Source organism: Acidiphilium acidophilum, assembly GCF_033842475.1.
In the GTDB taxonomy this organism is placed as follows: domain Bacteria; phylum Pseudomonadota; class Alphaproteobacteria; order Acetobacterales; family Acetobacteraceae; genus Acidiphilium; species Acidiphilium acidophilum.
The window spans coordinates 727,501-954,443 of record NZ_JAWXYB010000018.1 but is presented as its reverse complement, the minus strand read 5'-3'; the positions used below and the strand labels follow the sequence as shown (position 1 = coordinate 954,443).

Sequence of the window (226,943 nt, the reverse complement as noted above, 5' to 3'; positions counted from 1 at the left end):
AATTTCATGAATTGCAGTTCACGCAACTCGACCAACGCCGTCTCGCATGTCTCAGGCGGCGTTTCTCCCTTCGTCCCCGCGAGGTTGGCCCCCAAAGCGATATATATCATCGGCCCTGTCTATACGTTTTGTTCAAAATACCCTAAGCATCGTCATATTACGTCTATATTCAAACTTGAATATTTCGAGACGCTGCCGATTCGAAAGGTCATTAAATGCGTTTACGTCCTCATGAAAAGACCGCGCTGTTCATCGACGGCGCAAATCTCTACGCCGCCTCCCGCGCCGTGGGGTTCGACGTCGATTACCGTCGGCTTCTCGAATTTTTCGGCGGTGTCAACCTGATCCGCGCCTATTATTACTCGGCGTTGCTCGATACCGAGGAATATTCACCGCTCAAACCGCTGACAGACTGGCTGGCCTATAACGGTTACACGCTGGTGACCAAGCCCGCCAAAGAATTCACCGACGGTGCCGGCCGCCGCCGCGTGAAGGGCAACATGGACATCGAACTCGCGATCGACATGCTGGAAATGGCCCCGCATATCGACCATGCGATCCTGTTCTCCGGCGATTCCGATTTCCGCCGCCTGGTCGAGGCGGTCCAGCGGCGCGGCGTCCGCGTCACCGTCGTCTCCACCATAAAAACCTCCCCGCCGATGATCGCCGATGAACTCCGCCGCCAGGCCGATCATTTCGCCGAACTGTCCGACATCGCGGCCGAATTCACCCGCCGACAGACCGAACCCCGCCAACGTGCCCCCCGCAGCGACGTCGAAGTCGACTGATCCCGCAAGCCACATAATGCCGTCGCCACCACCCGACTGCCCGCGCTGCCCGCGTCTGGCTGGCTTTCGCGCCGAAAACCGGCGCAAATTCCCCGATTTCCGCAACCAGCCGGTCCCGGCTTTCGGCGCACCCGACTCCCGCCTGCTGATCGTCGGCCTCGCCCCCGGCCTGCGCGGCGCCAACCGCACCGGTCGGCCCTTCACCGGCGATTTCGCCGGCACCCTGCTCTACGAAACCCTGATCAAATTCGGCTTCGCCTCCGGCACCTACCGCGCCGACCCGAATGACGGCCTCACCCTGCACGATTGCCGCATCATCAACGCGGTCCGCTGCGTGCCGCCGGAAAACAAGCCGCTCCCCGCCGAAATCGCCACCTGCAATACCTATCTCGCGACCGACATCGCGGCCATGCCCAACCTCCGCGCCATCCTCGCCCTCGGCGGCATCGCGCATCAGGGCACGCTGCGCGCCTTCGGCCTCAAACAGAGCCACGCCAAATTCGCCCACGGCGCCACCACCACCCTGCCCGGTGGCGTCACCCTGACCGACAGTTTCCACGTCTCCCGGCTCAACACCAACACCGGCCGCCTGACCACCCCGATGTTCGAACGCATCGTCGAACACCTCCGCGCCGCGCTCGCGTAACCCGCGCCCCGCTTGGTGTTCGCCCCCGCCGCCGCTACAACCACCGCATGACCCCGCCGCCGCGATCGCAGCCGCCCGATACGCCCGCCCCTGCTCTGGTCACGGCCCACGGCACCGCCGCTTTGCTCACGCCCGAAGGCGAATTGCGCACCCTCACGACCGAAGCCGCCCGCGCCGCCCTGCGCGATCTGCCGCCGCCGCTGGTCATTCACGCCCCCGCCACGCTCAAGCGGCTCGGTGCCACTCTGCGCACCCTCGACCTGCTCGAACTCTTCGCCTTCGTCATGCCCGCGCACCCGATCGCGCCCACCCCCGCCGCTCTCGCCCGCGCCCTCGATTTCGAACCGCCCGACACCATCGAAGCCGCCGCCGCCGCCCTGCCCGACTACGCCGCCGCCCTGCTCGCCCGGCTCACGCAGGGCCGCATGCTGAGCCACAACCGCCACGCCGCCGGCCTCGCCACCCTCATGGGCCAGACCGGCTGGCCCTGGGCCCGCGCGGTCGCCGCGGCACTCGGCGATCCTGCCGCCCGCCCCGATCGCGCCGCCCTCCGCCTCTGGTCGATCCTCCCGGAATGGGAGGACGAAGCCCCGCGCCCGCCACCCTCCTCCTTCGCGGTCCCGCCGGATGCCGCGCGCACCCGGCTTGCCGAGCTGCTCGGCGCCCACGCCGAACCGCGCCCGGCGCAGTCCGACTACGCCTCCGCCGCCACCGCCGCCTTCGCCCCCGCCGTGCAGGAAGGCGAACCGCATTGCGTCCTCGCCGAAGCCGGCACCGGCACGGGTAAAACCCTCGGCTATCTCGCCCCCGCCTCGCTCTGGGCCGAGCGCAACCAGGGCGCGGTCTGGATTTCCACCTACACCCGTCACCTCCAGCGCCAGATCGAACAGGAACTCACCCGCCTCGAACCCGACCCCGCCCGCCGCCGCAACCGCGTCGTGCTGCGCAAGGGCCGCGAAAACTACCTCTGCCTCCTCAACTACGAGGAAGCGGTCAACAGCACCGCCGCCAGCCCGGTCGCCAGCAACCTCACCGCCCTCGGCCTGATCGCCCGCTGGGCCGTGGTCTCGAACGACCACGACATCGCGGGCGGCGACCTGCCCGGCTGGTTCCCCGAACTCTTCGGCAACACCCTGCTGCCCCAAATCGCGGACCGCCGGGGCGAATGCATCCACGGTGCCTGCCCGCACTGGAAGCGCTGCACCATCGAGCACGTCATCCGCCGCGCGCGCGGGGCCGACCTCGTGATCGCCAATCACGCTCTGGTCATGGCCCAGGCGGTCTGGGGCGGGCTCGACGACAACAGCGTCCCCACCCGCTACGTGTTCGACGAAGGCCATCACCTGTTCGACGCCGCCGATTCGGCCTTTTCCGCCGAACTCTCCGGCATCGAAATGGCCGAACTCCGCCGCTGGCTGCTCGGTGCCGAAGGCGGCCGCTCCCGCGCGCGCGGCATCGCACACCTGCGGAACCGCCGTCGAAGGATACCGCCCCCGGCCGCTCCCGCGCGCGCGGCATCGCACCGCGTATCGCCGACCTGATCGACGCCGATGAAACCCTCGTCGCCCCGCTCGACGCCGCCCTGATCGCCGCGCGCATCCTGCCCGGCTCGGCCTTCTTCGCCCGCCTCGCCGCCGCCGGTCCCGAACTCGACAGTATCGGCACCGGCCCCGCCGAAGCCTTCCTCGCCGCCCTCGCCACCCAGGCCCGCGCGCGCGCCAAACCCACCGAGCGGGAGTCCGCCCTCGATATCGAGGTCGATCTCCACCCGGTCGATCCCAGCCTCGCGGAGGCCGCCGCCGCGCTCGAACGCGGTCTCGCCCGCCTCGAAACCCCGCTCAGATCGATCCGCGACCGCCTGCTCGCCCGGCTCGACGACGACGCCGCCACCATCGAGGAGCGCGACCGCCAGCGCATCGAAGCCATGGCCCGCAGCCTGCGCCGCCGCGCGCTCGACAATCTCGCCGCATGGCGGCGCATGCTCGGCGCGGTCAGCGCCGCCGCCCCCGAACCCGGCGGCCGGCCCCGCCATGTCCTGTTCATCCGCCTCGGGCGCGACGCTGCCCTGCTCTCCCACCTGCTCGACCCCACCGAAGCCTTCGCCGAAACCGTCGCCGCCCCTGCGCACGGCCTGCTGATCACCTCGGCCACCCTGCGCGACAACGCCACCGCGAACGACCCCGAATCCGGCTGGCGCGGTGCCGAAAGCCGGAGCGGCGCGATCCATCTGCCGCGCCCCTCGATCCGCGCCGGGTTCGCCTCGCCGTTCGACTACCCCGCCCAGACCCGCATTTTCGTCGTGCGCGATTCCCCGCGCGACAGCATGGATGGTCTGGCGAGCGCCTTCCGCGCCCTGTTCCTCGCCGCGGGCGGCGGCGCGCTCGGCCTGTTCACCGCGATCTCGCGCCTGCGCGCGGTGCAATCGCGCATCGCCCCCGCCCTCGCCGCCGCCAACATCCCGCTCTACGCCCAGCACGTCGATGCGATGAACAACGCAACCCTGGTCGACATCTTTCGCGCCGAACACAATGCCTGCCTGCTCGGTACCGATGCGATGCGCGACGGCGTCGATGTGCCGGGCAACGCGCTGCGCCTCGTGGTGTTCGAGCGCACCCCCTGGCCCCGGCCCGACATCCTGCACCGCATCCGCCGCACCCATCTCGCGGACGGCGACCCCAAAGCCTATGACGACGCCATCGTCCGCCTCCGGCTCCGCCAGGGATTCGGCCGGCTGATCCGCCGCGCCAGCGATCGCGGCGTCTTCGTTTTGCTCGACCGCGCCTTCCCCTCGCGGCTCGAAACCGCTTTTCCACCCGATGTCATCGTCCAGCGGATCGGCCTCGCCGACACCGTCGCGGCGGTCGAAGCCTTCTTCGCCCCCGCCGCCCTGCCGGGCACCAATTTGTAGCAGAACTGCAACAGTTCCCGGCAATCGCGCCGATCGCGTCATGTTGCACGTGCACATGCCCTGAATGGCATATAGTTTGCTCACCTGTCGGATGACTGCGACACGCCCCGACGATTTGGTCACAAAATGATGAAATTTCGGGCATGACGCAGAACAAAATATCAAACAGGAGCTATTATGCAGGCTAAAATCACCTCTGGGACGCGAAAGTCAAAGACCGCAACCCTCCTCGCCCTCGGCCTCGGTGCCGCTGTTTCCCTTCTCGCGCTGCAATCGGCGCAAGCCTTCAACGGCCCGACCGCGATCAACATCGACGGCGGCCCCCTCGGCACCCTCGCCCTGACCGGCGGCGCCGATGGCTATTTCTACGGCCTCTCCGGCACCGGCAATTCCACCAACCCCGGCCTGCTCGGCACCGACAAGGCGACCGGCGCCCAGTTCATGAACGGCTTCGTCCAGGTCCAGAAAACGACCGGGCTGCTCCAGTTCACCATCGAGGTCGGTGCCAACAATTCGCTCGTGCTGGGCTATGCCCCCTCGAAACCCTCGGTCCAGACCTTCTCGACCGGGCCGCTCTACGCCGGCTACCTCACCCTCGCGCCCTCGTCGGCGTTCTCGATCTCGATCGGCCAGATCGGCTCGCTCGAAGGCTATGAATCGGGCATCGACTGGAACAATTCCAACATGCTCACCACCGACATCTTCTATGTCGAGAACTCGCAGAGCCGCGGCATCAGCGCCACCTACACCGATGGCCCGATCTCCGGCACCGTCACCTTCGGCGACGGATTCGACACCGGCGTGTTCAACTTCCTCCAGGCCCTCGGCACCTACACGTTCAACAGCAACAACGTCCTCAGCGTCTTCGCCGCGACCAATCTCGGCCGCACCGGGCTGAATGCCAATATCTACGGCAATGCCGCGACACCTTACAGCCAGTCCTTCGTCGCCAATTATGGCCCCAACTACGTCAATTCCACCATGTTCGGCGCCTATTACAGCTACACGATGGGCAATCTGAACCTCGTCCCCGAAGTCCAGTACGTCTACGCCAAGGTTGACCATAAACTCGGCCTCGACAAATTCTCCAGCAATTTCGGTGCGGCCCTGTTCGCCGACTATTCATTCGCCAAAACCCCTTATTCGATCGGGGCCTGGGGTGAATATTTCAGCTCCAACGGCCCGGATTACTGGTTCATCAACCCCGGCGCCCAGGGTATCGGCGTCTCGGTCTCGCCCACCTGGCAGAGCAAGAACCTGTTCGTCCGGGGCGATATCGGCCTGATGCACCTCACCAAATTCAGCAATAACGGCAGCCGCGGCTACGGCAATGACGGCGGCAGCCGCAACCAGGCCGACTTCCTGCTCGAAGGCGGCGTGTTGTTCTGATCCCCACGGCGCGCGGCCCCCAGCCGCGCGCCCGCTACCCTGCCATTTGACATGGTCCATCAAATGGACCATTTTCTCGTCATGAAAATCTCGGTCTCCGACGCCAAAAAACGTCTGACCGCTCTGGTCCGCCAGGCCGAAGCAGGAGCCGATATCGTCCTGACCCGGCATGGTCATGACGCCGTGCGGCTCGTCGCGGTCAAATCCTCCCCCAGCGCCGAGTTCCGTACCGAACTCCTCGACTCCCTCCGCCGATCCGCTTCCAGCCGCGCGAGGCAGGAGCAGGGCGCCGCTCGCAGCCAGGATTTCCTTTACGGTGACGACGGAATGCCCGCCTGATCGTCGTCGATACCTCGGCGCTGATGGCCATCATCCAGGACGAACCGTTGTCCTCAGCCTGCATCGCCGCACTCCGCACCGAAACGGATATCGCAATTTCAGCGGGCACCGTCGCCGAAGCGCTGATCGTCGCGGAACGCCGCCAGTGCGGCGCCGAAATGACCCGCCTGATCGACGAATTCGGCTTCATCATCGTCCCGGTTACACTGGCTGCGGCCCAGCGCGTCGCATCCGCCTACGGCCGATGGGGAAAAGGCATCCATCCCGCCGGCCTCAATTTCGGCGATTGCTTCGCCTACGAACTCGCCCAATCACGCCACTGCCCGCTGCTGTTCGTCGGCTCGGACTTCGCCCGAACGGATATCGAAGCCGCAATCCCCGCCTGAGCGCTACCCCGCCGCCTCCAGCGCCGCCTCGACCTCCAGCCACACCCCTTCCGCCGCCTCGATCTCCGCCCCGATCACCCCGAGCCGCAACTGAATCGCGGTGATCTCCTCGGATTTCGCCCGCGCATAGAAAGCCGCATCCGCGAGCTTGGCCTCAAGCTGCCGTTTTTCCGCCTCCAGCGCCTTGATCGCCTTCTCGGCGTCGCGCCCCCGTTTGCGCAACGGCGCGGTCGCCTCGCGCGCCTCAGCCCGTGCGCGGCGATCCTCCCGGGTCTGCGGGGCAGATTTCCGCTCGCCACCCCCCGCCGTCTTCTGCGTGATCAACCGCCGATACGCGTCCAGATCATCGTCGTAAGCCTCAACCTTCCCGCCCGAGACCAGCATCAGCCGGTCCGCGACCAGATCGATCAGATGCGTATCATGCGTCACCAGAATAACCGCGCCGGGAAAATCGGTCAGCGCCCGCACCAGCGCCTCGCGCGCATCGATATCCAGATGATTGGTCGGCTCGTCGAGGATCAACACCTGCGGCGCATCCCGCGTCGCCAGCGCCAGCAGCAGCCGCGCCTTCTCGCCGCCCGAAAGCTGCCCCACTTTGGTTTCCACCCGCGCCGCATCCAGCCCGAACCGTGCCGCCTGCGCCCGCACCTGGGTCGGCGTCGCATTCGGCAACACCCGCGCCAGATGCAGCAGCGGGGTATCGTCAAGATGCAGGTCATCCTCCTGATGCTGCGCGAAATACCCCACGGTGATCCCCCGCGTGCGAAAACTGCTGCCGCTCATCGGCTCCAGCCGCCCCGCCAGCGCCTTCGCCAGCGTGGACTTGCCATTGCCGTTCGCCCCCAGCAGCGCGATCCGGTCCTCCATGTCGATCCGCAGCGACACGCCGGACAGCACCACCCGCTCGCCATATCCGAGCGAGACCCGATCCAGCGACAATAGCGGCGGCGAGAGTTCCTTCGGCTCGGGAAAATTGAACCGCGTCGGGCTGTCTTCCACGATGGTATCGATCATCGGCATCTTCGCCAGCGCCTTCAACCGCGACTGCGCCTGCCGCGCCTTGCTCGCCTTCGCCCGGAACCGGTCGACATAGCTCTGCATATGCGCCCGCTGCTCGGCGATCTTCGCCGCCGCCCGGTTCTGCTGCTCCGCGCGCTCGGTCCTGATCCGCACGAACTCGGCAAACCCGCCCGGCGTCAGCGTGATCTTCCCCCGATCGAGATGCGCGATACTGTCCACCGCCCGATCCAGTAAATCCCGGTCATGCGAGACCATCAGCACCGCCCCGCCGAACCGCGCCAGCCAGGTCTCCAGCCACAACGTCGCTTCGAGATCCAGATGATTGGTCGGCTCGTCGAGCAGCAACAGATCAGGTGCCGCGAACAACGCCGCCGCCAGCGCCACCCGCATCCGCCATCCGCCGGAAAAGCTCGACATCGGCTGGTTCTGCGCCCGATCGTCGAACCCCAGCCCCGCCAGAATCGCCCCCGCCCGCGCGGCCGCGCTATCCGCATCGATCGTGATCAACCGGTCGTGGATCTCGCCCAGCCGCTCCGGTGCGGCATGCTCCGCCTCCGCCAGCAGCGCCGACCGCTCGGCATCGGCCGCCAGCACCACCTCGATCGGCGTGACATCCCCCGCCGGCGCCTCCTGCGCCACCGAGCCCATCCGCGCCCGGTTCGCGAGCCGGATCGTCCCGCCATCCATCGTGTGAATGCCGAGGATCAGCTTCAGCAACGTCGACTTGCCCGCGCCATTCCGCCCGATCAACCCGATCTTGCGACCCGGATCGATCGTCAGCGCCGCATTCTCCAGCAGCGCGCGCCCCGCGATGCTGAACGAGAGATTTTCTATCCGAAGGAGACTCATGCGCGCTTGCTATCGCAGAGCGCGGGGCTTGCCCATACCGCGCGGGAAAGCTATGGCCCCGCGCAACCACACAATCCAACCGAACTCCTGAAAAGAGACCCCGACATGGCCATCGAACACACGCTCTCGATCATCAAACCCGACGCGACCCGCCGCAACATGACCGCGCGGATCAACGCCAAATTCGAGGAAGCCGGCCTGCGCATCGTCGCGCAGAAGCGCGTGCAACTCACCCGCGCCCAGGCCGAAGCCTTCTACAGCGCCCATCAGGCCCGCCCGTTCTTCGGCGGCCTCGTTCAGTTCATGACCTCCGGCCCCGTCGTCGTCCAGGTCCTCGCCGGTGAAAACGCCATCGCGAAAAACCGCGATATCATGGGCGCCACCGACCCGAAAAAAGCCGCCCCCGGCACCATCCGCGCCGAATTCGCCGAGGATATCGAAGCCAACTCCGTCCACGGCTCAGACTCCCCCGAAGCCGCCGCCCAGGAAATCGCCTTCTTCTTCGCCGGCACCGAAATCGTCGGCTGATCCGCGCGCACCACAAGGCGCATTCCACAAAAAAGGGGAGCCGAAGCTCCCCTTTAATTATTACGTGCCGAGCCGGGGCTCAGGGTGCATGGCCGAGGTTGATGGTGTTCGGATTGGTCACCGCACCACCGATCGCGCCGATACCACCGCCGATCAGCGCACCCGTCGCCGCCGAGCCACCGGTCGCAGCACCCAGGATCGCCCCGGTGCCCGCCCCGATCGCGCCGCCCGAAAGCGCGCGCGAACCCGGCGTATAGCCGCACGCCGCGAGGCTGAGCGCGAGCCCCGCCAGCAGCACCGGTGTCATCAGCTTGCGTATCGAAATCCGTGTCATGACTTGTTCTCCTTGTTTAACGACCAGAATGAGTCGGTCTCATAACGTCTCATTCTTTGCAACAGTATGGCCTGTTGATGTCGGCAATGTAAGGGCAGCGCCGTGTCGACATCGTGGCACGGCGTAACCAAGCCTTACGGCCCGCTGCCCCCGGCCTTGTTATGCTCCGGCCTTGTTATGCTCCGGCCTTGTTATGCACCGGCCCAAAGGCTAATCGAACCCCTCCATGATCAATCGCACCAGGACCGCCCCACACCGGCGCCCCGGTGCCAGGCTGACGCTTTGCGGAAAGGGTTTCATGTTCTCTCGCCTCCTCGGGCTCATGTCTGCCGACATGGCCATCGACCTCGGCACCGCCAACACCCTCGTCTACGTCAAGGGGCGCGGCATCGTGCTCGATGAACCCTCCGTCGTCGCCATCGCCGACATCAAGGGCCGCAAGCAGGTCCTCGCGGTCGGCGAAGAAGCCAAGCACATGCTCGGCCGCACCCCCGGCAACATCCAGGCCATCCGCCCCCTGCGCGACGGTGTCATCGCCGATTTCGAAGTCGCAGAGGAAATGATCAAGCATTTCATCCGCAAGGTCCACAACCGCAAATGGGGCGCCTCGCCGCTCATCATCGTCTGCGTCCCCTCCGGCTCCACCGCGGTCGAACGCCGCGCCATCCAGGAATCCGCCGAAAGCGCCGGTGCGCGCAAGGTCCTGCTTATCGAGGAACCCATGGCCGCCGCGATCGGCGCGGGCCTGCCGGTCACCGAACCCTCGGGCTCCATGGTGGTCGATATCGGCGGCGGCACCACCGAAGTCGCGGTGATCTCCCTCGGCGGCATCGTCTACGCCCGCTCGGTCCGCGTCGGCGGCGATAAAATGGACGACGCGATCATCTCCTACATCCGCCGCAACCATAACCTCCTGATCGGCGAATCCTCGGCGGAAAAAATCAAACTCGAAATCGGCGCCGCCTGGGCCGACCCCACCGGCCCCGGCGTCTGGCGCGAAGTCAAAGGCCGCGACCTGATCAACGGCGTCCCGCGCGAAGTCCGGGTCAGCCAGGCCCAGATCGCCGAAAGCCTCGCCGAACCGGTCAGCCAGATCGTCGAAACCGTCAAGGTCGCGCTGGAAAACACCCCGCCCGAACTCGCGGGCGACATCGTCGATAAAGGCATCGTCCTGACCGGCGGCGGCGCCCTGCTCAACCGGCTCGACGATGTCCTGCGCGAAGCGACCGGCCTGCCCGTCGTGGTCGCCGAAGACCCGCTGCAATGCGTCGCCCTCGGGACAGGCCGCGCCCTGGAGGAGTTGAAACGGCTGCGCACCGTGCTTTCATCAATGTACTGACCCCGTACCGACCCCCGCGTTCATCATAGGGACCACACCCATGGCGATCCGTAAAATCCTGCTCCCCCTCGCCGGCATCGCCTCCGCCCCCGGCGCGCTGACCACCGCCCTGATGCTCGCCGAACGCTGGTGCGCCCACCTCCACGCGCTGCACGTCCGCACCGACACGCGCGACGTCGCCCCCCTCGCCGGCGAAGGCCTCTCGGGCGCCATGATCGAGGAAATGATGGCGAGCACCGAAAAGGAGGGCAACACCGAGGCCAGCGCCCTGCTCGCTCTGTTCACCACGCAAACCACCGCCCGCAACATCGCCGTCGGCGCCCCGCTCCGCGCCGAATCCGGTGCCGTCCGCGCCGCCTCCGCCCGTTTCTCCTCCATCGTCGGGCGCGAGGAGGAACTCGTCGCCGGGGAAGCCCGCCTGTCCGATCTCATCGTGGTCCCCCACCCCAAATCCGCCGAGGAAGTCGCCTCCGCCGACGCACTCCACGCCGTGCTGTTCGATTCCGGCCGCCCCGCTCTGATCGCCCCGGTCGGCATCCCCGCCACCCTCGGCACCCGCATCGCCATCGCCTGGAACGGCACCGCCGAAAGCGCCTCCGCCGTCGCCTCGGTCCTGCCCTGGCTCGCCGATGCCACCGCAATCCGCATCTTCCACTCGCCGGACTACCAGCGCCAAGGCCCCGATGCCGCCCAGCTCGCCGACTTCCTCGAACTCCACGGCATCACCGCCGACGCCACCGAATTCCGCGCGATCGACCGCAACGCCGGCGCCGGCCTGCTCGCCGCCGTCACCGATTACGGAGCCGACCTGCTCGCCATGGGAGCCTATTCCCATTCCCGTCTCCGCCAGCTCATCCTCGGCGGCGTCACCCGCCACGTCCTCGAACACGCCAGCATCGCCGTGCTGATGAACCGCTGACCCGGCCATGTTCGGCGTCGATGATGAAGCCACCGAAGCCGCCATCCGCACCTACGTCAAACTGATGCGCGCCACCCACGCCGTCAGCGCCCGCACCGCCCCCCGCCTCGCCGCCGCCGGCCTCACCCACACCCAACTCGGCGTCCTCGAAGCCCTGCTCCACCTCGGCCCGCTCACCCAGCGCGATCTCTCGCGCAAAATCCTCACCAGCCCCGGCAACCTCACCGACGTGATCGACAAACTGGTCAAACGCAGCCTGGTCGAACGCGTCGCCTGCCCCGAAGACCGCCGCAGCGTCCGCGTCGTCCTCACCCCCCAGGGCCAAACCTTCATCCAGACCATCTTCCCCAGCCACGCCCGCGACATCGCCGCCGCCATGTCCGGCCTCACCGCCAAAGACCTCGCCAGCCTCGGCACCCTCCTCCGTCAGCTCGGAACCGCCGCCGCGACCCCCGATTGAACTTCCGGCCCGACATCCTATATTGTTCGATATCGAATGATTTGGAGCGAGGAGATCGGGAAGTTAAGGCAAAGACAAGCGCTTCTTTTTTGCAAAAAAGAAGCAAAAAACTCTGATTCGTCTGGCGCGTGCCGGAACCGCCGCCCACGGCCCAACCCGGCGATCCTGCCACGTCTCATTCAAGACAGTGTTTCCCTGTGCCCGTGCCGTCCCCACCGCCCCTGCCTCAGATCAAAAAAGTTTTTTGCTTCTTTTTTTCAAAAAAGAAGACCTTGCCTGTCTTTGCCTCGCTTCGCCTTGCCGTCCCCGCAAACCCGCACAACGCTGGAGGTCTCCCATGATCGAATTACGTCCCTTCGCCACCATCGGCAGTTTCCGCAACGAGTGGCTCAACGCGCATCATCATTTCAGTTTCGGTAATTATCATGATCGCTCGCGCATGGGCTGGGGTGCGTTGCGGGTCTGGAATGACGACGAGATTGCCCCGCATACCGGTTTCGATCCGCATCCTCATCGGGACATGGAGATCATCACCTTCATCCGGCAGGGCGCGATCACCCATAAGGACAATCTGGGCAATCACGGCATCACCCGTGCGGGCGACGTGCAGGTGATGCATGCCGGCACCGGGATCACCCATGCCGAGTATAACGAGGAGGACGAGGCGACCCGTCTGTTCCAGATCTGGATCATGCCGGACCGCACCGGCGTTGCGCCGGGCTGGGCGAGCCGGGAGTTTCCCCGTGCGACGTCATCGGGGCTGCACATTCTTGCCGGGGGCCGTCCGGGGGATGCCGAGGCCGGCGCGTTGCCGCTCTATGCCGATGCCGCGGTGCTGGCCGCGCGTCTGGCGCCGGGCGAACGCGCGACCTACCAGATCGCCGAGGGCCGCGCCGCCTATCTGGTCGCGCCGGTCGGTTCATTCACGGTTGCGTCTGCCTCCGGGGTTGGCGATCCGGTGCATGCCGAACCGCGCGACGGACTCGCAATCAGCAACGAGCGCGCAATCGTGATCGAGGCCGGCCCTTCGGAAACCGAACTGGTCCTTGTCGACGTGCGCGGATGAAACGAGTTTCATCTGCGCGGCCTGCCCGCGTTTAGAATTCCACCTATATCGCACGCATGGCGATCGAACCGTTTCGAAATCAGACCATAGGGGCTCCCGTCCGGCGTTTGAAATGATAATAACCTTACCATCCATACCAACCGTCTGACGACGGGCTCGATTGTTCAGCGACACGACACGGCCGATACATCGTCGGCGAACCATGAAGGAAAATCTGAATGACACCCCAACTCGCACGACGCCGGCCGCAACGGATCGCGACCTTCGCCGCCGTGCTCCTCGCCGGAACCTCCCTGGCGATGATTTCGCTGCATCCCGCCTTCGCCGACGATCAGTCCCTGAACGCGACGGCGAAGGTCCAGCAGGATTTCAAGCCCATCCAGAGCTTCGCCCCGCTGGTGAAAATCGTGAAGCCCGCCGTGGTTTCGGTCACGGTGCACCTCAAGGTCCACAACGTCGCCCAGCATCAGCCGCCCGGCATGAACGGCATGCCGTTCCCCTTCCCGTTCCCGCAGCAGCAGCAGCCACAGGCGGTCGAAGCCAAGGGATCGGGTTTCTTCATCAGCTCCAAGGGCTATCTGGTCACCAACAACCACGTCGTCAAAAACGCCAAGTCGATTTTCGTCACCCTTTCGGATGGTGAACGCCTGCCCGCCACCATCGTCGGCACCGACCCGAGCACCGATCTCGCCGTGCTGAAGGTCGACCGCGCGAAGCCCTTCCCCTATCTCGAACTCGGCGACTCGGCCAACGTCACCCCCGGCCAGTGGGTCATCGCGATCGGCAATCCGTTCGGTCTTGCCGAAACCGTCACCACCGGCGTGGTCTCCGCCCTCGGGCGCGACATCGGCGATGGTCAGTACGATAGTTTCATCCAGGTCGACGCCCCGATCAACGAGGGCAATTCCGGCGGGCCGCTGCTCAACCAGAAGGGCGAGGTGATCGGCGTCAACACCGCGATCCTCACCCCGACCGGCGGCTCGGTCGGCATCGGCTTCTCGATCCCGTCGGATATGGTCAAGCGCATCACCACCGAACTGATCAAGTACCATCACGTCACGCGCGGCTTCATCGGCGTCCAGATTCAGGAAATCAGTCCCGAAATGGCGGCGGCGATGAACCTGCCGAGCCATGACGGTCATGCCAACGGCGCCCTGATCGCCGAGACCGTGCCGAACGGCCCCGCCGCCAAGGCCGGACTCAAGGCAGGCGACGTGATCACCAAGGTCGATGGCAAAACCGTCCACACCGTGCGCGACCTTGCCCTCGAAGTGTCCGAGGTCAAGCCGGGTCAGGACGTCCACGTCACCTACATCCGCGACGGCCATGAAAAGACCGCTGCGATCCAGGTCGAAAAATTCCCGAAAAACGCCGAGGCGGCCTTCAACCCCAATGCCCCGCATAACTCGACCTCGAACACCAGCAAGGCCGATCTCGGTCTCAGCCTCTCGCAGCTCACCCCGGCCCTGCACCAGCAGCTCGGCATCCCGAGCGACGTTCAGGGTGCCGTGATCACCCATGTCACCGCCGACTCCCCGGCCGATCAGGCCGGTCTGCGCGATGGCGATGTCATTGTCGGCATCGGCAGCGCCACCGTGACCGACCCCAATCAGGCGGTCTCCGCGATCGATGCCGCCAAGTCCAAACACGCCAAGGCGGTCGCGGTGCGGATCATGCGCGACGGTCAGTCGATCTTCGTCGCGATCCCGCTGCCCAAGGACGGCGCGAAAAAATAACCCGCTCCGCAGTGGCATCGCCGGGGAATTCCATCCTCCGGCGATGCCGCCCGGTGACCATTATCCACCAAAAACGCCTCCGGCCCTTGCAGGCCGGGGGCGTTTTCGCTCACAACGCCGCAGCATGACGCAGTCGGGACCCCACGCATGACCTCCGCCACAATTTTGCCCGCGGACACGCTCGCCCCCGCGCGCAGCGCCGATCTCGCCGCCCTCGAAGCCGAAAGCATCGAAATCATCCGCGAAACCGTCGCCGGTTTCCGTAATCCGGTGATGCTCTATTCGATCGGCAAGGACAGTTCGGTGATGCTGCACCTCGCCCTCAAGGCGTTCTACCCCGCCAAACCGCCTTTTCCGCTGCTTCATGTCGATACCGGCTGGAAGTTCCGCGAAATGATCCGCTTCCGCGACGAAACCGTCGCCCGTCTCGGACTTCACCTCATCGTCCGCACCAATGCCGAAGCCGCCGCCAGCGGCATCAACCCGTTCGATCACGGCGCCTCGACCTACACCAAAATCATGAAAACCGACACGCTGAAAGCAGCACTCGACGAGCTGAAATTCGATGCGGCATTCGGCGGCGCCCGGCGCGACGAGGAAAAATCCCGCGCCAAAGAACGGATCTTCTCGGTCCGCACCGAAGGCCATGGCTGGGACCCCAAGGCCCAGCGCCCCGAATTATGGAACCTGTTCAACACCAGCCTCGCCCCCGGCCAGACCATGCGGGTGTTCCCGCTCTCGAACTGGACCGAGGCGGATATCTGGGCCTATATCGAGCAGGAAAACATTCCGGTCGTGCCGCTTTATTTCGCCGCCGAACGCCCGGTCGTGGTCCGTAACGGCCAATTGATCATGGTCGACGACGACCGCCTGCCCCTTTCCCCCGGCGAAACCCCCGCATTGCGTCGCATCCGCTTCCGCACCCTCGGCTGCTACCCGCTCACCGCCGCCATGGAGTCCGATGCCGCCACCCTCGCCGCGATCATCGCCGAAATGAGCGCCTCGCGCCTCTCCGAACGCCAGGGCCGCCTGATCGACCATGACGATTCCGCGGCGATGGAAAAGAAAAAACGCGACGGATATTTCTGATGAACGTAATCGCCCCCACCGCCCCGCGCACCCTGCTCCGCCTGCTCACCTGCGGCTCGGTCGATGACGGCAAATCCACCCTGATCGGCCGCCTCCTGTTCGATACCGACAATATCCCGGACGATCAGCGCGCCGCCCTCGAAGCCGATTCGAAAAAATTCGGCACCGACGGCGCCAATATCGACTACGCCCTCCTGGTCGACGGTCTGGAGGCCGAGCGCGAACAGGGCATCACCATCGATGTCGCCTATCGCTTCATGGCCACCCCGCGCCGCAAATTCATCATCGCCGACACGCCCGGCCACGAACAATACACCCGCAACATGGCAACCGGCGCCTCGACCGCCCAACTCGCCATCCTGCTGGTCGATGCGACGCAGGGCCTGCTCACCCAGACCCGCCGCCACGCCTTCATCGCCGACCTGCTCGGCATCCGCCACATCGTCCTCGCGGTGAACAAGATCGACCTGATCCACCACGACCAATCCCGTTTCACCGAAATCGCGCGCGAGTTCGAAACCCTCGCCGCCCGCTTTCACTTCACCACCATCACCGCCATCCCGCTCTCGGCCCGCCACGGCGACAATGTCGTCCACCGCAGCGCCGCGATGCCGTGGTATTCCGGCCCCACCCTGCTCGAACATCTCGAAACCATCGAACCCGCCGCCGCCACCGAAGCCGCCTTCCGCTTCCCGGTCCAATGGGTCAACCGCCCGGATGCCACCTTTCGCGGCTACGCCGGCACCATCGCCGCCGGCAGCATCAGCCCCGGCGATCCGGTGACCGTCGCCAATTCCGGCCGCACCAGCACCATCGCCCGCATCGTCACCGCCGACGGCGATCTCCCGCGCGCCACCGCCGGCATGGCGATCACCCTCACCCTGGCCGACAATATCGACATCTCGCGTGGCGACCTCCTCACCCCGCCCGCCTCGCGCCCCGACGTCGCGGACCAGTTCGCCGCCGATCTGGTCTGGATGAGCGCCGCCCCGCTCCTGCCCGGCCGCCCCTACGTCGTGCGCCTGGGCACCACCACCATCTCCGGCGCCGTCTCGAAAATCCGCCATAAAATCAACGTCAACAATTTCGACGAACTCGCCGCCGACAATCTCGCCCTCAACGAGGTCGCGCTGGTCAACCTCGCCCTCGCCGCCCCGGTCGCCTTCGATTCCTACCAGGCCAACCGCCGCACCGGCGCCTTCATCCTGATCGACCGCATCACCAACGAAACCGTCGCCGCCGGCATGATCCGCCACGCCCTCCGCCGCGCCAGCAACATCCACACCCAGGCCCTCACCATCGACCGCCCCGCCCGCGAAGCCCGCAACCGCCACCGCCCCGCCGTGCTCTGGTTCACCGGCCTGTCCGGCTCCGGCAAATCCACCATCGCCAATCTGCTCGAAACCAAACTCCACCTCCTCGGTGCCCACACCTACCTGCTCGACGGCGACAACATCCGCCACGGCCTCAACCGCGACCTCGGCTTCACCGACGCCGATCGGGTGGAAAACATCCGCCGCGTCGCCGAGGTCGCCCGCCTGTTCGCCGATGCCGGGCTGATCGTCCTGGTCAGCTTCATCTCCCCCTTCCGCGCCGAACGCCGCATGGCCCGCGAACTCCTCGAACCCGGCCTGTTCCACGAAGTCTATGTCGACACCCCGATCGACATCTGCCGCCAGCGCGACCCCAAAGGCCTCTACCGCCGCGCCGACGCCGGCGAAATCCGCAACTTCACCGGCATCGACTCCCCCTACGAACCCCCCGAATCCCCCGAATTCCACCTCCGCACCCCCGAATCCTCCGCCGAATCCCAGGCCGACTCCCTCCTCGCCGCCCTCCGCGACCCCCTCGGCCTCTCGTCCATTTTATGATTGATTATTGTAGTTTTTGATATTCATTTTCATATCACAAGACTTTCTCAAGTATTGAATTTACCGCTCTGTCAGGATTCTTTACACCCCGACAACAGAGCCGTTCCCGTTCATCGCAATACCCCAACAATTCCGCCATTCGGCAGTATTGGCATGATTCCTGCTTAAGGAGATCCAGAGCAGCACGTTCGCTGACCACGTCTCGATCTACTTTTGGAGAATACAATGTCGTTCCGCACCGCAACCCTCGCCGGCATCGCCCTCGCCGCCACTCTCCTCGCCGCCGGCACCGCCCACGCGGGCGCCATCAACCTCGTCCAGAACGGCACGTTCGCCACCACCGATTTCACCGACTGGAACCTCGGGACCGTTCCGCCGGTCAACAGTAACGAGCAGGTTATCGCGACCGACAACGTCGCTCGCAGCTACCCCCAGGGCGCTTACGGCCAAGCCGTCGCGAACGATAACCTCACCACTGGCAGCCCTGAGGCCAGCAGCGGCTACGCCGCCTACTTCTCGACCGATACCGGCACAGAAACCCTTGCTCAAACCATCGCCATCAATTCGGCTGGCACCTACAGCATCGGCTTCGACGTCTACGTCCCCGCCAACGGCTACGCCAATCCGAACGACGCCTCCTTCTCCGGCAGCGTCCTCGGCACCAGCCTTCTCGCCTCCACCACGGTTTCTGCGATCGGCTCCACCTACGGCACCAACACCTGGGTCACCATCGCCGGCACCACCACCATCGCCACCGCTGGCAACTACACCGTCGATTTCTCCTTCACCGGTGATGGCGTCACCGCCAAGGACATCCTCGTCGACCGCGTCTTCGTCGTCCCCGGCACCGTGAACGTCCCCGAACCCGGCTCCCTCGCCCTCCTCGGCACCGGCCTGATCGGCCTCGGCCTCATCCTGCGCCGCCGCAACCGCAACCGCGTCTAACCCCACCCTCACCCCAACAAAAAACCCGCCCGGTCCCCCGGGCGGGTTTTTTCATGCCAAATCCAACCCCCAAACCCTACGCAACCGCCGCCAGCGCACTCACCCCGCCAACCACCCGATAATTCGCCGCATCCGCGAACAACGCCCGCAGCAGCATGTTATTGACCCGATGCCCGGTCCGCACCCCCTCGAACCGCCCGATCACCGGCATCCCCGCCAACGCCAGATCCCCCACCACATCCAGCATCTTGTGCCGCACGAACTCATCGGGAAACCGCAACCCCTCGGGATTGACCACCACATCCCCATCCACCACCACGGCATTCGCCAGGCTCCCGCCCCGCGCCAACCCCGCCGCCTGCAACGCCTCGACCTCGCCGGCAAACGTGAACGTCCGCGCCCGCGCCAGTTCCTCCAGGAACCGCCCCGCCGTCAGCGCCATCGCATAATGCTGAACCCCGATCGCCGCCGCCGCAAACCCGATCTCCAGCGCCAGCTCGAACCCGCCCGACGCCCCCGGCACCAAAGCCGCCGCCGCCGCGCCATCCACCACCCGCACCGGCCGCACCACCTCGATCGCACAGCGCGGCACCGCACTCTCCACAATCCCGGCACACTGCACCAGAAACGCAAACTCCGCCGCCGACCCGTCCAGAATCGGCACCTCAGCCCCATCCACCTCGATCATCGCATCATCGACGCCCAAACCCGCCAGCGCCGCCATCACATGCTCGACCGTCCCAACCCGAACCTCCGCCCGCGCCGGATCGGCCACCACCGTGCACATCCGCGTATCCGCCACGAAATCATGCCGCGCCGCCACAACCGGCGCCCCCGGCAAATCGACCCGGCAGAACGAAATCCCATCCCCCGGCGCAACCGGCACCAGCCGCATCGTTACCGGCAACCCGCTATGCAGCCCAACCCCCCGGCACCCGATCGCCGAACGTAGCCCGCGCCGAAACCCGGGATCGAACCCCGATACCCGGCTCTCCCAACCGCCACGCCCAACCATCCCGCCCAAAATCCCATCCATACCCAACCAGCTTCCCTTCCTCGTCCCGTCAGCACAAACCGCACCGATCCGAGCCCGATCATTTCGCTGCATCGCACACTATACGGTGAACGCCACGTTAAGAAATCAATGAATATTTCTGATTATTTCGTCATAATCCCCTGAAATTGCGGCATTTTTATGTATCCCTCAGTAACATCGTCGCGACCCCGTGCCCCCCCGCCTTACGCCGCACCGAAATCACCGAAACAAGCAAGCCGTTCTTTTTTGCAAAAAAGAACCAAAAAACTCTTATCGCTCCCGCGCCAACCCCCTGCGCCCCGCCACCAGCATCGCAAACCCGAACAACGTAAAAAATCCGGACATCACCACCGTCATCGTGATTCTCCAATCAATCGTCATCCCCGTCTCCGCCGGAACCCGATCCCCGATCCGGCTCCGCTCCAACACATCCGTCCACGCCCCCACCCGATACCCGTGCTGGCGATACATCCGCGCAATCCACGGCGTCATCCCCCCTACATCCACATACCCCCGCATCGGCGCCGCCGAACCCGAATGCGCCCCGAACCGCCGGTACGCATCCCGCCCATTATCCTCCTCGACCAGATAAATCCGCTGTGACGGCTCGAACCCGCCACTCACCAGCGGCGTATAGAAATCGTGGTACCGCGAGTTCCGAATGCTGTAGACATGCTCGAACACCCCGCCCCGCAACGGCACCGCCCCCTTCACCTCGACCCAGTGCGTCCAACCCGGCACGCCAGGCCGATGATCCCCCAACACCACCACCGGCAACCGCTCCCCCGCATTCCGGTCGGCATACGCCCGCACCCCGAACGTCACCGCCAGCCCCAAAACCCCGACCGCGATCCCAGCCCCCATAATGATCCGCCCCACACGCACCCGCCTCGCAGGAGTCATCACATAACCGCCCGCATCCGGCCCCTGCGCCGAAATCATCCGGATAACATCCGGCCCCGGCGCAAACCGTCCACCCCGCGCCGCCCACCGCCGCAACACCCACGGCACCAACGTGAAAACCACCACCGCCCCACCCATCATCCCCACAATGGGCGAAGCCGAGCCGAACAGATCGATCTGCCAATTCGTCACAAACGCAAACGGCCCCCGATCCGTCAGCGCCCCATACCCAAACAGCCCATACGCCGTGAACATCCCCAACATCCACAACCAGGGCGCAACCCGCCGCAACACCGCCATCCACCGCCTCCCTTGAACCAAACCACCCCACCGCCCCTATCACGTCATCGGGAACCCAGCGAAGCAATCAATCTCGAAAAAGGCTAAAAAGCAGTTCTTTTTTGCAAAAAAGAACCAAAAAACTCTTGCTCCCGGATGTTGAGCCGATCATCCACCCCCACAGGCATCCTGCCGACGCCCGATTCTAACTCAGCTCATGCTAACGACAACGACAGCCCCTCATTCAAGCGCAATCAGCATCCCGGACCCGGAACCCCCAATAACCATGAAAGCCCACAAAAAAGCGCTCCAATATCTGGAAAGACCCGGCAATCGCCCCGGCGGTATCCCGGAAAATGCAAGATATGCAAGCGCGGCGGTCGGCGTATTCGCCCTGTCAATGGAGGGATTGCTCGTAAACTACTTGGTTTATATAAATAAATCTAACCAGTTATTTGTATATGGCGAACCTTTTTTATTCATCGCCGTTCCCGTAATGATGGCTGTATTATATTCTTTGAGGTCAGGACGACTTTTCTTTATCAAACTATTTGTACGATTCTGCCAGTTAACATACATAGTGTATGGTCTTAATTGGATAATCAGCATCTTCCAGACTTTTTATTACAACGACATCCGAAACGGCCTTGCCGTATCAAACATCCTCCTCCTCGTCCTCATCAGCCCCTTCGTCTACCTGATGCACCGCGCCCTCAAACGCAGCCGCTGGCTCGACCCCAAATCCCTCCCCCACGAATGGGAAATCCCCGCCGTCAACGACCCCACCTCAATCAGCTACCGCCGCCCCAAAAAACCCCGCTGACCCAATCACCACCCCCCGACAACCGGCCAACCACCCCCGGCCCCAACGCACCACCCCCACCACGTCATTGCGAGCGCAGCGACGCAATCCAGTCTGGAACGAGACAGAAAGCGACAGGGAAGCAGTTCTTTTTTGCAAAAAAGAACCAAAAAACTCTTGCTCCCCTCTCGTGCAATCGGCCCGAAAACTTCTAGGCCAAACTACCCCGGATCAAATAGGTAGATTTAATAAGTCCCTCTCGAACGCTTCTGTAAGAAAAGACATAGGCACCATTGAGTGTGAACGGTTCACGATCAAGCCTCAATGAACGCCAACCCCCCGGGCCGATTTCAGTGTTAATAAGTTCGGTTGGTGTTTCGTCATTAGTTAATAAGAGAAAGCGACACTTTTCCCGAAGATGACCGATATACTCGACAACATTGACGTTCGGCAAATGCTGCAACACTTCCTTTGCAACTATCAGGTCAACAGACGGAACCTCATCAAAATTTCTGAATTCTCTAAAAGATATATTATCTTCAGAGTATTTTTCATTGTTTTGTTGAACAACAGTTCTAACAACGTCGAACCCAAGATATTTAATACCACTCCAATCTATGTATTGTGAGAATTGCCAATCACCACAACCGAAATCAACAACTGACTTGATTTCATTCAAGGAGATAAATGACGTCAGAAAGTCGATATATGGTTTGGAAACATCGTAGGAAGAACCAACGCCACTCCCCTCACCCCAAATCTTGCGTTCGTAGATTGCCTCAAACTGAGCTCTACTAGCTTCTATTACGTTTTCAAATGACGATGATGCGCCAACAGACTCCGCAATTTCTTTCAGTGCCTCGGCATCCGATCCAACAAATCTTCGCGCAATAAGGTTGTACGATGTGTCATCCCGCATGATTACGTTATAATTCAAGTGCTCAATGTGGGGCCACGATACACTTTCCCACAAATGGATCGACACCGCCTCGGGAAATTCGTGCGTCTCAACGAATAGTGAACGAATACCGTCGTCAGTCCACATAGGCCAGAAAAATCTCTCAGGAGGCTCAACGCTGATGAGATTTGGAAATTCCCTTGCAAGAGCAGCCGGTCTGAAAACAGAGTGCTTATTCCAATCAGCCCCATCAAAATCCGTATAGGACGCGAGCCATTTAGTTAGCCCGCATTATGCATGAAGGTCGGCGAGCATAGCATAAACCGTTGATTCGGTGTAAGAATTTGTTATCGAGACAAAACTTCACCACGACGGAACGCCATGCTCGCCTCGGTTGCAAATACCCCAATTCTCCCTGGTCTGTCACCTGTCGCCGGCAAGTCGATCGAAGCCCGGTTCGACGGCGATCTGCTTTCCTCCGACGGGGGGTTGCTGGGGTTACGCGCCATCGAGCAACGGCTCGGCATCGCAAGTCGTTTGGCCGCATGCATCGATGATCCTCGTGCGCCCGGCCGTGTGGTCCATGGGCTCGACGAGATCATCCGCTTTCGCATGCTGATGATCGCGGCCGGCTACGAGGATGGCAACGACGCTGACAGGTTGCGCCGCGATCCGATCTTCAAGCTCGCGATGGAGCGCCTGCCCGAGGCGGGGGATTTGTGCTCGCAGGCAACGATCTCGCGCACTGAGAACCTGCCCGGACCCCGCGCGCTGCTGCGCATGGGCATGGCGATGGTCGAGCATTATTGCGCGAGTTTCCGCAGCGTGCCCAACAGCATCGTGCTCGACATCGACGATACCTTCGATGCCGTCCACGGCGCACAGCAACTCTGTTTGTTCAACGCGCATCACGATGAATACGGTTTCCAGCCGATCGTGGTGTTCGATGGTGACGGTCGTATGATCGCCGCCGTGCTGCGCCCCGCCTGCCGACCGAAAGGGAGCCAGATCGTCAAATGGCTGCGCCGCCTGATCGATGCCATCCGCAGCCACTGGCCGCGCACCGCGATCATGCTGCGCGGCGATTCCCACTACTGCACGCCGGAAGTGCTGCGTTTCTGTCGCGCGCGCGACCTGAGTTACATCTTCGGTGTTGCGCCGACATCGACGCTGCGCAAACACGTCATCGCTCTGGAGGCCAGCACCGCGGCCCGAGCGGAACAGACACCGGGCGAGAAAGTCCGGAGGTTCAAGGAGTTCCATGATGGTGCGGCAAGCTGGGATCGCGTCGAGCGGATCATCGCGCGCGTCGAGGCCGGACCGATGGGGGTCGATACCCGCTTTATCGTCACCAACCTGAAGGCTGGATCGCCACGCACCCTGTATCAAAACATCTACTGCGCGCGCGGCCAGGCTGAAAATCACATCAAGGCGTGGAAGACCCATCTCGCGGCCGACCGCACCTCATGCTCGCGGGCCAGCGCCAACCAGATGCGCCTGTTCCTGCATATCGGTGCATATTGGCTGATGTGGAGTTTTCGTTCCCTGATGCCGCGTCGCTCACGCTGGCGTGGTATCCAGTTCGATACCTTGCGGCTACGCCTGATCAAACTCGCCGTCCAGGTCGAGACATTGAAGAAATCAATTCGCCTGCATCTGCCGCGATCGATGCCGGATCAGGTCATTCTCCGCTACGCTCTGGCCAGACTGCCCAGGTTACTGGTCTGAGCCCAGGGGCGGTTGCCCCGACCGGTCCCGATCTCATCCAACTCCAGCGCCGACACATCGCCAAGCTCACCAAAACCAGCCCAGAGCGGCCGGTGAGTCGTCACGCGCCCACGACGTCAGGTTGCATAGCTAATTGTAGAAGAATTGAATGAAACGCCCTCATGAATAAATGCGGTTAGAAATTCAGCCCCGGCGGGCGTAATTATCAAAGCGTTACATAAACCTAGGCGATCGCCCGCGTTCCATCTATCATAACCAAGTTGAAAACCCTCTATTCCCATAACAACCTTTCCGTTGAATACTGTTTCGAAAGGCTGATTACAGATCGTATCCATATCCAGATATACGCCACCCTCGCGGATGAGAATTTCAAGGCGAAGAATATCTGCTTTGTGAGCAAAGTGCTCAATTCGATTGCCAAATATAGATTCTGGCGGTTCGACAACCACTTCAGTCACGCGTGATCTAATCAGATCCCAATATGGACCAGATGGCTCATATTTATAATAAATATAAACCTGAAATCCCTGATTTAGTTCCATAGCAGACTTGATTGCCATGTAATGTACGAAACCGAACGGCTTGCCGCCAAAATCGGATTTCAAACCCGTTATGAAGTGCAGTTTTTTCGGGATCATTCTTGTTTTCTTTCATGGTTTCGGTACATCAGTTTAGATCACTTATATATTGTAAGCACTAAAGCATCACTCGCTTTTAGAAAAATCATTATGTAAATGGAATAAATAGTGTATTATGCGTTTTCTCTAAAATAATATTTTGTTATTTCAAATAGTTCTGTTCCACTAGGGCAGCAATCTTCATTATTGTTCACGTCGATTTCGTGAAAAATATTTTTGTCAAAAATGGAAAATCGCCCTTTTTTAAGAAATCCCACTTTATACGAAAAATCGAGACGCTCGAACCTCGGAATATGTTCATCGGTAAAGCCGTCTCGATCACATATTTTTATAAGCAAATTTTCGTCATCATTTGGAACCCGCGCTACTCGACGGCTCCATTTATCATACGCTTCGTCACAAGATTGGTAATGCATGAACAATATTTCTATGGAATCCGATATGCGACCAACTGGAAAGGGCATTGAACCATAACGTGACGCGAAGGACATTGATATTGGCATCGTCAAATTTTTTCGAAAATTACTCAAAAAATCTATGTAATCATCGGCCTGCATATAGAGGCCAACAAATGGAGTGTTATATCTGACATTTTGATCTTTATAAAACCCACTCCCCCAACAGTTGTTTGAAATAATACATGTTTTATTAAGATCAAAAGAATTCATTATATATTCTCACATCAAATTGGCGGAACGGCGCCGGTCATAATACCTGTTTCTTCCGGGAACGGCTTTATTCCAAACTGATTTAGAACCTGTAAGTATTTATCTTTATATTCTTTAACAAGAATACGCTCCTTTTTATAATTATGTTCGAAATTCCTATAAATATTTTGTATTTCAAAAATAGCCTGATAGATATTTTTTACGTAATGTTTAGTCTCAAACAACCTCTGATTATTAAATATACTTTCTGGAAAACTGTGGTCGATCGGCACATATCGCGCTAAATGCCAGAAATTTCCTACCACATAGCCGATCTGGACATGCCGTTCGACCGCACCGGGCGTGCGCATGTATTCGTGCCAGCCATCGGTATGTGAAAACGCGCCGAGTTTCGTCCTGATCTGGTCGGCCCCACCGAGATAGGTGAAATGCCACCCCGCTTCATCGAGCTTGATCGCTTTCTCGCCGAATTTCGCGAAAACCTCGTCCTGATTTGTCCGGGGGAAATTGAAATCAGGCAACTCGTCGAGAAGATGCCGGGAAAACGCGAACGGCTTGGTCCAACCGCTCGGCTGGGCCTGCAAATTCAGATAATATTGATACATCGGCATATCGAGTTGCACGAACCCGCCAATGTGGCGCAGAATTTTAAGCGCTTTCCGCGAGATAATCTCATCCGCATCCGTAATGATAATCATGTCGTCCGGATCGGCGGCGAGAAAGCCATTCCGCAAATAATTGCGCTGATAATGCTCCCGATCCCAGACATTCTCGGTCTCGGGAAACTGGTCGATTACCAGATGCGTGATCTTCGAAAGATAGCGCGAAAACCGCGCCTTGTTTTCCTCGAAATGCAGCGGCTTGGGATCGCCTTGAAACGTCTGGCGGGATTCGCAGATGACGAAATGATCGACATGCTCATATTCCTCATCCAGCCGGATTTCGAGCAGATCGAGTTCGTTGAAAAATGTGAAACAATCGAAAATCCGCTTCATTGTCCAACCGATCCCGACAAAATCCTGTCTCGTATCTCCCGATCACCCTGAGCCATCAAAACCCTCCCGTTTCAAATCCCCTATACCAACATCCCGCCGCGCGAGACAATTTTTTGTGCGCCGGACCCCCCGCACGAAATCTTCACCGAACCCGCCATCCCCCTTTCTCACCCCCCTGGGTCTGTGGTCCTATGCCGCCATGCGAACCCCGGGCGAAACCCTCATCGACTATTTTGGCTGGCTCAATTACTGGATCGACAGCCTCCTGATCAGACAGGAGAAAGCCGAACCCTTCCGCCTGCCCGCCATCATCACCCTCCTCGCCCGGGCCCGCATCGAACGCCTCTGCACCCTCATCATGAAAATCGCGAACTACGGTCCCCTGCGCAAGCGCAAACCCCGCCCGACCGCGCCGCGCCCCAAACCCGCCTACGTCCTGCCCCGCAATTTCAACTGGCTGCACCGCCTCTACCCCGGCACCGCCACCGACCCGGACCCGATCAGCCGCCCCGCCGAAACCCTGCGCCACCTCATGGCCGAGCGTGAGTTTCTCGCCCTGATCGAAGCCAACCCGGCGCTGGGTCGCGTCCTTCGCCCGCTCTGCCACGCCCTCGGCGTCAAACCCCCCGCCGCCCTCATCCTGCCAAGGCGCCCGCGCGCCGCCCTCATCCTGCAAGGGCGTCCGCGCGCCGCCAAACTCACGCCATCGCCCGAAGCATCGCCGCAACCCCCGCACCCGGCCCCGCCTCATGCGCCCACACCGCCCCCACCACCGCCAGAAAATCCGCCCCCGCCGATACCAGAGCCCCGCAATTCGCAGGCACAATCCCCCCGATCGCCACGCACGGAACCTCCATCACCGAACTCCACCACTCCACAATCTCAATCGGTGCCCGCGTCCTGGCCGCCTTGGTAGCGGTCGGAAAAAACGCGCCGAACGCCACATAATCCGCCCCCAGCTCCGCCGCCTCCATCGCGAGGTGGCGGCTGTCATGGCACGTCACCCCCAAACTCAACCCCCCCGCCATCGCCCGCGCCCGCGCAACCCCGCCCTGCGGCAGATCCTCCTGCCCCAGATGCACCCCGTCACACCCCAGCCGGACCGCCAGATCCACCCGGTCGTTCAAAAGAAACGCCACATCCCGCGCCTGCGTCACCGGCAGCAAAACCTCAACCGCCCGGCAAACCGCCGCCTCATCCACATCCTTCAACCGCAACTGAAACGCCGATACCGCCCCCCCATCCAGCGCCGCCGCCAGCAGATCGGGAAAATCCCCCCCGATCGCCGGCGGCGAAATCAGATAAAGCTGGCTCAAACCTTGCCCTGATAAATCGCAATAATCTGCGAAAGCAGCGCCAAAGCCTCATCGCGCGGCCGCGTGAACGAATTCCGCCCCACAATCGAGCCCGAACCCCCACCGGCATGAACCCCCCGTATGGTCTCCAGCAACGAAGCCGAATCCGAAGCCTCCCCACCCGAAAAAATCACCAGCCGCCGCCCGGCAAAACAGGACTGCACCACATGCGCAATCCGCTTCTCCAGCGTCGAGGTATCCACCTTCTCATAGGCTTTTTTTGCCGCCTCCAGCCCGATATGATCGGTCGGCGGCTTCACCTTGATCACATGCGCCCCGAGCAGCGCGGCCATATGCGCGGCATAGGCACAAATATCCACCGCCGTCTCACCCGCCTTGTCCAGCATCGGCCCCCGAGGATAGGACCACAAAACCACCGCCAGCCCGACCGATTTCGCCTCGTCCGCCAACTCGCGAAACTGCTCCATCAGCTTGAACTGGTATTCCGACCCCGGATAAATCGTAAACCCGATCGCGGCACACCCCAACCGGAGCGCATCCGAAACCGAGCCCGTCACCGCCTGGTCTTTCTCGGTCGCCAGCGAGTTCGACGAATTGAGCTTCAAAATCGTCGGAATCGACCCCGCATAACTCCCCGAAGCCGCCTCCAGCATCCCGAGCGGCGCGGCATAGGCCGAAAGCCCGGCATCGAGCGCCAACTGAAAATGGTAATGCGGATCATATGCCGCCGGATTGCTCGCAAAACTGCGCGCCGGCCCATGCTCGAACCCCTGGTCCACCGGCAGAATGACCATCTTCCCGGTCCCGCCCAGCTTCCCCTGCATCAGCATCCGCGCCAGATTCCCCTTGGAACCGGGATTGTCGCTCTCATACCAGTCGAGAATTTTCCGAACCCGTTGCGTCACCCGCATCATGCTCTCCTCTGTCGATCCATTCCACCAGGCGCCGGTCGGCACCCCGCTCCGCTAAATCGAGCGCCGGCGGCGCCATATCAAGCAACAACACCCCGCACGCTGCCGCGATCCCCGCAACGACCCCGAAATTCGCTGCCTTCCGCTCCAGAACCACCCCCCGCAGCCCCAGCCTCATCGCCTCCACCGCCCGCCCGGCACCATCCCCGCAATCGAGCAATGAAACCACCTCCAACCCCGCAACGATCTCCCACCACCACGAACACCCGCCGAACCCCGCAAACCCCGGCGGCGACAGCAAAATCCCCCCAAGCCCCGCAACCAGTTCCGCCTGCCCGCGGTCATAAATCACGACCGCCGGCGCCAGCATCAGTCCCGATCGCCTTCGATCAGCACTTCCCGCTTGCCCACATGATTGGCCGGCCCGACCACCCCTTCCTTTTCCATCTGCTCGATCAATTTCGCCGCCCGGTTATACCCGATCTGCAAATGCCGCTGAATAAACGAGGTCGATGCCTTCCCCTCCCGCGCCACCAGTGAAACCGCCTGCTGGTAAAGTCCGCCTTCCCCCGCCTCCGCCGCCGCAAGCCCCGGCATGTTCGGCGCATCGTCATCCACCGCCTCGGTCACCGCATCGAGATAATCCGGCTCCCCCTGCTCACGGAGATACGCAACGACATCCTCGACCTCCCGATCCGAAACGAACGGCCCATGCACCCGGGTGATCCGCCCGCCCCCGGCCATATAAAGCATATCGCCCATCCCGAGCAGCTGCTCGGAGCCCTGCTCGCCCAGAATGGTCCGGCTGTCGAATTTTGAAATCACCTGAAAGGAAATCCGCGTCGGAAAATTCGCCTTGATCGTCCCGGTGATCACATCGACCGAAGGCCTCTGCGTCGCCATAATAACATGTATCCCCGCCGCCCGCGCCATCTGGGCCAGCCTCTGCACCGCCGCCTCGATCTCCTTGCCCGCCACCATCATCAGATCCGCCATCTCGTCGATCACGACAACAATCAACGGCAACGCCTCCAGCGCCAGCGGCTGGTCCTCGAAAGTCGGCCGCCCGGTCTCGGAATCGAACCCGGTCTGCACCCGCCGCGTGACCACCTCGCCCTTCGCCAGCGCCTCGTTCACCCGATCATTGTACCCGTTGATATTCCGCACCGAGAGCCCGCTCATCGCGCGGTACCGTCGCTCCATCTCGCGAACCACCCATTTGAGCGCCGCAACCGCCTTGGCCGGCTCGGTCACCACCGGCGCGAGCAGATGCGGGATACCCTCATACACCGAAAGTTCCAGCATCTTGGGATCGATCATGATGATCCGGCACTGCTCCGGCGACAGCCGGTAGAGCAGCGACAAAATCATCGCATTGATCCCGACCGACTTGCCCGACCCCGTGGTCCCCGCGATCAGCAAATGCGGCATCCGCGCCAAATCCGCGATCACCGCCTTGCCGCCGATATCCTTGCCCAGCGCGATCGAAAGCTTCCCCGCCCCGCTGCCCCAATCCGCGAGATCCATCAGCTCCGACAAATAAACCGTCTCGCGCTTGGCGTTCGGCACCTCGATACCAATGACATTCCGCCCCGCAACGGTCGCAATTCGCACCGCCAGCACCGACAGACTGCGCGCGATATCATCAGCCAGCCCGATCACCCGCGCGGAACGAATCCCCGGCGCCGGTTCCAGCTCGTACAAAGTCACCACCGGCCCCGGCCGGATTTCAACAATCCGCCCCTGCACCCCGTAATCCCCCAGCACGGTCTCCAGCAGCCTCGCATTCGATTGCAACGCCTCCGCCGAGGGTCCAGTCGCCGCCCGTGGCGGAGCCGCCGCCAGCAATTCCAGCGGCGGCAAGCGCCATCCGGTTTCGGGCAACGGCAACTGCTCCTGGCGCGGCGGCGCCTTCTTCGCCGTCGCCGCACGGGTCAACCGCACCGGCACCACCGCATCCGGCATCACAGGCCGCTCCTGATGCGGCAGCCTGATCCCCTCCTCATCGCCCGCTTCGAACGCATCGATCATCGGCGGCGTACTCAGCACCGGCGCCAGCCAGGACGAAACCGCCCCCGCACCGCTCCGGGCCCCGCGCACCGCGCGACCGCTGTGCCGGGCCGAAACCACCGCCGCTGCCTTCGCCCGACGCCCCGCCGCCCGCCATTCGCCGAAACTGAGCCCGAATCCGTACAGCGCCCCGCCCAGACCGATCATTGCCTCCAGCGCCAGGGCCAGCCCGCGTCCGATCACGCCGAGCATCGAATGGCCCACCTGGATCCCGAACCCGCCGATCATCGCGCCCGCCGCGCCGCCGAGGCCGGAGGCGACCGGCCAGGATGTCATCATCGCCGGGTCCATGGCCTGGGCAGCCCCGAGCGCCGCCGCGAGGGCCGGCATCGCGACCAGCATGGCGGCGATCCGCATCCGCCAGCGCGACACCGATCCGTGATTGACCAGCAGAAACGCCCAGGCCAGCAGCGTCAGACCGGGCAGGACGCCCGCCACACCGAAACCCTGCAGCAGAAGGTCGGCCAGATTGGCGCCGAACTCACCCGCCAGATTCTGGACCGGCAGGCTCGAAGCCGTATCGAACGACGCATCGCCCGGATGATACGAGGCCAGCGCCACCAGCACGGTCAGGCCCGCGAGCACCGCGAACAGCGCCGCGATTTCGGCGAGATGCCGTGCAAACCGGGCCTTGAGGGCGGGCGAGAGGAAGCGGCGTTGATCGGTGGTCGCGGACATCGGCATCAGGCTCCGGTCGTTCAGAATGGATGAAGTATTACCCTGATCCTCATGATTCGACAAAACAAAACGGCCGAGTGGACGAATCCCCCCGGCCGCTGCCGTCGTTCAGGTCCGGATCGGCGGGATCAGTCGCCCATCACCGGCACTTTCTGGCCGTCGGCATAGATTGCGTAGGCTTCCTCGCCATGGGCGGCTTCGTCACCCATTTTGAGCATTTCCTCGTCCATCCGCAGCGGAACCACCAGACCGATCAGCTTGAGCAGGATGAAAGTGCCGATCACGTTGATCACGATGATGAAGGCGGCACCATAGATCTGCAGGAGCACCTGATGGAAGTTGCCATAGAGCCAGCCGGTGACACTCACCGCCGTGTCCTTGCCGGTCGCCATGTATTCGATCATGTGCGGGTTCGCGAGGATACCGGTGCCGATGCCACCGACCAGCGCCGCGACACCATGGGTATGGATGACGCCCAGCGTATCGTCGACCTTGCGCATGAAGCCCATTTTGCCGAGCTTGTTCCAGGTCAGCCACGGCAGGAAGGCGGCAACGATGCCGAGGATGATCGCTTCGAACCCGTTGATGTAGCCGGCTGCCGGGGTGATCGCGACGAGGCCGCAGATCATGCCGTTGACCGCGCCGAGCACCGAGGGAAGGCTGAAGGCCATCACGTCCATCGCGAGCCAGGTGAGCAGGGCGGCGGCAGTGGCGACGTTGGTGTTCAGCACGGCGGCGGAGCTGTCCATGTTCGCGAAATACGGATCGCCGCCGTTGAAGCCGTTCCAGCCGAGCCAGAGCAGGCCGGCACCGATCAGGGTGATCAGCAGCGAATTCGGGTGAAAGCTCTCGCGGTCACGCGCGAGACGCGGCCCGATCACCGCTGCCGCGGTGTAACCCGAGGCCGCAGCGGTCAAGTGAATGACGTAGCCGCCCGAGTAATCGACCACGCCGAGCTGGCCGAGCCAGCCGCCGCCCCAGAGCGAGAAGGCGCCGACCGTGTAGACGAAGGTCATCCACAGCGGCACGAAGATCATCCACGCCTTGAAGCTGACGCGACCGAGGATCGCCCCGGCCAGAATGATCACGGTGATCGCGGCGAACACGAACTGGAAATAGACCATCGTGGACATCGGGAAGGTCAATGGCGGCATTCCCGCTGCCGCATCCGGAATGATCGCCTGCTTTTCAAGATCGGCGGCGGAGGCGGTCGGGTGCGGCGTGCCAAGGAAGTAATCCTTGCCGACATGCAGCCAATGCGGGCCGAAACTCATGTTGTAGGCCCAGAGCAGCCACACGATGAGCACGGCGGCAAAGGCGTAGAACACCATGAATGCCGAGTTGATCGCCCATTTTTTCTTGACCGCGCCGCCGTAGAGCACCGCGAGTCCAGGCACGCTCATCAGGCCGACCAGCGTGGCAGAGGTCATCTGCCAGGCATTGTTGCCTGTATCGAGCCATGCGGGGGAGGGTATCAATGCCATTGTTGTTTGGTCTCCATGCTTCCCAGCGTCCTTGTTGCCCGGCCGCGCGTGCGACCGTCATGCGACGCATCGGCGCCGCTCGGACTGCTTCAATGCAGATTCCATGCCAAACATTTCAATGTGACCCGGCGCTTACGGAATCTTCATACGAAATGAGCACGCAGCCTGAACCTGCATGTAAATTAGGCAGGCAGGTGATCAATCAACCGGCAATCGGCCGCACCGGGCCGGTGGATCACGGGGACGCGAGTGGCGCGTTCGAACCTGAAGATCGCGACTTGCACGAAGCGCGGAACATGCGACATACGCGAAATGACCCAACAAACCGTCGATATCGCGATCATCGGGGCCGGGCCGGTCGGCGCTGCCCTGGCGTTGAATCTGGCCGGGGCGGGCCGATCCGTCCTGCTGGTCGATCGGGCGGCCTTGCCGCCGATGGAGCATCCTGATTTCGATGGCAGGGCCTATGCGATTGCCGCAGGGTCGCGCGAATTGCTTGACGGCGCGGGGTTGTGGGACGCCCTGCCCTTCGATCCCTGTCCGATCGAGCAGATCCGGGTTTCGGACGGCAAGCCGGGCCGACCGGCCTCACCGCTCCACCTGCATTTCGATCATCGCGATGTCGGCGATGCGCCGTTCGGCTGGATCGTGGAGGCCCGCGCCTTGCGCATGGCGATCAACCGCCGCCTCGCGGAGTCGGGCATCGTCCTCCATGCGCCGGCCCAGGCGACCGTGGTGCGTCATGCCGATCATGCCGAGATCGCGGTGGCGGGACAAGGGAGGTATCGGGCGGCACTGGTGGTCGCGGCGGATGGCAGGGCGAGCACATTGCGCGCACAGGCGGGGTTTCCGGTCACGAAATTCGCCTATCGCCAGAGCGCGGTGGTCTGCGCGATCGCGCATGAGCGGTCCCACCGCAACGTCGCGCTGGAACATTTCCTGCCCGGCGGTCCCTTCGCGCAACTGCCGATGAGCGATGCCGATGGTGCCCATATTTCAGCCATCGTCTTCACCGAATCCCATGAAGTGGCGCAACGGCTGGGGGCGCTGGATGACGGGGCGTTCACGGCGGAGGTGGCGCGGCGGCTCGGCGACCATCTGGGCGGGGTGCGACTGGTCGGACGGCGGTGGACCTACCCGCTCTCGGCGCTGCATGCGCATCGCTATTACGCGAGCCGGCTGGCGTTGGTCGGGGATTCCGCGCACGGGATACACCCGATCGCCGGTCAGGGGCTCAATCTTGGCCTGCGCGATGGTATCGCGCTCGCCCGGCTGATTTCGGCGGCGGACGATCCGGGCGATCCCGCGCTGCTCGCCCGGTATCAGCGCGCGCGGCGGCCTGACAATCTGATGATGCTCGCGGCCACCGATGCGCTCGACCGGTTGTTCTCGACCGATCTGCCGCCAGTCCGGCTGGCGCGCGACCTCGGGCTCGCGGCGGTCAACCGGATGCCCCGCCTCAAGCGGGCGTTCATGCGGACGGCGATGGGGCTTTCCGCATGAAAAACGGCCGCGGCAGGCGCGGCCTGGGCAGGCGCTCGCTCATGGATTTCCGCGCCTTGCCGATCCGCGCGACATCGGCCAGCCGCCGGTCGAGGAAGGCGATGCTGTCGGCATCGTCGCCCGACATGTCGCGCAGCCAGTAGAGCAGCGTACTGGTATAGACGCCCGCGAGGATCGCGCGCTTGGTATACCAGGCGAAATCAGCCGAACGATCGCCGGCGGCATGCCAGATCGAATCGACCGTGCGGGCGGTGATGGTCGCGGCGAGGCGGGCGTTTCGGGGCAGAGCGAGGATCGCGATGGCCCGGCCGATCGCTTCGCGATGGGGGCGGTTCTGCTCGAAGCGCAGGGAAATGATCGCGCGCACGCGGGCCGGGGTGCGATAGGCCGCGAGATCGGCGGCCTTGGCGCCGGCTTCCATGTCACGGTCGGCGAGGCAGGCCCAGGCCTCGATCATTTCGGGCGCGCCGCCGGGAAACAGGAACAGGGCATCCTCCGGGTCGCGGCCACAGGCGGTGAGAGCGCGGCGCAGGGACGCGGTGGTCCACCCCGCGAAGGGAACTTCATCGAGCAAGGCGCGGATCACCGCCTCGTCCTCGGGCATCATGGTGTCGCAGGGGTTCATCGGGGTCTCCTTGGCCTGTCTGTCTCACATCGTCGCGCCCGGCGGCAAGGCAAGGAGGTCGTCGCGGAAGCGGGCGATTTCCTCATTGAAGCCGAGCCGCCGGAGATCATGCATCCGGCTGGGGTAGAGGATCCCTTCGAGGTGATCGAATTCATGCTGGATCACCCGCGCGTGGAAACCGCTGGCCTGACGGGTGAATGGGTTGCCGCCGGCATCGAACCCCCGCAGCGTGACCGAGGGGGCGCGCGGGATCAGCGCGGTGAGCCCGGGGATCGAGAGGCAACCTTCCCAATCCTCAACCTTGTCGCCGGGATCGAGGGTCAATTCCGGGTTGATCACGGCGGCAAGCGGGCGGGCGGTATCGCCCGGCGCTCCGCTCGCCCGGCGTTCCGGCACCTTGTAGATGAACAGGCGAAGCGATTCATGGACCTGGGGCGCCGCGAGGCCGACGCCGCCGGAATCCTCCAGGGTTTCGATCATGTCCGCGAGCAGCCGGTGCAGTTCGGGCGCGGTGGGATCGGGCACCGGTGCCGCGCGCGCGAGCAAAACGGGATGGCCCATACGGGCCAGTTTGAGGATCGCCATGACGCTCATGTGGCGCATTGCCCGCGTTTCGCAAACAAGCTTTGGGCGTTTCGCAAATAAGTCTGGTGCGTCACGCAAATAAGTCTGGGCCGGACGCGTCGATTTCCGGGGGAAAGCGGTTGGCAAAATGGGATTTTTTGCTATACCTCTCGCCAGAAGCCGATTCCAACCCGGCTCGCGAGGCGGCTGCGTCCCTTCAGGCGCGGCTTTTTTCTGTTTTCGATCAACGATCTATCCATCAATTCTGCGTTTCAAGCAACGGAGTGTCAGGCCAAGTGCAAGTTCTCGTTCGTGACAACAATGTCGATCAGGCGCTGAAGGCGCTTAAAAAAAAGCTTCAGCGTGAAGGCGTGTTCCGCGAAATGAAGTTGCGCCGTCATTACGAAAAGCCGTCCGAGCGTCGTGCCCGCGAAGCCGCCGAGGCCGTCCGCCGGGCGCGCAAGATGGAGCGCAAGCGGATCGAACGCGAAGGCTTCTGACACCGGCGCAGCGATGGGTCTGACGAAGCGCGGTCGCGGGACCGCGCTTTTTGTCGTGCCCGGCTATGCTGTCCGTGACGGAGCGGTTTCAGCGCCGGTCGAGCGAGATCCGTCCGGGGCCGGTCGAGGCGAGGATGAGAAGCCCGCCGCAGATCGACAGATCGAGCAGAAACTGGATTTCGGCGGCGGATTTCGCAGCCCCCTGCATCAGCCAGAAACGATGCGTTAACCAGTTCGCGCCTATGGTGAAGGCAATGAGCACCAACGCACCGAGTCGCGCGCGAAACCCGAGCGCCACCATCGCCCCGCCGAGCAGTTCGCAGCCGATCGCGATGATTCCACCCAGAGTCGGGTACGGGGCGTGCAGGCGGGTCAGCAGATGGACGATGCCGGGCCATCCGCTCAGCTTGCTCCATCCGGCCTGGAGGAACACCAGCGCAAGGGCGATGCGGCCCAGCGCGATGCCGATATCCGTGGCGCCTCCCCTGCCGGTTTTCATTCCTGCCGCTCCTCCTGTATGATCGGGGCGCATAAGCCGCATCTGGGGCGGCGTTTGTCAAACGGATGTCTGATCATGAGCGATGCTTCGGTTCTCGATATCGCGGGTCTGGCGGCGACGCCGGTTTCGCACGACCCGTTTCCCCATGTGCTGATGCGCGGCTTCGTGCGGCCGGATCGGCTGGCCGGGGTGGTGGGCGCTCTGCCGCCGCTCGGCAGCCGGGGCAGTTTTCCGATCGAATCCGTGAGGCTCGGGAATGATGCCGCGCAGTTGATGCGTGAGTTGAAGGGCGAGGCGTTCCGTGCCGCGATCGCCGCAAAATTCGGTCTCGACCTCGCGGATGCCCCGGTGATGATCACGTTGCGGGGGCAGACCGGGGCCAAGGATGGGCAGATCCACTGCGACTCGATCGCCAAGCGGGTGACTGTGCTGCTCTACCTGAACCCGGCGAGCGAGGCATGGGCCCGGCAGGATGGGTGCCTGCGTCTGCTGCGCGGGCCGGACGATCTGGAGAATTACGCGGTCGAGGTGCCGCCGGTCGACGGCACGCTGTTGGTGTTCCCCAACGGGCCGACGACCTGGCATGGGCACCGCACCTTCGTCGGGCGACGCTACACCGTGCAGCTCAATTACATGACGACCGACGCAAAGGCGAAATACGAGATGCGCCGCCACCGGGTTTCCGCCCTGGTCAAGCGCCTGATGCCGGCCGCCTGAGCGCGTGCTGGCGGGATCGCGCATCGCGGTGGTGCTGCCGGCCTACAATGCGGCGCGGACCCTGGCGCGGACGGTTGCGGAGATCGATCGCGAGATCGTCGATGATCTGATCCTCACCGATGATGCCAGCATCGACGCCACGGTGCCGCTGTCGCAGGCGCTCGGGTTGCACACCATCGTGCACCGCGAGAATCGCGGGTATGGCGCGAACCAGAAGACCTGCTACGCCGCCGCGCTGGCGCGGGGCGCGGATATCGTGGTGATGCTGCATCCGGACTACCAGTATTCGCCGCGCCTGATCCCGGCGATGGCCTCGATGATCGTCTCGGGTCATTACGATGCGGTGCTGGCGTCGCGGATTCTGGGCGGGCGGGCGCGGGCGGGCGGGATGCCGTGGTGGAAATATGCCGCCAACCGGGGGCTGACCACGGTTGAGAACATGCTGCTCGGGCAGACGTTTTCGGAATATCACTCGGGATATCGCGCGTGGTCGCGGCGCGTGCTCGAAGTTCTGCCGCTCGACCGGTGTTCGAACGATTTCGTGTTCGATAACCAGATGATCGCACAGGCGCTGTATGCCGGCTTCACCTTCGGCGAGATTTCGTGCCCGGCGCGCTATTTCAGGGAGGCGTCCTCGATCGATTTCGCGCGCTCGGTAACCTATGGCGTCGGTGTGCTGCATACCGCGTGGCGGTATCGCCTGGCTGCCTCGGGGTTGCGGGCGTGGCCGATCCTTCCGGCGCCGGCCGAGGCGGTTTTATGATCGGGCGGGATCGCCGGATCGTGGTGGCGGGGCTGATCGCCTGCGTGCTGCTGCTCGCGGCAACCGCGAGCGCAATAACGGGGCTTGGGGATGGCGGGGTGGTGTTGCGCCGGATCGAAGGGTTGCGCGCGCTCGGGGTGACGGGGGGGCTGGTGTTCGTCGCGTTGCAAATGCTGACGGCGGTGGTGGGATTTCTGCCGGCATCGCTGCTCGGCATCGCGGCGGGGGCCATCTATGGGGTCGGGCTCGGCTTCGGCCTTGCCGCCGCGGGGCTGATGCTCGGGGCAGCGATTGCATTCGGGCTTGCGCGCACCGGCTTGCGCCCGGCGATCGGCCGGCTGATGGCGCGGCGGACCTCGCTCGACCGGCTCGACATAGCCGTGGGGCGTGAGGGGTGGCGATTCGTACTTCTGTTGCGAATCTCGCCGATCATGCCGTTCTCGCTGACCTCCTATGCGCTCGGCCTTTCGGCGGTCAGCGCGCGGGACTACGCGCTCGGCACGTTTGCGGCATTGCCCGCACTGCTGGCTTATGTGAGCCTTGGCGCGGTGGGGACCGGCGGGCTGCGCGCGGCAGGCGGGACCGGTTCGGTGCATGCCGTGCTGATTCTGGCGGGTGTGGCGGCGACGTTGCTGCTCGGTCTGCAAGTGATCCGCCTGATGATCGGATTGCGCCGGCCGGTATCGCAGCCGTGAGCGCGCTGACCGCAGGGCGTTGGCGTCAGGCATTGCTGCTGGCCGGGGTGCTGGGGATCGCTGCCAATCTGCGACCTGCGATCACCTCGGTCTCGCCGGTGCTGGCAGCAATCGGGAGCGCGCTGGGGTTGGGCGGGGTCGGACTTGCGGTGCTCGCGACGATTCCGATCGGATGTTTCGCGCTCCTGGCCCCGGCGAGCCTGCCGCTGCAGCGCCGCGTCGGGCTGGAGCCGGCGGTGCTGCTGATCCTGGTCATGCTGAGCGGCGGGTTGCTGTTGCGCCTGATCGATGCCGCGCCGGCGCTTTACCTCGGAACCGCGATTGCCGGATCGGCGATCGCGATGGCCAATGTGCTGGTGCCGGCAATCGTGAAACGCGATTTTCCCAACCGGGTGGGATTGGTGACCGGGCTTTATATCACGACGCTGTATATCGCTGCCGCGACCGCTGCGGGCGTGAGTGTGCCGCTGATGCGCGCGAGTGCGCTGGGGTGGCGGGCCGCGCTCGGGTTTTGGGCAATCCCGGCGATCGGCGGGGTTTTTCTATGGCTGCCGCAGGTGCGGCACGGGGTGGGACGATCCCCGCTGACGACGCGCGGCGGCGGGTTCGCCCGGATGATCCGCAATCCGCTGGCCTGGGCGGTCACCATGTTCATGGGGCTGCAATCGCTGGGGTATTACGGCGTGCTGTCGTGGCTGCCCTCGATTTTGCACAGTATCGGCATAGCTCCGGGCCGGGCCGGGCTGATGCTCTCGATCAGCACGATCGTGGCGTTGCCATCGACGCTGATCACCCCGCTCCTGGCCGTGCGCGGGCGCGACCAGCGGGGGCTGATGGTGGCGGTGACCGGCTTTACCCTGATCGGGTATGCCGGACTGACCCTTGTGCCGGGTCTGGCACCATGGGTGTGGATCGTGATCATCGGGCTCGGTCAGGGTGCGATGTTTCCGCTCGCGATGACGCTGATCGTGCTGCGCGCGGGCGGACCGATGGAGGCGATGGCGCTTTCGGCATTCGCGCAGACCATCGGGTACGCGGTTTCGGTGATCGGTCCGCTGGGGATGGGCGTGCTCCACACCATGAGCGGGGTGTGGTGGCCGTCGATGGCGTTTCTGACCGCAACCCTGATCCCGACTTTTGCGTTCGGGCTCAGGGCGGCGCGATCGGAAACCCTCACCCTCGATGCGATGAGGGCGACTGTGTGATCAGGCTTTCATCTGGATGTGGGATTCCAGGAACCACAGCGATTCGTCGAGTTTGCGCGAAACGCCGGTGAACAGGTCGGCGGTGTCGGCGTCGCCGGCTTCGTCGGCTTCGTCGATGTTCTTGCGCACGGCGTTGGCGACATCACCAAACCGCTCGATCAGCGCGTGGAGATGGGCGGTCGTGCTGTGGATTTCGGTGGGATAGGCCGCGAGCTTGGTGGATTTCGCCACTTCCTGAGTGGTGCCGAGGGCGGTGCCGCCGAGTTGGGCAACGCGTTCGGCGATTTCATCGACCAGCGGATCGAGCGCGTTGCGGAGCTTGTCGAAAAACTCATGGATCGCAATGAAATCCGGGCCTTTGACGTTCCAGTGCGCCTGCTTGATCGCGAGGGCGAGGTCGATGCTGTCGGCAAGGCGGGCGTTCAGCATTTCGATCGAGGCATGTCGTGTGTTGGCCGGCATGTCATTACGAGTGGCGAAGAGTTTTGCCATGGTTTTTCATCCTGTTCTGGCTTGGTTTGGGATCTCGGATGTGGCGATCGGTTAAGGAAACTCTGAAAAAGTCCTTTACGATACGCTTCGGATATGATTCCCTGTCTTTGACAGAGAGGATGACTTCGGATGCAGACCAGTTTTGCTGAGTATGACGGTTTCCGGAAACAGCGGAAGGTCACGCGCCGGGACGCGTTTTTGGCGGAGATGGAACGCGTGGTGCCGTGGCGGCGGCTGGCGGCGCTGATCGAACCGCACTATCCGCTCGCCGGGCGAGGGCGCAAGCCCTATCGGTTGAGCACGATGCTGCGGATCCACTTGCTGCAGCATTGGTATGGATATTCGGACCCTGGGATGGAGGAAGCGCTGCACGATATCCCCGCGCTGCGCCGCTTTGCGGGACTGGACGCGGGCGAGAGCCGCATGCCGGACGAGACGACGATCCTGAACTTCCGCCATTTGTTGGAGGCACACCAATTGGCCGAGAGCCTGTTCCAGGAGGTTGTCTCGCTATTGACGGACCAAGGTCTGATCTTGCGCGAAGGCACCATCGTGGACGCAACCCTGATTGCCGCCCCGCCCTCGACGAAGAACCAAGCCCGCCAACGCGACCCGGAGATGACGTCGAGCAAGAAGGGCAACCAGTGGCATTTCGGCATGAAAGCGCATATCGGCGTCGATACGGCGCACGGCCTGGTGCATACGCTGGAGGTCACGACCGGTAAGGTGTCGGACTACAGCATGGCGGAGACATTGCTGCACGGCGACGAGCAAACGGCGCATGGTGACCGCGGCTACGCCGACAAAACGCGCGAGCCGGACCGTGTGCGCGAAGAGGACGAGGCTGGCCCGCGCTGGTTTGTGCCATTCAAGCGGGCGAAAGGGTGCGACACGACGCCTGAGCAGAAGCGGCTGAACCGGCTGATGGCAGGGCTGCGTTCGGCGGTCGAGCATCCGTTCCGGGTTCTCAAGCGCCAGTTCGGTTACACGAAGGTGCGGTATCGTGGGTTGTTCAAGAATGAGCAGCACCTGTTCAGCCAGTTTGCGCTGGTGAACCTCTACATTGCACGGCGGGTGATCACACCGGCGGGTTGAGGTTCGGGGGCGAGTCTGTCCAGAATCCCGAAAAAGGGATCTGGAAGCCGCCGAAAAGCCCAAAATTGCCACGAATTCGAGGCGTCAGTCGGCCCACCACAGCCGTTGCCGGCCGATCACCGCTCGCACAACAAATCCCATCGTAAAAAATTCCGCTGCTCAGAGGTTCCTTAATGGCCGGGCAAGACGCGAATTGCAATAAGATCTGAACTCGTGTTTTTTGATACAATGAATTATTTTTTGGGCAATGTCTCTGATTTAATTTCTGAATCACCGCTCCGCATCATGGCGGTCGTGGCCTTCAAGTTCCGGGCGGCACGATTGCGGCATCTGCTCGACGTGGCCACCGGCTTCGCCGAATACGGCGACGGCACCGTGGATTTGGTGGTGACGACGACGGCGGATGAGGCGGAACTCGCGACGCTGGAGCGGCTGTTCATTCCTCTTCGGACCAGCGGTTTAAACATGTCGTTCGTTCCGGTGGCGTTCGACCCGGATCACCCGTATCGCATTACCTGGGAACACAAGCGCGTGCTGCGGGAGCGGTTTCTGGCTGACCCGGCATACTCCCATTTCATCTATGTGGAGGACGATATCCGGCTTTCGCCGCTCAACTTCGCCTATTTCCGGGCGTATGTTGGCGGCGGTGAGAATCCGCGCATAAACGGCGCGGGATAGTTACCATAGTGAATTGACTTAATGAGTGCGGGGCAGTTTGACACGGTGTGGGAGAGTTGGCGGAGGAGGCAGTGGCAGTGGGTAGCTGTCCCTCTGCTCTGAGGCTGCTGCCGTGCTCGCAGCCGTCAAGGACGCTTCGCGCCGCGCAAGAGCGCGGTGGCCTTCGGCCATCCTTGACCGCCGCTGCGCGCGACAGCGTCGGAATTCGCAGGTCGGGACGACAGGATGGCCGTGCTGATCGAACTACAGGATTGGTGTTGTATCAGTGGCGCTGGCGCTTTCAGGGTGGGCGTCGCGCGCCGGTGTCGTTTTGATCAATCCTGGCAATCCGGCTCGGGCGACGTTGAGGCCGGAGACCTGTCAAGCGCACGAAAGGTGAAACGGAGCGACCGCAACGATGACAGAGGTGATGTCCTGGGGGAGTACTGCTGGTCCAGGGCTTTCGCGAAGCCCCGGCGATTGCCAATCCACGCGAAAGCGCGGTTTCCGGTTGCTTAGCAGGACCATGATCCGTCACGCGGACCGCCCGAGCGCGGTAATGGCGATTTCTCGCCGCATGCATGACACGTCCTCGCGGGGTTGCCTGATAACGTCGGCGAGCTTCTCTTTGCCGTTCACGACGAGCTTCCCGGGCGCAAGTTCGCATGCAGTAGATCTGACCTCGGTCGCACTGTGGGCAGACAAGCACTTGGCACAGACAGCGACTGCAAACGAACATTCTGCAGATTATTCCATCAACGCCTGCGGCCGAGCATGACCTGCTGACGCAATTCACACTGTCTTTGGTCATCTGGTCCAACAACTGCTCACTTCCCCAGCTGATTCAAATCCTCGAACGTTCTGCGTTTCCTGACGGACCTCGTACCCGGCCGATCTGGTTCTCGTGTGATTTAGGCGCCGGGTCCAGGTTGCCGTAAAGGCCGGTCAGTGCCGTCCATTTAAATGGACTCGGCAGCTACGCGCCGTTTATGCGCGGATTCTCACCGCCGCCAACAGGCGTATCGGGAGCGGTTGCGGCCTCACGGATTACTGCCGGGATTTCTGCGCTACGAGTTCAACGATACCGATCATCGGACCTATCTGGTCGATCATCGGGACCCGACGCCGAGTGCGGACGTGCCGTGCGTCGATCTCGACGCCGTGCGGTTCGTCAATGTCGATCCACCTTACCAGGCGTGTCTCGTGCTCGACCGCGAACTGGCCGCCGAGCATGTGGCGGGGGCCTCGTTCGATATCGAGGCGAGCACGATCTATGGTCATGGCGAGGCGGAGCGCGCGAATCTTGCCTTCGGCTACGAGCATATTCCGCACGGCGGATTTTCCAGCCGGTACGTCATGCCGCTTGATCGTAGTAGTTTACTGCCGCTTCATGGCTCACTGATCCGGCATCTGCCGGATAATTTCACCAATCGGGTGCCGCCTGTGCTGAGATTCGGCACGTTGCCGGTCGAGGCGATGTTCCGGGGCGATGCGTTCCCACGGCATGTCGATCCGCACCCTTCCGATCGGCATCAGGCCGTCGCCCAATAGCGCGACCGGGCCGTGGCGGGTGACGATGATGTCCTCACCCACCAGAGCGCTATCGTTAGCCGACGGTATTGGTCCTGGTTTCGCTGACGCTTTGCAAGGACTGCAATAGAGCCGAATTCGGCCCTATTGCAGTCGAAGCTCTGGTACCGGTGTTACTCGGCGGCGTCTTCACGCCGTCCCTTGCCGCCGACCTGATCGGAGATATCGGCGCCGGTCGCCTGATCCACCACGCGCATCGACAGCTTGACTTTGCCGCGATCGTCGAGGCCGATCATTTTCACCTTCACGACATCACCGGCCTTGACCACGTCCCCGGTTTTGGCGACGCGGCCCTGGGCGAGCTCGCTGATGTGCACCAGCCCGTCCCGCGCGCCGAAGAAGTTCACGAAAGCGCCGAAATCGGCGACTTTCACGACTTTGCCGGTGTAGATCTGGCCAACTTCCGGCTCGGAGGTCAGGCTGCGGATCTTGTCGATCGCCTTCTGGGCCTGCTCGTCGGAGGTGGCGGCGATCTTGATCGTCCCGTCGTCCTCGATGTCGATCTTGCAGCCGGTCTGCTCGACGATCTCGCGGATCACCTTGCCGCCGGTGCCGATCACGTCACGGATCTTGTCTTTCGGCACGGTGATCACGGTGATGCGCGGCGCGTTCTGCGACACGTCGTCTCGCGAGCCCTGGAGGGCCTTGGCCATTTCACCGAGGATGTGCATCCGGCCATCCTTCGCCTGATCCAGCGCGATCTTCATGATCTCGAAGGTGATCGAGGTGATCTTGATGTCCATCTGCAGCGAGGTGATGCCGGATTCGGTGCCCGCGACCTTGAAATCCATGTCGCCGAGATGATCCTCGTCGCCCAGAATGTCGGACAGGACGGCGAAGCCGCGATCTTCCTTGATCAGACCCATCGCGATCCCGGCAACCGGACGCGCCAGCGGCACGCCGGCATCCATCAGCGCGAGGGAGGTGCCGCACACCGTCGCCATCGAGGACGAGCCGTTGCTCTCGGTGATTTCGGAGACCACCCGCAGCGTGTACGGGAACTTGTCCTTGCCGGGTAGCAGCGGGTGGATGGCGCGCCAGGCGAGCTTGCCATGGCCGACTTCACGGCGGCCGGGGCTGCCGACGCGACCGGTTTCACCGACCGAGAACGGAGGGAAATTATAATGGAGCATGAAATGCTCGCGATATTCCCCTTCGATCGCATCGATCATCTGCTCGTCCTGGGCGGTGCCGAGGGTGGCGACGACCAGAGCCTGGGTCTCGCCACGGGTGAACAGCGCGCTGCCATGGGTGCGCGGCAGGACGCCGACTTCGGCGAGGATCGGGCGGACGGTTTTGGTGTCGCGGCCATCGATGCGGATACCGTGATCGAGGATCGCGTTGCGGACGATGTCGGCTTCGAGCTCCTTGAACATGCCCTTGGCCTTGTCGGCGGGGAGGCCTTCCTCGGTCAGTTTCGCGAGGGTTTCGGATTTGACCGCGCCAAGTTTTTCGTGGCGGACGCCTTTTTCCTTCTCGTCGTAAGCGGCGCGGAGGCCTTCGCGGGCGAGCGCGTCGATCCGGCTGGAGAGGGCGGTTTCCTCCGCGCTGGTTTCGCTCAGCGTCCAGGGTTCCTTGGCCGCGTGTTCCGCGAGTTCGACGATTGCCTGGATCACCGGCTGGAAGGATTTGTGACCGAACGCGACCGCGCCGAGCATGATCTCCTCGGAAAGCTCATGGGCTTCGGATTCGACCATCAGCACGCCTTCGGCGGTGCCGGCGACCACGAGATCGAGCTTGCTGTCCTTTATCTGCGAGGAGGTCGGGTTCAGGACATATTCGCCCGCGATATAACCCACCCGCGCCGCGCCGACCGGGCCGAAGAACGGCATGCCGGACAAGGTGAGCGCCGCCGACGAGGCGATCAGGGAGAGGATATCCGGCTCGTTTTCCAGGTCGTGGCTGAGCACGTTGATGATCAGCTGCACTTCGTTCTTGAAACCGTGCGGGAAGAGCGGGCGGATCGGGCGGTCGATCAACCGGCAGGTCAGGGTTTCGCGATCGGTCGGGCGGCCTTCACGTTTGAAGAAGCCGCCGGGAATCCGGCCCGCCGCGTAGAATTTTTCCTGGTAATTGACGGTCAGGGGGAAGAAATCCTGGCCGGGCTTGACCGATTTGGCCCCCACGGCGGTGGCGAGCACCACGGTATCGCCATAGGAGGCGACGATGGCGCCGTCTGCCTGACGGGCGACCTTGCCGGTTTCCAGGATCAGCTTGCGGCCACCCCAATCGAGTTCCTTGCGGAAATATCTGTCGAACATCGTTCAGTCCTTCATACAAGCGGGACCGGACGGCGGGCATCGGAAGGCATGAAGCGGGGCCAGCGTCTCGGGCGGCATGGGTCGGGCTGTGGGATTGAACTCACAGCCACGGGCCATGTGGCCGGAAACGCCGGAGAATACCCGACATTCCACGCAACCGAATGACCTGAGCCGTTCCGATCGCATCCGGGAGACCATTCCCCCGGCTCATCCACGCCGAAATGGCGTGCATGTCTCTTATAACGCACTTCGCGACGTTCCGCTACTCCGGCGCGTGGCCGTCTTCGCCCGGCGATGGCGGGTTAAAATCGCCCCTGCCCTGCTTGCTCGCCCCATGCCACCTCACGCAGCTGCCTTTGCAGTTCGGCGGCGGGGAGCGGCGGGGAGAACAAATTGCCCTGGGCGTCGTCGAAGCCCAGTTCGATCAGGGCGGTACGGTGCTGTTCGGTTTCCGCGCCCTCGCCGGTGACGATGATGCCGATATCGCGGGCCATGCGGGTGATGTTGCGCAGGATGATCCGGCGGCGGGACTCGCCGATTGCGTCGCGGATCAGGGACCGGTCGATCTTGAGACGATCGAACTGGAAATAAAAGAGGGTGGCAATCGAGGAATAGCCGGCGCCGAAATCATCGAGGCTGAGGCCGCAGCCCAGCGCCTTGATGCCTTCGAGGGCCGCGACGGTCTGGGGGGTGATATCGAGCATGGCGGTTTCGGTCAGTTCGAATTCGAGGCGGGCGGGGGCGATTCCATGGGTGGCGAGGCAGGTGGCGATGGTCTCCAGCAGGCTGGCATCGTGCAGTTGCACGGCGGAGACGTTGATCGCGACCGCGATTGCGGCGGGGATGGTGGCGGCGAAGGCGCAGGCGGCGGCGATGACGTAGCGGCCGATCGGGATGATGGCACCGCTGTGCTCGGCTTCGGGGATAAACAGATCGGGGGCGAGGATGCCGTATTGCGGGTGCTTCCACCGCACCAAAGCTTCGACCGCGCTGATCTCGCCGGAGGCGAGGCGGATGATCGGCTGATAGTCGAGATAGAATTCATCGAGGTTGAGGGCATTGTTGAGTGCGAATTTGACGTCCCGAGCGCGGTTCACCTTCGCGTCGGGTTCGGCGGTGGAAGCGCGGTGGGTGCCGCGCCCCTCGGCTTTTGCGCGGTACAAAGCAAGGTCGGCGGCATGGTAGACATCGCTGGCCGATTGGCCGGGCGCGGTGATCATGGCGATGCCGACGCTGGTGCCGATGGTGAGGTTGACCGCGTCGATCCGGAACGGTTCGCCGAGATGGGCGACGATGCGCGCGCCGATCGCGTCTGCATTGGCAAGGCTGGTTGCGGGCAGGATGATGCCGAATTCATCGCCGCCGAGGCGGAACGGACGATCCTGCGCGCGCAGGCAGCGGAGCATGCGCTGGACTGCGGCAACCAGCAGGGCATCGCCGGTCTTGTGGCCGAACCTGTCATTGACCGATTTGAAATGGTCGAGGTCGAGGCAGAGCAGAGCGGCACCGCTGCCGGGATCGGCGCAGATGGCGGCGAGTGCGGCATCGAAGCTCATGCGGTTCGCGAGGCCGGTGAGATTGTCGTGGCGGGCGATATGGTCGATTTTTCGTTCGGCGTCGTGGATTTCAGTGACGTCCGAGGCGACGCCACGGTAGCCGGTGAAACGGCCATCCGCCGAGATGATCGGCTTGCCGGTGATGGACCAGCACCTGCTTTCCGCACCGAAGGCGAGTTCGACGCGCTGTTCGTGGAATGGTTGGCGCTGGCCGACGAGGTCAAGCAGGGCAGCGACGACACTGTCGTTGGTGGTCCCGGCAAAGCGGGCACGATGATCGGTGAGGAAGCGGATGATCGATTGGCCGATGAGGGCATCGGGGGTGGTGCGGGCGGCCTGGGCGAACCGGGGCGAGGGGCTGAGGAGGTCGAGCTCCGCATTGGTTTCCCAGAGGAAATCGCTGCTGCCCTCCTGAAAATCGCGCAGGAGAAGGTTGACGAGTTCCTTCTGCTGCTCGGCATCGATCCGTTTCAGTTCGCGATCGATCGTGCTGGCGTTGACCGAGAGGATGGTGGTGAAGGTGAGGAAGGCGTATGTGATGAGTCCGACAAAGGCAGGCAATTCTGGTGCACTGTCACTGAACACCAGAGCGATCGACGATCCGATGGTGATGGGTACCCAAAGGGCGAACGCATATAACGCTGGCCCTGAGAATGCGGGTGCCGACATCAGCCCGACCGAAAGCGCGAAAAGCGTACTGGTCTGCAATGGCGTGGCATGCCGCAAGCCGGAAACAAGAATGACCGACCAGAAGATGCCAAGACTGATCTGGATCAGCGCAAACGTCACTTTATAGGTACTGAGCCGATCGAGCTTGCGTGTGCTCCTCCTCCAAAGCTGGGCCGCAATGAACAACGCGGCGTAACTGCTGAAAACGCCGAAAAACCCAATTGGAAGGAACGTACCTCCGCTTTGGTCCCAAAAACTCCAAACAAGGGCCGCGGCAACCAGCGATCCCGATAGCGCCATGCGCGACGCGAGCCGCGCCCGCAGATCGATCTGGGCACTATCGATCCAGCGTATAGTTTCATGAGACAAAATAGTCTTTTTTTTAGACGAAAGACCAATTTTCATGGTTAATTTTGGGAAACGCATATGGTTCTTGTCCTGAGACAAATGATATATGACCTATCACAAGTTAAGATACGCTTAAATTATTTGAATCCAACCAAATAGGTTTATCATCAGGGCTGGCTGCAATTGTCGGTGGTAACCAATCGATGGATCGTCTCAATTTATCTCCTCCCTATCACAAGAATGCCGTAAAACCGCAACCCAATATCCCCCTGGCCAACGTCACGACGGCTGCCCTCGCCATCCATCCAAAGCTTACGAAGCAAGCGTATCGCATTCGGTATGACGCTTACCACTCATCAGGCAACCTTGCTTCACTTCCGGACCAGATCTTTCATGATAAATACGATTGCCAGCCGAACTTCAGGACGGCTCTCGTGTTCAAAGATGATGTTGCGGCAGCAACCGTTCGTATCGGCCTGTATCAGCCACCAACACCGGAGTGTGCCGAATACAAGCTACCGGTAATGGAAATTTTCGGTTCTGAGATAGAAGCGATTCTTTCAAGATTAACGATCAGTCGGAACATGCCCGCCGCAGTTGAAATCGGTCGATTGGCGCGCTCGCCGGCGTTCGAAGACGATTCCAGACTCGTTTTCGCGCTGTTCAGGGTCGCGGGCTATGCTATTCTTCATTTTGACGCGGATGTCGTATTCAATGCGGTGCGCGTTCATCATATTCCGATGTACCGGCGATTTGGATTTCAGCAACTGGGAGAGCCAAGGCTGTATCCAGGACTCACCTGCAAGATGGGTCTGATGGCATGTTTCAGGCCGAGTTACGCTACGGCGCGGAGCAGTCTTCCGTTCCTGCGTGGCATCTCCAAAGACGATGCAGCCTACGCCGGACTGATCGCCGGAGAGCGGGTGGCGATTTTCGGGGATAACGCGCCTAGCGCGGTGCGCCCGGCTGGGCCAGTGGTGCCGCTTTCGCAAACGCCGGATGGGCTTCGCAACTGCGCATGATGCGCTCGATGGTCGGGATCGCGGGGACCTCGATTTTGAAGATCCGCAGGACCGCGAGAATGCTGGCGAGGCAGATATCGGCGATGGTGATGGTCTCGCCATGACAGAAGGCGCCGGTTTCGGCCTCGCTCGCGAGACGGTGTTCGACCGCCTGAAGCCCGGTGGTGAACCAATGGGTCTGCCAGGCGCGCCACGCGGCATCGTCGAAGCCGCCCTGGCTCGTGAGGTATTTCCTGACCCGCGGGGTAATCAGCGGGTGGGTGTCGGCGGCGAGCATGGCGGCGAGCGAGCGGACCCGGGCGCGGCCATGCGGGTCGGGCGGGAGGATGGCGGGTTCGGGGTAGAGTTCCTCGATGAATTCGAGAATGGCGAGCGATTGGGTGAGCGGCGCGCGGGACTGGCCGGCGCCACGGTCGATCAGGGCGGGGATCGCGCCGAGCGGGTTGATCGCGAGATAGGCCTCGCTGCGATGTTCACCGGCATCGATATCGACGATGCGCTCCTCGGCAACGACGCCCTTGAGGTTGAGCGCGACTCGGACCCGGTAGGTCGCCGAGGTGCGCCAGAAGGCGAAGAGTTCGAAGCGGGCTTGTCCGGTCATGGCGCGGTCCTTGTCAATCACGTGGATCGATCCTTACTTTGGTTTCGCGGATCGTCAATGACGGCGGGTTCGCTGTCCGGATGGAGGGTTGTACACCATGGCACTCGATGTCGTTTTCATCCCCGCGCTGCTGTGCGACGAGGAGATGTATCGTGAGGTGATCGCGGCGGCGGGCGGGCACATCCATGCCCATGTGATGATGTCGCCCAGGCCGAGCCTCGCCGCCAGCGTTGCGGATATTCTCGCGCGCGCACCGGCGAAATTCGCGCTGGTCGGGACATCCTATGGCGGCAATCTGGCGCTGGAGGTCGCGTTGGCGGCACCGGAGCGGGTCACGGCGCTGTGGCTGATGGGCTGCGATCCGGCGGCACCGCAGGCGGGCGGGCCGGATCTGGCGGGCGGCCTGCGCACCCAGCCGGAGGCGGTGATCGACATGCTCGCGGAGCTCGTGGTGCACAAGGAGGCGACCGAGGCGGCGGCAGCCTTCAAGGCGATGGCGCACCGCATCGGCGGCGAGGCCGGGGCGGCGCAGGCAACGGCGTACGGGACCAGGCCGGAGGCGACCTCGCGGTTGGGTTCGCTGCACATGCCGGCGATGGTGCTTTGGGGCAAGGAGGATGCGATCGTCCCGGTTTCGGTCGGGCGGGGATTGGCGGATGATCTGCCCCATGCGCATTTTCATGTGCTGAAGGATTGCGGACATCTGCCGACGCTGGAAAAACCGGCGGAATCGGCGGCGCTATTCGTCGAGTTCCTGGCGCACGAACCGCATCATCACTGAGCGCGGGTTTGCGATGGTGAGGGGCAGGCCCCTCACCTATCAGAACCGGTCGGGTACGGGTGCGAAGCGATCAGGCCGAGATCTGCCAGACCAGCGACGGGGCCTCGCGGAAGGCGAACCGGGCAAGGTGGCGTTCGATCACGCCCTGAAAGCGTTCGGCATCCTCCGTTGTGGCCGCGTCGAGCCGCAATGCGAGGGCGGTGTCATCGGCGCGCAAGGTGCAGATGCCGCCATCGAAAGTGACGATCCCGGCATTGCCCGATTCGGCGAGGTTGACCGGCACGCGGTGGGCGAAGTGTTTGCAGAACTGGCCCAAATAGCGCCCGGCCGAGGCAGTTTCGAGTTTCGCGGCACTGGTGGTTGCCATGTCAGAGATCCTCGATGGTGCGGGCGGCGTGATCGATCGCATCGGCAATCTTGCGGGTGGTTTCGCCTGTCGCCCCGCCGCTGCCGAATTTCAGGCGAAGGGTGGTTTTCAGGTTTTCCATCGCCCGCAGGATCGGCAATGCGGGTTCGTTGCCCTGGGTCTGGGCGATGCGGGCGAGAATGGCATCGACCGCCGGTTGCTCGGTGGCCAGCGCCGCGGCGCCTTCGGGCGTGATGGTGAAGCTCTTGCGATTGCCTTCGGTCATGCTGGTGACGTGGCCGATATCCTCAAGCATGGTGAGCGTGGGATAGACCACGCCGGGGCTCGGCGCGTAGGCACCGCCGGCGAGATCCTCGATCGCCTTGATGATCTCATAGCCGTGGCGCGGCTTTTCGGCGATCAGGTGCAGAACGAGCATCCGCAGGTCGCCATGTTCGAGCAGGCGGCGCAGCCGGCCGCCGGGGCCGCGATGGTCGTGCCGCCCATGACCATGACCATGACCAAGGCCGCGACCACGTCCCGGGCCGCCAGCTTCACGGTCAGGGCCGTGCTCGCTGCGATCGTCGAAGGCGAAGCGGCGGCGATCGTCGCAGAATTTATCGCTGTGATGGGAATGGCGCATCGCGCGGATGCGGTTGAAGGGATTCATATGTCGGGCCTCCTGTTTGTTCGACATGTTTTAGATATATCTAGATACGATCTTCGTCAAGGGGTTCCGTCGTATGCGGGTTGCGGAAAGTCATCGCGGCGGCGGGGTCGATCTGTTATGAGGGTGGCAACATCCAGCGAGGGAACCGGATCACATGATGTACCGACGGATTGCCGCCATTGCAGTGCTTGCGAGTGGGATGGTGGCCAGTGCCACGGCCGGTGCCGCAACGACGCCGGAAGCCAAGATAACCCCGATGCAGCAGGCGATCGATCAGGGCGCGGCGATCTTCAAGTCGGACCGGTTCGGCAGCACCCGGACCTGGATTCCGGACATGGCCTTTCACAGCAAGCCGGTGACCTGCGATTCCTGCCACAGCAATGGCGGCAAAACGGTCGGGGTGATGCCGACGGGGGCGAAAATTCCGAGCCTGATCGGTACCGCGGCCGATTTCCCGCGTTACAATGCGAAGGCCCATGAGGTGTTCACCTTGCAGCGGCAGTTGGTTCACTGCATCCGCGCGGGCATCGGGGGCGCGGCGCCGGCCTATAACAGCCCGGTGATGGTCGATCTCGAAGTGTATCTGATCTCGTTGTCGCGGCACGCGACGATGGGCCGGAACGTGAAATGACCGCTGATGTCGCCTACAAGGTTCTGAGCGAGACGGAATTCGCGCAATTCCAGGCGGCTGGGTGGTTCGAGGGCAGCGTGGTGGATCGGGCGGATGGGTTCATTCATCTGTCGGCGGCAGGGCAGTTGGCCGAGACCATCGATCGGCACTTTCAGGGCCGGGACGATCTGGTGATTGCGGCGGTCCAGCTGCCAATGCTGGGTGCATCGTTGCGGTGGGAGATTTCGCGCGGCGGGCAGGCGTTTCCGCATGTGTACGGGGTGCTGCCGATCGGCGCGGTGATCGCCGCGGGGCCATTGACCCGACGCGGCGATGGCGAGGTGGTCCTGCCGGGCTGATGGTCGGCCCAACCGTGGAATGCCCGGGCGCGGGCCTTGGCTCGACGCGACAGTCGAGACGATGGAACCGGCACCTTTGGCGAGACCGCCGCGAACGTTGCCGTCCCCGCGAACCACGCTGGAAGCCACGCCCGCGACAAGGTTGCCGAGCAGCAAAGCGGAGATGATGATCTGAATTCCGGGAAAACGCCCCTGCCCGGCAACGGTGCCGGACAGGGTGCGATGATGGCGAGCCGGCGCGTGACGTCTTCGCCGGCTATCTGGTCAGCCTTATTTCTTGAAGGTGTCGCGGATGGAATCCTTGGCACCGCCGACCGCGCTCTGAACCTTGCCGGCGGCTTTTTCTGCGGCACCCTCGGCCTGGGTCTTCTGGTCGCCGGTCACCTTGCCCACGGCCTCCTTGACGGAACCCTTGACCTGCTTGGCGATGCCATCGATGCGATCCTTATCCATGTCGTTCTCCTGTTGTCGGCCGCGCCTTGAAGGAGCGGCGGGTTTGAACAGGTCTGATATTGGCAAAAACCCTTAAAAATGCACGTATTTTTTGAAATTCGACTAGTCGGATCGGACCATGCCGACTAGTATCGCTGCACTAGTCGCCGCCGGTGATGCCGCGTACCCGCGCCCAGATGACGAGGCCGGCACGGTTGGAGACGCCGGTTTTGCGGTACAATCCGGCGACATGGTTGCGGATGGTGTTGCGCGACAGGCCGAGTTTCGTGCCGATGGCGGCATCGTTCAGCCCATCGCACACCAGGCCGAGAATTTCGCGGGCGCGCCTCGGCAGTTCGGCAAGTCCCGCACTGTCGGTCGGCTCGATGGTGCGGCGTTGGCGGATCAGGGTTTCGACCACGGCATCGGTGAAGCGCGCGTCTTTCAGCGCCGCTTCGATAGCTTGCGCGACTTCGACGCCCGTGCGGTTGCGATCCGACACGTTCTGGGCCGCAAGCAGGATACAGGCCTGATCCCTGATATCGACCGAGGCCGCGGAAACGAGGCACTCGATTGCGGTACCGGAGGCCGTGCGCAGGCGCATGGGAAGGTTGAGCGCGCGGCCATCGCGGCGGAGGGTGTTCTGGAGGGTGGCGGCCTGGTCTTTACAATCCCACAAGGGCAGATCCGCAGCATCGCGGCCGATTGCGTCTTCGGTGGCGTACCGGGTTTCGCGGGTGAACGCGTCGTTGATCAGCAGCAGGCGCCAGTTGTCGCGCAGCACGATGGCGAGCGGCACCGGGGCGAGGCGGAAGGCGATTTCGAAGCGTTCCTCACTCTGGCGCAGCGCGTCCTCGGCCTGGCGGCGGCCGTCGAGGTCGGCAAAGGTGAAGAGCATGCAGGCGACATCGCCCATTTCGATCGGCTGACCGGCAAGGACGACGCATTTTTCACCGCCGCCGGGCAGTTGCAGCAATCCTTCCATCTGCGGAATGGTGCGGCCTTCCTTGAGCCGTTCGATGGCGAGTTCGCGGCGCGCCGCCCCTTCCAGTACGTCGATTTCGTAAACCGAACGACCGATCACGTCTTCCTCGGTATAGCCGGTCATTTCGAGGAAGCCGCGATTGACCTTGATGTGCCGCAGATCGTCGAGCCGGAGGATGATCGCGGGGGCCGGGTTGGCGTTGAAGGTGCGTTCGAACCGATCCTCGGCGTTGTAGCGTTCGGTCTCGTCATCGAGGATCAGGACCAGAAGGTCGGGCACGCCGTCGTCATCGACCAGGACGAGGCTGCGGATGCGGTGGACCCAGGTGGCTTCATTATTGCCGGCGGGAGCGACCTCGACCACGACCTCGGCGAAGGCCTCGCCGGCCAGGACGCGTTCCATCGGATACTGGCCATCGGCAAGACGGTGGTTGTTGCGGTAGCGAAGCTCGAAGCGGGTCCGGTAGTCCGATACGGTTTCCCCAAGCGCCTCGATCGACTCGACGCCGTGCATCGCGAGGGCACGGTCGTTGGCCCAGGTAATCCGCTGATCGGTGCCGACCAGAATGACGCCGTTGCTGACGCCCGCGACGATCTGACGCAGATGACGAAACCCGGCATGCTGGCGGGGAACGGTTTCGGACATGACAATGGTTGAAACTACCCCAGTTCTCCTCGGTCTGCCACCTGCCGCTGGTAAGTCGACCGACGCCCTGAAGGTGGAGGCTATCGCCGTGACCATCTTCGAGCGCTTGCCCAGCACGTTGCGGTGGCAGATGGCGAGGCCCGGATCATGGGCTCGAAGACCCGGCTGCGACAGGTGATGACCGGAAAAAACGGCGTGAATTCAGTGCCCACTCAGGGACTGAAGTGGCGGATGGGGTGTCCGCCATACCATGAGGTTTCCGCAATAAGAACGGCGAGAAAAGCGAGGAAAACCGGCGTCTTAGCGTCCACCTTTAACCGCTTGCGTCCATTCCGATACGGTTCTACATTGTATCCATTAGCTGGGTATTGTATCCGGCACGGATGGCGGAGCGGATGCAGATGGCGATGGGCTCAAATATCGATTTGCGGATAGGCCGGGCTGCTATTCCTGCTATTTTGCTATTCTGGCTGGCCTGAGCGATGGCACGCGGCCCCGTCAAACGCCTCAATGCCCTGGCGATCGCCGCCGCAACCGGCGAGCGCAATATCCATGACGGCGATGGCCTCTATCTTCGCGTCCGTAAGGATGGCTCGAAATCGTGGGCGTTCCGGTATATGCTGGCCGGCAAGCCCCATTGGCTGAGCCTGGGGCCCCTCCGCGATGTCACACTGGCCGAGGCTCGCGAGAAAGCCCGGCTGCTGCGCAACCGCATAAGGGACGGATATGATCCGCTCGCCGATCGCCGGATGCGCAAGGCTGAGATCGTCAACCAGACCGCCCGCACGTTCGACGCGGTGGCTGATCAATATATCGCCGCACATGCCGGAGAGTGGAAAAATGCCAAACATGCAGGCCAGTGGACCAGCACGATCCGGGCCTATGCCTCTCCGGTCATCGGCAAGATGCCGGTTGACGCCATCGGCCTCGATGAAGTGCTGCGTGTTCTCAAACCGATCTGGGAAACCAAGAGCGAGACGGCCAGCCGGTTGCGCGGGCGGATAGAATCGGTGCTCGACTATGCCGCCGTTCACAAATGGCGACAGGGCGAGAATCCGGCTCGCTGGACGGGGTTTCTCGATCAGGTTCTACCAGCCAAGGGCAAGATCGCCCCAGCCGTCCACCACGCCGCGTTGCCCTATGCTGACCTTCCCGCGTTCATGGCTGCGCTACGCATGAAGGCGACGATATCCGGGCGATGCCTCGAATGGCTGATCCTAACCGCCGCCAGATCGGGCGAGGCGCGCGGCGCGCGGTGGAGCGAGATCGGTATTGCGAAAGTGAGCATCGATCGCGGCGGGATAAAGACCGATGTCTCGATCAATGTTTGGATCATTCCGGCGTCGCGCATGAAGGCGAAGCGGGAACATGTTGTTCCGCTCTCCCCGCGTTGCATGGAAATACTGGCTGAACTCGCCGCGCAACCGCACAGGCCGGACGGCCTGATTTTCCCCGGCCAGATCGCCGGTAAGCCGATGAGTGATGTTTCGATATCGAAGGCGCTGCACTCAATCCAGCCCGGTCATACAGTTCACGGCATGCGCGCGGCATTCCGCACCTGGGCGCAGGAAAAAACCGAATATCCGGGCGAACTTGTGGAAATCGCGCTCGCTCACGTCAACAAAGATCGCACAGAGGCCGCGTATAAACGCGGCCCGGCCCTCGAAAAACGCCGGCACTTGATGGAGACATGGGCGCAATTCTGCGCCGGGGTGCCGGTCAACCAATCCGCTGAGGTGGTGGAAATGCGCCGCGCCTAAGCCCGATCCGCGCCGCCCGGCTGGCGGCAGAGGGGTGGCCCGATGGCGGTAGGACGCCACCGGGCAATGGCCCGCAAAATGGTCCCGGAAGGACGATGCTATGACCGATGCCAAAGATACCACACCCGCCACCCGGCGCAAACCGATTGACCGCGCCGCCTACCGTGACGCGCTCGACCGGGCGGCCGCGTCGCTGCCCTGGGCTGACCCCGCCGTGCTCGACCGGTTGCGCCGCGACGTTGACGGCAAGGCCATCGCGGCTTTGAACCGGCTCCGCGCAACAGATATAGAACAAGCCTACTGTGTCCTGTTTGCCGTGGTTCAGTCGGCAGGCATGGCCCTCAACAGCCCGACAATCGCAACCGACCTCGCCGATCGGGTGACAAAGTACAGCGATGCCGCCGCAAAAATCAGCGAGGTTCTGGAACTCAACAAGATTCCGCACTTGTCGCTGCCTGACTCATCGACCCGCGCGCTAACGGACCTTATCGAATATTTCACAAAAACTGCGCACAGCTACGAGAACATGCCCCTAAAAGCGGGCATTACGCGAAAACCAGATGCCGCAATCATAACGCTCCGTCAGCTTCGTCACCGTCTGTTCCGCGATCGACGCGCCCCGCACCTCCCGTTGCTTCACCTCGCTGAGGCCGCGCTCGGCATCGAAATTCCGCCTGATACCATGAAGTCCGCGCTGCGTTCATTACGGTAACGAACTGGTGGTTATTCAGGCCCCGAAAACGCGCGCGAATTACCCCAATGAAAAAGCCTTGGAAATACCATCAGTTTATCGAAGCCTATCCTCGAAAACTGCACTTTCGCCATGACCGTTACGGTTGCTATCGTCCGGATGGACACAAACGGAGATACACCATGACTGAGAAAATTCTCTACCGCCCTGCCGAGGCTCAATCCGCTCTTGGTATCAAACACTCGAAATTCTGGCTGCTCGCCAAAGAAGGCGCGTTCGACTTGCGCAAAATGGGGAAGTCCACCTTCGTTACTGCCGACAGCCTCAAGAAATTCGCCGAATCGCTCGCGAAAGCCTCGTAGCCTCCAACGCAAACCGCCCCGAACCCATGCAGGAACGGAGCGGCGCGAAAATCTCTGAGATGCTTGGCGGCACCAAAGAGATAATCGCCCGCCGAGATTTTCGCAAGAGGGTTGAGGGGCCGAAAAGGTCCAAAATGCGCAACCGTAAGACTGACGCCGATAATCTCGCCACCCACATAATCGACAACCTCGAAGCCAAAGAACGCCGCGCCCGCCTGACGCTCACCCTCCCGGTCACAGATGCCCGCCGTGCGATGCGCAGCCTCGCCAGCCGGGCGGATGGCATTCTCGCCCGTCGCGATCGCGATCCGGTCCTGAGGGCGCTGGCAGAGGGAGAGGCCGCCCATTGCCGTCGCATCGCAGCCGCGATCGAGGAAGCGATTGGCGGTGCGGCATGACCCTCGAAACCGCTCTCGAATTGAACGCCGAAACCGGATGGCCGATCTTCTTCTGCCTGCCGAATAAAACACCTGCCTGCAAGCGCGGTTTCCATGCGGCGGTTGCTGATCCAGCCGCTATTCGCTCGCTTTACCGGCAATTCCCCGGCCCCCTCATCGGTGTTCCGACCGGGCCGGCGAGCGGTATCTCGGTGCTCGACCTCGATACGGCCAAGCACCCCGAGGCCGCCGCATGGCTCGACCAGCACCGCACGCGCCTGGGCAACACGCTGGTAATTCAGACCAGATCGGGCGGCCAGCATTGGGTCTATCATGATCGCCCGGACCTTCGGTGCAGCGTGGCGAAGCTCGCCCCCGGCGTCGATTTTAGGGCCGCTGGGGGCTATGTCATCTGGTGGGCAGCGCATGGCGGGGCGGTGCTGGACGCCTCGCCTATCGCGCCCTGGCCGGCGTGGCTGCGTAATCCAGAACCGAAGCCCGAACCGGCACCCCGTCCAATCGGTGAAATCAGAACCCCCGAGAAAATCGAGCGGACGATCGCGGGGCTTGTGCGGACGATCGCGCAGGCAGCCGAGGGCGCGCGGAACTCCAAGTTATACTGGGCCTGCCACCGGCTCCGCGAACTGGCCGAACGCGGCGAACTCGATCGAGGGGCGGCGATTGCCCTCGCCCGCGCGGCGGCGGCGGAATGCGCCCTGCCAGCGCGCGAACGCGAATTGACGATCAGATCGGCCTTTGATGGGAGCGCGAAATAATGGATAACTTCGCAGACGGGGCCGAGGCTTTCGTCAAATCGGCGGTGCATGGCACCCCTGCCGACCGCAAACAGCCGCTTTATCGCCCCAGTGCGCCCCCTGCCGATTATCCGATGGCCGCCCTGCTAGAGCTTCGCCCCGCCGTCGAGGCGATCAAGCACCGGACACAGACCCCCGAGGCCCTGATTGCCGGGTCCGTGCTGGCCGCTGCCGGCTTCTGCGTCGCGCCTCACCACGATGTGGAAATCCCCGGCGTCGGCACCAAGCCGCTCAACCTGGCAGTGCTGACCATCGCGCAATCCGGCGAGAGAAAGACCACGGTTGACCTGCTCGCTACCGCTTCGCTCCGCCGTGCCGAACAAAAACTTGCGGCGAAGTATGGCGATGAGATCGCGATCTATAAGCGCGAAAAGGCCGCTTTCGAGGCCGCCACGGCTGAGGCAAAAAAGGCCGCGAAACGGGGGCGCGCTGCCGTCGCGGAAGCCTTGGCCGGCGTCGGCACCGAACCGAAACCGCCCGCAGCACCGATCCTGATGGCCGAGGAATCGACGATCGAGGGCCTGATTGTCGCACTGATCGAACGTCCGAATGTATCGATGTTTTCCGCCGAAGCCGGCATGTTTCTCGGAGGCCACGGCTTCACACCCGAAACCGCCACCCGCACCATGACAACGGTTAATTCTCTCTGGGACGGCGCGGCAATCAAGCGGCTGCGTGCGACGGGACATGTCCACAAGATGGGCCGGCGATCGAGCATGAGCCTTATGGCGCAACGCTCCGTGGCGATGAAACTTATCGGCGATGACGGCGCACGCGACAACGGATTGCTCGCCCGCATCCTTCTCTCCGAACCCGAAACGACAATCGGCACGCGCCTGTGGCGCGAAGGCCGGGCAGATTATGACCAGTTTCTTTGCCAGTACGACGATCGCCTAGCCGATCTGCTCGACCGCAAGCCCCCCTTGCTCGAAGGTGGCGACGGCTTCGACCCCGCGCCGATCGCCTTCCACATCGAAGCCGAACGCCACATGATCGCGTTCTATAACCAGACCGAGGCCGCGCTCCGCGACGGCGAACGCTATGCCTCGATCCGGGGCTACGGCGCAAAAATGCTGGAACATGCCAGCCGCCTCGCCGGCGTCATGGCGGCCTATGCCGGGCAGGATACCATCGACGCGACCACGTTCGACGCCGGCGCCGAACTAGCAACCTTCTATGCAGGCGAGCACCTTCGCCTTGCCGACACTGCCGGAATCGCCGCCGATCTGATCCTGGCGCAACGCCTGCTCGAATGGTGGCAATCGCGGCCTGATCCCCGGTGCTACCTCTTGGAGATTTACCAGCGCGGCCCGAACGCGATCCGGGAGGCCGCCACGGCAAAGCGCATCGTTGAAATCCTCGAAGAGCGCGGATGGATCGAGCGCCTGCCTGCCGGCACCCAGATCGACGGCGCGACGCGGCGGGACGCATGGGAGTTAACTCCATGATCCGCATGAACAGCCATGAGGGCTACGCGCGCATTATCGACTTGGTGGCGCGTGTCGCGCCCTGGCGGCTTCCACTCTACAGCGCCGCCATGACCGGGCAGGTTCGGCTGGTGGAGATGATGCCTGACAGTCCCCTGCCGAAAGCGCTGGAACGGCCCGGCAAGCCTACTGTCATCCTGATCGGCGATGATGCCGAACAGCCGCTGGGGCCGGTCGGATGGCGCTGCGTTCGGCGGCTGCGTCGCACGGCACGTTGCGCAATCGTCCACGCTACAGGCGGCGAGCGCAAGCACTATGCCACCGCCGTTGTGGCGGCAAGCATGGCGGGCTCGCTCGTACTGATCGAGACCAACAGCGAACATGCCGACGCATGGCGCGCGCAATTCCAGCATCTGCCGGGCATGATGATCGTCTGCCCGCCCGGCCAGCAACACCCACGCGTTAGACGGCCGGAAACAGTCCAATGATTGATGAAATGATGGTCGCGTTCGGCGTCACACCGATCGCCTCGACTGTATCCGCGCACGCAGCCAAGCCGACGATGTGCGACACAAACACCATGAAACCCAATGGATTTGACCCAATCAGCGGCGGAAACATTCTCCGCCATACCGGAGAAATGCGATGACAACCCCGGCCAATCCCCTCGCCGCCGCCCTGCACGATGCCGCCGCCGCCGTCGCGGCGAAGCTGGACGCGATGGATCGCAAACTTGACGTGCTGCTCGCACAATCCGCCGCCGCCGCAGATGCAGATCGAGCATGGCCGGCACCGCCGAAGCCGAGGCCGAACGGACACGCCAAGGGTAACGGGCAATGACCAGCACCGCCACTGAGACCCTGCTTGCCCTCGCCGCGCGCATCGCCCGCCTTGGCCCCTATCGCCGCGATCCCGAGAGATACCACGTCGAAAAATCGGAAATTGCAGCCGAATTGCGCCGCCTTGCCCGTAATCCCGATCCGCCACGAAAAATAATTCCGAACAGTCACGGACGGACGTGGACAGTATAGGACGGTTTGACGCGCCATGACGCCAAGTGACGCACTAGATTATTATTGCGTAGTTGTTGGTAATATCGTATTTTCGTGGTGCGGCGGGCATCGGCCCCCGCCGTATTATTGGCCGGAGCGTTCCGCTTCACTCCGGGGCGCTCCGGTTACAAGAAAGGATTACGATGAAACCGCTCGCGAATATGGTTGCTGATTTCGAAGACTCGGCTGAGAAAATCCCCGCCTGGGCCGACGCCCTGATGAAGTCGCACAAGGCCGTGCTGGACCGGCTCGATGCGATGGAGCGCGATGGCGGCGAAGACCCGACCTTGAACACGAACGGCGCGCGCCGCGATTACGCGGCCCCGACCGAAGACCCGACGCTCAATACCAATGGGCAGCGCCGTGCGGACAGTTACCAATCCGCCGCAAATCGTGCCGCAATGGCGAAGATCGCCGCGCTGGAACACCAGATGCGCCGCGTCACCGCCGAAGCGCCCGCCGATGACCGCAACCAGATTGCCGAAGCACGCAGCCGTGCGGATAGCGTTTTTCAGGCCGCGCTTGGTCGCACAGTGCCCGATCCCGTTCCGGGCGAACGCCCCATCGCCTATCGCCGCCGTCTCGCTGATGCCCTCAAAAAATTCAGTCCGACCCTCTCTACCGCGCGCCTCGATAGCGTTGCGGGTGCCGCGCTCGATGTCGTCGAAACCCGCATTTATGCGGACGCCCTCGAAGCCGTGAAGACCCCGGCCGTCATGGCGGCTGGCCAAATCCGGGCGATCAAAAAGCGCGAACTCGGGCATGAAGTGACGGAATACGTTGGCGATCCGCAAGCCGCATGGGCACCGTTCGGACATGGTTCGGGTGGCAAGGTCGCCTTCAACCACTCACTCACCCGTCACTGAGGGATCAAACATGCCCGATCAAACCACCAAAACGCGGCCGGTATCGATCAGCCTGCCTCCGGCAACGCTCGATCGCCTCGACGCGGCAGCCGCCGATGCGGATATTCCGCGCTCGACCCTGGTGCGCCACATCCTCGACCGATCACTTGCCCGGCCCTCCACGAATTACGCCCATGCGCCTTGGTTCGAGACGAAACACGACAACTCGCTGCCCGCACGATGCACCGCATCGCTTACGCCTGGCGTAGCGGGATGGACGGGACCGGCGATGACCTGGGAGGCCAACCAGAGCGAGAACAGCGAGAATTTCCGCCGCCGCATCGCCGATGAACTCCGCGCCGCTGGCCTCTTTTTGGCCGGTGCCGTGGTGCAGGTTGTGGAACACCCGGCATGGGCGACATGGGGTGGCCGCGTACCCGCCGAGTTTCGCTGATGGCGTGGCTGGGCCGCTTGCTGGCCGATAGCTTCCCATCCGACCGGCGCGGCCGGTTCCGCCAATTCGATGCAGCCGAAACCGGCGCAGATCACCGCGCCCTCGAAAATATCAAAGGAAAATCGATGCCCCATACCGAAACCACGGATGCCGCGATTGCCCGGCACATGATCGATGCCGATGCAGCCGCAAGCCAAACCGGGGCGAGCTTTCGCGAATCGATGCGTAAGATCACCGATCTGCAATCGGCAGAGATCGAGCGGTTACGTGCGATCGTTGCCGACGTGACCGCAGAACGGCCCCGCAAGCTGATCAGCATCACTGGCGTTCAGGTGCAGGTCGAAGGCGAGACCCGCCCCCGCGCCCGGATCGTCGGGTTAGCGAACGATGGTAGTCTCTGGACCGGCAACGCCTGGGGCCGCGATTGGGAGCGGTGCGCCGATCTGCCGCAGGCAACCGATGAATTGAACGACTGATGACCGGTAACGTAAAGTCGATAATCGAGGTTGAGGTTCAAGACGAAGCGTTTCAACGCTTTCAGACCCTCTTCGCCGCGTATGAGGAAAAGGTGAAGGAACTCCCCGGCGACTGGCGGAAGGTCGATGACGCGATGGGCGGCGCGGCCAAGCGGTTCGCCGCCGCATCGGGACAGACCGACGCCATCTTGGCCGGGATGGCTGCATCATCGGGGGTGATCGCGGAATCAATTCATGATGCTTTTGCAGCGCAGCGCAAATTCGAGGCCGAGGCGCGCAAGAGCTTCAACACGATGGGCGATCTAGGTACGGCATCAGGGGCCGTGGCAGATGGTGTTCACAAAAGCACCCGGGGGCAGCACCAATTCGAGGCCGCCGTCCGCAAGAGCCACACCACGATGAACGCCCTTGGCGCGGCGGCCATGAAAACGTCGCACACGATTTTCGGCATGGGTAAGTGGATGCTGAAAATGGGCGTTGCCGGGGCCGGGATTGCCGGTATCGCCTCCGGGTTCGGGATGGACGATCTGGCCAGCAGTGCGATGAACCGGCAGCGTAGCGCGCGCGGGCTTGGCATGACGCCTGGGCAGGCGGCTTCTTTGAGCACGAACTTCGACCAATTCGGGAATGCCGATGCCTTTGCGGTAAACATCGCCAATGCGCGCAACGATGTGTCGAAACGATGGGTATTTGCCGGGCTGGGTATCGGGCAGAAGGCCCTTCAGCACGACAGCAATTTCCAACTGACCCTCGACGCCGAAAAAAAAATGCAGATCGCGCTAAAGAAAATGCCGCGCGCCGATTGGATGAACGAAGCCCAAGCCCGTGGCTATAACCTACTCGCATCAACCGAACAGATGCGCCTCGACCGCCACACGTCAGTTTCGCGGATGAACTCCGCCGTTGTCAACGCGCGTAACGACGTTCACAGCTTGGGTTTCAGTAGCGCCGTGGGCCGCGACTGGATCAACCTGGACATTCAACTCCGCAAAGCCGGGATTGAAATTGAAAGCAGCCTGATCACCGGCCTGCACAAGCTGGCACCCGTCCTGACGGCGCTTTCAACGAGCGTAACCAAGTCCATCGCAGGCTTCGCCAAAGGCCCCGAAATGGGGATCGTCGTGAACGATATCGTCAAGGACCTCAAAAAATTCGGCGGGATTATCGAGGGCAGCAATTTTCAAAAGGGTCTCAATAACTTCGCAAACTCGATCGGCGAACTGGCCGGCGAGATCGGATCAGTTGCCCGGTTCTTGGCTCCATATGCCAAAGCCCTCGACCCCACGATGGGTAAGAAGGGGAAGGCGGGGTTCAACCCCTACCACCCCGGCGGCGGCCTGTTCGGCCCCCCAGCGCAGCCCGCCGATCACTCGGGGTCGGGACTTGAACTCTGGATTCACAACCAGAACCGCGAGAAAATTAAGCAGATCGACGCCTGGTCAAAGAAACACACGCCTTGGATGCCGCTCGCCCCGATCCCGCCGAAGTGGACGCAGCACAACAACCCGCTCGACCTGATGCCGGGGGGCAAGTTGGAGCATTTCGGCACGACCAAGCAGGGCATTCAGGCCGGGGCCGCGTTGCTCGCCAGCTATCCCAAGGCGCATGGGGCCGACACGATTGCGAGCATCATCCCCATCTGGAATGGGCACGGAAAGAACGACGCCTCCTACATCGCCAATGTCTCGAAGTGGTCCGGCATCAAGCCGAACGCCCCGATCAACATGGATAATAAAACGATGATGGCGAAAGTCATTTCCGCCATGAGTCGCGAGGAGGGCACCGACAGGGTCACGCGCAAGCAGGCTGAGGCGGCGATCGCGCGGAATTACCCCAAGCCAAGCCAACTACCGCCTCCCGTGATGGCTTCGGCCAACAAATCGGCAATTGGTCGCCAGAACCCCAACCCGACGCCGGAACAGGCCATCAGGGCATACGACGCGGCGCACGCACACCTCCCTGCCAAGGTGGAACGCCTGATCGACACACTACGTCGCCAGAAGCCCATGCGCCCGCAACAGGTCACGATCCGCAACCAGACCAGCGCACGGGTGGCGATCCAAGCAAACGCGGCGGCTTTCTGATGGCAGGGTATCGGGGCAAGGGGCGAGGGTGCGGGCCGGGACAGGGGGCGGGCGATGGCTCCCCCAGCCCCGAGAAACCGACCCGATCCGCGGTTCGGCAGGCGGTGCGCACCGACCTGAAAGCCGGGCGGCGCAGGCTATACGCCCTGATCCAGACCATCGACGCCATCATGGTCATGGCCGATGAGGCCACGCTGATCGAGCGAGGGCAACGGGTGATCGAGGCCGTGCGGCGGTTGCCCGATGCCACCTGATAATTCAGAACCCAAGCAGGATGGGCGGTTCAAGCCCGGTCAATCGGGGAACCCTGCCGGCAAGCCCCGTGGTGCCCGCCACAAGGCTGTGCAGGCCCTCGACATCCTGGGCCGCAATGCCAGCGAGGAAATCGTCCTGGCAGTCATACAGCAAGCCAAGAGCGGCGATATGCGGGCGGCCGAACTGGTGCTGCGAAGGGTCTGGCCTGAGCGCAAGGGTAGTCCGGTAGAACTCGACTTGCCGACGATCCGAACCGCCGAGGACGCTATGCTGGCAATGAGCGTGGTGACCGACGCAGCGGCGGCCGGCACGATCAGCCCGGATGAGGGCGAAGGCTTCGCCAAGCTGATCGAAGCCCATCGCAGGGCGATCGAGACCGCAGACCTGGCCGAGCGCATCGCGGCGCTCGAAGCCGACAGGAGGGCCCAACCATGAAGCTGAGTGACCGCGTAGCGGCGCTGGAAACCGCCGCAACCGACATGCAGGAAATCCATGTCAGGGGTGGCCTCGACGATCCTGCCAACGAGTGCGCCGCCGCAAGCCCAACTCCGTCACTGGAATGGTTCGCCGCGCCGGGTGAACTCGATGCTTGGGGCCGCACTACCGCCGCCTTTACGGACCGCGTTCGGGGCGAGGCGAAGGCGGCTGGTGCGGAAATGGTCGTGTGGTTCAGCCCTGGTGGTTTCAATGCGGCTTAAGCAGCGCCTCGACGCCCTGGAATCCCGCGCCGGCACCAAGGCGGATGAAATTACGATCGTTCGCCGCCTGATCGTTCACCGCGATGAAAATGGCGTGCTCGTGGTTACGGGCTGGCGTGAGCGCGACTTACGGACGGGCGAGGTACGGAGCGGCGAAGGTCCCTATGACACCTGACGCCCTCGACCCTGCCAAGCTGGCAGAACTCCGCGCCGATGCCGAGAACCCCCTCATAGCCCCCAGCCGGCGGGTGGCAGCACGAACCGCACTGAGGGCGCTAGGCGAGGGGGTGAAGCGCAGGGAGCCGATCGAGCCAGCGGACGGGCTGCTTGTCTTGCGCGTGCTGGTCCGGGAGATGGGGGACGGCTAGGCCGCGCCATACTTTCCGCCCCGCCTGCCCTGCACCGCATGCCAGATGGCCGCACCGGGCCGAATAGCGCACCGCCTGCATGTCGCCTGCATGGGCGTCGGTCTAGCGCCTGGGCATAATCAGGTTCGCCAACTTGGCGAAGCTGCCGACCGCACCCCTCCGCCACCCCAGCCCGTTGCCTGTCAGGCCGCGTCTCGACCTCGACCGATCCCGGCCGACGCCGCACCGTCCGACCTGGGCAGCGTGCGCCTCGACCGCACCCTGCCGGACCTCGACCAGCAAAAGCACAACCCCCGTTTATCTCGCATTTCCGTGAGCGGATGACGCTACCAGACCCCGAAAATAGCAGGAATAGCAGGAATAGCAGGTAGCAACCCATCGATATCCGTGTTTTCGAGGCCCTGTCCGCTCCCAGAATAGCTGGAATAGCAGGAATAGCAGGGGATCACCTTCTCAAATCCACTTTCCAGCATGGGCCATCTCTCTCACGCGCGCACGTAAAAACAAAATGAATATAGGACAGTACTACTGTCATATTATATTTATTATAGGATATATCAGCGTCTTTTTATAGATACCGATCACGATGCAGGAGTATCCCACGAACTATCCAGCATCATATCGTAACGGTATGCTGAACACCTATCCGTGATAATCGGGCTAGCGTCCACCTCTATCCACGTACATGCGGCCCCGCGTTGTATCCCGATACACGTATCCACGATACATGCCGGAAATAGAACCTATGGCCTATATGCTGGAACTTTTGGAAATGGGTGGCGGATGGGGTGGGATTCGAACCCACGGAACGCTTTCACGTTCGGCGGTTTTCAAGACCGCTACCTTAAACCGCTCGGTCACCCATCCGGCGCGTCGGCTGATCTGCGTGTAGCCCGGGGCACGGCGGCGCTCAAGCGGGGATCATCGTTGATTATTGCGGGAAATGCGCTATGTTGAGCCGACCGGGACCATATCCCGGTTCATTTGGAAGATTTCGCCATGGCCGGCTCGATGACGGGACAAGATAATCTGTTTCTCCGGGATGTCGCCGCGATGCGCTCTCACGCGCAGGCGTATCTGGAGCCCGATGCGATCGCCTCGGCCCGACCACAGGCGACCATCGCTCTGTTGCAGGCGGCGCTCACTATCGAAATCCTCTGCGTCTGGCGCTACACCATGATGTCGGTGTCAGCGCGGGGGTTGCGCGACCAACAGGTCGGGTTTGAGTTCCAAGAACAGGCGAACGACGAGCGCAAACATACCCGCATGGTCGCGGAGCGGATCACCGAATTGGGCGGTATGCCCGATTTCCAGCCGAAGGGCCTCGAAAGCCGGTTCGGCGCCGATTACAGCGGCGATTTCGATCGTCTGGTGGCGCAGAACCTAGTCGCCGAACAATCGGTCGTCGAATATTACACCGATCTTATTCACTATTTCGGGTCGAGCGATCCGTTGACGACCGCGATGCTCACAACCATCCTGCAGGATGAAGAAGACCACGCGACCGATATGCAGGATCTTCTCGCCAGCTGATCGGTTCGCTGCCTCTCACACCCCGGACGGGGCTGGTGCCTCCAGCGCCCGACTACCGATGTCACGGCGGCAGAATCCTGTCGGGAATCCGATCCGGTCGATGGCTCGATAAGCCCGCCCGAGCGCCTCATCCAGCGTTGGGCCGGTGGCGGTAACAGCGAGCACCCGCCCGCCGGCGCTGCGCAGCACGCCATCCTGAAGCCGCGTTCCGGCATGGAATATTTCGGTGTCCGGTACCTCATCCGCGCCCGCCAGATCGATCAGACCGCCGGTTTCATACCCGCCGGGATATCCCCGCGCCGCCATGATCACCGCCGCCGCAGCGCCCTCATGCCATGCCACTTTCGCCCCGCCATCCAGCGCGCCGCGCGCGGTATCGTGCAGAACCGGCAGAATATCGCTCGCCAGAAGCGGCATCAGCGCCTCGCATTCCGGATCGCCGAATCGCGCGTTGAACTCGATCAGCTTCGGCCCCTGACCGGTCAGCATCAGCCCGGCGAACAGAAAGCCACGGAACGGCGTGCCGCGCGCGACCATCGCCGCCAGTGCCGGGCGGATGATGGTTGCCATCACCGTCTCGATCACCGGGTCCGTTGCCGCCGGGTGCGGCGCGATCGCGCCCATGCCGCCGGTATTCGGGCCGGTATCGCCCTCGCCGACCCGCTTGTGATCCATCGCCGTGCCGCAGAACAAGGCGGTGCCGCCGTCGCAGATCGCGAAGAACGACATCTCCGGGCCGGTCATGCACGCCTCGATCACGATCCGCGCGCCGGATGCGCCATGAACCTGATCCTCCAGCATCGCGCTCACCGCCGCGTCAGCCTCGGCATCGCTCGCCGCGACCACCACCCCCTTGCCCGCCGCCAACCCATCCGCCTTGATCACGATCGGCGCAGGATGGTCCGCGAGATAGGCGCGTGCCGCCGCCGCATCGGTGAATTCGGCCCAGGCGGCGGTGGGAATTCCCGCCTCGTCGCAAATCCGTTTGGTGAACGCCTTCGATGATTCGAGCTGTGCCGCCGCCCGGCTCGGCCCGCAACAGGCAATCCCCGCCGCCGCCAGCGCATCGGCAATCCCCAGCGCCAGCGGCAATTCCGGCCCGGGGATGACCAGGTCGATCCGCTGTGCGACTGCGAACGCGACCAAGGCCGCGATATCGTCCACCGCGATCGCGACGTTTTCGCCGAGCGCAGCGGTCCCCGGATTGCCGGGGGCGACGAACAGCCGCGCGAGCAACGGGCTCTGCGCAATCTTCCAGGCCAGCGCATGTTCCCGCCCGCCGCCACCGATGATCAGAACCCGCATGCTATCCCCCGCTTGTCTAACCGGCGCGCGCTTAGCATAGTCCGCCGCCATGAGCGAAACCCTGCCCCAAGCCGCCGGAAATCTGCCGGAACTCACCGTCTCCGAAATCGCCGGGGCGGTGAAACGCACGCTGGAGACCGCGTTCGGGCGGGTGCGGGTGCGTGGCGAGATCACCGAAATGAAGCTCTACCCCTCGGGCCACACCTATATGGCGCTGAAGGATGAAGGGGCGAAAATCCGCGCGATCATCTGGAAGGGCAACGCCGCACGCCTCGGGATGAAACCGGAAAACGGCGTCGAGGTGATCGCCACCGGTCGCATCACCTCCTATCCCGAACGCTCGGAATATCAGCTGATCATCGAACGGCTCGACTATGCCGGGGAAGGCGCGCTGCTCGCGCGGATCGAGGCTTTGCGCCAGCGCCTGCTCGCCGAGGGCCTGTTCGAAGCCGCCCGCAAGCGCAAGCTGCCGATGCTGCCGCGGATCATCGGCGTGGTCAGCTCGCCGCAGGGAGCGGTGATCCAGGACATCAAAACCACCATCGCCCGGCGGTTCCCGAGCCATATCATTCTCTGGCCGGTCGCGGTCCAGGGCGAGGCCGCCGCCGGTCAGATCGCCGCCGCCATCGCGGCATTCGGCGCCCTGCGCCCCGGCGGCCCGGTCCCCCGGCCCGATGTGCTGATCATCGCGCGCGGCGGCGGGTCGCTCGAAGATCTGATGGCGTTCAACGACGAGGCGGTGGTGCGCGCCGCCGCCGCAAGCCCGATCCCGCTGATTTCGGCGGTCGGCCACGAGACCGACACCACGCTGATCGATTTCGTGTCCGACCGTCGTGCCCCGACGCCCACGGCGGCAGCCGAGCTTGCGGTGCCCGACCGCATCGCCCTCGCTGCCGACCTCGCCCAGTCCGGGGCGCGGCTTAGCGGCGCGCTGCTCCGCCTCACCCAGACCATCCGCCTCCGGCTCGACCGTGCCGCGGGTTCCCTGCCGGACCTCCCTGCCCTGCTCGGCACCGCCCGCCAGCGCCTCGACGACCGGGCCGAACGCCTCGCCCTCGCTCTGCCCAACCTCGTCAGCAACCGCCGCGCCGGGTTCGACAGGCTCGCGGGCCGCCTGCTCCATCCACGCGAGCTGATCGCCCGCAAGCGCCACGATCTCGACCTGCTCTCCCACCGGCTCGCCACCCCGCTCAGGGGCAGCCTGCGCGAACACCGGTTGCGGCTCGATGCGCTGGCCGGCCGGCTCGAAACCCTGTCCTACAACGCCGTCCTCGCGCGCGGATTTGCATTGGCGATCGATCAGGAGGGCAATGCCCTCACGGGTGCCGCCGCCGCCCGTGCCGCGCGGCGCATGACGATCCGCTTTCACGATGGCGATGTCGCGGTGCAGACCACCAGCAGCACGCCGCTCCAACCCAGCCTGGACCTTTGAACATGAGCCGCGCCGAACACCCCGATCATGGCATGATCAAATCGCTCGACCTTGCGGGAAACCCGTCGGGTCCGCTTGCCGGGCTCGATGTCGTGGTCAAGGACCTGTTCGATATCGCGGGCGAGGTCACCGCCTTCGGCAGTCCGGACTGGGCGGCGCGCACCGGCCCTGCCCTCGCCCATGCCTGGATCGTCCAGCGCCTGCTCGATGCCGGGGCGCGGATCACCGGCAAGACTACCACGGTCGAACTCGCCTTCGGCCTCGAAGGCCGCAACCTCCATTACGGCACCCCGATCAACCCCGCGGCACCCGACCGCCTGCCCGGTGGATCGTCCTCCGGCTCGGTCGCCATGGTCGCGGGCCACCGGGCCGATGTCGGCATCGGGTCGGATACCGGGGGGTCGGTCCGGATCCCCGCAAGCTATTGCGGGCTTTACGGGTTGCGCCCGACCCACGGCATCATCAGCCTCGCCGGGGCCGCTGCCTTGTCACCAAGCTTCGATGTTCCCGGCTGGTTCGCCCGCGATGCCGACACCATGCGCCGGGTCGGTGCCTGCCTCCTGCCCCCCGCGCGTTCGCTGCCGGGCATTTTCCTCAAGATTGCCCCGGCCTTCGCGAACGCCGATCCGGCAGTTATCGCCGCCCTGCAACCGGCGCTCGACCGGCTGGGGCCGCCGGGGGAGATCGATCCGGTTCCCGAAGGTCTCGATCGCCTGCTCGCCGCCCAGCGCGCGGTGCGCGACCGGGAAACCTGGACCACGCTGGGCGGCTTCATCGAGCTTCACCCGAGCCGGGACCCGTTGATCGCCGCCCGGTTCGCCGGAGTGAAACCGGCCACCGCCGAAGCCGCCGAAGCCGGGCTGATCCTTCGCCGCGCCTTCACCGCCCGGATGCACGCGGTGCTCGGCGGCGGGGCGATCCTGGTGATGCCGACCTCGCCCTGCCCTGCCCCGCTGCGCACCGAGGATCAGCCGGCACTCGATACCATTCGCACCCGCACCTTGCGCGCCGGTATCATCACCGCGTTCGCGGGACTGCCGGAGCTCACCATTCCGGTCGCGAAGGTCGATGGCGCGCCGGTGGGACTGTCGTTGATCGCGGCACCCGGCAGCGATCTGGCGTTGCTCGACTGCGCCGCCGCGCTCAATCTCGCCTGAGGTCGAATACCCGGGTTTCGCCGAAATCCAGCGTGGTGAAGCGGGCCGGCTCGATCCCCGCCGCGATCCGCGCCGCCGCGAGATCGTGCAAGGGCGCGTCGATCGCCTCGTCGGTCAGTTGGAACGTGCCGAAATGTTTGCCGACCGCCTGGCGCAGCCCGAGTTCGTCGAAGGCGCGCACCGCATCTGCGGGGTTCATGTGGACATTGCCCATGAACCAGCGCGGCTCGTAGGCGCCGATCGGGAGCAGGCCGAAATCCGGCGCGCCCAGCCGCTCGCGGATCGCGCGGAAATAGCCAGTATAGCCGGTATCGCCTGCGACATAGAGTTTCGCGCCGCGATGATCGACCACGAACCCACCCCACAGGGTGAGGTTGCGGTCGCGCAGGCTGCGCGCCGCGAAATGCCGTGCGGGTGTCAGGGTGATCCGTGCGTCACGGAACGCTGCCGCCTGCCACCAGTCCAGCTCGGTGACCGGGCCCAGCCCTTTGCCTTCGAGAAACGCCCGATTGCCCAGCGGTGCGAAGACCGGGATCGGCCCGAACCGCGCCCGCAGGGCTCGCAGGCTCGGGATATCGCAGTGATCGTAATGATTATGCGACAGCAGGATCGCATCCGGTTTCGGCAGGGCCGCGAGGGGCTGGCCCGGTGGCCGCACCCGTTTCGGCCCGGCGAAGGGCACCGGCGAGCAGCGCTCGGAAAATATCGGATCGGTCAGCAGGGTCAGCCCCGCCAGCCGGAGCAGGAAACTCGAATGACCGATGAAGGTGAGCGCGAGCGTTCCTTCGGCCACATCCCCCGCGGGGGGCGGATAGGCGGTGTTTTCGACCCGATCCGGCCATTTCGCCCGTCCCTCGCGCCGGGTCGCCCAGCGCAGGACGGAAAACCGGCGGACCTTGCGGCGCGCGCCTTCGGGGTTGAAGAAATGGGTGCCGTCGTAATGGTCCGATATCGGAAATGTCATCGATCAGCCGAAGGCGGCGTTGGAGGCACCGCCATCGAGCAGGAGGTTCTGCCCGACGATGAACCCCGATTGCGCCGCGCAGAGAAAGGCGCAGGCATCGCCGAATTCCTCCGGGGTGCCGACCCGGCCGGTCGGGTTCGCTTTCGCCCGGAGCGCGATTTCCTCATCCGCACTCCGCCCCGCCGCCCTGGCCGCGGTGGCGGCGTTGTCGCGCAGGCGATCGGTCAGGAACGGGCCGGGCAGGATGTTGTTGATCGTGACGTTGTGCTTCGCGACCTGCCGCGCGAGGCCCGCGACGAAGCCGGTCAATCCGGCACGGGCTCCGTTCGACAGTCCCAGCATCGGGATCGGGGTTTTGACCGCCGCCGAGGTGATGTTGACGATCCGCCCGAATTTCCGCGCGATCATGCCATCGATCGTCGCACGGATCAGGGCGATCGGGGTCAGCATGTTGGCCTGCAGGGCCGCCTGCCAGTCGGCATCGGAGAAATTGCGGAAATCTCCCGCCGGCGGGCCGCCCGCGTTGGTGATCAGGATATCGGGATCGGGGCAGAGGCCGAGCGCTGCGGATCGTCCCGCCTCGGTGGTGATGTCGCCCACCGCGATCGATACCTTTACCCCGGTCGCCGCCGCGATCATCGCCGCGGTTTCGGCGAGCGCCGCCTCGCCCCGCGCGGTGATGGTGAGTTCGACCCCTTCGCGCGCCAAAGCGAGGGCGCTGGCGCGGCCCAGCCCTTTGCTCGCGGCACATACGATCGCCCGCTTTCCCCGCAATCCCAGATCCATATCCCCACACTCCTTGTCGATCCAAACGCATCCCAGTAGAGCGGACCTTGCGCCGCTCGTCCATCGCGGCCAGGAAACCCGCCATGTCGCCACGCGCCCTCGACGGCCTGAAAATCATCGATCTCACCCGCGTCCTCGGTGGCCCCTACTGCACCATGATCCTTGCCGATCATGGGGCCGATGTCATCAAGGTGGAACCGCCGCAGGGCGATGAGGTGCGCGACTGGGGGCCGCCATTCCTGACCCGCGAGGACGGCACCAGCGATGCGAGCTATTTTCTGGGCGCCAATCGCAACAAGCGGGCGATGACCCTCGACCTTGCCCGTCCGGAAGGCCGGGCGGTTCTGCTGCGGCTGCTCGACGGGGCGGATGCGCTGGTCGAGAATTTCAAACCGGGCAGCCTGGAGAAATGGGGGATCGGCTTCGAGGCGCTGAGTGCGCGGTTTCCCCGGCTGATCCATTGCCGGATTTCCGGCTTCGGTGCGGATGGGCCGCTCGGCGGGCTGCCGGGCTATGATGCGGTGGTTCAGGCGATGACCGGGCTGATGACCATCAATGGCTTGCCCGGCGGCGGACCGGTGCGCATGGGGACGCCGATTGTGGATCTTGGCACCGGGCTTTATGCCGCGCTCGGGATCATGATGGCGGTTCACGAACGGACGCGCTCCGGGCGGGGCCAGTTCATCGACATGACGCTGCATGACACCGCCCTTGCGTTGCTTCACCCCGCCGCCGCCAATTATCTGCTGTCGGGCAGGCGGCCTGCGGCGACCGGCAATGCCCACCCCAATATCGCGCCCTACGAGACCTTTCCGACCGCGACCTGCGACATTTTTATCGCGGGTGGCAATGACGGGCAGTTTCGCAAGCTCTGCGCCCTGCTCGACCGGCCGGATATTGCGGCCCACCCGGATTTCGCGACCAATGCCGACCGGCTCGCCCATCGGGGCGCTATGAAGGCGGCGCTAACGGACGCGCTTGTTGGGCATGATGGCGCGGAACTCGCGATCCGGCTGATCGAGGCGGGGGTTCCGGCGGGTGCGGTTCAGCCGGTCGATGCCGCGCTGAATTCGGCCCATGCGCGGCATCGCGCGATGGTCGCGGACCTCGATGGGGTCCGAACCCTCGGCACGCCGATCAAGTTTTCCCGCACGCCGGGCGGGCCGCGCAGTGCGCCGCCGCGATTTGCCCAGCATCAGGCGGAAATCCTGACCGGGCACGGTTATAGCGAGGCCGAGATCGCGGCGCTGGAAGCCGACCAGATCATCCGCCCCGCCCGGCGCTGAGGCACTGCCGGACGGCATCGCCGGACGCAATCGCGTGATCTCACAGAGGCTTGGTTTCCGAAAACCGGCATCGGGCGCGATATGGTGGTCATGCGTGTTCCCGCCACGAGTTTTGCCCTGATCGTGATGCTGACCGGCAGCGCTGTTGCCGCGCCCACGCCGCATTTTCTCGGCTCGTCGAATCGCTGGATCGTGGCGCGGATCGGGCAGGGTGCGCACCGGGTTTGTTATGCTTTCACCTATGCCCTGCCCGATGGCGGCCCGAAAACCACGCAGGCGCATCGGGATATTCTCGTCGTGTCGGATTATCCGGATCATCCGCCGGAGATTGCGCTGCGGGCGTTCTATCATCGGGACGGGCCGGTGCTGGTGAGTGTCAATTTGCAGCACCCGGATTTTTTCGCGCGGGACGGGTATGCTTTTGCCCGCCGGCATTGGCGGATCATCGCGGATTTCCGCAAGGGGGCGATGGTGTATGCCACGGTGCCCGGCCCGCATGACCAGCGCATCACCGATCAGTTCAGCCTGATGGGGTTTACCAAGGCCGAGACCATTCTGCACGAGCATTGCGGCGCTTTACCCTTGCGCGACGCCGCGCGCGAGACGCCAACCAGAGGGCATACCGATGACCGATCCGGATAAGTTGCCGCCGCAGACCGAGGAGAAGAACGGCTCGATTCTGCCGCTGATTTTCATTCCCCTCGGCATTGCCGCCCTCATGCTGTTTCTGGCGCTTCACGTGTGACCGGCGTTCGTCTGCCGGGGCGAGGGGTTTGAGGGCGATTCGGGCGGTGGGACCGTTTTTTCGTTTCGCTAACGTAACATTATAGGCGTGCGAAAGCGGGGCGGACGGGGTGGGGTTTCTGGCGCGTTCGGGGTGGGGGGCGGCGATCGCGCGGGATGGGTGCGGTCGCGGGGGTGGTCGCGCGGGCGGGCGCGATGGGTTGGCGGGGTGGTTGAAGGTCGGGTGGTTGCTGCCGGATGGGCGCGGATGCGGGGTCGCGCGGGGCGTGGGGGGTGGTTGTGGCTTGATGGGCGGCGATCAGGGCCGCGAGTTCGGATGTGACGGTTGCGATGTGGGTTTCGATCAGGCGACGCAGGGGGGATGGGAGATCGGCGGCGTCGCAGATGGCGAGCATGAGGTTGCCGATCAGGGCGACCAATGCGCTGAGGCATCGGACATGGGCTTCGGTCAGGTCGGGCGTGATCTTGCTCACGCGGGAGTTATAGGCCGGGGTGGTGGGGGGTGGGCAAGGGGGATGTTAGTTGAGATCGCCCAGAAGCTCGATCAACGGTCAGTTTTCAACGAAACCGTCGGTACGATACAGGAATGAGAGGCGTCGCGAGATCACCTCCGATTCATGATCAGCCATAGATTCAGGGTTTCAGGATAATTGCAACAGTAACTCTAAACCTCTTTTTTTCTTAGTGCGTAAAATATCGATATCTTGACTAGACACAAAATGATACATAGAGTACCCGCTATGTCTATATAGTAGTTCATCACCGGAGATTGATTTAATATAAATTCTAATCTAATAGCATACAGCATAAACACGATAATTAAAATATAAATAGAAGAGTTGATATATATTCTAAAATGTCCAGACTTCACTGCTAAAATTTTTACAGAAATTAGTAAGATTAAATAAAACACCTCAACTAAACTAATAGCAAACTCATTAGGATGGATACGAAAAGCGATCATGATAACTGTGAACGAAGCCATCATGATGTAAATATCGATTATGATCCGTACCATCATTTGCATTCTACTTGGCTGATACGGCGCAGGTGACTTTTTTTGATTTAGCTGTACGTTCACTTGATCCCTCACTTTGAATATTTTCGAAGGTTTAGTCTAAAAATTAAATGCTACTTGTCGAAGATCATCAGTTACCCTTTTCAAAGTCCCCGCTGGCAACATTCCACATACCCATATCAGCATAGTCGGCGCTCCTAATGTTTAAGGGGGGCACCGTAAGTGAATTGTCCGCAGTTAAAACTGGAAACATCGGAGTTTTTGGAATGCCAAACCGGTTTAGCTGTTCCACTAAACGCAACAAATGTTAAAGTTTTATCTTTTATGATTTTTATTTCTCCTGGGTTTATTGCTAAGTAAGTTAATTTTGATCGGCATATCAAACCATTTGATTGTCCGTGCGGAACATGCGCTTCTATTACTTTGTATAATCTACCATCATGATACCTACCAGCGTACTGGACATAAAAACGTCCAGCTGCGGAAAAGTCGATCGTATTTTTCTTGATTGAGAGTTTATTCCCTATGTATTGTCTTGCAAAGTTGGCTAAAGGTTGCCAGTCCGTCACTTGAGGTGGGTAAACTGGTCGACCAAGCGGTATTTTTGTGACGGGATCGGCGTGAGCAGGGCATCTGGCGCAGACTGCAATTGCCAGCATCATGCTCAAGCCCTTAACTGTTTTCGATACCATAAGAACTCTTCGGTTTCAGTGATTTCAATTACGTGCGGGTTTGAGCAATATCCTGTGGAACAAGATCATCGCCCCTATAGAGATTGAACCAGTGACCCAGCAACAGAATTCGACGGCACGACGTGGTTCGCCCGAATGGCGGTCCCTGAGACGTGATAAAGCGACGTTCATCGCGACGGTGGCGGTGTATCTTGAGTCGTTGTCCGTTGTTATCGCCCTATTGGCGCTGGCTGATCACAATACGGTATTTCCGCAAGGAACGCTGATTTTTTGGGTTTTCGCGACGCCGCTGACCGGCTGGGCGATATGGATGGGGTCTTATGGCGCGGCAGCGGTGATGGTGTTTCGGGTGCTGATGGTGGTTGATCCGTTCGTTTCCGCAATTGCCTTGGTAATAGCTGTGCGAACACGGGCGCCAGGAACTGATCTGTTCGGTGTGGCGTTCGGAGCGACGATCGTAATGGGGATTGTGGCCCGGGCGGCTTATCGGCGGAGTGTTTTGAGGCGGGTTGGGGCGATGCGATAGAGTATTACGTTCTTCATACCGCATGGAGAACCCTGACGGTCACGACATTCAAGCCGTATGTCATTCACCAGGCGGCCTGTCTTTGCCTTGAGGACGGAAGACTATGAAACATGCAGGCCCGGCGGCGCTCGATGACTTGCGAGAGGTGATCACCGCGATCCAGTCGCGAGGCCTGAAGGAGCCTAGCCCGGGTGTATTCTATAGGGGCGGAAAGGCGTTCCTTCATTTCCATGAGGACCGGGCCGGATTATTCGCGGATATCCGGCTCGGCTCGGAATGGGAGAGATTTCGCGTGTCGACCCCTGACGAGAGATTGGCATTTCTGGAGCTTCTAGACCGGGCTTAGAGGCGTGGGGTCTGAGATGGCGCGCCGGGGGTCGGGTGCGCGACGTTGCGGCGGGACCGGATTGCTTTGCGAGGTCTCGCGAGGATGTAGCCAAGGCAGAGGCCCGATTTATCAGAGTTTTTTGGTTCTTTTTTGCAAAAAAGAACGGCTTGTCTTGGGCCTTTCAGGCTTTTGAGGCCGGTTCAGCCGTTATCTGGTTGATGATTGCTTCGCGTTCCGCGCGGCTGGCTGCGCTGCGGGTGCGGGCGGTTTGGGGGGCTTCAGGAGGGGCGCTTTCGGGGGTTCCGGCGATTCTTCAACGGAGCGCCGTAACTGAATTCCCCACAATCGTCATATGACGTAGGCGAATCTCGGTTTTTCCATCGCGGTATTTTTTGTCCGTAAAATGCAATAAATGTCAGCGTCGGTTCATCGATAATTTTGATTTTCCCCGACATTATGGCGAGATATGAGACTCTTGATTGACAAGTTAGGTTATCTGATTTTCCATGAGGAACAATCGAGCTGACAATACGGAACAGCTTCCCGGTTCCGTATGAACTAACGAATGTTACTTTGAATGTGCCTGCGACCGAGAAAATTATTGCGTCGTTGCTTATGGTCAGATTGTTTCCGGGGTACTGGCGGGCAAAATCCGTCACGGCCACCCAATTTTTTACCTGCGCGGGAAGGATTTCGGCGTTACCCAGCTTTGCACCGGAGGTATTTGCCCGTGCGGAACATCCGACACAAATTGCCAGCACCATAAGTATGCCAGCCTGCCTAGTCCGTCGCCAATCCATATATGCTCTCCCTTATTGAGTTTTGACGCCGAGCGTCGTCCGGTCAAGTCGCACTCCGTAAACGGCCGGTCGCCTCTCCAAAGAATCCAGGCGCCGTATATCCGGTCATGTCAGTAGGGCGGGGGCTAACGATATGCCAATGGTCGTTCGCAAGGATTTTGGCGCGGGAAGAGGGAACCGCTCGTCGGCGCGGCGATCCGGGCTTTGGAGCGGGACTGGATTGCTCCGCGACAGCTCGCAATGACGGGACCGAGGTACGAAACTGATTTATCAGAGTTTTTTGGTTCTTTTTTGCAAAAAAGAACGGCTTGTCTTGGACCTTTCAGGCTTTTGAGGCCGGTTCAGCCGTTATTTGCTTGATGATTGCTTCGCGTTCTGCGCGGCTGGCTGCGCTGCGGGTGCGGGCGGTTTGGAGGGTTTCGGGTGGGGCGGTTTCGGGGGTTCCGGCCATGAAGGGTGGGGCGGGGGCGTATTCGAGGGTTAGTTGGATGGATTCGGCGGTTTGCTGGTCGGTGAGTTCGGCGGCGAGGGTCAGGGCGAAGTCGATGCCGGCGGTGACGCCGCCGCCGGTGATGAGGTTGCCGTCGCGGACGACGCGGGCGTGGGTGGGGATGGCGCCGAAGGCGGGGAGGAATTCCATGGCGGACCAGTGGGTGGTGGCGCGTTTGCCGGTGAGCAGGCCGGCGGCGCCGAGGAGGAGGGCGCCGGTGCAGACCGAGGTGATGTAGCGGGCGGTTTTGGCCTGGGTTCGCACGAAATCGAGGATGGTCTGGTCGGTCAGGAGGGCGTTGATTCCGATGCCGCCGGGGATGCAGATGATGTCGAGAGGCGGGCACTCGGCGAGTGTTGTGGTGGGGGTGAGGATGAGGCCGGTGGCGGAGGTTATGGGGGTGAGGGTTTTCCAGATCAGGTGGAGTTGGGTGTCCGGCAGGCTGGCGAAGACTTCGTAGGGGCCGGTGAGGTCGAGTTGCTGGACTCGGGGGAAGGTGAGGAGGCCGATGGTCGTGGTCATGGGGCGGGGTGTCAGGAGCCGATGAGGACGGTGGGCAGGCCGCCGACGATGACGCCGCCGTGGGCGGTGGGGTCGCCCATGCGGGCGGCCATCATGCCGTTGATCAGGACGGTGGGGGAGCCGAGCAGGATGGTGTCGGGTGGGCCGACGCAGGTGACGGGGTCGCCCATGCGGGCGGCGGGGAGGCCACCGATGAGGACGTTGGGGGAGCCTGCGATGATCGGGCCGCCGACATGGGGGATGATGCCGGTGACATCGGGGCAGGTGTGCATGTCGGTTGCGCGTGCTGCGGGTTTTTCGCCGGCCATGGGGGATGTTAGGGGCGTTCGGGGCCGGTTTTGCAAGAGTTTTTTGGTTCTTTTTTGAAAAAAAGAACCGCTTGCTTTCTGTGCGTCACGCGATCAGCCGATTGGCTCCAGCGCGCGGAAGGCCAGAGCGGGGTCGTGGGCGACGATGCGCAAGAGGGAGATTGTGGCGGGGTCCATCGCGACGCGGTGCTGTTCCCAGTTGCGCAGGGTGGCGACGGGGATGTGCAGGCGGGCGGCGAAGGCTTCCTGGGAGAGACCGAGCCGATGGCGGATGAATTGGGGCGAGATCGGGGGTTCGGGGATGCCAGCATCGGGGTCGTGCCCGTCTTCGATGGTGTGGGCGCGGATATCGGCTTCGGTGGTGGCGTCGAGTTTGGCGCGGTTGCGTTGTGACGGGGTTGCGGTGATTTCATCGAGGGTCATGCGTTTGAGAGCCATGTTGCGATTTCCTTGCGGCTTGCCCGGCGCACCGAGATGATTCGGATGGTGTCGCCCCGGTAGGTGAAGGCGACGTGGAGGATATCCTGGGCGGTCCGGCCGACCGCGCGGAACCGGGGTTCGCCGTAGTCACGCCGTGTGTCCGGCCAGACGATGATGGGTCCGGCGAAGATCCGGGCACCGTCGTCGAAGCCGAGGCCGCGGTTGTGGAGGGTCTGGGCGTGTTTTGCTTCGTCCCATTCGAACTCCATTGCGGATAGACTACGCTAACAGCGTAGAAAAGGCAAGGATCGTTCGAGGGCGTTTTTTGGTTCTTTTTTGCAAAAAAGAACCGCTTGCTTTCTGTTTACTGCACTTCAGGCCACGGAGGTTTCGTGGGTTGCGGAGAAATGGATTTCGGGGGCGCGTTCCTGGGCGTAGCGGAGGGACCAGGGGTCGCGGGCGAGGAAGACGGGGCTGTCGTCGCGGTCGAGGCCCATGGTGGATTGGTTGGCGTCGATGAAGTCTTTCAGGCGTTTGGGGTCGGGGCAGGTGATCCAGCGGGCGGTGGTGTAGGGGGAGGCTTCGAAGCGGATCGGGATTTTGTATTCGGTGTCGATGCGGGCGGCGAGGACGTCGAGCTGGAGGGCGCCGACGACGCCGACGATCCAGTCCGCGCCGAGCATGGGGCGGAAGATCTGGGCGACACCTTCCTCGGCGAGGTCTTCGAGGGCGCGGCGGAGCTGTTTCGCGCGCATGGGATCGGCGAGGATGATGCGGCGGAGGATTTCGGGGGCGAAGCTGGGGATGCCGGTGAAGCGGAGGGGTTCGCCTTCGGTGAGCGTGTCGCCGACGCGCAGGCTGCCGTGGTTGGGGATGCCGATGATGTCGCCGGGCCAGGCTTCCTCGGCGAGGGAGCGGTCGCGCGCGAAGAAGAAGATCGGGGCCTGGATCGCCATGGATTTGCCGGCGCGGACGTGGAAGAGTTTCATGCCGCGCTGGAAACGCCCCGAGCAGATGCGGGTGAAGGCGATGCGATCGCGGTGGTTGGGGTCCATGTTGGCCTGGACCTTGAAGACGAAGCCGGTGACGGCGGGGTCGGTTGCGGCGACCGGGTGGGGTTCGGCGCGCTGGGTGGTGGGGGGTGGGGCGAATTGGGCGAGCATGGCGAGGAGTTCGACCACGCCGTAGTCTTTCAGGGCGCTGCCGAACAGGACGGGGGTGAGGTGGCCGGCGCGGAAGGCGGCTTCGTCGAAGGCGGGGTAGGCGCCGGTGAGTTCGATGGCGTCCCTGACTTCGGCCATCTGTTCGGGCGGGACGGTGACGGGGGCGAAGACCTCGCCTTCGGGGGAGACGCGGCCGATCGGGTGGTTGTGGGCGATGTCCCAGCAGCCGCGAAACAGGCCGCCCATGCCGATCGGCCAGACCATCGGGCAGACGTCGAGCGCGAGGGTGCTTGCGATCTCGTCGAGCAAGGTGAAGGGGTCCTGGCCTTCGCGGTCGATTTTATTGATGAAGGTGATGATCGGGATGTCGCGCAGGCGGCAGACTTCGAAGAGTTTGAGGGTCTGGGCCTCGATGCCGCGGGCAGCGTCGATCACCATGACGGCGGCATCGACTGCGGTGAGGGTGCGGTAGGTGTCTTCGGAGAAATCCTGATGGCCCGGCGTGTCGAGCAGGTTGAAGACGACATCGTGCCAGGTGAAGGTCATGACCGAGGAGGTGACCGAGATGCCGCGCTGGCGTTCGATCGCCATCCAGTCCGAGCGGGTGTTGCGGCGTTCGCGGCGGGCCTTGACCATGCCGGCCTCGTGGATGGCACCGCCGAACAGGAGGAGTTTTTCGGTCAGGGTGGTTTTGCCGGCATCGGGGTGGGAGATGATCGCGAAGGTGCGGCGCGGCAGGGTTTGCGCGGGCGGGGCGGCGGTGACGGGTTCGGTGGGGGTTATGGTCATGTCGTCCATCATCGCCAAGTCATAGCAATCAATGGTTTCGGTGTGTAGGGTTCGGGGATGGATGGGACGGTGTTCATTGGCTCGGAGGTGTATCGCGCGCGGGTGAGCATGCCGCCGCATCCGCTTGCGGTGGTGCGATCGCCTTATGCGGAGGATCTGGCGCGGGCGATGGGGTGGCTCGGGGATGCGCAGTATCGCGCGGCGCCGGAGGCCAGTGCGGCGGAGATCGGGCGGTATCACGATGCGGATTACATCGAGGCGCTGATGTCGACGCGGATTGCGAGCGGGTTTCTGCCGGAGACCGAGGCGCAGGCGCGGTACCGGATCGGGCTGGATGGCAATCCGATGCATCCGAGCATCTGGCGGCGGTCGGCGGTGTCGGCGGGGGGTGCGCTGCTGGCGGCGGAACTGACCCGGGCGCGCGGGGTGGTGCATGTGCCGGGGTCGGGCAATCATCATGCGATGCGGGCGCGGGCGAGCGGGTTCTGCTATGTCAACGATCCGGCGCTGGGGTTGTTCGCGTGGCTGGATCAGGGGTTGGAGCGGCTGGTTTATGTCGATCTGGATGCGCATCATGGCGATGGGGTCGAGGCGGCGTTCGTGGATGATCCAAGGGTGTTGACGATCAGCGTGCATGAGGCGGGGCGGTGGCCGCATACCGGGGTGGTGTCCGATCCGGGGCGGGGGGTGTTGAATTTTCCGGTGCCGGCGGGGCTGAACGATGTCGAGATGGATTTTCTGATGCAGGAGGCGATTTTGCCGGCGGTGGCGGCGCATCGGCCCCAGGGGATTTTGGTGGTGCCGGGGTCGGACGCGCTGGCGGATGATCCGATGTCGAAGCTGCGGCTGAGCAATTTCGGGCTGTGGCGGGCGGTGGGGGCGTTGCGGGGGCTGGCACCGCGTTTCGTGGTGCAGGGCGGGGGCGGGTATAATCCGTTCGGGCTGGCGCGGGCGTGGGCGGGGATCTGGGCGCTGCTCAACGGGATTGCGGTGCCGGAGGTGTTACCGCAGGCGGCCTTGGACGTTCTGGCGCAGATCCGCTATTTCCGGGTGGACGGGCGCGCGACGCCGGCACGGTGGCTGAGCAGTATCGCGGATCGGCCGCGGATCGGGTCGGTGCGGGCGGAGGTGCGCGCGTTGGCGGCTTCATGAGATGGGATGGATTTATGACCAAGTGGACGGCGCGGTGGATGTGCGGGGCCGGGGTGGCAGCGGTGATCGGCGTGGCCTCGGCGGGGGTGGCATCGGCGGCGATCACCGGGCCGCAGAAAGGGCTTGCGACCGAGACGCTGACGATTGTCAACCAGCATGGCAAGCGATTCACGTTCAAGGTGGAGCAGGCGCTGACGCCGGAGCAGCAGGAGATCGGGCTGATGTTCCGCAAGGTGGTGCCGGCGGATACCGGGATGATCTTTCCGTGGAACCCGCCGCAGGTTTCCGAGATGTGGATGAAGAATACGCTGGTGCCGCTCGATATGGTGTTCATCGGGCCGCATGGGACGATCCGGCATATCGCCAATGACACCGTGCCGGAGAGTTTGCGAGTGATTTCGAGCCGGGTGCCGGTGGCGGCGACGCTGGAGTTGCAGGGCGGGATTACCGCCAAGGACGATATCGACGTGGGGGACAAGGTGATCGCATCGCAATTCGGCGATGAGAAGTGAGTTGCTTGCGCTGAGGCGGCGCAAGGCATAGGAAGCGGATCGGTCGGGGCGTGGCGCAGCCTGGTAGCGCGCTTGTTTTGGGTACAAGAGGCCCCCGGTTCGAGTCCGGGCGCCCCGATGTTTTCGAGGGGATTGCGATGAACCGCGCGCGTATTTTTCAGCCGGCGAAGACCGCGATGCAGTCGGGCCGGGCCAAGACGCATCGCTGGGTGCTGGAATTCGAGCCGGCGATGGCCAAGGTGATCGATCCGCTGATGGGGTGGACCGGATCGGGCGACATGATGGCGACCGAGGTGCGGTTGTCGTTCGACACGCGCGACGAGGCGGTGGCTTATGCCGAGCGGTGCGGGATTGCTTACGATATCGAGATTCCGACCGAGCATCGGCGCCGGCCCAAGGCGTATGCGGATAATTTCAAGTTCGATCGCCGGGCGAACTGGACCCATTGACGGGGCGGCGTGTGCCGGTAATCAGTCGGCCAGCGGCCCCGTAGCTCAACTGGATAGAGCACCCGCCTTCTAAGCGGGATGTTGCGTGTTCGAGCCACGCCGGGGTCGCCATATTTGTCACACTGTCGATACAGTAACGATGGTGCGGCGATATTACGGCTTCACTTATCGGTGGCGATTTGCGACTATGCCGGGAGAGGCTGAGCCGATGGCGTGACGGCCGGCTGGGGGTTTGCGCAAGACCTGCAAGGATCACGCCATAGGGAGATCTTTCATGAAATTATCCGCACGTTACGGCGTGGTTGTGGCCCTGCTGGCATTGGCCGGGTGCTCGACCACGGCACAGGGGCCGGAATCGAGCACGCTGGCCCCGCAGGATCTGCATTTCATCACGACTGCGTATCAACTGGTTCATTTCGATCTGGATGCCTGCGCTTTCGTGCAGAAGAGTGCGCTGACGCCGCAGACGATGCCGGTGGTCGACAAGATCTGTGCCGATGCGAAGGAATATGCGCCGAAGATCCGCGCGCAGGCGGCAGCCACCAACGTGACCTTGCCGAATACGTTGCCGACCGATCTGAAGGCGAAGCTGGTGACGCTGACCTATCATCCGGAGCCCAACCTCGCGGTTGCGTTCATCCGCGATGAAATTTCGAGCCATGAGAGCGCGCTGGCGGTGTTTCAGGACGAGCAGCAGAACGGGGTGAATCCGACCTTCAAGCAGGTGGCGGCGCAGACGACGCCGCTGATCGAACAGAATCTGACGATGCTGCGGGCGGCGCTGCCTGCGGGAACCGGGGAGTAGGCTGGACCCGGCGACCGCATGACGGTCGCCGGGTTCGCTTTTGTCGCGAGACGATCGGGGCCGCCGCTGCTGCGACGGCCCTCGTTGTTTCAGAAGACCTTGGCGATCTGGGCGAGGAAGATCACGTTGTTTTTCAGGCCACCGCGAACCCGGACATCGGTGGTGAGCGAGGCCTGCACCGCGACGGTGGGGGCGATGAAGGTGCCGGCGTTGACGCCGATCGTGGTCGCGTCGATCCGGTTGCCGGTGTCGAAATTGCCGATGGGAGAGGTCAGGTAGGATTTGCCGCCCCAGGTCTGTTCGAAGCTCAGGCCGATATAGCCGGCGGTCGACGGATGGACGTAGTAGGGCAGATAGACGATCAACTGGCCGGAGGGCTGGGTGTGCTCATGCGAGGTGAACGGGCCGACGGCCGGACCATCGTTGTTGACGCCGTAGATGTATCCATCGAGCCAGACTTCGAAATCGAGGCGGTGGCCCTTCGGCGGGCCGAACAGCCGGTGGCCGAAGCCGATTTCGAGGTTGTTGACCATCTGGTTGTTGCTGGCGTTGAGCGAGGCCGAGCTTTCATAGGCGCCGACCGCCGGACTGAGGAAATAGGTGATGTTGAAATAGGCGTCCTGCGTCGGGTCGCTATAGGGATAGATGAAGGCGGAGAGCTGGGGTTCGGCGAAACCGCTGTTGCTCGGCAGGTCGGTGCCGCCGAGTTTGGTGTTGCCGATGAAATTGGTGTCGGGCGCGATGACCTGCACGCCCCACTGCATTCCGGCGATCTGGCCGAAGGTGTGGACGTAGCGCAAAATCGGCGTGTCGGTGACGATGCTGGTGTCGCCCACCTTGGTGCCGTTGGCGGTGTAGAAGCTGCTGCCCGAGGTGACTTCGTTATAGAGGATCGCGATGTTGACGTTGGGCGGAGGGGTGATCAGGTCGTAGGGCAGCGGGCCGCCGGCGAGGGCCGGGGCGGTTGCGGCGGCCAGGGCGATGACGGACCCGATCGCGGCACCGGCGATGACGCTCGGGGTGCGGCCGATGGGCTGGCGTTCGACGGATTTCATGAGATGATCCCTCCCGGTTCGGAATTATTTCGGTCTTGTTTAAGGTGAGTGTGCGGCGAATAGTGAGGCTTATCAATATCGAGACGAACGATCCGGCGGTGGTCGGGCGGTTTTTGCCGGGGAGTGACGTTTGCGCAACATCGGCTCAATGCGGCGCAAGGGATTGATTTTCATCAGAGATATCCCTCCCCGGCTTCGGCGGCGAAGCGGGCGGGCGGACCTTCCCAGACCAGGCGCGCGTGTTCGATGACGTAGACGCGATCCGCGTGCGGCAGGGCGAAGGTGACGTTCTGTTCGCCGAGGAGAATCGTGATGTCCGTGGTTTCGCGCAATCTGGCCAATGCCTCCGAGAGTTGGCCGAGAATGACCGGAGCCAATCCTAGCGTGGGTTCGTCAAGAATGAGTAAACGCGGCTTGAGCATCAGCGCGCGGGCGATGGCGAGCATTTGCTGTTCGCCGCCCGAGAGGGTGCGGGATTCCTGGTGGATGCGGGATTTCAGGATCGGGAACAGGGTGTAGAGCCAGTCGAGGCGGGAGGCGGTTTCGGTCGCCTCGAAGCGCTGGGCGGCGAGCAGGAGATTGTCGAGAACGCTCATGGCGCCGAACAGCTCGCGGGTTTCGGGGCATTGGACGATGCCCGCGCGGGCGATGGCGCCGGGGGTGGCGCGGCGGCGGGGCGCGCCGTTCCAGCGGATGGTGCCGGTGGCGGGGATGAGGCCGGATATCGCGTTGAACAGCGAGGTTTTCCCCGCGCCGTTGAGACCCACGATCGAGACGAATTCGCCGGGGGCGATGGTGAGGGAGACGCGGTCGAGCGCCTGGGCCTTGCCGTAGGTCACGCTGAGGTTTTCAACTTCGAGGAGCGGTGGTCCGGCGGGGGACGGGGTTGCGGCGCGGGGATGGGCGGTGAGCGCGCCGCCGAGATAGACCCGGCGGACGGTTTCGTCGCGCATGACCTGCGCGGGCGTGCCTTCGGCGATTTTCTCGCCGAGATAGAGGGCGGCGGCGCGATCGGCCAGAGAGACCAGGCTCTTGACGTTGTGATCGACCAGGACGACCGCCCTGCCCTGTTCGCGGAATCGGCTGATCAGGGCGGCGAAGCCGCTGACCTCGCCCCGGGTGAGGCCGGCGAAGGGTTCGTCGATCAGGACCAGTCCGGGGTCGCGGGCGATGGCCTTGGCGAGTTCGAGGCGGCGGAGATCGGCGAAGGGCAGCGTCGCGGGCAGGCGTTGCAGCACGGCACCGAGGCCGCATTCCTCCGCGATGGCCGTGGCGCGCGCGCGGGCGCCGTGGGGTGGGCGCAGGCGGGTGATACTGTCCGGCAGGAGGCCGAGCAGGATGTTTTCGAGCACGGTTTGCAGGCGCAGCGGGCGGGAATGCTGGAAGACGATGCCGACGCCCGCACGGGCGATCTCGTAGACCGGTTTGCCTTCGATGGACGTGCCGTCGAGCAGGATGCTGCCGGAGGTGGGTTTCACCACACCCATGATCATTTGCATGATCGTGGATTTGCCCGAGCCGTTCGGGCCGATCAGCCCCATGATTTCGCCGGGATAGACCGCGAGATCGAAGGATTTCACCGCGATGAGGCCGCCGAAGCGCTTGTGCAGGCGGCTCAGTTCGAGGCGGGGCGGCTGGTTGGTCATGCGCCGCGCCGCGAGGGGAGCAGGCCGAGCAGCCCGTCGGGCTGGAGCACGATGACGATCAACGCGATGAGGGCGACCACGAAATCGGAGAGCTGGCCGATCGGGCGGAGCAGTTCGCCCGCGACGATGAGGAAGATCGCGCCGATCGCGCCGCCGACGATGGTGCGGCGGCCACCGAGGACGACGGCGATGATGACGCGCACGCCGATTGCGATATCGACCACGGCGCTGACCGAGGCGGTGCCGAGGTAGAACACGAGGAAGGCGCCCGCGAGGCCGGAGAACAGGGCGGAGATGGCGAAGGCCATGATTTTGTGGCGGGTGGGGTTGAAGCCCAGCGCCTCGGCGGCGATGCGGTCCTGCCCGGCGGCCTGGAGGATCATGCCGAGCGAGGAGCGGGCGATCAGGCTGAGGATGACGCCGCTGACCGCCATGAAGGCGAGGGCGTATTCGTAGTTGGGGCCACTGTCGATCGAGAGGACATCGGGCACCGAGAGGCCGATTTCGCCGCCGGTGACGCCGGCGAAAATGACGATGGCCTGTTGCAGGAGCAGGACCGCGACCAGGGTGATCAGGCCGAGATAGGGACCGCTGAGGCGGAGGGCCGGGATGGCGAGGGCGACCCCGCCGGCGACCGCGGCGAGCGCGCCGATGACGATGGCGAGGGGCACCGGGGCGTGGAGCAGGGCATTCGCCATGCCGGCACCGTAGGCGCCGAGGCCGATCAGGAAGGTCGGGCCGAAATTGACCTCGCCGGCATAGCCGAACAGCAGATCCCACGACATGGCGAAGACCGCGAAATAGAAGGCGGTGGTGAGGACGCCGAGGATGTAGCCGTTGGCCCCGAGCGGGAGCAGAGCGAGGAGGGCGAGCAGGGCGGCGAAACCGGCGGCCCTGGGACGGGAGATGCCGCGCATTCAGCGCCGACCCAGCAGCCCTTGCGGGCGGATGTAGAGCACGAGGATCAGCAGGATCAGGGCGGGGATGTCGCGCAGGGAGGGCGAGATCAGATAGGCGGTGAGGGTTTCGATGTAGCCGATCAGGTAGGCCGCGATCAGGGTTCCCGAAACCGAGCCGAGGCCGCCGAGGATGACGATGGTGAAGGCGCTGCCGGTGAGGCCGGGGATGTAGTCGGCGCCGGTGCCGAGGAAACTGCCGAGCAGGACCCCGGCTATGCCGGCGAGCACGCCGTAGATCAGCCAGACCACGAGATAGATGGTGCCGAGTTCGAAGCCGAGCAGAGTGAGGGCGCGCGGGTTGATCGAGGCGGCGAGGAGCTGGCGGCCACGCCTGGTGCGGTTCACGAACAGCCAGAGGCCGAGCATCACCGCCCAGGCGATGACGGCGGTGAGGATTTCGTTGCTCGGGGTGCGGACGCCGGCAATGTCGATCGTGCCGGGGAGCAGGGGCAGGACGGTGACCGGGCTGTTGGTGAAGAGGTAGGACAGGGCTTCCTCGATCATGACGCCCCAGAGCAGGGTGGCGGTGAGGACGAACAGTTCGCGTTCGCGCGGGGGGATGGCGCGGGAGCGGTTGATCGGGCGGACCACGGCGAGATAGGTCAGCAGGGCGGTGAGGATGCCGGCGGCGATGCCGGCGGCGGCCCCTTCGAACGCGCCGAAGCCGAGAGACGTGCCGACATACCAGGCGATCATGGCGGCGACGACGAGGATGCCGCCATGGGCGAGGTTGAGCACGCCGGAGACCCCGAAGATGAGGGTGAAACCGAGCGCGCCCAGGGCGTAGAGCGTGCTGATCGCGAAGCCGTCGATCAGGATTTGCAGTGCCAGCACGCTACCCCCCTGCCCCGGTTTTTGGCTGATGCCACGCCTGCGGTTTCACGCGCGTTGCGGCGGCGGACGTCAGGATTTGCCGGGCAGTTTTACGAAGGGCGGGAAGACCGGTTTGGCGTTGGCGAGGTTGAGCGGCCAGATGCATTTCTGTTGGCCGTTCTGCCACTGGATGGCGACGCCGGTGACATATTTCGGGCCGTATTTCAGGGCGTGGGTGAATTTGCTGTCCGGGCCGTTGAAGGCGATGCGGCCCTGGGTGCCGACCATGTCGGTTTTGTCGAGCGCATCGACGATGGCGAGGGGTTTGGTGGATTTGGCGCGTTCGATCGCGTCCTTCAGGGCGTAGATGGCATCATAGGTGGAGTAGGCCGAGTAGGCCGGGGAGATGCCGAATTTTTTCTGGTAGGCGTCGGTGAAGGGCAGGGTTTTCGGGGTGATCGCGACGCCGGGGGCGGAGGTGTTGCCGGTGATCACACCATCGGTCGCGCCGTTGGTCGCTTTCCAGAAGACCGAGGAGCCGGATTGGGCGTTGATGCCGGCGAGCGCGATGGGGACTTTCTGCTCGGCCCATTGCACGGTGGGCTGGACGCCGACATGGGCCCAGCCCGCGATGATGACGTTGGGGTGGAGGCTTTCGATTTTCTGGAAGATCGGGGTGAAATCGGAGGTGTTCGGGGCGAAGCGGATATTGTCGAGCACTTTCAGGCCGATTTTGGGCAGGCATTGGTCGTATCCGGCGTCGAGCGGTTTGGTCCAGGCGGCGTCTTCGCTCATGACGACGGCGGTGGTCATGTGGAGCTGGTCGACCAGCGTGTCCTTCGAGGCATCGCACACCGCCTGGGCGAGGTCGGCGGCGGGGAGGTAGGCGTGGAAGATGTATTGCCGGGCCTTGTAGTCGGCGTGGACGTATTCGGAGAGTTCGTTGGCGGCGGCACCGGTGATCATGTAGGGCTCGTGCAGGCGGGCGGCCCAGGGTTCGAGGGCGAGGGCGACTTCGCTGACGAAGGTGCCGACCACGGCGACGGCGTGATCCTGCTTGACCATGCGCTGGAACGACCGGATGGCGTCGGTGGTGGAGAGGTGGTCGTCCTCGATCAGGAGCTTGATCCTGCGGCCATCGATGCCGCCTTTCGCGTTGATCTGCTCGGCGGCGAGGGTGGCACCGTTGGCGATGGCCTTGCCGGGGATGGTGCCGAGTTCGGTGGTGATGCCGATGGTGATCGGCGGCGCCGCATGGGCGGCGGCGAGCGAGAGGATGGCCGAGACGCCGCAGGCGGCCACAAGCAGACGGTTGTTTCCCTTGGACATTGCAGGCTCCCTTGATTGATTTTTATGGGGGTTGAGGTCCCTGGGACAGGATCATGCCATAGGTGGCGCAAACGGCAAGGGGGTATCGTACACAAGAAGGTGCCGGGGCTTGGGGATTTTTCGGGTTTCGCAACCGGTTGTTAAGATTTGCGCCTTATCACTGCATCGTCAGGCCGGGATGAGCCCGGTCGGGATTTGTGACGGGCAAAATGCGGTGACAATTTTGAGATGCGGTTCGGGGGTGGTTCGGCTTCGCAGGGTGGCACGATGACCCGGGCCCGGCGGTCGTCGCTGATGCTGGGGTGCGCGGTGCTGGAGTGCGCTGCGCTCGGGCTGTGGGGCTGGGTGCCGGATGCACGGGCGCAGGGGGCGACGACGCATGCGCGCGCTGTTGCGGGTTCGGCGCTGGTGGTCGAGCAGGGCAGCGGGCGGCTGGTGGGGTTGGCGGGTGCGGCGAGCAATGTGTTCGTGGCCGATCCGAATATCATCGCGGTGCGGCCGGCGAGTTCGCGCAGACTGTTCGTGTTCGGCAAGGCGGCGGGGTTCACCACGCTGACCGCGACGGATGCGGCGGGGCGGACGATTGCTTCGTATCATGTCACCGTGTCGCCCAACCGGTATCCGGCGGTGCGTATCCGGGCGGGGGCGGCGCGGATTGCGCCGGGGTCGCCGGTTTCGGTCCAGAGCGAGGCCAATGGCGTGGTGGTTCGGGGCAGTGTGCCGACCGCGGCGCAAGATTATGTGTTGATGAAGCAGGCGCAGCTTGCGGCGGGGCCTGGGCAGACGGTTCTGAACGATACCGAGATCGTGCAGCCGCAGCAGGTCGCGCTCAAGGTGCGGATTGCGCAGATGTCGCGCACGGTGACGCAGCAGCTCGGGATCAACTGGCAGAGTGCGGCGGGCGGGGTGGCGATCGGGAAATTCGCGTTCGGATTTTCGACGCTGGGCAGCCTGCTTGGCGCATCGAGCGCGGCGGCGCCGGTGAGCGGGTCGTATAATCTGAATTTTCCGCAGGCTACCGTGCCGATCGATGGGATTCTCGATGCGCTGAACACCGATAATCTGGCGCATATTCTGGCCGAGCCGACGCTGACCGCGCTTTCGGGGCAGTCCGCCAGTTTCATCGACGGGGGGTCGTTTCCGGTGCCGGTGCCGGGGCAGAACGGGCAGGTGACGGTGGAGTACCAGAATTACGGCGTGCAGCTGAAGTTCAAGCCGGTGGTACTGAGCAATGGCAGCATCATTCTGCATGTCGAGCCGACCGTGAGTTCGCCGACGACGCAGAGTGCGTTTCAGATTTCGGTGGCGGGGGAATCGATTGTGGTGCCCTCGCTGTCGACCCAGTCGGCCTCGACGACGGTGGTGATCGGGAGCGGGCAGACGCTGGCGATTGCGGGATTGCTGAGCAACAGCAGCAACCAGACCGATAATGCGGTTCCGGGGCTAGGGCAGATCCCGGTGTTCGGGGCGGCGTTCCGCAATGACAATTACAACAAGCAGGAGGAGGAACTGGTGATTCTGGTCACGCCCTACCTGGTGCATCCGGTCGACAACGAATCACGCTTCGAGACGCCGGATTCGGGGTGGAGCACGCCCAACCAGATCCAGCGGATCTTTCTGTTCCGGACCAATGGCAGCGTTGCAGCGGCGCATACGCTGCCCGGACAGGCGGGGTTCATGCTGCGATGAGCAGGATACGGGGATACAGGATGGGGCAGTACCGGATGATCCTGATTGTAGCGGGCCTCGTGGCGGCTGGGGGGTTGGCGGGGTGCACGCAGTTCGAGCCGTTCCAGCGGCAGGGGACGTGGCATGAGAACGATGCGCCGATGCAGAATATCGCAATCGAGCTTGCCGATCCGCATGATCTGTATCGGGGCCGGGGAGATGCGGCGATGACCGGGCAGATGGCGGTGACGGCGATCGATGGGTCGGTGGCGGCGCTTTCTCCCGGTGCGGGTAGTGGCGGTGGTACTGCGACGGCGGGTGCCAGTGGGGGGTCGGCGGGGGCCGGGTCGGGTGGTGCGGCTTCGTCCGGTGCTGGCGGCGTGACGGGCGGCAGCGGGGGCAGCACGGGGTCGATCGGCAGTACGGGTGGAGGGTCGATGTGATGGGCGGACAGGGTGGTGACGGCTTGGTCCGGGCGGGGCGGAGTGGCGGGGAGCGGCAGGCAGGCTGGGCGGGACAGGCTGGCAGGGCGGGGCGGCTGCTGATCGGCGCGATCGTTGGCGGGTTGCTCGCGGGGTGTGCGACGGGGACGCCGCAGAGGACGGCGGCGATTGGCGATCGGACGTTGAATGTCGCGCGATCGGCGCTGGCGGGCGGCAATCCGGAGATGGCGCTGAGTGTCACCAACGCGGTTTTGAAATCATCGCCGAACGATCCGGAGGCGCTGATCGATCGGGGGGATGCCTATTATCTGTTGAAGAATTGCGGGCGGGCGAGCGCGGATTATCAGCACGCGTTGCGATCGGCGCCGCATGCGGCGATGGCCGAATTGGGGCTGGGGCGGTGCGCGATGACGCGGAATCCCCGGATTGCCGCCGCTGCGTTCGAGCGGGCGACCCGGGATGCGCCGGGTAATGCCGAGGCGTTCAATGATCTCGGGATCGCGCAGGCGAGCGAGAGCGAGTTTGGTGCGGCGGCGGCTTCGTTGCGGCAGGCGCTGGCGCTCGATCCGTCGTTGCAGGCGGCCAAGATCAATCTGGGGCTTGCGCTGGCGCTGGGAGGTGATCCGGCGGCGGGCGAGACCATGCTGGGGCCGCTGGTGCGCGGGCCCGATGCCAGCCCGATCATCCGCGCGAATTATGCCACGGCGTTGACCCTGGCGGGTCATCCGGACGCGGCGGCGAAGATCCTTCTGGTCGATATGCCGGCGAACGAGGCGGATGCGATGGTAAGCCAGTTGGCGACATTCGGACACGGCGGGCATCGCGCGGCGGCTGCGGCGGGCCATGGTTGACGCGCGCCGGGGAAGCGGGCGATGCGCGGGGGTGATTTGTGCGCGCGGATGAGCGCCGGGCCGGGAGGCGGTGTTTTGGTGCGGAGTGAACGCGCCGTAACGGGTTCAGGCGACGCGGTTGGGTGGGTCCTGGCCGGCGAGGATGGCTTCGATGCCGTCGAGGGCGAGCATGCCCATGGCGGTGCGGGTTTCTTCGGTGGCGCTGCCGAGGTGGGGGAGCAGGACGACCTGTTCGAGGTCGAGGTAGCCGGGCGGGATTGTGGGTTCGGCGGGGAAGACGTCGAGGCCGGCGGCCCTCACCTGCCCCGATTTCAGGGCGGCAATCAGGGCGTCGTCGTCGATCGTCGAACCGCGACCGGTATTGACCACGATGACGCCGGGACGGAGTTTCGCGAGGCGTGCGGGGTTCAGCCAGTGGCGGGTCGCGGCGCCGCCGGGAAGGTGGATCGACAGGACGTCGCAGGCGGCGAGAAAATCGGCTTCGTCGGCGATGTAGGTGGCAGGGCCTTCCTGTGCGGCGGCGAGGCGGTTGCGGTTGTGGTAGATCACCCGCATCGAGAAACCCGCCGCCATGCGGGCGAGGGCCTGGCCGATCCGGCCCATGCCGAGGATGCCGAGGGTTTTGCCTTCGAGGCTGGTGCCGAGCATGTAGGTCGGGGTCCAGCCGGGCCATTGACCGGACCGGACCGCGCGTTCGCCTTCGCCGGTGCGGCGGGCGCACATGAGGATCAGGGTCATGGCGGCCTCGGCGGTGGCGAAGGACAGGACATCCGGCGTGTTGACCACGGCGAGGCCGCTGGCGCGGGCGGCGACGAGGTCGATATGGTCGGTGCCCACCGAGAAAGTGGCGAGGATTTTGACGTCGACCGGGATGCGCGCGATCAGCCCGGCTTCGATGCGGTCGGCGGGGGTGACCAGGATGGCGGCGGCATGATCGAGCGCATCGAGCAGGGATTCGGGGTCGAAACGGCCGGAAATGTCGAGAAACACCGGGTCGAAGGCGGCTTCGATCCGGGCGGCGACCGGGGCGGGCATGGTGCGGGTGACCACGAGACGGGGTTTCATAGGTGATCCTTCAGCGCCGCGAGGGCGTCCCTGGTGTCGAAATCGCGCAGTACCGCATCATCCGGCATCGCGACTTCCGCGACTGCGTCCATGTTCGCGGCCAAGATCGGCCGGGCGCCGGTGTCGCCCGAAAGGGCGGCGATCGCGGGGAAGAACTGACGGTCCCACAGGATTGGGTTGCCGCGCCGGCCACGATGGGTGGGGATGACGATGGAGCGGCCTTCATCGGGATCGTAAGCGGCGATCAGGCGGTCGATTGCGGCGGTGTCGACCAGCGGCATGTCGCCGAGGCAGATCAGGGCGGCGTCGATCTCCGCGGGGAGTGCTGCGATGCCGGCCTTGAGGCTTTCGGCCATACCCCGATCGTAGCCGGGGGCTTCGACGAAGCGGATCGGGCGGCCGTGCAGGGCGGCGCGGATGTCGTTCGCACGGTGGCCGAGCACGACGAGGGTTGCGGCGGCGCGCGAGGCGAGGGCGTGGTCGACGGTGACGGCGATCAGGGCGCGGCCATCCGGGGTGGGGACCAGGAGTTTGTTGTCGGGTGCGGCGCGGGAGGATTTGCCGGCGGCGAGGACGATCACGGCGATGCGGGGACCCGGCCCGGGATTGCCAGAGCGCGGGTCGGCGCTGGCGGAGGATTTCGGGCGGGGGATGCGCGGCGACGGGCGGGGGGCGAACTCCTTGAGCAGACCGCCGACGCCGAGGCCGGCGATGGTGGCATCGTCGATCGGGCTCGCGGCGAACACGCGGTCGAGCACGAAGTCGATGCCGTTGAGTTTCGGGCTGCGGGCGCAGCCGGGCAGGACGATGGCGGGGATGGCGCCGATGCGGCCGAAGCAGAGCAGATTGCCGGGGTCGACCGGCATGCCGAACCGCTCGATTACCCCGCCGGCGGCGACGATGGCGGCGGGGGCGATATCGGCGCGGTCGGTGACCGCCGAGGCTCCGGCGATCAGGATCAGCTCCGCGCCCTCGGAGCGCAGGCGTGTGATGGCCTCGGCGATCGGGGCAAGGGCGTGCGGGGTTTCGATCGGGTCGAGCAGGCGACCGGTACGGGCGGTGATGCGGCGGCTGGTCGCTTCGATCGTGTTGCGGATCGCGCTGTCCTTGAGGTGGGGCAGGCGCGAGACGATCAGGCCGGCGACGAGCGGGCGGAACGGCAGGATTTCGAGCAGGCGGTGGCGGTCGAGACGGCTGGTGGCGGCGGCGATCACGGCGTCCGGCACGGCGAAGGGGATGATTTTGAGGGTGGCCAGCATGTCGCCGGGTGCGACCGGGGCGGCATCGGGCAGGGTGGCGAGGGTGATGGCTTCGTCGATCAGGTTGAGGGCAGCGATTCCGGCGCGATCGACCCGGAACAGGCCGGCGGTGGTGGAGAAGATGTTGACCCTGCCGTGGACCGGGTCGGTGACGCGCAGAAACGGGCTTGCGAGGTGAGCCCCGAGTGCGGCGGCGGCTTCGGCTTCCGGGCGGTCGGTCGGGGCGAGGCGGGCGACGGTGATGGTGTCGTGACCCGCTTCGCGCAGACGGGCGATCACATCGGGATCGAGGATGGTGCCCTTGGCGATGACCCTCTCGGCGGTTTTGAGGTTATGGGCGAGCACGGCGCCGGTGAGATCGTCGTTCAGCGCCGCCGGGCCGAAGATCACGATTTCGCCAGTTTGCCGCGCCGTGCCGCCACGATCTGGCCGATGATCGACAGGGCGATTTCGGGCGCGGTGACCGCGCCGATATCGAGCCCGACCGGGGCGCAGATCCGCGCCTGGGCGGCCGTGCTGATGCCGGAGGCGGTGAGGCGTTCGAGGCGGGCGGCATGGGTTTTCCGCGAGCCGAGGGCGCCGATGTAGAACGCATCCGAGGCGAGGGCGCGGATCAGGCCGGGGTCGTCGAGCTTGGGGTCGTGGGTCAGGGTGATGATCGCGGTGGCCCTGTCGGGGTTGAGGGCGTCGAGCGCTTCGTCCGGCCAGTCGGTCCGCAGCGCGATGCCGGGGAAACGGTCGGGTGCGGCAAAGGTGCGGCGGGGGTCGATCACCACGACGTCGAACCCCATCGAGACGGCGAGCGGGGCGAGGGTCTGGGCGATGTGGACCGCACCGATGATGAAGGCGCGTGGCGACGGTGTGCGCGATTCGATGAACCAGGGTTCGTCCGCGATGGTGACCACGCCGGTCCGACCGGCGGCCAGCATGGCGGCGGCTTCGGTTGCGAGGAGCCCCAAGGGGGAATCAGGGGGGGAATCGGGCGGGGAATTTGGGGCGGCGAGATCGGGCAGGATGTAGGCCGCGCCGTCGGTCAGGCGGGTTGCGTAGGCGACCGGGCGGCGGGCGGCGGCGGCTGCGTGCAGGGCGGTCAGGTGATCGAGCCTCATGCCGGTGCGTCCGCGACGAGTTTTTCGACGAAGACCGAGATTTTCCCGCCGCAGGCGAGGCCGACTTCCCAGGCGCGTTCGTCGGTGACGCCGAAATCGAGCAGTTGCGGCAGACCGGTCGCGATGCTGCGCCCGGCGGCCTCGGCGACCGCGCCTTCGATGCAGCCGCCGGAGACCGAACCGGCCATGCGGCCCGAGGCGGTGATCGCCATGCGGCTGCCCGGGCGGCGGGGCGAACTGCCCCAGGTGCTGGTGACCGTGGCGATGGCGACCTGCTCGCCGGCCTTGTGCCAGTCGAGCGCGATCGACAGGATATCCTCGGAATCGTTCATCGCCGTTCCTCCCATAAAGTGGCCGCCTGCAAACGCGGGGGTGCCGCGGTCGACAGGGCGGTGATCAGGCCGCGCAGGCTCGCGAGGTTGTGGACCGGCCGGAACTCGTCGACATGGGGCAGCATCGCGCGTGCGCCCTGAGATTTCGGTGCGAACCCGTCATAGCGCAAGAGCGGGTTGAGCCAGATCAGCCGGCGCGAGGAGCGATGCAGCCGTGCCATGTTGCTCGCGAGACCGGCGGCACCGTCGCGGTCCAGCCCATCGGTCACCAGCAGGACGACGGCACCCTGGGCGAGGACGCGGCGGGACCAGTGGCGGTTGAACTCGGCCAATGCTTCGCCGATCCGGGTGCCGCCCGACCAGTCCGGCACGATGTTGGCGACGCGCTGGAAGGCGATTTCGGGGTCGCGCCGTTCGAGCTGGCGGGTGATGTTGGTCAGGCGGGTGCCGAACAGGAAAGTGGTGACGCGGTCGCGGTCGTTTGCGACGGCGTGGAGGAAGTGGAGCAGGATCTGGGCGTAGCGCGCCATCGAGCCGGAGATGTCGCACAGCACGACGAGCGGCGGGGGGCGGGTCAGCGGGATTTTGCGGACCATGTCGAAAATTTCGCCGGATTGGCGCAGGGAGCGGTGCAGCGTTTGCTTGAGGTCGATCCGGCTGCCGCGCGCGGCGGGACGGGTGCGGCGGGTGCGGCGTTCGTCGAGCGGCAGGCGGAGGCGGGTGATCGCGCGTTTGGCCTCGGCGATCTCGGCGGCGCTCATGGCCTCGAAATCGAGGGAGTCGAGACGTTCCTGGGCCGAGGCGGTCAGGACCGCGTCGATCTGCTGCGGTTGGTCGGGGTCGGGCGGGCGTTCGCGGGATTTGGTCGCGGCCATCGCTTCGGCGAGGCGGCGGGTGCCGGGCGGGGCGCGTTCCTCGGCGGGGGTGCGGCCTTCCATGTTGGCGAGCAGGGCCGCGAATTTCGAGGCATCCGGATTGCGCCAGAAGACCGAGAAGGCCTGATCGAACAGGTCGGTATGCTCATGGCGGCGGAGCATCACCGCGCGCAGGGCGGCGTGGACGATGCGGCGGTCAGAAATGTCGATCAGGGCGAGGGATTGCGCGGCGGCGATCACTTCGCCGGGGCCGACCGGCAGGCCGGCGCGGCGGAGCAGGCGGGCGAAATGCATGATGTTGGCCGCGAGGACGCCCGACGTTGCCGGGGCGGTCATGCGGCGCGCACGGCTTCCTCGGTCAGCCGTGCCGCCATCTCGCCGCGCACCTTGGCGATGTCGTCCTGATATTTCAGCAGGGCACCCAGCGTGTCGTCGACCACGGCGGGGGCGAGTTCGGTTTCATCGAGGGCGGCGAGGGCGGAGGCCCAGTCGATGGTTTCGGCGACGCCGGGGAGTTTGAAGATGTCGGTGGTGCGGATGCGCTGGACGAAGGCGACGATCTGGGCGGAGAGCCGGGCCGGGACGCCGGGGGCGCGGGCGGCGAGGATGGCGCGTTCGCGGGCGGCGTCGGGGTAGTCGACCCATTGGTAGAGGCAGCGGCGGCGGATCGCGTCGTGGACTTCGCGGGTGCGGTTCGAGGTGATGATCACGACCGGTTTGGTGGTGGCGGCGATGGTGCCGAATTCGGGGATGGTGAGCTGGAAGTCGCCGAGGAGTTCGAGCAGGAAGGCTTCGAAGGGTTCGTCGGCGCGGTCAAGCTCGTCGATCAGCAGGACGGCGGGGGGCAGGTCGGGGTCGATCGCGGCGAGAAGGGGGCGGCGGAGCAGGAAGTCGCGGGCGTAGATGTCGCGCCGCAGCGCCGAGCGGTCGGTCCCGGCGCTTTCGGCGAGGCGGATTTCCATCAATTGGCGGGTGTGATCCCATTCATAGGCTGCCGATGAGAGGTCGAGCCCCTCGTAGCATTGCAGGCGGACCAGCCTGCGGCCGAGTTGTTCGGCGAGAACCTTGGCGATTTCGGTCTTGCCGGTGCCGGGCTCGCCTTCGAGGAAGAGCGGACGTTCCATCACGAGGGCGAGATGGACGCTGGTGGCCAGACCGCGATCCGCGATGTAATGGCCCCTGGCGAGCAGGTCGGCGGTTTCGGCGACCGAACCCGGCAGGGGACGGGCGATCATCCGATGAACTTGGCAATCACGATGGCGACCACCACGATCGAGATGATCAGGGGGATCCAGATCCCGATCGGCAGGCCGGCGACGACGGGGTTGCTGGGGTCGCTGGCGTGGGCCGGGGGATGGTCGTGTCCGTGGTCGTTCATCGTTTCCTCGTGTTGTGGTTGCGGGGTGGTCGGGGCAGGCGTGGCAGCGGGCGCCACCAGTTCGGAGAACCGGGTGAAAAAAGTTTCGGCGTAGGATTTGGCGACGGAATCGATCAGGCGCGCGCCGAGTTGCGCCATTTTTCCGCCGATCTGGGCGTTGACCTGGTAGTGCAGCGCGGTGCCGCCCGGCGCATCGGTGAGTTGCACGCGGGCGCCGCCTTTGGCAAACCCCGCGACACCGCCCTGCCCTTCGCCTGAGATGACGTAGGAATTCGGCGCGTCGATCTCGCTCAGGTTGACCTTGCCGTTGAAGCGCGAGGAGATGGGGCCGATCTTGGCGGCGACCACCGCGGTCATTTCAGTATCGGAGAGTTTGTCGATGGATTCGCAGCCGGGGATGCAGGATTTCAGGACCGCCGGGTCGTTCAGGGCTGCCCACACCGTCGCGCGCGGTGCTGCGATCAGCCGTTCACCAGACATATCCATCAGCGTAAGGTTCCTTCGTTCATCGGTCAGGCTCGCGGTATCTTTAGTTTGAGCCCGCGCAGTGCGCAAATCGTGAAGCGAGGCAGCGCGCAAATCGTGAAGCCGGGCGGGGCGCAGAGCGGGCTTGCATTGCGGGTTGGCCGGATATGGTGATGGACAGCGTGCTTCCCATCCTCACGATGGTGCCCTTCGGCGGGACGCTGCTCAGCTTTGCGCTGCTGCCGGGGCTGGCGCCGCGTTTCTGGCATCGGAACATGGTGCGGATCAGCCTGGGATGGGTGGCGCTGGGGGTGGTGCTCGCAATTGCGGGTGCGGGGCCGGTGCGCGCGGCGAGCGGGTTGTGGGTTTCGACGGTGGTGGATTTTCTGCCGTTCATCGCGGTGCTGATGGCGCTTTATACGCTTGGCGGGGGGGTGCTGATTGCGGGCGGGCCGTGGGGACGGCCGGGCGGCAATGTGCTGCTGCTCGCGATCGGGACCGTGCTGGCGGGGGTGATGGGGACGATCGGCGCGGGGTTGCTGCTGATCCATCCGCTGCTGGCGTCGAACGCGGCACGGCCTGAGAAGCGGCATCTGGTGCTGGGGTTCATTATTCTCGTCGCCAACGCCGGGGGGGCGCTGAGCCCGCTCGGCGATCCGCCGCTGCTGATCGGGTTTCTGCGCGGGGTGCCGTTTTTCTGGCCGCTGCAGAATTTGACCGGGCCGCTGCTGGTGATCGCGCTGCCGGTGCTGGCGCTGACCTACGGGTATGACCGGTATCGCGCGGCGCGCGAGCCGGTGCCGGTGCGCCGAAAGCTGCGGATCAGGGGCGGGTTGAATATCGTGCTGCTGACCGGCTTCGTTGCGGCGATCGCGGCCTCGGGGGTAGTGCCGGGTCCGGAGATCGGGCTGGGGCCGGTGCGGATGCCGGCGGCGCAGATCGCGTTGACGCTGCTGGCCGGTGTGGTGGTCATGGTATCCGAGCGGATGACATCGCGGACGATCAGGGCGCGCAACCGGTTCGCGTGGGGGCCGATGCGGGAGATCGCGGTGTTGTTTTTTGCGATTTTCGCGACGATTCCGCCGGTATTAGGGGCGATTGCAACGGCTCCGCTGCCGAAGGACCCGTTGCTGTGGTTCTGGCTTTCCGGCGTGTGTTCGGCATTTCTCGACAGTGCGCCGACCTATCTGATTTTTTTCAATGCGGCGGGGGGCAGCGCGGCGGCGTTGATCCGCCCGCCGGCGGAACTGCTCACCGCGCTTTCGGCGGGGTCGGTGTTTTTCGGGGCGGTGACGTATCTCGGAAATGCGCCGAACCTGATGATCCGGGCGATCGCGGCGCGGCGCGGGGTGCGGATGCCGGGGTTTTTCGGGTATTTCGTTGCGGCGGCTCTGGTGCTGGTGCCGCTGTTTGTGGTGGAGAGCGCGGTGTTCTTTGGCTAGGCCGGGCTGCTGCCCGATCAGCCATCATGGGTCTCGCGGACCATGTTCAGTTTCATCATGACGGCGAGGACCACGCCCTTGATCGGGCGCTGGACCACGAGTTGGAGGAAGATCGCGAAGGGGATGAAGATCAGGAGCGAGGTCCGGTAGTCGAGATGGCCGTGGCGGTCCGACAGGATCAGGGCGATGCCGATGATCGCGAGGCCGATGACGATGGTGAGGTAGGGCGGCAGCGATTCGCAGGGCACGTCGCCCAGCGGGGCATCGCAGGACGGGCAGCGCGGGCGGATGTTGAACCAGTTGGCGAAGGCGGAGGCCTTGCCGCAGGAGGGACAGCGCATCAGCAGGCCGCGCCGGATGGCGGTGCCCCAGCCGGGCATGGTGAAGATGGGGGTGGCGGTGGGTTGGGTTTTGCGCTGCCAGCGGACCGGCCCCCGGTCATTCATCCGGTCGTTCATGGGCTGGACTCCGCGTTAAAAATGTCATGTCGCAAGTTTCGCGTCGCCTTCGAGGGCGGCTTCGATCTGTTCGAGGCTGCGGCCCTTGGTTTCGGGGACCAGGAACCAGGTGAAGACGATGGTGGCCAGGGTCATGGCCGCGTAGATCAGGAAGGTGGGGCCGCGCCCGAGGCCTTTGACGAGGTCGAGGAAGGTGATCGAGACCAGCATGTTGAAGCTCCAGTTCGCGATGGTCGCGAGCGACATGCCGCGACCGCGCACCGCGAGGGGGAAGATTTCGGCGATCAGCAGCCAGAAGACCGGGCCGAGGCCGATCGCGAAAAACGCGACATAGGCGGCGACCGAGAGGACGGTGACCAGAGCGAGACCGCCGTGCAGGCCGATCATGAAGGCGGCTGAGAGGATGAGGAGGGTGACCAGCATGCCCGCGAGGCCGAACAGCAGGAGTTTGCGGCGGCCCACGATATCGAGCAGGCGCATGGCGACAAGGGTCATGATGACGTTGACCGCGCCGACGCCGGCGGTGGCGAGGATCGAGATCGAGGCGGAGGGCAGGCCGGCTTTTTCGAAAATGGTGGGAGCGAAGTAGATGACGGTGTTGATGCCGGTGATCTGCTGGAAGATCGCGAGGCCGACGCCGATGATCAGGGGCTTGCGGGCGCGGGAGGTGAACAGGGCAGACCAGGGGGTGCGTTTGCCGGTGGTCGCGAGGTCCTGATGGAGATCGTGCATTTCATCGTCGATGTTGCCGCCGTCGCGGAGGTAGAGCAGGGCGCGCCGTGCCTCGTCGTCGCGGCCTTTGCCGGCGAGCCAGCGGGGGCTTTCGGGCAGGGTCAGCATGCCGATGAACAGGATGATGCCGGGGATGCACCCGACGCCGAGCATCCAGCGCCAGCCTTCGGGGCTGTGGGAGAGCAGGAAGCCGACGCCGTAGGACAGGACGATGCCGAGGGTGATGTAGAACTGGTTGATGGTGACGATGGCCCCGCGCTTGGCGGGCGGGGCGATCTCGGAGAGGTAGAGCGGGGTGAGCATCGAGGCGACGCCGATGCCGGCGCCGACCATGACGCGGCCCGCGAGCAAGGCGGCGACGCTCCAGGCGGCGGCGGAGAGCAGGGCGCCCGCGACGAAGATGAGGGCGGTGACGAGCAGGACCGGCCGGCGGCCGAACCGGTCGGAGAGCGTTCCGGCGAAGGCGGCACCGACCGCCGCGGCGGCGAGGGCGATGGCGACGACCACGCCCTGCATGGTCGCGCCCAGATGGAAGACGTGGCGGATGAACAGAAGCGCGCCGGAGATGACGCCGGTATCGTAGCCGAATAACAGGCCGCCCAGACCGGCGACGATGGCGATCAGGGTAAAGCGCATGGTTCGTCTCCTCTTGATCGTCCGCGTGCGGCGTTGGAGGAGAGATGGACCGGGCGGGTTATCGTTTCAATGCCGATGCGTCTGCTGCGAGTTTCGTGATGTGGGGCCAGTCGCCCCGGCGCATTGCATCGCTGGGGGTAAGCCAGGAGCCGCCGACGCAGATGACGTTGGCGAGGGCGAGGTAGGCCGGGGCATTGGCGGGAGTGATGCCGCCGGTGGGGCAGAAGCGGACATCGGTGATCGGCGCGCCGATCGATTTCAGCATCGGGATGCCGCCCGCGGGTTCGGCGGGGAAGAATTTCTGCAGGCGGTAGCCGGCTTCGAGCAGGTGCAGGACCTCGGTGGGGGTGGCGGCGCCGGGCAGGAACGGGGTGCGGCTGGCGGCGGCGGCTTCGAGGACGCTGGGGCTGGAACCGGGCGAGACCACGAATCGGGCACCGAGATCGGCGACCGCGCGATATTGTGCGGCGGTGAGCACGGTGCCGGCGCCGACCACCATGTCCGGCACCTCGGCGATCATTGCGGCCATGGCGGCCATCGCGGCTTCGGTCCGCAACGTGACTTCGACCACGCCGATGCCGCCTTCGAGCAAAGCGCGGGCGAGCGGGATCGCGTGGGAGACATCCTCGATGGTCAGGACCGGGACGACCGGGGAGATGGCGAGCAGGTCGGCCAGGGCGTTGGTGTTGTCGAGGGCGGTGGTGCTGGTCATGCGAAGACGCTCGCGCCGGTATCGGCCCCGGCGACGGCGGCGCGGAAGGCGCCGAACAATTCGCGGCCGACGCCGTGGTGGTTGGCCGAGAGGTCGATTTCGGGCAGGGGCCGGGCGGCGAATTCGGCGGGGTCGACCAGGACGGCGAGGGTGCCGGTGACACAGTCGAGCCGGATCATGTCGCCGTCGCGGATTTTGGCGAGCGGGCCGCCGCGCGCACATTCGGGGGTGACGTGGATGGCGGCGGGGATTTTGCCGGAGGCGCCGGACATCCGGCCATCGGTGACGAGACCGATTTTGAAGCCGAGATCCTGCAGCACGCCGAGTGGCGGGGTGAGTTTGTGCAGTTCCGGCATGCCGTTGGCGGTGGGGCCCTGATGGGTGACGACGGCGATGAAATCGCGGTGGAGGTCGCCGGATTTGAAGGCGGCCTGAAGCTCCTCCTGGCTGCGGAACACGAGGGCGGGGGCTTCGACGATGCGGTGTTCTGGCTTGACGGCGGAGATTTTCGCGACCGCCTCGCCGAGATTGCCGTGCATGATTTTCAGCCCGCCATCGCGGCTGAACGGGTCGGCGGCGTCGCGCAGGATGGACGTGTCGGCACTTTTGGCGGGGGCGGGTTTCCAGCGAAGCGCGCCGGCTTCGAGGGTGGGCTGGTCGCGGTAGGCTGCCATGCCGTCGTTGCTCCAGACGGTGCGGGCATCGCCGTGGAGGAGCCCGTGGTCGAGCAGGGAGGCGATCAGCACCGGCATGCCGCCGGCCTGCTGGAACTGGTTCACATCCGCCGGGCCGTTGGGGTAGATGCGGGTGAGCGAGGGCACCACGTCCGACAGGTCGGAGAAATCGTGCCAGTTGATGTGAATGCCGGCGGCGCGGGCCATGGCGACGAGGTGGATGGTGTGGTTGGTCGAACCGCCGGTGGCGAGCAGGCCGACCATGCCGTTGACCACCGCGCGTTCGTCGATCATTTCGCCGACGGGGGTGAAGGCGTTGCCGCGCGCGGTGATTTCGAGAATGCGGCGGGCTGCCGCCTCGGTCAGGGCATCGCGCAGGGGCGTGTTAGGATTGACGAAGGAGGCGCCGGGCAGATGCAGGCCCATGATTTCCATGAGCATCTGGTTGGAATTGGCGGTGCCGTAGAAAGTGCAGGTGCCGGGGCTGTGGTAGGACGCGGCTTCGGCTTCGAGCAGTTCGGCGCGACCGATCTTGCCTTCGGCGGCGAGCTGGCGGATGCGGGATTTTTCGGGGTTGGAAATGCCCGAGGGCATCGGGCCGGCGGGGACGAAGATCGACGGCAAGTGGCCGAAGCTGAGGGCGGCGATGACCAGGCCGGGGACGATTTTATCGCAGACGCCGAGCAGGAGCGCGCCGTCGAACACATCGTGCGAGAGGGCGATGGCGGTGGCCATGGCGATGACGTCCCGCGAGAAGAGCGAGAGTTCCATGCCTTCGCGGCCCTGGGTGACGCCATCGCACATGGCGGGGACGCCGCCGGCGACCTGGGCGATGCCGCCCGCGCTGCGGATCGCGGTTTTGATCAGGTCGGGGAAGCGTTCGAACGGCTGGTGGGCGGAGAGCATGTCGTTGAACGAGGTGACGATGGCGATGTTGGGTTTGTCGTCGCGCTTGAGATCGGCCTGATCGGCGGGCGGGCAGCCGGCGACGGCATGGGCGAGGTTGGCGCAGCCGACGGCGCTGCGATGGACGCCGCGCCTTGCGGCGGTTTCGATCCGGGCGAGGTAGGCGGCACGGCTCGCCGCGCTGCGCGCGCGGATCCGGTCGGTCACGCGGGCAATGTTCTCGTTCAGCATGGCGGTACCTCGCTTTCCAACATGATGTCAGTCACCGGGATAGTCGCCGGCCTGTTCGTCGAACCAAATGCGGCCATCGCGCACGATCATGGCGATGGCTTCGGAGGGTCCCCAGGTGCCGGCGGTGTAGAGTTTCGGGCGTTCGCCGGATTGTTTCCAGGCATCGAGGATGCTTTCGGTCCATTCCCAGGCGGCTTCGACCTCGTCGCGGCGCATGAACAGGGTGGCGTTGCCGCGCACCACGTCCATCAGCAGGCGTTCGTAGGCGTCGGGCAGGTGGCCCTTGAAGGTTTCGGCGAAGCTGAGGTTGAGCGGGGCGTTGCGCAGGCGCAGGCCGCCGGGGCCGGGTTCCTTGGTCCAGAGATGCAGACGGATGTGCTCGTTGGGCTGGACCCGGATGACGAGACGGTTGGGCTGGGCCTGATCGGAGCCGGTCGGGAAGATCCAGTAGGGGACGGGTTTGAACTGGATGACGATTTCCGAGACTTTCTCGGGCAGGCGCTTGCCGCTGCGCAAATAGAACGGCACGCCGGCCCAGCGCCAGTTTTTCACCTCGACCTTGAGGGCGGCGAAGGTTTCGGTGGTGGTGCCGGGGGCGATGTCCTTTTCCTCGGCATAGGCCTTGACCGGGCCGCCTTTGATGGCGCCGGCGCGGTACTGGCCGCGCACGGTTTTGGTGGAAATTTCGTTTTGCGTGATGGGGGCGAGGGATTTCAGGACCTTGATTTTTTCGTCGCGCACCGCCTCGCGTTCCAGGGTTGAGGGCGGTTCGATCGCGACGAGGCAGAGCAGCTGCATCAGGTGGTTCTGGATCATGTCGCGCATCGCGCCGGTATGGTCGTAATAGCCGCCGCGCTCTTCGACGCCGACGGTTTCGGCCACCGTGATCTGGACGTGGTCGATGCCGTTATGGTTCCAGACCGGCTCGAACAGGGAGTTGGCGAAGCGCAGGACCAGCAGGTTCTGCACGGTTTCCTTGCCGAGGTAGTGATCGATCCGGAAGATGTTGCGCTCCTCGAACACCGCGCCGACGCGGTCGTTGATTTCGCGGGCGGAGGCGAGATCGTGGCCGATCGGCTTTTCGAGGACGATGCGGGTTTCCGCGGTCTGGAGTTTGTGGGCGTGGATGTTGTCGGCGATGAGGCCGTAAAGCTCCGGCGAGGTCGCGAGGTAGAACACCCTTATGGCGCGCGGTTCGTGGTTCAGGAGCTTCGCGAGGTCGGGCCAGCCGCGTGCGGCGGTGGCGTCGCACGAGACGAAATGGAGCCGGTCGAGGAACCGCTTGAGGGCGGTTTTGTCCAGCGCGTCGGGTTCGACGAATTCCTCAAGGCTTTTCTGGACCAGGGTCTGGAAGGCCTTGCGGGTCATTTCGGCGCGGGCGGAGCCGATGATGCGCGAGGTTTCGGGCAACTGGCCGTCGAGGTCGCGATGATACAAAGCGGGCAGGAGCTTGCGTTTGGAAAGATCGCCGGTGCCGCCGAACACGATGTAATCGAAGGGCTCGATGGTCGGGTGGTTGAAATTCATGGAGTCAAACCTGTTTGCACTGCACAATCATATAGGCCCCTGCCCTGCCCGACTCAACTCAACTCGGTAATGTTCGGCGGGGTTCAGCTCATCCAGTTGCCGCCGTCGACGTTGAGGGTTTGCGCGACGACGTATTCGGCCTCGTCCGAGGCGAGGAAGATTGCGGCACCGACCAGATCTTCGGGCCTGCCCATGCGGCCATAGGGCACTGCGAGGCCAACCTGACGCTTTTTTTCGCCGAGCGGCAGGTTTTCGTAGCGGGCGAACAGGGCATCGACCTCGGCCCACATCGGGGTGTCGACCACGCCGGGGGCGATGCCGTTGACGCGGATGCCGTGGCGGATGAGGTCGAGCCCGGCGGATTGGGTGAGGCTGATCACCGCCGCCTTGCTCGCGCAATAGACGCCGACCAGCGCCTCCCCTCGCCTGCCGGCCTGCGAGGCCATGTTGACGATGCGGCCCCGTTTGCCCGCCGCGATCATCTGGTTCGCGATGGCCTGAAGGGTGAACAGCAGGCCTTTGACGTTCACCGCGAACACGCGGTCGTAGCTGGCTTCGGTGATGTCCGCGATCGGGGCGAGGTCGAAGATCGCGGCGTTGTTGACCAGAATGTCGAGCCCGCCGCGTTGCGCGGTGAAGGCGGCGAATTCGGCGATCGATGCCGATTTCGCGACATCGAGCGCGCAGGCGTGAGCGTTGGGGCCGAGGGCTTCGGCGGCTGCGGTCGCGGCCTCGATGGTGCGATCGGCGATGCAGACCGAGGCGCCTTCGGCGATGAAGCCGGCGGCCATCGCGCGGCCGATGCCGCCGGCGCCGCCGGTGATGGCGGCGTATTTTCCTGCGAGGCGCATGATGTTGTCCTTACCAGACGCAGTAGCCGCCATCGGCGAGCACGATCGAGCCGGTCATGAGGCTCGATGCGTCCGAGGCGAGGAAGTGGACGACCGAGGCGATCTCGTGGGTCTGGCCGACCCGGTGCATCGGCGTCATGTCGAGCCAGATGCGGTTGAGTTCGTCATCCTCCATGCCGAAGCGGGTCAGCGGCGTGTCGATATAGGTGGGGGCGACCGCGTTGACCCGGACGCCGCGATCGGCCCATTCGCCCGCGAGGGAGCGGGTGAGGTGATGCACCGCGGCTTTCGAGGCGTTGTAGAAACTCTGTTTCTGCGGCTTGTTGGAAATGAAGCCGGACATCGAGCCGATATTGACCACGACGCCGCTGCGGCGCGCGAGCATGGGCTTGCCGAAGGCGCGGGCGCAGTAGAACGTGCCGTTGAGGTTGACGTTGATGACGTCGAGCCAGTGTTCGTCGGTGGTGTCTTCGGCGGCGGTGCCGGAGCGGGCGATGCCGGCATTGTTGACCAGGATGTCGATGGAGCCGAGTTTTTCGTTCAACGCGGTCGCGGCGGCGTTGACCGCTGCGCTGTCGGTCACGTCGAGGACGATGCTTTCGGCGGAATAGCCGAGTTTGGCGAGGCTGGCCTTGCCTTCCTCGCAGACATTGGCGTCGCGGTCCGCGATGACGACGTAGGCACCGGCTTCGGCGAGGGCTGTCGAACAGGCGAGGCCGATGGCGCGGCCACCGCCGGTGACGACGGCGTTACGGCCTTTGAGACTGAATTTTTCGAGATACATCTTTAGTCCTCTGGGTTGGTCCACTGGATTGGTCTTCTGGCGATCTGGCAGTCTTCAGTCAGTGAAGATGGAACTCCCGCCGAAGCAGGGCTTTGCCGTCCGGTCCGAACAGGAGCGAGCGGTCGCCGCGCGGGGCGAGGGTGACGGCATCGCCCATGCGGACACCCGCGAGATCGTCGGCCTTGACGATCAGGAGGCGGCCATCTGGGCGTTTGACGTAGACGAGGGTTTCGTTGCCGAGATGCTCGACGAAATCGGCGACGCCGCCGATCGGGCCGTCTGTCACCAAGGCCGTGTGCTCGGGGCGCATGCCGACGGTCACGCGGGTGCCGGGGGCGACGTTGACGCGGTCGGCGACGAGGGTGACGCTGCCGGCATCGTCGAGCGTGACATCGACGTGCCGGTCGTCCCGCGCGGTGACGACACCTTCGAGCAGGTTCATTTTCGGCGAGCCGATGAAGCCGGCGACGAAGAGGTTGGCGGGGTTGTTGTAAAGTTCGAGCGGGCTGCCGACCTGCTCGATGATGCCGGCGTTGAGCACCACGATGCGATCGGCCATGGTCATCGCTTCGATCTGGTCGTGGGTGACGTAGATCATGGTGGTCTGGAGCTGCTTGTTCAGCTTGACCAGCTCGGTGCGCATCTGCACGCGCAGCGCGGCATCGAGGTTCGAGAGCGGTTCGTCGAACAGGAAGCCCTTGGGGTTGCGCACGATGGCGCGCCCGATCGCGACGCGCTGGCGCTGGCCGCCGGACAGGGCTTTGGGGCGGCGGTCCAGCACCTTGTCGAGTTGCAGCATGGCGGCGGCGTGGGCGACCTTGGCCTTGATTTCATCGCGCGGGACTTTCGCCATTTTGAGGGCGAACCCCATGTTGTCGGCGACCGTCATGTGCGGGTAGAGCGCGTAGGTCTGGAACACCATGGCGAGGCCGCGCTTGTCGGGCGGGATGTCGTTCGCGCGGACGCCGTCGATGCTGAAATCGCCGCCGGTGATTTCCTCAAGCCCCGCGATCATGCGGAGCAGGGTGGTTTTGCCGCAGCCGGAGGGGCCGACGAAGACGACGAATTCGCGGTCGTCGATGGAAAGATCGACGCCCTTGATCGCGTGGAAGGTTTCGTAGCGCTTTTCGACGTTCTGCAGGATGAGTTTGGCCATTATTCCCTCTATTTCACGGCGCCGAAGGTGAGGCCGCGCACGAGACGCCGTTGCGTCAGGCTGCCGAAGATCAGGATAGGGGCGACCGCGAGGACCGAGGCCGCCGAGAGTTTGGCCCAGAACAGGCCCTCGGGCGCGGAGAAGCGCGCGATATAGGCGGCGAGCGTGCCGGCATGCGAGGCGGTGACGTTGATGCTCCAGAACGCCTCGTTCCACGAGAGGATGATCGCGAGCAGGGCGGTCGAAGCGATGCCCGGGCCGGAGAGCGGCAGCAGCAGATGCCACATCTGCTGGCGCGGGCCGATGCCGTCGACCCGTGCGGCTTCGAGGATTTCGCCGGGGATTTCCTTGAAGAAGGAATAGAGCATCCAGACCACGATCGGCAGGTTCATCAGCATATCGATGGCGACGAGGCCGGTGCGGGTGTCGAGCAGGCCGATGGTTTTCAGGCCGAGATAGATCGGCATCAGGACGCCGACCGCGGGCAGCATTTTGGTCGAGAGCATCCACATCAGGGTGAATTCGGTGCGTTTGCCGGGGAAGAAGGCGAGCGCGTAGGCCGCCGGGAAGGCGATGGCGATGGCGAGGATGGTGGAGCCGACGCTGACGATGACGCTGTTGAGCGCGAACAGCAGATAGCCCGCATTGGTGGTGGCATCGATGAAGCTGGTGAGGGTGGGCCTGAACAGGATCAGCGGCGGGATCGCGATGGCCTGGCCTTCGGTTTTGAAGGCGGTGACGATCATCCACAGGATCGGGAAGAACATGATCAGGGCGGCGATCCAGGCGAGGATGCCGAAGACGATGCGGTTGGCGACCGAGGGTTTCATCGCGCTAGGCCTGCAGGTTGCGCGAGACGGCGCGGATGAGGAAGACGGCGAGGATGTTGGCGAGCACGATGGCGAAGACGCCCGCCGCCGAGGCGCTGCCGATCGAGAAATCGTTCAGGGCCTTGATGAAGATGAGGTAGGTGAGCGTGGTGGTGGCATCGCCCGGGCCGCCGTTGGTGGTGGTGTAGATCACCGCGAAGGCCGAGAGCAGGAAGATCGATTCCAGCATGATGACGATGGAGATCGGGCGCAGGAGATGCGGCAGGACGATGTAGCGCAGGCGGGCGAAGCCCTTGGCACCGTCCATCCGCGCGGCTTCGAGCTGGTCGGTGTCGAGCGATTGCAGGGCGGTGAGCAGGATCAGGGTCGCGAAGGGAATCCAGCGCCAGGAATAGATGATGATGACCGAGGTCATCGGCGCGACGCTGAACCAGGCGATCGGGTGCAGTCCCGCAAGGGTCATGAACCAGCCGAACAGGCCGCTGACCGGGTCGAGCAGGAGGTTTTTCCAGATCAGTGCCGCGACCGGGGACATGACGAAGAAGGGCGCGATCGCCAGCAGGCGGGCGACGCTTTGGCCGGGGAAATCGTTGTTGAGCAGCAGGGCGATGAGGGTGCCGAACACGATGGAGGCGGCGAGGACGCCGATGACGAGGACGACACTGTTTTTGATCGCGATCCAGGTCGAGGGGTCGGTGAACAGATAGCGGTAGTTGAGGCCGCCGTTGAAGGTGGCGGGCGGGGTCATGAGGTCGTAGTGCTGGAAGGAATACAACAGGGTGCGCAGCAGGGGCAGCACCGACCAGAGCAGCAGCACGATGATCGCGGGCAGGAGCATCGGCAGGGTGTTGACCTGCCGTGATCCGCGCGTGGCTGCCGGCGGGGCGGTTGCCTTGAGTGTTGCGCTACCCTGATCCATCGCTGCGTCCTTCACTTGTGAAGCGGCGTTAGGCGGGGAGTGCGCCGCACTCCCCGTTACTGCCGATCAGTGGTAGCCGGCTTCCTTCATGGTGCGGGTGGTGGCCGCCTGGGCCTGGGCCAGTGCCGCATCGACCGATTTCTGGCCGGAAAGAGCCGCGGCGAGCTGCTGGCCGACTTCGGTGCCGATGCCTTCGAATTGCGGGATCGCGACGAACTGCACGCCGGTATAGGGCACTTTTTTCAGGGTCGGATCGGTCGGGTCGGCGGTCAGGATCGCGTGCTTGACCATCGCCGCGAAGGGAGCGGCCTTGATGTAGTTGGGGTTGGTGTAGGTCGAGATGCGCGTGCCGGGCGGGGTCTGGACCCAGCCGAAGGTTTTACCGGCAAGGGCGAGGTATTGCTTCGAGGTCGCCCATTCGAGGAACTTCATGGCATCCGCCTTGTGGCGGGTGGTTTTGGGAATGGCGAGCGACCAGGCCCAGAGCCAGTGCGATCCCTTCGGCGTGACGGCGACCGGGGCATCGACCATGCCGACGTCATGCGCGACTTTCGAGGTTTTCGGGTCCCACAGCGTGCCGGCGGCGACTGTGCTGTCGATCCACATGCCGCATTTGCCCTGGCTGAACAGCGCGAGATTTTCGGTGAAGCCGTTCGAGGTCACGTTGGGCGGGCCGTATTTCTTTTCGATGTTGACGTAGTAGTTGGCCGCGTTCTTCCAGGCCGCGCTATCGAGCCGGGGCTGCCATTTCATGTTGAACCAGCGGCCGCCGAACGTGTTCACCAGCGTATCGAAATACGCCATGTTCTCGCCCCAGCCGGGCAGGCCGCGCAGGCAGATGCCGTAGACGCCCTTGGCGGGGTCGTTGATTTTTGCGGCGTACTGCTCGATTTCCTTGTAGGTCGGGTGCTTGGGCATGGTGATGCCGGCTTTTTTGAACAGGTCGGTGCGGTAATAGGTGACCGAGCTCTCCGCGTAGAACGGCAAGGCATAGAGGGTGCCCTTGTAGGACAGGCCCTTGCGCACCGAGGGGAAGATGTCGGCTTCGTCGTAGCTTGCCGGGAGGCCCTTGATCGGGGTCAGCCAGTTGCTCTTGCCCCAGATCGGCACTTCGTAGGAGCCGACTGTGACGATGTCGAAATTGCCGGAATTGGTTGCGATGTCGGTGGTGACGCGCTGGCGGAGGGTGTTTTCGGGCAGGACCACCCAGTCGAGCTTGATGCCGGTTTCCTTGGTGAATTGCGGCGAGAGTTTCTGCATCTGCAGCATGTCCGGATTGTTCACCGTCGCGATCGTGAGCGTGGTGGCGCTGGCAAAGCCCATGGCGCCGAACAGGCCGGCGGCGATGCCGCCGAGGGCGAGGATTCCGCGTTTGCGGAGGCGGTGGGTGGTCATCAAGTCGATCTCCCCTTGCGAATTATGGTTCGGTACGGTTTTCGGCGGCATCCGGCCCGCGCCGCGTGGCGCTGACGGCCTCGCGCCGGAGGGCGCATTCGAGGCGCAGATAATGACTGCGCGAGGTGGACCCTGAGGGGTCGTTTCGAATGAAGGGAACGCCGACCGACCCGGCACCTTGTTGTGCGTGATCGGGAGTTCGGTGGTTTCCTCGCATTCGTCGGGCACGGCTGGGCCGCGTCTTGTGAATCGCAGGTAGCTGACTTTCGTTTGGAAAGTCAATCAGAAATTTATATGCCGATTTTGGGATGATTCGGGAGGATTTTGGGCGATTGCGGCGGCGGGGCGGGCATGGTTTGCTTTCGTTTCGAAACCTATGGACTTCACTGTCAATCGCTGGCATCGATGGGTGATGGTTCGTCCGGGACGAAAAAGATGACAATCGGTGCGAAAAGCGCCGCCTTGCAGCGCCGGCTGAAAATCGCCGACTGGATCCGCCAGCACGGGCAGATGCGGGTGGATGAGTTGAGCGCGGCGCTGATGGTCTCCGAAGTCACGATCAGGAGCGATCTGACCTATCTGGAGGAGCAGGGGCTGATCGTTCGCAGTTTCGGCAAGGCGATTGCCGCCAAGACCCCGACCCCGCGCGACCGGCCTGCCGGGATTTCGTTGACCAAGGCGCTGATCGTGCCGATGCTGCGGCGGGCGCAGGGGTTGATCGGGGCGGACCAGACCGTGCTGATCGGGCCGGGGGTGCTGGCGACGCAGATTATTCCGTGGCTCGCCGATATTCCGGGGATTGCCGTGCTGCTCACCAGCGTCGAGGCGATCGCGTTGGCGCGGACCTGCCTCGATGCCCGGATTTACTGCCTGGGCGGCGAGATCGGGGCCGAGACCGGGAGTTTCGATGGCAGCACGGCGCTGCGGGGGCTCGATCATTATCCGCTGGGGTGGGCGGTGCTCGATGCCGATGCGCTGTCAGCCGATGCGGCGCTGCTGCTCGCGTCGAAATCGGCGGAGCGATTGAGCGAGGCGGCGGTGCGGCGGGCGGGGCGGAGCATTGCGCTGGTGGGCAACCCGGCATTGTCGCTGGAGCGGCGGGCGGCGCAGATTGCGCTTTCGGCGGTGACCGATGTGATTTTGCCGGGACCGCCCAGCAATCGGGCGCGGGATATACTGCTCGGGGCCGGGTTTCGGCCGATCGAGAGCGAGCTTGGCGGCGAGGCGCATTTTTCGAGCCACGCGCGCAGTGTGGCGCGGCAGTTGCATGGTTGAGGGGCGCGATACGGGCCGGTCCGGAGTGGGCGTGCCATGACCGGCATGATCCTGACCATGGGGGAGATTCTGGTCGATATCCTCGCCGAGGATCGCGGCCAGGGATTTCATGAGCCGGGGCGGTTGCTTGGGCCGTTTCCGGGCGGGGCGCCGGCGACGTTCATTGCGCAGGCGGCACGGCTTGGGGCGGATGCCGGGATTATTTCCTGCGTCGGGGATGACGATTTCGGCTGGCTGTGCATCGACCGGCTGAAGCGCGAGGGGGTCGATGTCAGTGCCGTGCGGGTCGATCCCGATCAGGTGACCGCGAGTGCTTTCGTGCGGTATCGTGAGGATGGCGACCGGGATTTCGTGTTCAACCTCAAGCGCAGCGCGGCCGGGCAGATCTGCATCGATGCCGTGGCGCGCGGGATGCTGGCGCAATGCGCGCATTTTCACATCATGGGGACGTCGCTGTTCTCGTTTCATATTATCGATGAAATGAAAAAGGCGATCGAACTGGCCAAGGCCAACGGGGCGGTGATTTCGTTCGACCCGAATATCCGCAAGGAAATGCTGATGATTCCCGAAATGCGGGCGGGACTCGAATTCATGCTCGGCTACACCGACATTTTCATGCCCTCGGGTGGCGAGATTCTGCTGCCGACCGAGGCGAAATCGGAGCGCGCGGCGATCGAGGAGTTGCTCGACATCGGCATCCGGATGATCGTGATCAAGCGCAGCCGCAAGGGGGTCAGTTTTCGCAGCCGGACCGAGAGTTTCGACCTGCCGGCGTTTCCGATCGAGGAGGCCGATCCGACCGGGGCGGGGGATTGTTTCGGGGCGGCGTTCGTGACCTGCCTGCTCAACGGCATGCCGACCCGCGAGGCGCTGACCTATGCCAATGCTGCCGGGGCGCAGGCGGTGAGCCGCAAGGGGGGGATGGAGGGGATCGCCGATTTCGCCGGGCTCGATCGGTTCATTGCCGCGGCATCGACCAAATGAAACGGAAGGTCAGGCCATGACGGATCGGGCGCGGGACGCGGTCATTGGTGTCGATGTCGGGACCGGGAGCGCGCGGGCGGGGGTGTTCGGCCTCGATGGCCGCCGGCTCGGCAGTGCCGTGCGGCCGATCCGGAGCTGGCGGCCGCAACCTGATTTCATCCAGCAGTCGAGCGAGGATATCTGGGCGGCGGTGGGCGACGCCGTGCGTGGCGCGTTGGAGGCGGCGGGATCGGGTATTTCTGTGCGCGGCATCGGGTTCGATGCGACGTGTTCGCTGGTGGTGCTCGATGCGGAGGGCGGGCCGCTCAGTGTCGATCCCGGCGGAGATCCGGCGCAGGACGTCATTCTCTGGGCCGATCATCGGGCCGGTGCCGAGGCTGACGAGATCACTGCGGGCGATCATGCGGTGCTGCGCTATGTGGGCGGGCGGATCTCGCTGGAGATGCAGATGCCGAAGCTGCTCTGGCTGAAGCGGCATGCCCCGGAGACGTGGCGCCGGGCCGGATATTTTTTCGACCTGCCGGATTATCTGACGTTTCGGGCGACGGGTGTGACCGCGCGGTCCCTGTGTTCGACCGTCTGCAAATGGACCTATCTGGGGCATGAGGGGCGGTGGGACGGCGATTTTCTGCGGGCGATCGGGCTCGGCGAGTTGGTTGATGAAGGGTTCGCGCGGATCGGCACCGAGATTTTACCGATCGGCGCGCCGATCGGGCAGGGGCTGAGCGATGCGGCAGCGGCGGCATTCGGGCTGCGGGCGGGGATTGCGGTGGGGGTTTCGGCGATCGATGCCCATGCCGGCGGGATCGGGGTGATCGGGGCCGCGCTCGATGGGGTGGCACCGGATGGCGCGGGGTTGCGCGCGCGGCTTGCGCTGATCGGGGGGACGTCGTCATGCCATATGGCGGTGGCGCCGGAGGCCGCGTTCATTCCCGGCGTGTGGGGGCCCTATTTCGATGCGATGATTCCGGGGTTCTGGCTGAACGAGGGTGGGCAGTCGGCGACCGGCGCGCTGGTCGATCATGTCGTGACGACCCATGCCGCCTATGGCGAGGTGGCGCGGCGCGCCGAGGCCTCGGGTCAGACGATCTATCAGGTGCTCAATGCGGTCCTCGACGATCTGGCGGGGGCGGATGGGGTGGCGATGCTGACCGCGGATTTGCACGTGATGCCGGATTTTCATGGCAATCGGTCGCCGCATGCGGATGCGACGCTGCGGGGCATGATCAGCGGGTTGCCGCTTTCGGCTTCGATCGAGGATTGCGCTCGCCTGTATCTCGCGACGATCCAGGGGATTGCCTATGGCACACGCCAGATCATCGAGACGATGAACGATCAGGGCTATGCGATCGATACGATCTGGTTGACCGGGGGCGGCAGCAAGAATCCGGTGTTTCTGCGCGCGCATGCCGATGCGACGTCGTGCCGGCTGATGTTGCCGGACGAACCGGAGGCGGTGCTGCTCGGGGCCGCGATACTGGGTTCGGTGGCCGGCCGGGTTTATCCGGACGTGCGGGGCGCGATGGCGGCGATGACGCGGGCGGGGACCGTGATCGAGCCTGATCGGGGCGTGCGGGCTTATCACGATCGGAAATATCGGGTTTTTCGGCGGATGCACGCCGACCAGATGGCCTATCGCGCGCTGATGGGGTCGTGAACGCGTTGTTTTTGCGTTGCACGGGGTGGTGGAACTTGATAGCGTTGAAAAGTCTCTTATTCGGGATTTAATTGTTTTTTTCAACGCGCCGTTATCTGGTGTTTTTTGACCTGATAACGCATTCGAAAGGATTGTCGTGAGCCAGGCTTCCGAGACGATTGACGACGTTGCGGCCACAGCAGCGGAGGCCGGGGTCGGCGCCGAAGCCGGAGGCGATGATAATTTCGACGAGGATTATTATCTCGCGGTCAATCCCGACGTGCTCGATGGGATCGCCGCCGGCTATTTCGTCGATGGTTATCATCACTATCGGCTCCATGGCCGCGACGAGGGCCGGATGTGCGCGCCGCTGTTCGATGCGGCATGGTATGGGCGGGTCTATCCGATGGTGGCGATGGACATCGAACGGGGCCGGGCCACCGATCATTGGGATCACTGGCGGCGGATCGGGCGTTACCGGGGCTACCTGCCCAACCCGGCGGCACCGCGACCGGAAAATCCCTCGCGGGTGCGTGCGCGGTTCGGCGGGTTGTGGACCGATGCGCCCGACGCCGCGGATGTGATCGCCGGGCGGCATTCGATCGGCACCTTGTCTGATCGCAACGCCGAACTGCTGACTGGATGGATCAAAGATGGGTATGTAATCCTACCGGGAGCGATACCGGCCCATCTGCTCGACGCGGCCGGGACCGATCTCGACCGGGCCTATCAGGGCGGGTTCGCCGCCCTGATGTTCCAGTGCCTGAGCCTGAATCCGAACGATATCTTCTGGCGGCCGGACATCAATGCGAAACCGGCCAAGGCGCTGGATCTGCACTGGCATTCCGAGGCGATCAGGGACCTGATTTTCGCTCCCGCGATCGTTGAATTCCTGCATCTGATATTCGAACGCAAGCCGCTGGCGTCGCAGAGCCTGGGGTTTCTGCGTGGATCGGGTCAGCCGGCGCATCAGGATACCGCCTACGTGGTCTATTCCCATGCACGGCGCTTTGCCGCCTCGTGGATTGCGCTGGAGGATGTGACCGAAGGTGCGGGGGAACTGCTTTACTACCCGGGCAGCCATGAGTTTCCTGATTTCGTCTACGGGGAGCGCTACAAGAGCCTGCACGAGGCGATGCGGATGAATGTCGCGGGCGGCAATTCCTTGCGCGACGCCGAAGAGCAGCATGGCCAAGGCCTGATCAGGCAGGCGGAGCATCGTCGCATGGCTGAGCACCGGTTGCTTGCGAAAGCCGGAGACGTTCTGATCTGGCATGCCGATCTGGCGCATGGCGGCAAGCCGATTTCGAATAACGCGACGAGGCGCAGCGTGGTGACCCATTACTGTCCCGCTGATGTCGCGCCGCTGTCGTTCGAGGCGGGAAAATCCGCGATCCGTGCCCATGGCGAGGCTGGTTATTACAGCACGGTCGTTTATTAGGAGTTTATGCCGCGTCATAGTCTTCCCATACGAATCGTTCTTGGTCGCCCCCGGCTGTTTTCCGCTTTAGCGTGCGGCGTTATCGCCTATCCATTTCTGCCGCAGGATTTGTCGCTGGCGACCCGGCTGGCGCTGAGCTGGGATATTCTCGTTGCGGCGTTCCTGATTTTCGCGGCGGTGCATTTCACCCAGGCCGACCACACGCGGATTGCTGCGGATGCCGCGCGCCAGGAGGAAGGCGAGTGGACGCTGTTTGCCCTGACCATCATCGGGGCGATCATGAGTTTCACCGCGATCGTGATTTTTTCCGGTCTTGCCAAGGCGAAGGAACATCACGGGGAATACGTGGCGCTGGTCGGTCTGACCCTTGCGGCCTCATGGCTGATGACGCAGGTGACCTTCGCGTATCGTTATGCCCACGAATTCTACGCTTGTACTGATGGCGGGCCGGATGGCGGGTTGAATTTTCCCGGGGAGGATTCACCCGATTATCTGGATTTCATTTATTTCTCGTTCGTTCTCGGTATGACCTTTCAGGTTTCGGATGTCGATATCACGGGCCGCAAGATGCGGCGGCTCGCGACATTGCAGGGATTGATCGGATATATGTTCAATACCGTTGTGCTGGCGCTCACGATCAATATTGCCGCCGGCATTTTTTAGGATGGGAATCGCGCCCGGATTATTGCTGGACGTGGGATAACTGACAGCGGCCCTGAAACGACTGGTCCGACGCGTCAGTTATGCCGGAAGGCTACGCAGGATGAATTGATCGGTCGCGGCTGGACACCAGTTTTCGGATCGCGAGATCTCGTAGCAGCGATTTTTTGAAACCGGATGTTAACCATAGGTGAGTATCCTCGGCGGATCGATCCTGATTTCATCTGCGACGAGGCTGCTCCCACCGATGCTCGACCCCCTCCCCCCTCGAAGCCTGTTTCGCGATCGGCATGGGGCATTCGCGCTCGAATTTGCGCTGGTCGGGCCGATTTTCCTGGTGATGCTGCTGTTCATTTTCAACGTGAGCTACACGCTGTTCATCAACGAAGTGCTGAACAATGCGACGCAGAGCGTGGCGCGGGCGATTCAGACCGGCAACGCCGAGGGCGCGAGTGGGGGCGCCAGTTTCGTCAACACCTATTTTTGTCCCGATACCTATGGGTTGCTCGATTGCAGCAACATCTATGTGCGGGTCGAGCAGATCAATACCAATAGCTGCACCGACTTCTACGACGCGACCAGCGGCACACTGCCGATCTCGGGCGGGGTGTTGCAGCTCGGCGATTATGGCGGGACGGGCGCGGCGATCGGGCCGACGGAATGCGCGACAAACAGTTCGGCGGCGGGATTCTGCAATGCCGGTCCGAACGAGGAAATTTTGATCAGCGTGATCTATCCCGCGCCGAGTTTCATGGGGGGATTGCTCGGGACCGCCAATGTTGTCTCCTACAATGGAAATTCGGTCACGCCGCTGCTGGCGACCGCTGGGTTTGAGACGGAGGGGTTTGCGCCAACCACGCAGCCGGACCCTTGTTGATGGGGTCGCGCGTAAAGTACCGGGACGACCGGCGGGGGGTTGCGGCGCTCGAATTCGCGTTGGTGATGCCGCTGATGATCTCACTCATCCCCTCATTACGTAGCCGGCATGGAATTGCCGAATATGCCGCTGCTGCGCAGCATTTCCGTGAACCGCCGCATCAGGGGCAGTAGCCGGTGCTTCGGCATGTTCGGGATCAATTCATAGAGCATGCACCCCTGACGGAACAACGAGTGTGAGCGGGTCTTCGAAGTGTTGGACTTGAGCTGTCGATCCATTCCCAGGCTCTCGCCTGCCGTCCCGAGCATGGTCAGCAGCGCCATCGCAAACGCGCTGATGAGCAGCAGCCGATCGCGCCGCTCTGGTTCGGCGATGCGGATCTCAGCCATCCCCATCCCAAAACGCAAATCCTTGACGTCCCTGAAGCTGGGTTCGATCGTCCAGCGCCGGGAATATTGCTTGATCAATGTCCCTGCAGACGCCACGGCGTCACTGCTCGCCAGGCACCACGGCTCCTTCATGTCACGCGCATGTACGCACACCACGGCACCGACCTGATAGGCGTGCGAGGCGGTGACGCGCGCACCACGCAGTTTGCGCGCCCGGCCCGATTTGCCGACCCAGTCCGCCGCGGTTCGCGTCTCGCCTGCGGCATCGGTGACATGGATGTTGCCGCGGAAGCGAATGATATAGGCAAAGCCAAGCTCCGTAAGATACGCGAACAGCTTGTGGTCACCGAAGCCGCGGTCGGCCAGGATGGTCACGCGGCAGCCGGGCGGGACAACCTCCGACAGGCGGCGCAGGCAAGTATCCTCGATGGCGTTGCGCTGATCTTTCAATTCCTCTTTCCACATCGACAGCCACAACAGAGGCATCGCCCGGCCATGCTTGCTCACCAGGTTGAGCGCCAACGTTGCCTGATCGTCGCCGTCGAAATCCGTCCAGTCCATGGCAACGACGATGTCGGTCTGCGAACCCACCAGATGCGGTACCCAACGGGCGAAGCTTTCCCAGACGTCGATACTCTCGTTACTGAGCATGCGATCAACCTGCTTGATCGCGTGCTTGGTCACCAGCCCGCGCGCCTGTGCCAACGCCTGACCGATCATCGCGACGGCGAGCGACGCGCCGGTCATCACGCCCAGTGTCGCAGCAGACAGGGAGTCAACGCGTTTGGCGTGGAGATCGTGGGCATACAACTCGTCAATGAATGCGCGGATGTCCTTCAACCGCCCACCATCACGCTTTTTCGATGCTGCAATTCCCATGATCCACCCTCATCCATGCATTCCAACGCTTGGTAGAGAATCGCAGCGAATCGGCGCAATACCTGGACCTATGGAAAATGGGGGGATTCCTGAGGCTGATGATCGCTTTGCTGTTCGGCGTCTATGAGTTGTCCGAGCCGATGATGATCTATCAGGAAATCTATGCAGCGGCGCACAGTATCCCGGCCTCCGCAAGTATTGCGGCGGTGCAGGCGGATGGGTCGACCGCGCTGAGCTATTCTCAGGTCGAGTTCGCCGAGTCGACGATCTTTGCGGAGATACCGGCGCTGCGGTCGGGTCAGCAGACGAACACCGCGGGTGATGGTGTGGTGATGTCTTCGGTTGTGTTCGAACCCAGCCCCTCGACTTGTGTGGCAAGTGCGGCTTCACCCTGCAATTATGATGCCTATGTCGTCTGGAGCGTCGCCTATACCGGTGGTGACAGCGGCAGAAGTTTTAACCAGACCACGCGGCCCTGCGGGCTGACGACACAGGTTGCGGCGGGGAACACGACGCCGGGGGATTTGCCGACCATGGGTGTTTCGACGCGGGCGACGGCGTGGCCGGACCCGATCCTGGTGGTTGATGTGTTCTTTTCCTATGAGCCGTTGTTACTGACCTATACAAAGACGCCGATTGAGTTTCTGGCGAGCGGATTCTGGCCGGTCCGCAGTGTCAAGGCTGCGTCCGTCGATGCCAATGGCAACGCAACCCCCCTGCTTCCCGACCAGCAATATACCGTTTTGACCGGGCTTGGCGGTGCGCCGACCAGTTCCTATTGCGTCAATCCGAACTATCCGGAGTCGGGGACATGATCGTGCAATTCCGTCGATTGCTGCACGAGCGGAAAGCTGCGATCGCGATTATCTTCGCGGTCTCCCTGGTACCGATGGCGATGCTGGTGGGGCTGTCGATCGATTTTTCCTTCTATACTCAGGCGCGGGCCCAGATTACCTTGGCCGCCGATGCTGCCGCGACCCATGCGATCCGGGCGGCCACCGAAACATATACGGCTGAAATCAACGAGAACCCGCCGCTCTCGGCAGCGACGGCCATCGCGGATGCGGACATGGCGGGCGAGGCCGCGGGGGCAGCCTGGTTTTCAGCACAGTTAGGCAAGCTGCCGACGGCCAGCGTGAGTGGCTCGAACAATCCGGCGGTGACGGTGCAATCCAACACCAATCTGTCGCCGACCAATCCCGCGGGTTTCACCGCCAGTGTCGCCTATACCGGCACCTATCCGCCGTTTTTCGACCCGCTCTTTGCCAGTTCCAGCACATGGAAAATCACCGGGACGGCGGGAGCGCTCTCGACTTGTAACCGTTCACACCCCCCGGGTCAGACCGCTACCTGGGCAGGGATTGTGGGCAGCAGATTGTTAGCTCGTGCGGCGGTGATGAGGGCGCAGGCATAGGCCCATGGATCAGTGCCACGCTTGCGGCAGGTGTCAATGACGCTGAGCGCGGCGGCATAGAACCGGCTCCCTTCATCGGATCGCGTGCCAAAGCTGATGCGCCTCGAGATCACCGCGTGGCGGAGCGCACGTTCGGCATCATTGTTGGTGGGCGGTAAATCCCGATCGGCGACGAAGGCGACCACTGCGTCCCAGTCATTGAGGATTTCACCTGCCAGCCCGCGAACTTTCGCATCGATCTCATGGCGATTGCATTGACAGTTCCATTTGATGCTCGCGGTCAGGCGCTTGATGGCGGCGGGGTCGTCGCCGTCATGCACGCGCTCGATCAGGCGGCGCAGATCGCGGACCAGATCGCTGCCGAAGCCTGATCCCGCGCCGTAATGCCCCTCTGCCAGCGCGCGGGCCTTACGGATCAGGTGCGCCAGACATCTCTGGCGGCGTGGATGATCGCGATAGGCACCGTAACCGTCGGTGACGAGCCAACCCAGAAAGGCCTCGCCGATCAGCGCGGCCAATTCGCAGTGCTTGCGGCTGCCGATCCGATAGACGATCGTGGTTGCCGTCACCGCAACCCAGAGCCACAGCAGACTTGCCTTTTGATACCACGGGGTTTCGTCGAGATGGACGATGTCAGCCGCACGCACATCTTCGATCAATTGCTCGACCACGGGTTCGCTCGCCAGACCGAATTCGTGAATGCAGCGTTCGATGGTGGCAATCCCGAGCTCAACGCCCAGCCAGTCAGCCAGGAATTCAGCGATCTTGACGCGCGAGAGGCGGAAACGCAGCGACAGCGCCGCGATGAAGGTGGCGAGCATCGGGCCAACCAGGCAGCGCTCGCTCATCAGCAGGTCGCGCCGGCGCCCCTCGACATGTGAGCACAGTCCGGTTGCGGGGCGTGCGATGGTCTCGTGGCCACAGTCGCAGCGTATCGCCAGATAGCAATGTTTCGTGGCTGCGACATGAAGGCTCATGTCGCCGCGGGTGAGTTCAAAGCTCAGATGAGCGCTGACTTGGCGGCTTTGCGAGACGGTGGAAGATCCGAAAACTGCACGGCATGCGTCGCACGCTGTCGGCGCATGCAGGAGTTCACCGCTGACTATAATCGGCAACCGGCGCCAAAACCCTTTCGTCCCTGGCCGTTTGCCGGCCGGCTTGGGTCCAGGGTTGCCGGCGGAAGCGTTGCCGCCCGGCGCGGAACCACCACCCCCATCGGTTTTGTCGTCCCGGTCGGAGCGCTCAGAACTTTGCCCGCTCTTGGTGTTACGCCGGTAGGGATTGTCGCTGGAAGGCGGACGGGAACTGGTTGTTGAATCCTCGCCGGCATGGTTTGCCAGCGCTCGCGCCAATTCATGTAAATCCCAGGTCAGTTCTTCAAGCTCGACGCGCGACATCGCAGATAAATCAGTACGTTTAATGTCTTTCAGGCCGGGGATTCTCTGACGGGGCATCAGAATCGTAGAGTCCGGTTCGGGTGGAAAAGCAAGCCCAGCCTTTCGACATTTTACCGGCCGTTGGCTAACGCTTCATTCGAGGCAAGAAAGGGGGGGTGTGAATGGTTACATGGCGACAGAGTTCCGTTGGTTTGAACGGCCAATAGTCTCGGCAATGCTACCAGTTCAGCTTGGCCGCAAGAGGTAGATGCCTTCGACCGAGCCTGAGAGAGCAATCAGCTTTTTTCTGCATTCATATTGCCAGATAACTAGACAGCGAATCGCTGCTCGCGTTTAATCGCCGTCAATCCGTTTCCCACAATGCCCGCCGAGGTTGCCCGCTTTGCCAAGTCCAGACTTAGGCAATCAGACGAGTTGTCTGGCCGCCCGAGATGAAGCGCTATGCAGCCACTCAGCCACGGTAGGGCGGAAAAAGACGCTGCGCTTCCGCCCTACAATTGCTACTTACCCGGCATGCGCAATGTCGGCTTTCGGGAAAGCGCAAAAACCGCGTGAACGACCACTAGGAAGCGCAAACCTGATGTTCGAAATGGTCGCAGAAATTTAGCAACTATGGGTAATCACAGCGCAAAAATGTCAATTTCGGGTTGTAAAGGTTAATATCAGGTTGAGGACAGGAGGCGAACTGGGGTGATTGACAACCGAAGGCATGACCGGTTCAAACGCCACTCTGACGGTCCGTCAGCGTACCAAATTGAAAACTGGAAATGACCGAAGATATCGGGCGACAACAGTTATTCGTTGCCTTGTTACCCCTACCGAATTTCACCCTGATCGCATTTTCGGCGTTCCTGGATACAATCAGGCTTGCCGCGGACGAAGGCGATCATTCCCAGCCGGTGCGCTGCAAATGGACGGTGTTGGCGCCTGAACTGAAGCCTGTGCGCGCGAGCTGCGGTATCGAGATAATGCCCTGGGAGACGCTTAGGGCGCCGGAACGGTTCGATTACTTGGTTGTCGCTGGTGGCCTGCTGCCTCCTGCGGGGCAAGCTCTGCTGCCGACGCGGACACGCGATTTTATACGGGAATGCGTTACAAAAGGCGTCGGCGTCATTGGCATCTGCACGGGGAGCATGGCACTGGTGGAAGCCGGCGTGGTACCTCAAGGCAGCCCGTGCTGCGTTTCGTGGTATCACCATGCAGACTTGGTGGAACGGTTTCCAGATGTTGATCCGGTCGCAGACCGGCTTTGGGTGGCGACAGGCCGCGTGATAACATGCGCGGGCGGTCTCGCTTCGTCGGATTTGGCGGCGCATCTGGTAAAACGGCATCTGGGCGGGGCGGTGGCGCAGAAGGCCTCGCATATCATGCTGCGGGACGGCTACCGCCCGGCCAACGCGGCGCAACCGCAGCCCTCGAATATCAGGCCAGTCGCTGATCCGCGGGTGCGGCGTGCGATCCTGCTGATCGAGCAAAACCTCTCAGCGCCACTGCGCGTCGATGAACTCGCCGCGACGCTTGCGATGTCGCGACGGCAAATGGAGCGCCTGTTCCGCCAGGCCATCGGCGCCAGCATCCAGGTTTTTGCGCGCGACATGCGGCTTTCATACGCCGTCTGGCTGATGGCCGAGAGAAGGGCGGAACAAAGTGGCCGCATAGACGAAGTCGCTTTGCAATGCGGCTTTGCCGACGTGCGGCATTTCAGCCGGCAGTTTCGCAAGGCGTTCGGTATTTCTCCGTCTACGGCACGGCAAAAAACACCGGCGGAGCTGCACGCCATGCTTGAAAGCTGGTGGCCTTATGGCACCGAAGGCCAATTTCCCTCCCTTCGGCGGCCGCCACCATAAGGCCGGCAGCGGAAGCCGAAGCCGCGCATGACGCAATCAGACCGCGCCATTGCCGCATTCAGACAGGGCGATATCACCGCCAGCCTGCTACACAGCCAGCTGATGCGAAGACAGGGAATTTGGGATGGAATACGACGTTATTGTCGCCGGTCTGGGCGGCATGGGCAGTGCAGCTGCGTGGCAATTGGCGCGGCGCGGGCAGCGCGTGCTCGGACTGGAGCAGTATAACATTCCGCATCCCTATGGCTCCTCGCATGGCGTGAGCCGCATCATCCGGCTGCCTTATTACGAACATCCTTCCTATGTGCCGCTGGTGCAGCGCGCCTTCGCCTTGTGGCGGGAGGCCGAGATGGCGAGCGGACGGGTTTTGATGGTGACGACCGGATCGATCGATGCCAGCCCAGAGGATGATCCGCTGTTCCAGGGCGCGCTGAACTCGGCCATTTTGCACAATCTGCCACATGAGGTGCTGAGCGGCGCCGAGGTGAATGAGCGATTTCCGGGTTACCGCCTGCCCGCCGGCCATCGCGCGGTCTTCCAGCCGCAGGGCGGGCTGATCGCCAGCGAACGCGCCATCGTCGCGCATGCCGAGCTTGCCATGGCGCATGGCGCTGAACTGCATGCGCGCGAAAAACTGCTGCATTGGGAGGTGCATCCGGGCGGTGAGGGCGTCGAGGTGGTGACGAAGAAGGGCCGCTATCGCGCGGCGCGGCTGGTGCTAACGGCCGGCGCCTGGATGGGGGAACTGGCCACGAAGCTGGCGCGGGTCGCGGTCCCGGAACGCCAGGTGCTGGCCTGGCTGCAGCCGCATCGGCCGGACTATTTCGGACCGGACAAATTTCCCGTGTTCAACCTGCAGGTCGAGGAAGGGCGGTATTATGGCTTGCCCATCTATGATGTCCCGGGCTTCAAATTCGGCCGGTATCACCACCAGAACGAGACCGGCGCCGCGGATACGGTGGCGCGCGAGCCCGATGAGGCGGACGAAACGCTGCTGCGCGCCTTCAGCGAACGCTATTTCCCCGACGGCAGCGGGGCCACCATGGCGCTGCGGAGCTGTATGTTCACCAACACGCCGGACGAACATTTCATCCTGGACCATCATCCCGATCACGCCCAGGTGGTGCTGGCCTCGCCATGCTCCGGGCATGGTTTCAAGTTTTGCAGCGTGATCGGCGAGATCATCGCCGACCTGGCCACCGGGGACGGCACAACGGCGCATGACATAGAGTTTTTGAGGTTTGGTCGACTTAGCAAATAGGCCGGAGCGCTGCAGATTTTTTGCAACAGGCACCGCAAAGGCAGGTGAAGTGCCCGGTTTTGGGAGGTTATGGCATGACCGATCAAAGGCCGGGTGAATCAAAAGTTTTTTGGTTACTTTTTTTCAAAAAAGTAACATGCTTTCTCGATGATCAACGTCCCGACGAATCTGCTGCGCGCCCTGGTGATGGTGGTTGACCTCAAAGGCTTCACCAGGGCCGGCGAGGAGCTCGGCCGGACGCAGCCGACGATCAGCCTGCAGATCAAGAAACTTCAGGAATTGATCGGCATTACGCTGTTGGAGCGCGATTCGGGCGTGGCACAGCTGACAGAAGCGGGCGAGGTTTGTGCCGCCTATGCGCGCCGGATTCTGGCGCTGCACGATGAGATGATGAATCGCCTGACGGCGCAGGGTGCGGGGAACCGCCTGCGTGTGGGCGTGCCGAATGATTATGCGGACCATTTTCTGCCCAGGTTCCTCAGCCTGGTCGATGCGGAGGGGCTGGATATCCGCTTCGAGGTGGTTTGCGATATTTCACAGAACCTCCTGCGTGATTTGCGCGAGGGGACGCTGGACCTCGTGGTCGCCATGACCGAGCAGTTGATGAGCGGTGCCATGGCGGCCTGGCCAGAGCAATTGAGCTGGGCCGGCGCGCCGGGCCGCCCGTCGCCCGCCGGCGAAGCCCCGGATCGGCCGTTTGCGCTGGTGGCGGCGCCTGAAGGCTGCATGTACCGCCGGATGATGTTGGCTGTGCTGGAACGCGACGGGCGTCGCGCGGATGTTGTTTACACAACCGCCAGCCTGACGGGGATCGAAGCGGCCGTGCGCGGCGGGTTTGGCGTGACCGCGATGGCCACGCGCCTGGTGCCGCCGGGGCTGGTTGTGCTGGATGATTTGCCGCCACTGCCCAATTCTCAGGTGGGGATTTACCTGAATCCCCGGGCGCAGGGCCGGCAGGTGCGCCGGTTGGCGGCGCTGCTGGCCGAGGTTATGGCCGGTCCCGAGGCCGAGGCCGCTGCCTGACGACGACACGCCGGCGGTGGCGGCATTGGCGTTTCCTATCCGCCATTTCGACTATTGATTGGCGATTTGACCGGCATCGCGGGCAGTTGAGCGGCGACCATACCGCCAGGAGACACATCGATGCCGAACGAGCTTACAGCCATCAACGGGCTTGCGCGCCTCAAGCAGATCGAGAACGGGGAAAAAATCACGCCGACATTTTCGGCGGAAGAGATGGAACGCCGGCTGGCCGCTTTGCGCCTCCATATGGCCCATGCCGGAATCGATGCCGCCATCTTCACCTCGTATCACAACATCAATTACTTCGCGGATTTCCTCTATTGCTATTTCGGCCGGTCCTTCGCGTTGGTGGTGACCCAGGACAGGCACATCACCATTTCCGCCAATATCGATGGCGGCCAGCCATGGCGGCGCGTGAATGGCGAAAACATCGTCTACACGGACTGGCGGCGCGATAATTATGCGCACGCGGTAAAAACCGCGCTGATGCGCGCAGGCGTGACCAAGGGACGGCTCGGCCTGGAATTCGACCATTTGAGCCTGGATCGCGCCGCGGAATTCAAAACGGCATTGCCGGAATTTGACCAGGTGGACATCGCCCGGCCGGCAATGCGCCAGCGCATGGTCAAATCCCCGGCGGAAATCGCGATGATCCGGGAGGGCGCGCGCATCGCCGATATCGGCGGGGCCGCCTGCGTCGAGGCGCTGCGCGACGATGTGCCGGAATATGAGGTCGCCCTGCATGCCACGGGGCAAATGGTGCGCGAAATCGCGCGCCGTTTTCCGCATGCCGAGCTCATGGATACCTGGACGTGGTTTCAGTCCGGCATCAACACCGACGGCGCGCATAACCCGGTCACTTCCCGGCGGGTGAAGCGTGGCGATATACTCTCGCTCAATTGCTTCCCGATGATCGCCGGCTACTATACGGCGCTAGAGCGCACGCTGTTCCTGGGGCACGCTTCCGATGCACATCTGAAAATCTGGCAGATTAATTGCGAAGTCCACAAGCGAGGTCTTGAGTTGATTCGCCCTGGCGCACGCTGCAGCGAGATCGCGTTGGAACTTAACGAAATCTATCGCGCGCATGGTGTGCTGGAGTATCGCACCTTCGGTTATGGCCACAGCTTTGGCGTGCTCAGCCACTACTATGGCCGCGAAGCGGGGTTGGAGCTGCGGGAGGATGTAGAGACCGTGCTGGAGCCCGGCATGGTAGTCTCCATGGAGCCGATGCTGATGTTGCCGGAAGGCTTGCCCGGAGCCGGCGGATACCGGGAGCACGACATTTTGGTTCTGACCGAAGACGGCGCCGAAAACATCACGCGCTTTCCGTTCGGGCCCGAGCACAACATCGTGGGCGCCCCCTGAGACGCCTCCACCAAGACTCTAGCCGTTTGTGAAGGAACAAGATCATGTTAGATGAAATGGGTGGTGTAACCTGACGTCTGGAAATTCATTTTGGGTTGGGAGTTGGTGCCCTTGCCGGGGCATGCCCCGGCAAGGGCTGTTCATTCTGGTATTCCATGCAGTTGTTCACACCAACATGGAGACCGATGAATGGACGCCAAAAAGGATACGATTATCGAGGCACTTTTGGAACATCTGATCGAAAACGGCGCAGGCGATATCGCCACGGTATTTGCCAGGACCTTCGAACTCGCCATGCAGATCGAGCGCGAACGCTTCCTCCACGCCAGTCACTACGAGCGCAACCCCGATCGTCAGGGTTACGCCAATGGCTACAAGCCCAAGCGGATCGATACCCCGGCCGGGTCGATCACCGTCGATGTCCCCAAAACCGCCGGTCACGTGGGCGAACCCTTCTACCCACAGTCCCTCGAACGCGGCCGACGCTCGGTCCGCGCCGTCATGGTCGCCGTCGCCGAAATGTACATCAAAGGCGTCTCCACCCGCGACGTCGAGGCCGTCATGCGCGAATTCGGCATCGAAAGCCTCTCCTCCGCTCAGGTCAGCCGCGCCAGCAAGCTGCTCGATGACGAACTCGCCGCCTGGCGCACCCGACCCCTCGCCGAGATCCGCTACCTCATCCTCGACGCCAGATATGAAAAAATGCGCGATAATGGCGTCGTCCGCGATGCCGCCGTGCTCTCGGCCATCGGCATCGGACCCGATGAACGCCGCCGTGTCCTCGGCGTCTCGGTCGCCCTTTCCGAGGCCGAAGTCCATTGGCGTGCCTTCCTCGAAAGCCTCCATCAGCGTGGCCTGCGAGGCGTCGAATTCATCGTCTCCGATGACCATGCCGGATTGCACGCCGCACGCCGCGCCGTCTTCGGCGCCGCACACTGGCAACGATGCCAGTTCCACCTCGCCCAAAACGCCATCCACCACGCCCCCAACCACGCCATCCGCAAACGCATCGGCGCAGAACTCCGGACCGTCTGGAACGCAAATTCCCTCGCCGCTGCCCAGATCGCTCTCACAACCCTCGTCAATGCCTATCGCGACACCGCACCAAAGCTCGCCGATTGGCTCGAACGAAATATCCCCGAAGGCCTCACCGTCTTCACACTGCCAGAACCCCACCAGCGCCGGCTTCGCACTTCCAACCCCATGGAACGCGGCATCCAGCAGGAACTCAAACGCCGCACCACCAAAATCAGGGTCTTCCCCAACGAAGCCTCCCTCGAACGCCTCGTCAGCGCCGTCCTCGTCGAAATCGATGAAAAATGGGCCGCCGACACCAAGGGCTACATCAAGTGGGACTACCAGGATGCCTGACCCCCGCTCGCCCTATTTTCCAGACATCAGGTTGCTCAATCATGAAATGAGAACCCATGATGAAAATCTGGGTGAGGCTCTTACCTACGATCTCGCATATGACGTTGTCCCGGAGGAGGCCAGGCGCAGCCCACTCGCGATGGGCATGCTATGGGTGGCGACGCTGGCGAATTTTTCGGCCATGTTTGTCGGCTTCGCCGCGCAGCAATCCGGCCAGTCCCTCCATGACCTGCTGATCGGCTGCGGGATCGGTACGGCGTGCCTGTGCGTCTATGGCATTCTGGCCGGCTGTCTGGGTGCCGTGACGGGGCAAATGCAGCCATTTTTGGCGCGCGCCGTATTTGGAAAATTTGGGTCGGTTCTCGTCTCGGTCTTCCTCATTGTCATGGGGAGCGGATGGTATTCATTTCAAGCGGTGTACACGGGACAATTATTGCAGGGACTTTTCCCGGTTTTGACCTCAACCATGATTATAGCCGTTGTTTTCACGCTGCTGATGGCCACCAACAATATCATCGGGTTTAAAGGCATCGGCGTGTTCGGCCGGCTTGTCGCACCCTTCGTACTGTTCATCGTCGTCTATTCACTTTGGGAGGCATTATCGACGACACCGGCGCATGTCCTGTGGGCGACGCCCAAAATTCCCGATACGACATCCATCGTCGCCACCGCGACCCTGATCGTCGGCGCGGGCGTCTATGGTAACGAGCCCGATGTCTGGCGATTCTCGCGCCGCGACTTCAAATCCGTCGGTCTCCCGATGGTCTTGTCCTATGTCGTCGGGCTGTTTCTCTTCCCGATCGCAGGCTGGGTGATGGCATTAACGTCGGTTGGGTCGAACCCTGCCCAGCAGGCCAATGTCATCGTGCACTATCTTTTTGGCTCGGTACCCTTTGCCGCCATCATCATTCTGGTTTCGCAATTCGTGCTAAATGATATGAACTTGTACGAATCCATCAACGCGATGACCAACGTCTTCAATATGAAGCGCTATTATTCCATCGCGATCCTGCTGGCTGGCGGCTGCGCGCTCTCGGCCTGGATGGCGACCGCCGCCAGCCAGACGGTGTTCTTCATCGTCGCCGGTATCGGCGCCTCAACCGTCCCAACGGCAACGACCCTGATGGCGATTGATGTCCTCCTGCTGCCGAAGCTGTTTGGGATCAAGAGAGACCTCTCCGTGGTCCGGCGCTGGCGCGATCTGAAATCAACCAATTGGATTGGGATAGTGTCTCTCATATTCGGCGTGGTGGTTTCGGTCGTACTTTCGATTCCGGGCAATGTCATCCCGAATTTTGGCCTGAGTGTCGGTATTGCACCGGTCGAGGGATGGGCGGCATCCGTGATATTGTATCTTGTCCTCATCCTGGCCATGCGCAGGACGGAAAGCTTTCACCAGATCCTAGGGTTGCTCGAAACCGGCGCCGTGGCGGCGGAGTAGCTGGCGCAGCCGCGCTTCGCCACGGCCCGAAGCGCCAATTTTGAATCGTTCCGCGCACGAGAGATGCCGGTGCCTCCCGTGGTGCCGGCACGTGCCATTTAAGACCCATAGAACAAGGAATAAGACGTTATGAGTATCATGATGAACGAGTTGTCGTGGCCCGAATATAGACAAAGGATTCTGGCTGGTGCCGTTGTGTTTCTTCCAGTCGGCGCCACCGAACAGCACGGGCATCATATGCCTTTGGGAGTCGATGTCTTTCTTCCCATGGCGATCTCAAAGATGATCGCGAAAAATTTGGATGGACTGGTGGCGCCCGGTCTCGCTTATGGTTACAAATCACAGCCGCGCTCGGGTGGCGGCAATCACTATATTGGAACAACGAGTCTGTCCGCCGCCAGTCTCATCGGATCGCTGAAGGATGTATTGCTCGAATTCGCCCGGCACGGCTGCCGTAAGCTCGTGATTATGAATGGCCATTATGAAAATGCCATGTTTGAAGTCGAAGCCATCGATCTGGCTCTGCAGGACATGCGATGCCGGGGTGTTCATGACTTCAAAATTTTGAAAATCGATTATTTTGAGTTCATTCCTGAAAAGACGCTGCAGATGCTGTTTCCGGATGGTTTTCCCGGATGGGCATTGGAGCATGCGGCGGTTTTCGAGACGTCCCTGATGCTGCATTTTCATCCCGAACTCGTGCACATGGACAGGCTAGTAGACGAACAGCCGGCGAACTTTCCGCCCTATGATGTCTATCCGACGAACCTTGGCCCCATTCCACCCTCAGGTGTGCTGTCGAAAGCTTGTTCCGCAACGGCAGCTAAAGGTCTGAAAATTGCCGATGATTTCGATGAACTGATTACGATGAGTATCAAAGAAGAGTTTGGGATAGCTTAATAGACGCTGGATAAAGCCCGCGAATTGGTCCAAATTCCGGGGAAAGCTCAATTTCACGGTCAGATACTGGCAACCCATGGATATCAGACGGAGATCACAATGGCCGGCCAAAATTCGCTAAAAAATGCGTCCGCCGTGCTGGCGAACCTGAGCGCGCTGCTACCCGACCTTGAAGCATCTTATAAAGATATCCACGCCCATCCGGAATTGTCGATGCACGAGACCCGGACCGCGGGCATCGCCGCCGATCGGCTCGCGAAAGCCGGTTACGAGGTGACGACGGGGGTTGGCGTTACCGGTGTGGTGGGATTGCTCTGTAATGGCGAAGGCCCGACCGTGATGCTACGTGCCGACATGGACGCATTGCCGATCGCCGAGAACACTGGCCTTGACTATGCAAGCAAGATTTCGGCGACGGATGCCGAGGGGAATACCGTGCCGGTGGGCCATATGTGCGGCCACGACATGCATGTGGCCTGGTTGATCGGAGCCGCGACATTGTTGTCGCAGGCGCGGGACGCCTGGAAAGGCACATTGATGGTCGTATTCCAACCGGGAGAAGAGACCGCGCAAGGTGCGCAGGCGATGATCGATGACGGTCTCCTGAAACGCTTCCCCATGCCCGATGTGGTCCTTGGCCAACATGTTATGGTCGGGCCGGCTGGCACCGTTGCCGGCAGTGCCGGACCCATCACGTCGGCGGCAGATAGTCTGCAAATTCGTCTGTTCGGCCGCGGCGCTCATGGATCCATGCCGCAGGCAAGTATCGATCCGGTTGTCATGGCGGCGTCTGTCGTTCTGCGGCTCCAGACCATTGTGTCTCGCGAGATTGCCGCGGCGGATGCAGCCGTCGTCACGGTTGGCGTGTTGCAGGCCGGCACGAAGGAGAACGTTATCCCTGATGAAGCGATCATCAAGCTCAATGTCCGAACCTTCGATGCCGGTGTGCGCGCGCACGTGCTCGCGGCCATCGAAAGGATCGTCAACGCCGAGGCGCAAGCCTCCGGCGCGCCGCGCAAACCAGAGATTACGCCGCTCGACCGTTATCCGCTTAACGTCAATGATGAAACAGCGAGCAATCGAATCGCCGCGGCTTTTCGTGATTATTTTTCTCCCGAGCGGGTCAAGCACACCGGGCCGGCGCCGGCCAGCGAGGATTTTGGCTGCTTTGGGACGGCATGGCATGTACCTTCGGTATTTTGGTTCGTGGGCGGGAATGATCCGAAAACCTATGCCGACGCGAAGGCGGCTGGTAAGCTGAATGAACTGCCGGTCAACCACAGCCCGCAATTCGCCCCTGTACTGCACCCGACCATGGAAACCGGCGTTGAAACATTGGTTGTTGGCGCATTGGCTTGGCTTGAGGCAGGCTGAAATACTGTCTGTTGCCGGCTGTTTGCGTTGGGGACTCTTATCTTCGAATGGTCGCTATCCCAAACAGATTCTTTCAAAATAACAAGGTCTCACCTTCGGAGCGACCATGGCAACCGTTCAACTTTTTGTGCCTATTCTTGATCTGGGCGGTACCTTCGTCTTCGCGATTAGTGGAGCGGTTGCCGCCGTCAATCGTCGTCTCGATATTTTCGGAATCCTTGTCTTGTCATTTGTCACGGGGAATTTCGGTGGGATTGCGCGTGACGTGCTGATTGGCGCGGTGCCTCCGGCCGCCCTAAGCGAGATTAGATATTTGCTGGTTTCAGTCATTGCAGGTCTTATTACATTTTTTTGGTATTCCGGCGTCGACCGCCTGCGTAGTCCCGTACTACTATTCGACGCGGCGGGACTAGCATTCTTTGCCGTTGCTGGAGCCCAGAAGGCGATTGAGTTTGGATTAAGCCCAGTTATGGCAGCTCTGCTAGGCATGCTGACCGGCATCGGCGGCGGCGTGACGCGAGACGTTCTACTTGCAGAAATCCCTCATGTGCTTCGCAGTGACTTATATGCTGTTGCAGCATTGGCTGGCGCGTCCATCGTGGTTGTCGGCGATATGTTAGGTATCTCGTATGAAGTTTCGGCACTTATAGGAGGGGCGTTGTGCTTCGGCCTCCGCTTTATGGCGATCAGACACGGCTGGAATTTACCTATCGCGCATCTGTCCGCGCAAGCACGAGCGGGAACAGATCCTTCGAACGATATAAAATCCAACTGAGCTCATTTTTCCTCAGCCTACGGCCTATCGGAGGAAGAAGCGCGTAATTTACGAATGTCTGGTTTCGGTTGGGTCGATCGTGATGCTCTACGATTGGGATGAAGCGCGTAGCTGCCGTAGCTCTGTCAGCAAAGAAAATTCGCTTTATATGCCAGTCTCCCTGACCAGGCGCTTGGCGAGATGGCAACATTGATGGCCGTAAATCACCTCAAGTTCGCGCGCGAAGGCAGTGGCGTCGGCTAGTCGGACATCCGCCAAAAACTCACCCGCCTCGACACAATTTTCGTCGCCATGGTCAGTGTAGCGCCCGACGATCCAAACGGGATCCTCGGGCTCACCGCCGATGTCATGCTCGTAATAAGTAATGAAAAGATAGCTGCCGTCATGGAAATTCTTGCGCCAGGCGAGGCAACCCCCGCCGGTCATTTCCGGCTGGTAGCCATCGGCCAGCATCTGCACCAGCTCCGGTGCTTCGTTGATACGGCGATTGACGATCTCCCAGAAACGGGCAGAAATTTCGTCTGATTTTTTCAGCGTCAACCCATAGAGGCTGACGGCATTCTTAAGCTGAGACCGGGTCGCGCCAGAAGGCGCGACCGTCGCAAGGACGGTCGTTTTCATGGTCACTCCTGTTTTGGTGGTGAGGTGGCCGGCGAGGGCCCGGTCGGTTTAAGCCGCTTCGGCTTCGGGCTCATCCCAGGGCGGCGTGTCCAAATCGGTCTCCGCCTGAGCGTCTCCATCCCCGTCATTGCCAAGACTGTGCGCGAACCGGCCTGCGGATTTGGCACGGTCAGCCAGCACTTCGCTTTCATCCTTGTTCAGCGCGAAACGGGCAGGGGGATAGACATAGGTCTCGTTTTTCAGCCGTTCGATGACGGCTGCACGCGTGGCCTTGCCGGTCTGCCGCGGCAGCACGCCATTGGCCGAACCCACCGCTTCCATCTCGTTCTTCGAGAGGCAGGCCATGAATTCCTCCGTACCCATCGTGGGGAGATGACGATCCGCGTTGACGGCGACACCGGCGACACGTGCGACCATCCCGCTATTGCCCCCATATGTGGTGTCGCGCAGGCTAAGCCCGATCCGCAGCGCATCGCGCGCGGTCTGGCGCAGGGTTTCCGGGTCAGCCGTCAGAACCCCATCAGCCGCGATCCTGGCGGCAAGGATGTCGCGGCCCCGAACGCGGAGGACCTCATCATCAATGCCGGTGCGTACGTCGACATTGTTACCGCAGACTGCGAGGACCAGCAGTCCGATCAGCGTCAGATCATCAATTTCATCCTCGGCAAACGCCTTGTGCAGGGCCGCGGTCCGGAAATCGCCAATCATCGACATGCCGGCCTGGGTGACGGGCGCACGGGTTTTGACGGCGATGCCCTCGATGGGCGCGGCGATAGCATTGGTCTCGCCTTTCTTGCCTGCGGCTTTAGATTTGGCCTGTTCCTCGGGCATCCGATAGGCGATCACCTCGATCTTGCCGGTGCGATCGCTGACATAGTGCCCGAGAATGTCGCCCTTTCGGGGCGGGCCATAGTTGCGCTCGGCTTTCGGCGGCAGTTTCGGATCGCCACTGCTGTCGAGGGTCAGGATCACGCCCTTCTTTGGCATCGTGTTGGACATGTGTTCATGCTGGGCGCCAAGGTAATCATCGACCTGCGTGGTGTAGCGGTTGTCCTGGTCACCTTCAGCGAACAGGTCTTCCAGCCACACGATCCCATGGGCTTTGGCGAGCGTATCGTCGAAAGCAGCATCCCGGGCATAGAGCCGGCGCTGGTCCAGGGCGCGGGAGTAATCCCACCAACTTGTCCGTTCGTTCTTTTTGGGTTTGTGCTTCTTCCAGGCCTCGGCCTGATCCTCCTTGAGCGCGGAGGCGATGGTCCGGAGCTGGCTTTCGTTGGGTTCATCCCCCTTGGCCATCTGGTCCAGCACGGCCGGGTGGATGCTCCCGCAGAGCCGCAGGCGCCGGATGGTGCGCGGCGGGATGTTGAGCGAAACAGCGATGGCTTCCTCGTTCCAGTCCGCCCCGGCCATGGCTTCTATATAGCGCCATGTGTCGACCGTCCCGAGACCAGCGCGCACGACGTTCTCCGCGAAGCTGTGCATCATCGTCGTCCGGTCATCATGCTCGGTGTAGAGGGCGTCGATTTCCGTGAGCCCGGCGCGAATGCAGGCGCGCACGCGCCGCGCGCCAGCAACAATAAGGAATTCGCCATTTTTTTCCTTAAAAATCGGCGGCTGAATTAGCCCAACCGCTTTGATATTCGCGTAAAGCTGATCTTCCAGCGCCGGGATCACTGGACTCTGGCGCGGGTTGTGCGGGTCTTCCTTCAGGATAGAAGGATCAATTTTTCTCAACTCCATTTTTTTATCTCCTTTGGGTTTTTGGGGTTCGGATCATTCCGACCTCCACCACGACCGATGCAGGGCAGGGGGGAGGGCACCATTGCAGGCGAGCGATCCTGCCCGGCGGTGGGCCGGGCCGGATTGCGCAGGCTGCGATGGAGCGCAGCATTGGCCTTCCACCGGCCCTGCGAGTTCGTTTTATTTTTCGCTTTTCATTTTCTTCAGCCTTCAGGCTGAGGGAGCCGCCCGGCTACGCGGCCTCGGCCATTTCGTCGGCAGGCTCAACGTCATCATCGTCGCTGGGCGGGAGCAGGATGAACTGCCCAAAATCGGCGTCTTCGGGCGCTGGCGCAATGCTGGCTGCGTCTTCCTCTGGTTTGCTGGCCAGCGCCTGATCGATGGCTTTCAGCTCATCCCGCTTGGCATCCAGTTCGCCGGCGAGATCGAAGGGCTGACCGAGGCGGGGCTCGTAGTCAGCCAGCCGCCTTGTTGCGTCGGCGAGCCGCTTTTCGCACTCCTCGCGCTGCGCCTCGAACCGACTGAGGGCGGATTCCAGACGGGCAATGACGCCCAAAGCAGTCGGGTCGTCCGGCATTTCCACATTGTCGCGATGATGGCTGCGCTGGATCACGATGTGGCTCGCCATGATCGCGGCCTTCCGGTCTCTGGTGAGACGGACCGAGAATGGGAAACCACCGATCTCCCCGTTGACCTTGGCAGCGTCATCCCAGGCAGCCTCCATGACAGCCTTCAAAATCGCACTTCCCGCGGCTTTGCGCTCGGTAAAATTCTTACCGTTCAGGCGCATCGCAAAATTTTCGCCGCGTGTATCCTGACGCACGGCCAGGTCTTGGGTGATCTCACCAATCCGCTGCTGGTTGAACGCGATGGTCTCGCGCGCATCGGTAATGGTTCGGCGTACCGCGATCTGGTTGTCAATATGCGCGTCATGCAGCCGGACGAGGCGGGCGATTTCCGCTTCGAGACCGGCTTTCTGCATCAGCCGCTGGTCGCCAGATGCGATGGCCTTAGCCATCGCGAACTGATTGCTCTGGCTTCCGGCATCCTCCAACCGGCGGACCGACCGATCACCGCTGAGCGAGGCTTCGATGAACCGCTGCTTGCGCTCGTTGTTCTGCCACATCGTCGCATCCATCGAGGTCAGCGTGGCATAGGCGTAAATCTCGATCTCCTCGTTCTGATTGCCCTGCCGTTCGATCCGTCCTTCGCGCTGTTCGATGTCGGAGGGTAGCCAGGGCACATCGAGGTGGTGCAGGGCCTTCAGCCGCTTCTGGGCATTGACGCCTGTTCCCATGGTCTGGGTGGAACCGATGAGAAAGCGGATTTTGCCGGCGTTGAATGCCGCAAAGAGCCTCTGCTTTTCAGACGTTTTTTTGAAATCCTGCATGAAGGCAATTTCGCTGGCCGGCACGCCGCGCGCGACGAGCTGGGTTTTGATCCAGCGATAGGCGGAGAAGCCGCGCTTGGCTTCAACGCCAAGGGTGCCGAGATCGGAGAAAATCATCTGTCCTGCGCCGGTCACCTCATAGGACACGCCCGGGGCCATTTCGTAAACGTTGGCAGCGTTCTCCTGGTAGATGCGCCAGGCATTTTCGATCAACGCATTGAGCTTGCTGTCCGGGTCATCGGGCAGATGCGCCGCAACCAGGCGGAGATCGACCGCGGCGTGACGCCCATCGGTGATCACGGAGAGCAGGATGTCATCACCTTTCTTCGGCCGGCCGTGACGGCTTTCGATCGCCTTGATGCGGCCATCCAAATGCCGCTGATAGGCTTTGAACATTTTTGATGGCGCCGCTGTGATGACCTGGCGCTTGCCGGTGGCGATCCGGGGCAAGCGCAGATTGTCCCGTAGATCGCCTTTCAGCACGATGTCCGCAAAGCTGCGGAAAATGTCGATCAGTTCGGGAACGTTCACGAATTCCGAGAAGCGCGTCACCGGTTTGTAGGTGCCCGAAGGCTGCAATTCGAGTTCGGTACGAGCGTCACCAAAATTGCTCGCCCAGGCGTCGAAATGATGCAGGCCGGTCCGGAGCAGAATATCGGATGCGAAGAAGCGTTGCAGGGTGTATAGCTCGCCCATCGTATTGGTGATCGGCGTGCCGCTGGCCATGACCAGCGATCGGCCCTGATTGATCGACTCGATGAAGCGGGATTTGACGAACAAATCCCAGGCCCGTTGCGAACCATTCGGGTCAACGCCCTTCAGCGTGCTCTGGTTGGTGGCGAAGGCGAGTTTACGAAACTCCTGCGCCTCATCGACAATAATCTGGTCGATGCCCATCTCGCTGATGGTGAGAAGATCGTCCTTGCGGGTGCCGAGATTTTCGAGCTTTGTCTCATAGCCTTCCTTCTGGCGCTCGATCTGTTTGCGGCTGATGCGGTCGTCGCCATCCAGCTCCTCCAGCATGGACTCGAATGCGGCAATCTGGTCCTCGATCATGCGCCGCTCGAACGCGGCCGGGATCGGGATAAACCGGAACGCGCTATGCGTGATGATGATACAATCCCAGTCCGCGGTCGCCGCCCGCGCCATGAAACGCTGGCGCTTGGGTTTGGCGAAATTCACCTCGTCGGCGACCAGAATTTTCGCGGTCGGATATAGGAGCAAAAATTCCCGGCTGGCCTGAGCCAGGCAATGGCCCGGCACCACCATCATCGCCTTGGTGATGAGGCCAAGGCGTTTTTGCTCCATGATGGCCGCTGCCATCGAGAACGTCTTTCCCGCCCCGACCGCATGCGCGATGTAAGTGCTGCCGGCGGCGATGACGCGCCAGATGACACGCTTCTGGTGCGGGTAGAATTTGATGACTGTGCTCGCACCCGGCAGACTAAGATGACTCCCGTCAAAATGCCGGGGGACCATGTTGTTCATCGTGTCGTTGTAGATGCGCGATAGCCGTTCAGCGCGCTCAGCATCGGTCCAGATCCAGTTCTGAAAGGCGGTCTTGATCTTCCCCAGCTTCTCCTTCGCCGCCTCGGTGTCTTCGGCGTTGAGCTGGCGCATTTCGCGATTGAGCAACCTGATGTCTGGAAAATAGGGCGAGCGGGGGTCAGGCATCCTGGTAGTCCCACTTGATGTAGCCCTTGGTGTCGGCGGCCCATTTTTCATCGATTTCGACGAGGACGGCGCTGACGAGGCGTTCGAGGGAGGCTTCGTTGGGGAAGACCCTGATTTTGGTGGTGCGGCGTTTGAGTTCCTGCTGGATGCCGCGTTCCATGGGGTTGGAAGTGCGAAGCCGGCGCTGGTGGGGTTCTGGCAGTGTGAAGACGGTGAGGCCTTCGGGGATATTTCGTTCGAGCCAATCGGCGAGCTTTGGTGCGGTGTCGCGATAGGCATTGACGAGGGTTGTGAGAGCGATCTGGGCAGCGGCGAGGGAATTTGCGTTCCAGACGGTCCGGAGTTCTGCGCCGATGCGTTTGCGGATGGCGTGGTTGGGGGCGTGGTGGATGGCGTTTTGGGCGAGGTGGAACTGGCATCGTTGCCAGTGTGCGGCGCCGAAGACGGCGCGGCGTGCGGCGTGCAATCCGGCATGGTCATCGGAGACGATGAATTCGACGCCTCGCAGGCCACGCTGATGGAGGCTTTCGAGGAAGGCACGCCAATGGACTTCGGCCTCGGAAAGGGCGACCGAGACGCCGAGGACACGGCGGCGTTCATCGGGTCCGATGCCGATGGCCGAGAGCACGGCGGCATCGCGGACGACGCCATTATCGCGCATTTTTTCATATCTGGCGTCGAGGATGAGGTAGCGGATCTCGGCGAGGGGTCGGGTGCGCCAGGCGGCGAGTTCGTCATCGAGCAGCTTGCTGGCGCGGCTGACCTGAGCGGAGGAGAGGCTTTCGATGCCGAATTCGCGCATGACGGCCTCGACGTCGCGGGTGGAGACGCCTTTGATGTACATTTCGGCGACGGCGACCATGACGGCGCGGACCGAGCGTCGGCCGCGTTCGAGGGACTGTGGGTAGAAGGGTTCGCCCACGTGACCGGCGGTTTTGGGGACATCGACGGTGATCGACCCGGCCGGGGTATCGATCCGCTTGGGCTTGTAGCCATTGGCGTAACCCTGACGATCGGGGTTGCGCTCGTAGTGACTGGCGTGGAGGAAGCGTTCGCGCTCGATCTGCATGGCGAGTTCGAAGGTCCTGGCAAATACCGTGGCGATATCGCCTGCGCCGTTTTCGATCAGATGTTCCAAAAGTGCCTCGATAATCGTATCCTTTTTGGCGTCCATTCATCGGTCTCCATGTTGGTGTGAACAACTGCATGGAATACCAGAATGAACAGCCCTTGCCGGGGCATGCCCCGGCAAGGGCACCAACTCCCAACCCAAAATGAATTTCCAGACGTCAGGTTACACCACCCATTTCGCGGCCGTCTTCCATCCACACATCGAAAATCTGGGGAATGGAGGCGTTCAACGCGTCATCCATCAGCAGCCCGGCGTGCCGGCGTTCGGTCCCCCATTCCGTCGTGCAACTCGCCTCGCCGGCGAACGCGCTGGTGTTCAGGTTCCAGGTGCCGATGCCGGACAGATGACGCACCTGAGTTTCGATGCCGATGATCTCGCGGCAGAAGGCCGCGATGTCGGCGGGTGGAATCCACGGGGCGCCGAGACGCGCTGTGATTTCCGAGGGTTTTAAGTCGGTCGGCTGCGCTGCCTGCAAGGCTTCGACATTGGCGTCGAAGCGGGACTCAATCTCGGCCGCCGTGAGAGCCGCTTTCAGCTTGGTGCGAACCGGGCCGGAGAGGTAAGCATCGGCAGTTTCCCAAAGCCGGGTTTCCGGGTTGAGGAAGATGGCGCCCGCCAGATCAGCCTCGACCTGCTCATGGGTAAGACCGAGGGCTTCGGCGATGAAATCCATATCGACGCGGCCGGTGTCATGAAGGCAAACCGTGAGAGCATCGGAGGCAGTGACGATTTTCGGCGGGGCAGGGGGATGGATCACCCGTTGCGTAAAGATCGCCCCGTGGCGCGCCTTGCCAGTCTCCTGGTCGTAATCCTCGATCGAGGCGACCAGCCAGACATCCGGGTCGTCGGCGAATGGTGCCAGATTCGGCCGGCGCACGATTTCTTTCGTAGCGCCGCTATCTTCATCGGTGATGGTCGTGATTTCGGTGCGGTTGATCGGACCAAAATGGCGCACGAATTTGCTGTGCGCCCGGCGCAGCGCGACCTGGGCTTCGGCGTAGGGGCGGTTATGTTCCTGGGCGCGCAAAATCTCGCGCACGGCGTTGCGGATCGGAATCAGCCCTTCGATGATCTCGGCCGAACGCACCGGAACGCCGTCACCTTTCGACCGTGGCCGTTTAACCGCGATTTCTGTTGGCACACCGTCGATCACCTGGTGAAGGCGGTGATTCGTGACGAGGTAGCTGCCCTCACGGATCGTCGCCCCATCGGCGACGCTAGCGGTGAAAAATTTCAGCGGCTGGTCGGAGGGCCGGCGGAACGAATCCGGCCGGGGCTGGTGGATGCCTTTGGGCAAGGTGTCCAAGACAGCGCTGAGTCCGGCTTCCAACGCCTCACCCGTCGGACCCTCGCAGGTATAGACGAGGCCGAACGGGCTGGTCGTGCAGGTGTGTTCGCCGAGCACCATGGCCGGACGATCCAAAAAATAGCGGTTGACCTGAAACGCGTTATGATCGTTGGTCGCGGCGACGGCCTCGCCGGTCTCGATCCAGTCGACCCCGTTCCCCTCCTCACCACCCATCCGGCGGCGGAAAAAAAGGACGTCGACCACAACGTCGGTGCCGGCGTCCTGGCGCATGGCGCCCGCAGGTAGCCGGACCGCGCCTACTAGGTCGGCCAGTTTCATAATCAGCGCGCGTGCGGTCGGATCGCCCTTATCCATTGTCCACCGGCTGGCGACGAAAGCCGCCAGCCCGCCTGGCCGAAGATGATAGATCGACTGCGCGATGAAAAAATCGTGCAGGGAAAGGGCAACGGCCGGGCTGACTCCGGAGAATCGCTGGGTTCGGTCGGAAAACGGTGGATTGCCGATGACGAGGTCAAAGTCGCCGGCCAGCTTCGCCTTGGTGAAGTCTTCAAGCCGGATGTCACTTTCCGGGTAAAGCAGGGTGGCGATGCGCGCGGTGATCAGGTCGGCTTCAATGCCGGAGAAGAAAGATCTTTCTGCAATCGGCGTGGGGCTTGCCGCCATAAAGAGCCCTGTGCCGCAGCCCGGTTCCAGCACTTTGCCGCCTTCAAAGCCGAGGGCCGCGACCGCGCTCCACATCGCCCGGATGATAAATTCCGGCGTATAGTGGGCATATTGCGTTGCGCGCATCAGGCCGGCTTTCTCTTCGGCCGAGACCAGGGCCTCCAACTCGTCGGCCAGCGCCGCCCAACCTTGCTTTGGGGCTTCGCTGCCGCGGGGAAAGATGTTCTGTGCGAGCTCGGTGCTGCTGAAGGCGCAAAATTTGATCAGGATCGCCTGCTCGTAAGCGGTCGCGGCGCGACCGTCGGCTTCGATGGCCAGCAATGTGCGGATCGCGGCGATGTTGTCCTGAGCGCGGTATTTCCAGCCCGTCGCGAGGTTGCGCTTTCCGTCCAAACGAAAGTTTTTCGCCGACCGACTTGTCTTTTCTCCCAGGCCGAGCGGGATCTGATCTTCGACATGAAGAGCGGCATTCTCATAGGTTTCCGCGGCCTCCTCTTTCATGGGGATGCGGATGAGGCCGCTCGGCGCCATGGCGTCGGAGGACAACGCGGTGTTGCCGAACAGGTCCAAGGCAAATTGGTTCAGCTCGTTTGAGAGAGGCATTTTTGATCTCCTGAAAATGAAAACGCCGCCCACAGGGACGGCGTTCGGGTCGGTTAGGGGGGAGGTGCCCGGCCGCTGAGCGGCGAGGTTCTGGCTATGCGGCTTCGGCCAGCTCCTGCTGGTCCTCGCCGGCATCCTGGCCGGTGACGGCCTCGGCGGCGGCCAGATGAGCGCGATATTCGGGATGGAAATTCAGGATGAAGTCAGCAATGCGCTGAGCATCAGCCGCGGCGCGGAAAATTTCGCGCTTGTCGTCTTTCAGGCGTTGCAGCCAGTTCTGAACATAGGCGGCGGTATTTTCGATGTCCGTGCCGATGCCGATCGTGGAGCACACCATCGAAGCAGCGATATCGACCCGCAGCTCCTCGGCGGCGTAAGAGGCCGACCCGAACGCACCGTTTTTGGTCAGGTCGAGGCGGGGCTTGGCAAAGGCCCAATGGCCTAATTCATGGACCGCCACATGAGCGAACCCTTCGGCACTGCTGAACGCCTCGGCGGGTGGGAGCTGGATATGGTCTGTGGCCGGCGAATAAAACGCCTGAGCGCCACCGTTACGGATGACGGCCTTGCTGTTCGCCATGATGACATCGAGGGCGTCGGGACGCTGCCAGGCGACCGCACCCAGTTCCGGCCTGACGTAATCGGGGATGCCCTCGATCTGCGAGGCGTGAAAGACGGTGGAGCATTTCAGAAGCTGGTAGAAGGATCGTTCGTCGCCGCCTTCGGCCTGATCCCGCTTCTCGACGCGTTTGAAAACACGATCATGGTGCCGCGCTCACCTTTGCGGACCTGCCAGCCTTTCGCCTGGGCCTGGCGGTACGAGCACCAGCGCGGATCGTCCCTGAACCGGACGGCCTGAGCCAAGCCCAGCACGAGATGATTGATCCCGCGATAAGCCTTGCCGGTGGTGACGTTTATCGGCACACCACAGGCACCCTGATCCCATTCCCGCCGCCAAGGGATGATCCCTGCCTCCAGGGCCTCAACAATCTGATTAGTGATGTCCTGATAATGGTCCCGCTGCGACACGCTCGCCGATTTTCTGAAACCCATTTTCTTTCTCCTTTCCCCATCCAGACCCCGACGTGAGGACCGGACAGGCAAAGGCGGCCGCGCCCTATCGCGCGGCCGGGACCAGAGCCACGCGCAGCGCAGCGAGCATGGCGAGGACCCACCCTTTGCCGGGCCGGTCCTCGACGGCGGTAGTCAATTTTCTATTTTCAAATTCTCCCAGTATTAAGGCATCGGAATACTTTGATTAGCTCTAGGACTGAAAAAACAATGACAGACGACGACTGGAAGAACCACGCACGCACCGCTGTACTAGCTATGCAGTCATTCACAGCACCCTTTGTATGCCCGATTTCTTACGAGCGTCCGAATGAATTGCCACGCCTCTCCGGTACGGGTTCTTACATTGACCTATTCAAAAAGAAGTTTTTACTTACAAATCAACACGTGCTGCTCGATGAACACACCAAACAAGAAAAGCCGCAACTTGCTCATGGTATAAGCGGAACTGACGATGTATTCAGAATGATTCATGGTTCCATTTCCGTTGGCTATCCAATTGACAGTGCAATCTATCCTGTGCCCGATGCCGTATGGAAGGCGACACATACCGGAGGCGCGTAACCGTTCACACCCCGGTGGTGTAACCTGACGTCTGGAAATTCATTTTGGGTTGGGAGTTGGTGCCCTTGCCGGGGCATGCCCCGGCAAGGGCTGTTCATTCTGGTATTCCATGCAGTTGTTCACACCAACATGGAGACCGATGAATGGACGCCAAAAAGGATACGATTATCGAGGCACTTTTGGAACATCTGATCGAAAACGGCGCAGGCGATATCGCCACGGTATTTGCCAGGACCTTCGAACTCGCCATGCAGATCGAGCGCGAACGCTTCCTCCACGCCAGTCACTACGAGCGCAACCCCGATCGTCAGGGTTACGCCAATGGCTACAAGCCCAAGCGGATCGATACCCCGGCCGGGTCGATCACCGTCGATGTCCCCAAAACCGCCGGTCACGTGGGCGAACCCTTCTACCCACAGTCCCTCGAACGCGGCCGACGCTCGGTCCGCGCCGTCATGGTCGCCGTCGCCGAAATGTACATCAAAGGCGTCTCCACCCGCGACGTCGAGGCCGTCATGCGCGAATTCGGCATCGAAAGCCTCTCCTCCGCTCAGGTCAGCCGCGCCAGCAAGCTGCTCGATGACGAACTCGCCGCCTGGCGCACCCGACCCCTCGCCGAGATCCGCTACCTCATCCTCGACGCCAGATATGAAAAAATGCGCGATAATGGCGTCGTCCGCGATGCCGCCGTGCTCTCGGCCATCGGCATCGGACCCGATGAACGCCGCCGTGTCCTCGGCGTCTCGGTCGCCCTTTCCGAGGCCGAAGTCCATTGGCGTGCCTTCCTCGAAAGCCTCCATCAGCGTGGCCTGCGAGGCGTCGAATTCATCGTCTCCGATGACCATGCCGGATTGCACGCCGCACGCCGCGCCGTCTTCGGCGCCGCACACTGGCAACGATGCCAGTTCCACCTCGCCCAAAACGCCATCCACCACGCCCCCAACCACGCCATCCGCAAACGCATCGGCGCAGAACTCCGGACCGTCTGGAACGCAAATTCCCTCGCCGCTGCCCAGATCGCTCTCACAACCCTCGTCAATGCCTATCGCGACACCGCACCAAAGCTCGCCGATTGGCTCGAACGAAATATCCCCGAAGGCCTCACCGTCTTCACACTGCCAGAACCCCACCAGCGCCGGCTTCGCACTTCCAACCCCATGGAACGCGGCATCCAGCAGGAACTCAAACGCCGCACCACCAAAATCAGGGTCTTCCCCAACGAAGCCTCCCTCGAACGCCTCGTCAGCGCCGTCCTCGTCGAAATCGATGAAAAATGGGCCGCCGACACCAAGGGCTACATCAAGTGGGACTACCAGGATGCCTGACCCCCGCTCGCCCTATTTTCCAGACATCAGGTTGCTCAATCGGCTAACGCTTCATTCGAGGCAAGAAAGGGGGGGTGTGAATGGTTACCTCGACTTATTCTTACGTCGAGATTCTGATGATGCTGGACAACTCAGGGTCAATGGATATTGGCGCAACACCTAGTGACATCACAAAAATGGAAGATCTGTCTGTCTGTTTGCCCTCGACGATGAACATGACGGATATCAATTCGATGGGCGCGTATGACGAGAGCAATCCATCACTCAACGTCAATATGAACAATGTATTACACTATAACTCAGGTGGTAATCCGAACAATATATCCGGAAAATGCGCGACGAATTATACTAGCCCAAAATCTCCGTGCGGCTTCTCACTCATCCCCTCATTACGTAGCCGGCATGGAATTGCCGAATATGCCGCTGCTGCGCAGCATTTCCGTGAACCGCCGCATCAGGGGCAGTAGCCGGTGCTTCGGCATGTTCGGGATCAATTCATAGAGCATGCACCCCTGACGGAACAACGAGTGTGAGCGGGTCTTCGAAGTGTTGGACTTGAGCTGTCGATCCATTCCCAGGCTCTCGCCTGCCGTCCCGAGCATGGTCAGCAGCGCCATCGCAAACGCGCTGATGAGCAGCAGCCGATCGCGCCGCTCTGGTTCGGCGATGCGGATCTCAGCCATCCCCATCCCAAAACGCAAATCCTTGACGTCCCTGAAGCTGGGTTCGATCGTCCAGCGCCGGGAATATTGCTTGATCAATGTCCCTGCAGACGCCACGGCGTCACTGCTCGCCAGGCACCACGGCTCCTTCATGTCACGCGCATGTACGCACACCACGGCACCGACCTGATAGGCGTGCGAGGCGGTGACGCGCGCACCACGCAGTTTGCGCGCCCGGCCCGATTTGCCGACCCAGTCCGCCGCGGTTCGCGTCTCGCCTGCGGCATCGGTGACATGGATGTTGCCGCGGAAGCGAATGATATAGGCAAAGCCAAGCTCCGTAAGATACGCGAACAGCTTGTGGTCACCGAAGCCGCGGTCGGCCAGGATGGTCACGCGGCAGCCGGGCGGGACAACCTCCGACAGGCGGCGCAGGCAAGTATCCTCGATGGCGTTGCGCTGATCTTTCAATTCCTCTTTCCACATCGACAGCCACAACAGAGGCATCGCCCGGCCATGCTTGCTCACCAGGTTGAGCGCCAACGTTGCCTGATCGTCGCCGTCGAAATCCGTCCAGTCCATGGCAACGACGATGTCGGTCTGCGAACCCACCAGATGCGGTACCCAACGGGCGAAGCTTTCCCAGACGTCGATACTCTCGTTACTGAGCATGCGATCAACCTGCTTGATCGCGTGCTTGGTCACCAGCCCGCGCGCCTGTGCCAACGCCTGACCGATCATCGCGACGGCGAGCGACGCGCCGGTCATCACGCCCAGTGTCGCAGCAGACAGGGAGTCAACGCGTTTGGCGTGGAGATCGTGGGCATACAACTCGTCAATGAATGCGCGGATGTCCTTCAACCGCCCACCATCACGCTTTTTCGATGCTGCAATTCCCATGATCCACCCTCATCCATGCATTCCAACGCTTGGTAGAGAATCGCAGCGAATCGGCGCAATACCTGGACCTATGGAAAATGGGGGGATTCCTGAGGTGCGGCTTCGCATGTCATACCGATCCCAACAACAACGATCTTTATGGACTTGCTCGGAAAAATGGTATCGAATTAAGAATTGACGTCGTCATCAGCGCGGCAGAAAATGTCATATCGTCAATGCAGGCGAATGAACAGGCACCTGACCAGTTTTCGGTTGGTGTCTACCAATTCAATACTGATATATCGCCATTGTTTCCAGACGGGCAAGCAAGCGGGGCGGGCGTAAATCCGGAGGCTTCGACGAATTTGTCTGCCGCTTTATCGGCCGTCGATGCAATCGATTATAGCAAAAATCCGTCGATGATAACGCCGATCTTACCCAATGTAGCGAGTTCGTGCTGCGAGACCGACTTTCCCCAGTCGGTGAACGACCTTCTATCCGGCTATTATAGTAATGGAACACGGTTCGGAAGTCCAATTACCGCTGCCGGGTCGGGCAATACCCAGGCGACTCCCCAAAAAGATATCTTCATCGTGACCGATGGGATGGAGGATTCCGGCTCGGCGGGAACGACGACAAATAGGGAAAATGGAGAAATGACATCAACGGTAGCTGAAAACGCGACTTATCCGTCTAATCTTGCAGTCTGCAAAAATTTCAAAAATCTGGGGTTCACGGTATATGTGCTTTACATTGACTATAATTCTTTACCTAATAACTATTATATGACAGCAGACGTTTCCCAGACACCCTATTTCGATGAAGACTATCCGTTGGTAAACGCAAGCGGGATCACGACTCAGGAGGATGCGGAACCGACCAGTGTTACTAACGGGGGCAATCCTCCGAGCGCCGACGCCATGTCGCCTGACGAAACCGCTCTGCAGTCCTGCGCTTCGTCGCCCAGCGACTTCTATGTTGCAAATAACGCAGCGGCGATCAGCACGGCGATGAACGCCATGCTGAAATCGGCACTCAGTACGACGATCCGGATTACCCGCTGATCACTTCGCCGCCTTATGGGCGGCGGCTTCTTCGGCGCTGGTGACACCGCCATGCGCTGCCGACCAGACGACCGGGTTTTCAAGGAATTTGCGGACGCCGGCCAGCGTGGTTTCGGGAAAGTAATCGCCGCCGCGGCAGGCTTCGAGCACGTCCCACCACGTGCAGAGATGGTGCAGCGAGATGCCCATATCGGTGAGTTTGTTCAGACTGCCGGGGAAAACGCCGTAGAAGAACACGACGAACACATGATCGCAGATCGCCCCTGCATCGCGCAGGGCGTTGGCGAACTGGATCTTGGAACCGCCATCGGTCGTCAGGTCCTCGACGAGAAGGGTGTTCTTGCCTTCGGGGACGTCGCCTTCGATCAATGCGTTGCGCCCGAACCCTTTGGGCTTCTTGCGGACATAGGCCATCGGCAGCGCCATCCGGTCGGCGATCCAGGCGGCGTAGGGGATGCCGGCGGTTTCACCGCCGGCGACGGCTTCGATAGTTTCGAAACCGATCCGCCGATTCAGCTTCTCGACTGCGAGCTCACAAATTTTGGCGCGGGCACGGGGAAAATAGATGATCTTGCGACAATCGATATAGACCGGCGCCTTCCAGCCGGACGTGAAGGTGTAGGCCTCCTCCGGCCGGAAGTTAATCGCCTTGATCTCCAGCAGAATTCTTGCTGCGGTCAAAGCCGCGTCGCGATCCCAGTCGGTCGCATGCCCCATACTCGACGTCATGTTCAGCTCTCCAAATGCCGAATCGGTCCTAAAACACCCCTGCCCTGCCGTCCACTGGCTTGCCGCTGGTTCGATCGGTGATAGAGACGACAGTGTTCGTAGGAGGAGCGAGATATGGCACGGATCAAGGTTCGGAACCCGATCGTCGAGATGGATGGCGATGAGATGACCCGGATCATCTGGGGGTTCATCAAGGAAAAGCTGATCCTGCCCTATCTTGAGATCGATCTGAAATATTACGATCTCGGTATCGAGCATCGGGACGCGACTGATGACAAGGTGACCATTGAGTCCGCCAACGCAACCAAGGAGTTCGGCGTTGCGGTCAAATGCGCGACCATTACGCCGGATGAAGCGCGGGTCGCCGAGTTTGGCCTCAAGCAGATGTGGCGCAGCCCGAATGGCACGATCCGCAACATTCTCGACGGCACGATTTTCCGCGAGCCGATCATCTGCAGGAACGTCCCGCGTCTGGTGCCGCACTGGTCCGAGCCGATCGTGATCGGCCGCCACGCCTATGGCGATATCTATCGCGCCGTGGAGACCAAAATCCCCGGACCGGGCAAGGTCCAGCTATCCTATATTCCCAGCGATGGCGGCAAGCCGATCATTCTGGACGTCCATGATTTCAAGGGCCCCGGCGTGGCCATGGGCATGCACAATACCAGGGCTTCGATCGAAGGCTTTGCCCGTGCCAGCTTTAATTACGGTCTGCTGCGGAATTATCCGGTCTATCTTTCGACGAAGAACACCATCCTGAAAGCCTATGACGGGATGTTCAAGGATGTGTTTCAGGAGATTTTCGATGCCGAATTCAGGGCTGAATTCGAAAAACACAAGCTCACCTACGAGCATCGGCTGATCGACGACATGGTGGCCTCCGCTCTGAAATGGAACGGCGGTTATCTCTGGGCATGCAAGAACTACGATGGCGACGTGCAGAGCGATATCGTGGCTCAGGGGTTCGGCAGTCTTGGGCTGATGACGTCGGTTCTGATGAGCCCGGATGGCAAGACGATCGAGAGCGAGGCGGCGCACGGCACTGTGACCCGTCATTATCGCGAACATCAGAAGGGTCGGCCGACCAGCACCAATCCGATTGCCAGTATTTTCGCCTGGACCCGTGGCCTTGCCTATCGTGGTAAGTTCGATGAGACGCCGGAGGTGACCGAATTCGCCGAGACGCTCGAACGGGTCTGCATCGAGACCGTGGAAGCCGGTTTCATGACGAAGGATCTGGCGGTGCTGATCGGGCGTGAGCAGCCCTGGATGACGACGCAGGATTTCCTCGCCAAGCTCGACGAGAACCTGCAAGCTGCGATGGCTCATCACAAAGCGTCATAAGCCATATACATTTTAGCGTCTGCCGCCGGATCGTTTGCCTGCCTATATCAGGTTCATGAGTCCGATTCCGTTTTCAGTTCTCGACCTGGCCCCGATCCCCGATGGTGCGACCGCGGGCGATGCGCTGCGCAATAGCGCGGCACTCGCCCGGCAGGCCGAGCGGCTCGGCTATCATCGCTATTGGCTCGCCGAACATCACAATATGCCGGGCATCGCGAGTGCGGCGACGGCGGTGGTGATTGCTCACGTGGCCGCGGTGACCAGCACGATCCGGGTTGGGTCAGGCGGGGTGATGCTGCCCAATCATGCGCCGCTGATCATTGCAGAGCAGTTCGGCACGCTGGAATCGTTGCATCCGGGCCGGATCGATCTCGGGCTGGGTCGTGCACCGGGGACCGATCAGCGCACCGCCCGTGCGTTGCGCCGCGAGTTGGCCGGCAGTGAAAACCGCTTCGCCGAGGATGTGCTCGAACTTCAATCCTATTTCCGCCCGGCGCCGCCGGATCAGGCAGTGCGCGCGGTTCCGGGTGCCGGGTTGAACGTGCCGATCTGGTTGCTCGGCTCTTCGACCTACAGCGCCGAGCTTGCCGCCGCACTCGGATTGCCCTTCGCTTTTGCCGCCCATTTCGCTCCCGATCTGTTGGGAGCGGCATTGCAGATCTATCGGGCGCGGTTCACCCCCTCCGCTCAGTTGGCGAAGCCGCATGCGATGGTCTGCATCACAATTTGCGCCGCGCAGACCGATGCCGAGGCGGCCCATCTGTTCAGCTCGCAGCAACAGGCTTTCGTCAATCTGCGGCGCGGCCGGCCCGGCAAACTGCCCCTCCCCGCCCCGATCGACGAGATCTGCTCGCCATTGGAAAAGGCCCAGATCGATCATGCGCTGATGTATGCGATGGTCGGTGGGCCCTCGACCGTCGCACACCGGTTGGAGTCTTTTGTCACCACGTTCCGGCCCGACGAGGTGATGGTCGCTGCGATGATCCATGATCCGAACGCGCGTGAGCAAAGCTACAATCTGGTCGCGAATATTCAGCACCAGCTCAATTTGAAATTGGCCGCCTGACCGATCGCGGTGGCCGGCCGTGCCACGTCGTTCCACTGTCGGGTTTTTTTAGTCGTATCCCTTCAGATGCGTCCAGCGCCAGTGTCAGCGGCGAACGGCGTCAGGACGCCGCCGCCGGATAGATCGGTTGCCAGCCACCGCCGAGCGCCTGATACAGCTTGACCAGATCGGTCGAAACCTGCGCCAGACTTTCCGCTTCCGCCTGAGTGGCGGTCAGGGCGGTCTGCTGCGCGGTGAGCACTTGCAGGTAATCGGCCAGACCTTCGCGATACCGTTCCTGCGCGAGGCCGAGGGCGCGTTCGCTTTCGGTTACTTCGGTGCGGAGGGCGGCGTAGGTGTTCTGCTCCTGGTCGTAGGCGGTCAATGCGTTGTCGACCTGATGGAAGGCGGTGAGGACGGTTTTGGCGTAATCGATCGCCGCCGCCTTCTGCTCGGCGGTGCGCAGGTGCAACTGGCCGGTCAGTTTACCGCCCTCGAAGATCGGCAGGGTGATCTGCGGCCCGATGGCGTAGGTGACCGCCGCCAACTGGTTGAGGTTCGAGAATTGCAGCGCCTGCAGGGAGACCGAACCCGAAAGCGAAATGTCGGGGAAGAAATCGGCCTTGGCCACGCCGATTTCCGCCGTCGCTTCATGCAGCTTGGCGGAGGCTTCGCGGACGTCCGGTCGGCGTTGCAGCAATTGCGACGGCAGGCCAATCGGCACGACCGGGGGGACCGGCGGAACCGAACCCGGTGTGATCAGTTCCGCCCGCAATGCTTCCGGACCACGCCCAAGCAGAAGGCTGAGCTGGTTGATGTCGGCATCGATCGCGGCGTGGAGCGCCGGGAGTTTGGAGCGGATCGAGGCGGCCTGGGCCTGGGCATCCGCGACATCGAGCGCGTTGGCGAGCCCTGCCTGCGCCCGTTCACCGGTAAGGCCCGCGATATGATCGGCGCTTTTGAGGTTGTCTTCGGTGATCCTCAGCACGGTCTGCTCGGCGCGCAGGTTGATATAGGTCTGGGCGACCTCGGCTTCGGTGTTCAGCAGAACCGCCCGGCGCGCATCGCGCGAGGCCTGCACTGCGGCGAGCGAGGCCTCGACCGCGCGGCGGTTCTTGCCCCACAGATCGAAGTCGAACACCGAGGAGAACCCGTATTGGAACAGGTTGAACGGCTGGATCGCCGAGCCCGGAATGCCGCCGCCGCCGATCGAGGAGGCGGAGCCGCCGGCGGTCGAGGCGGCATTCGTGCTGGTGCTGGTGTTCGACCCCGAGCCGCTCAGCGCGGTGAAGACGCCCTTCTTGCTCGGCCCTTCGCGGGTGAGTGAACCGGCGAAATTGAGGTTCGGGTAGAGTGTCGCCCCTTCGATCTGCGCCTGGGCCTGTGCTTCGGCGAGACGCTGGGTGGCGATCCGCACATCGAGATTCTGCCGGATCGCGGCATTTTCGAGGCTGGTCAGATCGGGGTCCTGAAAGCTCCGCCACCATGCGAGATCGACCTTGCCCTGGCTCACACCGTCGGGCGCGGTGATCGCGGGCCGGTTGGTGAGAAAGGAGGCAGCGGTATGCGGCTTCGGCTGGTGGAAATTCGGGCCGAGCGCACAGCCGGTCAGGGCCAGGGCCGTGAGGAGTGCTGCGCCCAGAGTGCTGCTCCGTCGCAAGCGCTGCCGCATGGGTTCAGGCCTCATAGGAAACTCCTTTCGCTGCCGGCTTGCCCCGACCGGCCTTCACCGGCGATCCAAGCAGCAGAATGACCGGCCAGACCAGCAGCGCCATCAGGCCGAGAATATGGAACAGATCGAGATAGCTCATGAATGCTGCCTGATGTTGCACGGCGGCGGCAATCTGGGGAAGTGTCTGGCCGTGCAGGCTGACATACGGTGTGATCGCATCGGCCAGTCTTGAATGGTGAAACTGGGTTCGGTACGCCAGCATGGTGGTGACGAACGAGATGCCGATGCTGCCGCCGATATTGCGGACCTGATTGATGATCGCCGAAGCATCGCCATTGCGGGCGGGCGGCACGCCGACATAGGACAATGCCGATATCGGAATGAACAGGAATGGCAGGGCGATCACCTGGAGGACCCGGTCGAACGAGATGGTGTAGAACGACGCATCGGGTGCAAGATGCGATTGCAGGATCAGGGCGATGCCGGTCTCGACCAGGCCGCCGATCAGCAGGACCTTGGCCGAGACGAACCGGCCGGTGACGATGCCCGCGATCGGCATCAGTCCGATCGTGGCGAGACCACCGAGGGCGAGAGCGAAGCCGGAGGTTTCCGAGGAATAGCCCAGCAGGGTCTGGGTCAATTGCGGCAGCAACTGGGTGGTGCTGAGCAGGATGAAGCCGATCACGAACATGATGATGCAGGAGACTGAAAAGTTACGGTATTTGAACATCCGCACATTGACCACGGGCTGCGGGTGCCCCCACTCCCACACGCCGAGTGTTACGAGCGAGACGGTCCAGACCACGAACAAGGTGCGGATGAAGCTGGAGCCGAACCCGTCATCGAGCGAGTATTTATCGAGGAATATCTGCAGGGCGCCGAATCCGGCGGCGACCAGGAAGAGGCCGAACCAGTCGAATTGCAGTTTGGCCGCGAGCCGGGCCGCACGTTCGCGCACCAGTTGTACCGGCTCGTCGACGAAAATCGCGATGAGGGTGAACGCGATCAGACCGACCGGAAGGTTGATCAGGAAGACCCAGTGCCACGAGAGATGATCGGTCAGCCACCCGCCGAGGATCGGTCCGGTCGCGGGGGCGACGATGATCACCACACCGTACACGGCGAAGACCTGGGCGCGCTTTTCGATCGGGAAGGTATCGGCGAACATCGACTGGGTGATCGGCTGCAAGCCGCCGCCGCCAAGGCCTTGCAACACCCGTGCCACGATCAGCATGGTCAGCGAGGTGGAGAAGGCGCAGAGCACCGAACTCGCGGTGAACAGCGCGATGCAGACCAGAAACAACGGCTTGCGCCCCAGCACGGCGGCGAGCCAGCCGGTGATCGGCAGGATGATGCTGTTCGAGACCAGATAGGAGGTCAGCACCCAGGTGCTTTCCTCCGGGCTGACGGCGAGGGAGCCGGCGATGTGGGTGAGTGCCACGTTGGCGATCGTGGTATCGAGCACCTCCATGAACGGGGCGAGGGCGATCATCGCCACGATCAGCCACGGGTTGTAGATTCCGGCGGCGGAGCGGGGGAGCGGCGGTTCGGTCGCGTAGAGCAGGCTCATTTCCCGGAAATGCGGATATAGGGTTCGACCGACATGCCCGGCGAAACCGGATATTTCGAGAGCCGCTTGTCATCGAAGGTGATCCGGACCGGTACGCGCTGGACGATTTTTACGTAATTGCCGGTGGCGTTCTCAGCCGGAAGCAACGAGAACACGCTGCCGGTACCGCGCTGGATGCTGCTGACGACGGCATGAAACCCGATGCCGGGGACCGCATCGATGTATACCCGGACATGCTGGCCCGGATGAATCCGCCCGAGTTCGGTTTCCTTGTAGTTCGCGGTCACCCAATAGCGATCGCCGACCAGCGCCATCAGACCGCTGCCGGGAGAGACCACGTTGCCGGTTCGCACCGTGCGCTCCGCGATCGAGCCGGATGCCGGGGCGCGGATCGTGGTGTAGCCCAGTTGCAACTGCGCGCTCTCGACGGCGACGCCAGCGGCCCGCAATGAGGCTTTCGCCGCCACCAGCCCGGCTTTCGCGGCGCTGACCTGAGCCTTGGCGGCATCCACCCGCGCCTGGGCGGCGCGCAGGGCGGACGTTGCAGCGTCGAGATTGGTGCGGGTGATCGCCTGGGGGTTCACCCGTTGATAGCGCGTGGCGTCCTGCTGCGCCTTGACCAGATCGGCCTGCGCGACTTCGACATTGGCGTTCGCCTCCATCAGATCGGCCTGGCGGGTGCCGACATCGGCCGCCGCCTGTGCGCGCTGCGCCCGGGCCCGGTCCACTGCGACCTGCTCGGTCCGGTTATCGAGCACGACGAGGATCTGGCCTTTGGTGACGTGCTCGTTCTGGTGCACCGGGACGGAGACGACCTGGCCGGAAATTCGCGCTGAAATCCGATGGATCGGCCCGTCGATCTGGGCATCGTCGGTGGTGGCGAAATGGCGCGCGTGGAGCCAGTAGACCACGCCGGCGATGACCAGGACCAGCAGGACCGCGGCCAGAATCAGGAATGGGCGGCGACTGCGTGGTCGGGACGGCGCATCGCCCGCACTGTCGGGAGCCTGTGAGGCTCCTGCCGGCGTGCGGTTACTCCGGGCCCGCTCATTCACTGCATCCATTGGCCGCTATTCCATCCCTGCCGATGATGTCTGATAGGTCATTATCTCATTGCATAACGCAAGCGATAGGCCCGCGCGACCCCGCGGGTTGAACGGTTTTGCGTGAACGATCGTTCACGAATTCAACGTTGGATGACAATTCGCCTTGCCAAGCAGATGGGATTACAGAATACTACCTTAGGTAGCATATCCGACCAGCCTCGAATAGAAATGGATCAAAAATGATGGGTTTTCAGACACTCGACGGTTTCGTGCGTGAACGCATCAGGGCCTGGCCACAGACGCCGCCGGGGCTCGAAATGGCCGATGCGCGGGGAAAGGGCGTCTGGCTCAAGGCGCGCCCCGGTCCCGCCGCGGAAAACGACGCTCCCTCGCTCAAGATTCCGGGAGCGGCGCGGATGCGCACGTTTCCCGATGGGTTGTGGCTCTGGTTCGGTGGCACGGCAGCGGACCCGTTCGTCGATATCTTCGCAATCGAGGTCTGCGGCAGTTTGCAGAATCTGCTCGACAAACGTTCGCGCTACACGCCGAGCCTGCATTCGCTTCTGATCTCGTGCCCCGCCGTCTGGCTCAAGCGCAGCGTTGCCGAGCAGGACGACACGCCACGCTGGAAGACCATCGGCCTGTTCGAGCGCGAACCGGACACCACGATCGCCCTGCCGGTGCGGGACATGCGGGTGCTCTACGCGCTCAAACCGCGACATTTCGACGAATTCGCCTCGCACAATATCGCTCATGCTCATGAATTATTCGCCCCGATCGATATTCTGGTCGATGAAGCCGGCTGGCAGGCACCGGCGTTACGGCAATTTCTGTTCCATGCCGCCCGCCGGGCCAATTTCTGGGACAAGGCGGCCTATACCTGCCACGAACCCTGGCGCGGCAACGCGCATGCCGGCAGCCTCGATGGCGGTTCGGGCCAGATCCGGCCGGTCGGAAATCATCCCGTCCACGCCAAGCCGGAGCATCCGCTCAAACGCCTCGGGCGTATTGACCGTCCACGGCAGCACAAAGAGGCCGAGCGCCTGAGCCTCACGGAGCTCAGCCTCATCGAGGGTCGCATGAAACGGGGCCCAGCAGTGCGCCCCCGTGGCCGCAACGGCGTGCACCACCTCACCGTCGAATGCGCCTAGATCCATTCCGTCGAGCCAGAGCCCGCCGGCGGCGAGCGTATCGGGCTCGGTGAGGCAGCAGCGGCGAAGCGCCGGTTCGATCGCCGCCGCTTCGCGCAGCACCCGCCAGTCGAACGCGAACAGCACCGCCCGTGCTACCGCGTCCGCGCGGTGCAGCGCGGCGATGACGGCTTGCGCCATGGCCTGCGGCGATGCGGTATCCTCGGGGCGGTCGGGGAAGGTCTTGACCTCGATCAGGAGATCGAGCCCGTCCAGCGCTGCGAGCGCGGCATCAAGGGTGGGAATCCGTGCGCCGTCGTGCGGGATCTGCGCGGGGTAGCGCGCCGCATAGTCGGAGCCGAGCAGCAGACGGCCGATATCGTAGCCTGCGAGGTCGCTGGCGGTTTGCTCGTGCAGCAATGGTTCATCCGCGGGCACATAGGCGCCGCGAGGGTTGCGGGCGAAATAGCGGCTGGGTCTGGGATCGTGATGCACCATCGCGACGCCGTCGACAGAGAGGCCGACATCGAACTCCACACCGGTCACGCCGCATGACCGGGCCACGGAAAATCCGGCCAGGGTGTTTTCCGGCGCCAGACCGCGCGCGCCGCGATGGCCGAATAGGGCGAAATCCTTCATCAACCGGTCTCCTCGATCACCTGCATGGCGCCATCCCGATCCGGGCCGACCCGCGCCCGGCGCGGATGCAGACCGATGATATCGTTCTGATGCGAAATCGATACGATCTGGGTGGCGGGCAGGCGGTCGCGCAGCATCGCGAACAAGGTGCTGGCCGCCGCGCTGTCGAGCGCGGAGAGGGCTTCGTCGAGAAACAACCAGTCCGGCCTTGCGATCAGCGCACGCGCCAGAGCGAGGCGCTGCTGTTCGCCTCCCGAAAGGCGCAGGGTCCAGTTATCGACATGTTCCAACTGTCCGCCGAGCGCGCCGAGCCCGACATCGGCGAGTGCGGCGCGGACGCTTTCGTCAGCCACGTCGTATTCCTGGCGGGGGTAGGCGACCGCGCGCTTGAGCGAACCGAGGGGGAAATAGGGTTTCTGCGGCAGAAACATGGTGAGGCCGGCCGGACGCGTAATCCGCCCGCGACCGAACGGCCAGATACCGGCGAGGGCGCGGAACAGGGTCGATTTACCCGAACCCGAGGCGCCGGTGATTGCCAGCGGTGTGCCGGGTGTGATCGTGAGATGATGAGCATCGAGCAGGTGCCGCCCGTCCGGCAGGTCGAGCGAAAGGTCATCGACCACCAGCTCCGATCCCCGCCGGGGGTTGGACGCCAGCTCAGCGGCATAGCGCGCATGTGCGGTGGCGACCGCGCGTTCGAACCCATCGAGCCGTTGCACCGTCGCGCGCCAGCCGACCAGTTGCGGATAGGCCCCGACGAACCAGGAAAACGAGCCTTGAACGTTGCTGAAGATGTTGTTGATCTGCATAAGAAGTCCGAGCGTGTAGATCCCCGCGAAATATCCGGGTGCGGCGATCAGCATCGGAAAGATGCTCGCGACCTGACTGAACCCGATCGTGAAAAAATTCAGCGCCTTGGTGCGCTTCATGATGCGCCACCAGTTAAGATAGATCGCGTGAAACCGCTGTTTCAGGGCAACGGTTTCTTCGGGTTCACCGGCGTAGAGGGCGATCTGCTCGCTGTTTTCGCGGACGCGGATCAGGTTGAAACGGAAATCGGCGTCGACCTGCTGTTGCTGAAAACTCAGCGGAATGAGGCGCCAGCCGATCACATGGGTCAGATAGGTTCCGATCACCGAATACAGGATCGCGACCCAGACGAGGTAACCCGGGATGACCACACCGAAAAGATGCAGCGGTGGGACCAGGAACCACAGCACGAAGATGAAGCTGAACAGATTGACGATGTTGGCGATGAAACTGATCCCGAGCGACAGATTGTTCGAGACGAAGCTGCGCAGATCGTCGGCGATCCGCTGATCCGGGTTGTCGAGCACGCTGCCGGCGGTGGCCATCAGGCTGATCTGGTAATGTGCCCGTCCGGTAAGCCACTCGGCGGTGAAACGGTCGGTGATCCAGCGGCGCCAGCGGATTTCGAGCATCTGCTGGAGGTAGAAGGAATAGACGCCGACCACGATGTTGAACACGGCGATGCCAAGAAACCCGGGGACGAACCAGGGATAGCCCTTGACCGACTTATAGGTCAGCAACATCGTCCAGAACGCCGGCTCGTCCTTGGTCTGCAACGCGTTGTAAAAAATCTTGTACCAGTAGGAGTAGACGACGTTGAGATAGACCGCGATGAGGTTGAGCGCGATGATGGTCGAGAGCAGGCCCCAGGCGACCCATTTTTCCTCGGATTTGAAATACGGCTTGGCGAGGCGGAAGGCATCGCGCATCGCGGCCCCGATTGCACGGAGAAACTTCATTGCGCGGCGCTCTGGTCCTTGACCACGCGGGCCTCGATTGCGCTGAGCCAGGCTTTCACCCGGGCCGCGTTCACCCCGAAATCGGACTGGCCGTAGATGGAGTGGGAATACAGGATCAACTCGCTGCCGCCTGACGGTGCCGGACGCACCGCGACCTCGATGATATCCGGGAAATTGGCGGCTTTCGACCGTGCGACGAAAGCGGCCTGGAACCGGGCGGGATAGGCGTCGAGCTTATAGGTGCGCGGTTCGGATGCGGCGACCTCACCCACGATGCCGAACAGCTTGCCCTGCGAAACCCGGTAATGCGGTGTGATCACGGTCGGGGGTGGAGAAAATCCGGCGGGCGCGGCGAGCGCCTTGTTCGGGGTTTTCGGCAGGACCAGATGATCGAAATCAACCACACCCGGCGGTGTCACCCCCTGCGCACCCGGCTTGCCGCAAGCGGGAAATACCAGACTCAGCAATAACGGCAGCACGCCGACGCTCATGATTTTTCCTCCTGACCGGGTTTGAGCCGCAACCTGATCACGCCGTGCGCCTGTTCCGGTGCGATCACCTTGCCTTTGCGCAAAATGTCGATCGTGCCGGATCGCGCAAGAGCCAGTGCGACGCGGCGTACCACCGGGAGATACCGACGCCACGCGAGATCGTCGGTTGTCGCTCCGGCCAGAGATCGCGCCGCCTCGGTCGGGCAGATCGATCTGGTTTCGCCCCGGGCACGCAGGAGATCGAGAATGGCGGTCTCGACTGCGATATCGGCGGTGGAGATGCTCTCCGCCTGCATTGCATTCGCTTCGGGCACGTCTTCAACCGGCTCTGTCATGGCTCAAGCCTCTGATCCGGATTGCCTCGGTCAGCAAGCCCCACGCGGGCGCCCTTTTTCTACTGGGCGCTTCTCCCGCGCACCCGGATCGCTTCGGCCGCCATTGCCGGGCCGATCCAGGGGCCCTGGACGAAATCCACCCCGAGCTGCCGGAACCGTTCGAGTTCCGCTTCCGTCTCGATCCCGTCGATCGTGACGGTTATGCCGAGGCGATGCGCAATTTCGACCGCGGCTCGGATCAGGACGCTCTCGTCCGAATCGGCGTCCGAACCGCCGGAATGCGCCAATCTCCGGTCGAGTTTCAGGCTGGTCAGCGGCAGTCGCGGCAGCAGGGCCAGGCTGCCGAAGGTCGCGCCGAAACCGTCGAGCACCACTCCGACTCCCCTGGTCCGCAGCGCCCCCATCGCATGGTGCAGCAGAACACCGCCTTCGACGAGATCGGATTCGTCGATCTGCAGATCGATCCGGCCATCGGAGATGCCGGCTTTGGCCAGGGCCGCCATCAGTATGTCCGCGACCGCGCCATCTGCCAGCGTGCGGGTGGGCACCGGAACCGACAGACGCCAGTTGGCGGGCCAGATGGCGACTTCCGCCGCCGCCGCGTCGAGACTGAATCGTAGCATGTCTTCCCGCAGACCCGGTCGTTCGAGATCGCGCAGCAGGGGAGCGACCGAGACCACACCGCGCCGCCGATTGGGTAACCCAACCCATAATTCGCCCCCTTCGATTTGATCCGCCGCCATACGCGGCGCACCGATGAGTCTTTGGCGGGGAATATAGCGCAGACAGAAACCGTCATTCTCTAACGCTTCGGTCAGACGCACGGCTCGTTTACGTTGCTCACCGGCGGCCAATCGCCGTAGCGAAGCCCGGCTTCGTCGCTCGGCCACAGCGGCACTCGGATCGCTGACCCCGCTTACGGGCGGCTCGCTCGAAGGCGATCCGTTGATGCTGGTTTCGATTACGCTCACGCAATTCGCTCCGTTGGCCCCCGATCGGTCCTGCCCGATCAGGTGGTAACGGTCACAATGCCTGACGGAAGTAAAAATTTCGTTACCGGGCGTGCGAATTCTCCCACGCCAGCGGACAGGTGCTCACAGCGCGAGATTATCCAGCAGACGGGTGCTGCCCAGCCGCGCCGCCGCGATCAAGCGGGCATCCGGTGCGATCCGATCGAGCGGCTGCAATGTTTTTTCATCGACCAGCGCGAGATAATCCACCGCCAACCCGGCCATGTCGAGATCGGCACGGCCTGCCGCCAGCGTGGGGCCAAGCGGGTCGCCCTGGTGGAGTCGCGCTTGGACCGCTTCCAGCGTGCGGAACAGCGTTGGCGCGCGGGCGCGGTCTTCAGCCGAGAGGTAGCGGTTGCGCGAGGACATCGCCAGGCCATCGACGTCCCGCCAGGTCGGTGCGGTCTTGATGGCTACCGGCAGAAGCAGGTCCCGCACCATGCGGCGGATCACCTGCACCTGCTGCCAGTCCTTCGCGCCGAACCATGCCGAATCGGGCCGCACCTGGCCGAACAATGTGGCGACCACCGTGGCGACGCCGCGAAAATGGCCGGGCCGCAATGCCCCTTCCCATAAAAGGGCCGGCCCTGCGACCTCGATCGCGGTGGCTGCATCCGGCGGGTACATGGTGGCGACGTCCGGCAGCCACACCGCGCCGCATCCCGCCGCCGCGAGCATGGCGCAATCGGCGCTCTCGTCACGCGGATAGCGGGCGAAATCCTCGCCCGGACCGAACTGGGTCGGGTTGACGAAAATCGAGGCGATGACCTGAAATCCCGCCGCGCGCGCGGCGCGGACCAGCGAAATATGTCCCTCGTGCAGCGCCCCCATGGTCGGCACCAGCGCCACACCGCCCTGCATTCGGGCCGTCAGCGCGGCACGCGCCTCGATGAGTTGCGCATGAGTTCGGGCAATCTGCATGGATGACCTCCCGCAAGGTTTCGATAATCATCGGCACCGTGCGGTACCCGCGCGCCTTTTGAGCGAAATGGCGCGCGGCGTCTATCGCGCGCGCAACCGGTTAGTCGAACGCCACCGGTATTTCGTTGTTTGTTCTGTCCGCAACTTCACGATTCGGTTAAATTCACGTAATGTTCATGTTTGGATCATGGATTGATCGAGAATTGTTGCCGTATCGCGATAACACGCGAAGTTTTGTTTTCGGGACAAATCGTATCGGGTTTTGGATTTGTCCGATTTCCTTATATGCATAGCTGCATGAGCCGAACCGCATCGTCCACGAAAACATGGATCAGACGAGAGATCAGGGACGGTCGCCGTCGCGCGGCCTACGCCATCACGCTCGGCGCAGGTGGGGTGATCCTGGCGATCGGACAGATCGCGTGTGCCGCCCGCCTGCTCGCGGGGGCTTTGCATCCTGGTACCATGGGTATCGCGCTTCCCGCCATCGGCTTTGCCGTGGCAGCGCTGCTCCGGGCCGGGTTGATCAATCTGCAGGAACGCGAGGCGAGCCGGCTGGGCATCGCGGCGCGCCGCCGCCTGCGCAGTGAGACGCTCAGCAACGTGATGACCCTGGGGCCGGGGCGGTTGCGCGGCCGGCACTCCGCCGAACTTGCGGGCGTGATCATCGACCGGATCGAGGCACTGGACGGTCTGCATGGGCGGTGGATTCCCGCGGCGAGCGTTGCCGGGTTCGGCCCGGGGTTGATTATTATCGCTGCCCTGATCGTGGACTGGCGCAGCGGGCTGATCCTGCTGGCCACCGGCATGCTGGTGCCGGTTTCGATGGCGATCACCGGGATCGGCACCGGCATTGCCGCGCGCAACCAGTTCACTGCGATGACACGGTTGCAGACGCGGTTTCTCGATCGGATCCGTGGGATCGCCACCATCGTGCTCGCCGGACGGGCGGAGGCGGAAGCTGCTGCCCTCGGCACCGCCGCCGACGATCTGCGGCGGCGCACCATGCGGATCCTGCGCGTCGCGTTCCTGAATGCCACGATGCTCGACCTGCTGGCCGCTGCGGCACTGGTCGGCATCGCGATCCGCTTTGCCGCACCGCTGCTCGGTGGCGATGTCGCCATCGCGCCGGTTGCGTTGTTCTGCATTCTGCTGGTGCCCGAATTCTTTGCCCCGATCCGGGCGTTCTCGGCGGTTTATCAGGACCGGATGACTGCACAGACCGCTGCGGAGGACATCGTCGGCCTGCCGCAGCCGGAACCGGCCCCGGTGACGCCGCCGGCGATCCGCACAGTGCCGGCGCAGGGCGTGGCGATTGCGTTCGAGGACGTCACTTTCGGGTGGGATGAGGCGCGTGGCCCGGTGCTGGACAAGCTGAGCTTTCGCCTGCCCGCCAACGAAACAATGATGCTGGTCGGGCCTTCGGGGGCGGGCAAATCCACCATCATCGAGCTGTTGCTCGGCTTCGCGCGGCCGCAATCGGGGCGGATTACCATCAACGGCGCGCCGATCGAAACCCTGGTGCCCGCCGCCCTGGCCCGGATGACCGCGATCATCAGCCAGAGGCCTTTTTTGTTTGCCGGCACGATCGAGGACAACATCCGGCTCGGCCGCCCCGAAGCAAGCGAGGCGGAGCTGCAGGAGGCGGTGCGGCTCGCCCGGGTCGCCGATTTCGCCGCGCAGTTGCCGCAGGGCCTCGCCACACCGATCGGCGATGGCGGCTATGGGCTTTCGGGCGGCCAGGCGCAGCGCATCGCGATCGCCCGCGCCTTTCTCAAGGACGCGAGGCTTCTTTTGCTGGATGAACCCACCGCTCAACTCGACCCGGCCACTGAACACGATGTGCTCGACAGCCTCAAGCGCCTCGCGATCGGGCGCACCGTGATTCTGGCGAGCCACGCCGCGTTCGCGCATGAATTCAAAGGGCGCAAACTCGACCTTGGCGGCGCGCGCAGCCCGACCCTGCAAGGGGTCGCATGAGCGCCACCGGGGCCGCGCCGATCCTGCGGATCATCGCGCTCTGGCGCGACCAGCGGATCGTTCTGATTGCGGGGCTGATCACCGCGCTCGCCTCGTTGCTCGCCGGGATCGCGCTGATGGCTGATGCCGGTGACCTCATCGGGGCGGATGCGATCGGCATAGCCCTCGTTGTGCCGGGGTTTCTCGCCGTGCTCGGTATTGCCCGCGTCATATTGCGGTATCTCGAACGGCTGGTTACCCACGACGGCACATTTCGCGCGCTCGCGAGCTTGCGGATCTGGTTTTTTCGCGGCCTTGCCCACGGTGCGGGCGGCGGCCTCGGCTATCGCCGCGCCGGGGACGTGCTGGCCCGGCTGGTCAATGACATCGAAGCGTTGGACGGGATTTTCCTGCGGATTCTGATCCCTGCGCTCAGCGCGCTGATCCTGATCCCGATCCTGCTGCTGGCGGTGGGCTGGGAGAGCCCGATCGCGGCGGTCGTGGTGCTGGCGCTGTTTCTCGTCGCTGCGTTCATCCTGCCGGTGCGGGCGATGGGAAGTGCGCGCGCGGCGGCCGAAGCCGAAGCCGAAGCCGGCGGCGCGTTACGGACCGCGACACTCGATGCGTTGGTCGGGTTGCGCGAGATCAAGGTATTCGAAGCCGAAGGGCGAACCCTTGCCCATGTCCAATCCCAGGAATCGCGCCTGTTCGCGGCCGCGCGCAGCTTGTCCGAGCATACCGGCGTCATGCAGGCCTGGGCGTTCCTGCTGACCCAGGCCGCCCTGCTCGCGGTGCTGCTGATCCATGGCGCGCATCCGGTGGCGATCGTGATCGCGGCGTTCGTGGTGATCGCGGCGTTCGAGACGATCGGCGGGATGCCGCGCGCCGGGGTGGTGGCGGGGCGTGCGGCAGCGGCGGCGACCCGCGTTCTGGCGGCGGCACAAACCCCGCCCCGCGTGGCTGATCCTGTCACGCCGGTCGAACTGCCCGGGACGGCCAGCCTCACCTTCGATGATGTCTCGTTCCGCTGGACCGATGGGTCTGGTTTGGTGTTCGATCATTTGTCGCTGCAGATCCCGGCGGGCGGGCGGGTTGCGGTGCTCGGCCCTTCGGGTGCCGGCAAATCCACTCTTGCCGCGCTCGCGCTGAAACTGGCGGCTCCGGATCAGGGTGAGATCAGGCTCGGCGGCACCGATATCGCCCGGCTTCGGGCCAGCGATGTCCACACCCGGATCACCTGGCTGTCCCAGGCGACGCATCTGTTCGCCGACACCATCGCCAATAATCTCCGCCTCGCCCGGCCCGATGCCGATGACGCGATGATCTGGGCGGCACTCGATGCTGCGCGGATCGGCGATACGGTGCGTGCGCTGCCGGACAAGTTGAATGCCTGGGTCGGTGAAGCCGGCGGCCTGTTCTCCGGCGGTCAGGGGCGCAGGCTCGCCCTCGCCCGCGCGCTGCTCAGCCCGGCTCCGATCCTAATTCTCGATGAGCCCTGCGCCGGGCTCGACCTTGAGACCGAGCAGCAGTTCATGAGCACGCTGAACGAAACGCTTCAGGGCCGGACCATGCTGCTGATCACTCACCGTCTGACCGGGGTGGAAAAGCTCGACCGGGTGTTCCGCCTCCAGAATGGCCGGGTGACCGCAGCGACGCGCTGAGGTGCCGAAGTCGCCACAATGCTTGCGTCGCCGTAAGGAGACCGCTACCTGAATGGCATTCCTATTCATGCTGAGGATCAGGCAATGGCGTTCAGGGTTGCGGTAGTCGGTGCCACCGGTGCGGTGGGACGCGAGATTTTGAAGACGCTGGCGGAACGCAAGTTTCCGATTTCCGAAATCATCGCTCTCGCCTCGCCGCGTTCGGCGGGTCAGCAGGTCAGCTTCGGCGAGGATCAGGTGCTGACCGTGCGCAATCTCGAAACCTTTGATTTTCACGGCGTCGATTTCGGCCTGTTTTCCCCGGGTGCGGAAGTTTCGGCGATCCACGGACCGCGCGCCGCGGCGGCGGGCTGCATCGTCATCGATAATACCAGCCAGTTCCGGATGGACCCGGACGTGCCGCTGGTGGTGCCCGAGGTCAACCCGCAGGTGCTCGACAAATTCGCGGCCAAACCCGACTGGCGGCGGATCATCGCCAACCCGAATTGCTCGACCATCCAGATGGTCGTGGCGCTGAAGCCGCTGCACGACAAATTCACCATCAACCGCGTCGTCGTCTCGACCTACCAATCGGTGTCGGGTGCGGGAAAGGAAGGCATGGACGAGCTCGAACGCTCGACCAAGGCCACCTACGTCAACGACTACGGCAAGCCCGAGATATTTGCCAAGCCGATAGCCTTCAACGTCATCCCGCATATCGACCGGTTCATGGCCGATGGGGCGACGAAGGAGGAGTGGAAAATGGCTGTCGAGACCCGCAAGATCCTCGACCCCGATATCGCGGTGATGGCGACGTGCGTGCGGGTGCCGGTGTTCATCGGCCATGCCGAGGCCGTGCATGTCGAATTCGCGAACGCGGCGCCGCTGGACAAGGCGCGCACTGCGTTGCGCAATGCACCGGGGATCATCGTGTTCGATGAGCGCGATGACGGCGGCTACATCACCCCCTTCGAGTCGCAAGGCGAGGATGCGGTTTATGTCTCGCGTCTGCGCGTCGATTCCACGGTGCCACACGGCCTCGCCTTCTGGTGCGTTTCGGATAATCTGCGCAAGGGAGCCGCGCTCAATGCGGTGCAGATCGCCGAAACCCTGATCGCGAGAGGCCTGATGAACCGCAAGGCAGCGTGACGGAATTGACGGATGCGCGGTTGTCGGCCTAAACCGCGCACGGCGGCGGACGTAGCTCAGTTGGTAGAGCGCCAGGTTGTGGTCTTGGATGTCGTGGGTTCGAAACCCATCGTTCGCCCCATTTCTCTCAGTCGCGTGATGCGAAGTGGAGTAAGGCAGGCTTCTTTTTTTGGAAAAAAAGAAGCAAAAAAACTTTGCTCCTGCATGCCCGTGCCGTTTGAGGCGCCCGTATCCCAAATTGATAAAAGTTTTTTGCTTCTTTTTTCCAAAAAAGAAGCGCTTCCCTTCCTACCTAGCTTTCCTGCGCGATGATCTGCGCCCTCATCCTCGCCGGCGGCGAAGGGCGGCGGTTGGGGGGGGCGGACAAGGCGCTGACCAGGCTGCACGGTATCCCCTTGCTCGCCTGTGTGATCGCCCGACTGCGGGACCAGACCGATGCGATCGCGATAAGCGCGCGCGGGGATGGCTCACGGTTCGCGGCGTTCGATTGCGCGGTGGTGGATGATGGCCGCCATCGGGGCAAAGGGCCGCTCGCCGGGCTGCATGCGGGGCTGGTGTGGGCGGCAGCGGCACGTGGAACGGCGCTGCTCAGTGTGCCGGTCGATACGCCATTCATCCCAGCCGATCTGGCGGGGCGGTTGCATCCGGCGCCTGCGGTCGCGGCTTGTGGTGATCGGGTGCATCATTTGGTGGCGCTTTGGCCGGTGGCGGCGATTGCCGGGAAGCTCGATGCGTTCCTTGACGGACCCGGGCCTTATCGCGTGGCGGATTTCGCGCGGTCTCTGGCGATGCGCAGGGTCGATTTCGATGCTGTGTCCGATCCGTTTCTGAACATCAACACACCCGAGGATCTCGCTCGTGCCGAGGCGCGACGATGCTGACGCAATTCACCGGCGATTTTCTCTATGCCGTGGTCGCGCTGTTCGTGATTATCGATCCGATCGGCACAGCGGTGATTTTCGCCGCGCTCACGACGCATGACGATGGGCCGAAGCGCCGCAGCATCGCGCAGCGGGCCTCGCTGATCAGCTTTGTTGTGCTGCTGATTTTTGGTCTGGCGGGCGAGAAGCTGCTGCGCCTGCTCGGCATCGGGATTCCCGCACTCCAGATTGCCGGTGGCGCGTTGTTGTTCCTGTCGGCCAAGGACATGGTCACCGCCAAGGGCGAATTGCGCGCAAGCGACGAGGAAAAGGCCGCCGCAAGCAATTCGACCGAGGATATCAGTGTCTTTCCGCTTGCGATTCCGTTGATTGCGGGACCGGGCGGGATGACCACGATGGTGTTGCTCCATGCCAAGGCTGGCGGCCACCCGGCGGCGATCCTTGCGATCACGCTTGCTCTTGGCGCGTTGATCGGGGCCACGCTGATCGCCATGCTTGCCGCGCGGACGCTGGCCCGGCTGATGGGCGCCACCGGGGCGAGTGTGATCGGCCGGGTTCTGGGCATTCTGGTTGCCGCCCTCGCCGCGCAATTCATTCTCGAAGGGCTGCAAACCGCTCTGCATCTCGGCTAGTCGGGAAAAATCCCGCCTGATTTCAACAAGCTAGGGCACAATCCGGTTGACCCCGGCGCTGGTCTCTGGCACCGTCGCGAAAACGGGAGGCGGGGATTATGACACGATCCGAGCTGGTCGCCGCTTTGGCGGCGGATCATCCACACCTTACTTTGGGGGATGTCGAACGCATCATCACCGCCCTGTTCGATGAAATGACCGCCTCGCTTGCTCGCGGTGACCGGGTGGAACTGCGCGGGTTCGGCGCATTTTCGGTCAAGCGCCGACAGGCCCGTGCCGGGCGTAACCCGCGCACCGGGGAGACCGTCGATGTTACCGAAAAGACTGTGCCGTTTTTTCGCGCCGGGCGGGAATTGCGCGAAATGATCAATGGTGGTTCTTCGTCGGACGCCCCGCACGCAAAGCCGCACAAAGGACCAAAACGCTGAAATTCGTCCGTATCCTGTTCGGCGCGATCGTTCTGATCGCGCTGGTGATTTTCCTGCTGTCGAACCGCGAGACCACCGTCATCGGGTTCTGGCCGTTCGGGACGCTCGGCTCGGCTGCACTCGGTGCCGTCGTGTTGATTGCCTTCGCCCTCGGTGTGCTGATCGGCATGGTCCTGCTGGTTCCGCATCGGGTGCGGGCGCACCGCCGGGCGCGACGGGCGGAAAAGCAGGTCGCGGCGATGCAGTCGGCTCAACCTGCAGCGGTACCCCCTGCCGAGCCGACGCTGGCCGCACCCGCGCAAACCCTGCTACCGCCCCGCTGACTCCGATGGACGCACCGATCAAACGACTGATCGCGGCCATCGATACGCCGGATGCCGCTCGCGCACGTGAATTGATCGGCGCGGTCGGCCCGCATTGCGGCTTGATCAAGCTCGGGCTTGAAATCTTCTCTGCGCTCGGTCCCGCCGCGTTCGAGGCCCCCCTGCCCTGCCCGGTGTTTCTGGACGTCAAGCTCCACGATATTCCGAACACGGTTGCCGGTGCGGTGCGCGCGCTGCTGCCGCTCCGCCCGGCGATGCTGACGATCCACGCCGCCGGGGGGGGGGCGATGATCGAGGCCGCACGCAAGGCGGCAGGCAGTGCCGATCATCGGCCGCTCATCCTCGCCGTGACGGTGCTTACCAGCATCGATGCCCGGGACCTTGCCGCAACCGGGATTGCCGATGATCCCTGCGCTCAGGTGCTGCGCCTTGCCCACCTGGCTCTGGCGTCGGGTGCGGACGGGCTGGTGTGCAGCGCCGATGAAATCGCGGTGCTGCGCGACGAGTTTGGCCCTGCGCCGATTCTGGTGGTGCCGGGCATTCGGCCCGCAGGCAGCGATGTGGGGGATCAGGCAAGAATAGCCACGCCGCAGGACGCGATCGCGCGCGGTGCCAGCTACATCGTCGTTGGGCGGCCGATAACCGCCGCCGCCGACCCCGCCGCCGCTGCTGCGGCCATCGCAGGGTCGATCACATGATCCGGGTGAAAATCTGCGGCATCACCACACCACACGCCTATCGCGCCGCGACAGAGGCGGGAGCGGACTGGATCGGTTTCAATTTCTTTCCCCGCTCGCCGCGCCATGTCACGCCGCAACAGGCGGAGTCGATCGCCGGGCTGCGCGGCCCGTCCCGGGTCGGCCTGTTCGTCGAGCCGGACATGGCGGTGATCGAGCAGACCCTCGCGGTGTTCAGCCTCGATATCCTGCAGATCTATGCCGGGGCCCCGACCTGCTGGGCGATCGCGGCGCGGTTCGGCCTGCCGGTATGGCGCGCGGTGGGCGTTGCTCACGCGTCGGATCTGCCGCGTACCAGCGAGGGTCTCGCCGGCTTCGTGATCGAGGCAAAGGCGCCAGCGGGCGCTGACCGTCCTGGCGGCAACGCCACCGCCTTCGACTGGAGCATCACGCGGAACTGGCAATCTCCCGGTCCCTGGCTGCTCGGAGGCGGGTTGCGGCCTGATAATGTCGCCACGGCCGTCGCGCTCAGCGGTGCTTCGGCGGTCGATGTCTCATCCGGGGTGGAGGACCAGCCGGGGCATAAATCATCCGAACTGATCCGCGCCTTCATCGCTGCGGCCAAGGCGGACGCCCATCAGGCCTGAGTGCGCGGGCACCAGAAGGTCGCGCGATTGGCCTGAACCGCGCGAACGATTCCCGGGCAATCGGGCATCCCAGGGCAGCGCTCGCAGGTCTGCCCGGCCCGCCCGTACACTTTCCACGCGTGCTGGAAGTAGCCGAGTTCGCCGGAGGGCTGGACGTAATCACGCAACGACGATCCTCCCGCCGCAATCGCTTCGGTTAGCGTCGCCTTGATCGCTGCGACCAATTGCGCGGCTTCCGCAGCGCCGAGGCTTCCCGCCAGCCGGAACGGGCTGATCCGGGCGCGGAACAGGGCTTCGCTCACATAAATGTTACCGAGCCCCGCAATGATCGATTGATCGAGCAGGGCGGCCTTGATCGGTGTTGCCTTGCCCTGCAGTGCCGCACGCAACACCCGCGCCGACAAGGCCCGCGTCAGCGGTTCCGGTCCCAGTGCGCGGATTAGCCGATGCTCGTCCTCCGCCTCGCGCGGGACGAGATCGAGGGCACCGAACCGGCGTGGATCGACGAATCCGATGACACAGCCATCATCTGTCGTGATCGTCAGGTGCTGATGCGCTACCTTGTCCCGGTCGATCGTCATGCGGCCGGACATGCCGAGATGGATGAGGACCGACATGCCGCGATCCAGCCGCATGAACATGTACTTGCCGCGCCGGCGGAACCCCTCGATGCGTGCGCCGACGATCGCCTGCACGAACCCGTCCGGCACCGCAAAGCGCAGGTCGGCGCGGACCAGACTGGCCGCGGCAATGCGCCGGCCCTGCAGCTTTGCCGCCAGGCCGCGCATGACGGTTTCGACTTCGGGGAGTTCCGGCATGATCAGTTTGCCGCTATAGCCTTTGGCCATGGCCGATACCAGCAGCGACACCGTCGATTTCGGATTCACCACGATCGACCGCGCGGAAAAATCCGCCCGGGTGCGCGAGGTGTTCAACAGCGTTGCCCGCCGCTACGACATCATGAACGATCTGATGTCGCTCGGCGTCCACCGGCTGTGGAAGCGCGATTTCGTCACCATGATGGATCCGCGCCCCAATCGCACCCTGCTCGACCTTGCAGGCGGTACCGGCGATATCTCGTTCCAATGGCGCCGGCGCGGCGGCGGGCCTGTGTTGCTCACCGACATCAACGAACAGATGCTCGGCGTCGGGCGTGGCCGTGCGGAAATGCGGGGGGCCATCGACGGCATCAGCTTCGCCGTGACCGATGCCGAAGCCCTGCCCCTGCCGGATCGCGCGGTGGACCGGGTCTCGATCGCGTTCGGGCTGCGGAACTGCACCAACAAGGACCGCGTGCTTGCGGAAGCGCGGCGGGTGCTGAAGCCGGGGGGACGGTTTTTCTGCCTTGAGTTCTCGAAACTTCAGGTCGCGGTTGCTGCCCCGCTATATGAGCGGTGGTCCTTCGCCGCGCTTCCCGCCATTGGCGCCCGGGTCGCGGGCGATCGCGAGAGTTACCAGTATCTTGCCGAGAGCATCCGCATGTTTCCCGATCAGGAGACCCTCGCGGAGATGATGCGGCAGGCCGGCTTCGCCCGGATTTCTGTTCGCAATCTGACCGGCGGGATCGCCGCGATCCACGCCGGATGGCGACTTTGAGGCTTGCCGGCAAGCGGATTCTGCTGATCGTCAGCGGCGGAATCGCTGCCTATAAATCGCTCGAACTGGTTCGCTTGCTCCGCCGCGAGGGGGCTGGGGTCCGCGCCGTGCTCACCAAAGGGGGGGCGGAATTCGTCACCGCCCTGTCCCTGCAGGCGCTGTGCGAAGACCGTGTCTATACCGATTTGTTTTCCCTGACCGATGAGAGCGAAATGGGGCATATCCAGCTCTCGCGCAGCGCCGATCTGCTGGTGGTCGCACCCGCCTCGGCGGATCTTCTCGCCCGCATGGCCACCGGCCAGGCTGACGACCTTGCAACCACCGTTCTTCTCGCGACGGATAAGCCGGTGCTGGCCGCGCCCGCGATGAATGTGCGGATGTGGCAGCACCCGGCAACCGTCGCCAATCTGGCGATCCTGCGCAGCCGCGGAGTGAGTTTCGTCGGCCCCGATGAGGGAGCGATGGCCTGTGGCGAATTCGGTCCCGGACGGCTCGCGGAACCGCCGGTGATCCTCGATGCGATCAGCGACATGCTGACCCCGCGCCGCCCGCTCGCCGGGCGCCATGCGATCGTCACCAGCGGCCCGACCCATGAAGCGATCGACCCGGTACGTTACCTCGCCAATCGCAGCTCCGGCCGCCAGGGTCACGCCATCGCACAGGCGCTCGCCGAGGCTGGCGCGCGCGTGACGCTGATTTCCGGACCGGTCGCCCTGCCCGATCCACCCGGCGTCACGACGCGCCACGTGGTATCGGCACGCGAGATGCACGACGCCGTCCGCGCCGCGCTGCCCGCGGAAATTGCGGTGATGTGCGCAGCCGTGGCCGATTGGCATGTCGAACCGCAGGCACGGAAACTCAAGAAAACCGGCGTCGCGCCGACACTCACCCTCGTCGAAAATCCCGACATTCTCGCCGACATCGCTCATCATCCCGCGCGGCCCGAACTGGTCATCGGCTTTGCCGCCGAAACCGAAACCCTGCTCGACCATGCCGCGGCAAAACGTATCCGCAAAGGCTGTGACTGGATCCTTGCCAATCATGTCGGTGCCGGGTCGGACGTTATGGGGGGCAACGACAACGAAATCGTGCTGATCACGCAGGCGGGCGCGGACGTGTGGCCACGCATGAGCAAAACCGAGGTCGCTGCCCGTCTCACATCACGCATCATCGAGGCCCTGAAATGAATGTCGACGTCGCGGTCAAGCGCCTGCCCCACAATATCGGGCTTGATCTGCCGGGTTACGCCACCCATGGTGCGGCGGGAATGGATTTGCTTGCGGCCAATCACGATGACATTGCGATTCCTCCCGGCGGGCGCGCGTTGATACCGACCGGACTCGCGATTGCGTTGCCGGCCGATCACGAATTGCAGATCCGCCCGCGCTCCGGCCTTGCGCTCAAGCATGGTATCATGGTCGCCAACAGCCCCGGCACGATCGATGCCGATTATCGGGGCGAAATCAAGATCATCCTGCTGAATGCAGGCGCCGATCCGTTCATCGTCACGCGCGGGATGCGGATTGCTCAAGCGGTGATTGCCCCGTTCAGCCGTGTTGTCTGGCGCGAAACCGACGATCTCGATATCACCGCGCGCGGCGCGGGCGGTTTCGGCAGTACCGGCACCCACACTTCCAACGGAGGACCATGATGGCACGTGACAAGACCGAAGCATTCAAGCGCCTCGCCGAAAACCGCACCAACGAGGCGCTCGACGCCATTCGCAAGATCGGTAATTTGTCGAACCGCAACAATTACAGTTTTTCACCCCAGCAGATCGAAAAAATCTTTGCCGCACTTCGCGGTGCGCTCGATGCCGCCGAGCATCGGTTCAGCGAAACCGAGGAGGCTGCCGAAGACCGGTTCAGCCTCTGATGACGAACTACCCCCTGGTGCCGCGCGCGATCAGCGGAAAGAACACTCCGTAGGGCAGGCTTCGTAAAATCCGCAGCGGCCTTGCTAGTCCTTCGGGAAACGCGATCAGGAAGCGATCGGCATCCAACCCCCGCATGATCGCCTTTGCCGCCGCATCCGCCTCCATCAGAAACGGCATCGGAAACGTATTCTTTGCCGTCAACGGCGATTTGACGAAGCCCGGGCAGATCGCGGAGATTCCAACGCCGTGCTGGCGCAAATCGAATCGCAGTGATTCCGCCAGCGCGATCAGTCCGGCTTTGGTCGCCGAATAGGAGGCCGAACCCGGCAACCCTGCCAGACCCGCCAGCGAGGAGACCAAGCCGATCTGCCCGGACCGCGCCGCAATCATTGTCGGCATGATCGCTTCGAGGCAATGCGCGGTGCCGATAAGGTTGAGATCGACCTGGCGTGCGAGGCGCGCGGCGGTGAATGTATCGGCGGTATCGCGCTCATAGGTTCCGGCGTTCAGGATCGCACGCGCAATCGGTGGCAGCGGAGCCAGTGCAGCGCGCACCGCTGCGGGATCGGTGATGTCGGCCGGGGCCACCAGCACCCGCCCCGGAAATCGCAAGGACAGGGCTTCGAGTTCCTCGACCCTCCGCGCCGTGACCGCGACGGTCCAGCCATGCGCGACATGGGCTTCGGCCAGGGCGAGCCCGATCCCGCTCGACGCTCCGGTGATCCATGCAACGCCCTCGCCCGGTCCGGGTGGTCTCATAGCCGGTCTCCTTCGATCAAGGCCTGTCGCAAGCGTGCCGCCCGCGCACGCAGGGCCTCCCGCTTGGGCGCGGCCATCCGGTTCCAACTGCGCACCGGCATCGCCATGCGCGGATTGCCGGCGAAACGCGCTTCGTGCCGTGCGATGAAATCCCAGTACAGCGCGTTGAACGGACAGGCCCGCGACCCGGTGGCGTCCTTCACGTCATAGGCGCAATCGCCGCAATAATCGCTCATGCGGTTGATATAGGCACCAGAGGCCGCGTAAGGTTTCGAGCCCACGATGCCGCCATCCGCATGCAAGGCCATCCCCCTTGTGTTGGGCATTTCGACCCACTCATAGGCATCGGCATAGACCGCGAGATACCATTGATCGACCGCATCGGGATCGATCCCGGCCAGCAGGGCGAAATTTCCGGTCACCATCAGTCGCTGAATATGATGGGCGTAGGCAAACTTCATGGTCTGACGAATCGATAGGGCCATGCAACGCATATCGGTCGCTCCGGTCCAGTAGAATTCGGGCAGGTGCAGATCCGCCCCGAGCGCGTTTTTGCTCGCGTAGTCCGGCATGTGCAGCCAGTATATGCCTCGAATGAATTCCCGCCAGCCCAGAATCTGGCGGATGAACCCCTCGACCGCATTCAGCGGTGCGCGTCCGGCGGTGAATTCCGCCTCGGCGCGGCGGCACAGATCGAGCGGATCGAGCAGCCCGAGATTGAGCGGGGCGGAGACCAGCGCGTGAAACATGAAGGGCGCACCTGCACTCATCGCATCCTGCCAATCGCCGAAATATGGCAGCCGATTCGCGAGGAAATCGGCACATCCGGTCTCGGCATCGTGCGCCGTTACCGGATAGTCGAAATCTGCGAGCGACCCGTAATGACCGGAAAACCGCGCGGCGACAAGGTCGATTACCGAGCGGGTCGCTGCATCGGGCGGGAACCGCCGGGGCTGCGGTGGCGTGATCGCCGACGGCAGGGCCTTGCGATTTTCGGAATCGAAATTCCATTTGCCGCCGACCGGCTTATCACTCTCCATCAGGATCGCGTGTTTACGGCGCATTTCGCGGTAGAAAAACTCCATCCGCAACTGTCGGCGGTCCTCGGCCCACCGGGCGAATTCATCGATGCCGCAGAGAAATCGTGTATCCTCGCGGATCTCGCAGGCGACCCCTGTGTTTTCCGCCCATCCCCGCATCGCGGTGCGGACCCGGAACTCACCCGGCTCGGTCGCAATGATCCGGGAGGGCTGCACTGCCGCCACGGCGCGCGCGACCTCGTCGTCGAGCGTTCCGGTATTGCCTTCGTCGTCGAGCGCCACGTAACGCACCGTCACGCCGCGCGCCCGCAATGCCTCGGCAAAGTGGCGCATCGCAGCAAGGATCATCGCGATCTTCTGGGGATGATGCGGCACGTAGGTGCATTCGCCCATCACTTCCGCCATCAGCACCACGTCGTGGACCTTGTCGAGCCCCGCGAGTGAGGCGATCCCGCGCGAGAGCTGGTCGCCGAGCACGACCCGCAGGGCGCCGCCGTTCATCCGCCGATGATCGGCTTGTACGTGATATGCCCCTCATGATCGAAAGCGAGTCCGGACCAGGTCTCTTTCTGGTCGTAATAGACCGAGAGCCGGATCGGCCCGGTCAGCTTGTATTCCTCCGCCGTCACCGTGCCGGACGGCAGCGCCGGCAGCTTGAACCATCCGAGTTTCGCGATAGTCGGGGTATCGGTATGCCCGGTCTGCATGTTGATCATCGGCCCTTTGAGCATTGCCTTGTTCCAGTAGGTCAGTGGCAGTGCGTTGGGCGGGGCGGTGTAACGCGGTGTCTTGTTCCCCTGGACGATGACGCCGGTCGCCTGTTTCTCGACCAACAATTGATGTGGTGTGCCATTATCGTTGATTGCGCTGGTCGCGGAGACGAACGCCCCGTCCCGCCAATGCTCGACGATATGCGCGGTGTAGTGGAACACCGGAATCGCCAGCAGCGAGACCCGCAATGCCACGTGATTATCCACCGTGAGCATGTCCCCTGCCTCGATGAAGCGCAGCCGCTGGGTGCCGACCTTGGCTCCGTTGCGGAATACCTCGAATTCCAGCCTGCGCCCCCTGGGCAACGGAATGGCGACGGCGGCGGCCATCGCGATCAGGCTTCGGCGATCGATCGAGGGTGATGTCATGCTTGGTCCTTCATGAGGTTCGCGTGCGCAGGGTTGCGCGGCCGCCATCGACCCCGATGACCTGCCCGGTGATCCAACCCGCGTCGGGAGATAGCAGAAACGCGGCCAGCGCCGCACCGTCCGCCGGTTCACCAAGCCGCGAGATCGGATGCTGCGCGGCGAGCGCCCTGGCCATGGCGTCGTTACCGGTCATGCCCGCCGCCATTTTCGAGCGGGTCAGGCTCGGCGCGATGCAGTTCACCCGCACCGGAGCCAGTTCCGCCGCCAGCGCGACGCACAAGCCTTCCACCGCCGCCTTGGCCGTGCCGATCACCGCATGATTGGGAAACCCGGCGCGCGCCGCCACCGATGAGAACAGCACGACCGACCCCTCGCAGGCTCGCAACCCGGCCTCCGCAGCCGCAACCGCCCGCGCCGCGCCGATCACGTTGAGCGCGTAGGTGGACGCGAAATCTTCCACGCTCGCGCGTTTCAGCGGTTTCATCACGATCGAGCCCACGCAGTAGGCCACCCCCGCGATGCGTGGCCCCGCCGCTGCCACCGCTGCGGTGAGCGCTGCATCGTCGGTACAATCCGCCACCTGGTGCGATGCGCCGAACCGCTCGGCAATCGCGGCCAGCGCCGTGCCATTCCGCGCGACCAGATGAAGCGCCACACCCTGGCCGGACAGCCGCGCGGCGAGCGCCGACCCGACGCCGCCGGTCGCGCCGATAATCACGATGGGATCAGTCATGCATGCCTCCGCCCACATAATTGGGGTGGCTGCACTGGATCGCGAGGGCGGACCGGCTCATAAACATCTCTACGCCGGTTTTCCCGAAAGAGGTTCATGCACCAGCTCATTCTGATGCGCCACGCCAAGGCCGAACGCGCCCGCGACGATGAGAGCGACCATGCCCGCGCGCTGAGCCCATCGGGTCGCGCCGCTGCGATCCGGATGCGCACCAGCCTCAAGGCGCTCGGGATCGAGCCGGATGTGGTGCTGATCTCCTCGGCACGCCGCACCCGGGAAACGCTCGACTGCATCGCTTTCTGGGACGATCAACCCAATATCGACGTTCTCGATGCGCTCTATATGGCCCCGGCCTCACGCCTCCTCGAAATCCTCGCGGCACTTCGCGAGACCGTACGCAGCGTGATGGTGATCGGTCATAATCCGGGTCTGCACGACCTCGCCCTGCAACTCGCCGCCGGCGCCGCGCAGCCCGGCCCCGCGCATCTGCTGCTCGACCGGAGTTTCCCAACCGCACGGATGGCGGAGTTTCTGGTCCTCACCCCGTGGCGGGAGTTGTGCGCGCCCCGCTCGCGGCTGCAACGCATCGTCGATCCGCCGCCTGAAGCCTGAGCAATGCTGCAGGCGCGAAGGTTGCATGACCGTGAGGGTTCGACCTACATTGCGTGCAATCACTCCGGTATCGTTGAACGCCCCCGCTCTGGCAGACGCCGAAACGGAGGCCGCAAAGGAACAGGTCATGAGCAGTACTGAAGCCGCCGTCCCCCGCCACGCGACCATCACCATCGAAGGCACCAATAAATCGGCCACCCTGCCGCTGCTGTCCGGCACGCTGGGGCCGCAGGTTGCCGATATCCGGAAGTTGCAGGCTCAGGCCGGCATTTTCACCTTCGATCCCGGCTACGGTGAGACCGCCTCCTGCGAGAGCAAGATCACTTACATCGACGGCGATGAAGGGGTGCTGCTCTATCGTGGCTACCCGATCGACCAACTCGCGGAGAAATCGACATTTCTCGAAGTCGCTTATCTGCTGATGTACGGCGACCTGCCGAACAATGCGGAGTTCGAGACGTTCAACCGCGGCATCACGATGCACACGATGCTCCATGAGCAGATTCGCCGCTTCTGGGAGGGGTTTCGGCGCGATGCCCACCCGATGGCGGTGCTTTGCGGCGTGGTGGGTGCGATGTCCGCCTTCTACCCCGACAGCATCAAGATCAACGACGCACATGAGCGCGAGGTCAGCGCGTTCCGGCTGATCGCCAAGCTCCCGACCATCACGGCATGGGCCTATAAATATTCGATCGGCCAGCCCTTCATGTATCCGCGCAACGATCTCTCCTATGCCGAGAATTTCCTCTACATGATGAACTCGGTGCCGGCCGAGCCTTATCGCAAGAACCCGATCCTCGAACGCGCGATGGACCGTATCCTGATCCTGCACGCCGATCATGAGCAGAACGCCTCAACCTCGACAGTGCGCCTCGCGGGTTCGACCGGTGCCAACCCCTTCGCCTGCATCGCCGCCGGGATCGCGGCACTCTGGGGACCGGCCCATGGCGGCGCCAATGAGGCCGTGCTGAAAATGCTCGGCGAGATCGGTGACAAAAAGAATATCCCGGCCTTCATTTCAGAGGTGAAGGACAAGAACAGCCACACCAAACTCATGGGTTTCGGCCACCGGGTCTATAAAAATTTCGACCCGCGCGCGAAAATCATGCAGCAGACCTGCTACGAGGTGCTCGACGAACTCGGCATCAAGAACGAGCCCTTGCTCGACCTTGCGATGGAGCTGGAAAAGATCGCGCTCGACGACGAGTATTTCGTCAGTCGCAAACTGTATCCGAATGTCGATTTCTATTCGGGCATCATCCTTAAGGCGATGGGCTTCCCCACCACCATGTTCACTCCGCTCTTCGCTCTTGCCCGCACCACCGGCTGGATCAGTCAGTGGATGGAAATGATCGAGGACCCGCAGCAGCGCATCGGTCGCCCCCGCCAGCTTTATACCGGCGCGCCGAAACGCGATTACGTCGCTATCGGCGGTCGCGAATAACCGGCAGCGGCGCGGGCGCGCCTATCCGTAAATCGCCCGCGCCGTCATCAACTGGTCGCGAATCGACCGCGCATCCTCGCCATCCGCGTGGTCAAGCATGGCCAGCACATGACCGATTTCGGCGCTGCGTGTGGCAATCGCCAGATAACCTTCGGCCAGCAGCTTCATCTCGGGTTCGGCATCGAACCACCTGATCGCCTCACGAAACCGCCCTGCGGCGTCTGCGCGCGCGCCCAGCGCGAGGTCGAATGCGCCGATCAGCCAGGCAGCGTTGCCATGCTGCATCGCGCCCTGTTCCAGTGTTTCAACGAACCGGGCCGATCGGACGGCCAGATTGCGCCCGGCGGTGAGTTCGGCGCTGCTGCGAACGGCCCCTTCCTCCCATCCGGGCCAGATGTCCGCCCCCGCATTGTACCCGATCCGCTTGCCGATTTTCAGGATTTCGATCCGGTCCTCGCCCGAAACCTGCGCTGCCAGTTCCTCGACCTCGCCGATCGCCTCGCCCGCCTCCGCAACCAGCGCGGCGATGTCGCCTGCCCTTCGTGCGGCATTGACAGTGGCCTCCAACTGCCGCGCCCGTTCCAATTCCATCACGCCTCCTTGCCACGCGGCTCATCAACGATGCCGAGTTCCGCAACCATGATATCGCGCATGACGAATTTCTGGATCTTCCCGGTCACCGTCATCGGAAACTCGTCGACGATGCGAATATGGCGGGGGATCTTGTAATGAGCGATCTGCCCGTCGCAGAATGCTGCGATCTCCTCAGGTGTCACGTTTGCGCCTGCGGAGGGCTTGACCCACGCGCATGGAACCTCGCCGTATTTTGCGTCCGGCATACCGAACACCGACGCCCCTGCGACCTTCGGATGGCGGAAGAGGAACTCCTCGACCTCGCGCGGGTAGATATTCTCACCACCCCGGATCACCACGTCCTTGCTGCGCCCGACGATGGTGCAATACCCTTCGGCGTCGATCATCCCGAGGTCGCCGGTATGCATCCACCGGGCCGGATCGATCACCTCCCGGGTCTTGCCGTCCTGATCCCAGTAGCCCAGCATCACCGAATATCCGCGCGTGCAGATTTCGCCGCGTTCGCCGACCGGCACGATCCGTCCGTCCGGATCGACCACCTTGATCTCGAGATGAGGATGAACCCGTCCCACCGTCGCGACCCGACGCTCGGCGGTGTCGTCGATCGCGGTCTGGAAACTCACCGGCGAGGTTTCGGTCATCCCATAGCAGATGCTGATCTCCGGCATGTGCATCCGCTCCATCACCCGGCGCATGACCTCGATCGGGCAGGACGTTCCGGCCATGATCCCGCCCCGCAGCGAGGAAAGATCGAACGAGCCGAAGTCGGGGTGCTCGAGTTCCGCGATGAACATGGTCGGCACGCCGTACAGGTGCGTGCACCGTTCCGCACTCACCGCCGCGAGTGTCGCCCGCGCATCGAACCCCTCGCCGGGATACACCATGGTTGCGCCGTGGGTGACCGCGGCGAGGTTTCCCATCACCATGCCGAAACAATGATAGAGCGGCACCGGAATGCAGATCCGGTCCTCCGACCGCAGCCCGATCCCCTCGCCTACGAAAAATCCGTTATTGAGCACGTTATGATGCGAGAGCGTTGCTCCTTTCGGCGCGCCCGTGGTGCCCGAGGTGAACTGGATATTGATCGGATCGTCGAACTGCAGATCCTGCCGCAACCGCACCAGTGCCGCTCGCGAAGCCGCATCGGCATGGGCCGCGATGTCGTCGAACCGCATCATGCCCGAAGGCGCATCGCCGATCACGATCCGCAACCGCAGATGCGGCAGACGGTCGGCCGGAATCCCTTCCAGCATCGCGATGTAGTCGCTCGACTTGAAACGCGGTGCCAGCACCAGCGCCGCGCACTGCACCGCGTTCAACACGTATTCCAGTTCGGCGGTGCGATACGCCGGATTGATGGTTACCAGGATGAGCCCCGCCTTCGCTGAGGCGAACTGCAACACAGCCCATGCCACGTTGTTGGGAGAAAAAATCCCGATCCGCTCGCCCCGCACCAGCCCGAGGCCGATCAGCCCCGCCGCCACCTGATCGACCAGCGCATCAAGCCCGGCATAATCGAGCCTTACGCCTTCGGCATAGGCCACCAGCGCCTCGTGCGCGCCGTGCTCGCGAGCGGCCCGTTCGAGCGCGGCTCCGATGGTCATGCCGAGCAGCCTGGTTTCGCTCAGCCCCTGGACGTAGCTTTCTCGCATCATCCCCTCCGCCTGTGCGAAGGGTAGCGGATCGCGCCCGCGCCCGCTACTCCCGCACGACGGTCGGCACCGGGCGTGATGCCAGGGGATCGAGCAACTGGCCGTGCAGCGTTGCTGGCATCGGCGCATCGATCCCGTATGCGGTGGGCCACGCCGCAGGGAGATGAAATGTTCCGAACAACTGGTCGACCAGCGGGATCATCGCGGCATAATTGCGATCACGCAACGCATCGTTGGTATGGTGCCACCGATGGAAAAATGGCGTCGCCACCACCCGTTCCAGCACTCCGAACCGCCAGCGCAGATTGGCATGGACGAAAAATCCCCAGATCGTTCCCAGTACCACGACGACCGCCGGCAATGCCGCGCCCTGGGCGAGACCCAGCGCGAATACCGGCACGAAGCCGCATAGGCGGGTGAAGACCATGTCCACCGGATGGGCGCGGGTATTGCTCAGGAAATCCAGATCCTCGGCGCTGTGATGCACCGAATGGAACCGCCACAGCAGCGGGATTTCGTGCGACCAACGATGCCCCCAGTAGAACCCGATTTCGGCGACCACGATCGACAATCCCAATCGCGCCCCGACCGGCCACCCCGCGACCATTGCGAGAAATCGATCCGGCATGAGCTGATGAACCCCAGCCGCTAACAGCGCCAGCGGCACCGCGAGCACCACGCCAATCAGCACCGAGTTCAAGATGTAATAGCCCAGATCGGTCCCGAACTGCCGGCGGAAAATCTTTTGTGGATGCACACCGAACAGCCGCTCCAGCGGCACGAAGATCGCCGCGAGCAAGACCAGCCAAACCGCGAGCCGGAGCGCTTCAAGAATGAATGGGTGCAATGCAAGCCTCCGACCTGTGGAACGGTACAACCGTCCGGGCGGACGAGCCCGGACGGTTCATGTTGAAGCCGACCGGCTCAGCCCTTGATGGACTTGCGGCCATTGCGACGGCGGCGGATCACCAGCCCGAGTCCGACGAGACCCGCGCCAAGGATTGCAAGCGAAGAGGGCTCCGGCACCGGCACCTGCTGCATCGACACACCAGTCAGCACTGCCATCGGCGGTTCACCGGTCGGCGACCCGATCGACAGGAAATTGAGCAATTCCGAGGTGCTGGATGCGGTAAACTGCATCACTTCCTTATACCAGCCGGTGAAGCCTTTGCTGGGATTGTCAAGTGTCGTGGTATATTGCTTCGACGTACCAAGCGACACCTGCAATTGCTCCGTCGTGGCACCGGTCCGGCTCTGCATCTGCCCCGCACCCCAGTAGAAGCTGACATCATAGGTGCTGCCAGCGACGAGATTGTTGATGGTCTGGCTCAGGCTGCTCTGGATTCCATCGGTCTGGTCGCCGTCGAGGCCGACGAAGGCGGTGTTGCCGCCCGGGACGGGGTTCACCGCATACATCTCTTCTTTGCCAGTATAGCTATACTGTCCGACGGTATTTTCCGTCGAAGCCGCCTTCGCATTGGGAAACCAGATCTCGTAGCCATTGTTACCAGTCCAGCCTGTCACGAACTGACCTGCTTTATAGGACGTCCCGAACTGGGTGCTCACCGTTGTGCTCGGTGACGTGCTGGCGAAATTACCGTTGGTCACCAGATCGGTGCCGGCCCGCGCCACAGTCAATGAAGCGGTGGTTGCGACCACTGTCGCTAATAGAAGTTTTGAAATACGCATAGTCTCGTCTCCGCATGTGCTGGGCGCCGGTTGTGCCGAAGGGCAGCCTGACATCCCAACTCTGTTTGTCGTACGACGTCCTTGGCAAATTGCGTGCCAGAATATTTTGACCAAAGATAACAAATGCTTAAAAAATGTTATCAAAATTTAGACGATCGTGTGTAAAATTTTCTGACACGATTTTGAAACGAACTGCTACCTCCAGTCGCAAATCCGCTCCCCGCGTTTGACGTCGCCATCTTTACAGGGCGACGCGATCCTGCATATAAATCGATTAACCCAGTCGGGTTACGTCCGCAAACATGACAAATCAGGCAGTTCGTCCAAATCTGCCCCATGGAGGAAGCAATGGTCCCGCATATCACGCCGCTACGCCGCCGTGCCCTCGGCAAGCAACTCCTCGCCGCTGCCGCAATCAGCGCCGCTGCACTTTGCTCAGCCCTGCCCGCCCATGCCGCACCCGCCAAAACGCGCGTCGCCATCATCGTCCGCGATTTCGGCAACCCTTATTGGCGTGCGTTGCGCGATGGCGCGGTCGCCGAAGGCAAGAAACTCCACATCCCGGTCAGTGTTCAGGCCGGCTCGACCGAAACAGACTCGATCGGCGAAAACGCTAAAATCTCGACCATGGCGAACGAGAACTTCACCTGCTTTGGCGTCGTCCCGGTCAACGCCACCAACATCATCACCCCGCTGATCCCGGTCTCGAACAAACACATCCCCATCATCAACCTCGACAGCGGTCTCGATCCCGCCGCGGTCAAAGCTGCCGGCCTGCACATCACCAGCTTCATCGGCTCGGATAACACCAATGCCGGCCAGATCGCCGGGACCTACATGCTCAAACTCCTTCACGACAAAGGCGATATCGCGATGCTGCAAGGCATCCCCGGCGAGGAAAACGGCATCAACCGCGACAACGCCTTCCGCGCCACCACCAAGGGTAAACTTACCGTCGTTCAGTCCGAAGCCGCCGATTACGAGCGCAGCCGCGCTCTCACCGACGCCGAAGCCATGCTTCGCGTCCACCCCGATCTGAACGGCATCTTCGCGGCGAACGACGAAATGGGCCTCGGTGCCGCACAGGCGATCGCCAACGCCGGTAAATCCAAACAAATCAAAGTGGTCAGCATCGACGGCGTCAAGGAAGCCCTCGAATCGATCAAATCCGGGAAACTTTCCGGAACCGTCTCTCAATACCCCTACGCCGAGGGCGAAATGGCCGTGCAAGCCTGCCACCAACTCGCGATGGGTAAAACCATTCCCGCCCACGTCACCGCCCCGATCAAACTCATTACCCCCGCCAACGCCGCCGCCGCCCTGAAATCCTTCCCCCGCCCGTTCTTCGCCTTCAACGACCCGTTCGGCGCGCCCTGAGAGCAATGGTGATGGGGATGTGTGATTGGAGCGAGCAGGGCCAGGGAGTGCTGCCCGTTGGCCCCCCGCCTGTTTCACTCGAAAGGCCCGATACTCAAGCCACGGATCTCCGGGCATGACCAACCGGTTCGGTGCGGTGCTCAAGGATCCGGGGTTTTGGGGTGACAATGCAGCGCTGATAGGTCTGGTGGTGATCGGCGCGGTTTTTTCCGTGCTGACGCCATTTTTTCTCACCTGGCCGAATATCAGCGATCTGCTGGTTTCGGCGTCGATCCTGCTGGTTCTTGCCACGGCACAGCAATTCTCGATCGTGACCGGCGGGATCGACCTGTCGATTGCGGCGAATCTCCCCTGGGCGGCGGTGGTATTCGGACTTGCCTATAATGGCGGGCTTGGCATGCCGCTCGCCATTATTGCGGCGATCCTCTCCGGCACGTTGGTCGGCCTGATCAACGGCCTGATCATCGCGAAGCTGAAGGTAAACGATTTCATCGCAACCCTGGGGATGCTGGGTGTGATGAACGGGGTGGCGCTGATCGTCAGTGGCGGTCAGTCTTTTGCGGTCAACTCGCATTTTCTCCAGAGCCTTGCGCTCGGTTCGATCGGCCCGATCCGCTATTTCTACCTCATCGCCATTCTGATCGCGGTCGGGGCGCATCTCGTCTTCACCCACACCGCGTTCGGAACCCATGTGCTCGCGACCGGCGGCAACCGCGATGCCGCGCGTAATATGGGCATTCCGACGGACCGGATGAAAATAGCGGTCTATGTGATCGACGGTGCGCTGGTCGGCCTCGCGGCGATCCTGCTGGTCGCCCGCACCGGCGGGTCCGACCCTTCGCTGCAAACCTCGCAGCTTCTCACATCGATTGCGTCGGTCGTCCTTGGCGGGTCATCTCTGTTCGGTGGTCGCGCGGCTGTCCTCGGCACGGTCGCTGGTGCGCTGGTCCTGACCACCCTGCTCAACGGGTTTACCTTGTTGCAGGTCTCGGAATATTACCAGCCGATCGCGGTCGGCATCGTCGTCATCGCTGCGGCAGTTCTCAGCAGGTTGCAAAAGTGATGACCGCCATTCTCGAAATCCACGACTTGAAGAAATCCTTCGGTGCGGTCGAAGCCCTGCGCGGGGCGGAACTGACCTGCCCGGCCGGCGAGGTCACTGCTTTGGTCGGCGACAATGGCGCCGGAAAATCCACCCTCATCCGCTGCATCACCGGTGTTCACCCACCCGATTCCGGCACGATCGCGTTCAAGGCGGCCCCGATCCATTTCACCTCGCCGACTGAAGCCCGCGCGGTCGGAATCGAAACCGTCTATCAGGATCTCGCACTCGTCGAAGATCTGACCGTCTGGCAGAACATGTATCTCAACCGCGAACTCAAACGCGGCCTCGGCCCGTTTCGCTGGCTCGACCGGCGGCGCATGATCGCGGAGACCCAGGCCAAGCTCAGCCGCCTGCTGGTCAATATGCCGCCGGTGCGCGCCAAGGTCCGCCGCCTGTCGGGTGGCCAGCGGCAGTCCATTTCGATCGGGCGTGCCGCCAGCTGGGGCTCGGCGCTGGTCATCATGGACGAGCCCACGGCGGCGCTCGGTCTGCGCGAACGCGGCGCGGTGGAAACCTTGATCGGTAATTTGCGCGGTGAGGGCATCGCGCAACTCGTGATCAGTCACGATCTCGAACAGGTCATGCGCATTTCCGACAGTGTCTGGGTGATGCGCGCCGGTCGTACCATCGCGCATTGGCGTACACAGGAGGTCGATCGCACCCGCATCGTCGCCGCGATCGCGGGCGGCGAGGTCTGAACCCGGTGTCCCGGCCGCGTGGCGCCACCTTGCGGGATGTCGCCGTCCGCGCCGGGGTTTCCACCGCGACAGTTTCGTTCGTGTTGAACGATTCCAAACCGGTCGCGCCGGAAACCCGCGCCCGGGTCGAAGCCGCCCTTGCCGCGCTGGACTATCGCATGAGTTCCTCGGCCCGCGCACTGCGCACCGGACGTCATCAGGCGATCGGGCTGCTCCTGCCTGATCTTGCCAATCCGTTCTTCCCGGCTCTCGCCCAGGCCGTGACCGATGCGGCGTGGGCGCATCGCCACGCCTTGATCCTCGCCAGCAGCGGCAGCGATACCGCAACCGAGGCGGAAGCCCTCGCGGCGCTGGCCGAGCGCGCCGACGGCATCATCTGGATTCCCGGCACCGAATCCCCGGTTCATCGCCCCACCGGTCCTGCCGTGATCCTCGATCGTCCGAGCCCGGCCTTCGCCTCCTATGACAGCATCGCTGCCGATCATCACGAAGGTGGCGCGCTGGTCGCCGCTGCGTTCCACGCTCAAGGCCGCCGCAGGATCGGCCTGCTCGCCGGTCCTGCTAGCTCCCCGAGTGCCGCAGGGCGCGCCGAAGGCTTTCTTGCCAACGCGTCCGGTCTCGACATCATCTGGCATCATGAAGTCCCTTTCGCTCTCACTCTGCCCGAACCCGCTTGCGCCTGGCTGGCCGACCCCCGGCTCGATGGTATCTTTGCCGCGAGCGACGTGGTGGCGATCGGCACACTTCGGCGCCTTCGCGCACTGGGCCGCGCCGTGCCTGATGATGTCGCGGTGATCGGGTTCGACGACATTCCCTGGGCCGCCCTCACCGAGCCGCCGCTCACCACGATCCGCCAACCTGTGGATGCCCTCGGCCGCAGCGCGGTCGAAACCCTGCTCGCCCGCATCGCCGCTCCCACTGCCCCGGTCGTCCATCACCGGCTTGCGGTGACCTTGATCGAGCGAGCCAGCACGTCCGCATCGGGGCATGTCGCATGATCGTCCTCGGCAGCGCCAATATGGATATCGTGGTCCGTACCGAACGAGCGCCCCATGCGGGCGAAACGCTGCTCGGTCACGATTACGCCCTCTACCCCGGTGGCAAGGGGGCCAATCAGGCCGTCGCCGCCCGCCGCGCCGGTGCCGAGGTCCGGTTTATCGGCTGTCTGGGTCGCGATTCCTATGGGGACAAGCTGTACCAGACGCTTGCCGCCGAGGGCATCGACGCCAAAGCCATCATCCGCACCGCCATTCCCACGGGTGTGGCCATCATTACTGTCGAAGGCACCGGCGAAAACCGCATCATCGTGATTCCCGGCGCCAACCATGCGCTTACCCCCGCCGATCTCCCGGAAACGTTCCCGTCGGGCACCATTCTGCTCGCGCAGCTCGAAATCCCGATCCCGGTCGTGCTCGCCGCTGCCGCCGCAAATCGCGCCGCCGGGGGCACCACCATCCTCAATGTCTCGCCGGTCGCGGGGGTCGATCCGGCAACCCTCGCTGCGCTGCGCGACGCCGCCGATATTTTGCTGGTCAACGAAGCCGAAGCGTCATGCCTGCTGGCATCCGACCATCTCGCCTCACCGGAGGCCGCTGCGATCGACCTCGCCGCCGATCGCCGTGCCGCGATCGTCACCCTCGGTGCCGCCGGCGTGGTCTGGGCCGCGAACAATGCCACCAGCGTCGTCCCCGGCCATCTGCCATGCCACCCGGTCACCGTGATCGACACGACCGGTTGTGGCGATGCCTTCGCCGGAGCTTTCGCCGCCGCCATCGAACGTGGTGCCCCTATCCAAAGCGCCGTCGCCTTCGGCAACGCGGCGGGCGCGCTCGCGGCGACACGGCACGGCGCGCAACCCGCCATGCCTCGCGCCGATGAAATCGCAGCCCTGCTCGAACCCTGACCGTTCACCCCTGACGAGGATACGCCCATGCTTCGCGGTATCGATCCCCTGCTCACCGCCGACCTGCTCCATGCGCTCCGGGCTATGGGGCATGGCGACACCATCACCATCGTCGATGCCAACTTCCCCGCAGCCGCCTGCGCGCGCCGCCTGATCACGGCTCAGGGCAGCGACGTCACCACCATGTTCCGTGCGATCATCGCGATCCTCCCGGTCGACGACTTCATTCCCAAACCCTTGCTCACCATGCAGATCGTCGGCGACCCCAGCACGGTTCCGCAAGCCGTGGCGGAACTCCACGAGGCGACCACCGCCGCCGGGCTCGACACTGGAAGCCTTGGTACCGTCGAACGCCACGAGTTCTACCGGCGGGCCCGTGATAGTTTCGCGATCGTCGCCACCGGCGATCGCCGCCTCTACGCCAATATCATCATCACCAAAGGCGTGCTTCGCCCGGTGGGATAACAGCTATCCGCGCCGTCAGGCCAAGCTGAGTTCGGCCTGACTCGCGGCTCGCCGGCTGCTTTCAACCCTCGATTTCGGCCCGGCCAAACCGGCGGAAGACACATCCGGCGGTTGCATTGTCATGGGCGAACGTCTTTTTACGAGATTATGAGCAAGTAACCACACGTTGACTAATTTTATGTTTCATAATATTTTTAATTGAATAATTCGAAAAATTCGTCTTAACGTGGACACGATCCTGAGTTGGTTCCTGATTTATGGACAATCTGCCGTCATTCCTGCCGAACGCGACCGACGGGCGGACGCGTCCCGCGCCAGCGGTCAGTGCATACCCGGCTCCCGCGCCGCTGCCGACCCAGTCGGGGCCGTGCGGAATCCGATTCGATTTCAATGATGGGTGCCGGGTCGCGCTGCCCCGCGGCGATGGCCCCTGGCACGTGGTTTTGCGCGACCGCCTCACCGGCAACATCCTGTTCGATACCGAACTCGATGAAGGCCTCGTCGTCAGTGCCAAGCGCTACGCCGTTCCGTTCCGGATCGAAATCTCGCAATCGGGTCGCGACGTGTTCACACACGATCAGAATTGTGCGGATCGGGCCGTCCACATCGCCTTTCCCGTCGGCACGCTGGGCGACATCCTCGGCTGGTTCCCTTATGCCGCGCGCTATCAGGAAATCCACCGCTGTCGCCTGACCTGCTCGATGGCCGCGAACCTCATTCCACTCTTCGCGGCGACCCATCCCGAAATCACCTTCCTCGACCACGATGCGGTCGATACCGGAAATTTCTACGCCACCTATTATCTTGGCCTGTTCTTCAACGACGATGAACGCCGCCGGCAACCGTGCGACTTCCGCCTCGTCGGGCTGCACCGCACCGCCGGCTATATCCTCGGCGTCGATCCCACCGAAACCCCGCCGCGCATCGCACGCCCGGCCCCGGCACCCAAGGCGTCATCCCCCTATGTCTGCATCGCGGTCCAGAGCACCGCTCAAGCCAAGATGTGGAACAATCCGGAAGGCTGGCACAAGATCGTCGCGTTTCTGAAGGATCGCGGCTACCGCGTCGTCTGCATCGACCAGAAGCGCGTCGGTGGCAGCGGCATGGTCTGGACCCATATTCCTCACGGCGTCGAGGACATGACCGGCGATCATCCGGTGCTCGAACGTGCCGAGCTGCTGCGGGGTGCCGCGTTGTTTGTCGGACTGTCGAGCGGCCTGTCTTGGCTTGCCTGGGCGGTGGGCACCCCGGTCGTGATGATTTCCGGCTTCACCCACCCGCTCAACGAATTCGCCACCCCCTACCGGGTGATCAACTACCACGCCTGTAATTCCTGCTGGAACGATCCGCGCGTTGCGTTCGACCATAAGGATTTCCTCTGGTGCCCGCATCACGCCGGTACTCCCCGCCAGTTCGAGTGCACCCGCCTGATCACCGCCGAACATGTGATCGGGGTGATCAGCACCGTGCCGGGCTTCGCAACCGAAAAATCTCCCCCACCGACCGACAACACAAGAGGATCCTTCGCATGAGCGGAACCACGATCAGCAGCGCGACCAAAGTAGGTTCAGGTACAACGATCAGCGGCGCGACAGTGGCGGCAGGCGGCATTCTGGAAGTGCTCGGCGGCACCATCTCGGCGATTTTGGTTACATCAGGCGGCACTGCGCTTGCGGCTTCAGGCGTTGCCGACGGCGTCACGCTTCAAAACGGTGCGATAGGCGGGTTTGTCCTCGGGGCGAACGTATCCGGTACCGCCGTCTATGCCGGTGGCCGCTTGTTCGATGGATATTCAGGCTATGCCGGTGCCACGATTTCCAGCACCGTAATCGATGGCGGGTCGCTCACCGTTTCGAGCGGCGGGGTGGCGGATGGGAATATCGCTCTTAACAGCGGCTCCATCACGGTCGTCTCCGGCGGCACCGCTTCGGGCAGCGTGATCGAGAGCGGCGCTCACATCACAGCAGATGGTGGCACCATCCTCGGCGTTGACCTTGGCAATTCGGGGATCGAAGTCGTCGTAAGCAGCGGCAGCGCCAGTGGCACGACGGTCTATAGCGGCGGCGTCCAGCTCGTCCTGACCACAGGCACCGTTCAGAATACGACCGTCGACACCGGCGGCATTCAGTATGCCGGTTTCACCAGCGGTAAAACGACGTCTGCCGGCGGAACGCTCATTTCCTCGGTGATCGACGGTGGCAATCAGTCGGTGCTGAGCGGCGGCGTAGCGATCGGAACGACCATCACGGCCAACGGTCAGGAAACCGTCTACAGTGGCGGCACCATCAGCGGCTCCACACTCGGGGTGGATGGGAATTTGCTGTTGAATGCCGGAGCGGTCGTCAGCGGCGCGATCGACTTCACCGGCGCCGGTGCCACTCTGGGGCTCGACGGGATCACCAACCTCAACAACGTCATCAGCGGATTCGATGCGACCGGTCCGAGTGAAGGCGATTCGATCTTTTTCGTCGGGGCCAGTTCCGCGGGACTCGGCACCGCGACCCTCGGCGCGGGCAATGTACTGACCGTGACCGAAGGCACCGCGACCTATACCGTCCACCTCGACCCGAGCCAAAATTTCGCAGGCGATCATTTCTCGGTCTCAGGTGGCGTTCTCAGCGTCTGCTTCTGCCCCGGCACCCGCATCCTGACCGCGCGCGGTGAAATCGCCGTCGAGTCGCTCGCGGTCGGCGAGACGGTGATCACTCACGACGGGCGGCTCGCCCCGATCGTATGGATCGGCCATCGCCGACTCGATGCCACCCGCCATCCGCGCCCCGAGCAGATCCGGCCGATCCGGATCGAAGCCGGTGCCGTCGCCGATCATATCCCCGCGCGCGATCTGTATGTGTCGCCCGACCATGCGCTCTATCTCGATGGCATGCTCGTGCCCGCCAAGGCCTTGGTCAACGGAAGGTCGATCGCCCAGGTCGAGCGCGATGCCATCGAGTATTATCATATCGAACTTCCCAGCCACGACATTTTGCTGGCCGAGGCGCTGCCGGTCGAAAGTTTCCTCGATACCGGCAACCGCGCCTTTTTTGCCGGTCAGCGCGACGATGCCATCATTCTTCACCCCAACATGATGCAGAGCGAGCGCGAAGCCCGCTCCTGCGCGCCCTTCACCGAATCGGGTCCGGCGATCGTCGCTCTGCGCCGCCGCATCCTCGCGCGCCTGCTAGTCGGGTCGCATACCAGCGATCCGGCCATCGTTCTGATTGCGGGCGAGCGGCGGCTTGAGGGCGTCCGGACCGGTGAACGGCAATGGTCGATCAACCTGTCGTCGATGGCGGGGGGGGCACGGCTTTCGAGCCGGGTATTCGTGCCCGCCCATGAAGACCCCGCGTCGGAAGATCGCCGCCGCCTCGGTCTCGATATCGCGAGCCTCACCCTCGACGGCACAAGGCTGAACCTTGCCGATGAACGTCTCGCCAAAGGGTGGTACGCCGCCGAACCGGCGCATCGCTGGACCGATGGCGACGCCGCTCTGCCTGCTTCACTCCTCGCGGGCGCACATCGCCTCACGATCGAGCTTGCGTCGGAGCCGACCTACCCCATCACGCGGGGCGCACCAATCGCCCGCCGTATGCTTGCCGGTCGCGCCCGCTGAGCCAAAAATCCCGGCTTTTCGGACGAAATGTGGTGTTATGACGCAAATGTCTCATAAATTACTGATTGACAATGTTTATGAGATAAACAATAACATTCAAGGTATTATCTTAAACGAGACACAAGGTGATACCCGGGTGAGGCGCAACGTCTACGGAAGCCGACAGCTTATCGGCGCTGCGTGCTGACCTGCCTGATTGTTACGGGGAGCTTGTTGGCAGGTGCCGTCAGCACTCTGGTCTGCGTTTTCAAAATCTAATGGGAGTTGAACCAAATGACGACAATTCGTGAACTTTCGACCACCGAAATCGACGCCGTCTCCGGCGGCACCATCTCCGTCTCCGGCGTCGGAACCCTTCTTGGTGGCGTGCTCGGCGATGTCAGCAGCGTGCTCGGCGGCCTGCTGGGCAGCCTGACCGGCGTTCTCGGTGGCCTGCTTGGCGGCCTCGTCGGTGGTCTGACAGGCTTGCTCGGCGGCCTCGGCCTCTGAGTTCCGGAATGGCGGCGGGTTGATCCCGCCGCCACGCCTCTTGGCGGGCGATCAGGGGAACCCGAAAATACGAAGTGGTGTGAATAATTCATTAGATCCTGGCAGTTGGTTATTGATATATCGATCAGCTCCTCTTGGATCTATTCAGCGGAGATAACGTTATGACTGAATCAACAATTACGGTTCCAACTGGTGCATCGTCCCTAACGCCTGAGCTTAATACAGTATATGATATTACATCTAATTCAACTATTATATTTCCGGAGACACTAACCTCCTTTGGAAATGACGATTACAACATCGCTAGCGGTAGCACGAACGTCACGTTCGTTATTCCTGATATAACGAATTTCTCAAGCATTCTCAATCAAGGAAACCCGCTTGATCCGTCAACCGGTTTTATCAGCAATTTTGATGGTGTGGAACGCCCCCTCTTCCTGGCGTTTAATAGCGGCGGTCTGCGGTAGGATGCCGGACCGTCAACATAGGAGGGCATGGCTATGAGTGAGATTGTAACGATTGGGTTGGATCTGGCGAAGAATGTTTTCCAGGTTCATGGTGTAGCGGCCGATGGCCGTGTAGTTGTTCGTCGGCAACTGCGGCGCTCGGATGTCCTGACGTTTTTCCGGAAGGTTCCCGCGTGCCTAGTGGGTATGGAGGCATGCGGATCGGCGCATTACTGGGCTCGTGAAATTGCTGCATTAGGGCATTCGGTGAAGATGATGCCACCTGCCTACGTCAAACCCTATATCAAACGTGGCAAGACGGACGCGGCGGATGCAGAGGCGATCTGCGAGGCCGTGACAAGGCCGACCATGCGGTTTGTTCCGGTGAAATCAGCCGAACAGCAGTCGGTGCTGATGTTGCACAAGACGCGTGAATTGCTGGTCCGCCAGCGGGTGATGCTGACCAATGCACTCCGTGCTCATCTCGGAGAATTGGGGATAATCGCCGCGCAGGGGCTGGTCGGGATGAAACAGTTGCTCGAGCTGTTCCATGGATGTGGCGCGACATTACCCGCACTTGCTCGGGACGCGCTGAATGGGGTGATCGCGCAGATCGAAAGTAGTGAACGTCAGATTGCGGCGATCGAAGCGAAGATCATGGCCTGGCATCGCGACAACGAGCGGAGCCGGCGGCTGGCGGCCGTTCCCGGCATCGGTCCCATCACGGCCAGTGCGATTGCGGTCAGTGTACCGGACGCGACGGTATTCCGATCTGGAAGGCAGTTTTCGGCCTGGCTCGGTTTGACCCCCCGATCGCACAGCAGTGGCGGTAAGGAGCGGAATATGGGCATCACCAAGCAGGGCGACGGATATCTGCGGCGTCTTCTCGTGGTGGGCGCGACGGCTGTGCTGCGCCACGCGCGGCAAAGTAATCCAAGCCGGGCGTGGGCATCTCGTCTGATCGATAGCAAGCGACCGAAGGTCGTAGCCGTCGCACTCGCCAACAAGACCGCTCGTATCGCCTGGGTGCTGATGGCAAAGGGACAAGAATATGTTGCGCCGTCGATCTGACCCAAAAGGTGGATCGCGTCTGGCGTGATAGAGATCGCGTAATGGTGCTGAGGAATGATGACGAACCGGTCGCATCCGGGAGTTGACGTAATCCGTTGGGCCAATGCGCTTGTCGAGCGCGCAATTTTGATCGGAAATCAACTCGCGGACTTCATCATGGCCAGCGTGGCTCTGCCACGCATTCAATAGGCCGTAGACATGACTGCATGCGATGATCGCCTCGTTCCACTTTTACCCTTGCGCGACGGGGGCGTTCCAGACATGGCCCGACCGACGCGATCGATCTCGGGGGTTTCACATCGGCAGACTTGGTAGGATACACGGTCATCCCTAACGGTGCCAATATCTTGGGCACCGAAGTCACCGAAATTCAGTTAACTCTTGCTAATCCGGCTGGCGGGATCTTAACCGACCAAGTCGAGATCGGCTTCGCCCCGGCGGTTTCCGGCGCCAAAGCCACAGTCACGAGTGGGCCCGGCGGCGTTCTGCAAATCACCGTCTGCTTCCTCCCCGGCACCCGCCTGCTCGGCGCTGCGGGTGAAATCGCGGTGGAAACCCTTCAGCCCGGCGATGAACTCATTACCGCGAGCGGTGCCCTGCGCCCGATCCGCTGGATCGGCCATCGCACGATCGACGCCACCCGGCATCCGAAACCCGAGACCGTCTGGCCGATCCGCATCGAAGCCGGTGCCATCGCCGATGGTCTGCCCGCGCGCACCCTCCATGTTTCACCTGATCACGCCTTGTTCATCGACGGGGCGCTGATCCCGGCCAAGGCGCTGGTCAATGGCCGCTCGATCGTTCAGGAGCGCCGCGACAGCTTCACCTATTATCATGTGGAACTCGACAGCCACGACATCCTGCTCGCCGATTCCATGCCGGTCGAATCCTACCTCGACACCGGCAACCGCAACTTCTTCGACGGTAACGAAGCCCCGACCGTGCTGCATCCCGATTTCGCCCAATCACTTCGGGTCGAAACCGGCTGCGCTCCGTTCATGGAAACCGGTGATCTAGTCCATGCCGTCCGTGCGCGGATTCTCGCCCGCCTCGCGGCTCCGACCATGACGCAGGACGCCCAGACGGTCGCCGTCAGCGCCGGTCTGCGCCTGCCGGTCATCAGCCTCGATCAGTCCACCCTGCGGATCGATCTGCCGGCTACCGCCTGCGATCTCACCCTGTCCTCGCGCGCCGTGGTGCCCGCCTGGATAGATGGCGCTTCGGAAGATCGTCGCAGCCTCGGCCTCGACGTTGCGAGCCTCACGCTGGAGACCGCTACCGGCACGATGCCGATCGACCGCGACAGCGCCGATCTCGTCACCGGCTGGCACGTGCACGAAACCGGCCATCGCTGGACCGACGGCGCGGCGATCATTCCGGCCCATATGCTGGAGGGCGGGAACGCCCTGATCATCCGCCTCAACAGCCTGCCGTCCTACCCGGTGGTCGGCCGCCAGACGGCGGCGATCGGCCAAAGCCTGCGCCTCTCGGCCTGATCACCGGCCCGCCTATCGGATGACACCGGCGCACGGCATGGAATTGACCCCATGCCGTGCGTTTCCATTGAATACCCGCCACGCCAAACCTCGATACCCACGGAAACGCCAGCACCAATGAAGGACCGCCATGCCGGATGATCTGTTCCGCCGCGACGTGCTGGACGGAAGGCAAGGCGAATGGATGGGTACCATCCGCATCGCCAGCCCGACCAGCCACTGGGTGTATGCAGGGCTCGGCGGCGTCATCGGCCTCGTTATTATTCTGTTTCTCGCCTTCGGCCATTACACCCGCCATCAGACCGTGCAGGGCACGCTGGTTCCGTCGCGCGGGCTGCTCAGCATCACCGCCTCGCTCGCCGGAACCGTCACCCGCACCTATGCGCACGATGGCGAACACGTGAAAGCCGGCCAGCCGCTGGTCGAGATTTCCGCGGACCGCGACAGTGCGAAGATCGGCCTGATCGATGCGCTGATCACCCAATCCCTCGATAATCAGGCCGCGCTCCTGCGCTCGGACCTCGATAACGAGAAAAGCCTGGTCGCGACCAAAAAGACCGGCTTGCTCGCCAAGCGGGCGATGCTCAAATCCCAGCTCGCCGAAATCGCCAGCCAGATCACGATCCAGCGGCAGGATGTCGCCAGCACCGAATCGGTCCTCGCCCGGTTCCACAGCATCGGCAACACGAAATTCATTTCCGCCCTGCAGATGCAGCAGCAGCAATCCACCGTGTTCGGTGCCCAGGCCGAGCTGAAGACGCTGCAGCGCGATCAGGTCGGCATCGAGCAGCAACTCGGCGATGTCGATAATCAGCTCAGGCAACTGCCGATGAGCGCCGTGAGCGAATCCAACGCGACGCGGACCAAGCTCGCCGACATCACCCAGGAACTCGCCCGCAACGCCGGTGGCCGTTCGATCATTCTGCGCGCTCCCTCCGCCGGGATCGTCTCGGCCATGGTGGTCGAGCCGGGGCAGGCCGTGCAGCAGGGCCAATCGGTCCTGTCCGTCATGCCCGCCGGCTCCGTGCTCCGCGCCCAGATGCTCGTGCCCAGCCACGCGGTCGGCTTCATCCACCCCGGGATGCGGCTCAATTTGCGCTACAACGCCTTCCCGTATCAGGAATTCGGCCAGCACCACGGCGTCGTTCTGTCGGTCTCGCGCAGTGCGCTGACCCCCGAACAGGTACTGGCCCTGACCCAGATGCAGACCAAGCAGCCGCTCTACCGGGTCATGGTCCGGCTCGACAGCCAGAACGTCGATGTCTATGGCCGCACCGAACATCTGCGCCCCGGCCTCGCCCTCGATGCGACCGTGGTGCTCGACCGTCGCCGCCTGATCCAGTGGGTGTTCGAGCCGCTCTATGGTCTCGGCGACAATCTGTTTCTCGGCAACCACCCCGCCCCGGCGCGAGGAACCCCATGAAACGTCCGAAACTCCGCCTTCCGGCCTGGCTGCGCGCATCCAATAACCACCCCGCCCCCTCCGAGGGTCTGGTCTCCGACATTCAGTTCGGCTTCGGGCGGAAGCTGCCGGTCGTGCTCCAGACCGAAGCGGCGGAATGCGGCCTCGCCTGCCTTGCCATGATCGCGGGCTATCACGGGTTCGAGACCGACCTGCCCAACCTGCGTCGCCGGTTTTCCACCTCCCTCAAGGGCGCGTCCCTCGCCCGGATGATCGAAATCGCGGGCGATCTCCGGCTCGACAGCCGCCCCCTGCGCCTTGAAATGCAGGATCTCGGGCATCTCCGCCTGCCCTGTATTCTGCACTGGAATTTCGATCATTTCGTGGTGCTGCGCGAAGTCGGCCGCACCCATGTGCTGATCCACGACCCCTCGCGCGGGGTCTGCAAACTCTCCCTTGCCGAGGTTTCGAAAAACTTCACCGGCGTCGCCCTCGAACTGTCCCCCGCCGCCGATTTCCGCCCCGCCGAAGCCAGGCAATCCGCCTCGCTCCGTGCGATCAGCGGCAATGTGAAAGGCCTCGGTTCGGCGCTCGCGCGGATCATGGTGCTCGCGCTTGCGCTCGAAGTCTTTGCGGTGGTCAGCCCGTTCTATATGCAATGGGTGATCGATCAGGTGCTGGTCACCGGCGATCGCGCCTTGCTCACCCAACTCGGCATCGGCTTCCTGCTCGTCGCGCTGTTCTCGGCGGTGATCACCGCGCTGCGCTCCTGGGTCGTGGTTTATATCAGCACCGTGCTCAGCGTGCAGTGGGCGGCCAATGTGTTCAGCCACCTGCTCCGCCTGCCGCTCGACTGGTTCGAGAAGCGCCATGTCGGCGATGTCGTCTCGCGCTATAGCGCGGTCAACAACATCCAGCATACCATCACGACCAATCTGGTCTCCGCGATCCTCGATGGCATCATGGCGCTGGTCACCCTCATCGTGATCGCGCTTTACAGTATCAAGCTGACCCTCATCGTCCTCGGGCTGTTCATCGTCTACGCGATCGCGCGGCTGCTGCTGTTCATTCCGCTCAAACGCGCGCTCGAAGACCGGATCGTGTTCACCGCGAAGCAACAGACCCAGTTGCTTGAATCGATCCGCGGGGTGCAAACCCTCAAGCTGTTTAACCTCCAGGAACAGCGCACCGCCCGCTACTCCAACGCCTTGGTCGAAACCGCCAACCGGGAAGTGAGCGTCCAGCGCCTCTCGATCGCATTCAACCTGCTCCAGCATCTGCTGTCCGGGGGCCAGAAGGTCGTGATCGTCTGGGTCGGCGCCCTGATGGTGATCAACGGTCACTTCACCGTCGGCATGCTGGTCGCCTTCATCACCTACGCCATTCAGGTGACCAGCCGGGGCGACGGGCTGGTCAATGCGATCATCGAGTTGAAAATGATGCGCCTTTACGGCGAGCGTCTTGCCGACATCGTGCTTCATCCGCCCGAACGGCACCTCGAAAGCATCTACGAAGGCCCTGCGCCGGACGCCACGATCGAACTCCGTAACGTCAGCTACCGCTACGCCGAGGACGATCCCTGGATCCTGCGCGAGTGCTCGCTCAAGGTCGAAGCCGGCGAGGCCCTTGCGATCATCGGCCCCTCGGGCGTCGGCAAGACCACGCTGGCGAAACTCATCCTCGGCCTGCTGCAACCCACCGAGGGCGTCATCCTGTTCGGCGGCATGGACATCACCAAGCTCGGGCTGAAACGTTTCCGTTCCCTGGTTGCCGCCGTGATGCAGGACGATCAGTTGTTCGGCGGCTCGATCGCCGACAATATCAGCCTGTTCGCGCACGATGCCACGAGTGAAGGGATCGAGGCCGCCGCCCGTCTCGCTGGAATCCATGATGAAATCGCGGCCATGCCGATGGGTTATCGGTCCCTGGTGGGGGATATGGGATCGAGCCTGTCAGGCGGCCAGAAGCAGCGCATCGTGCTTGCCCGAGCCCTGTTCCGCAACCCGCGTGTGCTGGTGCTCGACGAAGCGACCAGTCATCTCGATGTGGCCCGCGAACGCGAGGTTGCCGATGCGATCGCGGCGATGGCGATCACCCGCATCATCATCGCCCATCGCCCGGAAACCATCGCCCGCGCCGACAAGATCGTGGCCCTCGCCGATGGGCAGGCCCAGATCGTGCCGCGGGACGACTACTGGCGCCCGGCACCGGCGAAAACCAGATCCCGCCGCCGCGCCGAACCCTCCTGCACCTGAACCGCCGCGCTCACGACTCCGCAGGCAGCGGAATTCGGCCTGGGTCGGTTGCCGGTGATCCGTACCGTCCTTCAATCGCATCCAGATAGCGGAGGATCGAAAGGTCGAGCACCGATTTCGCGTGGGCGGGCACGATCGAATGCCACCAGCCGCCATAGACCCGTTCAAAGGGCATCTCGGCGAGCATGGCCCCGATACGCTCGATCGCGCGCCGACCCAGCGGCAGATAATTCGGGAAGCTGCGCAGAAAACTGACCTGACGCGGGTCGGCGGCGACGCTGATGACGTCCGCGGTGAGCAACGCGCCGCGCCCCTCAGCCGCCTCGCCCCAATGCAGGACTGCGGCCCCTTCGAAATGGCCGCCGACATTTATCAGCGTCACGCCACCCGGGAGCGCGCATTTATCGCCCGACCAGAACCGGATCGCGGGGTCGGGGCGCATCACATACGCCCGATCCGCGTCGTGGATATAGACCGGTGCGTCGAATGCATGGGCCCACTCGATCATCGCACCTTGGAAATGCGGATGCGAAATGGCGATCGCCGCGACACCGCCGAGCGCGGCAATGATTTCGTGCGTCGCGGCGTCGAACAGGCTGTTGCAATCCCAAAGAATATTTCCGGCGCTGGTTCGGAGCAGGAGCGGACGTTGACCGATCGCGAAATGCGGCGCGGTGCCGATGCCGAGCAGGCCAGGCTCGACCGCAGCGAATCCATTGCGGTGCCCTTGGCACAGCCCTGCCATCGAAGTCCAGCGCTGCCCGGAGGCTGGGACGTACTGCCGCTCATCGAGGCAGATCGGGCACCCGGAGGGTGGTGTCTCGGTCGGTTCTTGCTGGACGCCGCAGGTAACGCAAATCAACGGAGTCGGCATCGCTTGATGTCCTTGCCATCGTGACCGGCTTGCCGGGTTATTGTCGATGCTCATCGCGCCATGTCTGCTCAAGACTCTGAATTGATCGCTCTGGGGGCACCGATGAAGGCAGAAGGAACGATTTTCCGGTGCGCTCGACTACCAAAGGCATCGCGCCGGGTACCATGTCCATGACATCCCCTGACTTGATATATGCCTGCGTGCCGTAAACGAATACCCATCCGAAATTATACTCGCGGGTCTTCGATGTTTCGAGAACAAGATGATGAGTCTCACTTAATGCCGCAATTTTTGCATTTGCTATAGCTTCCGCCGCCTCCCGATCGATCAACTGCATCGCAAATGCTCCCCAAATTGGCTGCACAAAAATCGTAAAACAGAGAACAATGACGGTCGCAAGCCGAATCATGGCTATGCGGATTTTGGAAGTATTGCCAAAACCAAGATATCATTGCCGTTGGGATCGTACCTGCTCACTGCCGCCGCGCTATTGGTGATCGCTTCCGCAGGCTCACTGGCCGACCAATTTTGCCCTTCGACAATGCCAACTGTACCTCCAACGTTGGCTATCGTCACCACATGCGATCCCGAACCACCAGGATATATAATTCCGATCAGGCCGATTGATCCGGGACCTGCCTTCTGAAGATGTTGATAGGCGTCGGCCAGTGAACCAATCTTCCTGAATTTCGTTTTAAATCGGGTCTCAATCTGCGGAAATGTTCCGTCTAGCGTGTTCTTGGCGACCGCGTTCGGGTTGGTCCCCCGCAGTCGCGCCACGACCGCATCGATAATATTGCCGCAGTTATCCTGACCGTTTGACGGATTTACCGCCTTGGCGATTGCGTTCAATCGGGCTTTGGCGGCCGCGGCGTCAACCTGACGGCCTGCCTCTCCGTCTCCCCCTGCCCCGGTCGCTCCTGGTGCCGTGCCGATCAAGACGCTCGGTAATCCCCCGACGATCACACCGCCATGGGAAGTCTGATCGCCCATTCGGGCTGCAGGCATTCCATTGATAAGGACCGTTTGCGACCCCATGGCGATCGTATCCGTTGGTCCGAGGCAGGTAACCGCATCACCAAACCGCGCTGCCGGTAAACCACCGATGAACACATTGGCGGATCCCATGATGACCGGACCGCCCACGTGAGGTATTGGCCCGTCACTCGCAGGACAAGTGTGCATGTCGGTTACGCGCGCTGCGGGCTTCTCTTCGGCCATGGAGCGACTCCAGCGAGCTTCAAAATTTCACTGCGTGAGCCAATCGCCGATCTTTGTATCCCGTGGCGATAACGGTCGGCACCGCCTTATGAAAAAGTATGGGCATGCTTGTTCTCCACAAAACAAACCGCCTGCCTTCACCGACAAGCGGCCACCGCCCGGCGCGCCATGACACCGACCAGATGAGCGCGGTAGGTCGCGCTGGCGTGGATGTCGGCATTCATGGTGGATTCGTCGGTCGAGACGTCTTTCAGAGCCTCCGGAGTGAAGGATTTCGCCAAGGCATCTTCCATCGCTTCATGGCGGAAGACACCGTTGTTGCCGGCCCCGGTGACAGCGACGCGCGGGCCGTGCGCAGTTTTAGCAACAAAAACGCCAACCATGGCATAGCGCGATGCGGGATTGGGAAATTTTTCGTAGGCGGCGGATTGCGGGATCGGGAAGGCGACTTCGGTGATGAGTTCGTCGGGGTCGAGGGCGGTGGTGAACATGCCCTGGAAATAGTCGGCGGCAGGGATGCTGCGTCTGGTCGTTTTGATGGTTGCCCCCAAGGCGAGTGCGGCGGCAGGGTAGCACGCGGAAGGGTCGTTATTGGCAAGCGAGCCGCCGATCGTGCCGCGGTAGCGAACCTGCCGGTCACCGATCATGCCCGCGAGGTGAGCGAGGGCCGGGATGGTCTTGGCGACTTCCGGGGAATTGGCGACCTCGCGATGCGTCGTCATGGCCTTGATCACGATGGTGTCGCCCTCACGACGAATACCGGTGAGGCCGAGAGCGGCAAGGTCGATGACGGTGGAGGGTTTGGCGAGGCGTTGCTTGAGGACGGGAATGAACGTCATACCGCCAGCGAGGGGCTTGGCTTCGGCATCGCTGCCAAGGGTTTTCACCGCGTCATCGAGGCTGGTGGCTTTGTGATAGGTGAACTCGTACATTTCAGGTCTCCGTAAGGAATGACGGGGCGGATTATTCGGCGGCCATGCGGGCCGGGGCGGCGTGGATGATCGACCAGATTTTCTGGGCGGTGGCCGGCATGTCCACATGGGTGACACCGTAGTCCCGCAAGGCGTCGACCACCGCGTTGATGACGGCCGGCGGGCTGCCGATCGCGCCGACTTCTCCCACCCCTTTGGCCCCAAGCGGGTTGTGGGTGCACATGGTGGATTCGGTCCCGACGTGGAAGTTCACCACATTGTCGGCGCGCGGCATGGTGTAGTCCATCAGCGAGCCGGACAGGAGCTGGCCGGACTCGTCGTAAATGGCGTGTTCAAGCAATGCCTGCCCGATGCCCTGGGTAACCCCGCCATGAACCTGACCGTGGACGATCATCGGGTTGATGACGCGTCCGATATCATCGACTGCGGTGAAGTTCACGATGTGAAGCACGCCGGTTTCCGGATCGATCTCGACCTCGCAAATGTGGCAGCCACCAGGGAAGGTAAAGTTTTTCGGGTCGTAGAAGGCGGTTTCGTCGAGGCCGGGCTCGATCTCCTCGATCGGATAGTTATGGGGAACATAGGCGGTGATCGCCACCTCGGCGAAGGCTTTCGATTTATCGGTGCCGGCGACGGTGAATTTACCGTCCTTGAACTCAATGTCGTCCGGTGATGCTTCCATAAGATGAGCGGCGATTTTTTTGCCTTTGGCGATGATCTTGTCCATCGCCTTGACCATGGCGGAACCGCCAACCGCGAGCGAGCGGCTGCCGTAGGTGCCCATGCCGAAGGGTATTCTGGAGGTATCGCCGTGGACCACTTCGACGGATTCAAACGGAATGCCGAGTTGGTCCGCCACCAGCTGGGCAAATGTGGTTTCGTGGCCCTGACCGTGGCTGTGAGTCCCGGTGAACACCGTGACCGAGCCGGTGGGGTGGACCCGGATATTGGCGACTTCGTAAAGCCCGGCACGGGCACCGAGCGCACCCGCGACCGCGGAGGGGGCGATGCCGCAGGCTTCGAGATAGGTCGACATGCCGATGCCGCGAAGTTTGCCGCGTTTGGCGGCCTCTGCGCGGCGCGTTTCGAAACCGGGCCAGTCGGCCAGTTCCATGCAGCGCGCGAGCGTCGCTTCGTGGTTGCCGCTGTCGTACATCAGGGCAACCGGGGTCTGATAGGGATAGGCATCGATCGGAATGAAGTTGCGGCGACGGATCGCGACCCTATCCATGCCCATTACCCCCGCCGCGACATCGACAAGGCGTTCGAGCAGGAAGGTGGTTTCGGGCCGCCCCGCGCCGCGATAAGCATCGACCGGAACGGTGTTGGTGAAGACGGCTTTGACTTCACCGTAGATCGCCGGGGTGGTGTACACGCCGGCGAGGAGAGTCGCGGAAAGATACGTTGGAACCGAGGGGGCGAAGGTCGAGAGATAGGCCCCCATATTCGCCATGGTGTTCACCCGCAGTGCGAGGAATTTGCCATCTTCGGCAAGAGCGAGTTCGGCATGGGTGACGTGGTCACGGCCATGAGCATCGGTAATGAAGGCCTCGCCGCGTTCGCAGGTCCATTTCACCGGACGGTTGATTTGTGTCGCGGCCCAGGTGACCGCTGCTTCCTCGATGTAGTGGAAAATCTTGGCCCCGAACCCGCCGCCGACATCCGGCGCAACCACCCGCAGCTTGTGCTCGGGGATATGCAGGACGAAGGCTCCCATCAGGAGGCGGATCACATGGGGGTTCTGGCTGGTCGTGTAGAGCGTGTGTTCGCCCGAGGACTGGTCGTATTCCCCGATGGCCGCGCGGGGTTCCATCGGGTTGGGGATCAGGCGATTATTGACGACGTCGATCTTTGCGATCTTGTGCGCGGTGGCGAAGGCCGTTTCGACCGCAGCCTTGTCGCCGATATGCCAGTCGAAGCAGATATTGCCTTTGGCATCGTCATGAACGAGAGGCGCGCCTTCGGCGACCGCTGCGCGAATGGTCGCGACGGCGGGGAGGGTTTCGATATCGACGACGAGAGCTTCAGCGGCATCCTTCGCCTGTTCGGCGGTTTCGGCAATCACCATGGCGATCGCGTCGCCGACGTAGCGGACCTGACCCTGCGCGAGGATGGGGTGGGGCGGCTCGATCATGGGCGAGCCGTCCTTGCTGTGCAACTGCCAGCCGCAGGGAACCCCACCAAGCCCGGCTTTCGCGATGTCCTCGCCGGTGAAAACGGCAATGACGCCCGGCATGGCCCTGGACGCTGAGGTATCGACCGATTTCAGGATGCCGTGGGCGACATCCGAGCGTTTGAACACGGCGTGCGTCTGGTTGGGGCGGTTGATATCGTCGGTGTAGCGGCCGCGGCCGGAGAGGAAACGATGGTCTTCGGTGCGTTTCGGGGAATCGCCGATGCCGCCCTTGATGATGACCGGATTTGTCATGTCGTTCATGGATGATCTCCCGAATTTTGTGTGGCCGCCAGCTGATACCGGCGGGCTAGGCACGCACGCTCGTTATTCGGCGGCTTGCGGCAGTTGCTTGTTGTGCATCAGGGGCCAGGCGGCGGCGATCGCCTTGACGATATTATGATAGCCGGTGCAGCGGCAGATGTTGCCCTCGAGTCCTTCGCGGATCTGCTGCTCGGTCAGCCCCTCGGGATGACTCTCGACGAGGTCGATCCCGCTCATCACCATGCCGGGGGTGCAGAAGCCGCATTGCAGACCGTGATGTTCGCGGAACATTTCCTGCATCGGGTGCAGGGTACCGTCGGCGGCGGCGAGACCCTCGATCGTGGTGACATGCGCTCCCTCGGCCTGAACCGCGAGCATGGTGCAGGATTTCACGGATTTACCGTCGATCGAAACCACGCAGGCCCCGCACTGGCTGGTGTCGCAGCCGACATGGGTGCCGGTGAGATGGAGATGATCGCGGATGAGTTCGACGAGCAACGTGCGGGATTCGACCTCGGCATGCGCCGGTTTGCCGTTCACCGTAAGACTGACGTGGGAGAGGTTGTTTTGGGCCATGGGTTCCTCCGTGCCTGAGACCTGCATGATGATGGTGGGGAAATGAATTGGTCAAGAGCGGGCGCGCAGGCGAACAGAGTTTTCCCGGCTCTCTTTTCAAAAAAATGAAGAGCTGGCTTTCTTTGGCGACGACGCCCCCGGACGGGTTTGCGGCGCGGGCGTGGACTGGTATCGGAGACTGTGCTCGTTCGTTTTTCGCCCATCGATCTCGTGTTGTCCCGCCTGCCGGAGCGCCATCGCGCCGCCGGGGGGGAGTTTCTGCGATTCGGCCTGGTCGGGGCGTTCGGGTTCTGCCTCGATGTGGCGGCAGTTTATGCGCTGATCCCAAGTCTCGGCCTGTACGGCGCGGGAGCGGTTGCATATTTTATCGTGGCGAGCATCAACTGGGCATTGAACCGGTTCTGGACCTTCGGGGGTCGTACGCACCGCGCGGCACACACGCAGTGGTTGCGATTTCTTGCAGTCAATCTGTTTGGATTCATACTCAACCGGGGCGCGTATTCCCTTTTGCTGGTGGCGTTCGTGTTGCCTCGGCATTACCCGGTTCTTGCAGTGGCGGCGGGCGCTGCATCAGGGTTCCTGGTTAATTTTCTGCTTTCACGGCGACTCGTTTTCGTCTAGAGACGATTAAACCTTGAGTTGCATTTTGCAACTCATGGGCGGAGTCGGACCGGAATGTCTCACGTGTATGAGAGTCGACTTGCGGGAATGGCGGCAGGTTCGAGCCATGAAATCGGCGCTGAATACAATCGGGGCGTGCACCGGACCGTGTCATGGCGGTGGCTTGGGTTCAGCGCGGCGCTGGTCGGGGTCGATGCGGCAGCGGCGCTGGCGGCACCGAAACTGGCCGGGCTGCTGATCGGAACCGCGCCGACGCTGGCGGCGGGAACTGCCAACTGGCTCGCCTATGCCGTGATCACCGTGGCGGCGATGCTGTTGGGTGGCCAGTATGCCCGCGCCGTCGCACGCGCGCCACAGGATCATGCCTGGCCGATTTTGCGGACGCTGGGGTCAGCCCATGTCATCATTCTGTTACGCTTCGCGCTGCTGCGGCAATCGCCTTCGGTGCTGCCGGTTGATGCCTCGATCATCTGGGCGGGAACCGCCTTCGGGCTGGCGGCGGGAATGATCGTCGCGCTGCGGTTCGCCCTCGGCGCATGGTCGCGCCGCGCCGTGGTGGGGGCACCTTCAGGGGCCACCGCGCTGGTGATGACCGGGCACTGCGACCGGGATTTGCGGGACCGGCTGGACGGGTTGAGCGGGCGGCGGCTGGGGTACATGTTCGCCTGGGGCCTGCCGCAGGCAGCGGGGCTGCGCATGATCGGCGATGCCGAAAGTTTCGTCGCGATGCTCCGGGCTGGCAAGATTGACGATATCATGGTGTTCACCCGGCGGAGCGACGATGCGATCGCGCGACGCAAGATCGATGCATTGCTGGCGAGCCTCGCGGATCAGCCGGTGCGGGTGCGGCTGGCCTTCGACGCCGTTGCCGAAATCGGTGCGGGCGGCGTCGCACGGGGGCAGAGCCTGCGGATGGTCACGGTGCTGGATCGACCGATCGGCACCTGGGGTGCCGCGTTCAAACGCGGGTTCGACCTGATCGGTGCGCTGGTGCTGCTGGGAGTGTTCGCACCACTGATGGCGATCATTGCCCTTTTGCTGCGGATGAGCGGGCCGGTGCTGTTTCGCCAGCGGCGGATCGGGCGGGACGGGGTCGCCTTCACCGTGCTGAAGTTCCGCACCATGCGGCCGGTGCCCACGCGGGCCACGCTGCAGGCGCGGCGGGACGATACGCGGATCACCCGGCTCGGCGCGGTTTTGCGGCGGCTCTCGCTCGATGAACTTCCGCAGATATTCAACGTGCTGCAGGGCGAGATGTCGCTGGTCGGGCCGCGCCCGCATGCGCCGAACACGATCGCCGGGGATTTCACCTTCGAGCAGGCGAGCGCTTTCTATGGCGTGCGCCACCGGGTCAAGCCGGGCTTGACCGGGCTCGCTCAAGTGCGCGGACTTCGCGGCCCGACTGCAGGGGTCGACATGGTGGCGGCTCGGGTCGCTGCGGACCTCGAATATATCGAACACTGGTCCCCCTGGCTGGATTTCGTGATTCTGCTGCGGACGGTGCCGGCGGTGCTGGGGGGCGAAAATGCGTTCTGACCGCGAGGCCATGCCGGTTTTCCTCGCGGGTGGACGGCCCCCGGCCCATGATTATGCGGCGGATGTGATCATTCTCAGTCACTGCCGCACGACTGAGACGATTGCCGCGATCCGGTCGGCGGCGGCGCAGGGCGGTTGCGATCATCATGTCATCGTGCTCGATCAAGGCTCGTCGTCAGCGATGCGAGCGGCCCTGATCGTGGCGGTGACGCCGCTGGTCAACGTGGCGCTGTTCGGGATCGACGGGAATCTCGGCGTGCCCGGCGGGCGTAATCTTGCCGCCAGCCTCGGTCGGGGCCGCGCCATTATCGCCCTCGACAACGATGCGGTATTCACCACGTCGAATGTCGTGGCGCGCGCGACGGCTCGGTTGGCGGTGCTGCCGGATCTCGGGGCGATCGGATTTCGGATCCTGTCCGCCAATGGCGTGGCGCTCGACCGTTCGAGCTGGGGGTATCCCGTCTCGCTGCTCGGGGCGGCGGAGCGGCGCTTCACCGCAACCACCTTCGTCGGGTGCGGCCATGCGTTGTCGCGGGCCTGTTTCTCGGCCCTTGGCGGCTATGATGCCACGCTGTTCTTCGCCTGGGAGGAGTATGAATTCGCGCGCCGGGCGATCGCCGCAGGCTGGCAGATCGAGCATCATGGCGATCTTGCGGTGACACATGCGGTGGCTGCCGAAGCGCGGGTCGGGTGGGCCGACGGGCGCTGGCGGTATTTCGTGAGGAACCGGCTGGTGATCGCGCATGACTGGCACGGCCTGAACGGGATGCTGCCGCGCGCAATGATCTATCTGGCGCGCGGCATGATGGCGGGGCGGCTGCGAGCGACGGTGCGGGCGATTGCTGAAGCGGTCCGGATGACGGCGACCCGCCCTCGCCGTCAGGCGGGTCCGGCGCATCGGAGCTATATTCTCGCGCATGAAACCATGCCCCGGCTGAGGCCGGTCAGTGCCTGGGTCAACGCAGGGATCAACGCCGGTGCCAGCGCCGGGGCCACGGCGGCACCCAGGGCCGGTCTCCCTGCACCGTCCGGTCCGTCCTGATCATCGCCCCGCGCTTCGTCAGCCGAACCGCCACCGCGCCGTCCCGCCACACCGTGAACCGGTCGATCACCACGCGCCCCGGCTTGCGGCACGCGCCGCGCAACGGCCGCGGCGAGATCACAATCACGGCATCGCCGCAGCCCGCGTGTGCGGCGTCACGATCGGCGAGGATCAGCACCCTGCCCTGTGCCGCAAGGCAACGCCCACCATCGCACACATCGCCGATCCGACCGACTTTGGACGTCATCCCGGCCCAGACCGGACGCCACTGATCAAGGGTGAATTTATCGACGCGTCCGGCTTGCACGATGCGGACCACTCCTGCATCGCGCACGCCGATCAGGTTGGCGGTCGGCGAGACCAGAACATCCGGCGGGCGACCAAGTGTCATGGCGACCAGCCCGAGAACAACTGGCACGAGGCCGCTGACACGCGCGCCCGAGCGGAGCAGGCCGAGTAACGCAAGCCCGATCGCGACCAGAGCGACGGCGTAGCCGGGACTCGGGCTGATCTCGATCAACGCATGCGGTAGGCCAGCCACGAACCGTGCGACGCGAAGGATGATGCCGATCCCCCACCCCATCGGGATCAGCGTGAGGCGTTCGAGATGAAGTGGCATCAGCACCAGCGCCGCCATGCCGAGGGGCAATACCACCAGTGCGGTAAGCGGCACCGCGACCAGATTGGCCAGCACGTAATAGGGTTCGATCTGCTGGAAATGGTAGGCCGCGAACGGCATCGACGCACCACCCGCCAGAAACGAGGTGAAAGCGAGCGCCGCGACATGACGGAGAAGTTTCCGCCCATGCCCCTCCCCGCCCATCGCGAACCGCCGGCCCATCGCCTCATACCCGGCGATCAGCGCGAGCACGGCGGAAAAGCTCATCTGAAAGCTCGGGCCCGGCACCGCCTGCGGTTCGAGCAGCATCAGCGCCAGAGCGGCAAGTGCCAGCCCCCGCAGCGACAGGGCCCGCCGACCCGCGATGACCCCCGCGAGTACCAGCGCCGCCATTGCCAGGCTGCGCACGATCGGAACATGAAATCCGGTCAGCGCCGCATAGGCCACACCGCCGAGAAACGCGACCAGCGACGCAACGATCTTCGCCGGGACGCGCAGCAACAAATATTCGGAAAACCCGGCCAGAAACCGCGTGAGCGCATAGAGCGTTCCCATCACGATGCCGATATGCAACCCGGCGACCGCCAGAATATGCGCAAGACCGGCGGTAATGAAAACCTGGCGCTCGGCCGGCGGGATGGCATCCTCGAAGCCGGTGAGAAGGGTTGCCGCGATCGAACCGGTATCGATCGGCAGATCTGCCAGAATCCGCGCCGCGATCGCCTCGCGCAGCTGGCGCAGGGCGCTGAACCAGCTGGGCGATGCGCGCGCCGTGACATCGAGGGGGGAAATCGCGAAGCCGACCGCGCCGAGACCGGAGAAAAACTGGTCGCGCGCAAAATTCCACCCCCCCGGATAGGCCGGACGCGACGCGCCATAGAGCAGCGCGCGCAATCTGACCGTATCCCCGGCCTCGACCGCAACGTCATCGCCCCGGCGCAGCTTGACGCGCACCGCCCGGGCCGCCGGCGCACTGCCGTTCAGCCGGGGTGAAGCAATGCTGATCCGCCGCCCGGTCGGCAGCAGATCGACCGCGACGACCCGCCCCGTGATGGTCACACCATGATGCGGCACCGCGAGCAGGGGCGGCATCGCCAGGGTCTGCAACTGGGCACGCCCGAAGCCGAGTGTGGCGGCAAGAATGAGTGCCGCCACCCCGCGCGCCGCAACCTGCCGCCAAAGTGCGACGAGCAAGACCAGCGCCCCACCCGCCATGGCCACGGACAGCCAGACGGGCGGTTCCCGCGTCAGGTCGAAATAGATCAGAATCCCGGCACCAGCCGCAACCGGCAGAAACAGGAATAAACGCCCCCGCTCGCTCCCGAGCCGAATGCCAGCCCTCACGCGCATTGCCGCCATGACCCGGACTGGCCGTTCAACCGTGATCAGCGCTCCATCCACCGCAACCTCAACCTGTGATTGCGAGAACTTAACGCGGCGATGCCCGTTCGGCTAGTGAAACATGGGCCGAGGCCGGATTATCGCAGGATGACGATGGCGATTACGAGGACAAGGGCAGTGATCGCGGCACTCGCGTGGGCACCGACTACAAGGCCGGATGGGCGCTTGCCGGTCCAGGCCGGGATGGCCACGACAAGACCGAGCAGAATGGCAAGGCAAAGCAGGACCTCCGCGCCGGTTCCAAACCCCGACAGCCCATATGTTGCCAGATGGTGGACCGAACCGAGGGCAACGAACAATTCGAGCAGACCTGCCGCGCCGATCACGCCATGAACGAGACCAAGCATGACCCCGGCAGCGGGCGGCGGCGTACCACGCAGAAATCCAACGGCCAGATAGCTGCCAAGCGATGCCGCCAGAAGCAGAAAAATCAGCGCGATTGTCATAAGAGGGTCATTTATCACGATCGGCGCTGAGGTGAAGGCGGTGCCATTGGTAGGGAAGAGCATCTCCTCAGCCTGCGTCCGACCACGCCTGAAACCTCCTCGTCGCACTTCGCAACACTTCGCGACGTTCTCCCGCGTTATGCCGTGCGCATGGACAGCGACCTTACCCATGCCATGATCCGTTTCGGCTTCGGCCCTTTGACCGGCACCGTGCCGGCCACCGCATCAGCAAGGGATTGGTTACGGAACCAGTTGCGCGGGCCGGACCCGTTTCTTGCCGATCCGCGGTCGGCGGGGTTGCCGAGCGGGGCCGATGCGTTGGCGGCGCGGCGGGATGACGTCCTGACCCGCAAGCGGATTTTAGCTACCGGCAAGCCGCTCAAGGGCAATTTCAAGCCGGTGAGCCGGGCAATGTTTCTGCGCGATGCACAGGCACAGGTTGATTGGGCCCTGAGCACCAAGGCGCCGTTTCGCGAACGTCTGGTGTGGTTCTGGGCCAATCATTTCACCACCTCGATCCAGCAGGGCGGTGTCGCACCGCTGGTCGGCCCGTTTATGCGCGAGGCAATCAGGCCGCATGTGACGGGTAATTTCACCACGATGGTTCTGGCCGCGGAGCGCCATCCGGCGATGCTGTTATATCTGGCGAATGCGTTTTCGGTGGGGCCGGGCAGCCGGGCCGGAATCCGCACCCATCGGGGGCTGAACGAAAATCTGGGTCGCGAATGCATGGAATTGCACACGGTGAGCCTGCGGGCGCACTACACCCAGGCCGACGTCACCAACATGGCGAAGCTGCTCACCGGCTGGTCGATCGATCCCAAGGCGCAGCCCACCGGGTTCAAGTTCCGGCCCATGGCCCATGAGCCGGGATCGCAGATCGTGCTGGGCCGGCGATTTCCACCCGGCGAAGCGGGCGGGATCGAAGCGTTGCGGTTCCTGTCGACGCACCCAACCACCTATCGCGCGCTGGCGCACAAGCTGGCATGGCATTTCATCGCCGATTATCCACCGCAATCGGCGGTCGATCATCTGGCGGACGTGCTGACCGGAACCGGAGGCGATCTCGGGGCAACCTCCATAGCATTGATCAGCCTGAAGGCCGCGTGGACCCCGCTGACCAAGATCAAGACCCCGTTCGATTACGTTGTCTCCCTTGCGCGGGCGAGCGGCATGGCGCAGCCGCCGGTCGGCCTGATGCTCGGCAGCCTGCGCAAACTCGGCCAACCGCTCTGGGCGGCGCCTTTACCCAATGGCTGGTCCGATCACGGATCGGACTGGACCGGATCGGACGCAGTGCTGGCGCGGGTGGATTTCGCCTATACGATCGCCGGGCGGCATGATGGGGCGGCACCGATGGATGTGGCGCAATCCGCCCTCGGTCCACTCCTGCAACCCGCGACCGCCACCGCGATCGCTACCGCCGGTTCGCCGCGCGAAGCTCTGGCCATGCTGTTCGCCGCCCCCGAATTCCAGAGGAGATAGGCCGTGACCCTCGCCCTCACCCGTCGTGCCAGTCTGCTCGGCCTCGCGACCATTGCCGCCGCCGGCCGTGCCAGGGTGGCGCTGGCGGCAGCCCCCACCGACCAGCGTTTTGTTGTTGTCCTGCTCCGCGGCGCCCTCGACGGCATGGCAGCCGTGGTGCCCTACGGCGATGCCAACCTGATCCGCCTGCGCGCGCCTCTCGTGCCGGATCAGGCACAATTGCTCGACCTCGGCGGATTTTTCGCGTTCCATCCGGCGCTGAACAATCTTCATGCGCTGTATCGGGCGAACCAGGTGCTCCCGGTGCATGCGATCGCCGGCTCCTATCGCACACGCAGCCATTTCGAGGCGCAGGATTATCTCCAAACCGGGATCGATCACGCGGGCATCACCTCGGGCTGGCTCAACCGGCTGGTCGGTGAATTGCCGGCAGGCGGTGTCGCGGGGCGTGGCTTGGCCGTAGGGATGGGTGTGCCCCTGCTGCTGCGCGGCAGCACCCGCATCGCTTCCTACGCACCGGCAGGGTTCGCCAAACCCTCTCCCGATCTCTACGCCCAGATCGCCGCCCTGAACCGGCCCGATCCGGTATTCGGCCCTGCCATCGCGGACGGGTTGCGCGCCGCGCGGTTCGACCACGCCGCACTTGCCATTCCCGATGACACGACCGGGACCTTGAAAGCCGATGCCGCCGACGAAACCACCCCGACGCACGGCTACGGTTTTCCCGCCCTCGCCCACGCCGCCGGGCGGTTGCTGGCAAGCACGGGCGGCCCGCGAATCGCCGCGTTCCAGCTCGAAGGCTGGGACACGCACGCCAACCAGATGAACCTGCTCCATGCCCCGCTCGCCGATCTCGATACCGGAATCGCAAGTCTGCGTACCGCTCTGGGGCCGGCCTGGGCCAGCACGACTGTTCTGGTAATTACCGAGTTCGGACGAACCGCCCGGATCAACGGCACCCACGGCACCGATCACGGTACGGCAACCGTGGCGTTCCTCGCGGGCGGCAACGTCGCGGGCGGCAAGGTGCGGGCAAACTGGCCGGGATTGGCCGCCACCCAATTATTCGAAAACCGCGACCTTGCCCCCACCGCCGACATCCGCAGCCTCGCCAAAGGGGTCATTCAGGCACAATTCGGCCTCGATGAGGCATCGCTCGCGCGGATTTTTCCCGATAGTACCGCCGCGCCGGCAATGGCGGGACTGTTGAGAGTATGAAATGAGGGAGTACAGGTGACGCCGGGCTCTACTCTCGATCCGCCAAAGGCTGAGCCTTTGGAGTCCTCTGTTTTCAGTTGTGTTACTGCACGGCCGGCGGCTGCCAGCGGCGTAGCATGAGGGCGTTGGTCACCACGATCACGCTGGAGGCGGCCATGGCGGCCCCGGCGATGACCGGGGTGAGAACACCAAATGCCGCCAGTGGAATCCCGAGTGTATTGAACGCAAACGCCCAGAACAGACCCTGACGGATCTTGCCGAAGGTCCGCCGCGAGATGTCGATAGCGGCGGCGACCAGCGCAGGATCGCCACGCATCAGCGTGATGCCGGCGGTATGCATCGCGATGTCCGAACCGGTCGCCATGGCGATACCGAGATCGGCGGCGGCAAGCGCGGGCGCATCGTTCACGCCGTCGCCCACCATCGCGACGATGCGGCCCTGTTCGCGCAAGCGGCCGATCGCGATCGCCTTGTCCTCGGGTAGCAGCGCCGCCATCACCTCGTCGATGCCGAGCGATCGGGCGGCGGCGGCGGCACTGCCCTGATTGTCACCGGTCAGCAACGCAACGCGGATATCCCGCGCGTGGAGTGCCGCGATCGCTGTAGCGGCGGTGGGCTTGAGGGCGTCACCGAAAGCGATCAGGCCGATCACGCGGCGCTCTCCGCGATCGATCAGCCACGAAATGGTACGGCCATCCGCTTCGAGCGCCTTCGCGCGCGCGGCCAGCGGGGCTTCGAGCACAATGCCGGCTTCGTCGATGAGGCGGATGCTCCCCAGCGCGAGCGCCTGCCCCTCGATCACCGCCTGCACACCGCGACCCGGGCGGGACTGAACTTCGGTGGCTGCAGGAATGGTAACAGTTTCAGCGGCGGCACGGCGGATCACGGCTTGGGCAAGCGGATGATCGCTCCCGCGTTGCAGGCCCGCCGCAAGCCTGAGGACAGTCGCCGGATCGCTACCGGTGGCGGCATCGAGCGCGATGATATCCGGCTTGCCCTCGGTGAGCGTGCCGGTTTTATCGAAGGCGATGGTATCGACCGTGCGGGCGCGCTCGAGGGTTTCGGCATCGCGAATCAGAATGCCGTGGCCCGCCGCCACACCGGTTCCCGCCATGATCGCGGTCGGCGTGGCGAGGCCAAGGGCGCAGGGGCAGGCGATCACCAGCACGGCCACAGCACGCAGGATCGCGGTTTCCGGCGTGAGCCCAACCATCAGCCAGGCGATCAAAGTCACGAGCGCAATGGCGAGCACGGCGGGGACGAATACCGCTGCTACCCGGTCGACCAGCTTCTGGATCGGCGCTTTGGCGGCCTGAGCCGTCTCGACCAGCCGGACGATGCGGGCCAGCGTGGTTTCCGCACCGACCGCCGTGGTTTCGACCAGCAACAGCCCGTCCCCGTTGATCGCGCCGCCGGTGACGGCATCGCCCCGACCACGAGCGACGGGAATGCTCTCGCCGGTGATCATCGAAAGATCGACCTGGCTTTCCCCCTCGCGGATCACTCCATCCACCGCGATGCGCGCACCGGGCCGGATCACCACGATATCGCCACGCCGGAGATCGGCAGTGGGAATGTCGCGTTCGCTGCCGTCGGGCGCACGCCGGATGGCGCGATCGGGACGCAGGGCTGTCAGGGCGCGCAGGGCAGCGCCGGTTTCCCGCCGCGCGCGAGACTCCAGAATGCGACCGGCGAGGATCAGGGTGATCACCACCGCGGAGGAATCGAAATACAGGTCCGGCGTGCCGCCGCCGAGCCATGCACGGATCAGCAGATAGAGGCTCATGAAATAGGCCGCCGACGTGCCGAGCGCGACCAGCACATCCATATTCGCGGCTCCGGCGCGCAGTGCCTTGAAGCCCGCGACGTAGAAACGCCCGCCAATCCAGAACTGCACCGGCGTGGCAAAAGCGAGGGCGAGCCAACCCGGTAGCATCCAGTGCAGACCGGCAAGCTCGGCGATCATGGTAACGATCAGGGGTGCCGTCAGGGTTGCGGCGGCAACGAGGTCGATCACGTCGCGCCGTGCGGCCTGGTCGTGGCGCACGGCATCGTCCGGTGCCGTGGGATCGATGCCGCGCGCGCCATAGCCGGCCTTTTCGACTGCGGCGATCAGAACGTCGCGGCTAACACCATGGCCTGTGACGCGTGCTGTTTCGCTCGCGAGATTGACGCTTGCCTCATCCACGCCTGGCAGTTTGCGCAGGGCGCGCTCCACCCTCCCCGAGCAGGAGGCGCAGGTCATGCCCTCGATCGCGAGATCATAGGAAGTGGCATCACCTTTTGAGGTGGCCTGGATGGCATCGGGTGAAACGGTCTGATCCATCGGTTTCGTCCTCGGTACCCCGCCTATGTAGGCATTCCCATGATCGGAAGGTCAATGGCGGCTAAGAACGTGATGTTGGTCCGAATTCCAATCACCAACTCGTTGCGCAGCGTATGCGCGGGATCGACCGGATCGGGAATGCCGCCGCCGGGTTTGATGACATACTGGATATCGGGCTGGATCTGCCACCAGGGTGTGATCTGGGCCTGATAAGTCGCCTCGATCAGGGTCTCGACACCCTGGTAAGGCTGCGCCGAATAATATCCGATCGCCCGATCGAGGGTGGTGAGTCACTGGGCGATCGAACGCATCGGAGATGACCAGCTTGGTGCCGCGCAGGCCGCGGCGGACCAAGCTCTTAAGGAAGGTTGCCCAGAAGGTTTCGGCTTCGGACGGCCCGATGTGCAGGCCGACGATCTCGCGCTTTCCCTCGGTATTCGCTGCCACAGCGATTATCGCCGCGACTGAGACGATGCGACCCCCTTCGCGTTGCTTAAGATAGGTGGCATCGAGCCAGAGATAGGGCCGGTCGCCGATAAGGGGGCGGTCGAGGAAGGCGTTGACGCGGTCGTCGATATCTTTGGAGAGCTTGCTGACGGTGCTCTTGCTGATCCCCGTGAGCCCCATGGCTTGCACCAGATCATCGAACCGCCGACGATTGCGGCGGCTCCGGTTTTTTGGACAGTTGTTTAAGCTAAGGCTGGCCGGTCGAGAGAGGAGCCAGAGATGGGTGTAAAGAGGAAGCAGCACGGGGCGGAATTCAAAGCTCGTGTGGCGATGGCGGCGCTGTCGGGGGAGAAGACCCTGGCGGAGTTGTCGGCTGAATTTGGGGTTCATGCGACGATGATCAGCGCGTGGAAGCAGGAGTTGGTGAAGCGCGCAGGGGAATTATTCGAGCGCGGCAACAAGGCGGCCGTTGCCGAGGACGCACAGAAGATGATCGATGATCTGCACCGCAAGATCGGCCAGTTGCAGGTTGAACGGGATTTTCTTGCCGGGCAGCCCGCCATCTCCCGACTGCTGAGAGGCGGGCGATGATCGCGCCGAATGCGGAGCTGTCCATCAACCGGCAATGCGCCCTTCTGGGTGTTGCGCGCAGCAGTTTTTATCATCGTCCGCAGGCGGAGCCGGCGGAAGAGCTCGATCTGCTGGCCCGTCTTGAGCGGATTTTCACCGATTATCCGGTCTACGGCAGCCGCCGGTTGCAGGTAGCGTTGGGGCGAGAGGGAATTTCGGTCGGTCGCCGGCGGATACGGCGCTTGATGAAAAACTCGGCCTCTGCGCGGTCCGGCCAAAGCCCGACACAAGCAAGCCCAACCACGAGCACAAGATCTACCCCTATCTGCTGCGCGACAAGGTGATCGACCGGTCCAATCAGGTCTGGTCAACCGACATCACCTACATCCCAATGCGTCAGGGGTTTCTGTACCTGGTCGTGATCTTGGACTGGTCGACCCGGAGGGTTCTGGCATGGCGGTTGTCCAATACGCTCACGGTGGGGTTCTGCATCAAGGCGCTGCGTGAGGCGCTGGCGCGGTTCAGCAGGCCAGAGATTTTCAACTCCGACCAGGGATCGCAGTTCACCAGCGAGGAGTTCACCAAGGTGCTGCGCGAGCACGGCGTGCAGATCAGCATGGACGGGCGCGGGCGCTGTCACGACAATATCTTCGTCGAGCGGCTCTGGTGGACGGTAAAGCATGAGTGGGTCTACCTGCGTCCGGCTGCGACCGGCATTGAACAAAAGCGCAGCCTGAGCGAATTCTTCGACTGGTATAATCGGCGACGACCGCACCAGGCGTTGAACTGGCAGACGCCGGACGAGGCATATTTCGGGTCGACCGCTGCGGCCATGGCGAAGGCGGCGTAACCCGATGGAGGCGAGACGCTGTGAATTTGTGGACAGTCGGCTGCGCCGATCCCCGCCTGACCGCGAAGACGCGGTCCCCTGTGGGCAAGCCGGGAAAAACGAAGGGGGTTTTCCCCGCCTTGCCCACAGGTCGGCGGCTGCCCACAAGCTTCACAGCGCCACAGCAACCGAAGGATTGATTCTGAATTTGTTTCCGGGGATCATGTTCACCACAAACCGGGAAACCAGCTTTAGCTTATTCTCCCCCGGAACCTGTCCAACCTACCGGCACCACCGCAAAGGTCGCCGCCTGGGACGATGAATTCCTCGCCAAACTCGTCACCAGCTAGGGCGTTCACCCGATTCCCCTGATTGGCTATGGTAGGTGGCTTGCCAAGTCGGGCAGAGCTCAGTATCAGAGCACCGGACGCGGGCGTAGCTCAGGGGTAGAGCACAACCTTGCCAAGGTTGGGGTCGAGGGTTCGAATCCCTTCGCCCGCTCCAGATTTTATAAACGAAATCAAGGCATTAAAGCGGTCCTTCGGGGCCTTTTTTGCTTACCTGCCCCCGCACCCGATGCCGGGTAAGCGACGGGGTAATTACCCATCCCCCCTTGCCACGGACGTGGATCTCTGAATCCATGGCGGGATGGACCGCAGTGATTTGCAGCAGCTGAGCAAGGAGCAACTGATCGAATTGGTGCTGCGGCTTCAGCGGCCGGAGAAGAATTCGCGCACGTCGTCCAAGCCGCCGTCGACGGACAAGAAGGAGAAGCGGGAGAATTCCCGGCCCGGTGGGGCGAAGCTGGGGCATGAGCCGCACAATCGGCAGTTGGCCGACGATCCCGACGAGTTTCGTGACCATGTGCCGGGGATTTGCGAGCAGTGCGGCGGGGCGTTTTCGTTGGACGCCGCGATGGAATTGATCGGCGAATACGACGAGATCGAAATCCCGCCTGTCAAACCCTATGTCATCCGCCACCGTCGCTTCGCCTGCCGCTGCGCGCATTGCGGTTCGCGAGCGAAGGTGCCGGCGCCCGCAATCGCGACGACGACGCCGTTCGGGCTGCGCATTCATGCGCTGGCGGTCTATTTCAAAGGCTTCCAGGCGCTGTCCTATGAGCGTTTGAGCGGCTTGTTCCGCGACGCTTTTGGGCTGGTCGTGAGCGAGGGCGCGTTGATGAACATGTTCATCCGCTCGCATATCCGGTTCAAAGTCGAGGCCGAAAAGGCGAAGGTCGTTTTGCGCGCGGCTCAGATCGTGGCCAGTGATGAAACCGGCGTCCGGATCGAGGGGACGAATTCTTATCACTGGGTCTTCCACTGCAAGGATGCGGTGGTGCATCAGCCCGATTATTCGCGCGCTGCCCGCGTCGCCGACGAGATGATGGGGGGTCATAAGCCGGCGGTTTGGATTTCGGATCGCTATTCGGCGCAGCAAAAGCATGGCGAACGGCATCAGACCTGCCTGGCGCATCTGGCGCGCGACACGGCGTTCGCGTTCGAGCATGGTTCCGACGATCTGCCCTTCCGATTCAGGCTTTGGCTGGGACGCGCGTTCGATCTGGCCAAGGAGGTCGCCACTTTCACCGCCTCGACGCTGGCGAGGAAAAAGCGGGAACTGGAAGGTCAGTTGACGGTATTGCTGACGGTGACGACCCAATGCGACCTCGCCCGGCAACTCCAGGCCAAGATCGGGCGCGCGAGAAGCCAGCTTCTCACCTTTTGCGATTATCCCGGCCGGGTCGAGGCAACGAACAACACGTCCGAGCGCAAACTCAGACCGTGCGTGATCCAGCGAAAGGTCACCAACGGCTATCGAGCCATGTGGGCCGCCGAAGCCGAAGCGGACGTCCGCACTACCGTCGACACCGCAAGGCTCAGCGGCGCAAACCCCTTCGCCGTGATCGTCAACGCCCTGACCTAAACGCGGCCCGATACCCAAGCACAAGCCTCATGTTGATAGGGGGTGGGTAATTGCGCCTTAGCTTAAACAACTGTCCAAAAAACCGGAGCCGCCGCAGCGAGCACTGGCGCTTGATGGCGGTACGGCGGTTCCCAAAACGCCAAAAGCCACCCTTGTTGGGGCGGCTTTTGGTGGTGGTTCTGATTTGTTCTTTAGTTCGGTAAAAGTGGTTGCGGGGACCAGATTTGAACTGATGACCTTCAGGTTATGAGCCTGACGAGCTACCGGGCTGCTCCACCCCGCGGGTGTGGGTATATTTGTGTGTTTTGTTGATCGATAGGTTGGAGGACCTGGCGGCGACCTACTCTCCCGTGCCTTGAGGCACAGTACCATGGGCGCTGGGGGTTTTCACGGCCGAGTTCGGGATGGGATCGGGTGCGGGCTCCCCGCAATGGCCACCAGGTCGTCCAGCCTATCGAGGGTTCGATGGGTTGGTGGATTGGGTTGGTGCGTTTTGTTGTTTGTGTGTGTTGATGTCTGTGCATGGTGGGGGTGGGTTGTAGATGATTGAAAGTTCTATCGGGTGATTAGTACCGGTTAGCTGAGAGTGTTACCACTCTTACACACCCGGCCTATCGACGTGATGGTCTATCACGACCCTCAGGGAGACCTATTTTCGAGGTGGGTTTCCCGCTTAGATGCTTTCAGCGGTTATCCCGTCCATACTTAGCTACTCGGCTGTGCCACTGGCGTGACAACCGATGCACCAGAGGTATGTTCATCCCGGTCCTCTCGTACTAGGGACAAATCCTCTCAAGTCTCCAACACCCACGGCAGATAGGGACCGAACTGTCTCACGACGTTCTAAACCCAGCTCACGTACCACTTTAATCGGCGAACAGCCGAACCCTTGGGACCTGCTCCAGCCCCAGGATGTGATGAGCCGACATCGAGGTGCCAAACCTCCCCGTCGATGTGGACTCTTGGGGGAGATCAGCCTGTTATCCCTAGAGTACCTTTTATCCGTTGAGCGATGGCCCTTCCACGTGGAACCACCGGATCACTATGGCCGACTTTCGTCTCTGCTCGAACTGTCGTTCTCGCAGTCAGGCGGGCTTATGCCATTGCACTCAGCAGCCGATGTCCGACCGGCTTGAGCCCACCATCGCGCGCCTCCGTTACTCTTTAGGAGGCGACCGCCCCAGTCAAACTGCCCACCATGCAGGGTCCCGGACCGGGATAACCGGCCGCGGTTAGACATCAAAAGCGCGCAGGGCGGTATTTCAAGGTTGGCTCCACACAAGCTAGCGCCCATGCTTCAATGCCTCCCGCCTATCCTACACAGCACTCTTCTGATGCCACTGCAAAGTTGCAGTAAAGGTTCATAGGGTCTTTCCGTCTGACCGCGGGTACCCCGCATCTTCACGGGGAATTCAATTTCGCTGAGCCGATGCTGGAGACAGTGGGGAAGTCGTTACGCCATTCGTGCAGGTCGGAACTTACCCGACAAGGAATTTCGCTACCTTAGGACCGTTATAGTTACGGCCGCCGTTTACCGGGGCTTCAATTCAGTGCTTGCACACCTCCTCTTAACCTTCCGGCACCGGGCAGGCGTCAGACCCTATACGTCGTCTCTCGACTTCGCAGAGCCCTGTGTTTTTACTAAACAGTCGCTACCCCCTCTTTTGTGCCACCCGCACATGGTTGCCCACATACGGGTCTCGCTTATCCCGAAGTTACGCGAGTAATTTGCCTAGTTCCTTCAACATCGTTCTCTCAAGCGCCTTGGTATACTCTACCAGTCCACCTGTGTCGGTTTAGGGTACGGTCTATACGCTGGAGCTATTTCCTGGAATGCTCAAAAAGCCCGGTCAATCCAATAAGACCGAACAACATCTCGCATTCGTCACTTCCAGCAGGCGGAGGAATATTCACCCCCTTCCCATCGACTACGGCTTTCGCCCTCGCCTTAGGGGCCGGCTCACCCTGCGCGGATTAACCTTGCGCAGGAACCCTTGGACTTTCGGCGACAGAGTTTCTCACTCTGTTTGTCGCTACTCATGTCAGCATTCGCACTTCCGATACCTCCAGGAGGGGTCACCCCATCTCCCTTCACAGGCCTACGGAACGCTCCGCTACCGCGCATGAACCCTGACGAGATCATGCACCCACAGCTTCGGTATGTGGCTTTAGCCCCGTTACATCTTCGGCGCAGGATTTCTATTAGACCAGTGAGCTATTACGCTTTCTTTAAAGGATGGCTGCTTCTAAGCCAACCTCCTGGTTGTTATGGAATTCCCACATCCTTTCCCACTTAGCCACAATTTGGGGACCTTAGCTGGTGGTCTGGGCTGTTTCCCTCTCGACGATGGACCTTAGCACCCACCGTCTGTCTGCCGCGCAAGACACTTCGGTATTCGGAGTTTGGTTAGGTTTGGTAAGACTTTGGGTCCCCCTAGCCCATCCAGTGCTCTACCCCCGAAGGCATACACACGACGATCTACCTCAATAGATTTCGCGGAGAACCAGCTATCTCCGAGTTTGATTGGCCTTTCACCCCTAGCCACAGCTCATCCCCGACTTTTTCAACAGGCGTGGGTTCGGCCCTCCAGTGCGTGTTACCGCACCTTCAGCCTGGCCATGGCTAGATCACTCGGTTTCGGGTCTTCTACCTGCAACTAAGCGCCCTATTCAGACTCGCTTTCGCTACGCCTACGCCTATCGGCTTAAGCTCGCTGCAAACAGAAACTCGCTGACCCATTATACAAAAGGTACGCCGTCACCGCAGATGCGGCTCCGACTGCTTGTAGGCATCCGGTTTCAGGTCTCTTTCACTCCCCTCGTCGGGGTGCTTTTCACCTTTCCCTCACGGTACTTGTGCACTATCGGTCACCAGGGAGTATTTAGGCTTGGAGGGTGGTCCCCCCATATTCAGACAGGATTTCACGTGTCCCGCCCTACTCAAGGACCTGCAATCTCGCTTCGCATACGGGGCTATCACCCGCTATGGCCGGAGTTTCCAATCCGTTCTGCTGCTCGATCACAAGCCACTGGCCTGTTCCGCGTTCGCTCGCCACTACTAACGGAATCTCGTTTGATGTCTTTTCCTCCGGGTACTGAGATGTTTCAGTTCCCCGGGTTCGCCTCTGCAACCTATGTATTCAGTTGCAGATACCCTTGCGGGTGGGTTTCCCCATTCGGATGTCCACGGATCAACGCCTGCTCGCGGCTCCCCGTGGCTTTTCGCAGCGTGCCACGTCCTTCATCGCCTCCTGGTGCCAAGGCATCCACTGAATGCCCTTCATTCACTTACAATCTCAACTCACCATCGCCTTTACCAACCACTTACGCAGCCAATAAATTTGACGGCCCACCATGCACAGACATCATCACGAATGCCTGAACATA

At 63.0% G+C, this 226,943-nt stretch carries 218 protein-coding genes, 6 tRNA genes, 2 rRNA genes and 4 pseudogenes (1 of these 230 running past the window's edge); 125 read left to right on the top strand and 105 right to left on the bottom strand.

Annotation, left to right across the window (positions count from 1 at the left end):
• Positions 1-110, bottom strand: partial view of a 2-amino-4-hydroxy-6-hydroxymethyldihydropteridine diphosphokinase gene (gene folK, locus SIL87_RS07230; RefSeq protein WP_319613509.1) — the 5' portion only. 391 nt of this gene lie to the left of the window's left edge; only the first 110 of its 501 coding nucleotides appear in the window; its start codon is at positions 108-110; its stop codon lies beyond the left edge, outside the window.
• A gap of 105 nt (positions 111-215) precedes the next feature.
• Between folK and SIL87_RS07225 the strand changes: the two genes are divergently transcribed.
• The 6 genes and pseudogenes from SIL87_RS07225 to SIL87_RS07200 all read left to right on the top strand — a co-directional run bounded on the left by SIL87_RS07225 (position 216) and on the right by SIL87_RS07200 (position 6,456).
• Positions 216-788: a LabA-like NYN domain-containing protein gene (locus SIL87_RS07225; RefSeq protein ID WP_319613508.1), complete on the top strand. Its 573-nt coding sequence runs from the start codon at positions 216-218 to the stop codon at positions 786-788.
• 16 nt (positions 789-804) lie between these two features.
• Complete coding sequence (locus SIL87_RS07220; RefSeq protein ID WP_319613507.1) at positions 805-1,434, top strand: uracil-DNA glycosylase; 630 nt, start codon at positions 805-807, stop codon at positions 1,432-1,434.
• Between the two features lie 47 nt (positions 1,435-1,481).
• Positions 1,482-4,342: pseudogene (locus tag SIL87_RS07215) on the top strand (ATP-dependent DNA helicase).
• Positions 4,343-4,519: 177 nt separating this feature from the next.
• The gene (locus SIL87_RS07210; RefSeq protein ID WP_319613506.1) at positions 4,520-5,731 is read left to right on the top strand and encodes an outer membrane beta-barrel protein; all 1,212 of its coding nucleotides are present in this window, start codon (positions 4,520-4,522) and stop codon (positions 5,729-5,731) included.
• A 63-nt stretch (positions 5,732-5,794) separates the two neighbouring features.
• Positions 5,795-6,070 (top strand): type II toxin-antitoxin system Phd/YefM family antitoxin, encoded by a 276-nt coding sequence (locus SIL87_RS07205; RefSeq protein WP_319613505.1) that lies wholly within the window; start codon positions 5,795-5,797, stop codon positions 6,068-6,070.
• Complete coding sequence (locus SIL87_RS07200; protein WP_319615925.1) at positions 6,067-6,456, top strand: type II toxin-antitoxin system VapC family toxin; 390 nt, start codon at positions 6,067-6,069, stop codon at positions 6,454-6,456. The genes SIL87_RS07205 and SIL87_RS07200 overlap by 4 nt, the downstream gene beginning before the upstream one ends.
• Positions 6,457-6,459: 3 nt before the next feature.
• Here SIL87_RS07200 and SIL87_RS07195 read toward each other — a convergent pair whose 3' ends face one another.
• Positions 6,460-8,325, bottom strand: a complete 1,866-nt coding sequence (locus tag SIL87_RS07195) for an ABC-F family ATP-binding cassette domain-containing protein (protein WP_319613504.1) — start codon at positions 8,323-8,325, stop codon at positions 6,460-6,462.
• Between the two features lie 105 nt (positions 8,326-8,430).
• Between SIL87_RS07195 and ndk the strand changes: the two genes are divergently transcribed.
• Positions 8,431-8,853 (top strand): nucleoside-diphosphate kinase, encoded by a 423-nt coding sequence (gene ndk, locus SIL87_RS07190; protein WP_319613503.1) that lies wholly within the window; start codon positions 8,431-8,433, stop codon positions 8,851-8,853.
• 79 nt (positions 8,854-8,932) lie between these two features.
• Here ndk and SIL87_RS07185 read toward each other — a convergent pair whose 3' ends face one another.
• Positions 8,933-9,187, bottom strand: coding sequence for a YMGG-like glycine zipper-containing protein (locus tag SIL87_RS07185; protein ID WP_319613502.1), 255 nt, complete (start codon positions 9,185-9,187; stop codon positions 8,933-8,935).
• A gap of 298 nt (positions 9,188-9,485) precedes the next feature.
• Here SIL87_RS07185 and SIL87_RS07180 point away from each other — a divergent pair, with 298 nt between their 5' ends.
• From SIL87_RS07180 to SIL87_RS07145, 8 genes are all read left to right on the top strand, one after another.
• Positions 9,486-10,526 (top strand): rod shape-determining protein, encoded by a 1,041-nt coding sequence (locus SIL87_RS07180; protein WP_319613501.1) that lies wholly within the window; start codon positions 9,486-9,488, stop codon positions 10,524-10,526.
• A 40-nt stretch (positions 10,527-10,566) separates the two neighbouring features.
• Positions 10,567-11,445, top strand: coding sequence for a universal stress protein (locus SIL87_RS07175; RefSeq protein WP_319613500.1), 879 nt, complete (start codon positions 10,567-10,569; stop codon positions 11,443-11,445).
• A 7-nt stretch (positions 11,446-11,452) separates the two neighbouring features.
• On the top strand, positions 11,453-11,905 hold the full coding sequence (locus tag SIL87_RS07170; protein WP_319613499.1) for a MarR family winged helix-turn-helix transcriptional regulator: 453 nt from the start codon (positions 11,453-11,455) through the stop codon (positions 11,903-11,905).
• A 337-nt stretch (positions 11,906-12,242) separates the two neighbouring features.
• Positions 12,243-12,971 (top strand): pirin family protein, encoded by a 729-nt coding sequence (locus SIL87_RS07165; protein WP_319613498.1) that lies wholly within the window; start codon positions 12,243-12,245, stop codon positions 12,969-12,971.
• 218 nt (positions 12,972-13,189) lie between these two features.
• The gene (locus tag SIL87_RS07160; protein ID WP_319613497.1) at positions 13,190-14,707 is read left to right on the top strand and encodes a Do family serine endopeptidase; all 1,518 of its coding nucleotides are present in this window, start codon (positions 13,190-13,192) and stop codon (positions 14,705-14,707) included.
• A gap of 147 nt (positions 14,708-14,854) precedes the next feature.
• Positions 14,855-15,796, top strand: coding sequence for a sulfate adenylyltransferase subunit CysD (gene cysD, locus SIL87_RS07155; RefSeq protein WP_319613496.1), 942 nt, complete (start codon positions 14,855-14,857; stop codon positions 15,794-15,796).
• Positions 15,796-17,667 carry a sulfate adenylyltransferase subunit CysN gene (gene cysN / locus SIL87_RS07150; RefSeq protein WP_319613495.1) on the top strand — a complete coding sequence of 624 codons (1,872 nt, stop codon included), beginning with the start codon at positions 15,796-15,798 and terminating at the stop codon, positions 17,665-17,667. Before cysD ends, cysN begins: the two co-directional genes overlap by 1 nt.
• 225 nt (positions 17,668-17,892) lie before the next feature.
• Positions 17,893-18,612 (top strand): PEP-CTERM sorting domain-containing protein, encoded by a 720-nt coding sequence (locus tag SIL87_RS07145; RefSeq protein ID WP_319613494.1) that lies wholly within the window; start codon positions 17,893-17,895, stop codon positions 18,610-18,612.
• Positions 18,613-18,688: 76 nt separating this feature from the next.
• Here the strand turns inward: SIL87_RS07145 and lpxC are convergent, their stop codons facing one another.
• Both lpxC and SIL87_RS07135 read right to left on the bottom strand, forming a co-directional pair.
• Entirely contained in the window at positions 18,689-19,648 is a 960-nt protein-coding gene (lpxC, locus tag SIL87_RS07140) for a UDP-3-O-acyl-N-acetylglucosamine deacetylase (protein WP_319613493.1), read from the bottom strand.
• Between the two features lie 270 nt (positions 19,649-19,918).
• The gene (locus tag SIL87_RS07135) at positions 19,919-20,851 is read right to left on the bottom strand and encodes a hypothetical protein (protein WP_319613492.1); all 933 of its coding nucleotides are present in this window, start codon (positions 20,849-20,851) and stop codon (positions 19,919-19,921) included.
• Positions 20,852-21,116: 265 nt separating this feature from the next.
• Between SIL87_RS07135 and SIL87_RS07130 the strand changes: the two genes are divergently transcribed.
• Positions 21,117-21,653: a hypothetical protein gene (locus SIL87_RS07130; protein ID WP_319613491.1), complete on the top strand. Its 537-nt coding sequence runs from the start codon at positions 21,117-21,119 to the stop codon at positions 21,651-21,653.
• Between the two features lie 190 nt (positions 21,654-21,843).
• Here the strand turns inward: SIL87_RS07130 and SIL87_RS07125 are convergent, their stop codons facing one another.
• A complete protein-coding gene (locus SIL87_RS07125) occupies positions 21,844-22,551 on the bottom strand; it encodes a class I SAM-dependent methyltransferase (RefSeq protein ID WP_319613490.1) in 708 nt (235 codons plus the stop codon).
• A 360-nt stretch (positions 22,552-22,911) separates the two neighbouring features.
• Here SIL87_RS07125 and SIL87_RS07120 point away from each other — a divergent pair, with 360 nt between their 5' ends.
• A complete protein-coding gene (locus SIL87_RS07120; RefSeq protein WP_319613489.1) occupies positions 22,912-24,258 on the top strand; it encodes an IS1380 family transposase in 1,347 nt (448 codons plus the stop codon).
• A gap of 116 nt (positions 24,259-24,374) precedes the next feature.
• On the opposite strand, the gene SIL87_RS07115 is transcribed toward SIL87_RS07120, so the two are convergent.
• From SIL87_RS07115 to SIL87_RS07075, 9 genes are all read right to left on the bottom strand, one after another.
• Positions 24,375-24,896 (bottom strand): glycosyltransferase family 32 protein, encoded by a 522-nt coding sequence (locus SIL87_RS07115; protein ID WP_319613488.1) that lies wholly within the window; start codon positions 24,894-24,896, stop codon positions 24,375-24,377.
• A gap of 113 nt (positions 24,897-25,009) precedes the next feature.
• A complete protein-coding gene (locus tag SIL87_RS07110) occupies positions 25,010-25,564 on the bottom strand; it encodes a DUF1919 domain-containing protein (RefSeq protein WP_319613487.1) in 555 nt (184 codons plus the stop codon).
• Positions 25,565-25,578: 14 nt separating this feature from the next.
• A complete protein-coding gene (locus tag SIL87_RS07105; RefSeq protein ID WP_319613486.1) occupies positions 25,579-26,559 on the bottom strand; it encodes a glycosyltransferase family 17 protein in 981 nt (326 codons plus the stop codon).
• A 142-nt stretch (positions 26,560-26,701) separates the two neighbouring features.
• Positions 26,702-27,310: a hypothetical protein gene (locus SIL87_RS07100; protein WP_319613485.1), complete on the bottom strand. Its 609-nt coding sequence runs from the start codon at positions 27,308-27,310 to the stop codon at positions 26,702-26,704.
• Positions 27,258-27,875, bottom strand: a complete 618-nt coding sequence (thiE, locus tag SIL87_RS07095; protein WP_319613484.1) for a thiamine phosphate synthase — start codon at positions 27,873-27,875, stop codon at positions 27,258-27,260. The genes SIL87_RS07100 and thiE overlap by 53 nt, the downstream gene beginning before the upstream one ends.
• On the bottom strand, positions 27,872-28,786 hold the full coding sequence (locus SIL87_RS07090) for a class I fructose-bisphosphate aldolase (RefSeq protein ID WP_319615924.1): 915 nt from the start codon (positions 28,784-28,786) through the stop codon (positions 27,872-27,874). Before SIL87_RS07090 ends, thiE begins: the two co-directional genes overlap by 4 nt.
• Positions 28,743-29,156 carry a hypothetical protein gene (locus tag SIL87_RS07085; protein WP_319613483.1) on the bottom strand — a complete coding sequence of 138 codons (414 nt, stop codon included), beginning with the start codon at positions 29,154-29,156 and terminating at the stop codon, positions 28,743-28,745. The genes SIL87_RS07090 and SIL87_RS07085 overlap by 44 nt, the downstream gene beginning before the upstream one ends.
• Positions 29,156-31,534 carry a DNA translocase FtsK gene (locus SIL87_RS07080; protein WP_319613482.1) on the bottom strand — a complete coding sequence of 793 codons (2,379 nt, stop codon included), beginning with the start codon at positions 31,532-31,534 and terminating at the stop codon, positions 29,156-29,158. The genes SIL87_RS07085 and SIL87_RS07080 overlap by 1 nt, the downstream gene beginning before the upstream one ends.
• 128 nt (positions 31,535-31,662) lie before the next feature.
• On the bottom strand, positions 31,663-33,018 hold the full coding sequence (locus SIL87_RS07075; RefSeq protein ID WP_319613481.1) for an ammonium transporter: 1,356 nt from the start codon (positions 33,016-33,018) through the stop codon (positions 31,663-31,665).
• A gap of 312 nt (positions 33,019-33,330) precedes the next feature.
• Between SIL87_RS07075 and SIL87_RS07070 the strand changes: the two genes are divergently transcribed.
• Positions 33,331-34,521 (top strand): UbiH/UbiF/VisC/COQ6 family ubiquinone biosynthesis hydroxylase, encoded by a 1,191-nt coding sequence (locus SIL87_RS07070; RefSeq protein ID WP_319613480.1) that lies wholly within the window; start codon positions 33,331-33,333, stop codon positions 34,519-34,521.
• On the opposite strand, the gene SIL87_RS07065 is transcribed toward SIL87_RS07070, so the two are convergent.
• Entirely contained in the window at positions 34,490-35,146 is a 657-nt protein-coding gene (locus SIL87_RS07065) for a COQ9 family protein (protein WP_319613479.1), read from the bottom strand. The two genes, SIL87_RS07070 and SIL87_RS07065, sit on opposite strands and share 32 nt — an antisense overlap.
• A 24-nt stretch (positions 35,147-35,170) precedes the next feature.
• Entirely contained in the window at positions 35,171-35,731 is a 561-nt protein-coding gene (def, locus tag SIL87_RS07060) for a peptide deformylase (RefSeq protein WP_319613478.1), read from the bottom strand.
• Positions 35,732-36,006: 275 nt separating this feature from the next.
• Between def and rpsU the strand changes: the two genes are divergently transcribed.
• Positions 36,007-36,210, top strand: coding sequence for a 30S ribosomal protein S21 (gene rpsU, locus SIL87_RS07055; protein ID WP_007421557.1), 204 nt, complete (start codon positions 36,007-36,009; stop codon positions 36,208-36,210).
• 88 nt (positions 36,211-36,298) lie between these two features.
• Here the strand turns inward: rpsU and SIL87_RS07050 are convergent, their stop codons facing one another.
• Positions 36,299-36,709: a DoxX family protein gene (locus SIL87_RS07050; RefSeq protein WP_319613477.1), complete on the bottom strand. Its 411-nt coding sequence runs from the start codon at positions 36,707-36,709 to the stop codon at positions 36,299-36,301.
• A gap of 75 nt (positions 36,710-36,784) precedes the next feature.
• Here SIL87_RS07050 and SIL87_RS07045 point away from each other — a divergent pair, with 75 nt between their 5' ends.
• The 4 genes from SIL87_RS07045 to SIL87_RS07030 are packed head-to-tail and all read left to right on the top strand — an operon-like array spanning position 36,785 to position 40,089.
• Positions 36,785-37,426 (top strand): 2OG-Fe(II) oxygenase, encoded by a 642-nt coding sequence (locus SIL87_RS07045; RefSeq protein ID WP_319613476.1) that lies wholly within the window; start codon positions 36,785-36,787, stop codon positions 37,424-37,426.
• Between the two features lie 4 nt (positions 37,427-37,430).
• Positions 37,431-38,189, top strand: coding sequence for a glycosyltransferase family 2 protein (locus SIL87_RS07040; RefSeq protein ID WP_319613475.1), 759 nt, complete (start codon positions 37,431-37,433; stop codon positions 38,187-38,189).
• Positions 38,186-38,884, top strand: coding sequence for a TVP38/TMEM64 family protein (locus tag SIL87_RS07035; protein WP_319613474.1), 699 nt, complete (start codon positions 38,186-38,188; stop codon positions 38,882-38,884). Before SIL87_RS07040 ends, SIL87_RS07035 begins: the two co-directional genes overlap by 4 nt.
• Complete coding sequence (locus SIL87_RS07030) at positions 38,881-40,089, top strand: CynX/NimT family MFS transporter (protein WP_319613473.1); 1,209 nt, start codon at positions 38,881-38,883, stop codon at positions 40,087-40,089. Before SIL87_RS07035 ends, SIL87_RS07030 begins: the two co-directional genes overlap by 4 nt.
• On the opposite strand, the gene dps is transcribed toward SIL87_RS07030, so the two are convergent.
• Positions 40,090-40,581, bottom strand: a complete 492-nt coding sequence (gene dps, locus SIL87_RS07025) for a DNA starvation/stationary phase protection protein Dps (protein ID WP_319613472.1) — start codon at positions 40,579-40,581, stop codon at positions 40,090-40,092.
• A gap of 129 nt (positions 40,582-40,710) precedes the next feature.
• Here dps and SIL87_RS07020 point away from each other — a divergent pair, with 129 nt between their 5' ends.
• The 3 genes from SIL87_RS07020 (at position 40,711) to SIL87_RS07010 (ending at position 43,884) form a co-directional block, all read left to right on the top strand.
• Complete coding sequence (locus tag SIL87_RS07020) at positions 40,711-41,676, top strand: IS5 family transposase (RefSeq protein ID WP_319612665.1); 966 nt, start codon at positions 40,711-40,713, stop codon at positions 41,674-41,676.
• Positions 41,677-41,889: 213 nt separating this feature from the next.
• The gene (locus SIL87_RS07015; protein WP_319613471.1) at positions 41,890-42,354 is read left to right on the top strand and encodes a hypothetical protein; all 465 of its coding nucleotides are present in this window, start codon (positions 41,890-41,892) and stop codon (positions 42,352-42,354) included.
• A gap of 942 nt (positions 42,355-43,296) precedes the next feature.
• Positions 43,297-43,884 carry a hypothetical protein gene (locus tag SIL87_RS07010; RefSeq protein ID WP_319613470.1) on the top strand — a complete coding sequence of 196 codons (588 nt, stop codon included), beginning with the start codon at positions 43,297-43,299 and terminating at the stop codon, positions 43,882-43,884.
• Between the two features lie 152 nt (positions 43,885-44,036).
• Here SIL87_RS07010 and pnp read toward each other — a convergent pair whose 3' ends face one another.
• Together pnp and SIL87_RS07000 are read right to left on the bottom strand one after the other, a co-directional pair.
• Positions 44,037-46,184 (bottom strand): polyribonucleotide nucleotidyltransferase, encoded by a 2,148-nt coding sequence (gene pnp, locus SIL87_RS07005; protein ID WP_319613469.1) that lies wholly within the window; start codon positions 46,182-46,184, stop codon positions 44,037-44,039.
• Positions 46,185-46,486: 302 nt separating this feature from the next.
• The gene (locus SIL87_RS07000; RefSeq protein ID WP_319613468.1) at positions 46,487-48,529 is read right to left on the bottom strand and encodes a putative bifunctional diguanylate cyclase/phosphodiesterase; all 2,043 of its coding nucleotides are present in this window, start codon (positions 48,527-48,529) and stop codon (positions 46,487-46,489) included.
• 431 nt (positions 48,530-48,960) lie between these two features.
• Between SIL87_RS07000 and SIL87_RS06995 the strand changes: the two genes are divergently transcribed.
• Positions 48,961-49,779 carry an N-acyl amino acid synthase FeeM domain-containing protein gene (locus SIL87_RS06995; RefSeq protein ID WP_319613467.1) on the top strand — a complete coding sequence of 273 codons (819 nt, stop codon included), beginning with the start codon at positions 48,961-48,963 and terminating at the stop codon, positions 49,777-49,779.
• Here the strand turns inward: SIL87_RS06995 and maiA are convergent.
• Positions 49,706-50,401 carry a maleylacetoacetate isomerase gene (maiA, locus tag SIL87_RS06990; RefSeq protein ID WP_319613466.1) on the bottom strand — a complete coding sequence of 232 codons (696 nt, stop codon included), beginning with the start codon at positions 50,399-50,401 and terminating at the stop codon, positions 49,706-49,708. The two genes, SIL87_RS06995 and maiA, sit on opposite strands and share 74 nt — an antisense overlap.
• 76 nt (positions 50,402-50,477) lie before the next feature.
• Between maiA and SIL87_RS06985 the strand changes: the two genes are divergently transcribed.
• Positions 50,478-51,161, top strand: coding sequence for an alpha/beta fold hydrolase (locus SIL87_RS06985; protein WP_319613465.1), 684 nt, complete (start codon positions 50,478-50,480; stop codon positions 51,159-51,161).
• 70 nt (positions 51,162-51,231) lie between these two features.
• On the opposite strand, the gene SIL87_RS06980 is transcribed toward SIL87_RS06985, so the two are convergent.
• Complete coding sequence (locus SIL87_RS06980) at positions 51,232-51,528, bottom strand: DUF2218 domain-containing protein (RefSeq protein ID WP_319613464.1); 297 nt, start codon at positions 51,526-51,528, stop codon at positions 51,232-51,234.
• Position 51,529: 1 nt separating this feature from the next.
• The gene (locus SIL87_RS06975; protein WP_319613463.1) at positions 51,530-52,177 is read right to left on the bottom strand and encodes a PadR family transcriptional regulator; all 648 of its coding nucleotides are present in this window, start codon (positions 52,175-52,177) and stop codon (positions 51,530-51,532) included.
• A gap of 154 nt (positions 52,178-52,331) precedes the next feature.
• Between SIL87_RS06975 and SIL87_RS06970 the strand changes: the two genes are divergently transcribed.
• Together SIL87_RS06970 and SIL87_RS06965 are read left to right on the top strand one after the other, a co-directional pair.
• On the top strand, positions 52,332-52,808 hold the full coding sequence (locus SIL87_RS06970; RefSeq protein ID WP_319613462.1) for a cytochrome C: 477 nt from the start codon (positions 52,332-52,334) through the stop codon (positions 52,806-52,808).
• Positions 52,805-53,146 carry a DUF952 domain-containing protein gene (locus SIL87_RS06965; protein ID WP_319613461.1) on the top strand — a complete coding sequence of 114 codons (342 nt, stop codon included), beginning with the start codon at positions 52,805-52,807 and terminating at the stop codon, positions 53,144-53,146. The genes SIL87_RS06970 and SIL87_RS06965 overlap by 4 nt, the downstream gene beginning before the upstream one ends.
• A 270-nt stretch (positions 53,147-53,416) precedes the next feature.
• Here SIL87_RS06965 and SIL87_RS06960 read toward each other — a convergent pair whose 3' ends face one another.
• On the bottom strand, positions 53,417-53,599 hold the full coding sequence (locus SIL87_RS06960; RefSeq protein ID WP_319613460.1) for a CsbD family protein: 183 nt from the start codon (positions 53,597-53,599) through the stop codon (positions 53,417-53,419).
• Between the two features lie 139 nt (positions 53,600-53,738).
• Positions 53,739-55,208, bottom strand: a complete 1,470-nt coding sequence (locus SIL87_RS06955; RefSeq protein WP_319613459.1) for a PAS domain S-box protein — start codon at positions 55,206-55,208, stop codon at positions 53,739-53,741.
• A 482-nt stretch (positions 55,209-55,690) separates the two neighbouring features.
• Here SIL87_RS06955 and SIL87_RS06950 point away from each other — a divergent pair, with 482 nt between their 5' ends.
• The 19 genes from SIL87_RS06950 to SIL87_RS06860 all read left to right on the top strand — a co-directional run bounded on the left by SIL87_RS06950 (position 55,691) and on the right by SIL87_RS06860 (position 66,872).
• Positions 55,691-56,968: a tyrosine-type recombinase/integrase gene (locus SIL87_RS06950; protein ID WP_319613458.1), complete on the top strand. Its 1,278-nt coding sequence runs from the start codon at positions 55,691-55,693 to the stop codon at positions 56,966-56,968.
• Between the two features lie 100 nt (positions 56,969-57,068).
• Positions 57,069-57,680: a hypothetical protein gene (locus SIL87_RS06945; protein WP_319613457.1), complete on the top strand. Its 612-nt coding sequence runs from the start codon at positions 57,069-57,071 to the stop codon at positions 57,678-57,680.
• 161 nt (positions 57,681-57,841) lie between these two features.
• Positions 57,842-58,021: a hypothetical protein gene (locus tag SIL87_RS06940; protein ID WP_319613456.1), complete on the top strand. Its 180-nt coding sequence runs from the start codon at positions 57,842-57,844 to the stop codon at positions 58,019-58,021.
• Positions 58,022-58,155: 134 nt separating this feature from the next.
• Complete coding sequence (locus tag SIL87_RS06935) at positions 58,156-58,419, top strand: hypothetical protein (protein WP_319613455.1); 264 nt, start codon at positions 58,156-58,158, stop codon at positions 58,417-58,419.
• Positions 58,416-59,174, top strand: coding sequence for a bifunctional DNA primase/polymerase (locus SIL87_RS06930; RefSeq protein WP_319613454.1), 759 nt, complete (start codon positions 58,416-58,418; stop codon positions 59,172-59,174). The genes SIL87_RS06935 and SIL87_RS06930 overlap by 4 nt, the downstream gene beginning before the upstream one ends.
• The gene (locus SIL87_RS06925) at positions 59,174-60,661 is read left to right on the top strand and encodes a YfjI family protein (RefSeq protein ID WP_319613453.1); all 1,488 of its coding nucleotides are present in this window, start codon (positions 59,174-59,176) and stop codon (positions 60,659-60,661) included. The genes SIL87_RS06930 and SIL87_RS06925 overlap by 1 nt, the downstream gene beginning before the upstream one ends.
• The gene (locus SIL87_RS06920) at positions 60,658-61,128 is read left to right on the top strand and encodes a hypothetical protein (RefSeq protein ID WP_319613452.1); all 471 of its coding nucleotides are present in this window, start codon (positions 60,658-60,660) and stop codon (positions 61,126-61,128) included. Before SIL87_RS06925 ends, SIL87_RS06920 begins: the two co-directional genes overlap by 4 nt.
• Complete coding sequence (locus SIL87_RS06915) at positions 61,125-61,289, top strand: hypothetical protein (protein ID WP_319613451.1); 165 nt, start codon at positions 61,125-61,127, stop codon at positions 61,287-61,289. Before SIL87_RS06920 ends, SIL87_RS06915 begins: the two co-directional genes overlap by 4 nt.
• Positions 61,286-61,480 (top strand): hypothetical protein, encoded by a 195-nt coding sequence (locus tag SIL87_RS06910; protein ID WP_319613450.1) that lies wholly within the window; start codon positions 61,286-61,288, stop codon positions 61,478-61,480. Before SIL87_RS06915 ends, SIL87_RS06910 begins: the two co-directional genes overlap by 4 nt.
• Positions 61,477-61,671, top strand: coding sequence for a hypothetical protein (locus SIL87_RS06905; protein WP_319613449.1), 195 nt, complete (start codon positions 61,477-61,479; stop codon positions 61,669-61,671). Before SIL87_RS06910 ends, SIL87_RS06905 begins: the two co-directional genes overlap by 4 nt.
• Positions 61,672-61,835: 164 nt before the next feature.
• Positions 61,836-62,558, top strand: coding sequence for a hypothetical protein (locus SIL87_RS06900; RefSeq protein WP_319613448.1), 723 nt, complete (start codon positions 61,836-61,838; stop codon positions 62,556-62,558).
• A 10-nt stretch (positions 62,559-62,568) separates the two neighbouring features.
• A complete protein-coding gene (locus tag SIL87_RS06895) occupies positions 62,569-62,991 on the top strand; it encodes a ribbon-helix-helix protein, CopG family (protein ID WP_319613447.1) in 423 nt (140 codons plus the stop codon).
• Complete coding sequence (locus SIL87_RS06890) at positions 62,991-63,467, top strand: hypothetical protein (RefSeq protein ID WP_319613446.1); 477 nt, start codon at positions 62,991-62,993, stop codon at positions 63,465-63,467. Before SIL87_RS06895 ends, SIL87_RS06890 begins: the two co-directional genes overlap by 1 nt.
• On the top strand, positions 63,467-65,551 hold the full coding sequence (locus tag SIL87_RS06885) for a hypothetical protein (RefSeq protein ID WP_319613445.1): 2,085 nt from the start codon (positions 63,467-63,469) through the stop codon (positions 65,549-65,551). The genes SIL87_RS06890 and SIL87_RS06885 overlap by 1 nt, the downstream gene beginning before the upstream one ends.
• On the top strand, positions 65,551-65,805 hold the full coding sequence (locus tag SIL87_RS06880; RefSeq protein WP_319613444.1) for a hypothetical protein: 255 nt from the start codon (positions 65,551-65,553) through the stop codon (positions 65,803-65,805). The genes SIL87_RS06885 and SIL87_RS06880 overlap by 1 nt, the downstream gene beginning before the upstream one ends.
• Positions 65,795-66,241, top strand: coding sequence for a DUF5681 domain-containing protein (locus tag SIL87_RS06875; RefSeq protein WP_319613443.1), 447 nt, complete (start codon positions 65,795-65,797; stop codon positions 66,239-66,241). The genes SIL87_RS06880 and SIL87_RS06875 overlap by 11 nt, the downstream gene beginning before the upstream one ends.
• Entirely contained in the window at positions 66,238-66,504 is a 267-nt protein-coding gene (locus SIL87_RS06870) for a hypothetical protein (protein WP_319613442.1), read from the top strand. Before SIL87_RS06875 ends, SIL87_RS06870 begins: the two co-directional genes overlap by 4 nt.
• Positions 66,494-66,679 carry a hypothetical protein gene (locus SIL87_RS06865; protein WP_319613441.1) on the top strand — a complete coding sequence of 62 codons (186 nt, stop codon included), beginning with the start codon at positions 66,494-66,496 and terminating at the stop codon, positions 66,677-66,679. Before SIL87_RS06870 ends, SIL87_RS06865 begins: the two co-directional genes overlap by 11 nt.
• Positions 66,669-66,872: a hypothetical protein gene (locus SIL87_RS06860; RefSeq protein ID WP_319613440.1), complete on the top strand. Its 204-nt coding sequence runs from the start codon at positions 66,669-66,671 to the stop codon at positions 66,870-66,872. The genes SIL87_RS06865 and SIL87_RS06860 overlap by 11 nt, the downstream gene beginning before the upstream one ends.
• 777 nt (positions 66,873-67,649) lie before the next feature.
• Here SIL87_RS06860 and SIL87_RS06855 read toward each other — a convergent pair.
• Positions 67,650-67,739, bottom strand: a tRNA-Ser gene (locus SIL87_RS06855).
• 132 nt (positions 67,740-67,871) lie between these two features.
• Between SIL87_RS06855 and SIL87_RS06850 the strand changes: the two genes are divergently transcribed.
• Complete coding sequence (locus tag SIL87_RS06850) at positions 67,872-68,405, top strand: ferritin-like domain-containing protein (RefSeq protein ID WP_319613439.1); 534 nt, start codon at positions 67,872-67,874, stop codon at positions 68,403-68,405.
• Between the two features lie 15 nt (positions 68,406-68,420).
• Here SIL87_RS06850 and purD read toward each other — a convergent pair whose 3' ends face one another.
• Complete coding sequence (gene purD, locus SIL87_RS06845; protein ID WP_319613438.1) at positions 68,421-69,710, bottom strand: phosphoribosylamine--glycine ligase; 1,290 nt, start codon at positions 69,708-69,710, stop codon at positions 68,421-68,423.
• A 49-nt stretch (positions 69,711-69,759) separates the two neighbouring features.
• Here purD and xseA point away from each other — a divergent pair, with 49 nt between their 5' ends.
• Together xseA and SIL87_RS06835 are read left to right on the top strand one after the other, a co-directional pair.
• Entirely contained in the window at positions 69,760-71,142 is a 1,383-nt protein-coding gene (xseA, locus tag SIL87_RS06840; RefSeq protein ID WP_319613437.1) for an exodeoxyribonuclease VII large subunit, read from the top strand.
• Positions 71,143-71,144: 2 nt separating this feature from the next.
• Positions 71,145-72,299: an amidase gene (locus tag SIL87_RS06835; RefSeq protein WP_319613436.1), complete on the top strand. Its 1,155-nt coding sequence runs from the start codon at positions 71,145-71,147 to the stop codon at positions 72,297-72,299.
• On the opposite strand, the gene SIL87_RS06830 is transcribed toward SIL87_RS06835, so the two are convergent.
• Positions 72,286-73,263 carry an MBL fold metallo-hydrolase gene (locus SIL87_RS06830; protein WP_319613435.1) on the bottom strand — a complete coding sequence of 326 codons (978 nt, stop codon included), beginning with the start codon at positions 73,261-73,263 and terminating at the stop codon, positions 72,286-72,288. The two genes, SIL87_RS06835 and SIL87_RS06830, sit on opposite strands and share 14 nt — an antisense overlap.
• Before the next feature lie 3 nt (positions 73,264-73,266).
• Entirely contained in the window at positions 73,267-74,049 is a 783-nt protein-coding gene (locus SIL87_RS06825; protein WP_319613434.1) for an SDR family oxidoreductase, read from the bottom strand.
• Positions 74,050-74,132: 83 nt separating this feature from the next.
• On the opposite strand from SIL87_RS06825, the gene SIL87_RS06820 reads away from it, so the two are divergent.
• Together SIL87_RS06820 and SIL87_RS06815 are read left to right on the top strand one after the other, a co-directional pair.
• Positions 74,133-75,335, top strand: a complete 1,203-nt coding sequence (locus tag SIL87_RS06820) for a CaiB/BaiF CoA transferase family protein (RefSeq protein ID WP_319613433.1) — start codon at positions 74,133-74,135, stop codon at positions 75,333-75,335.
• A gap of 90 nt (positions 75,336-75,425) precedes the next feature.
• Entirely contained in the window at positions 75,426-75,977 is a 552-nt protein-coding gene (locus SIL87_RS06815) for a hypothetical protein (RefSeq protein ID WP_319613432.1), read from the top strand.
• Positions 75,978-76,159: 182 nt separating this feature from the next.
• Here the strand turns inward: SIL87_RS06815 and SIL87_RS06810 are convergent, their stop codons facing one another.
• Complete coding sequence (locus SIL87_RS06810; protein ID WP_319613431.1) at positions 76,160-76,552, bottom strand: hypothetical protein; 393 nt, start codon at positions 76,550-76,552, stop codon at positions 76,160-76,162.
• A 742-nt stretch (positions 76,553-77,294) separates the two neighbouring features.
• On the bottom strand, positions 77,295-77,759 hold the full coding sequence (locus SIL87_RS06805) for a hypothetical protein (protein WP_319613430.1): 465 nt from the start codon (positions 77,757-77,759) through the stop codon (positions 77,295-77,297).
• 70 nt (positions 77,760-77,829) lie between these two features.
• On the opposite strand from SIL87_RS06805, the gene SIL87_RS06800 reads away from it, so the two are divergent.
• Positions 77,830-78,315 carry a hypothetical protein gene (locus tag SIL87_RS06800; RefSeq protein ID WP_319613429.1) on the top strand — a complete coding sequence of 162 codons (486 nt, stop codon included), beginning with the start codon at positions 77,830-77,832 and terminating at the stop codon, positions 78,313-78,315.
• A gap of 606 nt (positions 78,316-78,921) precedes the next feature.
• On the opposite strand, the gene SIL87_RS06795 is transcribed toward SIL87_RS06800, so the two are convergent.
• The 6 genes from SIL87_RS06795 to SIL87_RS06770 all read right to left on the bottom strand — a co-directional run bounded on the left by SIL87_RS06795 (position 78,922) and on the right by SIL87_RS06770 (position 83,135).
• On the bottom strand, positions 78,922-79,443 hold the full coding sequence (locus tag SIL87_RS06795; RefSeq protein ID WP_319613428.1) for a hypothetical protein: 522 nt from the start codon (positions 79,441-79,443) through the stop codon (positions 78,922-78,924).
• Between the two features lie 322 nt (positions 79,444-79,765).
• The gene (locus SIL87_RS06790; protein WP_319613427.1) at positions 79,766-80,455 is read right to left on the bottom strand and encodes a DJ-1/PfpI family protein; all 690 of its coding nucleotides are present in this window, start codon (positions 80,453-80,455) and stop codon (positions 79,766-79,768) included.
• An 11-nt stretch (positions 80,456-80,466) separates the two neighbouring features.
• Positions 80,467-80,763 (bottom strand): PAAR domain-containing protein, encoded by a 297-nt coding sequence (locus tag SIL87_RS06785; protein ID WP_319613426.1) that lies wholly within the window; start codon positions 80,761-80,763, stop codon positions 80,467-80,469.
• 93 nt (positions 80,764-80,856) lie between these two features.
• Positions 80,857-81,201, bottom strand: a complete 345-nt coding sequence (locus SIL87_RS06780) for a helix-turn-helix domain-containing protein (RefSeq protein WP_319613425.1) — start codon at positions 81,199-81,201, stop codon at positions 80,857-80,859.
• The gene (locus SIL87_RS06775) at positions 81,183-81,452 is read right to left on the bottom strand and encodes a BrnT family toxin (RefSeq protein WP_319613424.1); all 270 of its coding nucleotides are present in this window, start codon (positions 81,450-81,452) and stop codon (positions 81,183-81,185) included. The genes SIL87_RS06780 and SIL87_RS06775 overlap by 19 nt, the downstream gene beginning before the upstream one ends.
• A gap of 105 nt (positions 81,453-81,557) precedes the next feature.
• The gene (locus SIL87_RS06770; protein ID WP_319613423.1) at positions 81,558-83,135 is read right to left on the bottom strand and encodes a peptide chain release factor 3; all 1,578 of its coding nucleotides are present in this window, start codon (positions 83,133-83,135) and stop codon (positions 81,558-81,560) included.
• Between the two features lie 69 nt (positions 83,136-83,204).
• On the opposite strand from SIL87_RS06770, the gene SIL87_RS06765 reads away from it, so the two are divergent.
• From SIL87_RS06765 to SIL87_RS06740, 6 genes are all read left to right on the top strand, one after another.
• The gene (locus SIL87_RS06765; RefSeq protein WP_319613422.1) at positions 83,205-84,287 is read left to right on the top strand and encodes an arginase family protein; all 1,083 of its coding nucleotides are present in this window, start codon (positions 83,205-83,207) and stop codon (positions 84,285-84,287) included.
• Between the two features lie 38 nt (positions 84,288-84,325).
• Positions 84,326-84,799, top strand: coding sequence for a DUF192 domain-containing protein (locus SIL87_RS06760; protein ID WP_405055258.1), 474 nt, complete (start codon positions 84,326-84,328; stop codon positions 84,797-84,799).
• Between the two features lie 44 nt (positions 84,800-84,843).
• Positions 84,844-84,917: transfer RNA gene (locus tag SIL87_RS06755), tRNA-Pro, on the top strand.
• A 19-nt stretch (positions 84,918-84,936) separates the two neighbouring features.
• Positions 84,937-85,248, top strand: a complete 312-nt coding sequence (locus tag SIL87_RS06750; RefSeq protein WP_319613420.1) for an ETC complex I subunit — start codon at positions 84,937-84,939, stop codon at positions 85,246-85,248.
• Between the two features lie 34 nt (positions 85,249-85,282).
• Positions 85,283-85,359: transfer RNA gene (locus SIL87_RS06745), tRNA-Arg, on the top strand.
• Positions 85,360-85,522: 163 nt separating this feature from the next.
• A complete protein-coding gene (locus SIL87_RS06740; protein ID WP_319613419.1) occupies positions 85,523-86,053 on the top strand; it encodes a DUF4142 domain-containing protein in 531 nt (176 codons plus the stop codon).
• Positions 86,054-86,142: 89 nt separating this feature from the next.
• On the opposite strand, the gene SIL87_RS06735 is transcribed toward SIL87_RS06740, so the two are convergent.
• The 5 genes from SIL87_RS06735 to SIL87_RS06715 form a co-directional block, all read right to left on the bottom strand.
• Positions 86,143-87,108 (bottom strand): transporter, encoded by a 966-nt coding sequence (locus tag SIL87_RS06735; protein ID WP_319613418.1) that lies wholly within the window; start codon positions 87,106-87,108, stop codon positions 86,143-86,145.
• Between the two features lie 173 nt (positions 87,109-87,281).
• Positions 87,282-88,754 carry an ATP-binding cassette domain-containing protein gene (locus SIL87_RS06730; RefSeq protein WP_319613417.1) on the bottom strand — a complete coding sequence of 491 codons (1,473 nt, stop codon included), beginning with the start codon at positions 88,752-88,754 and terminating at the stop codon, positions 87,282-87,284.
• A complete protein-coding gene (locus SIL87_RS06725; RefSeq protein WP_319613416.1) occupies positions 88,751-89,671 on the bottom strand; it encodes a branched-chain amino acid ABC transporter permease in 921 nt (306 codons plus the stop codon). The genes SIL87_RS06730 and SIL87_RS06725 overlap by 4 nt, the downstream gene beginning before the upstream one ends.
• Positions 89,672-90,547 carry a branched-chain amino acid ABC transporter permease gene (locus SIL87_RS06720; RefSeq protein ID WP_319613415.1) on the bottom strand — a complete coding sequence of 292 codons (876 nt, stop codon included), beginning with the start codon at positions 90,545-90,547 and terminating at the stop codon, positions 89,672-89,674. It lies immediately after the preceding gene.
• Positions 90,548-90,616: 69 nt separating this feature from the next.
• Complete coding sequence (locus tag SIL87_RS06715) at positions 90,617-91,855, bottom strand: ABC transporter substrate-binding protein (RefSeq protein WP_319613414.1); 1,239 nt, start codon at positions 91,853-91,855, stop codon at positions 90,617-90,619.
• 267 nt (positions 91,856-92,122) lie between these two features.
• Between SIL87_RS06715 and SIL87_RS06710 the strand changes: the two genes are divergently transcribed.
• Genes SIL87_RS06710 through SIL87_RS06700 form a run of 3 tightly spaced genes read left to right on the top strand, consistent with a single transcriptional unit; the run spans position 92,123 to position 94,817 of the window.
• Entirely contained in the window at positions 92,123-93,544 is a 1,422-nt protein-coding gene (locus tag SIL87_RS06710; protein WP_319613413.1) for a type II and III secretion system protein family protein, read from the top strand.
• A 35-nt stretch (positions 93,545-93,579) separates the two neighbouring features.
• Positions 93,580-93,966, top strand: a complete 387-nt coding sequence (locus SIL87_RS06705; RefSeq protein ID WP_319613412.1) for a hypothetical protein — start codon at positions 93,580-93,582, stop codon at positions 93,964-93,966.
• Positions 93,966-94,817 (top strand): tetratricopeptide repeat protein, encoded by an 852-nt coding sequence (locus tag SIL87_RS06700; RefSeq protein ID WP_319613411.1) that lies wholly within the window; start codon positions 93,966-93,968, stop codon positions 94,815-94,817. Before SIL87_RS06705 ends, SIL87_RS06700 begins: the two co-directional genes overlap by 1 nt.
• Positions 94,818-94,922: 105 nt before the next feature.
• Here SIL87_RS06700 and SIL87_RS06695 read toward each other — a convergent pair whose 3' ends face one another.
• The 7 genes from SIL87_RS06695 to SIL87_RS06665 are packed head-to-tail and all read right to left on the bottom strand — an operon-like array spanning position 94,923 to position 101,321.
• Complete coding sequence (locus SIL87_RS06695) at positions 94,923-95,882, bottom strand: 2-hydroxyacid dehydrogenase (protein ID WP_319613410.1); 960 nt, start codon at positions 95,880-95,882, stop codon at positions 94,923-94,925.
• Positions 95,879-97,531: a molybdopterin-binding/glycosyltransferase family 2 protein gene (locus SIL87_RS06690; RefSeq protein ID WP_319613409.1), complete on the bottom strand. Its 1,653-nt coding sequence runs from the start codon at positions 97,529-97,531 to the stop codon at positions 95,879-95,881. The genes SIL87_RS06695 and SIL87_RS06690 overlap by 4 nt, the downstream gene beginning before the upstream one ends.
• A complete protein-coding gene (locus SIL87_RS06685; protein ID WP_319613408.1) occupies positions 97,528-98,250 on the bottom strand; it encodes an XdhC family protein in 723 nt (240 codons plus the stop codon). Before SIL87_RS06685 ends, SIL87_RS06690 begins: the two co-directional genes overlap by 4 nt.
• On the bottom strand, positions 98,247-98,582 hold the full coding sequence (locus SIL87_RS06680; protein WP_319613407.1) for an XdhC family protein: 336 nt from the start codon (positions 98,580-98,582) through the stop codon (positions 98,247-98,249). The genes SIL87_RS06685 and SIL87_RS06680 overlap by 4 nt, the downstream gene beginning before the upstream one ends.
• Positions 98,579-99,793, bottom strand: a complete 1,215-nt coding sequence (locus SIL87_RS06675; RefSeq protein WP_319613406.1) for a vWA domain-containing protein — start codon at positions 99,791-99,793, stop codon at positions 98,579-98,581. The genes SIL87_RS06680 and SIL87_RS06675 overlap by 4 nt, the downstream gene beginning before the upstream one ends.
• On the bottom strand, positions 99,790-100,692 hold the full coding sequence (locus SIL87_RS06670) for an AAA family ATPase (RefSeq protein WP_319613405.1): 903 nt from the start codon (positions 100,690-100,692) through the stop codon (positions 99,790-99,792). The genes SIL87_RS06675 and SIL87_RS06670 overlap by 4 nt, the downstream gene beginning before the upstream one ends.
• Positions 100,689-101,321 carry an SRPBCC family protein gene (locus SIL87_RS06665; RefSeq protein WP_319613404.1) on the bottom strand — a complete coding sequence of 211 codons (633 nt, stop codon included), beginning with the start codon at positions 101,319-101,321 and terminating at the stop codon, positions 100,689-100,691. Before SIL87_RS06665 ends, SIL87_RS06670 begins: the two co-directional genes overlap by 4 nt.
• Positions 101,322-101,473: 152 nt before the next feature.
• Between SIL87_RS06665 and SIL87_RS06660 the strand changes: the two genes are divergently transcribed.
• On the top strand, positions 101,474-102,742 hold the full coding sequence (locus tag SIL87_RS06660) for a sodium:proton antiporter (RefSeq protein WP_319613403.1): 1,269 nt from the start codon (positions 101,474-101,476) through the stop codon (positions 102,740-102,742).
• Between the two features lie 17 nt (positions 102,743-102,759).
• Here the strand turns inward: SIL87_RS06660 and SIL87_RS06655 are convergent, their stop codons facing one another.
• The 11 genes from SIL87_RS06655 to SIL87_RS06605 form a co-directional block, all read right to left on the bottom strand.
• On the bottom strand, positions 102,760-103,200 hold the full coding sequence (locus SIL87_RS06655) for a DUF983 domain-containing protein (RefSeq protein ID WP_319613402.1): 441 nt from the start codon (positions 103,198-103,200) through the stop codon (positions 102,760-102,762).
• 24 nt (positions 103,201-103,224) lie between these two features.
• Complete coding sequence (locus SIL87_RS06650) at positions 103,225-104,568, bottom strand: sugar porter family MFS transporter (protein WP_319613401.1); 1,344 nt, start codon at positions 104,566-104,568, stop codon at positions 103,225-103,227.
• Between the two features lie 58 nt (positions 104,569-104,626).
• The gene (gene eda, locus SIL87_RS06645; RefSeq protein ID WP_319613400.1) at positions 104,627-105,280 is read right to left on the bottom strand and encodes a bifunctional 4-hydroxy-2-oxoglutarate aldolase/2-dehydro-3-deoxy-phosphogluconate aldolase; all 654 of its coding nucleotides are present in this window, start codon (positions 105,278-105,280) and stop codon (positions 104,627-104,629) included.
• Positions 105,277-107,091, bottom strand: coding sequence for a phosphogluconate dehydratase (edd, locus tag SIL87_RS06640; protein WP_319613399.1), 1,815 nt, complete (start codon positions 107,089-107,091; stop codon positions 105,277-105,279). The genes eda and edd overlap by 4 nt, the downstream gene beginning before the upstream one ends.
• Positions 107,092-107,118: 27 nt before the next feature.
• Positions 107,119-108,618, bottom strand: a complete 1,500-nt coding sequence (gene zwf, locus SIL87_RS06635) for a glucose-6-phosphate dehydrogenase (RefSeq protein ID WP_319613398.1) — start codon at positions 108,616-108,618, stop codon at positions 107,119-107,121.
• An 83-nt stretch (positions 108,619-108,701) separates the two neighbouring features.
• Positions 108,702-109,469 carry an L-iditol 2-dehydrogenase gene (locus tag SIL87_RS06630; RefSeq protein ID WP_319613397.1) on the bottom strand — a complete coding sequence of 256 codons (768 nt, stop codon included), beginning with the start codon at positions 109,467-109,469 and terminating at the stop codon, positions 108,702-108,704.
• Between the two features lie 10 nt (positions 109,470-109,479).
• Complete coding sequence (locus tag SIL87_RS06625) at positions 109,480-110,253, bottom strand: SDR family NAD(P)-dependent oxidoreductase (RefSeq protein WP_319613396.1); 774 nt, start codon at positions 110,251-110,253, stop codon at positions 109,480-109,482.
• Positions 110,254-110,311: 58 nt separating this feature from the next.
• A complete protein-coding gene (locus SIL87_RS06620; protein WP_319613395.1) occupies positions 110,312-111,409 on the bottom strand; it encodes an ABC transporter ATP-binding protein in 1,098 nt (365 codons plus the stop codon).
• An 8-nt stretch (positions 111,410-111,417) separates the two neighbouring features.
• The gene (locus SIL87_RS06615; RefSeq protein ID WP_319613394.1) at positions 111,418-112,239 is read right to left on the bottom strand and encodes a carbohydrate ABC transporter permease; all 822 of its coding nucleotides are present in this window, start codon (positions 112,237-112,239) and stop codon (positions 111,418-111,420) included.
• A 4-nt stretch (positions 112,240-112,243) separates the two neighbouring features.
• Positions 112,244-113,158, bottom strand: a complete 915-nt coding sequence (locus SIL87_RS06610) for a carbohydrate ABC transporter permease (protein WP_319613393.1) — start codon at positions 113,156-113,158, stop codon at positions 112,244-112,246.
• A gap of 66 nt (positions 113,159-113,224) precedes the next feature.
• Positions 113,225-114,553 (bottom strand): ABC transporter substrate-binding protein, encoded by a 1,329-nt coding sequence (locus SIL87_RS06605; RefSeq protein ID WP_319613392.1) that lies wholly within the window; start codon positions 114,551-114,553, stop codon positions 113,225-113,227.
• A gap of 435 nt (positions 114,554-114,988) precedes the next feature.
• On the opposite strand from SIL87_RS06605, the gene SIL87_RS06600 reads away from it, so the two are divergent.
• From SIL87_RS06600 to SIL87_RS06575, 6 genes are all read left to right on the top strand, one after another.
• The gene (locus SIL87_RS06600) at positions 114,989-115,828 is read left to right on the top strand and encodes a DeoR family transcriptional regulator (protein WP_319613391.1); all 840 of its coding nucleotides are present in this window, start codon (positions 114,989-114,991) and stop codon (positions 115,826-115,828) included.
• Positions 115,829-115,864: 36 nt separating this feature from the next.
• Complete coding sequence (locus SIL87_RS06595) at positions 115,865-116,812, top strand: sugar kinase (RefSeq protein ID WP_319613390.1); 948 nt, start codon at positions 115,865-115,867, stop codon at positions 116,810-116,812.
• A 16-nt stretch (positions 116,813-116,828) separates the two neighbouring features.
• Positions 116,829-118,469 (top strand): FGGY-family carbohydrate kinase, encoded by a 1,641-nt coding sequence (locus SIL87_RS06590; protein WP_319613389.1) that lies wholly within the window; start codon positions 116,829-116,831, stop codon positions 118,467-118,469.
• A 136-nt stretch (positions 118,470-118,605) separates the two neighbouring features.
• Entirely contained in the window at positions 118,606-119,889 is a 1,284-nt protein-coding gene (locus SIL87_RS06585) for a phytanoyl-CoA dioxygenase family protein (RefSeq protein ID WP_319613388.1), read from the top strand.
• A 6-nt stretch (positions 119,890-119,895) separates the two neighbouring features.
• Entirely contained in the window at positions 119,896-120,552 is a 657-nt protein-coding gene (locus tag SIL87_RS06580) for a DUF1345 domain-containing protein (RefSeq protein ID WP_319613387.1), read from the top strand.
• Positions 120,553-120,739: 187 nt separating this feature from the next.
• Positions 120,740-121,426, top strand: coding sequence for a TadE/TadG family type IV pilus assembly protein (locus tag SIL87_RS06575; RefSeq protein ID WP_319613386.1), 687 nt, complete (start codon positions 120,740-120,742; stop codon positions 121,424-121,426).
• Positions 121,427-121,521: 95 nt separating this feature from the next.
• Here the strand turns inward: SIL87_RS06575 and SIL87_RS06570 are convergent, their stop codons facing one another.
• A complete protein-coding gene (locus SIL87_RS06570) occupies positions 121,522-122,694 on the bottom strand; it encodes an IS4 family transposase (RefSeq protein WP_319612376.1) in 1,173 nt (390 codons plus the stop codon).
• Positions 122,695-122,801: 107 nt separating this feature from the next.
• On the opposite strand from SIL87_RS06570, the gene SIL87_RS06565 reads away from it, so the two are divergent.
• Positions 122,802-123,509, top strand: a complete 708-nt coding sequence (locus SIL87_RS06565; protein ID WP_319613385.1) for a hypothetical protein — start codon at positions 122,802-122,804, stop codon at positions 123,507-123,509.
• On the top strand, positions 123,506-124,108 hold the full coding sequence (locus SIL87_RS06560; protein WP_319613384.1) for a TadE/TadG family type IV pilus assembly protein: 603 nt from the start codon (positions 123,506-123,508) through the stop codon (positions 124,106-124,108). The genes SIL87_RS06565 and SIL87_RS06560 overlap by 4 nt, the downstream gene beginning before the upstream one ends.
• On the opposite strand, the gene tnpC (SIL87_RS06555) is transcribed toward SIL87_RS06560, so the two are convergent.
• On the bottom strand, positions 124,033-125,085 hold the full coding sequence (gene tnpC / locus SIL87_RS06555) for an IS66 family transposase (RefSeq protein WP_319613188.1): 1,053 nt from the start codon (positions 125,083-125,085) through the stop codon (positions 124,033-124,035). The two genes, SIL87_RS06560 and tnpC (SIL87_RS06555), sit on opposite strands and share 76 nt — an antisense overlap.
• 1,187 nt (positions 125,086-126,272) lie before the next feature.
• On the opposite strand from tnpC (SIL87_RS06555), the gene SIL87_RS06550 reads away from it, so the two are divergent.
• The 9 genes from SIL87_RS06550 to SIL87_RS06510 all read left to right on the top strand — a co-directional run bounded on the left by SIL87_RS06550 (position 126,273) and on the right by SIL87_RS06510 (position 136,865).
• On the top strand, positions 126,273-127,352 hold the full coding sequence (locus SIL87_RS06550; protein WP_319613383.1) for a GlxA family transcriptional regulator: 1,080 nt from the start codon (positions 126,273-126,275) through the stop codon (positions 127,350-127,352).
• A gap of 124 nt (positions 127,353-127,476) precedes the next feature.
• Positions 127,477-128,613: an N-methyl-L-tryptophan oxidase gene (gene solA, locus SIL87_RS06545; protein ID WP_319613382.1), complete on the top strand. Its 1,137-nt coding sequence runs from the start codon at positions 127,477-127,479 to the stop codon at positions 128,611-128,613.
• A gap of 147 nt (positions 128,614-128,760) precedes the next feature.
• Positions 128,761-129,636, top strand: a complete 876-nt coding sequence (locus SIL87_RS06540; protein WP_319613381.1) for a LysR family transcriptional regulator — start codon at positions 128,761-128,763, stop codon at positions 129,634-129,636.
• Positions 129,637-129,756: 120 nt separating this feature from the next.
• On the top strand, positions 129,757-131,004 hold the full coding sequence (locus tag SIL87_RS06535) for a M24 family metallopeptidase (RefSeq protein WP_319613380.1): 1,248 nt from the start codon (positions 129,757-129,759) through the stop codon (positions 131,002-131,004).
• Positions 131,005-131,193: 189 nt separating this feature from the next.
• On the top strand, positions 131,194-132,375 hold the full coding sequence (locus tag SIL87_RS06530) for an IS256 family transposase (RefSeq protein WP_319612316.1): 1,182 nt from the start codon (positions 131,194-131,196) through the stop codon (positions 132,373-132,375).
• The gene (locus SIL87_RS06525; protein WP_319613379.1) at positions 132,368-133,816 is read left to right on the top strand and encodes a cytosine permease; all 1,449 of its coding nucleotides are present in this window, start codon (positions 132,368-132,370) and stop codon (positions 133,814-133,816) included. Before SIL87_RS06530 ends, SIL87_RS06525 begins: the two co-directional genes overlap by 8 nt.
• Positions 133,817-133,945: 129 nt before the next feature.
• A complete protein-coding gene (locus tag SIL87_RS06520) occupies positions 133,946-134,716 on the top strand; it encodes a creatininase (RefSeq protein WP_319613378.1) in 771 nt (256 codons plus the stop codon).
• Positions 134,717-134,815: 99 nt separating this feature from the next.
• Complete coding sequence (locus SIL87_RS06515; protein ID WP_319613377.1) at positions 134,816-136,090, top strand: amidohydrolase; 1,275 nt, start codon at positions 134,816-134,818, stop codon at positions 136,088-136,090.
• Positions 136,091-136,196: 106 nt separating this feature from the next.
• Entirely contained in the window at positions 136,197-136,865 is a 669-nt protein-coding gene (locus SIL87_RS06510; RefSeq protein ID WP_319613376.1) for a trimeric intracellular cation channel family protein, read from the top strand.
• Between the two features lie 144 nt (positions 136,866-137,009).
• Here the strand turns inward: SIL87_RS06510 and SIL87_RS06505 are convergent, their stop codons facing one another.
• From SIL87_RS06505 to SIL87_RS06475, 7 genes and pseudogenes are all read right to left on the bottom strand, one after another.
• Positions 137,010-137,486, bottom strand: a complete 477-nt coding sequence (locus SIL87_RS06505) for a hypothetical protein (RefSeq protein WP_319613375.1) — start codon at positions 137,484-137,486, stop codon at positions 137,010-137,012.
• Between the two features lie 48 nt (positions 137,487-137,534).
• Entirely contained in the window at positions 137,535-139,226 is a 1,692-nt protein-coding gene (locus tag SIL87_RS06500) for a ParB/RepB/Spo0J family partition protein (RefSeq protein ID WP_319613374.1), read from the bottom strand.
• Between the two features lie 232 nt (positions 139,227-139,458).
• Positions 139,459-142,239, bottom strand: a pseudogene (locus SIL87_RS06495) (helicase-related protein); the annotation flags it as partial.
• Between the two features lie 43 nt (positions 142,240-142,282).
• Positions 142,283-143,464 carry an IS256 family transposase gene (locus SIL87_RS06490; protein WP_319612316.1) on the bottom strand — a complete coding sequence of 394 codons (1,182 nt, stop codon included), beginning with the start codon at positions 143,462-143,464 and terminating at the stop codon, positions 142,283-142,285.
• Positions 143,465-143,579: 115 nt separating this feature from the next.
• The gene (locus SIL87_RS06485; RefSeq protein WP_319613372.1) at positions 143,580-145,997 is read right to left on the bottom strand and encodes an N-6 DNA methylase; all 2,418 of its coding nucleotides are present in this window, start codon (positions 145,995-145,997) and stop codon (positions 143,580-143,582) included.
• Positions 145,998-146,091: 94 nt separating this feature from the next.
• Complete coding sequence (locus SIL87_RS06480; protein WP_319613371.1) at positions 146,092-146,577, bottom strand: zincin-like metallopeptidase domain-containing protein; 486 nt, start codon at positions 146,575-146,577, stop codon at positions 146,092-146,094.
• Positions 146,578-146,684: 107 nt separating this feature from the next.
• A complete protein-coding gene (locus SIL87_RS06475; protein ID WP_319613370.1) occupies positions 146,685-147,050 on the bottom strand; it encodes an ArdC family protein in 366 nt (121 codons plus the stop codon).
• A gap of 228 nt (positions 147,051-147,278) precedes the next feature.
• Here SIL87_RS06475 and SIL87_RS06470 point away from each other — a divergent pair, with 228 nt between their 5' ends.
• The gene (locus SIL87_RS06470; protein WP_319613369.1) at positions 147,279-147,632 is read left to right on the top strand and encodes a hypothetical protein; all 354 of its coding nucleotides are present in this window, start codon (positions 147,279-147,281) and stop codon (positions 147,630-147,632) included.
• 143 nt (positions 147,633-147,775) lie between these two features.
• The gene (locus SIL87_RS06465) at positions 147,776-148,957 is read left to right on the top strand and encodes an IS256 family transposase (protein WP_319612316.1); all 1,182 of its coding nucleotides are present in this window, start codon (positions 147,776-147,778) and stop codon (positions 148,955-148,957) included.
• A 389-nt stretch (positions 148,958-149,346) separates the two neighbouring features.
• Here the strand turns inward: SIL87_RS06465 and SIL87_RS06460 are convergent, their stop codons facing one another.
• On the bottom strand, positions 149,347-150,519 hold the full coding sequence (locus tag SIL87_RS06460; RefSeq protein WP_319612376.1) for an IS4 family transposase: 1,173 nt from the start codon (positions 150,517-150,519) through the stop codon (positions 149,347-149,349).
• 29 nt (positions 150,520-150,548) lie between these two features.
• Between SIL87_RS06460 and SIL87_RS06455 the strand changes: the two genes are divergently transcribed.
• Positions 150,549-151,562: a hypothetical protein gene (locus tag SIL87_RS06455; RefSeq protein WP_319613368.1), complete on the top strand. Its 1,014-nt coding sequence runs from the start codon at positions 150,549-150,551 to the stop codon at positions 151,560-151,562.
• On the opposite strand, the gene SIL87_RS06450 is transcribed toward SIL87_RS06455, so the two are convergent.
• Positions 151,563-152,291, bottom strand: a complete 729-nt coding sequence (locus SIL87_RS06450; protein WP_319613367.1) for an orotate phosphoribosyltransferase — start codon at positions 152,289-152,291, stop codon at positions 151,563-151,565. It abuts the gene before it with no gap.
• Positions 152,292-152,405: 114 nt separating this feature from the next.
• Here SIL87_RS06450 and SIL87_RS06445 point away from each other — a divergent pair, with 114 nt between their 5' ends.
• Together SIL87_RS06445 and SIL87_RS06440 are read left to right on the top strand one after the other, a co-directional pair.
• Positions 152,406-153,635, top strand: coding sequence for an NADP-dependent isocitrate dehydrogenase (locus SIL87_RS06445; protein ID WP_319613366.1), 1,230 nt, complete (start codon positions 152,406-152,408; stop codon positions 153,633-153,635).
• Positions 153,636-153,690: 55 nt separating this feature from the next.
• A complete protein-coding gene (locus tag SIL87_RS06440) occupies positions 153,691-154,701 on the top strand; it encodes an LLM class flavin-dependent oxidoreductase (RefSeq protein WP_319613365.1) in 1,011 nt (336 codons plus the stop codon).
• A 100-nt stretch (positions 154,702-154,801) separates the two neighbouring features.
• Here SIL87_RS06440 and SIL87_RS06435 read toward each other — a convergent pair whose 3' ends face one another.
• The 10 genes from SIL87_RS06435 to panC all read right to left on the bottom strand — a co-directional run bounded on the left by SIL87_RS06435 (position 154,802) and on the right by panC (position 165,263).
• Positions 154,802-156,367, bottom strand: coding sequence for an efflux transporter outer membrane subunit (locus SIL87_RS06435; protein WP_319613364.1), 1,566 nt, complete (start codon positions 156,365-156,367; stop codon positions 154,802-154,804).
• On the bottom strand, positions 156,357-157,922 hold the full coding sequence (locus tag SIL87_RS06430) for a DHA2 family efflux MFS transporter permease subunit (protein ID WP_319613363.1): 1,566 nt from the start codon (positions 157,920-157,922) through the stop codon (positions 156,357-156,359). Before SIL87_RS06430 ends, SIL87_RS06435 begins: the two co-directional genes overlap by 11 nt.
• A complete protein-coding gene (locus tag SIL87_RS06425) occupies positions 157,919-158,986 on the bottom strand; it encodes an HlyD family secretion protein (RefSeq protein ID WP_319613362.1) in 1,068 nt (355 codons plus the stop codon). Before SIL87_RS06425 ends, SIL87_RS06430 begins: the two co-directional genes overlap by 4 nt.
• 215 nt (positions 158,987-159,201) lie before the next feature.
• Positions 159,202-159,729: a hypothetical protein gene (locus SIL87_RS06420; protein ID WP_319613361.1), complete on the bottom strand. Its 528-nt coding sequence runs from the start codon at positions 159,727-159,729 to the stop codon at positions 159,202-159,204.
• Positions 159,730-159,786: 57 nt separating this feature from the next.
• A complete protein-coding gene (locus SIL87_RS06415; RefSeq protein ID WP_319613360.1) occupies positions 159,787-160,737 on the bottom strand; it encodes a glycerophosphodiester phosphodiesterase family protein in 951 nt (316 codons plus the stop codon).
• Positions 160,737-162,506 (bottom strand): ABC transporter ATP-binding protein/permease, encoded by a 1,770-nt coding sequence (locus tag SIL87_RS06410; RefSeq protein ID WP_319613359.1) that lies wholly within the window; start codon positions 162,504-162,506, stop codon positions 160,737-160,739. Before SIL87_RS06410 ends, SIL87_RS06415 begins: the two co-directional genes overlap by 1 nt.
• Complete coding sequence (locus SIL87_RS06405) at positions 162,503-162,997, bottom strand: DUF1499 domain-containing protein (protein ID WP_319613358.1); 495 nt, start codon at positions 162,995-162,997, stop codon at positions 162,503-162,505. The genes SIL87_RS06410 and SIL87_RS06405 overlap by 4 nt, the downstream gene beginning before the upstream one ends.
• A complete protein-coding gene (locus SIL87_RS06400) occupies positions 162,994-163,332 on the bottom strand; it encodes a DUF3253 domain-containing protein (RefSeq protein ID WP_319613357.1) in 339 nt (112 codons plus the stop codon). The genes SIL87_RS06405 and SIL87_RS06400 overlap by 4 nt, the downstream gene beginning before the upstream one ends.
• 59 nt (positions 163,333-163,391) lie before the next feature.
• Positions 163,392-164,156 carry an EAL domain-containing protein gene (locus tag SIL87_RS06395; protein ID WP_319613356.1) on the bottom strand — a complete coding sequence of 255 codons (765 nt, stop codon included), beginning with the start codon at positions 164,154-164,156 and terminating at the stop codon, positions 163,392-163,394.
• Between the two features lie 270 nt (positions 164,157-164,426).
• Complete coding sequence (panC, locus tag SIL87_RS06390) at positions 164,427-165,263, bottom strand: pantoate--beta-alanine ligase (RefSeq protein WP_319613355.1); 837 nt, start codon at positions 165,261-165,263, stop codon at positions 164,427-164,429.
• A gap of 297 nt (positions 165,264-165,560) precedes the next feature.
• Here panC and cydD point away from each other — a divergent pair, with 297 nt between their 5' ends.
• The 10 genes from cydD (at position 165,561) to SIL87_RS06340 (ending at position 173,599) form a co-directional block, all read left to right on the top strand.
• Positions 165,561-167,243 (top strand): thiol reductant ABC exporter subunit CydD, encoded by a 1,683-nt coding sequence (gene cydD, locus SIL87_RS06385; protein WP_319613354.1) that lies wholly within the window; start codon positions 165,561-165,563, stop codon positions 167,241-167,243.
• Positions 167,240-168,883 carry a thiol reductant ABC exporter subunit CydC gene (cydC, locus tag SIL87_RS06380; protein ID WP_319613353.1) on the top strand — a complete coding sequence of 548 codons (1,644 nt, stop codon included), beginning with the start codon at positions 167,240-167,242 and terminating at the stop codon, positions 168,881-168,883. Before cydD ends, cydC begins: the two co-directional genes overlap by 4 nt.
• Positions 168,884-168,967: 84 nt before the next feature.
• Positions 168,968-170,011, top strand: a complete 1,044-nt coding sequence (locus SIL87_RS06375) for an aspartate-semialdehyde dehydrogenase (protein WP_319613352.1) — start codon at positions 168,968-168,970, stop codon at positions 170,009-170,011.
• 45 nt (positions 170,012-170,056) lie between these two features.
• Positions 170,057-170,132 (top strand) — tRNA-His (locus tag SIL87_RS06370).
• A gap of 187 nt (positions 170,133-170,319) precedes the next feature.
• Entirely contained in the window at positions 170,320-170,892 is a 573-nt protein-coding gene (gene mobA / locus SIL87_RS06365; RefSeq protein ID WP_319613351.1) for a molybdenum cofactor guanylyltransferase MobA, read from the top strand.
• Positions 170,886-171,524 carry a MarC family protein gene (locus SIL87_RS06360; RefSeq protein WP_319613350.1) on the top strand — a complete coding sequence of 213 codons (639 nt, stop codon included), beginning with the start codon at positions 170,886-170,888 and terminating at the stop codon, positions 171,522-171,524. The genes mobA and SIL87_RS06360 overlap by 7 nt, the downstream gene beginning before the upstream one ends.
• Before the next feature lie 98 nt (positions 171,525-171,622).
• Positions 171,623-171,952, top strand: a complete 330-nt coding sequence (locus SIL87_RS06355) for an integration host factor subunit beta (RefSeq protein WP_319613349.1) — start codon at positions 171,623-171,625, stop codon at positions 171,950-171,952.
• Between the two features lie 44 nt (positions 171,953-171,996).
• The gene (locus SIL87_RS06350) at positions 171,997-172,275 is read left to right on the top strand and encodes a lipopolysaccharide assembly protein LapA domain-containing protein (protein WP_319613348.1); all 279 of its coding nucleotides are present in this window, start codon (positions 171,997-171,999) and stop codon (positions 172,273-172,275) included.
• Between the two features lie 5 nt (positions 172,276-172,280).
• Complete coding sequence (gene pyrF, locus SIL87_RS06345; RefSeq protein WP_319613347.1) at positions 172,281-172,973, top strand: orotidine-5'-phosphate decarboxylase; 693 nt, start codon at positions 172,281-172,283, stop codon at positions 172,971-172,973.
• Positions 172,970-173,599: a phosphoribosylanthranilate isomerase gene (locus SIL87_RS06340; RefSeq protein WP_319613346.1), complete on the top strand. Its 630-nt coding sequence runs from the start codon at positions 172,970-172,972 to the stop codon at positions 173,597-173,599. The genes pyrF and SIL87_RS06340 overlap by 4 nt, the downstream gene beginning before the upstream one ends.
• Here the strand turns inward: SIL87_RS06340 and mutM are convergent.
• Positions 173,590-174,417 carry a bifunctional DNA-formamidopyrimidine glycosylase/DNA-(apurinic or apyrimidinic site) lyase gene (gene mutM, locus SIL87_RS06335; RefSeq protein ID WP_319615921.1) on the bottom strand — a complete coding sequence of 276 codons (828 nt, stop codon included), beginning with the start codon at positions 174,415-174,417 and terminating at the stop codon, positions 173,590-173,592. The genes SIL87_RS06340 and mutM overlap by 10 nt on opposite strands.
• A gap of 28 nt (positions 174,418-174,445) precedes the next feature.
• On the opposite strand from mutM, the gene SIL87_RS06330 reads away from it, so the two are divergent.
• Genes SIL87_RS06330 through SIL87_RS06315 form a run of 4 tightly spaced genes read left to right on the top strand, consistent with a single transcriptional unit; the run spans position 174,446 to position 177,070 of the window.
• Positions 174,446-175,195, top strand: a complete 750-nt coding sequence (locus SIL87_RS06330) for a class I SAM-dependent methyltransferase (RefSeq protein WP_319613345.1) — start codon at positions 174,446-174,448, stop codon at positions 175,193-175,195.
• A complete protein-coding gene (gene coaBC, locus SIL87_RS06325; RefSeq protein WP_319613344.1) occupies positions 175,183-176,382 on the top strand; it encodes a bifunctional phosphopantothenoylcysteine decarboxylase/phosphopantothenate--cysteine ligase CoaBC in 1,200 nt (399 codons plus the stop codon). Before SIL87_RS06330 ends, coaBC begins: the two co-directional genes overlap by 13 nt.
• Positions 176,379-176,846: a dUTP diphosphatase gene (gene dut, locus SIL87_RS06320; protein ID WP_319613343.1), complete on the top strand. Its 468-nt coding sequence runs from the start codon at positions 176,379-176,381 to the stop codon at positions 176,844-176,846. Before coaBC ends, dut begins: the two co-directional genes overlap by 4 nt.
• Positions 176,846-177,070 carry a hypothetical protein gene (locus tag SIL87_RS06315; RefSeq protein WP_319613342.1) on the top strand — a complete coding sequence of 75 codons (225 nt, stop codon included), beginning with the start codon at positions 176,846-176,848 and terminating at the stop codon, positions 177,068-177,070. Before dut ends, SIL87_RS06315 begins: the two co-directional genes overlap by 1 nt.
• A gap of 7 nt (positions 177,071-177,077) precedes the next feature.
• On the opposite strand, the gene SIL87_RS06310 is transcribed toward SIL87_RS06315, so the two are convergent.
• Genes SIL87_RS06310 through SIL87_RS06295 form a run of 4 tightly spaced genes read right to left on the bottom strand, consistent with a single transcriptional unit; the run spans position 177,078 to position 180,742 of the window.
• Entirely contained in the window at positions 177,078-177,830 is a 753-nt protein-coding gene (locus SIL87_RS06310; RefSeq protein WP_319613341.1) for an SDR family NAD(P)-dependent oxidoreductase, read from the bottom strand.
• Positions 177,827-179,371 carry a cryptochrome/photolyase family protein gene (locus SIL87_RS06305; protein WP_319613340.1) on the bottom strand — a complete coding sequence of 515 codons (1,545 nt, stop codon included), beginning with the start codon at positions 179,369-179,371 and terminating at the stop codon, positions 177,827-177,829. The genes SIL87_RS06310 and SIL87_RS06305 overlap by 4 nt, the downstream gene beginning before the upstream one ends.
• Positions 179,368-180,009 carry a DUF6134 family protein gene (locus SIL87_RS06300; protein ID WP_319613339.1) on the bottom strand — a complete coding sequence of 214 codons (642 nt, stop codon included), beginning with the start codon at positions 180,007-180,009 and terminating at the stop codon, positions 179,368-179,370. Before SIL87_RS06300 ends, SIL87_RS06305 begins: the two co-directional genes overlap by 4 nt.
• Before the next feature lie 10 nt (positions 180,010-180,019).
• Positions 180,020-180,742 carry an SDR family NAD(P)-dependent oxidoreductase gene (locus SIL87_RS06295; protein WP_319613338.1) on the bottom strand — a complete coding sequence of 241 codons (723 nt, stop codon included), beginning with the start codon at positions 180,740-180,742 and terminating at the stop codon, positions 180,020-180,022.
• A 96-nt stretch (positions 180,743-180,838) separates the two neighbouring features.
• On the opposite strand from SIL87_RS06295, the gene SIL87_RS06290 reads away from it, so the two are divergent.
• Both SIL87_RS06290 and gltA read left to right on the top strand, forming a co-directional pair.
• A complete protein-coding gene (locus tag SIL87_RS06290) occupies positions 180,839-181,354 on the top strand; it encodes a SixA phosphatase family protein (RefSeq protein WP_319613337.1) in 516 nt (171 codons plus the stop codon).
• Positions 181,355-181,481: 127 nt separating this feature from the next.
• The gene (gene gltA / locus SIL87_RS06285; RefSeq protein ID WP_319613336.1) at positions 181,482-182,798 is read left to right on the top strand and encodes a citrate synthase; all 1,317 of its coding nucleotides are present in this window, start codon (positions 181,482-181,484) and stop codon (positions 182,796-182,798) included.
• 21 nt (positions 182,799-182,819) lie between these two features.
• On the opposite strand, the gene SIL87_RS06280 is transcribed toward gltA, so the two are convergent.
• From SIL87_RS06280 to SIL87_RS06265, 4 genes are all read right to left on the bottom strand, one after another.
• Positions 182,820-183,389, bottom strand: a complete 570-nt coding sequence (locus SIL87_RS06280; protein ID WP_319613335.1) for a hypothetical protein — start codon at positions 183,387-183,389, stop codon at positions 182,820-182,822.
• Positions 183,389-185,047, bottom strand: coding sequence for an AMP-binding protein (locus tag SIL87_RS06275; RefSeq protein WP_319613334.1), 1,659 nt, complete (start codon positions 185,045-185,047; stop codon positions 183,389-183,391). Before SIL87_RS06275 ends, SIL87_RS06280 begins: the two co-directional genes overlap by 1 nt.
• A gap of 43 nt (positions 185,048-185,090) precedes the next feature.
• The gene (locus tag SIL87_RS06270; RefSeq protein ID WP_319613333.1) at positions 185,091-185,891 is read right to left on the bottom strand and encodes a sterol desaturase family protein; all 801 of its coding nucleotides are present in this window, start codon (positions 185,889-185,891) and stop codon (positions 185,091-185,093) included.
• A gap of 77 nt (positions 185,892-185,968) precedes the next feature.
• Entirely contained in the window at positions 185,969-186,733 is a 765-nt protein-coding gene (locus tag SIL87_RS06265) for a PEP-CTERM sorting domain-containing protein (protein ID WP_319613332.1), read from the bottom strand.
• A 348-nt stretch (positions 186,734-187,081) separates the two neighbouring features.
• Here SIL87_RS06265 and SIL87_RS06260 point away from each other — a divergent pair, with 348 nt between their 5' ends.
• The 14 genes from SIL87_RS06260 to SIL87_RS06195 all read left to right on the top strand — a co-directional run bounded on the left by SIL87_RS06260 (position 187,082) and on the right by SIL87_RS06195 (position 203,050).
• Entirely contained in the window at positions 187,082-188,110 is a 1,029-nt protein-coding gene (locus SIL87_RS06260; protein WP_319613331.1) for a sugar ABC transporter substrate-binding protein, read from the top strand.
• 115 nt (positions 188,111-188,225) lie between these two features.
• Complete coding sequence (locus tag SIL87_RS06255; protein WP_319613330.1) at positions 188,226-189,173, top strand: ABC transporter permease; 948 nt, start codon at positions 188,226-188,228, stop codon at positions 189,171-189,173.
• Complete coding sequence (locus tag SIL87_RS06250; protein WP_319613329.1) at positions 189,173-189,913, top strand: ATP-binding cassette domain-containing protein; 741 nt, start codon at positions 189,173-189,175, stop codon at positions 189,911-189,913. Before SIL87_RS06255 ends, SIL87_RS06250 begins: the two co-directional genes overlap by 1 nt.
• 5 nt (positions 189,914-189,918) lie before the next feature.
• Positions 189,919-190,911 carry a LacI family DNA-binding transcriptional regulator gene (locus SIL87_RS06245; RefSeq protein ID WP_319613328.1) on the top strand — a complete coding sequence of 331 codons (993 nt, stop codon included), beginning with the start codon at positions 189,919-189,921 and terminating at the stop codon, positions 190,909-190,911.
• Entirely contained in the window at positions 190,908-191,816 is a 909-nt protein-coding gene (locus tag SIL87_RS06240; protein WP_319613327.1) for a ribokinase, read from the top strand. Before SIL87_RS06245 ends, SIL87_RS06240 begins: the two co-directional genes overlap by 4 nt.
• A 27-nt stretch (positions 191,817-191,843) precedes the next feature.
• Positions 191,844-192,281: an RbsD/FucU family protein gene (locus SIL87_RS06235; RefSeq protein WP_319613326.1), complete on the top strand. Its 438-nt coding sequence runs from the start codon at positions 191,844-191,846 to the stop codon at positions 192,279-192,281.
• 257 nt (positions 192,282-192,538) lie between these two features.
• Positions 192,539-193,813 (top strand): autotransporter strand-loop-strand O-heptosyltransferase, encoded by a 1,275-nt coding sequence (locus SIL87_RS06230; RefSeq protein WP_319613325.1) that lies wholly within the window; start codon positions 192,539-192,541, stop codon positions 193,811-193,813.
• Positions 193,810-195,891, top strand: a complete 2,082-nt coding sequence (locus SIL87_RS06225; protein ID WP_319613324.1) for a Hint domain-containing protein — start codon at positions 193,810-193,812, stop codon at positions 195,889-195,891. The genes SIL87_RS06230 and SIL87_RS06225 overlap by 4 nt, the downstream gene beginning before the upstream one ends.
• 273 nt (positions 195,892-196,164) lie before the next feature.
• Positions 196,165-196,380: a hypothetical protein gene (locus SIL87_RS06220; protein ID WP_319613323.1), complete on the top strand. Its 216-nt coding sequence runs from the start codon at positions 196,165-196,167 to the stop codon at positions 196,378-196,380.
• Positions 196,381-196,541: 161 nt separating this feature from the next.
• Positions 196,542-196,847, top strand: a complete 306-nt coding sequence (locus SIL87_RS06215) for a hypothetical protein (RefSeq protein ID WP_319613322.1) — start codon at positions 196,542-196,544, stop codon at positions 196,845-196,847.
• Positions 196,848-196,880: 33 nt separating this feature from the next.
• On the top strand, positions 196,881-197,897 hold the full coding sequence (locus SIL87_RS06210; protein ID WP_319613321.1) for an IS110 family RNA-guided transposase: 1,017 nt from the start codon (positions 196,881-196,883) through the stop codon (positions 197,895-197,897).
• Between the two features lie 347 nt (positions 197,898-198,244).
• On the top strand, positions 198,245-199,393 hold the full coding sequence (locus SIL87_RS06205; protein WP_319613320.1) for a Hint domain-containing protein: 1,149 nt from the start codon (positions 198,245-198,247) through the stop codon (positions 199,391-199,393).
• 130 nt (positions 199,394-199,523) lie between these two features.
• Positions 199,524-200,816, top strand: coding sequence for an HlyD family efflux transporter periplasmic adaptor subunit (locus SIL87_RS06200; protein WP_319613319.1), 1,293 nt, complete (start codon positions 199,524-199,526; stop codon positions 200,814-200,816).
• A complete protein-coding gene (locus tag SIL87_RS06195) occupies positions 200,813-203,050 on the top strand; it encodes a peptidase domain-containing ABC transporter (RefSeq protein ID WP_319613318.1) in 2,238 nt (745 codons plus the stop codon). Before SIL87_RS06200 ends, SIL87_RS06195 begins: the two co-directional genes overlap by 4 nt.
• A gap of 10 nt (positions 203,051-203,060) precedes the next feature.
• On the opposite strand, the gene SIL87_RS06190 is transcribed toward SIL87_RS06195, so the two are convergent.
• From SIL87_RS06190 to SIL87_RS06165, 6 genes are all read right to left on the bottom strand, one after another.
• Positions 203,061-203,924 carry an MBL fold metallo-hydrolase gene (locus tag SIL87_RS06190; protein ID WP_319613317.1) on the bottom strand — a complete coding sequence of 288 codons (864 nt, stop codon included), beginning with the start codon at positions 203,922-203,924 and terminating at the stop codon, positions 203,061-203,063.
• Positions 203,925-203,961: 37 nt separating this feature from the next.
• The gene (locus tag SIL87_RS06185; RefSeq protein ID WP_319613316.1) at positions 203,962-204,261 is read right to left on the bottom strand and encodes a YrhB domain-containing protein; all 300 of its coding nucleotides are present in this window, start codon (positions 204,259-204,261) and stop codon (positions 203,962-203,964) included.
• A gap of 74 nt (positions 204,262-204,335) precedes the next feature.
• The gene (locus SIL87_RS06180; protein WP_319613315.1) at positions 204,336-205,145 is read right to left on the bottom strand and encodes a PAAR domain-containing protein; all 810 of its coding nucleotides are present in this window, start codon (positions 205,143-205,145) and stop codon (positions 204,336-204,338) included.
• Positions 205,146-205,282: 137 nt separating this feature from the next.
• A complete protein-coding gene (locus SIL87_RS06175; RefSeq protein WP_319613314.1) occupies positions 205,283-206,077 on the bottom strand; it encodes an FAD binding domain-containing protein in 795 nt (264 codons plus the stop codon).
• A 31-nt stretch (positions 206,078-206,108) separates the two neighbouring features.
• Entirely contained in the window at positions 206,109-208,514 is a 2,406-nt protein-coding gene (locus SIL87_RS06170) for a xanthine dehydrogenase family protein molybdopterin-binding subunit (RefSeq protein WP_319613313.1), read from the bottom strand.
• A gap of 63 nt (positions 208,515-208,577) precedes the next feature.
• Positions 208,578-209,090 (bottom strand): (2Fe-2S)-binding protein, encoded by a 513-nt coding sequence (locus SIL87_RS06165; RefSeq protein WP_319613312.1) that lies wholly within the window; start codon positions 209,088-209,090, stop codon positions 208,578-208,580.
• A 180-nt stretch (positions 209,091-209,270) separates the two neighbouring features.
• On the opposite strand from SIL87_RS06165, the gene SIL87_RS06160 reads away from it, so the two are divergent.
• From SIL87_RS06160 to SIL87_RS06150, 3 genes are all read left to right on the top strand, one after another.
• Positions 209,271-209,711, top strand: coding sequence for a GtrA family protein (locus SIL87_RS06160; RefSeq protein WP_319613311.1), 441 nt, complete (start codon positions 209,271-209,273; stop codon positions 209,709-209,711).
• A 63-nt stretch (positions 209,712-209,774) separates the two neighbouring features.
• Entirely contained in the window at positions 209,775-211,247 is a 1,473-nt protein-coding gene (locus SIL87_RS06155) for an exopolysaccharide biosynthesis polyprenyl glycosylphosphotransferase (RefSeq protein WP_319613310.1), read from the top strand.
• On the top strand, positions 211,237-212,289 hold the full coding sequence (locus tag SIL87_RS06150; RefSeq protein ID WP_319613309.1) for a glycosyltransferase family 2 protein: 1,053 nt from the start codon (positions 211,237-211,239) through the stop codon (positions 212,287-212,289). The genes SIL87_RS06155 and SIL87_RS06150 overlap by 11 nt, the downstream gene beginning before the upstream one ends.
• Here SIL87_RS06150 and SIL87_RS06145 read toward each other — a convergent pair.
• Both SIL87_RS06145 and SIL87_RS06140 read right to left on the bottom strand, forming a co-directional pair.
• Positions 212,216-214,258 (bottom strand): ComEC/Rec2 family competence protein, encoded by a 2,043-nt coding sequence (locus SIL87_RS06145; RefSeq protein WP_405055256.1) that lies wholly within the window; start codon positions 214,256-214,258, stop codon positions 212,216-212,218. The two genes, SIL87_RS06150 and SIL87_RS06145, sit on opposite strands and share 74 nt — an antisense overlap.
• Before the next feature lie 128 nt (positions 214,259-214,386).
• Entirely contained in the window at positions 214,387-214,755 is a 369-nt protein-coding gene (locus SIL87_RS06140) for a hypothetical protein (RefSeq protein ID WP_319613307.1), read from the bottom strand.
• A 150-nt stretch (positions 214,756-214,905) separates the two neighbouring features.
• On the opposite strand from SIL87_RS06140, the gene SIL87_RS06135 reads away from it, so the two are divergent.
• Together SIL87_RS06135 and SIL87_RS06130 are read left to right on the top strand one after the other, a co-directional pair.
• The gene (locus SIL87_RS06135; protein WP_319613306.1) at positions 214,906-216,240 is read left to right on the top strand and encodes a DUF1800 domain-containing protein; all 1,335 of its coding nucleotides are present in this window, start codon (positions 214,906-214,908) and stop codon (positions 216,238-216,240) included.
• Positions 216,241-216,243: 3 nt separating this feature from the next.
• Positions 216,244-217,458 carry a DUF1501 domain-containing protein gene (locus tag SIL87_RS06130; protein ID WP_319613305.1) on the top strand — a complete coding sequence of 405 codons (1,215 nt, stop codon included), beginning with the start codon at positions 216,244-216,246 and terminating at the stop codon, positions 217,456-217,458.
• An 82-nt stretch (positions 217,459-217,540) separates the two neighbouring features.
• Here the strand turns inward: SIL87_RS06130 and SIL87_RS06125 are convergent, their stop codons facing one another.
• The 3 genes and pseudogenes from SIL87_RS06125 to SIL87_RS06120 all read right to left on the bottom strand — a co-directional run.
• Positions 217,541-219,784, bottom strand: coding sequence for a heavy metal translocating P-type ATPase (locus SIL87_RS06125; protein ID WP_319613304.1), 2,244 nt, complete (start codon positions 219,782-219,784; stop codon positions 217,541-217,543).
• Positions 219,785-219,807: 23 nt separating this feature from the next.
• The gene (locus SIL87_RS20145; protein WP_405055255.1) at positions 219,808-220,008 is read right to left on the bottom strand and encodes a carbohydrate porin; all 201 of its coding nucleotides are present in this window, start codon (positions 220,006-220,008) and stop codon (positions 219,808-219,810) included.
• A 76-nt stretch (positions 220,009-220,084) separates the two neighbouring features.
• A pseudogene (locus SIL87_RS06120) lies at positions 220,085-220,438 on the bottom strand (transposase); the annotation flags it as partial.
• Between the two features lie 72 nt (positions 220,439-220,510).
• Here SIL87_RS06120 and SIL87_RS06115 point away from each other — a divergent pair.
• From SIL87_RS06115 to tnpC (SIL87_RS06105), 3 genes and pseudogenes are all read left to right on the top strand, one after another.
• Positions 220,511-221,651, top strand: a pseudogene (locus SIL87_RS06115) (IS3 family transposase).
• 408 nt (positions 221,652-222,059) lie between these two features.
• A tRNA-Gly gene (locus tag SIL87_RS06110) sits at positions 222,060-222,134 on the top strand.
• Between the two features lie 144 nt (positions 222,135-222,278).
• Positions 222,279-223,556: an IS66 family transposase gene (gene tnpC, locus SIL87_RS06105; protein ID WP_319613303.1), complete on the top strand. Its 1,278-nt coding sequence runs from the start codon at positions 222,279-222,281 to the stop codon at positions 223,554-223,556.
• A gap of 206 nt (positions 223,557-223,762) precedes the next feature.
• On the opposite strand, the gene SIL87_RS06100 is transcribed toward tnpC (SIL87_RS06105), so the two are convergent.
• The 3 genes from SIL87_RS06100 to SIL87_RS06090 form a co-directional block, all read right to left on the bottom strand.
• A tRNA-Met gene (locus SIL87_RS06100) sits at positions 223,763-223,839 on the bottom strand.
• Between the two features lie 44 nt (positions 223,840-223,883).
• Positions 223,884-223,998, bottom strand: a 5S ribosomal RNA gene (gene rrf / locus SIL87_RS06095).
• A 103-nt stretch (positions 223,999-224,101) separates the two neighbouring features.
• Positions 224,102-226,849, bottom strand: a 23S ribosomal RNA gene (locus SIL87_RS06090).
• Positions 226,850-226,943: the final 94 nt, after the last annotated feature.

Bases quoted from the DNA above. Each gene is read 5' to 3' on its own strand.
- SIL87_RS07225 (WP_319613508.1), top strand. From the start codon at position 216: ATGCGTTTACGTCCTCATGAAAAGACCGCGCTGTTCATCGACGGCGCA.
- SIL87_RS07220 (WP_319613507.1), top strand. From the start codon at position 805: ATGCCGTCGCCACCACCCGACTGCCCGCGCTGCCCGCGTCTGGCTGGC.
- SIL87_RS07210 (WP_319613506.1), top strand. From the start codon at position 4,520: ATGCAGGCTAAAATCACCTCTGGGACGCGAAAGTCAAAGACCGCAACC.
- SIL87_RS07205 (WP_319613505.1), top strand. From the start codon at position 5,795: ATGGACCATTTTCTCGTCATGAAAATCTCGGTCTCCGACGCCAAAAAA.
- SIL87_RS07195 (WP_319613504.1), bottom strand. From the start codon at position 8,325: ATGAGTCTCCTTCGGATAGAAAATCTCTCGTTCAGCATCGCGGGGCGC.
- ndk (WP_319613503.1), top strand. From the start codon at position 8,431: ATGGCCATCGAACACACGCTCTCGATCATCAAACCCGACGCGACCCGC.
- SIL87_RS07185 (WP_319613502.1), bottom strand. From the start codon at position 9,187: ATGACACGGATTTCGATACGCAAGCTGATGACACCGGTGCTGCTGGCG.
- SIL87_RS07180 (WP_319613501.1), top strand. From the start codon at position 9,486: ATGTTCTCTCGCCTCCTCGGGCTCATGTCTGCCGACATGGCCATCGAC.
- SIL87_RS07175 (WP_319613500.1), top strand. From the start codon at position 10,567: ATGGCGATCCGTAAAATCCTGCTCCCCCTCGCCGGCATCGCCTCCGCC.
- SIL87_RS07170 (WP_319613499.1), top strand. From the start codon at position 11,453: ATGTTCGGCGTCGATGATGAAGCCACCGAAGCCGCCATCCGCACCTAC.
- SIL87_RS07165 (WP_319613498.1), top strand. From the start codon at position 12,243: ATGATCGAATTACGTCCCTTCGCCACCATCGGCAGTTTCCGCAACGAG.
- SIL87_RS07160 (WP_319613497.1), top strand. From the start codon at position 13,190: ATGACACCCCAACTCGCACGACGCCGGCCGCAACGGATCGCGACCTTC.
- cysD (WP_319613496.1), top strand. From the start codon at position 14,855: ATGACCTCCGCCACAATTTTGCCCGCGGACACGCTCGCCCCCGCGCGC.
- cysN (WP_319613495.1), top strand. From the start codon at position 15,796: ATGAACGTAATCGCCCCCACCGCCCCGCGCACCCTGCTCCGCCTGCTC.
- SIL87_RS07145 (WP_319613494.1), top strand. From the start codon at position 17,893: ATGTCGTTCCGCACCGCAACCCTCGCCGGCATCGCCCTCGCCGCCACT.
- lpxC (WP_319613493.1), bottom strand. From the start codon at position 19,648: ATGGATGGGATTTTGGGCGGGATGGTTGGGCGTGGCGGTTGGGAGAGC.
- SIL87_RS07135 (WP_319613492.1), bottom strand. From the start codon at position 20,851: ATGGCGGTGTTGCGGCGGGTTGCGCCCTGGTTGTGGATGTTGGGGATG.
- SIL87_RS07130 (WP_319613491.1), top strand. From the start codon at position 21,117: ATGAAAGCCCACAAAAAAGCGCTCCAATATCTGGAAAGACCCGGCAAT.
- SIL87_RS07125 (WP_319613490.1), bottom strand. From the start codon at position 22,551: ATGCGGGATGACACATCGTACAACCTTATTGCGCGAAGATTTGTTGGA.
- SIL87_RS07120 (WP_319613489.1), top strand. From the start codon at position 22,912: ATGCTCGCCTCGGTTGCAAATACCCCAATTCTCCCTGGTCTGTCACCT.
- SIL87_RS07115 (WP_319613488.1), bottom strand. From the start codon at position 24,896: ATGATCCCGAAAAAACTGCACTTCATAACGGGTTTGAAATCCGATTTT.
- SIL87_RS07110 (WP_319613487.1), bottom strand. From the start codon at position 25,564: ATGAATTCTTTTGATCTTAATAAAACATGTATTATTTCAAACAACTGT.
- SIL87_RS07105 (WP_319613486.1), bottom strand. From the start codon at position 26,559: ATGAAGCGGATTTTCGATTGTTTCACATTTTTCAACGAACTCGATCTG.
- SIL87_RS07100 (WP_319613485.1), bottom strand. From the start codon at position 27,310: ATGAGGCGGGGCCGGGTGCGGGGGTTGCGGCGATGCTTCGGGCGATGG.
- SIL87_RS07090 (WP_319615924.1), bottom strand. From the start codon at position 28,786: ATGCGGGTGACGCAACGGGTTCGGAAAATTCTCGACTGGTATGAGAGC.
- SIL87_RS07085 (WP_319613483.1), bottom strand. From the start codon at position 29,156: ATGCTGGCGCCGGCGGTCGTGATTTATGACCGCGGGCAGGCGGAACTG.
- SIL87_RS07080 (WP_319613482.1), bottom strand. From the start codon at position 31,534: ATGTCCGCGACCACCGATCAACGCCGCTTCCTCTCGCCCGCCCTCAAG.
- SIL87_RS07075 (WP_319613481.1), bottom strand. From the start codon at position 33,018: ATGGCATTGATACCCTCCCCCGCATGGCTCGATACAGGCAACAATGCC.
- SIL87_RS07070 (WP_319613480.1), top strand. From the start codon at position 33,331: ATGACCCAACAAACCGTCGATATCGCGATCATCGGGGCCGGGCCGGTC.
- SIL87_RS07065 (WP_319613479.1), bottom strand. From the start codon at position 35,146: ATGAACCCCTGCGACACCATGATGCCCGAGGACGAGGCGGTGATCCGC.
- def (WP_319613478.1), bottom strand. From the start codon at position 35,731: ATGGCGATCCTCAAACTGGCCCGTATGGGCCATCCCGTTTTGCTCGCG.
- SIL87_RS07050 (WP_319613477.1), bottom strand. From the start codon at position 36,709: ATGAAAACCGGCAGGGGAGGCGCCACGGATATCGGCATCGCGCTGGGC.
- SIL87_RS07045 (WP_319613476.1), top strand. From the start codon at position 36,785: ATGAGCGATGCTTCGGTTCTCGATATCGCGGGTCTGGCGGCGACGCCG.
- SIL87_RS07035 (WP_319613474.1), top strand. From the start codon at position 38,186: ATGATCGGGCGGGATCGCCGGATCGTGGTGGCGGGGCTGATCGCCTGC.
- dps (WP_319613472.1), bottom strand. From the start codon at position 40,581: ATGGCAAAACTCTTCGCCACTCGTAATGACATGCCGGCCAACACACGA.
- SIL87_RS07020 (WP_319612665.1), top strand. From the start codon at position 40,711: ATGCAGACCAGTTTTGCTGAGTATGACGGTTTCCGGAAACAGCGGAAG.
- SIL87_RS07010 (WP_319613470.1), top strand. From the start codon at position 43,297: ATGGACTCGGCAGCTACGCGCCGTTTATGCGCGGATTCTCACCGCCGC.
- pnp (WP_319613469.1), bottom strand. From the start codon at position 46,184: ATGTTCGACAGATATTTCCGCAAGGAACTCGATTGGGGTGGCCGCAAG.
- SIL87_RS06995 (WP_319613467.1), top strand. From the start codon at position 48,961: ATGGATCGTCTCAATTTATCTCCTCCCTATCACAAGAATGCCGTAAAA.
- SIL87_RS06985 (WP_319613465.1), top strand. From the start codon at position 50,478: ATGGCACTCGATGTCGTTTTCATCCCCGCGCTGCTGTGCGACGAGGAG.
- SIL87_RS06980 (WP_319613464.1), bottom strand. From the start codon at position 51,528: ATGGCAACCACCAGTGCCGCGAAACTCGAAACTGCCTCGGCCGGGCGC.
- SIL87_RS06975 (WP_319613463.1), bottom strand. From the start codon at position 52,177: ATGAATCCCTTCAACCGCATCCGCGCGATGCGCCATTCCCATCACAGC.
- SIL87_RS06970 (WP_319613462.1), top strand. From the start codon at position 52,332: ATGATGTACCGACGGATTGCCGCCATTGCAGTGCTTGCGAGTGGGATG.
- SIL87_RS06965 (WP_319613461.1), top strand. From the start codon at position 52,805: ATGACCGCTGATGTCGCCTACAAGGTTCTGAGCGAGACGGAATTCGCG.
- SIL87_RS06960 (WP_319613460.1), bottom strand. From the start codon at position 53,599: ATGGATAAGGATCGCATCGATGGCATCGCCAAGCAGGTCAAGGGTTCC.
- SIL87_RS06955 (WP_319613459.1), bottom strand. From the start codon at position 55,208: ATGTCCGAAACCGTTCCCCGCCAGCATGCCGGGTTTCGTCATCTGCGT.
- SIL87_RS06950 (WP_319613458.1), top strand. From the start codon at position 55,691: ATGGCACGCGGCCCCGTCAAACGCCTCAATGCCCTGGCGATCGCCGCC.
- SIL87_RS06945 (WP_319613457.1), top strand. From the start codon at position 57,069: ATGACCGATGCCAAAGATACCACACCCGCCACCCGGCGCAAACCGATT.
- SIL87_RS06940 (WP_319613456.1), top strand. From the start codon at position 57,842: ATGACTGAGAAAATTCTCTACCGCCCTGCCGAGGCTCAATCCGCTCTT.
- SIL87_RS06935 (WP_319613455.1), top strand. From the start codon at position 58,156: ATGCGCAACCGTAAGACTGACGCCGATAATCTCGCCACCCACATAATC.
- SIL87_RS06930 (WP_319613454.1), top strand. From the start codon at position 58,416: ATGACCCTCGAAACCGCTCTCGAATTGAACGCCGAAACCGGATGGCCG.
- SIL87_RS06925 (WP_319613453.1), top strand. From the start codon at position 59,174: ATGGATAACTTCGCAGACGGGGCCGAGGCTTTCGTCAAATCGGCGGTG.
- SIL87_RS06920 (WP_319613452.1), top strand. From the start codon at position 60,658: ATGATCCGCATGAACAGCCATGAGGGCTACGCGCGCATTATCGACTTG.
- SIL87_RS06915 (WP_319613451.1), top strand. From the start codon at position 61,125: ATGATTGATGAAATGATGGTCGCGTTCGGCGTCACACCGATCGCCTCG.
- SIL87_RS06910 (WP_319613450.1), top strand. From the start codon at position 61,286: ATGACAACCCCGGCCAATCCCCTCGCCGCCGCCCTGCACGATGCCGCC.
- SIL87_RS06905 (WP_319613449.1), top strand. From the start codon at position 61,477: ATGACCAGCACCGCCACTGAGACCCTGCTTGCCCTCGCCGCGCGCATC.
- SIL87_RS06900 (WP_319613448.1), top strand. From the start codon at position 61,836: ATGAAACCGCTCGCGAATATGGTTGCTGATTTCGAAGACTCGGCTGAG.
- SIL87_RS06895 (WP_319613447.1), top strand. From the start codon at position 62,569: ATGCCCGATCAAACCACCAAAACGCGGCCGGTATCGATCAGCCTGCCT.
- SIL87_RS06890 (WP_319613446.1), top strand. From the start codon at position 62,991: ATGGCGTGGCTGGGCCGCTTGCTGGCCGATAGCTTCCCATCCGACCGG.
- SIL87_RS06885 (WP_319613445.1), top strand. From the start codon at position 63,467: ATGACCGGTAACGTAAAGTCGATAATCGAGGTTGAGGTTCAAGACGAA.
- SIL87_RS06880 (WP_319613444.1), top strand. From the start codon at position 65,551: ATGGCAGGGTATCGGGGCAAGGGGCGAGGGTGCGGGCCGGGACAGGGG.
- SIL87_RS06875 (WP_319613443.1), top strand. From the start codon at position 65,795: ATGCCACCTGATAATTCAGAACCCAAGCAGGATGGGCGGTTCAAGCCC.
- SIL87_RS06870 (WP_319613442.1), top strand. From the start codon at position 66,238: ATGAAGCTGAGTGACCGCGTAGCGGCGCTGGAAACCGCCGCAACCGAC.
- SIL87_RS06865 (WP_319613441.1), top strand. From the start codon at position 66,494: ATGCGGCTTAAGCAGCGCCTCGACGCCCTGGAATCCCGCGCCGGCACC.
- SIL87_RS06860 (WP_319613440.1), top strand. From the start codon at position 66,669: ATGACACCTGACGCCCTCGACCCTGCCAAGCTGGCAGAACTCCGCGCC.
- SIL87_RS06850 (WP_319613439.1), top strand. From the start codon at position 67,872: ATGGCCGGCTCGATGACGGGACAAGATAATCTGTTTCTCCGGGATGTC.
- purD (WP_319613438.1), bottom strand. From the start codon at position 69,710: ATGCGGGTTCTGATCATCGGTGGCGGCGGGCGGGAACATGCGCTGGCC.
- xseA (WP_319613437.1), top strand. From the start codon at position 69,760: ATGAGCGAAACCCTGCCCCAAGCCGCCGGAAATCTGCCGGAACTCACC.
- SIL87_RS06835 (WP_319613436.1), top strand. From the start codon at position 71,145: ATGAGCCGCGCCGAACACCCCGATCATGGCATGATCAAATCGCTCGAC.
- SIL87_RS06830 (WP_319613435.1), bottom strand. From the start codon at position 73,263: ATGACATTTCCGATATCGGACCATTACGACGGCACCCATTTCTTCAAC.
- SIL87_RS06825 (WP_319613434.1), bottom strand. From the start codon at position 74,049: ATGGATCTGGGATTGCGGGGAAAGCGGGCGATCGTATGTGCCGCGAGC.
- SIL87_RS06820 (WP_319613433.1), top strand. From the start codon at position 74,133: ATGTCGCCACGCGCCCTCGACGGCCTGAAAATCATCGATCTCACCCGC.
- SIL87_RS06815 (WP_319613432.1), top strand. From the start codon at position 75,426: ATGCGTGTTCCCGCCACGAGTTTTGCCCTGATCGTGATGCTGACCGGC.
- SIL87_RS06805 (WP_319613430.1), bottom strand. From the start codon at position 77,759: ATGATGCTGGCAATTGCAGTCTGCGCCAGATGCCCTGCTCACGCCGAT.
- SIL87_RS06795 (WP_319613428.1), bottom strand. From the start codon at position 79,443: ATGGATTGGCGACGGACTAGGCAGGCTGGCATACTTATGGTGCTGGCA.
- SIL87_RS06790 (WP_319613427.1), bottom strand. From the start codon at position 80,455: ATGACCACGACCATCGGCCTCCTCACCTTCCCCCGAGTCCAGCAACTC.
- SIL87_RS06785 (WP_319613426.1), bottom strand. From the start codon at position 80,763: ATGGCCGGCGAAAAACCCGCAGCACGCGCAACCGACATGCACACCTGC.
- SIL87_RS06780 (WP_319613425.1), bottom strand. From the start codon at position 81,201: ATGGCTCTCAAACGCATGACCCTCGATGAAATCACCGCAACCCCGTCA.
- SIL87_RS06775 (WP_319613424.1), bottom strand. From the start codon at position 81,452: ATGGAGTTCGAATGGGACGAAGCAAAACACGCCCAGACCCTCCACAAC.
- SIL87_RS06770 (WP_319613423.1), bottom strand. From the start codon at position 83,135: ATGACCATAACCCCCACCGAACCCGTCACCGCCGCCCCGCCCGCGCAA.
- SIL87_RS06760 (WP_405055258.1), top strand. From the start codon at position 84,326: ATGTGCGGGGCCGGGGTGGCAGCGGTGATCGGCGTGGCCTCGGCGGGG.
- SIL87_RS06750 (WP_319613420.1), top strand. From the start codon at position 84,937: ATGAACCGCGCGCGTATTTTTCAGCCGGCGAAGACCGCGATGCAGTCG.
- SIL87_RS06740 (WP_319613419.1), top strand. From the start codon at position 85,523: ATGAAATTATCCGCACGTTACGGCGTGGTTGTGGCCCTGCTGGCATTG.
- SIL87_RS06735 (WP_319613418.1), bottom strand. From the start codon at position 87,108: ATGAAATCCGTCGAACGCCAGCCCATCGGCCGCACCCCGAGCGTCATC.
- SIL87_RS06730 (WP_319613417.1), bottom strand. From the start codon at position 88,754: ATGACCAACCAGCCGCCCCGCCTCGAACTGAGCCGCCTGCACAAGCGC.
- SIL87_RS06725 (WP_319613416.1), bottom strand. From the start codon at position 89,671: ATGCGCGGCATCTCCCGTCCCAGGGCCGCCGGTTTCGCCGCCCTGCTC.
- SIL87_RS06715 (WP_319613414.1), bottom strand. From the start codon at position 91,855: ATGTCCAAGGGAAACAACCGTCTGCTTGTGGCCGCCTGCGGCGTCTCG.
- SIL87_RS06710 (WP_319613413.1), top strand. From the start codon at position 92,123: ATGACCCGGGCCCGGCGGTCGTCGCTGATGCTGGGGTGCGCGGTGCTG.
- SIL87_RS06705 (WP_319613412.1), top strand. From the start codon at position 93,580: ATGATCCTGATTGTAGCGGGCCTCGTGGCGGCTGGGGGGTTGGCGGGG.
- SIL87_RS06700 (WP_319613411.1), top strand. From the start codon at position 93,966: ATGGGCGGACAGGGTGGTGACGGCTTGGTCCGGGCGGGGCGGAGTGGC.
- SIL87_RS06695 (WP_319613410.1), bottom strand. From the start codon at position 95,882: ATGAAACCCCGTCTCGTGGTCACCCGCACCATGCCCGCCCCGGTCGCC.
- SIL87_RS06685 (WP_319613408.1), bottom strand. From the start codon at position 98,250: ATGAGGCTCGATCACCTGACCGCCCTGCACGCAGCCGCCGCCGCCCGC.
- SIL87_RS06680 (WP_319613407.1), bottom strand. From the start codon at position 98,582: ATGAACGATTCCGAGGATATCCTGTCGATCGCGCTCGACTGGCACAAG.
- SIL87_RS06675 (WP_319613406.1), bottom strand. From the start codon at position 99,793: ATGACCGCCCCGGCAACGTCGGGCGTCCTCGCGGCCAACATCATGCAT.
- SIL87_RS06670 (WP_319613405.1), bottom strand. From the start codon at position 100,692: ATGATCGCCCGTCCCCTGCCGGGTTCGGTCGCCGAAACCGCCGACCTG.
- SIL87_RS06665 (WP_319613404.1), bottom strand. From the start codon at position 101,321: ATGGATATGTCTGGTGAACGGCTGATCGCAGCACCGCGCGCGACGGTG.
- SIL87_RS06660 (WP_319613403.1), top strand. From the start codon at position 101,474: ATGGACAGCGTGCTTCCCATCCTCACGATGGTGCCCTTCGGCGGGACG.
- SIL87_RS06655 (WP_319613402.1), bottom strand. From the start codon at position 103,200: ATGAACGACCGGATGAATGACCGGGGGCCGGTCCGCTGGCAGCGCAAA.
- SIL87_RS06650 (WP_319613401.1), bottom strand. From the start codon at position 104,568: ATGCGCTTTACCCTGATCGCCATCGTCGCCGGTCTGGGCGGCCTGTTA.
- eda (WP_319613400.1), bottom strand. From the start codon at position 105,280: ATGACCAGCACCACCGCCCTCGACAACACCAACGCCCTGGCCGACCTG.
- edd (WP_319613399.1), bottom strand. From the start codon at position 107,091: ATGCTGAACGAGAACATTGCCCGCGTGACCGACCGGATCCGCGCGCGC.
- zwf (WP_319613398.1), bottom strand. From the start codon at position 108,618: ATGAATTTCAACCACCCGACCATCGAGCCCTTCGATTACATCGTGTTC.
- SIL87_RS06630 (WP_319613397.1), bottom strand. From the start codon at position 109,469: ATGCGCCTCGCAGGAAAATACGCCGCCATCACCGGCGGCGCCGGCGGC.
- SIL87_RS06625 (WP_319613396.1), bottom strand. From the start codon at position 110,253: ATGTATCTCGAAAAATTCAGTCTCAAAGGCCGTAACGCCGTCGTCACC.
- SIL87_RS06620 (WP_319613395.1), bottom strand. From the start codon at position 111,409: ATGGCCAAACTCATCCTGCAGAACGTCGAAAAGCGCTACGAAACCTTC.
- SIL87_RS06615 (WP_319613394.1), bottom strand. From the start codon at position 112,239: ATGAAACCCTCGGTCGCCAACCGCATCGTCTTCGGCATCCTCGCCTGG.
- SIL87_RS06610 (WP_319613393.1), bottom strand. From the start codon at position 113,158: ATGGATCAGGGTAGCGCAACACTCAAGGCAACCGCCCCGCCGGCAGCC.
- SIL87_RS06605 (WP_319613392.1), bottom strand. From the start codon at position 114,553: ATGACCACCCACCGCCTCCGCAAACGCGGAATCCTCGCCCTCGGCGGC.
- SIL87_RS06600 (WP_319613391.1), top strand. From the start codon at position 114,989: ATGACAATCGGTGCGAAAAGCGCCGCCTTGCAGCGCCGGCTGAAAATC.
- SIL87_RS06595 (WP_319613390.1), top strand. From the start codon at position 115,865: ATGACCGGCATGATCCTGACCATGGGGGAGATTCTGGTCGATATCCTC.
- SIL87_RS06590 (WP_319613389.1), top strand. From the start codon at position 116,829: ATGACGGATCGGGCGCGGGACGCGGTCATTGGTGTCGATGTCGGGACC.
- SIL87_RS06580 (WP_319613387.1), top strand. From the start codon at position 119,896: ATGCCGCGTCATAGTCTTCCCATACGAATCGTTCTTGGTCGCCCCCGG.
- SIL87_RS06570 (WP_319612376.1), bottom strand. From the start codon at position 122,694: ATGGGAATTGCAGCATCGAAAAAGCGTGATGGTGGGCGGTTGAAGGAC.
- SIL87_RS06560 (WP_319613384.1), top strand. From the start codon at position 123,506: ATGATCGTGCAATTCCGTCGATTGCTGCACGAGCGGAAAGCTGCGATC.
- tnpC (WP_319613188.1), bottom strand. From the start codon at position 125,085: ATGAGCCTTCATGTCGCAGCCACGAAACATTGCTATCTGGCGATACGC.
- SIL87_RS06550 (WP_319613383.1), top strand. From the start codon at position 126,273: ATGACCGAAGATATCGGGCGACAACAGTTATTCGTTGCCTTGTTACCC.
- solA (WP_319613382.1), top strand. From the start codon at position 127,477: ATGGAATACGACGTTATTGTCGCCGGTCTGGGCGGCATGGGCAGTGCA.
- SIL87_RS06540 (WP_319613381.1), top strand. From the start codon at position 128,761: ATGATCAACGTCCCGACGAATCTGCTGCGCGCCCTGGTGATGGTGGTT.
- SIL87_RS06535 (WP_319613380.1), top strand. From the start codon at position 129,757: ATGCCGAACGAGCTTACAGCCATCAACGGGCTTGCGCGCCTCAAGCAG.
- SIL87_RS06530 (WP_319612316.1), top strand. From the start codon at position 131,194: ATGGACGCCAAAAAGGATACGATTATCGAGGCACTTTTGGAACATCTG.
- SIL87_RS06525 (WP_319613379.1), top strand. From the start codon at position 132,368: ATGCCTGACCCCCGCTCGCCCTATTTTCCAGACATCAGGTTGCTCAAT.
- SIL87_RS06520 (WP_319613378.1), top strand. From the start codon at position 133,946: ATGAGTATCATGATGAACGAGTTGTCGTGGCCCGAATATAGACAAAGG.
- SIL87_RS06515 (WP_319613377.1), top strand. From the start codon at position 134,816: ATGGCCGGCCAAAATTCGCTAAAAAATGCGTCCGCCGTGCTGGCGAAC.
- SIL87_RS06510 (WP_319613376.1), top strand. From the start codon at position 136,197: ATGGCAACCGTTCAACTTTTTGTGCCTATTCTTGATCTGGGCGGTACC.
- SIL87_RS06505 (WP_319613375.1), bottom strand. From the start codon at position 137,486: ATGAAAACGACCGTCCTTGCGACGGTCGCGCCTTCTGGCGCGACCCGG.
- SIL87_RS06500 (WP_319613374.1), bottom strand. From the start codon at position 139,226: ATGGAGTTGAGAAAAATTGATCCTTCTATCCTGAAGGAAGACCCGCAC.
- SIL87_RS06490 (WP_319612316.1), bottom strand. From the start codon at position 143,464: ATGGACGCCAAAAAGGATACGATTATCGAGGCACTTTTGGAACATCTG.
- SIL87_RS06485 (WP_319613372.1), bottom strand. From the start codon at position 145,997: ATGCCTCTCTCAAACGAGCTGAACCAATTTGCCTTGGACCTGTTCGGC.
- SIL87_RS06480 (WP_319613371.1), bottom strand. From the start codon at position 146,577: ATGGCGAACAGCAAGGCCGTCATCCGTAACGGTGGCGCTCAGGCGTTT.
- SIL87_RS06475 (WP_319613370.1), bottom strand. From the start codon at position 147,050: ATGGGTTTCAGAAAATCGGCGAGCGTGTCGCAGCGGGACCATTATCAG.
- SIL87_RS06470 (WP_319613369.1), top strand. From the start codon at position 147,279: ATGACAGACGACGACTGGAAGAACCACGCACGCACCGCTGTACTAGCT.
- SIL87_RS06465 (WP_319612316.1), top strand. From the start codon at position 147,776: ATGGACGCCAAAAAGGATACGATTATCGAGGCACTTTTGGAACATCTG.
- SIL87_RS06460 (WP_319612376.1), bottom strand. From the start codon at position 150,519: ATGGGAATTGCAGCATCGAAAAAGCGTGATGGTGGGCGGTTGAAGGAC.
- SIL87_RS06450 (WP_319613367.1), bottom strand. From the start codon at position 152,291: ATGACGTCGAGTATGGGGCATGCGACCGACTGGGATCGCGACGCGGCT.
- SIL87_RS06445 (WP_319613366.1), top strand. From the start codon at position 152,406: ATGGCACGGATCAAGGTTCGGAACCCGATCGTCGAGATGGATGGCGAT.
- SIL87_RS06440 (WP_319613365.1), top strand. From the start codon at position 153,691: ATGAGTCCGATTCCGTTTTCAGTTCTCGACCTGGCCCCGATCCCCGAT.
- SIL87_RS06435 (WP_319613364.1), bottom strand. From the start codon at position 156,367: ATGAGGCCTGAACCCATGCGGCAGCGCTTGCGACGGAGCAGCACTCTG.
- SIL87_RS06430 (WP_319613363.1), bottom strand. From the start codon at position 157,922: ATGAGCCTGCTCTACGCGACCGAACCGCCGCTCCCCCGCTCCGCCGCC.
- SIL87_RS06425 (WP_319613362.1), bottom strand. From the start codon at position 158,986: ATGGATGCAGTGAATGAGCGGGCCCGGAGTAACCGCACGCCGGCAGGA.
- SIL87_RS06420 (WP_319613361.1), bottom strand. From the start codon at position 159,729: ATGAGCATGAGCGATATTGTGCGAGGCGAATTCGTCGAAATGTCGCGG.
- SIL87_RS06415 (WP_319613360.1), bottom strand. From the start codon at position 160,737: ATGAAGGATTTCGCCCTATTCGGCCATCGCGGCGCGCGCGGTCTGGCG.
- SIL87_RS06410 (WP_319613359.1), bottom strand. From the start codon at position 162,506: ATGAAGTTTCTCCGTGCAATCGGGGCCGCGATGCGCGATGCCTTCCGC.
- SIL87_RS06405 (WP_319613358.1), bottom strand. From the start codon at position 162,997: ATGAGCGTCGGCGTGCTGCCGTTATTGCTGAGTCTGGTATTTCCCGCT.
- SIL87_RS06400 (WP_319613357.1), bottom strand. From the start codon at position 163,332: ATGACAGAGCCGGTTGAAGACGTGCCCGAAGCGAATGCAATGCAGGCG.
- panC (WP_319613355.1), bottom strand. From the start codon at position 165,263: ATGCAGATTGCCCGAACTCATGCGCAACTCATCGAGGCGCGTGCCGCG.
- cydD (WP_319613354.1), top strand. From the start codon at position 165,561: ATGAGCCGAACCGCATCGTCCACGAAAACATGGATCAGACGAGAGATC.
- cydC (WP_319613353.1), top strand. From the start codon at position 167,240: ATGAGCGCCACCGGGGCCGCGCCGATCCTGCGGATCATCGCGCTCTGG.
- SIL87_RS06375 (WP_319613352.1), top strand. From the start codon at position 168,968: ATGGCGTTCAGGGTTGCGGTAGTCGGTGCCACCGGTGCGGTGGGACGC.
- mobA (WP_319613351.1), top strand. From the start codon at position 170,320: ATGATCTGCGCCCTCATCCTCGCCGGCGGCGAAGGGCGGCGGTTGGGG.
- SIL87_RS06360 (WP_319613350.1), top strand. From the start codon at position 170,886: ATGCTGACGCAATTCACCGGCGATTTTCTCTATGCCGTGGTCGCGCTG.
- SIL87_RS06355 (WP_319613349.1), top strand. From the start codon at position 171,623: ATGACACGATCCGAGCTGGTCGCCGCTTTGGCGGCGGATCATCCACAC.
- pyrF (WP_319613347.1), top strand. From the start codon at position 172,281: ATGGACGCACCGATCAAACGACTGATCGCGGCCATCGATACGCCGGAT.
- SIL87_RS06340 (WP_319613346.1), top strand. From the start codon at position 172,970: ATGATCCGGGTGAAAATCTGCGGCATCACCACACCACACGCCTATCGC.
- mutM (WP_319615921.1), bottom strand. From the start codon at position 174,417: ATGCCGGAACTCCCCGAAGTCGAAACCGTCATGCGCGGCCTGGCGGCA.
- SIL87_RS06330 (WP_319613345.1), top strand. From the start codon at position 174,446: ATGGCCGATACCAGCAGCGACACCGTCGATTTCGGATTCACCACGATC.
- coaBC (WP_319613344.1), top strand. From the start codon at position 175,183: ATGGCGACTTTGAGGCTTGCCGGCAAGCGGATTCTGCTGATCGTCAGC.
- dut (WP_319613343.1), top strand. From the start codon at position 176,379: ATGAATGTCGACGTCGCGGTCAAGCGCCTGCCCCACAATATCGGGCTT.
- SIL87_RS06315 (WP_319613342.1), top strand. From the start codon at position 176,846: ATGGCACGTGACAAGACCGAAGCATTCAAGCGCCTCGCCGAAAACCGC.
- SIL87_RS06310 (WP_319613341.1), bottom strand. From the start codon at position 177,830: ATGAGACCACCCGGACCGGGCGAGGGCGTTGCATGGATCACCGGAGCG.
- SIL87_RS06305 (WP_319613340.1), bottom strand. From the start codon at position 179,371: ATGAACGGCGGCGCCCTGCGGGTCGTGCTCGGCGACCAGCTCTCGCGC.
- SIL87_RS06300 (WP_319613339.1), bottom strand. From the start codon at position 180,009: ATGACATCACCCTCGATCGATCGCCGAAGCCTGATCGCGATGGCCGCC.
- SIL87_RS06295 (WP_319613338.1), bottom strand. From the start codon at position 180,742: ATGACTGATCCCATCGTGATTATCGGCGCGACCGGCGGCGTCGGGTCG.
- SIL87_RS06290 (WP_319613337.1), top strand. From the start codon at position 180,839: ATGCACCAGCTCATTCTGATGCGCCACGCCAAGGCCGAACGCGCCCGC.
- gltA (WP_319613336.1), top strand. From the start codon at position 181,482: ATGAGCAGTACTGAAGCCGCCGTCCCCCGCCACGCGACCATCACCATC.
- SIL87_RS06280 (WP_319613335.1), bottom strand. From the start codon at position 183,389: ATGGAATTGGAACGGGCGCGGCAGTTGGAGGCCACTGTCAATGCCGCA.
- SIL87_RS06275 (WP_319613334.1), bottom strand. From the start codon at position 185,047: ATGATGCGAGAAAGCTACGTCCAGGGGCTGAGCGAAACCAGGCTGCTC.
- SIL87_RS06265 (WP_319613332.1), bottom strand. From the start codon at position 186,733: ATGCGTATTTCAAAACTTCTATTAGCGACAGTGGTCGCAACCACCGCT.
- SIL87_RS06260 (WP_319613331.1), top strand. From the start codon at position 187,082: ATGGTCCCGCATATCACGCCGCTACGCCGCCGTGCCCTCGGCAAGCAA.
- SIL87_RS06255 (WP_319613330.1), top strand. From the start codon at position 188,226: ATGACCAACCGGTTCGGTGCGGTGCTCAAGGATCCGGGGTTTTGGGGT.
- SIL87_RS06250 (WP_319613329.1), top strand. From the start codon at position 189,173: ATGACCGCCATTCTCGAAATCCACGACTTGAAGAAATCCTTCGGTGCG.
- SIL87_RS06240 (WP_319613327.1), top strand. From the start codon at position 190,908: ATGATCGTCCTCGGCAGCGCCAATATGGATATCGTGGTCCGTACCGAA.
- SIL87_RS06235 (WP_319613326.1), top strand. From the start codon at position 191,844: ATGCTTCGCGGTATCGATCCCCTGCTCACCGCCGACCTGCTCCATGCG.
- SIL87_RS06230 (WP_319613325.1), top strand. From the start codon at position 192,539: ATGGACAATCTGCCGTCATTCCTGCCGAACGCGACCGACGGGCGGACG.
- SIL87_RS06225 (WP_319613324.1), top strand. From the start codon at position 193,810: ATGAGCGGAACCACGATCAGCAGCGCGACCAAAGTAGGTTCAGGTACA.
- SIL87_RS06220 (WP_319613323.1), top strand. From the start codon at position 196,165: ATGACGACAATTCGTGAACTTTCGACCACCGAAATCGACGCCGTCTCC.
- SIL87_RS06215 (WP_319613322.1), top strand. From the start codon at position 196,542: ATGACTGAATCAACAATTACGGTTCCAACTGGTGCATCGTCCCTAACG.
- SIL87_RS06210 (WP_319613321.1), top strand. From the start codon at position 196,881: ATGAGTGAGATTGTAACGATTGGGTTGGATCTGGCGAAGAATGTTTTC.
- SIL87_RS06200 (WP_319613319.1), top strand. From the start codon at position 199,524: ATGCCGGATGATCTGTTCCGCCGCGACGTGCTGGACGGAAGGCAAGGC.
- SIL87_RS06195 (WP_319613318.1), top strand. From the start codon at position 200,813: ATGAAACGTCCGAAACTCCGCCTTCCGGCCTGGCTGCGCGCATCCAAT.
- SIL87_RS06190 (WP_319613317.1), bottom strand. From the start codon at position 203,924: ATGCCGACTCCGTTGATTTGCGTTACCTGCGGCGTCCAGCAAGAACCG.
- SIL87_RS06185 (WP_319613316.1), bottom strand. From the start codon at position 204,261: ATGCAGTTGATCGATCGGGAGGCGGCGGAAGCTATAGCAAATGCAAAA.
- SIL87_RS06180 (WP_319613315.1), bottom strand. From the start codon at position 205,145: ATGGCCGAAGAGAAGCCCGCAGCGCGCGTAACCGACATGCACACTTGT.
- SIL87_RS06175 (WP_319613314.1), bottom strand. From the start codon at position 206,077: ATGTACGAGTTCACCTATCACAAAGCCACCAGCCTCGATGACGCGGTG.
- SIL87_RS06170 (WP_319613313.1), bottom strand. From the start codon at position 208,514: ATGAACGACATGACAAATCCGGTCATCATCAAGGGCGGCATCGGCGAT.
- SIL87_RS06165 (WP_319613312.1), bottom strand. From the start codon at position 209,090: ATGGCCCAAAACAACCTCTCCCACGTCAGTCTTACGGTGAACGGCAAA.
- SIL87_RS06150 (WP_319613309.1), top strand. From the start codon at position 211,237: ATGCGTTCTGACCGCGAGGCCATGCCGGTTTTCCTCGCGGGTGGACGG.
- SIL87_RS06145 (WP_405055256.1), bottom strand. From the start codon at position 214,258: ATGCGCGTGAGGGCTGGCATTCGGCTCGGGAGCGAGCGGGGGCGTTTA.
- SIL87_RS06140 (WP_319613307.1), bottom strand. From the start codon at position 214,755: ATGACAATCGCGCTGATTTTTCTGCTTCTGGCGGCATCGCTTGGCAGC.
- SIL87_RS06135 (WP_319613306.1), top strand. From the start codon at position 214,906: ATGGACAGCGACCTTACCCATGCCATGATCCGTTTCGGCTTCGGCCCT.
- SIL87_RS06125 (WP_319613304.1), bottom strand. From the start codon at position 219,784: ATGGATCAGACCGTTTCACCCGATGCCATCCAGGCCACCTCAAAAGGT.
- tnpC (WP_319613303.1), top strand. From the start codon at position 222,279: ATGGACCGCAGTGATTTGCAGCAGCTGAGCAAGGAGCAACTGATCGAA.